This is a genomic window from Mannheimia sp. ZY171111, from assembly GCF_017750945.1.
Taxonomy (GTDB): domain Bacteria; phylum Pseudomonadota; class Gammaproteobacteria; order Enterobacterales; family Pasteurellaceae; genus Mannheimia; species Mannheimia pernigra.
The window spans coordinates 1,672,466-1,903,151 of the sequence record NZ_CP046532.1; the positions used below are offsets into that span (position 1 = coordinate 1,672,466).

203 protein-coding genes, 7 tRNA genes, 1 pseudogene and 2 riboswitches (2 of these 213 cut by a window edge) are annotated in these 230,686 nt (G+C 38.6%); of the genes and pseudogenes, 131 read left to right on the forward strand and 80 right to left on the reverse strand.

Features of this window, described 5'->3' with window-relative positions:
* From GM698_RS08035 to GM698_RS08090, 12 genes are all read left to right on the forward strand, one after another.
* On the forward strand, nt 1–9,363 hold the 3' portion of the coding sequence (locus tag GM698_RS08035) for a YadA-like family protein (protein ID WP_209289232.1). The gene continues 3,714 nt to the left of window position 1, outside the view; 9,363 of the gene's 13,077 nt are visible here — the last part of the coding sequence; its start codon lies off the left edge, out of view; the stop codon is at nt 9,361–9,363.
* 232 nt (nt 9,364–9,595) lie between these two features.
* Nucleotides 9,596–10,825 (forward strand): FtsH protease activity modulator HflK, encoded by a 1,230-nt coding sequence (hflK, locus tag GM698_RS08040; RefSeq protein ID WP_209289233.1) that lies wholly within the window; start codon nt 9,596–9,598, stop codon nt 10,823–10,825.
* A gap of 2 nt (nt 10,826–10,827) precedes the next feature.
* Nucleotides 10,828–11,715, forward strand: a complete 888-nt coding sequence (gene hflC / locus GM698_RS08045) for a protease modulator HflC (RefSeq protein WP_209289234.1) — start codon at nt 10,828–10,830, stop codon at nt 11,713–11,715.
* A 191-nt stretch (nt 11,716–11,906) separates the two neighbouring features.
* On the forward strand, nt 11,907–13,205 hold the full coding sequence (purA, locus tag GM698_RS08050) for an adenylosuccinate synthase (RefSeq protein WP_209289235.1): 1,299 nt from the start codon (nt 11,907–11,909) through the stop codon (nt 13,203–13,205).
* A 130-nt stretch (nt 13,206–13,335) separates the two neighbouring features.
* Complete coding sequence (locus GM698_RS08055) at nt 13,336–15,489, forward strand: transglycosylase SLT domain-containing protein (RefSeq protein ID WP_209289236.1); 2,154 nt, start codon at nt 13,336–13,338, stop codon at nt 15,487–15,489.
* A gap of 48 nt (nt 15,490–15,537) precedes the next feature.
* Nucleotides 15,538–15,614: transfer RNA gene (locus GM698_RS08060), tRNA-Met, on the forward strand.
* 226 nt (nt 15,615–15,840) lie between these two features.
* Nucleotides 15,841–16,302, forward strand: coding sequence for a ribosome maturation factor RimP (rimP, locus tag GM698_RS08065; protein WP_209289237.1), 462 nt, complete (start codon nt 15,841–15,843; stop codon nt 16,300–16,302).
* 20 nt (nt 16,303–16,322) lie between these two features.
* Nucleotides 16,323–17,819 carry a transcription termination factor NusA gene (gene nusA / locus GM698_RS08070; protein WP_159629147.1) on the forward strand — a complete coding sequence of 499 codons (1,497 nt, stop codon included), beginning with the start codon at nt 16,323–16,325 and terminating at the stop codon, nt 17,817–17,819.
* Between the two features lie 22 nt (nt 17,820–17,841).
* Complete coding sequence (infB, locus tag GM698_RS08075) at nt 17,842–20,361, forward strand: translation initiation factor IF-2 (RefSeq protein WP_209289238.1); 2,520 nt, start codon at nt 17,842–17,844, stop codon at nt 20,359–20,361.
* Between the two features lie 110 nt (nt 20,362–20,471).
* Complete coding sequence (rbfA, locus tag GM698_RS08080) at nt 20,472–20,852, forward strand: 30S ribosome-binding factor RbfA (RefSeq protein WP_159629153.1); 381 nt, start codon at nt 20,472–20,474, stop codon at nt 20,850–20,852.
* 2 nt (nt 20,853–20,854) lie between these two features.
* A complete protein-coding gene (truB, locus tag GM698_RS08085) occupies nt 20,855–21,778 on the forward strand; it encodes a tRNA pseudouridine(55) synthase TruB (protein ID WP_176808852.1) in 924 nt (307 codons plus the stop codon).
* A gap of 2 nt (nt 21,779–21,780) precedes the next feature.
* The gene (locus GM698_RS08090; protein ID WP_209289239.1) at nt 21,781–22,872 is read left to right on the forward strand and encodes a lytic transglycosylase domain-containing protein; all 1,092 of its coding nucleotides are present in this window, start codon (nt 21,781–21,783) and stop codon (nt 22,870–22,872) included.
* A gap of 110 nt (nt 22,873–22,982) precedes the next feature.
* Here GM698_RS08090 and GM698_RS08095 read toward each other — a convergent pair whose 3' ends face one another.
* Entirely contained in the window at nt 22,983–24,272 is a 1,290-nt protein-coding gene (locus GM698_RS08095; protein ID WP_209289240.1) for a hemolysin family protein, read from the reverse strand.
* Between the two features lie 507 nt (nt 24,273–24,779).
* On the opposite strand from GM698_RS08095, the gene gntR reads away from it, so the two are divergent.
* Complete coding sequence (gntR, locus tag GM698_RS08100) at nt 24,780–25,775, forward strand: gluconate operon transcriptional repressor GntR (protein ID WP_176810250.1); 996 nt, start codon at nt 24,780–24,782, stop codon at nt 25,773–25,775.
* Nucleotides 25,776–25,823: 48 nt separating this feature from the next.
* Here the strand turns inward: gntR and GM698_RS08105 are convergent, their stop codons facing one another.
* Entirely contained in the window at nt 25,824–26,339 is a 516-nt protein-coding gene (locus GM698_RS08105; RefSeq protein ID WP_159629158.1) for a gluconokinase, read from the reverse strand.
* A 187-nt stretch (nt 26,340–26,526) separates the two neighbouring features.
* Between GM698_RS08105 and GM698_RS08110 the strand changes: the two genes are divergently transcribed.
* A complete protein-coding gene (locus tag GM698_RS08110) occupies nt 26,527–27,876 on the forward strand; it encodes a GntP family permease (protein ID WP_176812740.1) in 1,350 nt (449 codons plus the stop codon).
* 255 nt (nt 27,877–28,131) lie between these two features.
* Here the strand turns inward: GM698_RS08110 and GM698_RS08115 are convergent, their stop codons facing one another.
* On the reverse strand, nt 28,132–28,653 hold the full coding sequence (locus tag GM698_RS08115) for a single-stranded DNA-binding protein (RefSeq protein WP_176808828.1): 522 nt from the start codon (nt 28,651–28,653) through the stop codon (nt 28,132–28,134).
* A 156-nt stretch (nt 28,654–28,809) separates the two neighbouring features.
* Here GM698_RS08115 and uvrA point away from each other — a divergent pair, with 156 nt between their 5' ends.
* The 14 genes from uvrA (at nt 28,810) to GM698_RS08185 (ending at nt 47,927) form a co-directional block, all read left to right on the forward strand.
* The gene (gene uvrA / locus GM698_RS08120; protein ID WP_209289241.1) at nt 28,810–31,638 is read left to right on the forward strand and encodes an excinuclease ABC subunit UvrA; all 2,829 of its coding nucleotides are present in this window, start codon (nt 28,810–28,812) and stop codon (nt 31,636–31,638) included.
* A gap of 207 nt (nt 31,639–31,845) precedes the next feature.
* Nucleotides 31,846–32,778 (forward strand): ABC transporter permease, encoded by a 933-nt coding sequence (locus GM698_RS08125; RefSeq protein WP_209289242.1) that lies wholly within the window; start codon nt 31,846–31,848, stop codon nt 32,776–32,778.
* Nucleotide 32,779: 1 nt separating this feature from the next.
* Entirely contained in the window at nt 32,780–33,577 is a 798-nt protein-coding gene (locus GM698_RS08130) for an ABC transporter ATP-binding protein (RefSeq protein WP_176808825.1), read from the forward strand.
* Nucleotides 33,578–33,580: 3 nt separating this feature from the next.
* Nucleotides 33,581–35,503: an ATP-dependent DNA helicase gene (locus GM698_RS08135; RefSeq protein WP_176808824.1), complete on the forward strand. Its 1,923-nt coding sequence runs from the start codon at nt 33,581–33,583 to the stop codon at nt 35,501–35,503.
* Between the two features lie 190 nt (nt 35,504–35,693).
* Nucleotides 35,694–37,442, forward strand: coding sequence for a lipid A ABC transporter ATP-binding protein/permease MsbA (gene msbA / locus GM698_RS08140; protein ID WP_209289243.1), 1,749 nt, complete (start codon nt 35,694–35,696; stop codon nt 37,440–37,442).
* Nucleotides 37,443–37,495: 53 nt separating this feature from the next.
* The gene (gene lolB / locus GM698_RS08145) at nt 37,496–38,128 is read left to right on the forward strand and encodes a lipoprotein insertase outer membrane protein LolB (RefSeq protein WP_209289244.1); all 633 of its coding nucleotides are present in this window, start codon (nt 37,496–37,498) and stop codon (nt 38,126–38,128) included.
* Nucleotides 38,116–38,979 (forward strand): 4-(cytidine 5'-diphospho)-2-C-methyl-D-erythritol kinase, encoded by an 864-nt coding sequence (gene ispE / locus GM698_RS08150; protein ID WP_176808821.1) that lies wholly within the window; start codon nt 38,116–38,118, stop codon nt 38,977–38,979. The genes lolB and ispE overlap by 13 nt, the downstream gene beginning before the upstream one ends.
* 15 nt (nt 38,980–38,994) lie before the next feature.
* The gene (locus GM698_RS08155; protein WP_159630893.1) at nt 38,995–39,945 is read left to right on the forward strand and encodes a ribose-phosphate pyrophosphokinase; all 951 of its coding nucleotides are present in this window, start codon (nt 38,995–38,997) and stop codon (nt 39,943–39,945) included.
* A gap of 76 nt (nt 39,946–40,021) precedes the next feature.
* Nucleotides 40,022–41,029: a quinone-dependent dihydroorotate dehydrogenase gene (gene pyrD / locus GM698_RS08160; protein ID WP_209289796.1), complete on the forward strand. Its 1,008-nt coding sequence runs from the start codon at nt 40,022–40,024 to the stop codon at nt 41,027–41,029.
* Nucleotides 41,030–41,421: 392 nt separating this feature from the next.
* A complete protein-coding gene (gene aceE, locus GM698_RS08165; protein ID WP_209289245.1) occupies nt 41,422–44,079 on the forward strand; it encodes a pyruvate dehydrogenase (acetyl-transferring), homodimeric type in 2,658 nt (885 codons plus the stop codon).
* 109 nt (nt 44,080–44,188) lie between these two features.
* The gene (aceF, locus tag GM698_RS08170) at nt 44,189–46,078 is read left to right on the forward strand and encodes a pyruvate dehydrogenase complex dihydrolipoyllysine-residue acetyltransferase (protein WP_209289246.1); all 1,890 of its coding nucleotides are present in this window, start codon (nt 44,189–44,191) and stop codon (nt 46,076–46,078) included.
* Nucleotides 46,079–46,147: 69 nt separating this feature from the next.
* Nucleotides 46,148–47,572, forward strand: coding sequence for a dihydrolipoyl dehydrogenase (gene lpdA / locus GM698_RS08175; protein WP_176808817.1), 1,425 nt, complete (start codon nt 46,148–46,150; stop codon nt 47,570–47,572).
* A gap of 190 nt (nt 47,573–47,762) precedes the next feature.
* Nucleotides 47,763–47,838: transfer RNA gene (locus GM698_RS08180), tRNA-Gly, on the forward strand.
* Nucleotides 47,839–47,853: 15 nt separating this feature from the next.
* Nucleotides 47,854–47,927: transfer RNA gene (locus GM698_RS08185), tRNA-Cys, on the forward strand.
* Between the two features lie 240 nt (nt 47,928–48,167).
* Here GM698_RS08185 and GM698_RS08190 read toward each other — a convergent pair.
* Together GM698_RS08190 and GM698_RS08195 are read right to left on the reverse strand one after the other, a co-directional pair.
* Nucleotides 48,168–48,244 (reverse strand) — tRNA-Arg (locus GM698_RS08190).
* 15 nt (nt 48,245–48,259) lie between these two features.
* Nucleotides 48,260–48,336, reverse strand: a tRNA-Pro gene (locus GM698_RS08195).
* Nucleotides 48,337–48,507: 171 nt separating this feature from the next.
* Between GM698_RS08195 and folD the strand changes: the two genes are divergently transcribed.
* Both folD and thiI read left to right on the forward strand, forming a co-directional pair.
* Nucleotides 48,508–49,368, forward strand: coding sequence for a bifunctional methylenetetrahydrofolate dehydrogenase/methenyltetrahydrofolate cyclohydrolase FolD (folD, locus tag GM698_RS08200; RefSeq protein WP_176810241.1), 861 nt, complete (start codon nt 48,508–48,510; stop codon nt 49,366–49,368).
* Between the two features lie 128 nt (nt 49,369–49,496).
* Nucleotides 49,497–50,948 carry a tRNA uracil 4-sulfurtransferase ThiI gene (gene thiI / locus GM698_RS08205; protein ID WP_176808815.1) on the forward strand — a complete coding sequence of 484 codons (1,452 nt, stop codon included), beginning with the start codon at nt 49,497–49,499 and terminating at the stop codon, nt 50,946–50,948.
* A 96-nt stretch (nt 50,949–51,044) separates the two neighbouring features.
* Here thiI and hpf read toward each other — a convergent pair whose 3' ends face one another.
* Nucleotides 51,045–51,329, reverse strand: coding sequence for a ribosome hibernation-promoting factor, HPF/YfiA family (gene hpf, locus GM698_RS08210; protein ID WP_176808814.1), 285 nt, complete (start codon nt 51,327–51,329; stop codon nt 51,045–51,047).
* Between the two features lie 175 nt (nt 51,330–51,504).
* Here hpf and GM698_RS08215 point away from each other — a divergent pair, with 175 nt between their 5' ends.
* Nucleotides 51,505–52,449, forward strand: coding sequence for a Kdo(2)-lipid IV(A) acyltransferase (locus tag GM698_RS08215; protein ID WP_209289247.1), 945 nt, complete (start codon nt 51,505–51,507; stop codon nt 52,447–52,449).
* Between the two features lie 88 nt (nt 52,450–52,537).
* Complete coding sequence (gene dapA, locus GM698_RS08220) at nt 52,538–53,431, forward strand: 4-hydroxy-tetrahydrodipicolinate synthase (protein WP_371739889.1); 894 nt, start codon at nt 52,538–52,540, stop codon at nt 53,429–53,431.
* 118 nt (nt 53,432–53,549) lie between these two features.
* Here dapA and purH read toward each other — a convergent pair whose 3' ends face one another.
* The gene (purH, locus tag GM698_RS08225) at nt 53,550–55,139 is read right to left on the reverse strand and encodes a bifunctional phosphoribosylaminoimidazolecarboxamide formyltransferase/IMP cyclohydrolase (protein WP_209289248.1); all 1,590 of its coding nucleotides are present in this window, start codon (nt 55,137–55,139) and stop codon (nt 53,550–53,552) included.
* A 172-nt stretch (nt 55,140–55,311) separates the two neighbouring features.
* Between purH and GM698_RS08230 the strand changes: the two genes are divergently transcribed.
* Nucleotides 55,312–55,581, forward strand: coding sequence for a GNAT family N-acetyltransferase (locus tag GM698_RS08230; protein WP_176808810.1), 270 nt, complete (start codon nt 55,312–55,314; stop codon nt 55,579–55,581).
* Between the two features lie 233 nt (nt 55,582–55,814).
* A complete protein-coding gene (greA, locus tag GM698_RS08235; RefSeq protein WP_159630762.1) occupies nt 55,815–56,291 on the forward strand; it encodes a transcription elongation factor GreA in 477 nt (158 codons plus the stop codon).
* Nucleotides 56,292–56,345: 54 nt separating this feature from the next.
* On the opposite strand, the gene ndk is transcribed toward greA, so the two are convergent.
* Together ndk and metG are read right to left on the reverse strand one after the other, a co-directional pair.
* Entirely contained in the window at nt 56,346–56,762 is a 417-nt protein-coding gene (gene ndk / locus GM698_RS08240) for a nucleoside-diphosphate kinase (RefSeq protein WP_176808809.1), read from the reverse strand.
* 10 nt (nt 56,763–56,772) lie between these two features.
* Nucleotides 56,773–58,830, reverse strand: coding sequence for a methionine--tRNA ligase (metG, locus tag GM698_RS08245; protein WP_209289249.1), 2,058 nt, complete (start codon nt 58,828–58,830; stop codon nt 56,773–56,775).
* Between the two features lie 144 nt (nt 58,831–58,974).
* Here metG and menC point away from each other — a divergent pair, with 144 nt between their 5' ends.
* From menC to GM698_RS08260, 3 genes are read left to right on the forward strand one after another with little or no spacing between them, the layout of a single operon-like run.
* On the forward strand, nt 58,975–59,931 hold the full coding sequence (gene menC, locus GM698_RS08250) for an o-succinylbenzoate synthase (protein ID WP_209289250.1): 957 nt from the start codon (nt 58,975–58,977) through the stop codon (nt 59,929–59,931).
* A 55-nt stretch (nt 59,932–59,986) separates the two neighbouring features.
* Nucleotides 59,987–60,679, forward strand: coding sequence for a 16S rRNA pseudouridine(516) synthase RsuA (gene rsuA, locus GM698_RS08255; RefSeq protein ID WP_209289251.1), 693 nt, complete (start codon nt 59,987–59,989; stop codon nt 60,677–60,679).
* Nucleotides 60,679–61,863: a Bcr/CflA family multidrug efflux MFS transporter gene (locus GM698_RS08260; protein WP_209289252.1), complete on the forward strand. Its 1,185-nt coding sequence runs from the start codon at nt 60,679–60,681 to the stop codon at nt 61,861–61,863. Before rsuA ends, GM698_RS08260 begins: the two co-directional genes overlap by 1 nt.
* Here the strand turns inward: GM698_RS08260 and rlmD are convergent.
* Nucleotides 61,860–63,182 carry a 23S rRNA (uracil(1939)-C(5))-methyltransferase RlmD gene (gene rlmD / locus GM698_RS08265; RefSeq protein WP_209289253.1) on the reverse strand — a complete coding sequence of 441 codons (1,323 nt, stop codon included), beginning with the start codon at nt 63,180–63,182 and terminating at the stop codon, nt 61,860–61,862. The two genes, GM698_RS08260 and rlmD, sit on opposite strands and share 4 nt — an antisense overlap.
* 84 nt (nt 63,183–63,266) lie before the next feature.
* On the opposite strand from rlmD, the gene GM698_RS08270 reads away from it, so the two are divergent.
* The 4 genes from GM698_RS08270 (at nt 63,267) to rluA (ending at nt 68,795) form a co-directional block, all read left to right on the forward strand.
* Entirely contained in the window at nt 63,267–64,598 is a 1,332-nt protein-coding gene (locus tag GM698_RS08270) for an anti-phage deoxyguanosine triphosphatase (protein WP_209289254.1), read from the forward strand.
* Between the two features lie 87 nt (nt 64,599–64,685).
* Nucleotides 64,686–65,051, forward strand: coding sequence for a hypothetical protein (locus GM698_RS08275; protein WP_159630746.1), 366 nt, complete (start codon nt 64,686–64,688; stop codon nt 65,049–65,051).
* Between the two features lie 158 nt (nt 65,052–65,209).
* Complete coding sequence (gene rapA / locus GM698_RS08280) at nt 65,210–68,122, forward strand: RNA polymerase-associated protein RapA (protein WP_209289255.1); 2,913 nt, start codon at nt 65,210–65,212, stop codon at nt 68,120–68,122.
* 4 nt (nt 68,123–68,126) lie between these two features.
* Entirely contained in the window at nt 68,127–68,795 is a 669-nt protein-coding gene (gene rluA / locus GM698_RS08285; protein ID WP_176808801.1) for a bifunctional tRNA pseudouridine(32) synthase/23S rRNA pseudouridine(746) synthase RluA, read from the forward strand.
* Between the two features lies 1 nt (nt 68,796).
* Here the strand turns inward: rluA and ampD are convergent, their stop codons facing one another.
* Nucleotides 68,797–69,348, reverse strand: a complete 552-nt coding sequence (gene ampD / locus GM698_RS08290; protein ID WP_176808800.1) for a 1,6-anhydro-N-acetylmuramyl-L-alanine amidase AmpD — start codon at nt 69,346–69,348, stop codon at nt 68,797–68,799.
* Between the two features lie 64 nt (nt 69,349–69,412).
* Between ampD and GM698_RS08295 the strand changes: the two genes are divergently transcribed.
* Together GM698_RS08295 and pyrE are read left to right on the forward strand one after the other, a co-directional pair.
* Nucleotides 69,413–70,255: a 23S rRNA (adenine(2030)-N(6))-methyltransferase RlmJ gene (locus GM698_RS08295; protein WP_159630738.1), complete on the forward strand. Its 843-nt coding sequence runs from the start codon at nt 69,413–69,415 to the stop codon at nt 70,253–70,255.
* Nucleotides 70,256–70,308: 53 nt separating this feature from the next.
* Nucleotides 70,309–70,950, forward strand: coding sequence for an orotate phosphoribosyltransferase (pyrE, locus tag GM698_RS08300; protein ID WP_209289256.1), 642 nt, complete (start codon nt 70,309–70,311; stop codon nt 70,948–70,950).
* Between the two features lie 44 nt (nt 70,951–70,994).
* On the opposite strand, the gene metC is transcribed toward pyrE, so the two are convergent.
* The 3 genes from metC to nhaB all read right to left on the reverse strand — a co-directional run bounded on the left by metC (nt 70,995) and on the right by nhaB (nt 74,408).
* Complete coding sequence (gene metC, locus GM698_RS08305) at nt 70,995–72,185, reverse strand: cystathionine beta-lyase (RefSeq protein WP_209289257.1); 1,191 nt, start codon at nt 72,183–72,185, stop codon at nt 70,995–70,997.
* 75 nt (nt 72,186–72,260) lie between these two features.
* Nucleotides 72,261–72,800: a disulfide bond formation protein DsbB gene (dsbB, locus tag GM698_RS08310; protein ID WP_176812722.1), complete on the reverse strand. Its 540-nt coding sequence runs from the start codon at nt 72,798–72,800 to the stop codon at nt 72,261–72,263.
* A gap of 66 nt (nt 72,801–72,866) precedes the next feature.
* Nucleotides 72,867–74,408 carry a sodium/proton antiporter NhaB gene (gene nhaB / locus GM698_RS08315; protein WP_209289258.1) on the reverse strand — a complete coding sequence of 514 codons (1,542 nt, stop codon included), beginning with the start codon at nt 74,406–74,408 and terminating at the stop codon, nt 72,867–72,869.
* A 133-nt stretch (nt 74,409–74,541) separates the two neighbouring features.
* On the opposite strand from nhaB, the gene fadR reads away from it, so the two are divergent.
* Together fadR and GM698_RS08325 are read left to right on the forward strand one after the other, a co-directional pair.
* Complete coding sequence (fadR, locus tag GM698_RS08320; protein ID WP_176808795.1) at nt 74,542–75,267, forward strand: fatty acid metabolism transcriptional regulator FadR; 726 nt, start codon at nt 74,542–74,544, stop codon at nt 75,265–75,267.
* A gap of 14 nt (nt 75,268–75,281) precedes the next feature.
* Nucleotides 75,282–76,349, forward strand: coding sequence for a PhoH family protein (locus GM698_RS08325; RefSeq protein ID WP_209289259.1), 1,068 nt, complete (start codon nt 75,282–75,284; stop codon nt 76,347–76,349).
* Nucleotides 76,350–76,460: 111 nt separating this feature from the next.
* Here the strand turns inward: GM698_RS08325 and tkt are convergent, their stop codons facing one another.
* The gene (gene tkt, locus GM698_RS08330) at nt 76,461–78,482 is read right to left on the reverse strand and encodes a transketolase (protein ID WP_256437778.1); all 2,022 of its coding nucleotides are present in this window, start codon (nt 78,480–78,482) and stop codon (nt 76,461–76,463) included.
* A gap of 310 nt (nt 78,483–78,792) precedes the next feature.
* Here tkt and rpmE point away from each other — a divergent pair, with 310 nt between their 5' ends.
* The 7 genes from rpmE to ilvY all read left to right on the forward strand — a co-directional run bounded on the left by rpmE (nt 78,793) and on the right by ilvY (nt 84,657).
* Nucleotides 78,793–79,005: a 50S ribosomal protein L31 gene (rpmE, locus tag GM698_RS08335; protein WP_006249284.1), complete on the forward strand. Its 213-nt coding sequence runs from the start codon at nt 78,793–78,795 to the stop codon at nt 79,003–79,005.
* Between the two features lie 61 nt (nt 79,006–79,066).
* Nucleotides 79,067–79,630 carry a GTP pyrophosphokinase gene (locus tag GM698_RS08340; protein WP_176808792.1) on the forward strand — a complete coding sequence of 188 codons (564 nt, stop codon included), beginning with the start codon at nt 79,067–79,069 and terminating at the stop codon, nt 79,628–79,630.
* A 121-nt stretch (nt 79,631–79,751) separates the two neighbouring features.
* Complete coding sequence (locus GM698_RS08345; protein ID WP_209289261.1) at nt 79,752–80,915, forward strand: glycosyltransferase; 1,164 nt, start codon at nt 79,752–79,754, stop codon at nt 80,913–80,915.
* Nucleotides 80,916–80,980: 65 nt separating this feature from the next.
* Complete coding sequence (locus tag GM698_RS08350; protein ID WP_209289262.1) at nt 80,981–81,655, forward strand: glycosyltransferase family 25 protein; 675 nt, start codon at nt 80,981–80,983, stop codon at nt 81,653–81,655.
* A 16-nt stretch (nt 81,656–81,671) separates the two neighbouring features.
* A complete protein-coding gene (locus tag GM698_RS08355) occupies nt 81,672–82,739 on the forward strand; it encodes a glycosyltransferase family 9 protein (RefSeq protein ID WP_209289263.1) in 1,068 nt (355 codons plus the stop codon).
* Between the two features lies 1 nt (nt 82,740).
* Nucleotides 82,741–83,769 (forward strand): glycosyltransferase family 9 protein, encoded by a 1,029-nt coding sequence (locus GM698_RS08360; protein WP_176808787.1) that lies wholly within the window; start codon nt 82,741–82,743, stop codon nt 83,767–83,769.
* Complete coding sequence (gene ilvY, locus GM698_RS08365) at nt 83,770–84,657, forward strand: HTH-type transcriptional activator IlvY (protein WP_159630711.1); 888 nt, start codon at nt 83,770–83,772, stop codon at nt 84,655–84,657.
* A gap of 96 nt (nt 84,658–84,753) precedes the next feature.
* On the opposite strand, the gene lon is transcribed toward ilvY, so the two are convergent.
* Nucleotides 84,754–87,156, reverse strand: coding sequence for an endopeptidase La (gene lon / locus GM698_RS08370; protein WP_209289264.1), 2,403 nt, complete (start codon nt 87,154–87,156; stop codon nt 84,754–84,756).
* Between the two features lie 201 nt (nt 87,157–87,357).
* Nucleotides 87,358–87,483, forward strand: a riboswitch (FMN riboswitch).
* Nucleotides 87,484–87,656: 173 nt separating this feature from the next.
* Here lon and ribD point away from each other — a divergent pair.
* The 4 genes from ribD to ribH all read left to right on the forward strand — a co-directional run bounded on the left by ribD (nt 87,657) and on the right by ribH (nt 91,180).
* The gene (gene ribD, locus GM698_RS08375; RefSeq protein ID WP_209289265.1) at nt 87,657–88,742 is read left to right on the forward strand and encodes a bifunctional diaminohydroxyphosphoribosylaminopyrimidine deaminase/5-amino-6-(5-phosphoribosylamino)uracil reductase RibD; all 1,086 of its coding nucleotides are present in this window, start codon (nt 87,657–87,659) and stop codon (nt 88,740–88,742) included.
* Nucleotides 88,743–88,751: 9 nt separating this feature from the next.
* Nucleotides 88,752–89,399 carry a riboflavin synthase gene (ribE, locus tag GM698_RS08380; protein WP_176808784.1) on the forward strand — a complete coding sequence of 216 codons (648 nt, stop codon included), beginning with the start codon at nt 88,752–88,754 and terminating at the stop codon, nt 89,397–89,399.
* An 11-nt stretch (nt 89,400–89,410) separates the two neighbouring features.
* Entirely contained in the window at nt 89,411–90,610 is a 1,200-nt protein-coding gene (locus GM698_RS08385) for a bifunctional 3,4-dihydroxy-2-butanone-4-phosphate synthase/GTP cyclohydrolase II (protein ID WP_176808783.1), read from the forward strand.
* 108 nt (nt 90,611–90,718) lie between these two features.
* Nucleotides 90,719–91,180: a 6,7-dimethyl-8-ribityllumazine synthase gene (ribH, locus tag GM698_RS08390; protein ID WP_176808782.1), complete on the forward strand. Its 462-nt coding sequence runs from the start codon at nt 90,719–90,721 to the stop codon at nt 91,178–91,180.
* A gap of 50 nt (nt 91,181–91,230) precedes the next feature.
* Here ribH and lnt read toward each other — a convergent pair whose 3' ends face one another.
* Both lnt and corC read right to left on the reverse strand, forming a co-directional pair.
* Nucleotides 91,231–92,736: an apolipoprotein N-acyltransferase gene (gene lnt / locus GM698_RS08395; protein ID WP_209289797.1), complete on the reverse strand. Its 1,506-nt coding sequence runs from the start codon at nt 92,734–92,736 to the stop codon at nt 91,231–91,233.
* A gap of 55 nt (nt 92,737–92,791) precedes the next feature.
* Nucleotides 92,792–93,697: a CNNM family magnesium/cobalt transport protein CorC gene (corC, locus tag GM698_RS08400; protein WP_209289266.1), complete on the reverse strand. Its 906-nt coding sequence runs from the start codon at nt 93,695–93,697 to the stop codon at nt 92,792–92,794.
* Between the two features lie 126 nt (nt 93,698–93,823).
* Here corC and GM698_RS08405 point away from each other — a divergent pair, with 126 nt between their 5' ends.
* Nucleotides 93,824–94,432 (forward strand): DUF2057 family protein, encoded by a 609-nt coding sequence (locus tag GM698_RS08405; protein ID WP_176812712.1) that lies wholly within the window; start codon nt 93,824–93,826, stop codon nt 94,430–94,432.
* 71 nt (nt 94,433–94,503) lie between these two features.
* Here GM698_RS08405 and GM698_RS08410 read toward each other — a convergent pair whose 3' ends face one another.
* Both GM698_RS08410 and GM698_RS08415 read right to left on the reverse strand, forming a co-directional pair.
* Nucleotides 94,504–94,884, reverse strand: coding sequence for a hypothetical protein (locus GM698_RS08410; protein ID WP_176808779.1), 381 nt, complete (start codon nt 94,882–94,884; stop codon nt 94,504–94,506).
* Nucleotides 94,885–94,915: 31 nt separating this feature from the next.
* Nucleotides 94,916–95,482, reverse strand: a complete 567-nt coding sequence (locus tag GM698_RS08415) for a molecular chaperone (RefSeq protein ID WP_209289267.1) — start codon at nt 95,480–95,482, stop codon at nt 94,916–94,918.
* A gap of 57 nt (nt 95,483–95,539) precedes the next feature.
* On the opposite strand from GM698_RS08415, the gene nfo reads away from it, so the two are divergent.
* Nucleotides 95,540–96,385 carry a deoxyribonuclease IV gene (gene nfo, locus GM698_RS08420; RefSeq protein ID WP_176808777.1) on the forward strand — a complete coding sequence of 282 codons (846 nt, stop codon included), beginning with the start codon at nt 95,540–95,542 and terminating at the stop codon, nt 96,383–96,385.
* A gap of 81 nt (nt 96,386–96,466) precedes the next feature.
* Nucleotides 96,467–97,036 carry a C40 family peptidase gene (locus tag GM698_RS08425; protein WP_209289268.1) on the forward strand — a complete coding sequence of 190 codons (570 nt, stop codon included), beginning with the start codon at nt 96,467–96,469 and terminating at the stop codon, nt 97,034–97,036.
* Nucleotides 97,037–97,099: 63 nt separating this feature from the next.
* Here the strand turns inward: GM698_RS08425 and GM698_RS08430 are convergent, their stop codons facing one another.
* Together GM698_RS08430 and grcA are read right to left on the reverse strand one after the other, a co-directional pair.
* A complete protein-coding gene (locus GM698_RS08430; RefSeq protein WP_176808775.1) occupies nt 97,100–97,558 on the reverse strand; it encodes a LexA family transcriptional regulator in 459 nt (152 codons plus the stop codon).
* Nucleotides 97,559–97,736: 178 nt separating this feature from the next.
* The gene (gene grcA / locus GM698_RS08435; RefSeq protein WP_176808774.1) at nt 97,737–98,120 is read right to left on the reverse strand and encodes an autonomous glycyl radical cofactor GrcA; all 384 of its coding nucleotides are present in this window, start codon (nt 98,118–98,120) and stop codon (nt 97,737–97,739) included.
* A gap of 167 nt (nt 98,121–98,287) precedes the next feature.
* On the opposite strand from grcA, the gene ung reads away from it, so the two are divergent.
* The 3 genes from ung to GM698_RS08450 are packed head-to-tail and all read left to right on the forward strand — an operon-like array spanning nt 98,288 to nt 100,377.
* The gene (gene ung / locus GM698_RS08440; RefSeq protein WP_176808773.1) at nt 98,288–98,959 is read left to right on the forward strand and encodes a uracil-DNA glycosylase; all 672 of its coding nucleotides are present in this window, start codon (nt 98,288–98,290) and stop codon (nt 98,957–98,959) included.
* A gap of 23 nt (nt 98,960–98,982) precedes the next feature.
* A complete protein-coding gene (locus GM698_RS08445) occupies nt 98,983–99,906 on the forward strand; it encodes an SPFH domain-containing protein (RefSeq protein WP_176808772.1) in 924 nt (307 codons plus the stop codon).
* A 24-nt stretch (nt 99,907–99,930) separates the two neighbouring features.
* Complete coding sequence (locus GM698_RS08450) at nt 99,931–100,377, forward strand: NfeD family protein (protein WP_176808771.1); 447 nt, start codon at nt 99,931–99,933, stop codon at nt 100,375–100,377.
* Between the two features lie 130 nt (nt 100,378–100,507).
* Here the strand turns inward: GM698_RS08450 and GM698_RS08455 are convergent, their stop codons facing one another.
* The 5 genes from GM698_RS08455 to grpE all read right to left on the reverse strand — a co-directional run bounded on the left by GM698_RS08455 (nt 100,508) and on the right by grpE (nt 107,270).
* A complete protein-coding gene (locus tag GM698_RS08455) occupies nt 100,508–101,377 on the reverse strand; it encodes a VirK/YbjX family protein (protein ID WP_176808770.1) in 870 nt (289 codons plus the stop codon).
* 662 nt (nt 101,378–102,039) lie between these two features.
* On the reverse strand, nt 102,040–106,005 hold the full coding sequence (gene hrpA, locus GM698_RS08460; RefSeq protein ID WP_209289269.1) for an ATP-dependent RNA helicase HrpA: 3,966 nt from the start codon (nt 106,003–106,005) through the stop codon (nt 102,040–102,042).
* On the reverse strand, nt 106,005–106,457 hold the full coding sequence (locus tag GM698_RS08465; protein ID WP_159630677.1) for a DUF441 domain-containing protein: 453 nt from the start codon (nt 106,455–106,457) through the stop codon (nt 106,005–106,007). Before GM698_RS08465 ends, hrpA begins: the two co-directional genes overlap by 1 nt.
* Before the next feature lie 64 nt (nt 106,458–106,521).
* Nucleotides 106,522–106,650 carry a hypothetical protein gene (locus GM698_RS10695; protein ID WP_256437767.1) on the reverse strand — a complete coding sequence of 43 codons (129 nt, stop codon included), beginning with the start codon at nt 106,648–106,650 and terminating at the stop codon, nt 106,522–106,524.
* 26 nt (nt 106,651–106,676) lie between these two features.
* On the reverse strand, nt 106,677–107,270 hold the full coding sequence (gene grpE, locus GM698_RS08470; protein ID WP_209289270.1) for a nucleotide exchange factor GrpE: 594 nt from the start codon (nt 107,268–107,270) through the stop codon (nt 106,677–106,679).
* A gap of 227 nt (nt 107,271–107,497) precedes the next feature.
* Between grpE and GM698_RS08475 the strand changes: the two genes are divergently transcribed.
* Together GM698_RS08475 and GM698_RS08480 are read left to right on the forward strand one after the other, a co-directional pair.
* Nucleotides 107,498–108,589, forward strand: coding sequence for an extracellular solute-binding protein (locus GM698_RS08475; protein ID WP_176808768.1), 1,092 nt, complete (start codon nt 107,498–107,500; stop codon nt 108,587–108,589).
* 135 nt (nt 108,590–108,724) lie between these two features.
* On the forward strand, nt 108,725–110,116 hold the full coding sequence (locus GM698_RS08480) for an MATE family efflux transporter (protein WP_209289271.1): 1,392 nt from the start codon (nt 108,725–108,727) through the stop codon (nt 110,114–110,116).
* A gap of 136 nt (nt 110,117–110,252) precedes the next feature.
* Here the strand turns inward: GM698_RS08480 and GM698_RS08485 are convergent, their stop codons facing one another.
* The gene (locus tag GM698_RS08485) at nt 110,253–111,344 is read right to left on the reverse strand and encodes a porin (RefSeq protein ID WP_209289272.1); all 1,092 of its coding nucleotides are present in this window, start codon (nt 111,342–111,344) and stop codon (nt 110,253–110,255) included.
* Between the two features lie 526 nt (nt 111,345–111,870).
* Between GM698_RS08485 and recB the strand changes: the two genes are divergently transcribed.
* Nucleotides 111,871–115,395 (forward strand): exodeoxyribonuclease V subunit beta, encoded by a 3,525-nt coding sequence (gene recB / locus GM698_RS08490; RefSeq protein ID WP_209289273.1) that lies wholly within the window; start codon nt 111,871–111,873, stop codon nt 115,393–115,395.
* A gap of 42 nt (nt 115,396–115,437) precedes the next feature.
* Here the strand turns inward: recB and greB are convergent, their stop codons facing one another.
* From greB to GM698_RS08505, 3 genes are all read right to left on the reverse strand, one after another.
* Nucleotides 115,438–115,917, reverse strand: coding sequence for a transcription elongation factor GreB (gene greB / locus GM698_RS08495; RefSeq protein WP_176810208.1), 480 nt, complete (start codon nt 115,915–115,917; stop codon nt 115,438–115,440).
* A 90-nt stretch (nt 115,918–116,007) separates the two neighbouring features.
* Entirely contained in the window at nt 116,008–117,288 is a 1,281-nt protein-coding gene (gene pepB, locus GM698_RS08500; RefSeq protein WP_209289274.1) for an aminopeptidase PepB, read from the reverse strand.
* A 152-nt stretch (nt 117,289–117,440) separates the two neighbouring features.
* Nucleotides 117,441–118,265, reverse strand: coding sequence for a 5'-nucleotidase, lipoprotein e(P4) family (locus GM698_RS08505; RefSeq protein ID WP_209289275.1), 825 nt, complete (start codon nt 118,263–118,265; stop codon nt 117,441–117,443).
* A 154-nt stretch (nt 118,266–118,419) separates the two neighbouring features.
* Between GM698_RS08505 and GM698_RS08510 the strand changes: the two genes are divergently transcribed.
* Nucleotides 118,420–119,364: a bile acid:sodium symporter family protein gene (locus tag GM698_RS08510; protein ID WP_176810205.1), complete on the forward strand. Its 945-nt coding sequence runs from the start codon at nt 118,420–118,422 to the stop codon at nt 119,362–119,364.
* Between the two features lie 334 nt (nt 119,365–119,698).
* On the opposite strand, the gene GM698_RS08515 is transcribed toward GM698_RS08510, so the two are convergent.
* From GM698_RS08515 to GM698_RS08525, 3 genes and pseudogenes are all read right to left on the reverse strand, one after another.
* Nucleotides 119,699–120,331, reverse strand: a complete 633-nt coding sequence (locus tag GM698_RS08515; protein WP_209289798.1) for a hypothetical protein — start codon at nt 120,329–120,331, stop codon at nt 119,699–119,701.
* Between the two features lie 356 nt (nt 120,332–120,687).
* Nucleotides 120,688–120,858, reverse strand: a pseudogene (locus GM698_RS08520) (IS1595 family transposase); the annotation flags it as partial.
* A gap of 71 nt (nt 120,859–120,929) precedes the next feature.
* The gene (locus GM698_RS08525) at nt 120,930–125,237 is read right to left on the reverse strand and encodes an Ig-like domain-containing protein (RefSeq protein ID WP_209289276.1); all 4,308 of its coding nucleotides are present in this window, start codon (nt 125,235–125,237) and stop codon (nt 120,930–120,932) included.
* Between the two features lie 204 nt (nt 125,238–125,441).
* On the opposite strand from GM698_RS08525, the gene selD reads away from it, so the two are divergent.
* The 3 genes from selD to ubiH are packed head-to-tail and all read left to right on the forward strand — an operon-like array spanning nt 125,442 to nt 128,145.
* On the forward strand, nt 125,442–126,482 hold the full coding sequence (selD, locus tag GM698_RS08530) for a selenide, water dikinase SelD (RefSeq protein ID WP_209289277.1): 1,041 nt from the start codon (nt 125,442–125,444) through the stop codon (nt 126,480–126,482).
* A complete protein-coding gene (locus GM698_RS08535; RefSeq protein ID WP_176808758.1) occupies nt 126,482–126,946 on the forward strand; it encodes an NUDIX hydrolase in 465 nt (154 codons plus the stop codon). The genes selD and GM698_RS08535 overlap by 1 nt, the downstream gene beginning before the upstream one ends.
* The gene (ubiH, locus tag GM698_RS08540; RefSeq protein WP_209289278.1) at nt 126,946–128,145 is read left to right on the forward strand and encodes a 2-octaprenyl-6-methoxyphenyl hydroxylase; all 1,200 of its coding nucleotides are present in this window, start codon (nt 126,946–126,948) and stop codon (nt 128,143–128,145) included. Before GM698_RS08535 ends, ubiH begins: the two co-directional genes overlap by 1 nt.
* 59 nt (nt 128,146–128,204) lie before the next feature.
* Here ubiH and GM698_RS08545 read toward each other — a convergent pair whose 3' ends face one another.
* From GM698_RS08545 to lexA, 7 genes are all read right to left on the reverse strand, one after another.
* Nucleotides 128,205–128,615 (reverse strand): DUF2251 domain-containing protein, encoded by a 411-nt coding sequence (locus GM698_RS08545; protein WP_176808756.1) that lies wholly within the window; start codon nt 128,613–128,615, stop codon nt 128,205–128,207.
* Nucleotides 128,616–128,679: 64 nt separating this feature from the next.
* On the reverse strand, nt 128,680–129,990 hold the full coding sequence (gene eno / locus GM698_RS08550) for a phosphopyruvate hydratase (RefSeq protein WP_176810201.1): 1,311 nt from the start codon (nt 129,988–129,990) through the stop codon (nt 128,680–128,682).
* Nucleotides 129,991–130,184: 194 nt separating this feature from the next.
* Nucleotides 130,185–131,363: a 23S rRNA (uracil(747)-C(5))-methyltransferase RlmC gene (gene rlmC, locus GM698_RS08555; RefSeq protein ID WP_209289279.1), complete on the reverse strand. Its 1,179-nt coding sequence runs from the start codon at nt 131,361–131,363 to the stop codon at nt 130,185–130,187.
* Nucleotides 131,356–132,393, reverse strand: a complete 1,038-nt coding sequence (gene nagZ / locus GM698_RS08560; protein WP_209289280.1) for a beta-N-acetylhexosaminidase — start codon at nt 132,391–132,393, stop codon at nt 131,356–131,358. Before nagZ ends, rlmC begins: the two co-directional genes overlap by 8 nt.
* Nucleotides 132,394–132,492: 99 nt before the next feature.
* The gene (locus GM698_RS08565) at nt 132,493–133,230 is read right to left on the reverse strand and encodes a TerC family protein (protein ID WP_176808752.1); all 738 of its coding nucleotides are present in this window, start codon (nt 133,228–133,230) and stop codon (nt 132,493–132,495) included.
* Nucleotides 133,231–133,312: 82 nt separating this feature from the next.
* Nucleotides 133,313–134,002, reverse strand: coding sequence for a DNA mismatch repair endonuclease MutH (mutH, locus tag GM698_RS08570; protein ID WP_209289281.1), 690 nt, complete (start codon nt 134,000–134,002; stop codon nt 133,313–133,315).
* 101 nt (nt 134,003–134,103) lie between these two features.
* On the reverse strand, nt 134,104–134,739 hold the full coding sequence (lexA, locus tag GM698_RS08575; RefSeq protein ID WP_159630639.1) for a transcriptional repressor LexA: 636 nt from the start codon (nt 134,737–134,739) through the stop codon (nt 134,104–134,106).
* Nucleotides 134,740–134,903: 164 nt separating this feature from the next.
* Here lexA and plsB point away from each other — a divergent pair, with 164 nt between their 5' ends.
* Nucleotides 134,904–137,321: a glycerol-3-phosphate 1-O-acyltransferase PlsB gene (gene plsB / locus GM698_RS08580; RefSeq protein ID WP_209289282.1), complete on the forward strand. Its 2,418-nt coding sequence runs from the start codon at nt 134,904–134,906 to the stop codon at nt 137,319–137,321.
* A gap of 120 nt (nt 137,322–137,441) precedes the next feature.
* Here the strand turns inward: plsB and GM698_RS08585 are convergent, their stop codons facing one another.
* Together GM698_RS08585 and GM698_RS08590 are read right to left on the reverse strand one after the other, a co-directional pair.
* Nucleotides 137,442–138,005 carry a GPR1/FUN34/YaaH family transporter gene (locus tag GM698_RS08585; RefSeq protein ID WP_159630635.1) on the reverse strand — a complete coding sequence of 188 codons (564 nt, stop codon included), beginning with the start codon at nt 138,003–138,005 and terminating at the stop codon, nt 137,442–137,444.
* Between the two features lie 190 nt (nt 138,006–138,195).
* A complete protein-coding gene (locus GM698_RS08590; protein ID WP_159630633.1) occupies nt 138,196–139,095 on the reverse strand; it encodes an AraC family transcriptional regulator in 900 nt (299 codons plus the stop codon).
* Nucleotides 139,096–139,216: 121 nt separating this feature from the next.
* On the opposite strand from GM698_RS08590, the gene GM698_RS08595 reads away from it, so the two are divergent.
* Both GM698_RS08595 and GM698_RS08600 read left to right on the forward strand, forming a co-directional pair.
* Nucleotides 139,217–139,558 (forward strand): carboxymuconolactone decarboxylase family protein, encoded by a 342-nt coding sequence (locus GM698_RS08595; protein WP_159630631.1) that lies wholly within the window; start codon nt 139,217–139,219, stop codon nt 139,556–139,558.
* A gap of 11 nt (nt 139,559–139,569) precedes the next feature.
* Entirely contained in the window at nt 139,570–139,923 is a 354-nt protein-coding gene (locus GM698_RS08600) for a rhodanese-like domain-containing protein (RefSeq protein ID WP_176810196.1), read from the forward strand.
* A gap of 223 nt (nt 139,924–140,146) precedes the next feature.
* Here the strand turns inward: GM698_RS08600 and rplT are convergent, their stop codons facing one another.
* From rplT to GM698_RS08635, 7 genes are all read right to left on the reverse strand, one after another.
* Nucleotides 140,147–140,500 (reverse strand): 50S ribosomal protein L20, encoded by a 354-nt coding sequence (rplT, locus tag GM698_RS08605; protein WP_005596075.1) that lies wholly within the window; start codon nt 140,498–140,500, stop codon nt 140,147–140,149.
* Between the two features lie 86 nt (nt 140,501–140,586).
* Nucleotides 140,587–140,784: a 50S ribosomal protein L35 gene (gene rpmI / locus GM698_RS08610; protein WP_005596065.1), complete on the reverse strand. Its 198-nt coding sequence runs from the start codon at nt 140,782–140,784 to the stop codon at nt 140,587–140,589.
* Between the two features lie 249 nt (nt 140,785–141,033).
* On the reverse strand, nt 141,034–141,576 hold the full coding sequence (gene infC, locus GM698_RS08615; RefSeq protein WP_159631301.1) for a translation initiation factor IF-3: 543 nt from the start codon (nt 141,574–141,576) through the stop codon (nt 141,034–141,036).
* A gap of 221 nt (nt 141,577–141,797) precedes the next feature.
* The gene (recQ, locus tag GM698_RS08620; protein WP_176808748.1) at nt 141,798–143,597 is read right to left on the reverse strand and encodes a DNA helicase RecQ; all 1,800 of its coding nucleotides are present in this window, start codon (nt 143,595–143,597) and stop codon (nt 141,798–141,800) included.
* Nucleotides 143,598–143,720: 123 nt separating this feature from the next.
* The gene (cyaY, locus tag GM698_RS08625) at nt 143,721–144,026 is read right to left on the reverse strand and encodes an iron donor protein CyaY (RefSeq protein WP_159630624.1); all 306 of its coding nucleotides are present in this window, start codon (nt 144,024–144,026) and stop codon (nt 143,721–143,723) included.
* Nucleotides 144,027–144,163: 137 nt separating this feature from the next.
* Nucleotides 144,164–145,195, reverse strand: coding sequence for a tRNA (adenosine(37)-N6)-threonylcarbamoyltransferase complex transferase subunit TsaD (gene tsaD / locus GM698_RS08630; RefSeq protein WP_176808747.1), 1,032 nt, complete (start codon nt 145,193–145,195; stop codon nt 144,164–144,166).
* A gap of 74 nt (nt 145,196–145,269) precedes the next feature.
* Complete coding sequence (locus GM698_RS08635) at nt 145,270–146,046, reverse strand: outer membrane protein assembly factor BamD (protein WP_176812691.1); 777 nt, start codon at nt 146,044–146,046, stop codon at nt 145,270–145,272.
* A gap of 141 nt (nt 146,047–146,187) precedes the next feature.
* On the opposite strand from GM698_RS08635, the gene rluD reads away from it, so the two are divergent.
* Together rluD and GM698_RS08645 are read left to right on the forward strand one after the other, a co-directional pair.
* Nucleotides 146,188–147,168 carry a 23S rRNA pseudouridine(1911/1915/1917) synthase RluD gene (gene rluD / locus GM698_RS08640; RefSeq protein ID WP_176808745.1) on the forward strand — a complete coding sequence of 327 codons (981 nt, stop codon included), beginning with the start codon at nt 146,188–146,190 and terminating at the stop codon, nt 147,166–147,168.
* 79 nt (nt 147,169–147,247) lie between these two features.
* Nucleotides 147,248–147,370 carry an entericidin A/B family lipoprotein gene (locus GM698_RS08645; protein WP_159630616.1) on the forward strand — a complete coding sequence of 41 codons (123 nt, stop codon included), beginning with the start codon at nt 147,248–147,250 and terminating at the stop codon, nt 147,368–147,370.
* 51 nt (nt 147,371–147,421) lie between these two features.
* On the opposite strand, the gene GM698_RS08650 is transcribed toward GM698_RS08645, so the two are convergent.
* The 3 genes from GM698_RS08650 to GM698_RS08660 form a co-directional block, all read right to left on the reverse strand.
* Nucleotides 147,422–148,129 (reverse strand): YwiC-like family protein, encoded by a 708-nt coding sequence (locus GM698_RS08650; protein ID WP_176812860.1) that lies wholly within the window; start codon nt 148,127–148,129, stop codon nt 147,422–147,424.
* Between the two features lie 72 nt (nt 148,130–148,201).
* The gene (pfkA, locus tag GM698_RS08655; protein WP_176808744.1) at nt 148,202–149,176 is read right to left on the reverse strand and encodes a 6-phosphofructokinase; all 975 of its coding nucleotides are present in this window, start codon (nt 149,174–149,176) and stop codon (nt 148,202–148,204) included.
* A 112-nt stretch (nt 149,177–149,288) separates the two neighbouring features.
* Nucleotides 149,289–150,479, reverse strand: a complete 1,191-nt coding sequence (locus GM698_RS08660; protein WP_176810191.1) for an aminotransferase class V-fold PLP-dependent enzyme — start codon at nt 150,477–150,479, stop codon at nt 149,289–149,291.
* A gap of 597 nt (nt 150,480–151,076) precedes the next feature.
* On the opposite strand from GM698_RS08660, the gene GM698_RS08665 reads away from it, so the two are divergent.
* The 7 genes from GM698_RS08665 to GM698_RS08690 all read left to right on the forward strand — a co-directional run bounded on the left by GM698_RS08665 (nt 151,077) and on the right by GM698_RS08690 (nt 157,954).
* A complete protein-coding gene (locus tag GM698_RS08665) occupies nt 151,077–151,295 on the forward strand; it encodes a hypothetical protein (RefSeq protein WP_209289283.1) in 219 nt (72 codons plus the stop codon).
* 1 nt (nt 151,296) lies between these two features.
* Complete coding sequence (locus tag GM698_RS10700; protein WP_256437768.1) at nt 151,297–151,425, forward strand: hypothetical protein; 129 nt, start codon at nt 151,297–151,299, stop codon at nt 151,423–151,425.
* A gap of 951 nt (nt 151,426–152,376) precedes the next feature.
* A complete protein-coding gene (locus tag GM698_RS08670; protein WP_021280430.1) occupies nt 152,377–152,727 on the forward strand; it encodes a hypothetical protein in 351 nt (116 codons plus the stop codon).
* An 11-nt stretch (nt 152,728–152,738) separates the two neighbouring features.
* Nucleotides 152,739–153,314 (forward strand): hypothetical protein, encoded by a 576-nt coding sequence (locus tag GM698_RS10795; protein ID WP_371739891.1) that lies wholly within the window; start codon nt 152,739–152,741, stop codon nt 153,312–153,314.
* Complete coding sequence (locus tag GM698_RS10800; protein ID WP_371739922.1) at nt 153,212–153,895, forward strand: JmjC domain-containing protein; 684 nt, start codon at nt 153,212–153,214, stop codon at nt 153,893–153,895. The genes GM698_RS10795 and GM698_RS10800 overlap by 103 nt, the downstream gene beginning before the upstream one ends.
* A gap of 958 nt (nt 153,896–154,853) precedes the next feature.
* Entirely contained in the window at nt 154,854–155,837 is a 984-nt protein-coding gene (locus tag GM698_RS08685; protein ID WP_245189259.1) for an HlyD family secretion protein, read from the forward strand.
* On the forward strand, nt 155,837–157,954 hold the full coding sequence (locus GM698_RS08690; RefSeq protein WP_209289284.1) for a peptidase domain-containing ABC transporter: 2,118 nt from the start codon (nt 155,837–155,839) through the stop codon (nt 157,952–157,954). The genes GM698_RS08685 and GM698_RS08690 overlap by 1 nt, the downstream gene beginning before the upstream one ends.
* Before the next feature lies 1 nt (nt 157,955).
* Here GM698_RS08690 and GM698_RS08695 read toward each other — a convergent pair whose 3' ends face one another.
* The 7 genes from GM698_RS08695 to GM698_RS08725 form a co-directional block, all read right to left on the reverse strand.
* Nucleotides 157,956–158,621, reverse strand: a complete 666-nt coding sequence (locus GM698_RS08695; RefSeq protein ID WP_209289285.1) for a thermonuclease family protein — start codon at nt 158,619–158,621, stop codon at nt 157,956–157,958.
* 49 nt (nt 158,622–158,670) lie between these two features.
* Nucleotides 158,671–160,032, reverse strand: a complete 1,362-nt coding sequence (locus GM698_RS08700) for a sodium:alanine symporter family protein (protein WP_176812687.1) — start codon at nt 160,030–160,032, stop codon at nt 158,671–158,673.
* A 118-nt stretch (nt 160,033–160,150) separates the two neighbouring features.
* Nucleotides 160,151–160,247, reverse strand: a riboswitch (glycine riboswitch).
* Between the two features lie 175 nt (nt 160,248–160,422).
* A complete protein-coding gene (locus tag GM698_RS08705; protein WP_159630596.1) occupies nt 160,423–161,478 on the reverse strand; it encodes an AI-2E family transporter in 1,056 nt (351 codons plus the stop codon).
* A 45-nt stretch (nt 161,479–161,523) separates the two neighbouring features.
* Complete coding sequence (ruvX, locus tag GM698_RS08710; protein ID WP_159630594.1) at nt 161,524–161,937, reverse strand: Holliday junction resolvase RuvX; 414 nt, start codon at nt 161,935–161,937, stop codon at nt 161,524–161,526.
* Nucleotides 161,937–162,497, reverse strand: coding sequence for a YqgE/AlgH family protein (locus GM698_RS08715; protein ID WP_176810186.1), 561 nt, complete (start codon nt 162,495–162,497; stop codon nt 161,937–161,939). The genes ruvX and GM698_RS08715 overlap by 1 nt, the downstream gene beginning before the upstream one ends.
* 5 nt (nt 162,498–162,502) lie before the next feature.
* Complete coding sequence (gene rsmE / locus GM698_RS08720) at nt 162,503–163,234, reverse strand: 16S rRNA (uracil(1498)-N(3))-methyltransferase (RefSeq protein ID WP_176812685.1); 732 nt, start codon at nt 163,232–163,234, stop codon at nt 162,503–162,505.
* Between the two features lie 174 nt (nt 163,235–163,408).
* Entirely contained in the window at nt 163,409–163,996 is a 588-nt protein-coding gene (locus GM698_RS08725) for a YajG family lipoprotein (protein ID WP_159630588.1), read from the reverse strand.
* Nucleotides 163,997–164,083: 87 nt separating this feature from the next.
* On the opposite strand from GM698_RS08725, the gene GM698_RS08730 reads away from it, so the two are divergent.
* Nucleotides 164,084–164,395, forward strand: coding sequence for a BolA family transcriptional regulator (locus tag GM698_RS08730; RefSeq protein ID WP_176808737.1), 312 nt, complete (start codon nt 164,084–164,086; stop codon nt 164,393–164,395).
* A 91-nt stretch (nt 164,396–164,486) separates the two neighbouring features.
* Nucleotides 164,487–164,576, forward strand: a tRNA-Ser gene (locus tag GM698_RS08735).
* A gap of 174 nt (nt 164,577–164,750) precedes the next feature.
* Here the strand turns inward: GM698_RS08735 and GM698_RS08740 are convergent.
* The gene (locus GM698_RS08740; protein ID WP_209289286.1) at nt 164,751–165,125 is read right to left on the reverse strand and encodes a copper resistance protein NlpE; all 375 of its coding nucleotides are present in this window, start codon (nt 165,123–165,125) and stop codon (nt 164,751–164,753) included.
* A gap of 14 nt (nt 165,126–165,139) precedes the next feature.
* Nucleotides 165,140–165,442: a DciA family protein gene (locus GM698_RS08745; RefSeq protein ID WP_176808735.1), complete on the reverse strand. Its 303-nt coding sequence runs from the start codon at nt 165,440–165,442 to the stop codon at nt 165,140–165,142.
* 104 nt (nt 165,443–165,546) lie between these two features.
* On the opposite strand from GM698_RS08745, the gene secM reads away from it, so the two are divergent.
* The 3 genes from secM to mutT all read left to right on the forward strand — a co-directional run bounded on the left by secM (nt 165,547) and on the right by mutT (nt 169,128).
* Complete coding sequence (gene secM, locus GM698_RS08750; protein WP_176810182.1) at nt 165,547–165,867, forward strand: secA translation cis-regulator SecM; 321 nt, start codon at nt 165,547–165,549, stop codon at nt 165,865–165,867.
* A gap of 49 nt (nt 165,868–165,916) precedes the next feature.
* The gene (gene secA, locus GM698_RS08755) at nt 165,917–168,631 is read left to right on the forward strand and encodes a preprotein translocase subunit SecA (protein WP_209289287.1); all 2,715 of its coding nucleotides are present in this window, start codon (nt 165,917–165,919) and stop codon (nt 168,629–168,631) included.
* Between the two features lie 86 nt (nt 168,632–168,717).
* Nucleotides 168,718–169,128: an 8-oxo-dGTP diphosphatase MutT gene (gene mutT / locus GM698_RS08760; protein WP_176808732.1), complete on the forward strand. Its 411-nt coding sequence runs from the start codon at nt 168,718–168,720 to the stop codon at nt 169,126–169,128.
* An 86-nt stretch (nt 169,129–169,214) separates the two neighbouring features.
* Here the strand turns inward: mutT and metE are convergent, their stop codons facing one another.
* Entirely contained in the window at nt 169,215–171,569 is a 2,355-nt protein-coding gene (gene metE, locus GM698_RS08765) for a 5-methyltetrahydropteroyltriglutamate--homocysteine S-methyltransferase (protein WP_209289288.1), read from the reverse strand.
* 280 nt (nt 171,570–171,849) lie between these two features.
* Here metE and GM698_RS08770 point away from each other — a divergent pair, with 280 nt between their 5' ends.
* A complete protein-coding gene (locus tag GM698_RS08770) occupies nt 171,850–172,140 on the forward strand; it encodes a co-chaperone GroES (protein WP_176808730.1) in 291 nt (96 codons plus the stop codon).
* 69 nt (nt 172,141–172,209) lie between these two features.
* Complete coding sequence (groL, locus tag GM698_RS08775; RefSeq protein WP_176812680.1) at nt 172,210–173,850, forward strand: chaperonin GroEL; 1,641 nt, start codon at nt 172,210–172,212, stop codon at nt 173,848–173,850.
* Between the two features lie 328 nt (nt 173,851–174,178).
* On the opposite strand, the gene GM698_RS08780 is transcribed toward groL, so the two are convergent.
* Nucleotides 174,179–174,505: a DUF5339 domain-containing protein gene (locus tag GM698_RS08780; RefSeq protein WP_159630568.1), complete on the reverse strand. Its 327-nt coding sequence runs from the start codon at nt 174,503–174,505 to the stop codon at nt 174,179–174,181.
* A gap of 411 nt (nt 174,506–174,916) precedes the next feature.
* Between GM698_RS08780 and GM698_RS08785 the strand changes: the two genes are divergently transcribed.
* The 14 genes from GM698_RS08785 (at nt 174,917) to GM698_RS08850 (ending at nt 186,843) form a co-directional block, all read left to right on the forward strand.
* Nucleotides 174,917–176,467: a cytochrome ubiquinol oxidase subunit I gene (locus tag GM698_RS08785; RefSeq protein WP_176810177.1), complete on the forward strand. Its 1,551-nt coding sequence runs from the start codon at nt 174,917–174,919 to the stop codon at nt 176,465–176,467.
* A 12-nt stretch (nt 176,468–176,479) separates the two neighbouring features.
* A complete protein-coding gene (gene cydB / locus GM698_RS08790) occupies nt 176,480–177,613 on the forward strand; it encodes a cytochrome d ubiquinol oxidase subunit II (RefSeq protein ID WP_209289289.1) in 1,134 nt (377 codons plus the stop codon).
* Between the two features lie 14 nt (nt 177,614–177,627).
* Nucleotides 177,628–177,726, forward strand: coding sequence for a CydX/CbdX family cytochrome bd oxidase small subunit (locus GM698_RS08795; protein ID WP_176808726.1), 99 nt, complete (start codon nt 177,628–177,630; stop codon nt 177,724–177,726).
* Nucleotides 177,726–178,013 carry a cyd operon protein YbgE gene (gene ybgE / locus GM698_RS08800; protein WP_176808725.1) on the forward strand — a complete coding sequence of 96 codons (288 nt, stop codon included), beginning with the start codon at nt 177,726–177,728 and terminating at the stop codon, nt 178,011–178,013. The genes GM698_RS08795 and ybgE overlap by 1 nt, the downstream gene beginning before the upstream one ends.
* A 159-nt stretch (nt 178,014–178,172) precedes the next feature.
* A complete protein-coding gene (gene ybgC / locus GM698_RS08805) occupies nt 178,173–178,574 on the forward strand; it encodes a tol-pal system-associated acyl-CoA thioesterase (protein WP_159630558.1) in 402 nt (133 codons plus the stop codon).
* Between the two features lie 24 nt (nt 178,575–178,598).
* Nucleotides 178,599–179,279 carry a protein TolQ gene (gene tolQ, locus GM698_RS08810; protein ID WP_176808724.1) on the forward strand — a complete coding sequence of 227 codons (681 nt, stop codon included), beginning with the start codon at nt 178,599–178,601 and terminating at the stop codon, nt 179,277–179,279.
* Between the two features lie 157 nt (nt 179,280–179,436).
* Nucleotides 179,437–179,877, forward strand: coding sequence for a colicin uptake protein TolR (gene tolR / locus GM698_RS08815; protein WP_176810175.1), 441 nt, complete (start codon nt 179,437–179,439; stop codon nt 179,875–179,877).
* 16 nt (nt 179,878–179,893) lie between these two features.
* Nucleotides 179,894–181,174 carry a cell envelope integrity protein TolA gene (gene tolA, locus GM698_RS08820; protein WP_209289290.1) on the forward strand — a complete coding sequence of 427 codons (1,281 nt, stop codon included), beginning with the start codon at nt 179,894–179,896 and terminating at the stop codon, nt 181,172–181,174.
* A gap of 16 nt (nt 181,175–181,190) precedes the next feature.
* The gene (gene tolB, locus GM698_RS08825) at nt 181,191–182,477 is read left to right on the forward strand and encodes a Tol-Pal system beta propeller repeat protein TolB (RefSeq protein ID WP_209289291.1); all 1,287 of its coding nucleotides are present in this window, start codon (nt 181,191–181,193) and stop codon (nt 182,475–182,477) included.
* 31 nt (nt 182,478–182,508) lie between these two features.
* On the forward strand, nt 182,509–182,970 hold the full coding sequence (gene pal, locus GM698_RS08830) for a peptidoglycan-associated lipoprotein Pal (RefSeq protein ID WP_176808720.1): 462 nt from the start codon (nt 182,509–182,511) through the stop codon (nt 182,968–182,970).
* Nucleotides 182,971–183,272: 302 nt separating this feature from the next.
* On the forward strand, nt 183,273–184,145 hold the full coding sequence (gene djlA, locus GM698_RS08835; protein ID WP_159630546.1) for a co-chaperone DjlA: 873 nt from the start codon (nt 183,273–183,275) through the stop codon (nt 184,143–184,145).
* On the forward strand, nt 184,145–184,771 hold the full coding sequence (locus tag GM698_RS08840) for a DUF2238 domain-containing protein (protein ID WP_176812677.1): 627 nt from the start codon (nt 184,145–184,147) through the stop codon (nt 184,769–184,771). Before djlA ends, GM698_RS08840 begins: the two co-directional genes overlap by 1 nt.
* Before the next feature lie 76 nt (nt 184,772–184,847).
* Nucleotides 184,848–185,807: a tRNA dihydrouridine(16) synthase DusC gene (dusC, locus tag GM698_RS08845; protein WP_209289292.1), complete on the forward strand. Its 960-nt coding sequence runs from the start codon at nt 184,848–184,850 to the stop codon at nt 185,805–185,807.
* The gene (locus GM698_RS08850) at nt 185,800–186,843 is read left to right on the forward strand and encodes a TIGR01620 family protein (RefSeq protein ID WP_209289293.1); all 1,044 of its coding nucleotides are present in this window, start codon (nt 185,800–185,802) and stop codon (nt 186,841–186,843) included. Before dusC ends, GM698_RS08850 begins: the two co-directional genes overlap by 8 nt.
* Nucleotides 186,844–186,875: 32 nt before the next feature.
* Here GM698_RS08850 and GM698_RS08855 read toward each other — a convergent pair whose 3' ends face one another.
* Nucleotides 186,876–187,535, reverse strand: a complete 660-nt coding sequence (locus tag GM698_RS08855) for a histidine phosphatase family protein (RefSeq protein WP_176808715.1) — start codon at nt 187,533–187,535, stop codon at nt 186,876–186,878.
* Between the two features lie 47 nt (nt 187,536–187,582).
* Here GM698_RS08855 and GM698_RS08860 point away from each other — a divergent pair, with 47 nt between their 5' ends.
* Both GM698_RS08860 and GM698_RS08865 read left to right on the forward strand, forming a co-directional pair.
* Nucleotides 187,583–188,209 (forward strand): TIGR01621 family pseudouridine synthase, encoded by a 627-nt coding sequence (locus GM698_RS08860; protein ID WP_209289294.1) that lies wholly within the window; start codon nt 187,583–187,585, stop codon nt 188,207–188,209.
* Between the two features lie 27 nt (nt 188,210–188,236).
* Entirely contained in the window at nt 188,237–188,857 is a 621-nt protein-coding gene (locus GM698_RS08865) for a glutathione S-transferase (RefSeq protein ID WP_176812673.1), read from the forward strand.
* Nucleotides 188,858–188,968: 111 nt separating this feature from the next.
* Here the strand turns inward: GM698_RS08865 and GM698_RS08870 are convergent, their stop codons facing one another.
* On the reverse strand, nt 188,969–190,903 hold the full coding sequence (locus GM698_RS08870; protein ID WP_209289295.1) for an ABC transporter ATP-binding protein: 1,935 nt from the start codon (nt 190,901–190,903) through the stop codon (nt 188,969–188,971).
* A 211-nt stretch (nt 190,904–191,114) separates the two neighbouring features.
* Here GM698_RS08870 and GM698_RS08875 point away from each other — a divergent pair, with 211 nt between their 5' ends.
* The 4 genes from GM698_RS08875 (at nt 191,115) to GM698_RS08890 (ending at nt 193,910) form a co-directional block, all read left to right on the forward strand.
* On the forward strand, nt 191,115–191,732 hold the full coding sequence (locus GM698_RS08875; RefSeq protein ID WP_159630523.1) for a MarC family protein: 618 nt from the start codon (nt 191,115–191,117) through the stop codon (nt 191,730–191,732).
* A 27-nt stretch (nt 191,733–191,759) separates the two neighbouring features.
* Entirely contained in the window at nt 191,760–192,989 is a 1,230-nt protein-coding gene (gene moeA / locus GM698_RS08880; RefSeq protein WP_209289296.1) for a molybdopterin molybdotransferase MoeA, read from the forward strand.
* Nucleotides 192,990–193,001: 12 nt separating this feature from the next.
* Complete coding sequence (gene moeB, locus GM698_RS08885; RefSeq protein WP_209289297.1) at nt 193,002–193,748, forward strand: molybdopterin-synthase adenylyltransferase MoeB; 747 nt, start codon at nt 193,002–193,004, stop codon at nt 193,746–193,748.
* 86 nt (nt 193,749–193,834) lie between these two features.
* A tRNA-Asn gene (locus GM698_RS08890) sits at nt 193,835–193,910 on the forward strand.
* Nucleotides 193,911–194,030: 120 nt separating this feature from the next.
* Here the strand turns inward: GM698_RS08890 and yfbV are convergent.
* The gene (gene yfbV / locus GM698_RS08895) at nt 194,031–194,468 is read right to left on the reverse strand and encodes a terminus macrodomain insulation protein YfbV (RefSeq protein ID WP_209289298.1); all 438 of its coding nucleotides are present in this window, start codon (nt 194,466–194,468) and stop codon (nt 194,031–194,033) included.
* 130 nt (nt 194,469–194,598) lie between these two features.
* Between yfbV and GM698_RS08900 the strand changes: the two genes are divergently transcribed.
* The 10 genes from GM698_RS08900 (at nt 194,599) to lptD (ending at nt 205,083) form a co-directional block, all read left to right on the forward strand.
* Nucleotides 194,599–195,345 carry an ABC transporter permease gene (locus tag GM698_RS08900; protein WP_209289299.1) on the forward strand — a complete coding sequence of 249 codons (747 nt, stop codon included), beginning with the start codon at nt 194,599–194,601 and terminating at the stop codon, nt 195,343–195,345.
* A 10-nt stretch (nt 195,346–195,355) separates the two neighbouring features.
* The gene (locus tag GM698_RS08905; protein WP_209289300.1) at nt 195,356–195,913 is read left to right on the forward strand and encodes a septation protein A; all 558 of its coding nucleotides are present in this window, start codon (nt 195,356–195,358) and stop codon (nt 195,911–195,913) included.
* Nucleotides 195,903–196,358 carry an acyl-CoA thioester hydrolase YciA gene (gene yciA / locus GM698_RS08910; protein ID WP_176808705.1) on the forward strand — a complete coding sequence of 152 codons (456 nt, stop codon included), beginning with the start codon at nt 195,903–195,905 and terminating at the stop codon, nt 196,356–196,358. The genes GM698_RS08905 and yciA overlap by 11 nt, the downstream gene beginning before the upstream one ends.
* Before the next feature lie 10 nt (nt 196,359–196,368).
* Nucleotides 196,369–196,650 carry a YciI family protein gene (locus GM698_RS08915; protein WP_159630509.1) on the forward strand — a complete coding sequence of 94 codons (282 nt, stop codon included), beginning with the start codon at nt 196,369–196,371 and terminating at the stop codon, nt 196,648–196,650.
* 82 nt (nt 196,651–196,732) lie between these two features.
* Nucleotides 196,733–199,624 carry a bifunctional [glutamate--ammonia ligase]-adenylyl-L-tyrosine phosphorylase/[glutamate--ammonia-ligase] adenylyltransferase gene (gene glnE / locus GM698_RS08920; RefSeq protein ID WP_209289301.1) on the forward strand — a complete coding sequence of 964 codons (2,892 nt, stop codon included), beginning with the start codon at nt 196,733–196,735 and terminating at the stop codon, nt 199,622–199,624.
* 66 nt (nt 199,625–199,690) lie between these two features.
* Nucleotides 199,691–200,068 carry a YacL family protein gene (locus tag GM698_RS08925; RefSeq protein WP_176808702.1) on the forward strand — a complete coding sequence of 126 codons (378 nt, stop codon included), beginning with the start codon at nt 199,691–199,693 and terminating at the stop codon, nt 200,066–200,068.
* Between the two features lie 92 nt (nt 200,069–200,160).
* Nucleotides 200,161–200,748, forward strand: coding sequence for a Der GTPase-activating protein YihI (gene yihI / locus GM698_RS08930; protein WP_209289302.1), 588 nt, complete (start codon nt 200,161–200,163; stop codon nt 200,746–200,748).
* A gap of 15 nt (nt 200,749–200,763) precedes the next feature.
* Nucleotides 200,764–201,231, forward strand: coding sequence for a DUF2489 domain-containing protein (locus tag GM698_RS08935; protein WP_176809042.1), 468 nt, complete (start codon nt 200,764–200,766; stop codon nt 201,229–201,231).
* Nucleotides 201,231–202,598 (forward strand): oxygen-independent coproporphyrinogen III oxidase, encoded by a 1,368-nt coding sequence (hemN, locus tag GM698_RS08940; RefSeq protein ID WP_176812667.1) that lies wholly within the window; start codon nt 201,231–201,233, stop codon nt 202,596–202,598. Before GM698_RS08935 ends, hemN begins: the two co-directional genes overlap by 1 nt.
* Nucleotides 202,599–202,749: 151 nt before the next feature.
* Nucleotides 202,750–205,083, forward strand: a complete 2,334-nt coding sequence (gene lptD, locus GM698_RS08945; RefSeq protein WP_209289303.1) for an LPS assembly protein LptD — start codon at nt 202,750–202,752, stop codon at nt 205,081–205,083.
* A 169-nt stretch (nt 205,084–205,252) separates the two neighbouring features.
* Here the strand turns inward: lptD and ppc are convergent, their stop codons facing one another.
* The 5 genes from ppc to trmJ form a co-directional block, all read right to left on the reverse strand.
* Nucleotides 205,253–207,892, reverse strand: a complete 2,640-nt coding sequence (gene ppc, locus GM698_RS08950) for a phosphoenolpyruvate carboxylase (RefSeq protein WP_176812665.1) — start codon at nt 207,890–207,892, stop codon at nt 205,253–205,255.
* Nucleotides 207,893–208,157: 265 nt separating this feature from the next.
* Complete coding sequence (locus GM698_RS08955; protein WP_209289304.1) at nt 208,158–208,955, reverse strand: YgcG family protein; 798 nt, start codon at nt 208,953–208,955, stop codon at nt 208,158–208,160.
* The gene (locus tag GM698_RS08960; protein WP_209289305.1) at nt 208,952–209,410 is read right to left on the reverse strand and encodes a TPM domain-containing protein; all 459 of its coding nucleotides are present in this window, start codon (nt 209,408–209,410) and stop codon (nt 208,952–208,954) included. The genes GM698_RS08955 and GM698_RS08960 overlap by 4 nt, the downstream gene beginning before the upstream one ends.
* A gap of 80 nt (nt 209,411–209,490) precedes the next feature.
* Entirely contained in the window at nt 209,491–210,075 is a 585-nt protein-coding gene (locus GM698_RS08965) for a LemA family protein (protein WP_159630483.1), read from the reverse strand.
* Nucleotides 210,076–210,190: 115 nt separating this feature from the next.
* Nucleotides 210,191–210,907 carry a tRNA (cytosine(32)/uridine(32)-2'-O)-methyltransferase TrmJ gene (gene trmJ / locus GM698_RS08970; RefSeq protein WP_159630481.1) on the reverse strand — a complete coding sequence of 239 codons (717 nt, stop codon included), beginning with the start codon at nt 210,905–210,907 and terminating at the stop codon, nt 210,191–210,193.
* Nucleotides 210,908–211,117: 210 nt separating this feature from the next.
* Here trmJ and pntA point away from each other — a divergent pair, with 210 nt between their 5' ends.
* Both pntA and pntB read left to right on the forward strand, forming a co-directional pair.
* On the forward strand, nt 211,118–212,659 hold the full coding sequence (gene pntA / locus GM698_RS08975; RefSeq protein ID WP_176808694.1) for a Re/Si-specific NAD(P)(+) transhydrogenase subunit alpha: 1,542 nt from the start codon (nt 211,118–211,120) through the stop codon (nt 212,657–212,659).
* 12 nt (nt 212,660–212,671) lie between these two features.
* A complete protein-coding gene (gene pntB / locus GM698_RS08980) occupies nt 212,672–214,120 on the forward strand; it encodes a Re/Si-specific NAD(P)(+) transhydrogenase subunit beta (RefSeq protein WP_209289306.1) in 1,449 nt (482 codons plus the stop codon).
* 71 nt (nt 214,121–214,191) lie between these two features.
* On the opposite strand, the gene dcd is transcribed toward pntB, so the two are convergent.
* Together dcd and udk are read right to left on the reverse strand one after the other, a co-directional pair.
* Complete coding sequence (gene dcd, locus GM698_RS08985) at nt 214,192–214,773, reverse strand: dCTP deaminase (protein WP_209289307.1); 582 nt, start codon at nt 214,771–214,773, stop codon at nt 214,192–214,194.
* Nucleotides 214,774–214,782: 9 nt separating this feature from the next.
* On the reverse strand, nt 214,783–215,430 hold the full coding sequence (udk, locus tag GM698_RS08990) for a uridine kinase (RefSeq protein ID WP_159630473.1): 648 nt from the start codon (nt 215,428–215,430) through the stop codon (nt 214,783–214,785).
* 96 nt (nt 215,431–215,526) lie between these two features.
* Here udk and GM698_RS08995 point away from each other — a divergent pair, with 96 nt between their 5' ends.
* The 7 genes from GM698_RS08995 to GM698_RS09025 all read left to right on the forward strand — a co-directional run bounded on the left by GM698_RS08995 (nt 215,527) and on the right by GM698_RS09025 (nt 222,089).
* Nucleotides 215,527–216,156: a LysE/ArgO family amino acid transporter gene (locus tag GM698_RS08995; protein WP_209289308.1), complete on the forward strand. Its 630-nt coding sequence runs from the start codon at nt 215,527–215,529 to the stop codon at nt 216,154–216,156.
* Nucleotides 216,157–216,266: 110 nt separating this feature from the next.
* Nucleotides 216,267–217,319, forward strand: a complete 1,053-nt coding sequence (locus GM698_RS09000; RefSeq protein ID WP_176808691.1) for a rod shape-determining protein — start codon at nt 216,267–216,269, stop codon at nt 217,317–217,319.
* A 104-nt stretch (nt 217,320–217,423) separates the two neighbouring features.
* On the forward strand, nt 217,424–218,476 hold the full coding sequence (gene mreC / locus GM698_RS09005) for a rod shape-determining protein MreC (RefSeq protein WP_176810155.1): 1,053 nt from the start codon (nt 217,424–217,426) through the stop codon (nt 218,474–218,476).
* Entirely contained in the window at nt 218,476–218,964 is a 489-nt protein-coding gene (gene mreD, locus GM698_RS09010; protein WP_159630465.1) for a rod shape-determining protein MreD, read from the forward strand. The genes mreC and mreD overlap by 1 nt, the downstream gene beginning before the upstream one ends.
* Before the next feature lie 8 nt (nt 218,965–218,972).
* On the forward strand, nt 218,973–220,307 hold the full coding sequence (locus GM698_RS09015; RefSeq protein WP_209289309.1) for a replication-associated recombination protein A: 1,335 nt from the start codon (nt 218,973–218,975) through the stop codon (nt 220,305–220,307).
* A gap of 58 nt (nt 220,308–220,365) precedes the next feature.
* Nucleotides 220,366–221,151, forward strand: coding sequence for a zinc ABC transporter permease subunit ZnuB (gene znuB / locus GM698_RS09020; RefSeq protein WP_159630461.1), 786 nt, complete (start codon nt 220,366–220,368; stop codon nt 221,149–221,151).
* Between the two features lie 137 nt (nt 221,152–221,288).
* On the forward strand, nt 221,289–222,089 hold the full coding sequence (locus GM698_RS09025) for a class II glutamine amidotransferase (RefSeq protein WP_176808689.1): 801 nt from the start codon (nt 221,289–221,291) through the stop codon (nt 222,087–222,089).
* 45 nt (nt 222,090–222,134) lie between these two features.
* Here GM698_RS09025 and ispA read toward each other — a convergent pair whose 3' ends face one another.
* Together ispA and xseB are read right to left on the reverse strand one after the other, a co-directional pair.
* A complete protein-coding gene (gene ispA / locus GM698_RS09030; protein ID WP_209289310.1) occupies nt 222,135–223,028 on the reverse strand; it encodes a (2E,6E)-farnesyl diphosphate synthase in 894 nt (297 codons plus the stop codon).
* A gap of 15 nt (nt 223,029–223,043) precedes the next feature.
* Complete coding sequence (gene xseB, locus GM698_RS09035; RefSeq protein ID WP_159630454.1) at nt 223,044–223,274, reverse strand: exodeoxyribonuclease VII small subunit; 231 nt, start codon at nt 223,272–223,274, stop codon at nt 223,044–223,046.
* A gap of 124 nt (nt 223,275–223,398) precedes the next feature.
* Here xseB and GM698_RS09040 point away from each other — a divergent pair, with 124 nt between their 5' ends.
* On the forward strand, nt 223,399–224,184 hold the full coding sequence (locus GM698_RS09040; RefSeq protein ID WP_176810151.1) for an MOSC domain-containing protein: 786 nt from the start codon (nt 223,399–223,401) through the stop codon (nt 224,182–224,184).
* 35 nt (nt 224,185–224,219) lie between these two features.
* Nucleotides 224,220–226,169 carry an LTA synthase family protein gene (locus GM698_RS09045; protein ID WP_209289311.1) on the forward strand — a complete coding sequence of 650 codons (1,950 nt, stop codon included), beginning with the start codon at nt 224,220–224,222 and terminating at the stop codon, nt 226,167–226,169.
* Nucleotides 226,170–226,236: 67 nt separating this feature from the next.
* Here the strand turns inward: GM698_RS09045 and nagK are convergent, their stop codons facing one another.
* The 3 genes from nagK to yhbY form a co-directional block, all read right to left on the reverse strand.
* Nucleotides 226,237–227,154, reverse strand: a complete 918-nt coding sequence (nagK, locus tag GM698_RS09050; protein WP_209289800.1) for an N-acetylglucosamine kinase — start codon at nt 227,152–227,154, stop codon at nt 226,237–226,239.
* Nucleotides 227,155–227,156: 2 nt separating this feature from the next.
* Nucleotides 227,157–227,888, reverse strand: coding sequence for a phosphatase PAP2 family protein (locus GM698_RS09055; protein ID WP_159630448.1), 732 nt, complete (start codon nt 227,886–227,888; stop codon nt 227,157–227,159).
* A gap of 67 nt (nt 227,889–227,955) precedes the next feature.
* Nucleotides 227,956–228,270 carry a ribosome assembly RNA-binding protein YhbY gene (gene yhbY, locus GM698_RS09060; protein WP_176808683.1) on the reverse strand — a complete coding sequence of 105 codons (315 nt, stop codon included), beginning with the start codon at nt 228,268–228,270 and terminating at the stop codon, nt 227,956–227,958.
* A gap of 113 nt (nt 228,271–228,383) precedes the next feature.
* Here yhbY and GM698_RS09065 point away from each other — a divergent pair, with 113 nt between their 5' ends.
* Entirely contained in the window at nt 228,384–229,142 is a 759-nt protein-coding gene (locus GM698_RS09065) for a glycosyltransferase family 2 protein (protein WP_176808682.1), read from the forward strand.
* Nucleotides 229,143–229,208: 66 nt separating this feature from the next.
* On the opposite strand, the gene GM698_RS09070 is transcribed toward GM698_RS09065, so the two are convergent.
* Nucleotides 229,209–230,252 carry a glycosyltransferase family 9 protein gene (locus tag GM698_RS09070; protein ID WP_209289312.1) on the reverse strand — a complete coding sequence of 348 codons (1,044 nt, stop codon included), beginning with the start codon at nt 230,250–230,252 and terminating at the stop codon, nt 229,209–229,211.
* A 128-nt stretch (nt 230,253–230,380) separates the two neighbouring features.
* Between GM698_RS09070 and GM698_RS09075 the strand changes: the two genes are divergently transcribed.
* Nucleotides 230,381–230,686 carry the 5' portion of a DUF1287 domain-containing protein gene (locus GM698_RS09075; protein WP_176808680.1) on the forward strand. Its footprint extends 279 nt past the window's final position, so 306 of the gene's 585 nt are visible here — the first part of the coding sequence; the start codon lies at nt 230,381–230,383; its stop codon lies beyond the right edge, outside the window.

The window sequence follows — 230,686 nt, forward strand, 5'->3', positions numbered from 1 at the left end:
GGTGCTTCGGCTAAAACAACTGGCTTGCAAGCTTCTGCTTTTGGTTTTAGGGCCACAGCTGATAAAAACGCTACGGCATTTGGTGGTGATGCTAAGGCTTTGGGTAATCAAGCTAATGCTATTGGTTATGGTACTACTGCTAATGGGGGAGCAACTGCATTAGGTGCCTATTCTCAAGCTACTGGAAACACGTCAATCGCCATTGGTAATGTAACAAAAGCTACAGAAACTTATAGCATAGCGATCGGTCCAAGAAGCGTTGTAGAAGGGAGTTATTCAGGGGCGTTTGGTGCAAATTCTGTTGTAAAAGGTGGAAAATCTTATACAAGCGGTATTAATAATATCGTCGGTGCAACCTCTAATAATGTGGGTGCATTTGGTAACAATAACCAAATTGGTGCAATCACGACTTATAGAAATGATGGTTCTATCCAGGAACCTACAAATTTAACTGAACAAGTTACTGTTTCTGGTTCCCATGTGATTGGTAATAACAATATTATTACCAGCTCAAATACTTATGTACTGGGTAGCAGCATTAATAATAAAGGTAACTATACCAAAATTGGAGGTACTGTTTCTAACTCCGTTTATCTGGGAGATAACAGTAGCGTGCGTGCTGATCAAGGCAAGAACTATTTGCTTAATAGCGATGCCGAGGGCGACACCACCACAGGCGGTGCAAAAGGGATGGTAAATAATGCCATCGTAAACGGCATAACATACAGCGACTTTGTGGGCAAAACAGCGGTAGGTGCGGTGTCTGTTGGTGCAAGTGGTGCAGAACGCCGTATTCAGAATGTGGCGGCTGGTGAGATATCGGCTACCAGTACCGATGCGATTAACGGCAGTCAGTTGCACAATACCATCAATACAGGGCATTGGAAGCTACAAGCAAACAGCATGCCAGTAGAGAACATACACTGGGGCGATACGGTTAATTTCACTTCATCAGATAAAACGGTTGTCATCACCTCTAAGACAGAAGACACCACCAGCACGCTTGATTTGTCGGTCAATACCGATGACACAACCATTAACAAGGCTACAGATGGAAAATTAAAAGCCATCACCACCGCTGTTACTGCTACTGGCAATGTAACCGACAACACAAAGCCAACCTTTACTGCTACTACTGGTTCAGCATTGGTTACAGGTGAGACTTTGGCAAACACCGCCAATACTTTGACCCAAGAAGGCTTGAACTTTACTGGCAATAACAATGCGTTCAATGTACACCGTGATTTGGGTAGTCAGCTTGTCATCAAAGGTGGCGCTACTGGCTCGGTAAGCGACAAAAACACCTATGTGGAAGCGACCAATGACGGCTTGATTGTCAAAATCGCTGAAAACCCAGAATTTACAACCGTTACCGCCACCAATAGCCTTGTCATCGGTAATGGTAATACCACCACTTTAACCTCAACGCTAAATGGTCTTGATGTTGGCGGAGACAAAATCACCAATGTCAAAGCAGGTGAAAACCCAGCTGATGCTGTCAATAAATCACAGTTAGATGCTGCTAAGACTACAGTTGTAGGTAATGGACCTGTAACAGTCACCCCTGGGACTCCTAACGCCAACGGCACCACTTACACCGTCAGCGTAGAGACGACAACACCACAGGTTGCTCGTGGTAATGTGACTGTGACTGAAACAGATAAAAATAAACTCATGACCGCAGGCAACATTGCAACCGCCATCACTGATAGCGAAAAAACATCGTCTGTTGTATCAGGTGATACAGCCTTTGTAACTGTAAACCCAGGTAATGAAATAAATGGCAATACTGAATATACGGTTGGTTTAGCTCAAGGTGTTAAAGACAGCCTGAAAAAAGCAGACACAGCCGTCCAAAGCTTTACCACAGCGGTGAATAGTACAACAGTTGATACCATTGACAAAGACAATAAAGTCATTAACTTTGTAAATGGTAATGTAACCACTGCAACCAACAAAAATGATGACATTACCTTTGATGTCAATGTCGATGGCACTACCATCAAAGTAGAAGGTGATAAGCTAACAGCCAACACCACCACAATCACATATGCCAACAATGATGGAAGGGTCGATACTCCAGCAGATGGCAATGCATTGGCTAAAGCAAGCGATGTCGTTAATGCCATCAATAACGCTGCTTGGAAAGCTAAATCGGGCGGTAATAAGGCTAATGGCGACCAAGATACTGCTGAGTCTATCAAAGCAGGTGATGAAGTTGAGTTTGTTGCAGGTGATAACCTAACTGTCAAGCGTACTGGTAAGACCTTTGAATTTGCCACCACCAAGACCCCAATCTTTACATCAGTTCAATTTGATGAAAAGGGTCCTAAGATCCAAAATGACAATGGCAACATAAAAGTTAGCAACGAAAATGGCGATCCTACCAAAATCACCAATGTCAAAGCAGGTGAAAACCCAACTGATGCTGTCAATAAATCACAGCTAGATACTGCTCAAAAAGCTGCAACCACTAAGGTGGAAGGCGACCAAGGCGTATTGGTAACTGATAAGAAAAATACTGATGGCAGCACCACTTATACTGTTGCTGTTAAAACTGATGACAATACCATTGTCAAAGACCTAGCCACAGGAGCAATCAAAGCCAATACAGGTACAATCGCTGCCAATAATACAGGTAAAGTTACCCCAACTATAGGCGATGAAAATAAAGTAGCGACCGTTACTAATGTGGCTAGTGCGATTAACAACTCTGGCTTTAATGTAATCGGTGCAGGCAACATAGCAGATGGTGCTAATCCTTTTGCCAATCAACTTATCAAGCCAAGCAATACCGTTACCCTAGAAGCGGGCAAAAACCTAACCGTAGCCCAAGAGGGCGGTAAGTTTACCTTTGCCACCAAAGACGATGTGGATTTTAACACCGTCAGCACTCAATACTTGCTTGCCAAAAACGCAGGCGTGCAAAATCTTATCGTGCCTGTTAGTTACGACCCGATAACCAACAAGCTACAAAACATTGCTATCAATAAAGATGGTATTGATATGGCAAATATGCCTATTATCAATCTACAAAGTGGTGTAGGTAGTACTTATCAAAATCCACAAGCACCTACCGATGACGAAAAACAAGCGATTGCCAAAAAAGTCAACGAAGCCAAAGGCGACCAACTTGGCAATGCGGTCAATGTCGGTGATTTGCAAGCTGTGGCGAATAGTGCAGGATTTAACCTTGCAATTAGCCAAGGTGCAGGCACGGCAACTGGCACTACTGCTAATAAATTTATCAAATCAGGCAATAAGGTAGATTTTAAAGCTGATAAAGGCATTAAACTTAGCAAAGTCGATACAAATGATGGTGCTCAAATCGCCATTGAACTTGATGACGCGACTAAACAAAGCCTGACAAAAGCTGATACCGCCATGCAGAGCTTTAAAACGCAAGTCAATGGTGTAAGCGAAGTCCAAATTAAAAACGATGGCGTAGTCAACTTTGCCAATGGCACAGGTACAACGGCCCAGCGCCAAGGTAATGGTATTACCTTTAATGTCACCAAAGCCACCTTAACCACCAATGCTGATAATACAGTCACTGCCGACAATAAAGGCGATGCCTTTGCTACCGCCCAAAATGTGGCAAATGTGATCAACAATGCTGTTGCTACTACTTCGCTGACCAGCAGTAAGACAGGCAGAGTGTATGACCCTGCTGACCCTGACAAATTGGTCAAAGCAGGCGATATTGTTGATGCCATCAACAACTCAGGCTTTACCCTAAATGCCAACTATGAGCAAGATGGTCAAAAAATCAATAATGGTGGTAGCGTCAACTTCGTAGATGGTCAAAACATCGCCATCACACGAGACGGCAACAAAATCACGGTAGCAACCAAAGATGATGTGAGTTTAAAGTCAGCCAGCTTTAGCGATGGTGCAGGCAATCAAGCTGCGATTACAGGTTCAGGCGTTATTGTCAGCACGCCTCACAACGCAAATAATCCTGTGACCTTAACCGCCAATGGTCTTAGCAACGGTGGCAACAAAATCACCAATGTGGCTAATGGTGCCAATACCCAAACGATTAACACCACAGGGACAGGCACACAAGCACCATCTACTTTGCTTGACTTGTCAAACAACAGCCAAGACGGCAATGTGGCTACCGTGGGCGATTTGAAAAACTTAGGCTTTGTGGTTTCTGCTCAAGATGGCTATAAAGACACGGTCACAAACGCCCAAGAAGTCAAATTCACGGGCATCAATGGTGCTGTGGTTAAAGGCAAGACTCAAGGTGATGTGCGTGAAATCACCATCGAAGTTAATGCTCAAAGCACGGTAGAAAGCGCTCAAACTCCTGTGGTCTATACCGATGAAAATGGCAACAAACTGGTCAAATCTATCGACGGCAACTTCTATCCAGCAGGTACGGTGTTTGATGCTCAAGGTAGACCAACAGGGGCTAGTGCAAATGTTCAGCCTGTAACCAATGTTGTTGCCAGCCTAAACAACGCCCAAGGCAACACCACTGCTCCAATGGCACTAAAAAATGTGGCAAGCAACCTTGTGGCAGTCAATAATGTCGACGATGCCCAACCTGCTGCCAACAGCCCTGACAATCTGGCAAGCAAGCTAAGCAACGCTGCCACTGTGGGCGATGTATTAAACGCAGGGTGGACAATCCAAAACAATGACACTGACATTGATGCCATCAACCACGGCAACAAAGTCAACTTCATTGATGGCACAGGCACCACCGCTTTGGTTACCTCTGATGGTGTAACAAGTAACGTGCAGTTTGATGTTGAAACCGACAACACGACTATCAAGGTAGAAGGTGGTAAACTTACCGCTAATACCACCACGCTTACCCAAGACCCTATCAGCCAAGGCAAAGTGCTAACCCCACAAAACGATGACGCCAAAAAACTGGTCAATGCAGGCGATATTGCCAATGCCATTAACAATTCTGGCTTTAATTTGTCAGTAAACACAGGCGCTAACAAATCACTGGTCAAGGCAGGCGAAAGCGTTGATTTAAGTAACACCGACAACAATATCGTAGTTAGCAAGCAAGGCAACAACATCATTCACAATCTTGCCGATACTATAAATGTTACAGGCGTTAATATTAAAGGCGGTAATGTCAGTCTAACCAATACTGGGTTGAATAACGGCGGTAACAAAATTACCAATATTGCAGATGGTAAAGACGATACCGACGCAGTGAATGTCAGCCAGTTAAACACCAAGTTTGCAGGCTCAAAAGAAAAAGTTACATCAACCAACAAAACGCTAACAGTAACTCAAGCAACCGACCCAGTTACCCAAGCGACCACTTTTGATGTTGCGGTAAACACAGGCAATAGCTTGACGGTAAATGCCCAAACAGGTGCGATTGATGTTAAAACTGATGACAATACCATTGTCAAAGACCCAGCCACAGGAGCAATCAAAGCCAATACAGGTACGATGACAGCAGGCAATCAAGGCGTTGTAAACTCAACTCCAAACGATGGCAACAAGCTTGCCACGGTTGACAATGTGGTCAATGCCATTAACAATGCAGGGTTTGTGGTAACATCAGGCAATACAGGCACAGGCACGCAGTCAGGCACCAAAACCGATACGCTCATCAAAGCAGGTCAAAAAGTTACTTATTTGGCAGGTAACAACCTAGATGTCAAACAAGACGGTGCCAATTTTACCTTTGCCACCAAAGACGATGTAGAATTTAAGACGGTCAAAATTGGCGACACTACATTGAGCAGTCAAGGCACTACTTTAACGATTGGCAACACTCCTGCCACTCCTGCCACACTTCAAAATGGCACAATGACGATGCAAGGCGGTACACAGCTTGTCAATGTTGCCAGTGCAGGCGATATTAAAGATGTAAATAACGCCTACAATGCGGTCAATGCAGGCGACCTAAACAATGCGGTCAATGCTCTAAATACGCAAATTACCACTGCCCAAAATGCCTCTACCGAGACGGTGGTGTCAAAAGACGGCTCTATCAGCGTTACCCATCAAGCTCAAGCAGGAAAAGGCAATGAGTTTAATTTGTCGGTCAATACCGATGGCACGACCATTACCAAAACTCCAAATGGCAAACTTACCGCCAATACCACCACGCTTGCCACGACCCCCACAGGTGCTGTTACAATCAATAGTATCAATGACGCAGGCAAACTGGTCAATGCAGGCGATATTGCTACCGCCATTAACAAAGCAGGCTTTACCCTAACCACTTCAGCCAGTGAAGGGGTGGTCAAAGGCACCAGCAACGAGTTGATTGGTGCAGGCAAAGCAATTGCGATTGATGCAGGCAAAAACATTGCCATTACCCAAACAGGCGGACAAGTCAGCATTGCCACCAAAGACGATGTGGAGTTTGCGACTGCAAAAATTGGCGGTAATGTCAATATTGCTAATAATAGCGTATCGGTTGGTAACATTACATTGACCAATGACCCAATCAGCGTAAACAATCAGAATGTCAATAATGTCAATGAAGCCATCAATCAAGTGGCAACGCAAGCTTACAAGCCTTTGACTTTTGCAGGCGATGTGGGTAACTTTGAGCGTAAGCTTGGCGAAACCATCGCTGTCAAAGGGGGCAATACAGGGGCGTTGTCCGACAACAACATTGGCGTAACTGCCAACCAAGACACCTTGACCGTCAAACTGGCTAAGGATTTAACAGGTCTTAGCAGTGCAAGCTTTACTGACAATGCAGGAAACAAAACGGTCGTAAACGGTGCAGGTGTGGTCATTACGCCTGTCAATAATAACAACCCTGTTAGCTTGACCAATACAGGTCTAGATAACGGTAACAACAAAATCACCAATGTGGCTAATGGTGCCAATACCCAAACGATTGCCACCACAGGGACAGGCGTTGCACCAAATGCAACCTTGCTCAATCTTGACAACAGCCAAAACGGCAATGTGGCTACCGTGGGCGATTTGAAAAACTTAGGCTTTGTGGTTTCTGCTCAAGACGGCTATAAAGACACGGTCACAAACGCCCAAGAAGTCAAATTCACAGGCATCAATGGTGCTGTGGTTAAAGGCAAGACCGAAGGTGGTGTGCGTGAAATCACCATCGAAGTTAATGCTCAAAGCACGGTAGAAAGCGCTCAAACCCCAGTGGTTTATACCGATGAAAACGGCAATAAACTGGTCAAATCTATCGATGGCAACTTCTATCCAGCAGGTACGGTGTTTAATGCTCAAGGCAAACCAACAGGTATTAGTGCAAATATTCAACCAGTAACCAATGTTGTTGCCAGCCTAAACAATGCCCAAGGCAGTACCACCGCCCCAATGGCACTAAAAAATGTGGCAAGCAATCTGGTGGCAGTAACCAACACCCACGATGCCCAACCTGTTGCCAACAGCCCTGACAATCTGGCAAGCAAGCTAAGCAACGCCGCCACTGTGGGCGATGTATTAAACGCAGGGTGGACAATCCAAAACAATGACACTGACATTGATGCCATCAACCATGGTAACAAAGTCAACTTTGTTGACGGTAATGTCACCACCGCAACAGTCACCACTGATGGTAAAACCTCTAAGATTCAGTATGATGTAAAGGTTGATGATGACACCATCAAGGTGGAAGATGGTAAGCTTAAAGTCAATAAAGCGGCGATTGATACCAACACGGTGACTGTCTTGATCGATAGTGACACTACAACGGTGTCGGTAGATAATGCCAATATAGCCAACCCTGTCTATAAAGTGCAGGTGAATAAAGCAGGTTTGAATAAAACCAATACCGACAATCCAGAGGCTGATAACATCACCTTAACGAATGCAGGTAAAGTGGTTGCCCCAACCAATGACACCCACGCACAAAACAGCTTTGTGACCGCTCAAACATTAACCGATGTGGTGAATAACACAGGCTTTGTGGCCACGTCAGGCGTAGAGGGTACAGGTCAGCAGTTGGGTGCTAAAGCCAACACACTCATTAAATCAGGTGAGACAGTTACCTATAAAGCAGGCGACAACCTAAGCGTGAAGCAAGAGGGAGCCAACTTCACCTTTGCCACCAAAGAGAATGTTAAATTCACTACCGTCACCACAGGTAACACGGTGATGGATAACACTGGCATCAGCATTAATAATGGTGCAGCAGGCAAACCAGTCAAACTCACTAAAAATGGTTTGGATAATGGTGGTAATACCATTAAGAATGTTCAAGAAGGTGTTAACGAGACTGATGCAGTGAATGTGGCTCAGCTAAAGAAAGCCATAGGTGGTGCGACTACGCAAATTGCTGAAGGCAAAAATGTGATTGTTAAAAACGAAAAGGGTGCTGATGGCCAAGCTGTTTATACCGTGCATTCAGATAGCTCAAAGGTTACTCAAGGTGATGGTATTGTAGTTACACATACAGTAGAAAGTGATGAAAATGGCGTAAAAACTAACGACTACAAAGTTGCTTTGTCTGAAGCTACTAAAAATCAGCTTAAGAAAGAAGAGTCAGTAACTAGCCAAGATACTAACTTATTGGTGGATAATACAACGACTAATGAAACAGGAGCTAAAGAGTACAAACTAACCTTAAACAAAAAAATTGATTTAACCGCAGAAGGTTCACTGACCATTGGTGATTCTAAGTTAGATAAAGAAGGTTTAACTATTAAAGGTGGACCAACTGTGAAAAAATCTGGTATTGACGCAGGTAGTAAGAAGATCACTAACGTGAAAGATGGTGAGATTCGTGCAGGTAGCAAAGATGCAGTAAACGGTGGTCAATTACAGAGTGAATTAGATAACATCGGTTGGGATCTCGCTGTTGGCGGCAATACTGCTAAAGATTCAGAACAGGGATCTAAAAAGGTAAAAAATAAGGGGAAAGTAACGGTTTCTGGCGGTAAAAATATGGTTGTTTCACGTAAAGACTCAACAATTGAACTTGCCACTTCAAGTACTCCTGAATTTGACACCGTGAAAGTAGGCAATACTACTATCAGTTCATCTATTGCACAAGATGGTGTAAATGAAGTGAAGATTAGTGGTGCTAAGAATGCTCAAACACGCATTACAAATGTTGCTCCAGGTCTGAAAGGCACAGATGCAGTGAATGTAAACCAGTTAAATCAAGTGAAAAATGACATCGGTAATCTAAGTCGTAAAGTAGATAAAATTGATCGACGTGTACGGGGTATAGGTGCGAGTGCAGCAGCATCATCTGCTCTACCGCAAGTTTATCTTCCTGGTAAATCAATGATTGCCGCAGCAGGCGGTACTTACGATGGTGCAACAGCAGTCTCTGTAGGTTATTCAAAGGCAAGTGATAATAGTAAACTTATCTTGAAATTACAAGGTACTGCAACCAGCGAAGGAAACTTGTCTGGTGGTGTTGGTGTAGGTTACCAATGGTAATTTAGCTAGGTGATATTAAACCTTTCCAATAAATAATAAAGTTGAGTGTGTAATGCACTCAACTTTTTTGTTTTCTGTTTGTCATCACGTTGAAAATGAATGACCATTTGCAAAAAAATTGTAAAAAAAGACCGCTTATTTAACCAATAAGCCTAGTCAAATGATTACCAAATAGGTACAATCTTCAACTTGCATTTTTGAGTGAAAGTGCGATTTTATTTTGGAGATATTTATGTCGTGGAAAGAATCAGGTAATCAACAAGATCCTTGGGGTAAGCCCGGTCAGAATAGAACGGAGCAAAAGCCAGAACAACAAGAACCGCAAGATCAGGCAACTGAACAAGATCCTAGAAATAACCAAAGAAATGAACAGCAGCCTCCTGATTTAGAAGAAGTTTTCAGTAGTTTATTGAAAAAAATGGGTGGCGGTAAAGGGCCTAATAAAGGTGCAAATAATCAAAATAATCCAGGTTTGGGTAAATTTTTTCCCTATATTTTAGGGCTTGCCGCAGTGATTTGGGCGGGTTCTGGTTTTTATACCGTACAAGAAGCTGAGCGTGGAGTGGTGACCCGCTTAGGTAAGCTAGATAGCATTGTAATGCCAGGTTTGAACTGGAAACCAACGTTTATTGACTCAGTCCAGCGTGTAAATGTAGAGCGTGTAGTTGAATTGAATACTAATGGCTCAATGCTTACTCAAGATGAAAATATGGTGCAGGTTGAAATGACGGTGCAATATCGTGTGGAAGATCCTGCTAAATATCTGTTTAGTGTAAATAATCCTGACGATAGCTTAAAACAAGCAACTGATAGTGCCCTGCGTTATGTGATTGGTCATATGACAATGGATGAAATTTTAACTACAGGCCGTGCAACAGTGCGAGAAAGAACCTGGGCAACTTTGCGTGAAATCATTAAAACCTATGATATGGGCTTGTTGGTTACCGATGTAAACTTTCAATACGCTCGTCCTCCAGAGGAAGTGAAAGCTGCATTTGATGATGCAATTAAAGCGCAAGAAGATGAACAACGTTTAATTCGTGAGGCAGAAGCCTATGCAAGAGGCGAAGAGCCTATTGCTCGAGGGCAGGCACAGCGTGCAATTGAACAAGCCCAAGCTTATAAAGAAGCGGTTGTATTAAATGCGAAAGGGGAAGTGGAGCGTTTAATTAAATTATTGCCTGAATATAAAGCCTCGCCAGAAATAATACGTGAGCGTTTATATATCCAAACAATGGAAAAAGTGATGAAAAATACACCAAAAGTGGTGATGGATTCAGCAGGTAATAATTTGAATGTTCTTCCGTTTGATAAATTAATGAATTCTTCTGCGAGAACTGAGCAAGTGGTTTTACAGCCGCAAATAATTCAGCCACAAGTTGTTGAACCGCAAACGCAACCAAAAGTTGTTCAGCCGAAGGTAGAAATCAAACAAGATCAAATACGTAAAGGGAGATTTTAATAATGCGTAAATTATTATTGCCTGTACTTTCAGTGATCGCTTTTATTGTGTTGCAATCAGTTACGATTGTAAATGAAGGAGAGCGTGGCATTATGTTGCGTTTTAATAAAGTACAGCGTGATCACGAGCAAAAAGTGGTGATTTATCAGCCAGGATTACATTTTAAAATACCATTTATTGATAGTTTAAAAGTACTAAATGCTCGTATTCAAACCTTAGATGGTCAAGAAGATCGTTTTGTGACGATTGAGAAAAAAGACCTATTAGTTGATTCTTATGTGAAATGGCGAATCAGTGATTTTGGTCAGTTCTATACCTCAACAGGTGGCGATTATCAAAAAGCATCAGACTTATTACGCCGTAAAGTGAGCGATCGCCTGCGTTCAGAAATTGGTTCTCGTACGATTAAAGATATTGTGTCTGGCTCTCGTGGTGAGCTGATGGCAGGTGCGCATAAAGCCTTAAATACAGGCGAAGATGGTGCAGAGCGTTTAGGGATTGAAGTGGTTGATGTGCGTGTAAAACAAATTAACTTACCGAATGAAGTTTCTTCCTCAATTTACCAACGTATGCGTGCTGAGCGAGATGCGGTAGCGCGTGAGCATCGCTCACAAGGGAATGAAAAAGCAGAGATTATTCGTGCAGAAGTGGATAAAAAAGTGGTGTTAATTTTAGCTAATGCGAATAAAACTGCCCAAGTCCTGCGAGGCGAAGGTGATGCAGAGGCTGCTAAGCTCTACATTAACGCATTTGGTAATGAATCCGACTTTTATCGTTTTGTGCGTAGCTTAAAAGCGTATGAAGAGAGCTTTGCAGAAGGGCAAAATAATATGATGTTGTTAAAGCCAAATAGCGAATTTTTACGCTTTATGCAAGCACCAACAAAATAGCTGTATCTATAAAACCCGATCTTGTATCGGGTTTTTGATTTTCCGATCTGTTAGCGTTACAAGCGGTTCAATTTTTATCAAATTTTGCATACGCGTAATAACGTAATAAGTAAAAAATCATAAATTTTTGACCGCTTATCAGATTAGGCTGTAATAGATCGTCATTATTTATTCTAACTAAAGGGGCATTTATGGGTAAAAGTGTTGCTATTCTTGGCGCTCAATGGGGCGATGAGGGTAAAGGAAAAATTGTAGATTTATTGACCGATCGTGTTAAATATGTCGTGCGTTATCAAGGTGGTCATAATGCAGGCCATACGCTTATTATTGATGGTGAAAAAACGGTTCTTCGCCTTATTCCATCAGGTATTTTACGTGATAATGTAACCTGCCTAATCGGCAACGGCGTGGTACTTTCACCTGAAGCGTTGATGAAAGAAATGGGTGAATTGGAAACGCGTGGTATTAATGTGCGTGAGCGTTTAAAAATTTCTGAGGCTTGCCCGCTGATTCTCCCTTATCACGTTGCGATGGATAATGCACGAGAGGGGGCACTTGGTAAAAATAAAATTGGCACAACAGGGCGTGGAATTGGACCAGCGTATGAAGATAAGGTAGCTCGACGTGGATTGCGTGTGAGTGATTTATTCGATAAAGCACATTTTGCGGAAAAATTAAGAGATATTTTAGACTACTATAACTTCCAGTTAGTTAATTACTACAAAGTGGAAGCAATCGATTACCAAAAAACGTTGGATGACGTTTTTGCAATTGCAGAGGTGATTACAGGAATGGTGGCTGATGTCACAACCTTGCTTTACGAAGCTCGTGAAAATGGCGATAACATATTATTTGAAGGTGCCCAAGGTACAATGCTAGATATTGACCACGGTACTTATCCATTTGTTACCAGCTCAAACACGACGGCTGGTGGTGTGGCAACTGGTTCTGGCTTTGGTCCTCGTCATTTAGACTATGTACTTGGCATCATCAAAGCCTACTGTACTCGTGTAGGGAGTGGTCCTTTTACCACGGAATTATTTGACGATGTTGGTGCAGAAATTGCATATAAAGGAAAAGAATTTGGTGCAGTGACAGGTCGTCCTCGTCGCTGTGGCTGGTTTGATGCGGTGGCTGTTCGCAGAGCGGTACAAATCAACTCTATTTCTGGTTTTTGTATGACTAAATTGGATGTGTTAGACGGCTTCAAAGAGTTAAAAATTTGTGTTGCCTACAAAATGCCAAACGGTAAAATCGTGGAGTATGCACCACTTGCAGCAAGAGACTGGGAAGGCATAGAGCCAATTTATGAAACGATGCCAGGCTGGTCTGAGAATACGTTCCGTGTAACTAAGCGTGAAGACTTGCCACAAGCTGCATTAAATTATATTAAACGTATTGAAGAATTAGTGGGTGTGCCTGTCGATATTCTTTCAACAGGACCAGACCGTGTAGAAACAATGATTTTACGTGATCCATTTGCAGCATAATCAATGGAAAGAAGCTCGCATAAAGCGAGCTTTCTTTTATCTATTTAAGTTGGATTTTATTTTAAAATATGACTTCCTAACCATTTTACATTCCTATTTTTGCCTAAAACAATCGACTGAGGAGAATACTATGTGGAAGAAAGCGTGGCTTGCCGTATTTTTAGCAAGCCAATATACCTTTGCGACAGGTGCTGGGCAAGAGCTCTCAAGAAATTATACCGAAACAGAATTAAAGCAATTAAAAAATGACTGGTTGATGGGTTATCAAAAAGAGTTGCAGCAATTAGAAAACCAGCGTTTACAGCAGAGAGAAAATTTTCAGCAAATAAGTTATTTGGTCGATGCCGCGTTGAGCCAAAAACATTTATCATCGTCAACGGAGCAGATTATCCAGCATTTATTAGCCACTTTATCGGGGTATCCATTAGAAATGGAGGCAAAATGGAAGCTATTAAATGCAAAAATGGTGCTAGAGCAAGCAACAGAAAATGAGATTAAAGCGTTTGCTGAGAAATACCCTGATTCTTTATATCAAAGGCAGTTGCAGAATTTTTCTTTTGAGAAACTTTATCGTGAGCAGAAATTTGCTGAGTTGCTGGAATTCGCCAAAAAGATAAAGCCAACTCGCTTAGTGGATCAATGCCGTTTATTTTCTGCTCGTTATGAGATAGCTGCGAGTAATGCTCAAATCAATCCAGACGCTACTAAGCAACAAGTGGAAAACGCTGAATTATTGGCATTAGTGCAAGAGTTCGATAATTTTTGGCTTGCGACGCCTAAATTAACCTCTGATTGTGCAAATCTAGAAAGCTACTGGCGAGATCGGGGCTTTAAAACTCATGAAAAAGTGCGTTTGAAAGCGGTCGAATTAGTTAGACAAAATGCAAATGCAGAGATGGCTAATTTATCGCTTAATGTAACGGATGAGGGGTTGAAAACGTGGTTAAATTCAGTAGAGAAAGTGGCTAATAATCCGCAAGAATTGCAGGATTTTATAGAAAATCAACCGCTTGACTCTTCGTTCAAGGCTGAGAATAAAGCAATTCTTTTGGCATTATTACCGAAATATATTCGTTCGCAACCAGAGAAGTTGGATAATTTGACATTTGAGCAATACCAATTATGGGCGGACAAATACCAATTTAGCGAGAATGAACTTGAAACATTAAAAATTGATTTTATCAGCCGACACTTTGATAATGAGGAACCTACTTTTCAGCTATGGCGTGATGAGCAAATTAAAACATTAGGCTCTGATAATTTGTTAGAACGGCGATTACGTCTGGCAATTTTGCAACAGACAGATTTAGTTGATTGGTTAGATAAGCTTTCAAGTCAGGGCAGGGAAAAAGCTGAATGGCGTTATTGGACGGCCAAAGTTGAAAAGAATGAAGCTAAACGTAGAACAGCGTTTGAGCAATTAGCAAAAGAGCGAGGGTTCTATCCGATACTTGCGGCTCAACAATTAGGCGTGGCATACCAGTTGCCGATTATTGAAGTTGCTCGTTTAACACCTGAGCAACTTTCATTGTATGAAAACGCACTGGAACGTATTCGTGAGTTGCGTGAATTAGGGCAATTTGATCAAGCAAAAAGAGTTTGGATTTACTTAATCAACAATGTTAAGCCAGTTTCAGGTGAGCTCTCACCAACTAAACTTCAGCTTGCCATTATCAAATATGCGAAAGAAAACAGTTGGTATGATTTAGCAGTAGAAGGTACGATTCAAATTAAAGCATTCGACCATATTGATTTACGTTTGCCAAATGCCTATTCCAATTGGTTTGATTTGAATTTGATGGGTAAGAAAATTACTCAATCCTTTGCTCAAGCGATTGCTCGCCAAGAAAGTGCGTGGAATCCGCAAGCTCAATCGTATGCTAATGCGAGAGGGTTAATGCAAATGCTGCCAACGACTGCTCAGAAAACGGCAAAAGATAATGGATTACCGTTTAGTGGCGAGCAAGATTTATTTAGGCCTTTTAACAATATTATGCTTGGCACCACTCATTTAATGGAGCTAAATGAGCAATATCCCAACAATCGGATTTTAATTTCATCAGCTTATAATGCAGGAACTGGGCGAGTAGCACAATGGCTTCGCCGCAGTAACGGAACTTTAGAAATGGATGAGTTTATTGCGAGCATTCCTTTTTATGAAACCCGAGGCTATGTACAAAATGTGTTGGCTTATGATTACTATTATCAGATGCTTTATAGTGATATGAAGGCAAAAAATGAGTTAAAAATGTTCTATCAAGAAGAATTAGATCGAAAATATTAAAAAGTACTTGCATTTTTATCTTAAAAGCCTATAATCAAACGCATCAGACGCGGGGTGGAGCAGCTTGGTAGCTCGTCGGGCTCATAACCCGAAGGTCGTTGGTTCAAATCCAGCCCCCGCAACCAGTTTTAAGCTCACAGCTTTGGTTAAAGTTGTGAGTTTTGTTTTATATGATGTTTTACAAATTTACAAAAAATTCGCTAAAAAAGACCGCTTGTTGTCTTCAACATCATAAAACAAACCGCTTAAAGCCCCACGGTTTCCCGTCTGGGGTTTTTTTTACGGAAATTGGTACAGGAATTAACGTATCAAAGCTGGTTTATCTGGCTTTTTTTATATTTGGAGATTGACTTGGCAACATTAGAGCAAAAACTAGAAGACCTTGTGCTTGGTTCTATTGAAGCATTAGGCTTTGAATTAGTTGGCATTGAATGCCAACGTGCGGGACGTTTTTTAACGGTTCGTTTATATATTGATAAAGAAGGCGGCGTAACCATTGATGATTGTAGTGATGTGAGCCGTCAAGTGAGTGCGATTTTTGACGTTGAAGATCCGATCGCAGATAAATATAACTTAGAAGTTTCTTCACCAGGGCTAGACAGACCACTTTTTACTGTTGCACATTATGAGCGTTTTATCGGGCGTGATGTCGTCATTTATTTACGTATTCCAATGTTAGATCGCCGTAAATGGCAGGGGAAAATCAACGCGGTTGAGGGCGACTTCATCTCACTAACAATAGATAACGAAAATCGTCAATTTGCATTTGGCAATATTCAAAAAGCAAATTTAGTTCCTGTTTTTAATTTTTAAGATTAAGGCAAAATGAAAAAATGAGTAAAGAGATTTTATTAGCTGCGGAAGCGGTATCAAACGAAAAGCAATTACCAAAAGAAGCAATTTTTGAAGCATTGGAAACCGCTTTAACGATTGCTACTAAGAAAAGCCGCGATTTAGATATTGATGTGCGTGTGGTTGTTGATCGCAAAACGGGTGATTTTCAAACTTTCCGCCGTTGGGCAGTTGTTGATGTTGTGAATAATATGACTCGTGAAATCAGCTTAGAAGCTGCACAATTTGAAGATCCAACGATGCAATTAGGTGATTTTATTGAAGATGAAGTCGAGTCTATCGAATTTGGTCGCGTGGCAATTCAGACTTTTGGTCAAGTGGTTAAAACAAAAATTCGTGAAGCTGAGAAAATTAAGATTATTGATGAGTTCCGTTCGGATTTAGGAAAAATTATCATTGCAACCGTTAAGAAAGTCACTCGTGATAATATTTTTCTAGAGCTACTTGGTAAAACTGAAGATATTAAAGGTGAAGCAGTGATTGTGCGTGAAGATATGATTCCTCGTGAAAACTTCCGCCCTGGCGACCGTATTCGCGGTGTGTTATATGAGATAAAGCCTGAATCAAAAGGTCCACAGCTTTTTGTTACTCGTGCAAAACCAGTAATGCTTGAAGAGTTATTTAAACTTGAAGTGCCTGAAATTGGCGAAGGTGTTATTGAGATTAAAGGTTCTGCTCGTGATGCGGGCTCTCGTGCAAAAATTGCAGTGAAAACGCATGATAAACGTATTGATCCCGTCGGTGCTTGTGTGGGAATGCGTGGTGCACGTGTTCAAGCCATTAGCAATGAATTAGGTGGCGAGCGTGTGGATATCGTACTTTGGGATGATAATCCTGCACAATTTGTGATTAATGCAATGGCACCAGCGGATGTTAGCTCTATCGTGATTAACGATGAGGCTCACTCAATGGATATTGCCGTTGAAGCAAAAAATTTAGCACAAGCGATTGGTCGTAACGGTCAAAACGTACGCTTAGCAACTCAATTAACGGGTTGGGCGTTAAATGTGATGACAAATGAAGAATTAACCCAGAAAAATGCTGAAGAAGATGGCAAAGTAATCAATTTACTAACCTCCGCGTTAGAAATTGATGAAGAGTTTGCTCAAGTATTAATTGAAGAAGGCTTTACTTCATTAGAAGCTATTGCGTATGTGCCAGTTGATGCTTTAACTGCTATTGATGGTTTAGAAGATGAAGACTTAGTGGAAGAATTGCAATCTCGTGCTAAAAATGCGATTACAAAGAAAGCGTTGGAAGAAGAGCAATTATTAAAATCAGCACAAGTTGAAGATAAATTATTAACGCTTGAAGGTATGGATCGCCATATTGTATTCAAGTTAGCTGAAAAACAAATCACTACGCTTGAAGAACTTGCAGAGCAAGGTGTTGATGATTTAGCGGATATTGAAGAGCTATCAGAAGAGAAAGCAGGCGAGTTAATTATGGCAGCACGTCAAATTTGTTGGTTCAACTAAGCTAAGCAAAGAGGATAAAAAGATGACTGAAGAGAAAAAAACACTTTCGCTTGGAGGTACTCGTAAAGCGAGTAAAGTGAATACAACTACTACCAGTGGTAAGGTAAAAGCGGTTGAAGTAAAAGAGAAAAAACCTAAAATTGATGCAAAAGCATTACAAGAAAAAGCGGCAAAAGAAGCGGCAGCAGCAAAAGCAAAACAAGAAAAAGAGGCGGCTGAAAAACTAGCAAGAGAGAAAGCAGCTAAAGAAGAAGCTGCAAAAAAATCGGCAGAATTGACCGCTAGTAAATCGCCTTCTGTGCCAGTAATGCCAAATAGCAAAGCAAAAGAAGATAAACCGAAAGTACAGCAGCCGAAGCAAGAAAAAGCGGTTGATCCGGAAAAAGAAGCGAAGCGTAAAGAAGAAGCGGAATTACGCCGTAAGCAAGAAGAATTAGCTCAGCAAAAAGCAGAAATGGAAGCTAAACGTGCAGCAGAAAATGCACGTCGCTTAGCAGAAATTGAGCTTGAAGATGCTGGGGATAATAGCAATGAAGATTTTGATGATGATCGTTTTACTTCATCTTACGCACGTGAAGCTGATCGCGATAATGACCATCGTAGTGAACATAGTCGCGGTCGTAACAATAAAGCCGCTGTTGCGAAGGCGAAGAAAGGCGGACGTGAAGACGATAAGAATGAACGTAGTGCAGATCGCCGTAATCAAAAAGAAGTAAAAGGAAAAGGTAAGCAGGGCAAGAAAGGAGGCTCGTTGCAACAAGCTTTCACTAAACCTGCACAAGTTGTTAAAGCAGATGTTGTAATTGGTGAAACCATTACTGTAGCCGAACTTGCAAACAAAATGGCAGTTAAAGCGACAGAAATCATCAAGATGATGATGAAAATGGGCGAAATGGTTACTATCAACCAAGTTATCGATCAGGAAACTGCACAATTGGTTGCAGAGGAGTTAGGTCATAAAGTGATTCTTCGTAAAGAAAATGAATTAGAAGAGGCTATTTTAGAAGATCGCGATACTAATGCAGAAAAAGTAACCCGTGCGCCAGTTGTAACTATTATGGGGCATGTTGACCATGGTAAAACCTCATTACTTGACTATATTCGTAAAGCGAAAGTGGCAGCAGGAGAAGCGGGTGGTATTACGCAGCACATTGGTGCATACCACGTTGAAACTGATGAAGGTAAGATGATTACTTTCTTAGATACGCCAGGACACGCAGCCTTTACCTCAATGCGTGCTCGTGGTGCGAAGGCAACTGACATTGTTGTTTTAGTAGTGGCAGCAGATGATGGTGTAATGCCTCAAACTATTGAAGCTATTCAACACGCAAAAGCGGCAGGTGCGCCATTAGTTGTTGCAGTAAACAAGATTGATAAACCAGAAGCAAATCCTGATCGTGTTGAGCAAGAATTATTACAACACGAAGTCATTTCTGAGAAATTCGGTGGTGATGTGCAATTTGTGCCCGTTTCAGCGAAACAAGGTATGGGGATTGACGCACTACTAGAAGCGATTGTACTTCAATCGGAAGTGCTAGAATTAACGGCTGTAAAAGATGGTATGGCAAGTGGTGTAGTAATTGAATCTTACCTTGATAAAGGCCGTGGCCCAGTTGCAACTATTCTTGTTCAATCAGGTACGTTAAATAAGGGCGATATCGTTCTTTGTGGCTTTGAATATGGACGTGTTCGAGCAATGCGTGATGAAAATGGTAAGGATATTGATTCTGCAGGTCCATCAATTCCAGTTGAAGTATTAGGTCTTTCAGGCGTACCAGCAGCGGGTGATGAAGCAACGGTTGTGCGTGATGAGAAAAAAGCCCGAGAAGTAGCTTTATATCGTCAAGGTAAATTCCGTGAAGTAAAACTTGCTCGCCAACAAAAAGCGAAGCTGGAAAATATGTTCAGCAATATGGCAGCCGGTGATGTGGCAGAATTGAACATCATTGTGAAAGCAGATGTACAAGGTTCTGTTGAAGCTATTAGCCAATCATTAACAGAGCTTTCAACCGATGAAGTGAAAGTGAAAATTATTGGTTCTGGTGTGGGGGGCATTACTGAAACTGATGCAACCTTAGCTGCTGCCTCAAATGCGATTATGGTTGGCTTTAATGTTCGAGCGGATGCTTCTGCTCGTCGTGTGATTGAAGCAGAAAGTATTGACTTGCGTTATTACTCTATCATTTACGAACTGTTAAATGATGTGAAAGCCGCAATGACAGGTATGTTACAGCCTGAGTTTAAACAAGAAATTATTGGCTTGGCAGAAGTGCGTGATGTTTTCCGTCATCCGAAGTTTGGTGCAATTGCAGGTTGTATGGTAACGGAAGGCATCGTGAAACGTAACAACCCAATTCGTGTATTACGTGATAACGTGGTGATTTTTGAAGGCGAATTAGAATCTCTTCGTCGTTTCAAAGATGACGTAGGCGAGGTGCGTAACGGTATGGAATGTGGTATCGGTGTGAAAAACTACAACGATGTAAAAGTTGGTGACCAAATCGAAGTCTTTGAAATCGTTGAAATTAAACGTTCTATCTAATCATCAACAAGCGGTCTGATTTTACAAAAAATTTGTAAAAATTGACCGCTTGCGAGCTAACGGCACGGGTGTTTCTCACACCGTGCCTTTCCCTTTATAGGAAATAGAAAATGTCCAGAGAATTTAAACGCAGCGACCGCGTGGCTCAAGAGTTGCAAAAAGAGGTGGCGGTAATTTTACAGCGAGAAGTAAAAGATCCCCGTATTGGAATGGTAACGGTTTCAGATGTAGAAGTTTCAAGAGATTTAGCTTATGCCAAAATCTTTGTAACTTTCTTATTTGATAACGATCCGGATGCGATCTCACAAGGTATGAAGGGCTTGGAGAAAGCAAGTCCGTATATCCGTACTTTAGTCGGTAAGGCAATGCGTTTGCGAATTGTGCCTGAATTACGCTTTATTTATGATGAATCATTGGTAGAAGGTATGCGTATGTCTAACCTTGTCTCTACGGTGATTAAAAATGACGAAGAAAAGCATAAAGAGGACTAATTGTGTCTAGACCTCGTAAGCGTGGCCGTGATATTCACGGCGTTTTCTTATTAGATAAGCCGCAGGGAATGTCCTCAAATGATATTCTGCAAAAGGTAAAACGCATTTTTCAAGCGAATAAAGCTGGGCATACGGGGGCGTTAGATCCTCTAGCCACAGGTATGTTGCCAATTTGTTTGGGTGAAGCAACTAAATTTTCCCAATTTTTATTGGATTCCGATAAACGCTATTTGGTCACAGCTAAATTAGGTGAAAGAACGGATACTTCGGATGCTGAAGGGCAGATAGTTGAAACAAGAGAAGTGAAGGTGGCAGAAGCGGATATTTTAGCGAATTTAGATCAATTTCGTGGCGATATTTTGCAAGTACCGACGATGTTTTCTGCCTTAAAACATAACGGAAAACCTTTGTATGAATATGCAAGAGCAGGAATAACCGTTGAACGTGAAGCACGTCCTATTACTATTTTTGAGCTGAATTTTATTGAGTACAATGCACCATTTTTAACCCTTGAAGTGCATTGTTCAAAAGGCACTTATATTCGTACTCTGATTGATGATTTAGGTGAAGTGCTTGGTTGTGGTGCTCACGTGACGATGCTACGCCGTACTGCAGTAGCGAATTATCCTATTGATAAAATGATGAGCTATGTGGATTTGCAAAAGTTAGTCGAAAATCAACCGCTTGTAGAACTAGATAAGCATTTATTGGAAATGGATACGGCAGTTTCTTCACTAGCAAAAATCAATTTAACTGAACAGCAAACTAAAGCAGTTGGTTTTGGCCAAAGAGTGAGGTTTGATAACCCCGATAAAATTTATGGTTTGGTGCGTTTATATTCCGATGATAAGCAATTTCTGGGTATAGCTGAAATGACTCACGATAATGTAATCCGCCCTAGCCGAATGATTAACTTAACAGAATAAAAATGAAATCAATATTTTCTTTACCACTCGTGATTATTTCCTTAGCCCTTGCAGCTTGTTCAAGTGATAATTCAGAACATTACTCACGTTTAGACTTAGCGGCGAAATATGGCAAATCACGTACAATAGACCATTTTAATGAGTATGTGCATTTTTTGAAGCAGAAAGCCGCGGGTGCAGGCGTTTCAACAAAAACATTAAATGAACAGAAATTTATTCATTACAATGCAAGAGCAGTGCAATTAGATCAACAGCAAGCTGCTCGTAAGCGTAATCCAAATTTACCGCCTCCTCCGCCAAATCCAAATGGAGTAACGAATTATTTGAATAAAGTGCTTAATCAAGCCAAGGTGAACCAGGCGGTAGAACGTTGGTATAGTTATAGTGTAGATTTAAATCGTGCCAGCCAAAAATATGGGGTGCAAAAAGAGTATATTTTAGCATTATGGGGAATGGAAAGTAGTTTTGGTCGTCACCAAGGTCGTTTTGATGTACTTTCCGTATTGGCAACCCTTGCTTTTGATGGTCGTCGTGAAAAGCTCTTTACACAAGAATTTGTGAATGCAATGAAAATGCTCGACAACGGTACGATTAATCGTGATGAGCTATTAGGTTCTTGGGCAGGAGCAATGGGGCAGACTCAATTTATGCCAACCTCTTATTTAACCTATGCAGCCGATGGAGATAATGATGGCAAAAAAGATATTTGGAATAATAAGGCTGATGCTTTTGCTTCAATTGCTAATTATCTTTCAACGGTAGGTTGGGATAATCAACTACCTTGGGGTGTTGAAGTTAATTTATCCGCCCCAATTGATTTAAGTTTTTCAGGCATTGAACATAATAAAGCAAAAACGTTAGAAAATTGGCAAACATTAGGCGTTTATTTAGCTTATCCTAATCAACAAGAAGTGGCGAAAATGGCACGCTTAAATGGTAAAAAGTTATGGCTTATTCGTCCTGATAAAGAAGCAGGAAGAGCCTTTTTAGTTTCTAATAACTTTCGTACCTTAATGGATTGGAATAGATCAAACAACTTCGGTATAAGCATTGGTAAATTTGCAGACAGAATTCTAGCTTCAGTTGGGCAATAGAGGCGAAAAGCATAGTAAGAGGAATTCAAACTATGCTGCCCTCAAAATCTAAATGCGTGCTTTATTCAGAATGGTTTTAGAATTTTTAAACGGAGCTAATGCTATTATGGCTATGTATCATTGCGAATAGAAACCATCACCTGATCTATTTTAAAATTATCGGTATCAATAATTTCAAATTTATATTTATCCCATAATACAAAATCGGTTTTCTTAGGAATCTTACGCAATAGATACATCATAAAACCAGCGATAGTTTCATAATTCTCTGCATTAGGAAAATTTGTAATATCTAATGCTCGCATTACATCTTCTAATGGTGTTGCACCATCAATAAGCCAAGAGTGTTCATTACGTTGAACAATTTGTTCTTCTTCGTTAGACACTAATTCACCCATTACAATGCTCATTACATCATTGAGAGTAACAATACCTACTACTAATCCATATTCATTAACGATAACGGCAAAATCTTCTCCAGTTGATTTAAAGAGTTCCAATACTTCATATAAAGAGAGCGTGTCTGGAATAAATAGCGATTTACGTAATACGTTAGCTTCGGTTAGTTTTACCTGCTTTTCTTGCAGATAGAGTGTTAAAATATTATGGCTTTCTACGTAACCTAAAATTTTGTCGATCGACTTATCGCAAATCAATAGCTTAGAGTGAGGGTTTTCTTTAATGGTAGCTAGTACTTGATCTTGATTAAAACTCTGATCCAAGAAAATTATATTTTCGCGTGTTGTCATTGTGGAGGTAACGGTACGTTGCTGCATTTCAAAAATATTTTCAATTAAATATTGCTCTTGCTCTTTTAAAATACCTGCCTGAGTACCTGCATCTACTACTGCAAAAATATCCTCAGATGTCATATTATCTTCTCGAATAGTGGGTAATTTAAAAAGTTTAAAAATTGTGTTTGCAATAATGTCAAATGACCAAACTAATGGCTTAAATACAGTGATGAAAAATGTCATTATTCCTATAGTCTGTAAAGTAATTTTTTCTGGGTTAGCCATTGCCAGCCGTTTAGGAATGAGATCAGCAAATAAAATAAAGGTAAAGGTAACAAAAATAAAGGCTAACCAAGAACTGATGCTTTCTATCCAATCAGCTTGGCTATATTGAGAAAGTAGTGAATAGACAAAAGGACTAACAATACTCTCACCAATCACGCCACCTAAAATCGCAACCATATTGAGCCCAATTTGAACAACAGTAATGAAATGCCCAGGCTGTTCCTGTAATTTTAAGACTTGGCTGGCTTTTGTATTACCTTCATTTGCCAGTTGCTGTAATTTGATTTTACGAGCACCAGCCAGTGAAATTTCAGCGGAGGAAATGACCGCACTGATGATAACAAGTGCAACCAAAATTAAGATAGCTTCAAATAAATTCATAATGTATGGGGCTTAATTGTTAGAATAAAATTATTTTAATGGGATGTGTATATTAAAGTGAATAAATATAAAAAAATCTGCAACTTAATCAGTTGGCTTGATTTAACTTTCAGCGTGCAGAACAATGTTGAGTTTATTTAAAAATGCACCGATGATTAAAAAAGTTATCTATAAATCAATTAATTGCACTTTGAATTTATCACCAATCAAATTAAATTGTCAACATAAAAGGCAATTGGCATAATTTTGACCACCTTATTTTACAAACGCACGGTAGAGGAAAAAGCGATAACGATGGCTTTAACCTTAACTGGTGCAGGGGGGCATTACCTCTGGTGGGAATCTGGCAAAAGGCTACGGTAATGGCGAAAGTCAGGTTGGGCTAGCGCCAAGTTGGCTATAAAAATAGCACCCCGAAGAGTTTCGGGAGGATTAGCTGCAAGCGGTCGTTTTTACGTAGAATTTTGCATATAATGAGCGATATTTTTACTACTCAACGTATTCTAAATGACCAAATATAAACGTCCTACTTTGCAAGATATCGCTTCCTATCTCGGCATTACTAAAATGACCGTCAGCCGTTTTTTGCGTGATCCAAACATGGTAGCGAAAGAGACTGGTGAACGCATTGCACAAGCGATAGAACAGTTTGGTTATATTCCAAATCGTGCTCCTGATATTCTCTCTAACGCCAAAAGTAGAGCGATTGGCGTGCTTGTTCCTTCACTCACTAACCAAGTCTTTGCGGATGTGATCAAAGGCATTGAACAGATTACCGACCAAGCAGGTTATCAGACGATGCTCGCCCACTACGGTTATAGCGAAGAAAAGGAAGAGAAGAGGATTGAGTCGCTACTTTCTTATAACGTTGATGGAATTATTCTCTCTGAAAATCATCACTCCGCTCGCACACTGAAAATGCTGGAAGTGGCTCAAATTCCTGTGATTGAGATAATGGAGTGTGAAGGCGGCATTCAACAAGCGGTCGGATTTGACAACATTTCTGCAGCACAAGCGATGGTGGAAACGATGATCCAACGTGGTAGCCGCCATATTGCCTACTTTGGGGCGAGAATGGATAAACGCTCGCAACTTAAAATGCAGGGCTATGAACAGGCAATGCAAAAACACAGTTTGATACCGCTCAACATTACGACTGAACAACATTCTTCCTTTACGCTCGGAGCAGAGCAACTCCGCCAAGCTCTTGCTCAACAGCCACAACTAGATGGTGTATTCTGTACCAATGACGACTTAGCCATCGGAGCATTATTTGAGTGCCAACGTTTAGGCATTATCGTGCCAGAGCAGATCAAAATTGCTGGCTTTCACGGACACGATGTCGGACAATCTCTCACCCCACAGCTTGCCAGTGTGATTACCCCTCGCTTACAAATGGGCAGAGTAGCAGCACAAGAACTGCTCGACCGCATTCACGGCATACCGCAACAAAGCCCGATTATCAATTTAGGGTATCAGATACATTTGGGCGAGAGTGTGTAGCAAGCGGTTAGATTTGAAAACTTTTTTGTAATTTAGACCGCTTGTATCTTAAATCAAGGGTTTAACCGTCTCTACACATCTCTCCACTACTTCCTCAAAACTGCCATCAATATCAATGAAGAATACGCCAGGCTCATCAGCTTGTGGGATTTCTAGAGTATTGAACTGGCTTTGCAACATTTCAGGCTTCATAAAATGGCCTTTGCGTTGTTTCATTCGTTCCAGCACCAGCTCAAATGAGCCGTTTAGGAATAGGAATTTTACATCAGCATTGCCTGCTCGGATTTGATCACGGTATTTTTTCTTTAATGCCGAGCAGACAATAATTCCTTTTTCGCTTTTCTGTTCTAGGCTGAAAGCGGCATCGTTAATTCGCTCTAACCACGGGCGGCGGTCATCATCATTTAGAGGTGTACCGTTTGCCATTTTGAGAATATTCGCACGAGGGTGAAGATCGTCCCCATCAATCAATTTCAAGCCTAATTTCTGTGCAATAGCCGTACCAACAGAGGTTTTACCTGTGCTGGATACTCCCATTAAGATAAATGCTTTTCCTTGAGACATTTGTCTGCTCCTGTGTTATCGGTAACTTTTATTTGAGCTTAATTTAGCAGTTTAAAACGAAAAATCATCTGATATTTATGTAAAATTTGAAGTAGATCACAAATTTAAAATAAAAAATAACGAATTATTTACAAGTTTAGTTTTTATCGCTATGTTACCGATAACAATTTATTGTGGAGAAAATAGTATGTTACTTTTCATTATGTTTGCCGCAATTTTATTATTGCTGGTATTAATTATTAAATTTAAGCTTCACGCCTTTGTTGCTTTAATTATTGTGAGTTTACTCACAGCATTGGCTGTGGGTATTCCTGTTGATAAAATCTTGCCGACTTTATTAAATGGCTTTGGCGGTACGCTTGCTTCTGTTGCATTGTTGGTGGGATTGGGAGCAATGATTGGTCGTTTGCTCGAAATCACGGGTGGTGCAAAAGTATTAGCAGACACGCTTATCAATAAATTCGGTAAAGAGAAAACACCATTTGCGCTGGGTGTGGCATCATTGCTATTTGGTTTCCCTATTTTCTTTGATGCGGGTTTAGTCGTGATGTTGCCAATTATTTTCAGCGTAGCGAAACAGTTTGGCGGCTCAGTACTGCGTTATGCTTTCCCGTCTGCAGGGGCATTTGCGGTGATGCACGCTTTCCTTCCTCCGCACCCAGGGCCAGTTGCTTCTGGCGATTTACTTGGCGTAAATATGGGCTTATTAGTATTAGTGGGTTTAGTTTGTGCAATCCCAATTTGGTACATCGGAACTTATATGTTCAGTCAATTTATCAGTAAGCGCATTCACGTTGATTTACCAAAAGCATTTTTGAACGGCTTATCCGCAAATGAAATGGCGGTGCAAAATCCGCCGAGTTTCGGTAAAGTACTGACGGTACTATTACTTCCAATCATCTTAATTTTGTTTGATACAGGCTTAAATACGCTCGCTGTTACGAAAGTAGTGGATAGCGACGAACTTTGGGTACAAAGCTTGCGTTTAATTGGTAAAACACCAATAGCGTTATTGATTACTCTGATTGTGGCGATTATGCTTCTGCGTGATAACCGTAGTCTCGATCAAATTGAGAAAATTTGTAATAACGCACTAGGTCCAATTTGTTCTATCGTCCTGGTAACAGGGGCTGGAGGTATGTTTGGTGGCGTGTTACGTGCAAGCGGCATTGGCGATGTATTATCTGCAATGATGGCAGATACGGGCATGCCGATTGTTGTTGCAGCTTTTATTATTGCAACGGTTTTCCGTGTCGCACAAGGTTCTGCGACAGTTGCTTTAACCACAACCGCAGCGTTAATTGCCCCAATGGTGGCGGCTGCGCCAGATTTAAGCCAGTTTGATCTTTGCTTTATCGTGATTTCAATCGCTTCAGGTGCAACCGTTATTTCTCACGTAAACGATTCAGGCTTCTGGCTTATGAGCCGTTTCCTTGAAATGGACGAAAAAACTACGTTAAAAACTTGGACAATGCTTGAGACTTCAATTGGTTTAACTGGTTTTGCCTGTGCATTGATTGGTAGCTGGTTACTCTAATTTAACTCTTAAAAGCGGTCGATTTTCTTATCTATTATACAAAATTCTGAAGAAAATCGACCGCTTGTTTTTTATATGACTATTGAAATTTACTCTTTGATTTGAGTAGATTATAGAACTGAGTTCTATTCTTAATCACTTAATAGAATAGAGAGTATCTTGTCAAAATAAATGTAAAAAAAGTAGAGCCTTGTTTTACAAGGCTCTACCTAGATACTCTATGATTTATTTTGACAGTTTAGATATATACGTATCTCAGAACGGAATATCATCATCAAAATTGTTCATTGCAGGTTCAGCTTGTGGAGCAGGCTTAGATTGTGGTTGTGCTGAGTTTGAAGTTTGGCTATAGCTATAATTGCTATTACCTTGATTATAACTATTTCCTGCAGGTGCTGAATTACCCCAACCGCTTTGTGGTTGGTTGCTCATATCATTACCTTGGCGGCTACCGAGCATTTGTAATACATCACCTTGAATTTCAGTGGTGTAACGATCTTGTCCGTTTTGGTCTTGCCATTTACGGGTTCTTAAACGACCTTCCACATAAACTTGTGAACCTTTACGTAGATATTGCCCACATACTTCTGCTTGGCGACGATAAAATACAATACGATGCCATTCAGTAACCTCTCGACGTTCGCCTGTATTTTTATCCGTCCAGCTTTCAGATGTCGCTACACTAATATTTGCTACCGCTTCGCCATTTGGCATTGTACGCATTTCTGGGTCGTTACCTAAATTACCTACGATAATTACTTTATTGATACCAGCCATAAAACCTCTTTCTTTTACTGTGTCTTTATACAAAATTGTGGAATATTCTAACTGAAAATTAATGTATTGAACACAGAAAAACTGATATTTTGTACAGTTTTATTAAAATATGCGATAATGCTCGAAAATTTAGAAATAGCTGTGGATAGAAAAAAGATGCAATATATAGATATTCGTGGAGCGAGAACGCATAACTTAAAAAACATTAATTTAACTTTACCTAGAGATAAATTTATTGTGATTACTGGGCTTTCTGGTTCAGGAAAATCCTCTTTGGCTTTTGATACACTTTATGCTGAAGGGCAACGCCGTTATGTGGAATCGCTTTCTGCTTACGCTCGTCAATTCCTCTCTTTAATGGAAAAGCCCGATGTTGATCACATTGAAGGGCTTTCACCTGCGATTTCAATTGAGCAAAAATCAACGTCACATAACCCTCGTTCTACGGTGGGAACGGTGACGGAAATTCACGACTATCTGCGTTTACTATTTGCAAGGGTGGGTGAACCACGTTGCCCTGATCATGATGTTCCGTTAGCGGCTCAAACGATTTCACAAATGGTGGATAGAGTATTGGAAGAGCCGGAAGGTAAACGCCTAATGCTACTTGCTCCAGTTGTAAAAGATCGAAAAGGCGAACACGTAAAATTATTAGAAAATTTGACCGCTAGCGGTTATTTACGTGCCAGAATTGACGGTGAAATTTGCGATTTATCAGATCCTCCAACATTAGAACTTCAGAAAAAACATACGATTGAGGTTGTGGTAGATCGTTTTAAAGTAAGGTCTGATCTTGCAACACGTTTAGCGGAATCTTTTGAAACGGCATTAGATTTATCTGGCTCAACGGCAGTTATTGCGGACATGGACGATCCTCAGGCAGAAGAAATGGTATTTTCATCGAGTTTTGCTTGCCCACATTGTGGCTATTCATTACAAGAATTAGAGCCTCGTTTATTTTCATTTAATAACCCTGCTGGGGCTTGCCCGAGCTGTGATGGGCTCGGAGTAGAGCAGTTTTTTGATGAAAATAAAGTTGTTCAGAATGCTGATGTCTCATTAGCCTCAGGGGCAATTAAAGGCTGGGATCGTCGTAGTTTTTATTACTTTGGGCTACTAAAAGCAGTGGCGGAGCATTACGGTTTTGATCTGGAAACGCCATTTGGGCAGTTGCCTAAAAAATATCAAAATATTATTTTAAATGGCACAAAAGAAGAGATTGAGTTTGTTTATGTAAATGATAGGGGCGATAAAGTTAAGCGTAAACACGCTTTTGAGGGCGTTCTGAATAATATGGCTCGTCGCTATAAAGAAACGGAATCCAATTCAGTAAGAGATGAATTAGCGAAATATATCAACACTCGCCCTTGCATTGGTTGTCAAGGTTCTCGCTTGCGTCGTGAGGCTCGGTATGTTTTCTTAGATAAAACAAATTTACCGATGGTATCAGAAAAAAGTATTGGCGAAGCACTGGCGTTCTTTGAAGAGATTAAGTTATCAGGGCAAAGAGAGAAAATTGCAGAAAAGATCTTAAAAGAAATTCGTGAGCGTTTACAGTTTTTGGTTAATGTTGGCTTGAATTATCTTTCGCTTTCGCGTTCAGCTGAAACCTTGTCTGGAGGAGAGGCTCAGCGTATTCGCCTAGCGAGCCAAATTGGTGCTGGCTTAGTGGGTGTGATGTATGTGTTAGATGAGCCTTCAATTGGATTACATCAGCGTGATAATGAGCGTTTACTTAATACGTTGGTTCATTTGCGTAATTTAGGTAATACGGTGATTGTCGTTGAGCACGATGAAGATGCAATTCGGGCAGCAGATCATATTATTGATATTGGACCTGGGGCTGGTGTACATGGTGGACAAGTTATTGCACAGGGAAGCGCGTCAGAAATTATGCAGATTGAAGAATCTATTACTGGGCAATTCCTTTTGGGTAAACAAAAAATTGAAATTCCTGCTAAGCGAGTGACTTATGACCCTGCCAAAGTATTAACACTCTCAGGTGCAAGCGGTAATAATTTGAAAAAAGTGAAGTTAGAAATTCCAGTGGGTTTATTTACTTGTATTACAGGTGTTTCAGGTTCAGGCAAGTCAACATTGATTAATGATACACTTTTCCCTTTGGCTCAGAATGCGTTAAATCGTGCAGAAAATAGCGATGTTGCCCCTTATGAAGCTATTGATGGCTTAGCCCATTTTGATAAAGTGATAGATATCGATCAAAGCCCGATCGGGCGAACGCCACGCTCAAATCCTGCCACTTACACAGGGCTATTTACGCCAATTCGAGAGTTATTTGCAGGCACGCAAGAGGCTCGAGCAAGAGGCTATAACGTAGGGCGTTTTAGTTTCAATGTGCGTGGTGGGCGGTGCGAAGCTTGTCAAGGAGATGGGGTTATTAAGGTAGAAATGCACTTTTTACCCGATGTTTATGTACCTTGCGATCATTGTAAAGGTAAGCGTTATAACCGTGAAACACTTGAAATCCGTTATAAAGGTAAAACCATTCATCAAGTGTTAGAAATGACAGTGGAAGAGGCGAGAGAGTTTTTTGCTCCAGTGCCGATGATTGCTCGTAAGTTACAAACCTTGATGGATGTAGGATTATCTTATATCCGCTTAGGGCAATCTTCTACCACACTTTCAGGAGGAGAGGCTCAGCGTGTCAAGCTAGCCACTGAGTTGTCTAAACGAGACACCGGCAAAACCCTCTATATTTTAGATGAGCCAACTACAGGTTTGCATTTTGCAGATATTAAACAGTTACTCGGTGTATTACACCGCTTGCGTGATCAAGGCAATACGATTGTCGTGATTGAGCATAATTTAGATGTAATAAAAACCGCAGACTGGATTGTAGATCTCGGACCTGAAGGCGGTAGTGGCGGTGGCGAGATTATCGCAACGGGCACACCTGAACAGGTTGCTAAAGATAAACGCTCTCATACAGCAAGGTTTTTAAAAGAGATATTGGCTAAAGGCTAATATTGCATACAAGCGGTCATATTTTTACTCTTTTTTGCGATTGCAAAATGCAAAGGAAATATGACCGCTTGTGTTTTAGCTTTTTCTTTAGCCTTTGCAAGACAAATAAGTAGCTGATTTTTTCTTAAAAATAGCGTAAAATGCCTTCCAAATTTGTACTATTATAGTAGTGCATTTCTCAATCAATTAACCATAATAAAATGACCAATGGACGCGATTATTCATTTTTTAAGTTTCTTTTTAAGTAATATCACCTGGATTGGTGCCTTAGAGTTAGGCTTGATTTATGCCCTTGTTGCACTTGGCGTATTCATTTCTTATAAAATTCTGGATTTTCCTGATTTAACAGCAGATGGCAGTTTTCCACTAGGTGGTGCGGTGTGTGTCATTAGCATTTTAAATCAAGTTGATCCTTGGTTGGCAACGCTTTACGGCACATTAGCGGGTGCTGCTGCGGGCATTGTTACAGCCTGTCTGCATATCGGTTTTAAAATTGAGAAACTGCTTGCCAGTATCTTGATGATGATTGCCCTTTATTCGATTAATTTACGCATTATGGGAATGCCCAACATTGCGATTCTCGGCGAAACCACAATTTATGATGTGATGACTATTGAAAGCGATCTGCAATTAGCCTTAGTTCGGCTCGTGATGGCATTACTTGTTGTTGTTATCGTGAAATGCCTATTTGACCTCTTTTTTGCTACCGAAACCGGCTTAGCCATTCGAGCAACAGGCACAAATAGCCGTATGGCAAAGGCACAAGGCATTGCGATTAATAAAATGACGATTTTAGGTATGGCAATTTCTAATGCTTTAATTGCGTTAGGTGGAGCATTATATGTACAAAGTAATGGCGGGGTAGATATTTCTATTGGCGTAGGCACTATCGTGATAGGGTTAGCCGCGGTGATTATTGGTGAAGCGATTTTTTCGGCTAAACGTATTGTTTGGCTCACCTTTGCGGTCATTATCGGCTCAATTTTATATCGTTTCTTTATCGCTCTGGCATTAAATAACGAGACGCTCAATAGTATTGGTTTTGGTCCGCAAGATCTGAATTTAATTACAGCATTATTAGTGGTTATTGTATTAGCATTACCAAAAATCAAACAGAAATTGTTGGGTAAGAGAGGTTAAGATGATTGAATTAAATAACTTATTCATTACCTTCAATAAAGGCACCGCAATTGAAAATCCTGTATTGCGAGGCTTATCTCTTAAAGTAGAACAAGGTGAATTTGTTTCTGTGATTGGCAGTAACGGAGCAGGCAAATCCACTATGCTAAATGCAATTAGTGGCGATTGCCAAGTAGATAGTGGCGAGATTATTATTCAAGGTCATAAAGTTAATAACACAACAACGTGGCAAAGAGCGAATCAAGTCGCTCGAGTATTTCAAGACCCTATGGCGGGCACGTGTGAAAGTTTGACCATTGAAGAAAATATGGCACTCGCTTATCAACGTGGTGGAAAGCGAGGTTTAAGCTTTGCGATCAAACGCCAAATGCGAGCGCTTTTTAAAGAAAAACTGTCACTTTTAGGATTGGGCTTAGAAAACCGATTAACCGACCAAATGGGGCGATTATCAGGCGGACAGCGCCAAGCGGTGAGTCTTTTGATGGCATCGCTGAAGCCATCTAATATTCTATTACTAGATGAACACACTGCTGCTCTTGATCCTAAAACCACGGATTTTGTGCTGGAGCTAACCAACAAAATCGTGCGAGAACAAAAACTCACTACCCTAATGGTGACTCATTCAATGCGACAAGCCCTAGATTACGGCGACCGTACTGTGATGTTACACCAAGGACAAGTCGCGTTTGATGTGTTTGGCGAGCAGCGACAAAAAATGGATGTGCCAGATTTACTACAACTTTTCCAACAAAACCGCCGTGAACAGTTAAGTGATGACGGCTTGTTGTTGGGCGATTAATTTATGACAAAATACGACGATAAAATTCTTCACGCATTTAGCGATGATGGTCTATTGAGCCAAAATATTAATGGCTTTCGCCCACGAAAAGCCCAGCTTGCGATGGCACAAGCGGTCGGAAAATCCGTAAAATTTGCAACACCCGTGGTTGTTGAGGCTGGCACAGGAACAGGCAAAACATTTGCCTATTTAGTGCCAGCATTGCTTTCAGGTAAAAAAACGATTATTTCCACAGGTTCTAAAAACCTACAAGATCAACTCTTTAATCGAGATCTCCCGACCATTCAAAAAGCCCTCAAATATAAAGGTAAAATAGCGTTACTAAAAGGCAGAGCGAATTATCTCTGTTTAGAGAGATTAGAGCAAGTGACGGCAATGGGAGTGCTCGGCGATAAATCTGTATTATCAGATTTGAAAAAAATCAGCAAATGGCAAAATTCAAGTAAAACAGGTGATTTAAGTGAATGTATTACGATTGCGGAAGACAGCCCGATTTTACCGCAATTAGTGAGTACAACAGAGAGCTGCTTAGGCTCTGATTGCCCCCATTTTAAGGATTGCTATGTGGTACAGGCTCGCCGTAAGGCGATGGAAGCTGATGTGGTTGTGGTAAATCATCATCTATTTTGTGCAGATATGGCGGTAAAAGAAACGGGGTTTGGCGAGTTGATCCCAGAAGCTGAATTGGTGATTTTTGATGAAGCTCATCAACTTCCAGATATTGCTAGCCAATACTTTGGGCAATCCCTCTCTTCTCGCCAATTATTTGATCTTTGCAAAGATACCAACATCGTTTACCGTACAGAATTAAAAGATGTGGCACAATTAGGTAAAGCCTCCGATCATCTTATGAAAGTGGTGCAAGATTTTCGCTTATTAATGGGGGGAGAAGGGCAGATTAGAGGGAATTTACGGGATCTGTTTCGAGATAAAAAAGTGGTGGATGGCTTAGTAAAAGTATCTGAAAACATTGACTTTTTAAGTGAGGTAGTAAAAAAATCATTAGGTCGATCTGACACTTTAGATAAAATTTTTGAACGCTTAGCGGAAGTGAAAGTACAGCTTAAAAAATTAATGGATACTACGGTGACAGGATATTGCTATTGGTACGAAGCAAACGGTCGCTCTTTTGGCTTACACATCACGCCACTTATGGTGGCAGATAAGTTTGGCGAACAGCTAAAAAATCAGCAAATTGGTTGGGTGTTTACCTCCGCAACCCTGGAGGTTGGTGGTTCGTTTGAGCATTTCTGCCAACGATTAGGTATTGAAAATGCCGAACAACTGGTTTTGCAAAGCCCCTTCGATTATCAAAATCAATCGTTACTGTGCGTACCTCGTTATTTACCCGATACCAATAAGGCTCATACTTTAACGGCACTAGGACAACTATTAAAACCCGTTATTGAGGCGAACAAAGGGCGTTGTTTCTTGCTCTGTACCTCTTATTATATGATGCGAGGCCTAGCGGATTTCTTACGAGAACAGAGTTCGCTCAACGTATTATTACAAGGCGAGACAAGTAAAGGGCGTCTATTAGAGAAATTTGTCAAAGAAGATAACGCCGTACTGGTTGCTACCCAAAGTTTTTGGGAAGGTATTGATGTACGAGGCGATGCACTTTCCCTCGTGATTATTGATAAATTGCCTTTCACTTCACCAGATGAACCACTACTCAAGGCACGAATGGAGGATTGCAAATTGCAAGGCGGAGACCCGTTTAATGATATTCAAATTCCTGAAGCGGTGATCACACTAAAACAAGGTGTTGGGCGTTTAATTCGAGATGTCACGGATCGAGGTGTGGTGATTATCTGCGATTCGCGTTTGGTTATGCGTAATTATGGACAAACCTTCTTGAAAAGTTTACCCCCCTCTAAACGAACGAGAGATCTAGGTTCGGTTATTCAATTTTTAAAAGCGTAATACCAAAATAGACAAGCGGTCATATTTTGATTAAATTTTGCAAAATATTCACCAAAGATCACCGCTTGTTTAAACTGAGAAAGGTGTTATTTCTGATTAAAAATCAAACAAAAATAAAACCGATTTGGTTAGCCTTTGAAATCAAGGTACAATAGCCCGATTTTTCAATAAGCAAGAGTGATGTAAAAAAGTGAATTCAGAAAAAGATCTTTCCACGTTTAAAACCTTTAAACGTTTATGGCCAACAATCAGTCCTTTTAAAGCGGGCTTGATTGCAGGTGCAGTCGCTTTAGTACTAAATGCCTTAGTTGATTCAAGCCTCATTTATTTGCTTAAACCACTTTTAGATGAAGGGTTTGGGCAAGCAAACCATCATTTTCTTAAATTAATGGCAGCACTTGTCGTTGTATTTATTTTAGTGAGAGGAGTGACTAACTATATCGCTAGTTACTGCTTGGCGTGGGTTTCGGGCAAAGTGGTAATGACATTACGCCGCAATATTTTTCAGCACTTAATGTATATGCCTGTGAGTTATTTTGATAATAATCCAACTGGGCGTTTACTTTCACGTGTTACTTATGATACGGAGATGGTGGCAAGTTCCGCTTCGCATTCGTTAGTGACTATTGTGCGTGAAGGTGCATATTTGCTCTCTTTGTTTGTTGTGATGATTTACACTAGCTGGCAGCTTTCTATCGTGCTCTTTATTATGGCTCCGATTATTGGTCTGTTAATTGGTTTTATTTCTAAATATTTCCGCAAATTAAGCCGTAATATTCAACACTCAATGGGCGAACTGACAGTGACTACCGAGCAAATGCTAAAAGGGCATAAAGAAGTGCTTTCCTTTGGTGGGCAAAAAGTAGAGAAAGAACGCTTTGACCGTGTTAGCAATGATATGCGTCGTAAAGGAATGAAAGTGGTTTCAGCTGACGGTATTTCTGATGGCGTGGTACAACTTATCGCTTCATTTGCGTTATCTGCCGTACTTTATGTTGCTACCTTTCCTGAAGTAATGAGTGAGAATTTAACTGCGGGCTCATTTACCGTCGTCTTTTCTTCTATGATGGCAATGTTGCGTCCTTTAAAATCATTAACCAATGTAAATTCGCAATTCCAACGTGGTATGGCGGCTTGCCAAACATTATTTGAATTTTTAGATTTAAAAACTGAGGCAGATAATGGCACGGTTAATATGGAAAAAGTTGAAGGGAATGTTAAATTTAAAAATGTAAGCTTTAGTTATTTAGGCAAAGAGAATAAAGCGTTAAACAATATTTCTTTTGATATTCCTAAAGGTACAACCGTTGCATTAGTTGGGCGTTCTGGTTCAGGCAAATCAACGATTGCCAATTTACTTACTCGCTTTTATGATGTGGATGAAGGCGAGATTTTACTTGATGGCATAAATATTCAAGATTACACATTGAAAAATTTACGTGAGCAATGTTCTGTGGTTTCACAGCAGGTTCATTTATTTAATGATACGATTGCCAATAATATTGCTTATGCAGCAACAGATAAATATAGCCGAGATGAAATTATTGCAGCGGCAAAAGCCGCGCACGCAATGGAATTTATTGAAAAACTGGATAATGGTTTAGATACTGTGATTGGTGAAAATGGCGCGAGCTTATCGGGCGGGCAACGCCAACGTTTAGCGATTGCGCGTGCCTTGCTGCGAAACTCACCAGTATTAGTACTTGATGAGGCAACTTCTGCCTTAGATACAGAATCAGAAAGGGCGATTCAATCGGCTCTTGACGTGTTGCAAAAAGATCGCACTGTTTTGGTTATTGCTCACCGCTTATCGACGATAGAAAAAGCCGATGAAATTTTAGTCGTCGATCACGGAAATATTATTGAACGTGGTAATCATACAGAATTGTTGGCAAAAGGTGGGGCTTATAAACAGCTTCACAGCTTACAATTTAGCTAATTATAATAGGCAAGAAGGCGAGTAGTTTTCGCTTCTACAATTGATTTTAAAATATGAAAAAACGCATAAAAATTTTATCTCTGAGTGTATTGCTTGGCTTAATGGCTTGTAACTCCGTATTACAGGCTCCGACGGAAGTACCAAAGCCAACAGTACAAATTCCACACAATGATAGACAATGGCAACAACATTTAGGGCAATTAGCTAAAATTCAACGCTATAGCGCGACAGGTCAATTTGGTTACATTTCGCCAAAAGAGCGTTTTTCTTCCCATTTCAATTTGCAATACCATACGCCAACGCATTTTAGCTTAGAGCTTTCTTCTACTTTTTCCACTAAATCATTGAAATTGGAACGTAATGAGCGTGGTTTAACGGTTTCAGATAGTGAAGGCAGTAGCCGTTCTGATAGTGATATTGAAGCATTAATGAAAGAGATGATTGGTGTTTCATTCCCAATTGACCAGTTTGCTTATTGGGTAAAAGGGAAACCTGAAAAAGAAGGTAATTATATTGTGAATGAAAAACGCCAGCTTTCGCAATTTAGCTATCCACTCAATGGCACCATTTGGACATCAAGTTATGTAGAGTATCACGAAGATCGTGAGCCACATTTGCCCAAATTAATTGTGCTTGAAAATGGTTCGCAAACTTTAAAAATCCGCATTGAAAGATGGACTTATTAATGGAAAAAATGATTTTACCCAGTCCAGCTAAATTGAACCTGTTTTTGTATATTACCAACAAAAGGGAAGATGGCTATCACGAGTTACAAACACTGTTTCAGTTTTTAGACTTTTGCGATGAAATTGAGATTGAAATAATTGATAGCCCTGAAATTGAATTAACAAATCAATTAGAAGGGGTTGCCGTTGAAGATAACTTGATTTACCGAGCTGCTAAACTTTTGCAAAAAACAACCGCTTGCAACAAAGGGGCAAAAATTGGCATTACTAAAAATTTGCCGATGGGTGGTGGTGTTGGTGGTGGTTCATCAAATGCCGCTACGGTGTTAGTGGGTTTAAATCATTTATGGCAAACAGATCTTTCACTTGAACAACTTGCTGAATTAGGTTTAAGTTTAGGGGCTGATGTGCCCATTTTTGTAAGAGGTGTGTCAGCTTTTGCTGAAGGAGTCGGTGAAGTCTTCACACCTTGTGAGCCTGAAGAAAAATGGTATGTAGTGCTAAAACCTGAGGTTTCTATTTCAACGGCAATCGTTTTTAATGATCCGAATTTACCAAGAAACACACCAAAACGCGATTTGAGCAAATTATTATCGTCAAAATGGACAAATGATTGCGAAAAAGTTGTGCGAGAACGTTATTCAGCGGTTGAAGATCTTATGCAAGAATTGTTACAATATGCACCGTTTAAGCTAACAGGCACAGGTGCTTGTATTTTTGCTGAATTTAGTACACAAGCAGAAGCTGAACAAGTTTTTGCTTATAGGCCACCAGAGACATTTGGTTTTGTGGCGAAAGGGCAAAATATTTCGCCATTACATCAAACATTATTCCAAACTAACCACCACTAATCAAAGGGTCACTCCATGACAGATATTAAACTGTTTTCGGGCAATGCAACGCCAGAACTTGCTAATCGTATTGCAAAACATCTTTATACTTCATTAGGTAATGCAACTGTTGGTCGTTTTAGCGATGGTGAAATTCAAGTGCAAATCAATGAAAATGTGCGTGGAGGCGATATTTTCATTGTGCAATCAACTTGTGCACCAACGAATGATAATCTAATGGAATTGATTGTAATGGTTGATGCGTTGCGTCGTGCTTCTGCTGGTCGTATTACAGCCGTTATCCCATACTTTGGCTATGCTCGCCAAGATAGACGTGTGCGTTCAGCCCGTGTTCCCATTACTGCAAAAGTGGTCGCTGACTTTCTGTCAAGCGTTGGTGTAGATAGAGTATTAACGTGTGATTTACATGCGGAACAGATTCAAGGCTTCTTTGATGTGCCAGTAGATAATGTATTTGGTTCGCCTGTACTTATTGAAGATATTTTGAAAAAATCAGATTTAGTCAATCCTATTGTAGTTTCCCCTGATATTGGCGGGGTGGTGCGTGCAAGAGCGGTCGCTAAATTATTGAATGATACCGATATGGCAATTATTGATAAACGTCGCCCGAAAGCAAATGTATCGCAAGTTATGCATATTATTGGTGATGTCGCAGAGCGTGATTGTATTTTAGTTGATGATATGATAGATACTGGCGGTACCTTAGCTAAAGCCGCTGAAGCATTAAAAGAGCGTGGTGCACGTCGTGTATTTGCTTATGCAACCCATGCAGTATTCTCTGGAGCAGCAGCACAAAACCTAGCAAATACAGCGTTAGATGAAATTGTGGTAACAGATACTATTCCATTAACTAATGAAATTAAAGCACTTAATAAGGTGCGAGTTTTAACTTTATCTGGAATGCTTGCAGAAGCGATTCGTCGTATTAGCAATGAAGAGTCTATTTCTGCAATGTTTGATGCGTAATGATTTTATTGCCCGAATGCCCAATCTAATGATTGGGCTTTTTTATAACTATTTATCATTTGGGGAAAATACCTTTATGTATTCTCTTATTCGTCCATTTTTATTTTCGCTTGAGGCTGAAAATGCACATCAACTTTCTATTCAAGCTCTTGCATTAGTAGGGAAACTCCCTTTTTCACCTTTAGTTACGCCATCTAATCCGACAACAGTGATGGGGCTTAATTTTAAAAATCCGATTGGTTTGGCAGCTGGAGCAGATAAAAACGGCGAAGCGATAGATGGATTTGGCAAATTAGGCTTTGGTTTTATTGAAGTTGGTACAGTGACGCCTCTTGCACAAGATGGAAATCCTAAGCCAAGACAATTCCGAGTTTTAGAAGCTGAAGGCATTATTAACCGAAATGGGTTTAATAATAAAGGTGTTGATGTTCTGATTGAGAATGTGAAAAAAGCGAAATATGACGGCATTTTGGGGATTAATATTGGCAAAAATGCACTCACTCCGATTGAGCATAGCTTAGATGATTATCTGACTTGTTTACGGAAAGTGTATGAATATTGCGATTATGTCACAGTAAACATTTCATCGCCAAATACTAAAAATTTGCGTAGTCTGCAATATGGCGAGGCATTAGATGATTTATTGGTTAATTTAAAAAAAGAGCAGGCTCAACTTTTGCAAAAAATTGGTCAATATCGACCGCTTGTATTGAAAATTGCCCCTGATTTAACGGATGAGGAAATTGCTTCTGTGGCAGATAGCTTAGTTCGCCATCAGATTGATGGAGTCATTGCAGGAAATACGACACTTTCTCGTGAAAGTGTTGTGGGTTTAACACATTTTGAGCAGCAAGGTGGATTAAGCGGTAAGCCTCTGCATCAATTAAGCAGCCGATTGATTGCCCGATTATCTGTTGAATTAAATGGGCGTGTTCCTATCATTGGAAGCGGAGGAATTCATTCGTTAGAGAGTGGGCAAGAAAAGATTAATGCTGGTGCGAGCTTATTGCAAGTTTACTCTGCTATGATTTATCAAGGGCCATCACTTATCCAAAGGTTAGCTAAGCACGTGAAGTTGAAGTAAAGAGTAAGGATTAGGAATAGCTACAATATATACCTAATTTAGCGTTAAACATCAGGTTTTTTCTTATTTTTATAAGGTTTAATTAACATTAAGCGTGGTTTGTGTCTTGAACAAAATTAGACAACATCAGCGATTTTTGCTATCTTGCATTGCAAATTTATCTACAAAATTTAAACAAATTTTATAAAACACTATAAAAACGTTTAAAATCAAATAGATAATACTTTTATTTTGGGCTTTTCGACTTAAAGCTTAACTAAGGCTAAATTTAAAATAGCCGTTTGAGATGAATTTTTTCGATAAAAATTGGTCTAAAAATCATCAAATAAGCAAAATTTGTTAAGATTTTGTTATTTATTACTTCAATCATTAATTTAATAAGGAAGAATACTATGTCAGAGAACTTGAGAAATGACGTAGATCCAATCGAAACTCAAGATTGGTTGGCATCACTAGATTCGTTAATTCGTGAAGAAGGTTTAGAGCGAGCTCAATTTATCGTTGAACAAGTTATCAGCCAAGCACGTGCTGGCGGCGTGTCATTACCAACAGGTACGACAACGGATTATGTCAATACAATTCCAGTTTCTGAGCAACCAGCTTATCCAGGTGATCATAAAATCGAGCGTCGTATTCGTTCTGCCGTACGTTGGAACGCAATTGCTACTGTTTTGCGTAGCCAGAAAAAAGATCTTGACTTAGGTGGACACATCTCAACATTCCAATCTGCAGCAACAATGTATGAAGTTTGCTTTAACCACTTTTTTAAAGCACCAACGGATAAAAATGGTGGAGATTTAATCTTCTTCCAAGGCCACGCAGCACCAGGAATGTATGGTCGTGCTTTCTTAGAAGGTCGTATTACGGCTGAGCAAATGGACAACTTCCGCCAAGAAGCATTCACAGATGGTTTATCTTCTTACCCTCACCCTAAATTGATGCCTGAGTTTTGGCAATTCTCTACGGTATCGATGGGCTTAGGACCAGTGAATGCAATCTACCAAGCTCGTTTCTTAAAATATTTAGAACATCGTGGTTTAAAAGACACTGCTGATCAAAAAGTATATGCTTTCTTAGGCGATGGCGAGATGGATGAAATCGAATCTAAAGGTGCATTATCATTTGCAGGTCGTGAAAAATTAAACAACTTAATTTTTACTATTAGTTGTAACTTACAACGCTTAGATGGTCCAGTAAACGGTAACGGTAAAATTGTTCAAGAATTAGAGGGCGTATTTACTGGTGCAGGTTGGGAAGTGATTAAAGTATTATGGGGTAGCGAGTGGGATAAATTATTCGCTAAAGATACTTCAGGTAAATTAAGCCAATTAATGATGGAAGTGTTAGATGGTGACTATTTAACGTTCAAATCTAAAAATGGTGCTTACGTTCGTGAACACTTCTTCGGTCGCTATCCAGAAACTGCCGCACTCGTAGCGGATATGACAGATGATGAAATTTGGGCATTACGTCGTGGAGCTCATGATTCTGAAAAATTGTATGCGGCTTATGCAAAAGCACAGAAATCAGACAAACCAGTTGTGATATTAGCTCAACAAGTAAAAGGTTATCGTATTCCTGAGGCAGAAAGTAAAAATACGGCTCACCAATCGAAAAAAATGTCATTAGAGAGCTTAAAAGGCTTCCGTGATTACTTTGAGTTGCCGTTAACTGATGAGCAAGTTGAAAATCTAGAATATATCAAATTCGAAGAAGGTTCAGAAGAGTACAATTATTTACATGGTAAACGTAAAGATTTAAATGGTTTTGTTCCTGTGCGTAAGCCGAAATTTACCGTTGAGTTCAAAGTGCCTGAGTTATCTGAATTCCAAGCATTATTAGATGAGCAACCGCGTGGTATTTCAACTACGATGGCATTCTCTCGTGTGTTAAATACCTTATTGAAAGATAAAAATATCGGTCAGCAAATCGTGCCAATTATTGCGGACGAAGCACGTACTTTTGGTATGGAGGGTTTATTCCGTCAAATCGGTATTTATAATCCATTTGGTCAAAACTATGTGCCATCAGACCGTGATTTAGTGGCTTACTACCGTGAAGCAAAAGATGGCCAAGTATTACAAGAAGGTATCAATGAGTTGGGTGCAACTGCATCTTGGGTTGCTGCTGCAACATCATATTCTGTCAGCAATTTACCGATGATTCCATTCTTCATCTACTACTCAATGTTCGGCTTCCAACGTGTAGGCGATATGATGTGGTTAGCTGGCGACCAATTAGCTCGTGGCTTTATGATTGGGGGAACTTCAGGCCGTACAACCTTAAATGGAGAAGGTTTGCAACACGAAGATGGTCATAGCCATATTCAAGCGGGCGTAATTCCGAATTGTGTCACTTACGATCCAGCATTTGCATTTGAAGTAGCCGTCATTGTTCAAGATGGTATCCGCCGTATGTATGGCGAAGATCAAGAAGATATCTTCTACTACATTACCACATTAAATGAAATTACCGATCAACCAGCAATGCCTACAGGTGCTGAAGAGGGTATCCGTAAAGGTTTATATAAATTTGAAACGGTTGAAGGCAAAGGTAAAGGTCGTGTTCAATTATTAAGCTCGGGTGCAATTATGCGTCATGTTCGCTTAGCGGCTCAAATTCTTGCAAATGACTATGGTGTAACCGCAGATGTATTCTCAGCACCATCATTCAACGAATTAGGTCGTGACGGTGCAGATGTAGCTCGTTGGAACTTATTACACCCAACAGAAGAGCAGCGTATTCCTTATGTCGCACAAGTGTTAGCAGACTTACCAACAGTTGCCGCAACAGATTATATGAAACTATACGCTGAGCAAATTCGTGCGTATGTGCCAAGTAAACATTATCATGTGTTAGGTACAGATGGTTTCGGCCGCTCAGACAGCCGTGCAAACTTACGTGAGCACTTTGAAGTAGACGAGCGTTATGTCGTTGTTGCCGCTCTTGCTCAATTAGCGAAAGAAGGCACGGTAGAAACTAAAGTAGTTGCGGATGCCATTGCTAAATTTGGCTTGAATGTTGATCGCATTAACCCATTATATGCGTAATACAAGCGGTTAAATTTAACGAAAATTTTGCAAAATGGGGTGGGAAATGCCCACCCTAAATTTGTAAGGGTAAAATCAATTTATCCGTTTACAAAAGAAGGATTTTAAAATGTCAAAACAAATTAATGTGCCAGATATTGGTTCAGATGAAGTAAGTGTTACTGAAGTGATGGTAAAAGTTGGTGATACTATTTCAGTAGACCAATCAATTATTAGCGTAGAAGGTGATAAAGCCTCAATGGAAGTGCCTGCACCAGAAGCAGGTGTAGTAAAAGAAGTATTAGTGAAGGTAGGCGATAAAGTTTCAACTGGCTCTCCAATGTTAGTATTAGCCTCAGCTGATGCTGCCCCCGAGGCTGAAGCACCAAAAGCAGAAACTGCTCCTGCGTCTGTAGCAACAACTTCTGCAGTTGTTGAAGTAAATGTGCCAGATATTGGTAGCGATGAAGTAAATGTAACTGAAATTATGGTTAAAGTAGGTGATAGCGTTGAAATTGATCAATCAATCATTAGTGTTGAAGGTGATAAAGCGTCTATGGAAGTCCCTGCACCAGTTGCGGGCGTGGTAAAAGAAATTTTAATCAATGTGGGCGATAACGTTTCAACGGGTAAATTGATTATGAAATTTGAAACAGCATCATCTGCACCATCACAAGCAATTTCAGCAGCTGAAACTGCTGTCCCTGCACAGGCATCAGCAATTAAAGAGGTGAATGTACCAGATATCGGTGGCGATGAAGTAAACGTAACTGAAATTATGGTGAAAGTAGGCGATTCTGTATCAGAAGAGCAATCTTTAATTACCGTTGAAGGTGATAAAGCCTCAATGGAAGTACCTGCACCATTTGCGGGGGTGGTAAAAGAAATTCTAGTGAAATCTGGCGATAAAGTGTTAACTGGTTCATTAATTATGAAATTTGAAGTAACAGGTGCAGAACCTGTTGTGGCTCAAAATGCGTCAGCTCCAGCACCACAAGTAGCACCAGCGAAAACTGATACGGCCCCAGCCGCTCAAAACCAATCAGGTTTAAATCAAGAACAAGTAGTTTCTGCTGCTGGTTATGCACACGCAACACCAGTAATTCGTCGTTTGGCTCGTGAGTTCGGTGTCAATTTAGACAAAGTAAAAGGTACAGGTCGTAAAGGTCGTGTCGTTAAAGAAGATATTCAAGCATACGTCAAAACTGCAGTTCAAGTATTTGAAAAACAAGGCGGAACGGCATCTGCCGCAACTGGTGCAGCAAACGGTGCTGGTTTAGGCTTATTACCATGGCCGAAAGTGGATTTCAGCAAATTTGGTGAAGTAGAGGAAGTTGAGTTAAGCCGTATTAATAAGATTTCTGGTGCGAATTTACACCGCAACTGGGTAATGATTCCACATGTCACTCACTTTGACCGCACAGACATTACTGAGCTAGAAAATTTCCGTAAAGATCAAAATAAAGAAGCTGAAAAACGTAAGTTAGATGTGAAAATCACACCGGTAGTATTCATTATGAAAGCGGTAGCAAGTGCGTTAGAAGCATTTCCACGTTTCAATAGCTCAATTTCTGAAGATGCACAACGCCTCACGTTGAAAAAATATATCAACATCGGGGTTGCGGTTGATACACCAAATGGTTTAGTGGTTCCTGTATTTAAAAATGTGAACAAAAAAGGCATTATCGAACTTTCTCGTGAGTTAATGGAAGTATCGAAAAAAGCACGTGAAGGTAAATTAACGGCTTCAGATATGCAAGGCGGTTGCTTCACAATTTCAAGTTTAGGGGGCATTGGTACAACACACTTTACTCCAATTGTAAATGCACCTGAAGTAGCAATTTTAGGCGTATCTAAATCTGAAATGCAGCCAATTTGGAACGGTAAAGAGTTCGAGCCACGCTTAATGCTTCCATTATCCTTATCATTCGACCACCGCGTTATTGATGGGGCAGATGGCGCAAGATTCTTAAGCTATATTAACGGCGTATTAGCAGATATTCGTCGTTTAGTAATGTAATTTTAACAAGCGGTTGTTTTTGTAAAAAATTTTGCAAAATCGACCGCTTGTATCACAAATGAGGCAAATATGAGCAAAGAAATTAAAACGCAAGTCGTGGTACTTGGTGCAGGCCCAGCAGGTTATTCAGCTGCATTTCGCTGTGCCGACTTAGGTTTAGAAACCGTTATTGTTGAACGCTATTCAACCTTAGGTGGCGTATGTTTAAACGTAGGTTGTATTCCATCTAAAGCGTTATTACACGTCGCAAAAGTGATTGAAGAAGCAAAACACGCAGTACATAACGGTGTCACTTTCGGCGAACCCACTATTGATTTAGACCAAGTTCGTGCAGGTAAAGAGAGCGTAGTTTCAAAATTAACGGGCGGTTTAGCCGGTATGGCGAAAGCACGTAAAGTAACGGTGGTAGAAGGTTTAGCTGCATTTACTGGACCAAACACCTTAGTTGCTCGTGATCGTGACGGCAACCCAACCACGGTAACCTTTGATAATGCAATTATTGCAGCGGGTTCTCGCCCAATTCAATTACCATTCATTCCACACGAAGATCCACGTGTTTGGGATTCAACAGATGCACTTAAATTAAAAGAAGTGCCTAAGAAACTGTTAATTATGGGTGGTGGTATTATCGGTTTAGAAATGGGAACGGTTTACAATGCGTTAGGTTCGGAAGTGGAAGTGGTGGAAATGTTCGACCAAGTGATTCCAGCGGCAGACAAAGATATTGTGGCAATTTACACCAAGCAAATCGAGAAAAAATTCAAGTTAATGCTTGAAACTAAAGTGACCGCAGTTGAAGCAAAAGATGACGGTATTTATGTTTCAATGGAAGGCAAAGCGTGCAACGACACCAAACGTTATGATGCCGTATTAGTAGCAATTGGTCGTGTACCAAACGGCAAATTAATTGATGCAGGTAAAGCAGGCGTTCACGTTGATGAGCGTGGCTTCATTCCTGTCGATAAACAACTTCGCACTAACGTGCCACACATCTTTGCAATCGGCGACATCGTGGGTCAGCCAATGTTAGCACACAAAGGGGTTCACGAAGGTCACGTTGCGGCAGAAGTCATTGCAGGACAAAAACACTACTTCGATCCGAAAGTAATTCCATCTATTGCTTACACTGAGCCAGAAGTCGCTTGGGTAGGTAAAACCGAAAAAGAGTGCAAGCAAGAAGGCTTAAATTACGAAGTCGCGAAATTCCCTTGGGCAGCTTCAGGTCGAGCAATTGCCTCTGAATGTTCAGAAGGGATGACGAAGCTGATTTTTGACAAAGACACTCATCGCCTATTAGGCGGTGCGATTGTAGGTAGCAACGGTGGCGAATTATTAGGCGAAATCGGTCTTGCAATTGAAATGGGTTGTGATGCAGAAGATATTGCATTAACCATTCACGCACATCCAACTTTACACGAATCGGTAGGTTTAGCGGCAGAAGTATTTGAAGGCTCTATTACAGACTTACCAAATGCGAAAGCGAAAAAACGCTAATTGATAAGCTCTAGCAAGCGGTTGTTTTTTGTCAATTTTTTGCAAAAATCAACCGCTTGTTTGTTTTTAGATCTAAAATGGTGTGTGGTGAGTTTTTTTTCAGCACTTGATAAGTGTGTGTCAAATTTGTCATTGACATAAAACGATAAATCCGTAAAATGCAACTCGTTCTTTCACAGAATATTCAAATGCGGGAATAGCTCAGTTGGTAGAGCACGACCTTGCCAAGGTCGGGGTCGCGAGTTCGAGCCTCGTTTCCCGCTCCAATTTTCAAATCTTACGGCGTGTTAGCAAAGCGGTTATGCACTGGATTGCAAATCCATGTAGCTCGGTTCGACTCCGGGACACGCCTCCATCTTATTATCTAATAAACTATAAGTAACCCTGATAAACCCCAAAAATCTAGCATTTCAGTACTTTTGTGTAAAATTTAACTCCGAATAATTTGGGCAAAATCCGAATCTATCCAATTTTTTTAGTGGGTGTTTTGGAGGTGCTTTAATATGGCTAAAGTAATTAAGGCATTTCATAATTCAGGAAAAGCTCTCTAAAATGAGTTATAAAAAGACAACTGATTGATTTTAAAAGGATTAAATGGCACGCCCTAAAGGATTCGAACCTTTGACCCACGCCTTAGAAGGGCGTTGCTCTATCCAGCTGAGCTAAGGGCGCAATGAGAAAAAGAAGTGGTCGGCGAGATAGGATTTGAACCTACGACCCACTGGTCCCAAACCAGTTGCGCTACCAAGCTGCGCTACTCGCCGAAAAATGATGTAGTGATTATAAATTTCTTTACTCAACAGTCAATCTTTTTTTGTTAAAGTGTGATTAAATGATTGAAGTTTATCCGCTGTTAGTAAAATTAACTTATCAAAATAGGATTTTTTTGAGAAAATAGCAAACGTTTTCGCTAATTAATGTTTCGGGAGAGAAAAATGGCTGCACAGATTATATCGGGGAGTGAGATTGCCTCAAAAATAAAAAAAGATATTAGTGAGAAAATTACTCAATATATTGAACAAGGCAAGCGTAAGCCTGGGCTTGCGGTTATTTTAGTTGGGGCTGATCCTGCTTCTCAAGTTTATGTTGGAAGTAAACGTAAAAGTTGTGCAGAAATTGGCATTGAATCTAAATCTTATGATTTGCCTGTAGAAACAACCGAAGCGGAGCTGCTTTCGCTCATTGATAAGCTTAATCAAGATGATAGTATTGATGGTATTTTAGTGCAATTACCTTTACCAAAACAAATTGATTCAACTAAAGTGATAGAAGCAATTGCACCGCATAAAGATGTGGATGGATTTCACCCTTATAATGTAGGGCGTTTAGCTCAACGTATTCCACTTTTGCGTTCTTGTACTCCTTATGGTGTAATGAAATTACTTGAAGCAACGGGTGTGGATTTATATGGTCAGCACGCTGTGATTGTGGGGGCTTCTAATATTGTGGGGCGGCCAATGGCATTAGAATTGCTACTTGCAGGCTGTACCGTTACTGTAACCCATCGTTTTACAAAAGACTTAAAAAGCCATATACATCAAGCGGATATTCTAGTGGTGGCAGTTGGAAAGCCTGAGTTTATCCCTGGAGATTGGATTAAAGAAGGTGCGATAGTGATTGATGTTGGGATTAATCGTAGTGAAGGGGGCAAGCTAAAAGGTGATGTGGAATATTCTGTTGCCTCAAAAAAAGCGTCATTTATTACGCCTGTACCAGGTGGCGTTGGACCAATGACTGTAGCAATGTTAATGCAAAATACCTTGCAGGCTTACGAAAATCATTTACAAGCGGTCTAAAAAGTCAGATTTTTTGCAAATCCCCAGTCTATTTCTTAGATTGGGGATTTTCTTTTCTAGGATTTTGAGCCAGAAAAGACTAAAATAGCCCACCTTTTTATAGCGAATTATAGCGAACAGATTTTTATATGAAATTTATTATTAAATTTTTCCCTGAAATTATGATTAAAAGCGACTCAGTGCGTAGACGATTTATCAAAATTTTAACCTCAAATATCCGCAATGTCTTGTTAAAAGAAACCAAAAATATATCTGTTGTTCGTCATTGTGATTTTATTAAAGTGCGAGCAAAAGTCGAGGAAGAGGGGGCATTAGTGCTGGATTTGCTCAAGCGTACCCCTGGTATTCATCATATTTTGGAGGTTGAAGAAACGCCATTTACTGATATGCACGATATTTTTGAGCAAACCTATGCTGCGGTAAAAGATGAACTTGAAGATAAATCTTTTAGTGTGCGGGTTCGCCGTAAAGGCAAGCACGATTTCAGCTCACTGGATGTTGAACGTTATGTGGGTGGAGGGCTAAACCAACGGATTGAAAGTGCTAGAGTGAAATTAAAAAATCCTGATGTGACGGTTAGAATTGATATTGAACAAGACAAAATGTTGTTGATTAAAGCACGTTATGAGGGATTGGGTGGCTATCCTATTGGCACGCAAGAAGATGTTCTGTCTCTTATATCGGGTGGTTTTGATTCTGGTGTGTCAAGCTATATGCTGATTCGCCGTGGCTCTCGTGTACATTATTGCTTTTTCAATTTAGGTGGAGCAGCTCACGAACTTGGCGTTAAGCAGATGGCATATCATATTTGGAGCCGTTATAGCACTTCGCATAAAGTCCGTTTTGTGGCGATCAATTTTGAAAATGTAGTTGGCGAGATTTTAGAAAAGGTCGATAACGGACAAATGGGGGTGGTATTAAAACGTATGATGGTGCGTGCAGCAAGCAAAATTGCCGAGCGTTTTGGCATTCAAGCAATCGTAACAGGTGAGGCGTTAGGACAAGTTTCAAGCCAAACCTTAACCAATTTGCGTTTGATTGATAAGGCTTCTGACACTCTCGTTTTACGCCCGCTAATTACTCACGATAAAGAAAAAATTATTGCGATAGCAAAAGAGATTGGCACGGATGATATTGCTAAATCTATGCCAGAATTTTGCGGCGTGATTTCTAAAAATCCAACCGTAAAAGCGATTGAGAGTAAAATTGTGGAAGAAGAGGGGCGCTTTAATTTTGATGTGCTAGATCAAGCGATTAAAAATGCTGACTATTTGGATATTCGTGAAATCGCTCAGCAAGCAGAAAAAGAAGTTGTTTCGGTTGAAACAACAAGTGAATTATCAGAAAACGATATTATTTTAGATATTCGCAGCCCGGAGGAAGTAGATGAAAACCCTTTCCGATTACCGGGGGTTGAGGTAAAAGCATTACCATTTTATAAACTTTCTAGTCTGTTTAGTGAGTTAGATCAAGATAAAACTTACTTGCTGTATTGCCAGCGTGGAGTGATGAGTAAGTTGCAAGCGCTTTATTTAAAAGAGAGTGGTTATCGTAATGTGAAAGTATTTCAAGCGAAATAGGCATATTTGCAAACTTTTAAGCAAATTTAACCGCTTGTAAGAAAGGGCTAAATGAGTTTTCATTTAGCCCTGAATTTTATTTAAAAGGGAGCAGCATTAATGCTCATTTTTCTCTTTTAATTTAATTAATTGCCCTTCTAATTTTTTCTTTACATCGAAAATCGCATTATATAAATCTTCCTGCTCAGCTTTTGCAACCAAATCACCTAAAGGTGTGCCTATGGTTGCTTCTACTTGGAAGGTATTTGGTTGTTTAATCAGCATAAAATGCGGATTTATTAACTGGGTATGATATTTTTCTAACTTAGCTAAACGCTCCTCAATATGAGTACGGATTGCAGGGGTAATGTCCATTTGTTTGCTTGAAATATTGAGTGACATAACATTTTCCTCTTGTTTAGTTAAGGCTGTTGCCATTGATATCTGTAATCAAAATATGCGGTTCACCCTAAAAATTCAAGTTAAAAATAGAATAAGTTTTCAAAAATTTGATCTACTTAACACTTTTAACTGTTTTTGGCTATAATATCGCTAAATAGACAGCAGAGATTTGATAATGAACGATAAAAAAAAATTACCTCCGTTTCAAAAAGCGTTTTTACATCCTAAATATTGGGGATTATGGCTGGGATTAGGGATTTTCAAATTAATTCTCTGTTTACCCTACCCGATTTTAGTCAAAATTGGCTTGGGCCTTGGGAATTTGTTTACTCAGTTAGATTTTGGAAAACGCCGTATGCAAATTGCCCGCCGCAATTTGGAACTCTGTTTTCCACATTATTCAGCTGAGCAAATTACAGCGTTAGTTCAAGAAAATATGAAATCGGTAGGTATGGCGATTATTGAAACAGGTATGGCGTGGTTCTGGTCTGATGAGCGTATTCTGAAATGGTCTAAAATTGAAGGGGAAGAATATTTAAAGCAGAGTACAAGAAATAACCAAGGCATATTGCTAGTAGGTGTACATTTTTTAACTTTAGAACTTGGTGCAAGAATTGTTGGCTTACATCATCAAGGTATTGGCATTTATCGGCCAAATGATAATCCCCTGTTAGATTGGATACAATTTCGAGGTAGAATTCGCTCTAATAAAGGGATGCTCGATCGCAAAGATGTTCGAGGTATGATTCGAGTATTAAAAAACGGCGGAATGATTTGGTACGCTCCAGATCACGATTATGGTAGAAGAAACAGCGTTTTTGTGCCTTTTTTTGCAGTAGATGAAGCTTGTACTACAGCAGGTAGCTATATGTTACTTCGCTCTGCACCTAATACTGTGGTTATTCCATTTAGTCCGATTCGCAATGCGGATTATTCAGGCTACACGATTAAAATTAGTCCTCCAGTTGATTTTAGTGAATGTCAAGATGAAGTAGAGACAGCCATATTGATGAATAAGGTTGTTGAGCGGGAGATTATGAATGTACCCACGCAATATATGTGGCTACATCGACGTTTTAAAACCCGACCAAATGAAGAGGATAAGAGCCTTTATGATTAAATTTCAAATAATTATAAAAAAGTGCTTGCATATTTAAACTGAATTTTGCAATCTAGCAAAGAATATTAAACATAATAAAAAACAGGAGATGATTATGGCAAACCCTTTATTTCACGGTAGTATCGTGGCTTTAGTAACTCCAATGACGCACGGTGAAGTGGATTATCAAGATCTAAAAAAATTAGTAGACTACCACGTTCAAGCAGGTTCTCACGGTATTGTCTCTGTCGGGACAACAGGTGAATCAACAACGTTAAGCATTGATGAAAATGTGAAAGTCATTCAGAAAACGGTTGAGTTTGCTGACGGGCGTATTCCTGTTATTGCAGGAACAGGCTCAAATGCAACCAGTGAAGCAATTACTATGACTAAATTATTAGCAAATAGTGGCGTATCAGGTTGTTTAAGTGTTGTACCTTATTATAATAAGCCAACTCAAGAAGGTATGTATTTACACTATAAAGCGATTGCAGAAAGTACTGAACTGCCACAAATTCTCTACAATGTACCAGGGCGTACAGGCAGTGATTTAAAACCTGAAACAATTGGTCGCTTAGCAAAAATTGAAAATATTGTTGCGGTAAAAGAAGCCACAGGTGATTTAAGTCGATTACCGCTAATTAAGCAATTAGCAGGAGATGATTTCATCTTCTTAAGTGGTGACGATGCAACTGGGTTTGAGTCAATGAAACAAGGCGGTCAAGGCGTTATTTCAGTAACAAATAATGTTGCTGCTGCAGATATGGCAAAAATGTGTGAGTTAGCCTTATCAGGTAAATTTGATGAAGCAGAAGAAATTAACAACCGTTTAATGGCATTACACAAAGATCTATTTGTAGAATCAAACCCGATCCCCGTGAAATGGGCTGCTTATAAATTAGGATTAATTAGCGAGCCAAATTTACGTTTACCTTTAACTACGTTATCTGAATCGGCACAGCCTGCGGTATTGAAAGCATTGCAACAAGCGGTCTTAATTTAATTATTTTTTGCAAGAGTGTAGGGGCGAAAGATTTTCGCCCCTTTTCATATCAATATTTTATCAACATTTAAAAAATAAAGGGCGAATATAATATTCGCCCTGAATTGGGTTGTTTGGCTTAATGACGGAAATGACGCATACCTGTAAGCACCATTGCCATATTGTGTTCGTTAGCCGCATCAATCACTTCCTGATCACGCATAGAACCACCTGGGTGGATTACACAAGTGATACCGACTTTTGCCGCTGCATCAATACCATCACGGAATGGGAAGAAGGCATCAGATGCCATTACACAGCCTGCAACTTGTAACCCTTCATCTTCTGCTTTAATGCCTGCAATTTTTGCTGAATAAACACGGCTCATTTGCCCTGCACCAATACCAATAGTTTGACCGTCTTTCGCATACACAATGGCATTTGATTTCACATATTTCGCTACTTTCCAGCAGAATAGCAAATCGTTCAATTCCGCTTCGGTTGGTTTGCGTTCAGAGACCACTTGTAAATCATCTAAAGAAACAGAGCCTTGATCGGCATCTTGCACTAGCAATCCACCGTTTACTCGTTTGAAATCTAAGCGTTTTGACGCAGTTGAAAACTCGCCACATTCAAGCAATCGTACATTTTTCTTGCTCGCTAATACGGCTTTGGCTTTTGCGGAAATGGTTGGTGCAATAATTACTTCAACAAATTGACGATCTGCGATAGCTTGTGCCGTTTCACCATCTAATTCACGATTAAACGCAATAATGCCACCGAACGCAGAGGTTGGGTCGGTTTGGTAAGCACGGTTGTAGGCTTCTAAAATATCTTTGCCTAACGCCACGCCACAAGGGTTGGTGTGTTTTACGATCACACAAGCAGGCTCTGCGAATTCCTTCACACACTCCAGTGCAGCATCAGTATCAGCAATGTTATTATAAGAAAGTGACTTGCCTTGTAATTGTTTGGCTGTTGAAACAGAAGCTTCTGTTAGCTCATTTTCCACGTAGAAAGCCGCATTTTGATGTGAGTTTTCGCCATAACGCATTGTTTGTTTACGCACGAAATTCAAGTTTAACGTACGAGGGAATTGACCGCTTGGTTGAGTTAAGTCTTCTTCCTCAGCACCTTGATAAGGCGGTACTTTTTGACCGAAGTAGTTCGCAATCATCGAATCGTACTGTGCAGTGTGCTCAAACGCTTTAATGGCAAGGTTGAAGCGAGTTTCAAGGGTTAAGCAGTTTTGATGTTGATCCATCTCGTCAAGAATGGCATCAAAATCGTTATTATTGACAATAATTGCTACATCTTGATGATTTTTCGCAGCAGAACGCACCATTGTTGGCCCACCAATATCAATATTTTCTACTGCATCTTCAAGGCGACAATTTGGGTTAGCCACGGTTTGGGCAAAAGGATAGAGATTCACCACCACCATATCAATACGCTCAATGCTGTGCTGATTCATCACCTCATCATCTGTGCCACGGCGGCCTAAAATTCCGCCATGAATTTTAGGGTGAAGCGTTTTTACTCGGCCGTCCATCATTTCAGGAAAACCTGTGTAGTCTGAGACTTCCGTTACAGGCAAACCCGCATCAGCTAATAATTTTGCTGTTCCCCCTGTTGAAAGTAATTTTACACCGCGAGCAGATAGCCCTCGAGCAAATTCGACAATGCCTTTTTTATCAGACACACTTAATAACGCCTGCTGAATCGCCATTTTTTAAATTCCTTAAAAATGAAGTTAAAAGTTGAAATAAAATGGGCTTCATTATAAAGCAAACGTTTGCCTTTTTCATCTGCAAGCGGGCGAATTTGCAAAGTTTTTTGCAAAAATAACCGCTTGCAGTCAGCCCCAAACAGCGTAGAATGCACAAAAAAACGGAGGAATTATGATTAAACACAATCTAGATAATGTTGAATTTGAATATGTTGCAGAAAATGGCGTAAAAGTGGGCAGTCTGCGTTATCGCTACATAAAAGAAAATGTGATTGATGCTTACACCACCAAAGTTGATGAAGCTTTTCAAGGCAAGGGAATAGCAGGCGAGTTATATAATGCGTTAATTGCGTTTGCCCAAGAAAACCAGTTAAAAATCAAGCCAAGTTGTAGTTATATTGACGTGAAAATGCAGCGGAGCCATCGAGAATTAATTGTTTGAAATGAGCCTTTATCGTCTTAACTGTTTAAATATAAGAGCATTTTGGTTTCGTGAAGTCGCATAAAAATATCATTTTGATGTTGGATGATAATCTAATGATTGTTTAGGTTTTTAGCGATCGAATATGAAAAATTTATAGTAAAAGGACAGTTGAAATTTTCGCTGAGAAAATGAATAATAGCCCTTTCAATTTTATTCGTAAACCGATTATTTTTAGTAAGGAAACAGACTGAATGAAACAAATTCCTATGACTGTACGTGGTGCAGAGCAACTGCGTGAAGAGTTGGATTTTCTAAAAAACGTACGCCGTCCGCAAATTATTGATGCCATTGCTGAAGCTCGTGAACACGGCGATTTAAAAGAGAATGCAGAATATCACGCCGCTCGTGAGCAACAAGGGTTTTGTGAAGGGCGTATTCAAGAAATTGAAGGTAAATTAGGTAATGCTCAAATCATTGATGTAACGAAAATGACCAATAATGGGAAAGTGGTTTTCGGCACAACAGTTCAATTAGTGAATGCGGATACTGATGAAGAAGTGACTTATCGTATTGTAGGCGATGATGAAGCTAATATTAAAGAGGGGTTAATTTCAGTGAATTCGCCAATTGCACGTGGTTTAATTGGTAAAGAAGTAGATGATTCTGTAAGTATTAGCACGCCTGGTGGTCAAGTTGAATTTGATATTGTGGGTGTGGAATATATCTAATTTTCCCCAAAGTTAAAAGCCATTTGAGTCTGTTGCTCAAATGGCTTTTTGCTTTTAAACGATTTCACTCGGTACGAAGAAATAGGCAATTTCACGTTTTGCGGATGCTTCCGAGTCTGAGCCGTGAACAGAGTTTTCACGGTAGCTTAATGCAAATTTATCACGGATTGTGCCTTTTTCACGTTTTGCAGGATCCGTGGCTCCCATCAAATCACGGTAATGTTGTACGGCATTTTCACCTTCTAATACAGATACAACAATAGGTGCTGAGGTCATAAATGTTACTAAAGGCTCAAAAAAATCTTTGCCTTTATGTTCAGCATAAAAACCTTCTGCTTGTTCACGAGTAAGGTGTAGGCGTTTAATTGCTTTTATCGTCAACCCATTTGATTCTAAATGTGAGAGAATGTTGCCAATTAAATTACGGCGTGTTGCATCAGGCTTAATGATAGAAAGTGTTTGTTGAATCATACATATTCCCTTATTTCACTTGCATACCTGGGCGAATACCTTCATCACCAGACAGTAAGAATAAATCTGCACCACCTGTACCTGCGGATAAAATCATTCCTTCAGATACACCGAATTTCATTTTACGTGGAGCCAGATTTGCCACCATAATCACAAAGCGACCATTTAATTCTTCTGGATTATTATAAGCAGCTTTAATGCCTGAGAATACTTGGCGTTGGTGATCGCCTAAATCTAATTGAAATTTCAATAATTTATTGGATTCTGGCACCGCCTCACAACGTATGACTTTTGCAACACGCAAGTCGAGCTTCGCAAAATCATCAATCGTGATTTCAGGGGCAATTTGCTCAATTGCAGAATTTTCTTGATTTTCCACCGCTTGTTTTCCTTTTTTGTTCTCTGCTGCTTGGTTTTCGGCAAATAATGCTTTTGTTTCATCAATAACGGCATCAATTTGTTTTTTCTCAAGGCGTGAAAACAACGATTTAAATGGTGCAACGGTATGGTCTAATAATGGTGTTGCGATATTGTCCCAACCTAATTTGACTAGTAAGAAAGCCTCGGCACGTTCGGCTAGTTTTGGTAATACAGGTTTTAAATAGCTGATTAATACACGGAATAGCTCAATGCCCATTGAGCAAACTGCTTGTAACTCTGCCTCTTTGCCCTCTTCTTTAGCCAGTACCCAAGGTGCTTTATCATCAATGTATTTATTGGCTTTGTCGGTTAATTCCATAATGGTACGAACCGCTTTGTTAAATTCACGATTTTCATAGAAATTTGCAATGGTTTCCGCTTGAGCGGTAAATTCATTGAATAAGGTTTCGTCTTCTAATTTTTCAGCCAATTTGCCATCAAAACGTTTAGTAATAAATCCTGCATTACGAGAGGCAAGGTTTACTAATTTATTAACAATATCGCTATTTACACGTTGTACAAAATCTTCAAGATTGAAGTCTAAATCTTCAATGCGATCGTTTAACTTAGCAGCGTAGTAATAGCGTAAACATTCAGGGTCGATATGTTTTAAATAAGTGCTAGCTTGAATAAATGTGCCACGAGATTTTGACATTTTTGCCCCATCTACGGTTACATAGCCGTGTGCGAACACGTTTGTTGGTTTGCGATAGCCACTTCCTTCAAGCATAGCAGGCCAAAATAAGCTGTGGAAGTAAACAATATCTTTACCAATGAAATGATAAAGCTCAGCAGTAGAATCTTTTTTCCAGAAGGCATCAAAATCAATGCCTTTACGATCGCACAGGTTTTTAAATGACGCCATATAACCGATAGGTGCGTCTAACCAAACGTAGAAGAACTTGTTTTCCGCATCTGGAATTTCAAAACCAAAGTACGGAGCATCACGGCTGATATCCCATTGTTGTAACCCGCTTTCAAACCATTCTTGCATTTTATTGGCAATTTCTGACTGAAGCGAGCCAGAACGAGTCCACGCTTTTAACATACCTTCAAAACTGGGTAGGTCAAAGAAAAAATGTTCAGACTCTTTTACAACAGGCGTTGCTCCAGAAACGGCTGAACGTGGATTAATCAAATCCATCGGGCTATAAGTTGAAGCACACACTTCACAGTTGTCGCCATACTGATCTTCCGCTTTACATTTTGGGCAAGTGCCTTTGACGAAACGATCTGGCAAGAACATATTTTTTTCAGGGTCGAATAGCTGTGAAATCACTTTGCTTTTAATAAAACCATTTGCTTTTAAGGTTTTATAGATTTCAGTGGTAATTTGGCGGTTTTCTTCGCTATGGGTAGAGTGGTAGTTATCAAAACTAATATTAAAACCAGCGAAATCGGCTTCGTGATCAGCTTTCGCTTTTGTAATTAATTGTTCAGGCGTAATGCCTAATTTATCGGCGTTGAGCATAATGGGCGTGCCGTGTGCGTCATCTGCACAGACAAAGTGGACTTCATTGCCACGCATACGTTGAAAACGCACCCAAATATCCGCTTGAATATGCTCAAGCATATGACCTAAATGAATTGCACCGTTTGCATAAGGCAACGCACAAGTAACAAGCATTTTTCGTTTTTGGTTAGACATTCTATTTCTCGTTAAAATGAGGGAAAAATTGGGCATTATTCTAGCTGAAAATAGCGTGTTTTTCCAGTTGGCGTGAATTTATTAGGGCTTTATAAAAACAAGCGGTAGAATAATCGTAAAAATTTACCAATTTTAAGGAAGCTTATGAGAAAGGCGAATTTATATCGTTACCAGTTGCCCATTCAAACAGGCGTGGTATTACGAAAAAAAAAGCTACACGAACGTGCTGGGTTAGTCGTTTTTTTGCAAGAGCAAGAACAAGTTGGCTGGGGTGAAATTGCACCTTTACCTACTTTTAGTGAAGAGAGCTTATCACAAGCTGAAAGCCAAGCTAAAAATTGGTTAAAAGCCTGGCAAAATGGCGAGGAGAATTCGCTTGATGCACTTTTTCCCTCGGTTGCTTTTGGGCTAAGTTGTGCGTTGGCGGAATTGAGTGGCGAATTAGGCAAGCAGGGCAATTATCAATCCGCAACCTTGTGCTATGGCGATTTAACAAAATTTACGCCAATAAATAGCGTCGGCAAATTAAAAATTGGCGTAATGCCTGAAAAAGAAGGCGAACAGGCGAATTGGCTGCTCTCCACTTTCCCTACTTTACAGTTTAGGCTCGATGCCAATCGCCAATGGAGCTTACCACAAGCGGTCAAATTTGCCGAAAAAATTGCAAGTGCCAACAAACCGCGCATTCAATTTATCGAAGAGCCGTGCCATTCGCCTGAGCTTTCCCGTCAATTTGCCCAGCAAACAGGCATAGTGATTGCGTGGGACGAAACCGTTCGAGAGCCGAATTTTGTAGTAAAAAAAGAGCAAAATCTGACCGCTATTATCATCAAACCCACGCTAACAGGCTCGTTGCCAAAATGTGTAAAACTGATTGAGCAAGCCCATTCGTTAGGATTAAAGGCGGTTATTAGCTCAAGCCTTGAGAGCAGTTTAGGCTTAACACAATTAGCTCGCATTGCTTACCAATATACGCCAAACAGCCTTCCAGGATTGGATACGCTCAATTTAATGCAACATCAATTATTGCGAGCGTGGCAAGGTTCTAGCTTGCCTTTGGTTGAATTAGAGAGCGAATTTGTGCGTGAAGTAGTGCTATAATGTCCAATCTACAAGCGGTCAGAAAAATCAAGAAATTTACTCATCAAGAGAAACTATGCGTTTAGATAAATTTATTGCAGAAAATACAGGTTTAACTCGCTCACAAGCAGCGAAAGCACTCAAAAGTGGCATCGTTACCGTAAATGGCAACATTGAAAAAAGCGGTGCGGCAAAAATCAGCCAAGAAGATGACATTTATTACGAAGATCAGAAACTAGAGTGGGTGGAGGCTTGGCAGTATTTTATGCTCAATAAACCACAAGGCTATATTTGCTCGCACGATGATGGCGAATATCCAACCGTGTTCCAATTTTTCGATTATCCGCTAATGACCAAATTGCACACCGCAGGTAGGCTAGATGTTGATACGACAGGGCTTGTGCTATTAACCGATGACGGAAAATGGTCACACCGCATTACTTCGCCAAAACATCATTGTGAGAAAACCTATTTAGTTACCCTCGCCGATCCAGTGGAAGATTTTTATGCCGAAAAATTAGCCGAGGGCATTTTATTACGTGGCGAAAAAGAGCCAACTTTGCCGGCGAAACTTGAAATTTTAGACGATTACAATGTGAATTTAACCATTAGTGAAGGGCGTTATCATCAAGTCAAACGAATGTTCGCTGCACTTGGTAATAAAGTCGAAGCATTACACCGTTGGCGAATTGGCGATATTGTTTTAGATGATGATTTGGGAGAAGGCGAATTTCGTCCACTTACAATAGACGAGATAGAGCGATTTTAATGGAAAGTAAAAAACCAAGTGTGAGTTTTTTTCTCATTTTAGGAATGATGGGAATGCTACCGCCGCTAGCGATTGATATGTACTTGCCCTCATTTTTAGACATAGCCAAAGATTTAGCCATTTCGCAAGAAAAAGTGCAAATCACTTTGGCGGTATATGCATTCGGTTTTGGTTTTGGTCAGCTCTTTTGGGGGCCTATAGCAGACAGTTTTGGTCGAAAGATGATTATTCTAATTGGGCTAATCGGCTCGTCGATTGCCGCTTATTGTCTTACCCAAGTGGAAAATATCAACATTTTCTATTTGCTAAGGTTGATTCAAGGCTTATGTGCTGCTGCGCCTGCGGTGGTGCTTGGCGCATTGGTGCGAGACTTATTTGAGAAAAATCTATTTGCCCGTTTAATGTCTATCATTATGATTATTTCTATGCTCGCGCCGTTACTTGCGCCGATTATAGGTGGTTATATGGCGAAATATTTCCATTGGCATTCAATTTTTTATGTATTGATGACAATGGGATTGCTTTGTGTGGTATTAATCAGTTGGAAAATCCCTGAAACGCTACCAAAAGAAAAACGTTTACCGTTGAGTTTTGGTAAAAGTCTGAAAAACTTCTCTGAACTTTTATTGCATAAATCCACTTTGGGTTATGTGCTGATTGGTGGTTTAACCTTTGCGGGTATTTTTTGTTTTCTTACATCAGGCTCAATTGTTTATATTGGTATTTATGGCATTTCTCAGGAATATTTTGGCTATTTCTTTGGTTTGAATATGGTCGTGATGGTAATAATGACTACTATCAACACCAAAATGGTGGTCAAAGTCGGCTCGGAAAGAATGTTGCAAATTGCCTTAGCATTACAAGTATTAAGTGGTATTTGGCTTGCTTTGACGGCGATATTTGAGCTGGGTTTCTGGGCAATGGCATTAGGCGTGCCATTTTATATCGGAATGCTTTCCACTATTGGCAGCAATGCCTCAGCTGCGATTTTAGACCGTTACCCCCAAATGGCAGGCACAGCAAATGGTGTTGCCGGCACGGCTCGTTTTGGTATTGCTTCGTTGGTGGGGGCAGGGTTATCGCATATCACAATTATCAGTGCAGCCCCGATGCTTTATACAATGGCGTTGTGTACGATTACCGCAGGGGCGGTTTATTATTTTCTTTGTTATAAAAGTCTCTAATTATCTTTTAAAAACAACGAAATGGATTCTAAATGCCCTGTGTGGGGGAACATATCAATCATCGCCACTTTTTCTAAGCGGTAGCCACATTGCAGCAGTTTTTCTGCATCTCGCACGAGTGTGGCAGGGTTGCAAGATACATAAACAATTCGCTCGGGGTTGAGGGCGACAAGGTGATCTAAGCAGAACAATGCCCCGTTGCGAGCCGGGTCGAGCAGGACTTTATTAAAAGACTCTTTCGCCCAGGGTTTATCAGCAAAGGGTTCATCTAGGTTGGTTTGGTAAAATTCTACGTTTTTTAGACCGCTTGCAATTGCATTCGCACGAGCTTGTTCCACCATCGGCTCAACGCCTTCCACGCCAACAACCGATTTTACACGTTGGGCGATTGGAAGCGTAAAATTGCCCATTCCACAAAATAGATCTAACACACGATCATCATCGGAAAGCTCAAGCCATTCGAGGGCTTTCTCCACCATTTTTGTATTCAGCTCGGTATTGACTTGAATAAAATCTCGAACCGAAAAATGCAATTTTAAGCCTTGAATTTCATAATAAGGCAATTCGCCATAAAGATGGTCAATGTGATTTTCTTGATACATCAAAAAAGCAGAAAGGGCATTCTGTTTGGCAAACTGAAGAAAAATGTCACGATCTTGTGCCGATAATTGCCCTAAATGGCGTAAAAATAGGGCGGTAGTGTTATCTGCTTGCACCAATTCAATATGTCCGAGTTTTTTCTTGTTTTGCCAGCCTGCTACAAGGCATTGCAGTTTAGGTAAGAGATTGGAAAGCGGCTCAACCAATACTTCGCAATGTGCAAGCGGTATGATTTGATGAGAATTTTGCAAGCGAAAACCCATTACGGTTTTTCCATTTTGAATAGCAATACTGAGCTTTGTGCGGCGGCGATAGCCTTTATCCTTACCTACAATCATCGGCTGAAAATGAATCTTGTTGACTTGCAATTTCTGCAAGCGTTGAACCAAAGCGTTTTGTTTAGCCTCTCGTTGCAAATTAAGGGAAATATGCTGCATTTGGCAGCCTCCGCATTTGTTATAAAGCTCACAGCTTGGCGTTCTACGATCTGCCGATTTTTTGAAAAATTTCACCGCTTGCCCTCGCCCATACTGGCGTTTTTCCTCCAGCACTTTAAATTCGACTTGCTCGCCAGGTAAGGTATTTTCAATAAACCACGTTTTGCCATTAATTTTAGCAATGCCTAAGCCTTGATAGTCTAAAGCTTGAATTTGTGCAGTTTGGTAAGCGGTCGTTTTCTGTGATTTTTTTGCAGATTTATCGGAATAAAAAATAGCCATTGTTTTGATGCGAATTGTTGTGATATAAAGAGTGAAAATAACGGTATTATATAAGAAAAGTAGGTCGTGGAAAACGGAGGCAGTATGATTTCAGACGTTTGGACAGAACGTTATTTGGCAGACCAAAAGCGAGAGCAGGATCACCGCTCGCCTTTTCAGCGAGATAGAGCAAGATTGTTGCATTCTGAAGCATTTCGTTGTTTACAGGCGAAAACGCAAATTCACGCAGTGGGCGAGGACGATTTTTATCGTACTCGTTTGACTCACTCTCTTGAGGTGGCTCAGATAGGCAGTAGTTTGCGTGAGAAATTATTAGATGATAAAGCAGGCTTTCAAGCGGTTTGTTCTGATCAAAAATTTGCAAAAAATGAAGAAAATTTAACCGCTTTATTGCCTTCTCGTAGCTTGATTGAATCACTCTGCTTTGCTCACGATCTCGGGCATCCACCTTTCGGGCACGGCGGCGAGATGGCATTAAATTACAAAATGCGTGAATTGGGTGGTTTTGAAGGGAATGCACAATCTTTCCGCATTATGACTCAACTTGAGCCTTACACCGAAAATGCAGGTATGAATTTGACTCGCCGAACATTGCTTGGCGTGATGAAATATCCATCATTGTTATCCAAAAGCTCTCCTGTTGAACTTGTAGAAATAGAAGAAGCTCGTCATATCAATTTGCATTATTTTCCACAAAGCAAAGGGATTTTTGATGATGACAAACATTTTTTTGATTGGGTATTAGCCCCACTCAATGAAAAAGACCGATGCCAATTTTGTTCAGTGGAACAAAATGAAGATCCCAAAAAACCAAATAAAACCCGCTATAAATCGTTGGATTGCAGTATTATGGAGCTGGCAGATGATATTGCCTATGGTGTTCACGATTTAGAAGATGCGATAGTAGGCGGAATGGTGACGCTACAATCTTGGCAATATGCTGAAAAATTATTATCTGAATGTAGTTCGGATTGGATAAAAGAACGCTTGCCCGATATAAGCCAAAAATTATTTTCGCAGCACCGTTATGAACGTAAAGATGCAATAGGGGCTTTAGTCAATCACTTTATTACCAACGTGCGTTGGAAAGAACTCCCTGAATTTGATGAGCCGTTGCTACGTTACAACGCCTACTTGCCTGATAATGTGGATTGCGTGCTGAAAATTTTGAAAGATTTTGTGTATCAGTATGTGATTTGTGATGTGAAAACCCAGCGAGTTGAGCGAAAGGGGCAGCGTATTTTAATGGAGCTTTTTGATATTTTAAGTAGTGATCCAATACGATTATTACCGAACAATGTGCGTGAGCGTTGGCAACAGAGTACAGAAGAAAATAAACGAGCGAGAGTGATTTGCGATTACTTAGCTAGTATGTCAGATAGGCAGGCATTTAAACTTTTTAAAAGTTTTTTATAAATTAAATGAACTAAGTAAAAGGTGCTCTGTCACAATATTAAGTTGATAAATAATTCAACTTTTAACACAAGGGAATAGGAGATTCTTATGAAAAAAGTAAGTAAAGCATTATTAGTTCTAACCACTTTCGCTTCTGCAACTGCATTTGCTCAAGCTGTCGCTGTTCCTGAAGAAATTTATCAGCCACAGGGTGAGCTGATTAAATCAGAGCTTCAAGGTAAGAACGAATTTGAAGTGGAATATCACGTTAAAGGGACAGATGTGCGTGGTTTAGCAGAAAAAGCAATTGAACATGCTAAAAGCAAAGGCTTTGATTTAGTTAAATCAGAAATCAAAGATAAAGATGCAGATTTAAAATTTAAGCGTAATAAACAAGAATTAGATGTTGATATTGAATTAGAAGGCAAAGATCACATTGAATATAAAGCAGAATTAGATTTAGACAATAAATAATTTGTAGGATCTAATTTAAAAAAAGACCGCTTGTGTGTTTTAACCGCACAAGCGGTCTTTTTGTTAAGCTTTTTTGCAAAAATATTAAAGCAGACTAAGGAGAGAATTTGTTAAAATGTGACTTTATAAAAAGAATGAACTAATTTTTAGAGGAAAGTATGTTTTTAGTCGGTCAGCGTTGGCTAAGTGAATCGGAAAATAATTTAGGTTTAGGGATTGTGAAAGCGGTGGATCATCGCACGGTGACTATTCACTTTCCCGCAGCAGAAGAAGAGCGATTATATGCGATTTCAGCCGCACCTTTAGCTCGTGTACGATTTCAAGCAGGCGATAGAATTAGCAGCCTTGACGGTTGGCAGCTTGATGTCACAGAGGTTGTTGAAAATCAAGGCGTTGCTATTTATTTAGGAAAACGGCTAGATAATAACGAAGATGTTGTTTTGCCCGAGATGTTGCTCGATCACAAAATTAGCTTTAGCAAACCGCAAGATAAGCTTTTCTCAGCACAAATTGATCGCAGTGATCGTTTCGCGTTACGTTTTCGAGCGTTAGAACACCAACAGGCACAATATCAATCTCCGTTAAGAGGCTTACGAGGTGTTCGTGCAAGTCTTATCCCTCATCAATTACATATTGCTAAAGAAGTGGGGCAGCGTTTATCGCCCCGTGTTTTGCTTGCGGATGAAGTGGGTTTAGGAAAAACAATTGAAGCGGGAATGATATTACAGCAACAACTTTTTAGTGGCAGAGCTGAGCGTGTTTTAGTGCTGGTGCCAGAAAGTTTACAACATCAATGGTTAGTTGAAATGCTGCGTCGTTTTAATTTGAAATTCTCTTTATTTGATGAAGAACGCTGTGGAGATTTTGATCAGCAAGACGAAAACCACGATCACACAAACGAGAATCCATTTGAGAGTGAATCTTTAGTGATTACCTCACTGAACTGGTTAGAAACAGCCCCTCAACGAGCAAAGCAAGTGCTTGAGGCAAACTGGGATCTACTGATTGTTGATGAAGCACACCATCTGGAATGGTCGGAGGCACAAGCATCGGTAGGCTATCAATTTGTTGAGCAGTTGGCGAAACAAATTCCATCAGTACTCCTTTTAACTGCAACGCCTGAGCAGTTAGGACAAGAGAGCCATTTTGCCCGCTTAGCATTATTAGATTCAGATCGCTTTTATGATTACCATCGTTTTGTGGTGGAGCAAATGCAATATCAGCCCGTTGCGGATGCAGTTTCTACATTACTAAGCGATAAGCCTTTAACCAATGAGGAACAAAATACCATTGCGGAACTGTTAAGCGAGCAAGATACTGAGCCAATGTTTCGTGCGATCAATAGCAAAAAATCGGACGAAAATGACCGCTTGCAGGCACGACAAGAGCTAATTCGTGAGCTGATAGACAGACACGGCACTAGCCGAGTGCTATTTAGAAATACTCGTCAGGCGGTGAAAGGCTTCCCTCATCGTGAATACCATCAAATTAGTTTGGAAATGCCGAAGCAATACCAAAATGCTTTAAAAGTGATGGGAATGATGGGTAGCGTGAGCCAAACTGATTTACTTTATCCAGAGTATTTATTTCAGCGAATGAACCCAAATGCGAAGTGGACGGAATTTGATCCTCGCATTGAATGGCTGATAACTTTTTTGAAAAATCATCGAGAAGAAAAGGTGTTGGTGATTTGTAAACAAGCCGAGACCGCAATTGCTTTAGAGCAAGTGCTGCGTGAGCGTGAGGCGATTCGCTCTGCCGTTTTCCACGAAAAAATGTCGATTGTAGAGCGTGATAAAGCGGCTGCTTATTTTGCGCAACAAGAGGAAGGGGCACAAGTTCTGATTAGCTCAAGTATTGGTTCAGAAGGACGAAACTTCCAATTCGCTAAAGATTTAGTGTTGTTTAATTTACCAGATAGCCCTGATTTATTGGAGCAGAGCATTGGACGCTTAGACCGTATTGGGCAGAAAAATGATATCCAAATTTATGTGCCTTGTTTTAATTTATCGGCTCAACAGATGTTGGCACAATGGTATCATCAAGGTTTAAATGCCTTTGAAGAAACTTGCCCGATGGGAACCGCTATTTTCCGTGAGTTGAATGAAGCACTGCAACATTTCCTGAAAAATCCGCAACTTTTAGAACAATTTAACGACTTTTTGGCGAAAACCCGTAAACGCCAACAACAATTAAAAACAGAATTAGAAAAAGGGCGAGATAGATTATTAGAACTCAACTCTAATGGTGGAGAAGTTGCGGAGCAGCTCGCCAATGACATTATGAAGGAAGATAATAATCCTCATTTAGTGAATTTTGCTTTACAGTTATTTGATGTGATTGGTGTTGAGCAGGAAGATTTAGGCGAGCAGAGCATTGTGATTACGCCAACAGGGTATATGCTAGTGCCTGATTTTCCAGGTTTATCGGAAGAGGGAACAACAATTACCTTTGACCGTGAATTAGCTTTAATGCGTGAAGAGGTAGAATTTCTGACTTGGGATCACCCTATGATCCGAAATGGTATTGATTTAATTACCTCAGGCGATATTGGAAAATCAGCTATTTCATTGCTGATGAATAATAAATTACCCGCAGGCACCTTGCTGCTTGAGGCAATTTATATTGTGGAAACTCAAGCACCAAAAGGTTTGAATTTAGCTCGTTTCTTGCCACCCACACCCATTCGGATTTTAGTGGATAATAAAGGCAACAATATTGCCCCACAAGTGCCGTTTGCAGGACTTGAGCGTCAGTTAAAGCCTGTAAATAAACAGATGGCAAATAAAATTGCGAAAATGGCTCGAGCAGATATTGAAAAATTGATTAAAGCGAGCGAAAAAGCGGTGATTCCTCAAGTTAAAACGGTGATTGAAACGGCTAAATTTGAAGCAAATTACAAATTAAAAGCAGAATTACACCGCTTGGAATCGCTTAAAATGGTGAATAAAAACATTCGATCTGATGAAGTTGAGGCATTAGAGCAGCAATTAAATGACACATTAGTACAAATAGCACTGGCGAATTACCGCTTGGATTGCTTGCGTGTGATTGTAAGTAATAAAGAGTAAAAAAATGGCGTTAATTGAATACAACCCACCGCTAGAGCCTTTTTTAGATGAGGTTTATCGGGATAATTACATTTTAGTGATTAATAAACCAAGTGGTTTGCTTTCTGTGCCAGGTAGCCAACCTGAATATTATGACAGTGCGATGACCCGAGTGCAGAAAAAATATGGCTTTACCGAACCAGCTCATCGCCTTGATATGGCGACAAGCGGTATTCTTTTATTCGCCCTGAGCAAAACAGCGGAAAAAGAGCTAAAACGCCAATTTCGTGAACGTGAGCCGAAAAAGCACTATATTGCGTTACTTTGGGGAAAATTAGGTGAGAAAGTTGGCGATATAGGGGAAATGAGTTTTCCGCTGATTTGTGATTGGGAAAATCGCCCTCGTCAGAAAATTTGTTATGAACGGGGAAAGAAAGCAATTACGCATTACGAAGTGTTGGCTCATAATCAAAATAATACCACGAGAGTGAAACTCACGCCCATTACAGGTCGTTCGCACCAGTTAAGAGTACACAGTCTCGCATTAGGGCATCCGATTATTGGCGATAAATTTTATGCCAATCCGCTGGCGAAAAGTTTATCGCCTCGTTTATGTTTACACGCAGAATCATTAACTATTACTCACCCTATTACAGGGGAGCAAATGACCTTTACTGCTAAGCCTGAATTTTAAACTATTTCAAGAGGCTTCTGTAATATGCCCAATCAAAATATTGCCCTGGATCGATTTTTCGCCCCGGGGCAATATGACTATGCCCTGTTATTCTTTCATCCGTAATTTGTGGATAGCTTTGTTGAATAGCTTGCGTGAGTTTAGCTAAAGATTGATATTGTGCATTGGTAAATGGCTGATTATTACTGCCCTCAAGCTCAATGCCAATCGCATATTCATTACATTTATCTCGCCCCTCAAAACAAGAAACGCCTGCGTGCCACGCCATATCATTGAAATTGACATATTGAGTAATTTCGCCTTTGCGATTAATCAGGCAGTGGGCAGAAACACGTAGATCTTTAATCTCTTCAAAATAAGGGTGTAGAGTAGGATCCAGTTTTCCCTGAAAAAAGAGATCGATAAAATTACCCCCAAACTGTTCGGGTGGAAGGCTGATATAGTGAATGACTAACAGTGAAATGTCGTTTTCGTTGGGGCGAGGGCTAAAATAAGGCGAGGGTACTTGTTTTTGATGAACTAAACAGCCGTTCTGAATTTTCAATTTTTGCATAGTTTAAATAGGGTAAATACGGTAAAATTACGTCTAACTATATTTTACAAGAAAAGAGAAAATTATGCTCAGTTATCGCCACAGTTTCCACGCTGGCAACCACGCAGATGTGTTAAAACATATCGTTCAACTTTTGATTTTACGTTCATTAAAAGAGAAGGAAAAAGGCTTTTTATACATTGATACTCACTCAGGCGTTGGGCGTTACAGTTTGCTGAGTTTTGAATCAGAAAAAACAGGTGAATATTTAGAGGGCGTTGCACGCTTATGGGAGCGTGATGATTTACCTGAAGACGTGGCTATCTACATTGATGCTCTGAAAAAAATTAACCGTAGCGGAAAACTCAAATATTACGCGGGTTCACCACTTTTAGCGGTGCAACAGTTACGTGAACAAGACAGCGCAATTTTAACAGAACTCCACCCAAATGATTTCCCGCTATTACGTCAAGAATTTGCGAAAGTGAAAAATGTGCAAACTAAGCGTGAGAATGGTTTCCAGCAATTAAAATCTGCATTACCTCCAAAAGAACGTAGAGGCTTTGTGCTTATTGACCCACCATACGAACTAAAAGAAGATTATGAATTGGTAGTAAAAGCGATTGAAGAAGGTTACAAACGTTTTGCTACGGGCGTATATGCGATTTGGTATCCTGTTGTGCTTCGCCAACATACTAAACGCATTGTGCGTGGTTTAATTGATACAGGCATTCGTAAGATTCTGCAAATTGAATTAGCCGTTCGCCCCGATAGCGACCAGCGAGGTATGACCGCCAGTGGAATGATTGTGATCAACCCACCTTGGCAACTGGAAGCTCAGATGAAAAAAATTCTCCCGTACTTAACTAAAGTGCTTGTACCAGAAGGAACCGGCTCTTGGACAGTAGAATGGATTACACCTGAATAAGCAATTTGCAAAATATTGAGAAAAAATGACCGCTTGTAGAGAAGGAAAGCAAAATGCAACCATACAAACACGACTTTATTGAATTTGCCTTAAGCCGTAATGTGCTGAAGTTTGGTGAATTTGCTCTGAAATCAGGCAGAATAAGCCCCTATTTTTTTAACGCTGGCTTATTTAATACTGGGCGAGATTTAGCCAAATTAGGCGAATATTATGCTCAAGCAATCCAGGCCTCAGAAATTGAGTATGATGTGCTATTTGGACCCGCTTATAAAGGCATTCCAATTGCCACCACCGTTGCGGTAGCTCTTGCTAACAAGTTTGACGTGGATAAACCTTGCTGTTTTAATCGCAAAGAAACCAAAGAGCACGGCGAAGGCGGTAATTTAATCGGCTCATCGTTAAAGGGCAATATTTTATTAGTTGATGATGTGATTACCGCTGGCACAGCAATTCGTGAATCAATGGAAATTATCAATGCTAATCACGCAGAGTTAGCTGGCGTATTCATTGCCTTAAACCGTAAAGAAAAAGGCAAAGGTGAGCTTTCAGCAATCCAAGAGGTTGAGCGTGATTATGGTTGCCAAGTTTTCTCCATTGTGGATTTTGATGATTTAATCGCATTTATCGAAACATCGGAACAATACGTGCCTTATTTATCCAAAATGAGAGAATATCGTAAAAAATATGGTGTGTAAAAACACACACCATTAACCACGTTTTTGACAAAATTGAAAATAAGTTACTTGATTCGTTCAAACCCTTGTGTTAAATCGGCAATTAAATCTTCTACCGCCTCTAATCCAACGTGAATGCGAATTAATGTGCCAGTGAGGTTGCGGCTAATATTAGGACGAATGCTTGCAATCTCTTCTGGCTGGTTGGCAAGAATCAGCGATTCAAAACCACCCCAAGAGTATGCCATAGAAAATAATTCAAAATGTTCTAAGAAATTCGCTAATTTTTCTTGCGTGAGTTTTTCGTAAAGTTCAAAAGAAAATAGACCGCTTGCACCTAAAAAATCACGTTTGAAAAACGCATTACCTGGGCAGCTAGCAAGAGCAGGGTGATAAACGGCTTTTACTTCAGGGCGTTGTGCCAGCCAGTTTGCGATTTTAATACTGCTTTTTTCGTGCTGTGTTAGGCGAAGACTTAAAGTGCGTAAACCACGAGCAGTAGTATAGGCAGAGTCGGCATCAACCATTTGTCCCATTAGATAAGAGCCTTCACGTAATCTGTCCCAGCAGCGTTGGTTAGAAACAGCGGTACCAATCATTACATCAGAATGTCCGACTAAGTATTTTGTGCCAGCTTGAATGGAAATATCAATGCCATATTGCAGAGCTGGAAATAGCACGCCAGCAGACCAGGTGTTATCTATCATAATCACGATGTTAGGATTCACTTCACGTGCTACTCTTACCAATGTTGGAATATCGGGTACTTCCATTGTAAGTGAGCTTGGCGACTCTAAAAAAAGCACTTTAGTATTAGGTTGAAGAAGTGCTTTCAGACTTTCTCCAATCATCGGATCGTAATACGTAGTTGAAACGCCCATACGTTTTAATACGACATTACAGAAATCTTGCGTTGGCTCATAAGCGGCACCTGTCATTAAAACGTGATCGCCTTGTTCCACAAACGCTAAAATAGCATTTGTTACCGCTGCCGCTCCGCAGGGGTAGAGATAACACCCCGCACCGCCTTCTAATTCACACATCGCTTCTTGTAGTGAAAAATGGGTAAGTGTGCCACGTCGTCCATAAAATAAAGCACCTTTATAGCGATTTTGGGTGGCGTGTTTTTTTTCTTCTAATGTTTCAAAAACTAAGGATGAGGCACGCTGAATAACCGAATTAACAGCACCTTGTGTGTAACGTTTTTGGCGGCCTGTATGAACAAGTTTAGTGGATAGATTTTTATAGTTAGACATTCTTTTCTCCTAATAAATAAACAAGCGGTAAGATTTTACAAATTTTTTGCAAAATCTTACCGCTTGCAATCCGCCTTAACGGAAAATAAAACTATTTTTTTGTCGGTTGTGTTTAAATTGACTCATTAAAGTAATCACCGCAAAAACGAGGTAAACCGCAAACATAAAAATAAGCCATTGTGCCATTGAAAAACCAAACATTTCCCATTGGTTTTCGCTACAATTCACCGAACCAGGTGAAAAGAACTCAGGTAACCATTTATCAAGGGGTAAGGTTTGTGGAAAATCTACCTTAAACTCGCATTGATTCCAAGGTGATGGATTAATCTGATAATCTTGATGCTTAAGTGATAACATTAGACCTTTAAACGCACTGATAAGCCATATCAGAATTGCTAGCCAGCGAAGAATTGCATAGCGATTGCCAAAAAGACCTAAAATACTTGCAAATAAAATACCCAATAAAGCTATTCGCTCATAAATACACATTACACAAGGCACTAAACCCATTACGTGTTGAAAGTATAGAGCGACACCTTCTAGCATAATACAGCTTAATACCAGAAAAAACCACGCACCACGAGAGAGTGACAGATTTTTAAAATAATGGAGCATAATGATTCCTTATATTTATGAAGTTTTTTCATTCTACCTTATTTGGTATGGCTTATCTATATTAGATTAACGTGTGGCAAACAATCCCCAATCTATCATCAGTTCTGTCATAGCGGGCAGTAAGAATTCCAATGACAAGAAGCCAACAATAGAAAGAACGATAGTATAAGGTAGAGCCATATACACCATTTTGCCATAAGATAGCCTAATTAACGGCGCAAAAGAAGAGGTTAATAAAAACAAGAAAGCGGCTTGCCCGTTTGGTGTTGCAACAGAAGGAAGATTTGTGCCTGTATTAATGGCAACTGCAAGTAAATCAAATTGTGCTCGTTCTACAATCCCAGCATTTAATGCTGTTTTAGCCTCGTTAATATAAACGGTACCCACGAATACATTATCTGAAACCATTGAGAGTAATCCGTTGAAAATATAGAATAAGGACAGTTGATCGTGTGGCTCTGCAGATAATACAAATGAAATAATCGGTTCGAATAATTTTAAATCAATAATAACAGCAACGATTGAGAAGAACACTGTCAGCAATGCAGTAAAAGGCATTGACTCCTGAAATGATTTACCTAACGCGTGTTCATCGGTAATACCACAGAATGCAGTACAAATAATAATGATCGTTAAACCAATAATGCCTACATCGGCAAGGTGTAATGCTAAGCCAATAATTAACCAAATACCAGCAATAGCTTGTACAAGCATTTTTAGTTTATCTTGCTTAGTCATTTTTCGCTCTTTTAGTTGATTGTAACGAGCAAGTACAATCCATACTTTACGAGGTAGTTTATCGCCGTAACCGAATAATTTGAATTTTTCAACAATAAAACAGGTGGCAATACCACAAAGTAATACAGGTAAGCTAACAGGTAAAACGCGTAATAAAAATTCTGTAAATCCCCACTCTGCTTGTGATGCAATAATTAAGTTTTGTGGCTCACCCACCATGGTCATAACACCGCCTAACGCAGAACCGACACCAGCGTGCATTAACAGGCTTCTTAAAAAACCACGAAATTGTTCTAAAATCTCTTTGTGAATTAGAATTTTCTCATCATTGGTAATATCGGTTGAGTCATCAAAACTATTACCTGAAGCAACTTTATGATATACCCCATAGAAACCTGTTCCTACGCTGATGATAACAGCAATTACAGTTAGGGCATCAAGGAAAGCAGATAAGAATGCCGCACTTAAACAGAATGCCAGTGAGAGTGTATTTTTAGAGCGGATAACAACCAGCAGTTTAGTAAAAATATAAAGTAGCAGTTGCTTCATAAAATAAATGCCAGCGACCATAAACATGAGAAGTAAAATAACATCAAAATTCGCAATAATTTCATGTTTAATATGTGTAGGGCTAGTCATACCAATAATAACCGCCTCAATTGTAAGTAATCCACCTGGTTGTAAAGGATAACATTTTAATGCCATTGCAAGAGTAAAAATAAATTCAGCAACAAGAAACCAGCCAGCTGCAAAAGGGCTAATAAAGAAATAAACGAGAGGATTAATAATTAAAAATGCAATAATACAGAGTTTGTACCATTCAGGGCTTTTCCCTAAGAAACTTTTAAAAAAAACATCAAAATGACTCATAATAACCTCAAGCTTTGAAAATAATATTGCAATTGTAATCTAGTTTAGATTAAAGGATAATAGGGACAACTGAATTTTTATTTACAATAATTGATCATAAATAAAAACTGTGTTGAAACATATTGAGGAGCTAATGGAAAACACTAGCATTTTAAAAGCCCAAAGCCCAGCAGCTTTAGCAGAAGAATATCTTGTAAAAAGTATTTGGAATAATCATTTTCCAGCAGATTCTGATCTTCCTGCTGAAAGAGAACTAGCAGAACGAATTGGGGTAACAAGAACAACATTACGAGAAGTTTTACAACGCTTAGCTCGTGACGGATGGTTACATATTCAACATGGCAAGCCAACAAGAGTAAATAATATTTGGGAAACTGCTGGTCCAAATATAATCAGTACTATTATTAAGCTGGATAAAAATTATCTGCCTGTTGTCATTTCAAATGTAGTTTCATTACGCACTCGTATGGCAGAAGCCTATATTCCTGAAGCTGTTAAGTTTTCACCACAAGAGTGTGTAAAATTATTTGACGGATTAGAGAATCTAGAAAATACGGCAACTGCGTATGCGGAGTTTGATTATAAATTGTTCAGACAGTTTACTTTTTTAGCGAAAAAACCTGTTTATGCTTTGATTTTAAATAGTTTTAAATCTATGTATCATCAAGTCGCTAAAATTTTTTTTAATGATTCGAGTAATCGCCAATTAACCTTAAATTTTTACCGCTCGCTATTGGCTGCTTGTCTTACGGGAGATAGCCAAAAAGCGAGTATTTGTATGGCAAAAAACCGCCAATCTAGTGGCGAAATTTGGAAAAAATTATCCGTAAATGTTCACGAAACTTTAGGTGAACTTTAATAGAAGGTAACACGTTGAACGAAATTATTTTTAGTTTAGAGCCTCAAGATAATGCACGTTTGCAATCACTTTGCGGTGCATTTGATGGACATTTAGCCTTAATTGAGAAAAGTTTTAACTTGGTTATTTCTCGTCAAGGATTCAACTTTACTATTCAATCGGTAGATGAAAACCGCTATTGTGCAAGTCTGATTCAAAATAGCGTTAAGCTAATCAAACAACTCTACAACGAAACTGCACCAATTAAAGGCAAAATTAAAGAGTTAGATTTAGACGATGTTCATTTAGCGATTCAAGAAAGCCGAATGTTATTACAAAACCAGTGGCAAGCAAGTGCACAAGGTGAAATTGCGATTAAAACCAAACGTGGCGTGATTAAACCGCGAGGCGAACATCAACAAGCCTATCTCCGCAATATTTTAAGCTATGACATTAGTTTTGGTATTGGTCCTGCGGGTACGGGGAAAACATTTTTAGCCGTGGCGGCTGCAGTCGAATCGCTTGAACGCCAAGAAATTCGCCGAATTTTGCTCACTCGTCCAGCGGTTGAAGCGGGGGAAAAGTTAGGCTTTTTGCCTGGTGATTTAGGACAGAAAATTGAACCTTATTTACGTCCTTTATATGATGCTCTTTTTGAAATGCTTGGTTTTGAAAAAGCCCAAAAATTAATGGAGCGTGGAGTAATTGAAATTGCACCTCTGGCATATATGCGTGGACGAACGCTAAACGATGCCTTTATTATTCTAGATGAAAGCCAAAACACGACCACAGAGCAGATGAAAATGTTTTTAACTCGAATTGGTTTTAATTCCAAAGCGGTGATTACAGGCGATGTTACGCAAGTTGATTTGCCTCGTAGCCAAAGATCGGGTTTAAAACACGCAATGGAAGTGCTAAAAGAGGTACCAGAACTGAGCTTTAATTTCTTTGATAGCAAAGACATTGTTCGCCATCCAGTCGTGGCTAAGATTGTTCAAGCTTATGATGTTTGGGAAGCGATTGATGAAGAACGCAGAGAGCAGCACAAACTTGAAAAATTAGCACTTGAGCAAGAAAAAATCTTAGCACAAGCCCAAATATGATAAGTCAAGCGGTCATATTTACAAATTTTTTTGCAAATATGACCGCTTGCTTAATCTTTCAAATAACAAAAAAGCGGGAATTCAATTCCCGCTTTTATTTTTATCTCTGGATTATAAAATCTCTCTCGCCTTTGCAACTACGTTTTCAACGGTAAAGCCGAATAGTTTGAATAATTGATCTGCAGGCGCTGATTCACCAAAGCTATTCATACCTACAATACGCCCTTCAAAACCAACGTATTTATACCAGAAATCTGCTAATTGAGCTTCAATTGCTACACGCTTAGTTACTGAACGTGGTAGTACAGATTCGCGATATGCTTCGTCTTGTTTATCAAATACATTAGTGCTTGGCATTGATACGACGCGAACTTTTACACCTTCGCTGGCTAATACATCAGCGGCTTTCATTGCTAAGTCCACTTCAGAACCTGTTGCAATTAAGATTAAATCTGGGCAAGTGCCTTTTTCACAGCAATCACGCAAAATATAACCACCACGAGCTGCATTCGCTAGTTGCTCAGTTGTACGTTCTTGTTGAGCAAGGTTTTGACGTGTAAAGATTAATGCTGTTGGACCATCTTTACGCTCCACCGCTGCTTTCCAAGCAATCGCTGATTCTACTTGGTCTGCTGGTCTCCACGTTTCTAAGTTTGGAATTTGACGTAGTGATGCTGTTTGTTCTACAGGCTGGTGTGTTGGACCATCTTCTCCTAAACCGATTGAGTCATGAGTGTAAACGAATAAGACACGTTGTTTCATTAATGAGGCCATACGCACTGCGTTGTGAGCGTATTCATAGAACATTAAAAATGTTGCACCGTAAGGAATAAATCCGCCGTGTAAGGCAATGCCGTTCATAATTGCTGACATACCAAACTCACGTACACCGTAGTTGATATAGTTACCATCTACATTGTGTTCCGCACGGATTGGTTTTGAGCCAGACCATAATGTTAAGTTAGAGCTTGCAAGGTCTGCTGAACCACCTAGGAATTCAGGTAACGTTGGTGCGTATGCTTCGATAGCATTTTGAGATGCTTTACGGCTTGCAATGTTCGCTGGATTTGCCTGTAGTTTTTCAATAAACGCTTTGCTTTCTGCTTCCCAATTTGCAGGTAATTCGCCTGCGTAGCGACGTTTAAATTCTGCTGCCAATTCTGGATATGCAGATTCGTAAGCAGCAAATTTTGCATTCCAGTCTTTCTCTGCTAGAGTGCCTTTTGCTTTTGCATCCCACTCTGAATAGATTTCTGCTGGAATTTCAAATGGAGCGTGTTCCCAACCTAAGAATTCACGAGCGGCTGCAATTTCAGCATCGCCTAATGGTGCTCCGTGGCAATCGTGAGACGCTGATTTATTTGGTGAACCATAGCCGATAATTGTTTTACAGATGATTAGGGTTGGGCGTTCTGTTTCTGCTTTTGCATTTTCAATCGCAAATTTGATTTGTTCAGCGTTATGACCATCAACGTTACGAATGACTTGCCAGCCGTAAGACTCAAAGCGCTGAGCTGTATCATCAGTAAACCAACCATCAACGTGACCATCAATAGAAATATTGTTGTCATCATAGAATGCAATTAATTTACCTAAACCTAAGGTGCCTGCTAATGAACAAGCTTCGTGAGAGATCCCTTCCATTAAACAACCATCGCCTAAGAATGCGTAGGTGTAGTGATCGACAATATTATGACCTTCGCGGTTAAACTGTGCAGCAAGCGTTTTTTCCGCAATTGCCATACCTACCGCATTGGTAATACCTTGACCTAAAGGACCCGTAGTAGTTTCAACACCTGGTGCATAACCATATTCAGGGTGACCTGGTGTTTTAGAATGTAGTTGGCGGAACTGTTTTAAATCTTCAATAGAAAGATCATAGCCTGTTAAATGAAGCAAGCTATAAATTAACATTGAACCGTGACCATTTGACAGAACGAAGCGGTCGCGATCTGCCCATTTAGGATTGGTTGGATTATGTTTTAAAAAATCACGCCATAAAACTTCTGCAATATCCGCCATACCCATTGGTGCACCTGGGTGACCTGAGTTAGCTTTTTGCACAGCATCCATACTTAAAAAACGAATTGCATTCGCAAGCACTTTACGTTCTGCCATTGTGTTACTCCTAATTGAGATGTTATATGAGTTATATATGAAAGGGTGTAGATTTGGATTCTACACTATTTTTTATGAAAAATTCAAAAATATCATATTTAAAATATGATTCTTTATGATTTAATTTGATTTAACAGAAAATAGGATTTTATTTGGCTACAGCCTATTTTAGTGGTTGATCTCAACTATAAATTTATCTAAAATACGCACTCTTTTTAGGCGTTGAGTATGTACTCAACATTTTATTAATCACATATGGTACTTATCAGCGGTAGAAATTCTAACAAGATAAGTGGCGATATGGTCTCGTTAGAGGTTCCCCATAATGAAACAAGGTATTCACCCAGAATATAAAGAAATTACTGCAACTTGCTCTTGTGGTAATGTAGTTAAAACCCGCTCAACAGTAGGTAAAGATTTAAACTTAGACGTATGTGGCAACTGCCACCCGTTCTACACTGGTAAACAACGTGTTGTTGATACTGGTGGACGTGTTGAACGCTTTAACAAACGTTTCAGCATTCCAAGTTCAAAATAATTTAATTATTGCAAACCCCGCAAATGCGGGGTTTTGTTTATGCAAAATAGGTATTTTTCGTATGTTAAGTAAAATTGAAAAACTGATTGATGAAATTAATAAAGTTCATCTAGCTTTCTCACAAGATTACTTTGAAACCAGTAAAATTGAGAAAGTAAACCTTAAACATACTCTTTCTAAAGTACCTATTGAGCATATTCTGGCTTATCGACTAAATCTACATGAGTCAATCAATGATTATTTATATCGTGCAGATTTATATGACATATCTTATTTTTATCGTGTAAAAACATCAGAATCTATTGTTTATAAGATAGAGCGTTTTAATCAACGTAGTGAAGGTTATCCTGTAAATAGTATTCTAAATGATATTTTTGGTGCGAGAGTCATTGTTGATACGGAAACCATCGAAAAAATAATGGAAAGTTTAGATGAATGGAAAGAAAAGTATGGTCTAAAAAATTGGTATTTGCGAGATAAAGAAGAGTATATTGGTATTCATATCTATTTTAAAAATGCAAGCAACTTTTACTATCCTTGGGAATTGCAAGTGTGGGATAAAAAAGATGCGGAGAAAAATATTCAAAGCCATAGAAAATATAAGCGTGATTTTGTAAAAAACTAGACCAATTCTAATTACATCAGCAAACCAAGTATTATTGACGACAGTAGTGAGCAGTTCGATAAATTTTAAAACTAAGTAATGATCGTATTGCTATCAAGCTAATTATTTAATGAGACTATCAATGAAAATATTATTTCTACATAAGTGGTTAGTTATGGGAGGAATAGAGCGAATTTTAGTAAATTATCTCTCTATTTTACAGTATGAAGAAGAAATTTATATAGATGTTCTGATTGATTATGATACAGAAAAAAATGTATTCCATCATTTAATACCTAAGAATATTAGTGTCAAATATTTATTTGATGAGCATTATTATTCATATAAAGAGAATTTATATTCTGAAAGAAATATAAGTTGGATAAAAAAACTTAACTATAAACTTCTTAATATAAAGGAAAAGAAAAATAAGAAGAAATGGCTTATGGATCATATTTTAAAAGGAAAATATGATGTTGTGATTAATTTTAGTAACCATTTCGATCCATATATTGATTTTAATAGATTAAGATGCCCTATTATTAGATGGCAACACTTGGCAATAGATAAAATTAGAGACAAAGATATAAACCTGTTGGGAAAATATAGTAAGATTGTTACTATTTGTGAAGATATGAGGCTACAGTTGCTAAATTATGTATCCCCAGACAAGCTAGAAGTATTATTTAACCCGATGGAAACACAGAAGGTTTTGGCACTTTCTAAAGAAAGTGTTCCAAATGAATATGATTGTGGTTATTTGATACAAGTAGCTAGACTAGATAAAATAAAAAGACATTCTGATTTAATTAGCATTTTTCATCAATTAGTTAAGAAAGGTAGAAAAGAGAAATTATTGATTATTGGAGATGGGGCGGAATTAAGAAATCTAAAAAATTTAATTAATGAGCTAGGTTTACAAGAAAATTGTTTTCTACTTGGTGAAATAGAAAACCCATATCCGTATATAAAGAATGCCAAATTATTTCTCCATACCTCTGAAAGAGAGGGGCTGCCGACTGTTTTGCTTGAGAGTATGATCTTAAATACACCTGTCATTGCTATGGATTGCCCTACTGGCCCAAGAGAAATTTTAGATAATGGCAGATGTGGTGAGCTTGTTGAAATGGGAAATCAAGAAAAATTTGTTTCTAAAACATTAGACTTATTAGAATCACCCCAAAAAATGGAACTTTATAAATATAATATGAAAGTTCATATTAAAAAATTCAGTGAAGTTGAAATAAAGAAACAGTTTATTTCACTTATTAAGGGTATAACAGGATTAAACAATGAAAAAATTTAAAATTGCACTACTTATTACTGATATGACACGCATTTTATCTGAAACAGTGAAGAAGGATTAGTATTATGTATAATCATCCTCCTATTTTTATTATTAGCTTAAAAGACTCTACTCGCAGAAAAGAAATTTCAGCACGGTTAAATAGCTTGGAGCTTGACTTTCAGTTCGTTGATGCAGTTTATGGTAAAGAGCTTACTCAAGAGCAGCGAAAACAAATTGATTTTGAATATTATCCCCAAAAATATGCAGCAAAAAAGCCATTAACATTAGGTGAAATAGGCTGTGCATTAAGCCATATAAAAATGTATGAGCATATTGTTGCTAATAACATTCCTGAAGCAATTATTTTGGAAGATGATGCAATTGTTTCTCTTTATTTTAAGCAAATTTTAAAAGATGTATTAAGAAAGGTTCCTGCTCGCAGAGAAATCATTTTCTTTGATCACGGAAAAGCAAAAGTATTTCCGATTATGCGTAATTTAGTAGAGCGTTATCGTTTAGCTAGATATTTAAAGCCCTCAAAAAATTCTAAACGTTCTATTATTAGAACAACAGCTTATTTAATTACGCAAGATGGGGCGAAAAAGTTACTCAAATGTGCTTATCCTGTCAGATTACCATCTGATTTCTTGACTGGGTTACTTCAAATGACTGATATTCACGCTTATGGTGTAGAGCCTGCTTGTGTTTTTGGTGGGCATATCTCAGAAATTGATGAGATTGAGGATAGATATAAATAAATTGGTATTAAGCTCAATGAAGATCTTCAAAAAATTAATGCTTTTTTTATTAGAGAAAAGAAATATTCTTGATGATAAAATATTGTATACTACAGAAATCAATTCTATTCTCATACGTCCACTTGGTTGGGCGATTGGTGATGCTGTAGTTCACACAGCACATATAAAGCAACTAAAAAAACGCTATCCTAATGCAAAAATTGGTGTTGTTGTAGCATCTGCTAATAAAGTAATCTATGAAAATTCTCAGCTGGTTGATAGTTATGTGTATAGAAATTTTTTAGATTACATTCGAAATTATAAAAAATGGGATTTGGTTATTGATTTTGAAAATAACTTCAATTCCTCTTCGTTATTAATGGATAGGATTATTAATCCAAAATATATTGTCATTTTTCGGAAGTATCATAAAAAATATTATAATCTTGAAACTATTCAGAATTATAATTTTCATTATCCGCAAGAGGCTAGTGATAAATTAAGTCATTATTTGTTAAATTCGGGATTTAACGCTAATAATCGTTTATCTATTGAATATAGTGTGCTAAATACTGAGCCAGAATATGATCTAAAAGCATCTCAGATATGGAGGGAGAAAACATTTAGAATACTATTATCTCCTTATGGAAGTAAACGATATATTCCTGTTAGAGAATTAGCAGAATTACTTAATCAATCTGTAACAGACAATATAGAATACATTGATATTATTCTAAGCAATACAGAATTAGCTCAAGAGTATTATCAAAATCTTCAACAATATTGCCCACATCTGAATATTCGATTATCCCCTAAGCAGTCATTGAGTGAATATATCTCTTTAGTGGCGAGTGCAGATTTTGTTATTGCGGTAGATGGTGGTGCTCTACATATTGCGTGTGCTTTTCAAAAGCCGTTATTAAGCTTCTTTGCTAAGAGTATGCCTAATATGGGGGCTTGGGAACCATTATTATTACCTACTACACCTCATTTTAGGGTACTCACAAAAAATGATGTAGGGACAAATTCAAATTTAACAGAAGATTTTGAAATTGCTCAGGCAATTATTTGGTTTAAGAATTATTTAATAGAAAATATAAACTAATATGAAATTAAAAGCTACTCTACAAAAACTCCGTTTATCACTGGGTAAAAAACTGATTGATATAGAGAAATCAAAAGATTCTTCGTTGAGATTACTGAATAAGATTCTTTTCCTTCGTCAAGATGGGAAGATCGGCGACTATATCGTCAGTTCCTTCGTATTTAGAGAACTCAAAAAGTATAATCCTAATCTAAAAATTGGGGTGGTTTGTGATAAAAAGCAAGCCTATTTATTTGAGCAAAATCCCTATATTGATCAATGTTATCGAGTTAAACGGAAAGATATTTTAGATTATATTCAATGTGGAAAAAATCTATGTCAAGAACAATATGATGTGGTGATTGACCCTACAGTTATGCTAAGAAATCGAGATCTATTGTTACTCCGATTGATCAATGCTAAAAGCTATATTGGTTACAAAAAATCTGATTATCAAATTTTTAATATCAGCTTGGAGCAAGAATGTCATTTTTCTGAACTTTATCAACAAGCATTAGAAAAATTGGGCATTGTGGTTGAAAATATGCAATATGATATTCCTTATCATTCAACTGCAAATGCAGAAATTTGTGATTTCTTAGACCAAAAACAACTAAAAGATTATATTGCCATCAACTTTTTTGGTGCTTCAAGCTCTCGTAAAATCAATGATGAAAATATGGGAAAATATATTTCCCATTTGCAAAAAATTGTTCCAAATAGACCGCTTATATTGCTAAGTTATCCTGATGTGTTGGAAAAATTGAAAGCAATTTCAAAACAATTTGACCAAGTTTTTGTGTTTGATACCAAACATATTTTCCACACGATTGAGCTTATTCGTTATGCGGATTGGTTAATTTCACCAGACACTTCAACCGTCCATATCGCTTCAGGCTTAAATAAAAAAATCATTGCATTATATGGAGATGGACAAGAAAACTGGACACATTGGAAGCCTATGAGCAAAGCAGAAACTCATATTCTATTTTATAAAGAAAATATTAATGAAATTTCACCAGAGCAGATTAAACCTGAATGGCTAAATTAAATGGACTTTCAAAGCCTTAAGCTGTTTCTAGACATCGCCCAAAGCCGTAGTTTTATCCGCAGTGCGGATAAAAATTATATGACTGCCTCAACCCTTACTCGCCATATTCAGCGTATGGAAGAAGAGCTGGGGCAGCCTTTGTTTTTGCGGGATAATAGACAGGTTCATTTGACTGAAGCGGGTGAAAAATTCTTAGAATTTGCAAAACAAGGTTGGACAGAGTGGCAACAGCTCCAGCACAAGCTTTCTCCTTTACACGGGGAGTTGGAGGGGGAGCTAAAAGTATTTTGTTCTGTCACTGCTTCTTATAGTCATTTGCCACCTATTTTATCGCATTTTAGGCAAAAGTATCCGAAGGTGGATATTAAGCTAACCACAGGCGATCCAGCACAAGCACTACACGAAGTGCAATCGCTGACTGCCGATATTGCCATTGCAGGCAAGCCAGAATTGCTACCGAATAATATTATCTTTCATTATATTGATGATATCGCACTTTCCATTATTGCTCCTCGTGTTGCTTGCCAAGCTACACAGTTTCTACAACAATCGCCGATTGATTGGAAAAAGATTCCCTTTATTCTTCCAGCGAATGGACCAGTCAGAAAACGTATTGACCGCTGGTTTAAAGAGCAAAAAATTAAAGAGCCGAGAATTTATGCCACCGTAACAGGGCACGAGGCAATATTGCCGATGGTTGCACTTGGTTTTGGTGTGGCGTTGTTGCCTGATGTGGTGATTAAGCATAGCCCAATGAATAATCAAGTGTCTTATCTGAATTTACCCTCGCCTATTACACCTTTTGAACTTGGAGTCTGTGTTCAGCAAAAGCGTCTGCAAGAACCGATTATTCAGGCATTTTGGGCACTTTTGTCTAAAACCACATAATAACAAGCGGTCAGATTTTTATAAAAATTTGCAAAATAGATCAAAAATTAGACCGCTTGTATAAAAAATAAAGGTGCATTTCTGCACCTTTCGTTATTATTGGACGGTTGCTTTCGCGCGTGTTTTTTTCACTTTGATGTCCGTTTTGGATAACAGCTCAATACCCATTGGTGGGTTTTCAAGAGCAATTGCCAGTACTTCATCAATGGTTTCCACTGCGTGAATGCTTAATGCAGCTTTGGCATTTTCTGGGATTTCCTCTAAGTCTTTTTCATTCTCTTTTGGAATAATAACGGTTGTAATGCCCCCTCGATGAGCAGCCAGTAATTTCTCTTTTAATCCGCCGATTGGTAACACTTTACCCCGTAAGCTGATTTCACCCGTCATCGCCACTTCTTTGCGAACAGGATTGCCTGTTAGGCTTGAAATTAGTGCGGTACACATTGCAATACCTGCACTTGGTCCATCTTTCGGTGTTGCTCCATCTGGCACGTGCACGTGAATGTCTCGTTTTTCGTAGAAATCTTCTGCAATGCCTAATTTTTCTGCTCGAGAACGCACAACTACCATTGCTGCTTGAATAGACTCTTTCATTACATCGCCTAGTGAGCCGGTGTAAGAGAATTTGCCTTTACCAGCAACCGAAGCGGTTTCAATGGTAAGTAAATCACCGCCAACTTCGGTCCACGCTAAGCCTGTGACCTCGCCAATGCGGTTTTGATTATCCATTTTGCCGTAATCAAAACGTTTTACCCCTAAATAATCTTCGATATTGTTCTCAGAAATTGTAATTGATTTTAATTTTTTATCTAATACTAAGGCTTTTACGGCTTTACGGCAGATTTTAGCAATTTCACGCTCAAGCCCACGCACGCCTGCTTCACGTGTGTAGTAGCGGATAATGCTTAAAATTGCACTATCTTCAACTGTGAGCTCGCCCTCTTTTAGTCCGTTATTTTCTTGCTGTTTAGCCAATAAGTGATCACGGGCAATGTGCATTTTTTCATCTTCGGTATAGCCTGAAAGACGAATCACTTCCATACGGTCTAGCAACGCTGGCGGAATATTCATTGAGTTTGAAGTTGCTACAAACATTACATCAGATAAATCATAATCTACTTCTAAATAGTGATCGTTAAAGGCTTTATTCTGCTCTGGATCTAGCACTTCAAGTAACGCTGATGCTGGGTCTCCACGCATATCCTGTGCCATTTTGTCTATTTCATCTAATAAGAATAGTGGATTACGCACGCCAACTTTCGCCATTTTCATCATTAGGCTACCTGGCATTGAGCCAATGTAAGTGCGGCGATGTCCTCGAATTTCCGCTTCATCACGCACACCACCTAACGCCATACGCACATATTTACGGCCTGTTGCATTCGCAATAGATTGTCCAAGCGAGGTTTTACCTACGCCTGGCGGGCCAACTAAGCAAAGAATTGGGCCTTTTAATTTATTTAAACGGCTTTGTACCGCAAGATATTCCACAATGCGATCTTTCACTCGTTCTAAACCGTAGTGGTCTTTGTCTAGCACTTCCTGAGCTTGTGCTAAATCTTTTTTTACGGCGGATTTTTTATGCCAAGGCATTTGTAAAATCCAGTCGATATAAGTACGCACAACCGTCGCTTCAGAAGAGTTTTGTGGCATAGCTTTTAGTTTTCTAAATTCACCATCAAGTTTGTCTTTAACTTCTGTGGGTAATTTAGTCGCATCAATTTTCTCTTTGAGCTTATCTAATTCGCTTTGCTCAACGTCATCGCCATTACCCAGCTCTTTTTGAATTGCTTTGATTTGTTCATTGAGATAGTAATCACGTTGGTTTTTCTCCATTTGCTGCTTCACACGGTTACGGATACGGGTTTCAGTTTCAAGCGTGTCCATTTCCGTTGCCATTGCAATTAATAAGGTTTCAAAACGAGCGACCAGATTGAGTTGCTCTAGCAGTTCCTGTTTTTTCTTTACAGGGGAAATTAAGTTAGAGGCTATAGTATCGGCTAAACGGTCTTCATGCGTAATTTTTTGCAGTTTAGGAATAATTTCCGCTGGAATTTTTTTATTGTTTTTAACGTAATTTTCAAATTCGGTCAGAGTTGTTTTGGCAATCGCTTTTAATTCTTCATTATCTTCATCATATTCAGAATAAAGCGGTTGAATGGCTGCCCAAAAACCATTTTCATCATCATAGATTTGTTCGATTTTTGCCCGAGTTTGCCCTTCAACTAACACCTTCACAGTGCCGTCTGGCAAGTTTAACATTTGAATGATATTCGCTGTTATGCCAACCGAGTACATATCATCTTTACTCGGTTCTTCTTTATTCGGATCTTGTTGGGTAACTAAAAACAGTTGTTTATTTGAATCCATCGCCGAGCGTAGGGCTTGAATTGATTTTTCACGACCTACAAATAACGGCATCACCATATAAGGGAAAACCACCACATCACGCAATGGAAGTAGTGGTAATTCAATCGCTTTCTTTTTTCTTGGTGCCATAAATTTGCTCTCTCCTAAAATCTCGTTATCCCATTATGAGGATGAATTTAGGAAAAACAAGGGAAAATTTGATTTATATTAAAAAAACTCAACATACCAAAACAGTAGGTTCTAGCAATTTAATCAATCGTTAAATTCAGCAGAGTTTGCCCTAATTCTTGCTTGACATTAAATGGGAATGCAAGCAGAATTCTCGCAAATTTTAATCTTCAGGGCAGGGTGAAATTCCCGATCGGCGGTAAAGTCCGCGAGCGAAACGAAAAAGGTTTGGCAGGAACTGGTGAAACTCCAGTACCGACAGTATAGTCTGGATGGAAGAAGAGGTTATTATGTGGAAAGCACGGCGCAAGCGGTGGTTTTTCATTCCTTTTTTGCAAGCCTTGAGATCGTGGGATTTCAAGGCTTCGTTACTTTTAGCACAAGTAAAATTTTTATGAAATTTAACCGCTTGTGGTTAAAAGTGATCTATTCATCACGCCCTCCATTTATCAAAATACTATATGAAAGACGCACAATATATGGCTTATGCCATTGAACTTGCCAAGAAAGCAAAAGGCTGGACGAACCCAAATCCTTTAGTGGGTTGTGTGATTGTGAAAGATGGCAAAATTGTTGCTAGTGGCTATCACGAAAAGTATGGTGAGTGGCATGCCGAACGTAATGCGATTTTACGCTCCGAGCAAGATTTAAACGGAACAACAGCTTATATTACCCTTGAGCCTTGCTGCCATCACGGACGAACGCCACCTTGTTCTAATTTATTGATTGAGCGAGGAATTAAAAAGGTGTTTATCGGGTCTCGTGATCCGAATCCTCTTGTTTCAGGTAAAGGCATTGAGCAGTTAAAAGCGGCTGGGATAGAAGTAATTGAAGATTTTATGCGTGCGGAGTGTGATGAGCTAAATCCCATTTTCTTTCACTACATTCAAACTAAACGCCCTTATGTGTTGTTGAAATATGCAATGACGGCAGACGGCAAAATTGCTACCTACACGGGCGAATCAAAATGGATTACGAGCGAACAAGCACGAGCGAAAGTGCAAGAAACTCGCCATCAGTACAGTGCGATTATGGTTGGTGTAGAAACGGTGTTGGCGGATGACCCGATGTTAAATAGCAGAATGCCTAATGCAAAACAACCCGTCAGAATTGTCTGCGATAGTCAGTTAAGAACGCCACTAGATTGCAAATTGGTACAAACCGCCAAAGCATACCGCACAATCATTGCGACAACCAATAATAATGCGGAAGCTCACAACGCATACCAACAATACGGTGTGGAAATTGTGGTAACAAAAGCTGATAACAAGCGGGTAGATTTGCTTAATCTTTTGCAAAAACTAGGCGAAATGCAAATTGATAGCTTGTTGATTGAAGGCGGCTCAAGCTTGAATTTTAGTGCATTAAAAGCAGGTTGTGTAAACCGAGTGCATTGCTATATTGCCCCCAAATTGCTTGGTGGAAGAGATGCTAAAACGCCGATTGGGGGCGAGGGGATTGGCAATTTAGCTCAAGCAGTAAAATTAGAATTGAAATCTACAGAGCAGGTTGGTGAAGATCTTTTATTGGATTATGTGGTTAAGTAGGGAAGAAAAATGTTCACAGGCATTATCGAAGAAGTTGGTCAAATCGTGCAAATTAAAAAACAGGGTGAGTTTGCCGTGGTTGCGGTAAAAGCTAAAAAAGTGCTTACGGATGTGCAATTAGGCGATAGTATTGCGGTAAATGGTATTTGTTTGACGGTCACTTCTTTTACGAAAGAACAATTTACCGCCGATGTGATGTCAGAAACGCTAAAACGCACATCGCTTGGTGAGTTGGGCATCAATAGCCCAGTCAATCTTGAGCGTGCAATGGCGGCAAATAGGCGTTTTGGTGGGCATATTGTATCGGGGCATATTGATGGTATTGGCTCAGTTGTCGAAATTACTCCAGTAGATAATGCTATCTGGTATCGCATCAAAACCGCACCGAAATTAATGCGTTATATTATTGAAAAAGGCTCAATTACTATTGATGGAATTAGTTTAACAGTAGTTGATGTGAATGACGAATCATTTCGTGTATCGATTATTCCGCATACGATTAAAGAAACAAATTTAGGCTCGAAAAAAATCGGTAGCCTTGTGAATTTAGAAAACGATATTGTCGGTAAATATATCGAACAGTTTTTATTGAAAAAAGAACCTGAAAACCCACCGAGTAAACTAACGATTGATTTTCTAAAAAATGCAGGATTTTAAAAGGATAAATAATGTTTAAATTTTCAACTGTAGAAGAAGCTATTCAAGCAATTGCCGCAGGTAAAATTATTTTAGTCAGTGATGATGCAGATAGAGAAAACGAGGGTGATTTTATCTGTGCGGCGGAGTTTGCTACGTCAGAAAATATTAATTTTATGGCGAAATATGGTAAAGGATTGATCTGCACGCCGATTTCTTCAGAGATTGCTGAGAGATTGGATTTTCACCCAATGGTGGTGATAAATAAAGATAATCATCAAACAGCGTTTACAGTTTCTGTCGATCATATTGAAACAGGTACTGGTATTTCGGCTTTTGAGCGTTCTTTAACGTGTATGAAGATGTTAGATGAACATTCAAAAGCAGAAGATTTCCGCCGTCCAGGACACGTTTTCCCTTTAGTGGCAAGAGAGGGCGGCGTATTAGTGCGTAATGGGCACACGGAAGCAACGGTAGATTTAGCTCGCCTTGCAGGCTTAAAACCAGCAGGGCTTTGTTGTGAAATTATGTCAAAAGATGGCTCGATGATGCAAATGCCCGAACTCCAAGCCTTTGCGAAAGAGCATAATATGCCGTTTATTACCATTCAGCAGTTGCAGGAGTATCGTAGAAAACACGATAGTCTAGTTGATGAGGTCTCGGTTGTGAATATGCCGACTAAATATGGTGAATTTAAAGCCCATAGCTTTGTGGAAACTTTATCTGGCAAAGAACACGTCGCTTTAGTAAAAGGTGATATTGGCAATGGCGAAAATGTGTTATGCCGTATTCATTCAGAATGTTTAACAGGCGATGCGTTTGGCTCACAACGTTGCGATTGTGGACAACAATTTGCCGCCGCGATGAATCAAATAGAAGCAGAAGGCAGAGGTATCGTACTTTATTTACGTCAAGAAGGGCGAGGTATTGGCTTAATCAACAAACTGCGTGCTTATGAATTGCAAGACAGAGGAATGGATACGGTGGAGGCCAATCTTGCACTAGGCTTTAAAGATGATGAGCGTGAATACTACATTGCGGCTCAAATGTTTGAAAAACTGGGTGTGAAATCTATTCGTTTATTAACTAATAACCCAGCAAAAATTGAAGGGTTAATTGAGCAGGGCTTAAATGTAGTCGCCCGTGAGCCAATTATGGTTGAACCAAACAAACATGATTTAGAATACCTCAAAGTAAAACAGCATAAAATGCGACATATGTTTAATTTTTAATGAAAATTCTCTGGTACAAGGGTAATTTGCAAACATTTAGTGAAAAATGACCGCTTGTCGCTCTTAATTGAAATATCAAATTTATTTTTAAAGTAAGGAAAACAAACAATGGCAACATTTCAAGGTAACTATATTGCAACAGGCTTAAAATTTGGTATCGTGGCAACTAATTGGCATAAAATTTTTATCGATCAGCTATTAAATGGTGCGATTGATAAGCTATTGCGTCACGGTGTAGAGGCAGAAAACATTGACACCGTTTGGGTGCCAGGGGCATTAGAGATTTCGATTGCGGCGAAAAAAATGGCACAAAGTGGTAAATATGATGCGATTATCTGTTTAGGTGCGGTGGTGCGTGGTGCAACTAGCCATTATGATGTGGTGGTAAATGAATCTGCAAAGGGGATCAGCACTACGGCATTAGAAACGGGCGTGCCAATTATCAACGGTATTTTAACGGTAGAAAATCTAGAGCAAGCGATTGAACGTTCAGGCACTAAAGCAGGCAATAAAGGCGAAGAGTGTGCAATGGTTGCGATCGAAATGGCTAACCTATTAAAGGCATTATAGTTTGATTGCTTAAAAAATCCCCTTAGAATGCTAAATTCTAAGGGGATTTTTTATTTCTTTCTCAACAGTAAGCTGCCGATAAAACAGAGCAGACTTAGCCCATAAATCAACCAAGTGCCAAATTGTTTGAAAGGCGTATCGCCTTTGGTTGGCTGAATGGTTGCAGTAAGTACATCAGCAGTGAATTGCGGTAGTTGATGTACCACTTTCCCTTTCGGATCAACAACTGCAGTAATGCCAGTATTTGCCGCACGTAAAAGCGGTTTGCCTAGTTCTAAAGCTCGCATTCTTGCTATTTGGAAATGTTGCCAAGGACCGATACTTGAACCGAACCAGGCATCATTTGTAATGGTTAATAGATAATCCGCATTCTGGCTTTTTTGGTTTTGTTGAACTTGATGACCAAAAATAATTTCATAGCAGATTGCCAGATTAAAACGATGATTTTTAGCAATAATGGGGTTTTGAATAAAATGACCTTGCGAAAGATTGATCGGCAGAATAAAGACTTCTCGCATCCAATTTAATATGGAGCCGAATGGCACATATTCGCCAAATGGGACGAGATGATGCTTGTTATAACGTTCATTTTTGTGTAAATCATAAGGCTTATCTTGCCCCAATAGCACCGCACTGTTAAATAATTCTTGTTTTTCATTTTCATAGAGTGTGCCGATGATAATCTCGCTATTGTTTTGATAAGAGAGATTATCCCAGGCCTCTAAAATGCCAACAATTTGATTTTCAAGAGAAGGAATCGCAGATTCAGGCAGAATAATGACATCGCTGTTGTCTAAATGGGGCAGAATTAATTGTTCGTAGGTTTGAAGGCTATGGTTAAAATGCTTCGGATCCCATTTCATTTTCTGCTCAATATTGCCTTGCACTAGACTTATGACAAGCGGTTGTTTTTCTTCATTAATTTGCACAAAGTTGAGAAAACGAGTGGCAACGCTTATCGAAAGAATGACCGCTAGTATGGCAAAGGACGAAGCAATGCGACACTCTTTTTTCACTATATTGACTAAATAGCTACTTGTTACTATGACAAGGAAAGTTAATCCCTCTACCCCGAAAATGGGGGCTATACCAGCAAATGGGCTATCAATCAAACTATAACCAAATTGTAACCAAGGAAAGCCAGTAAATACCGCGCCACGTAAATATTCGGTGAAAGTGAAAATGGCCGCAAGAGCAAACGGATTATTTAGCTTGAGTTTGTATGAGAGAAAGCTAAAGAGCAAATTATAAATGGCTAAATAGCAAGCCAGTAGCAAAACAGCGAGATAGCTTAGCGTAACTGGTATGCCACCAAATTGAGTCATACTCACGGACACCCAGTTCACACCAGTGCAGAAATAACCGATAGACCAAGCAAATGTTGCCCATAATGCTGTTTTTTTGTGTTCAAGTGTGGCTGCCCACATTAAGCCAGTACTTGAAACAAAAGCAATGATCCAAATATCAAAAGGGGAGTAGGCAAGAGTACCTAATGCCCCTAGCAACAGAGCCGTAATACAAGCGGTTAAAATTGGGGGATTTTTTGCAAAATTCATCATCTAGTTAAGTAAATAAGAGGGCACGTCTAAAGGTGCCTTTTTAAATTATCGATTATTCTTCTTCGCTTGGCGAACGTTGTTCCATTTTCTCTAAGTGTTCATCGGAAAAGGTCACTCGTAGCTGAATTAACTGGCGGCTATTTGCAGAAGTCACCTTAAATTCTAGCCCGTCTAACTCAATTTGTTCGCCTTGTTTAGGGAAGTAGCCAAAGGCTTTCATTACAAGCCCACCAATGGTGTCTGCCTCTTCATCGTTAAAGTGAGTAGCGAAAAACTCATTGAATCTCTTAATATCAGTGAGGGGCAACACGGCATAAGTGTGTCTTGAAAGTTGGCGAATGGGTGTCACTTCTTCTTCGTCGAACTCATCATCAATATCACCAACAATTTGTTCAAGGATGTCTTCAATCGTCACTAAACCTGATACTGCTCCAAATTCATCTACGACGATTGCCATATGAAAACGCTCAGAGCGGAATTCTTTTAACATCCTGTCTAATCGTTTACTTTCTGGCACAATAACGGCAGGGCGAAGGATTTCTTGCAGATTAAATGGCTCAGAATCAGAGCGTAGGAATTTGAGTAAATCTTTTGAGTGGAGAATGCCTTCGATTGTATCTTTCTCGTCACGCACAACAGGGAAGCGAGAGTGTGCAGACTCAACAATCACATCAATAAAGGTTTCTAAAGGCTCATTAGCATCAATAAATACAATTTGTGAGCGGGGAATCATAATATCGCGAACACGCAATTCAGAGATCTCCATTACACCTTCAAGCATCTCTTTGGTTGCACTGTCAATTAGCTCGTTTTCGACAGAATCTCGGATTACCTCAACTAAATCTTCACGGTTTTTAGGCTCATTTTGAAAAAGATTACCAAATAGCGTGTGTAAAATGGATTTTTTTTCTGATTTTTCCGTTGTATTGATATTTACACTTTGCTGTTCATCACTCATAGTTTTGTTCCAGTTAAATAAATTACGCCTATAATAAGCAAATTCAATAACAAATCAAATAAAACATTGCTATTTCTATTCAAATTAGCATAGGATAGGCACGATTTATTATGTTAGGAGTTTGAAATGAAATTAACCAAAATGGCATTAGCGATCGCGACTTTAGCGGTAAGTTCTATCGGGGTAGCGGGTACATTAAGTTCCTCACCAATGGTAGAAATTTTAGCGTTGGATGGAAAAAAGATGAAAGTAGGCACTACTTCAGTACAAATAAGTGAAAATAAAACTCACCAAGTGGTAGTGGAAGTGGCTGGAACAATTGGCGACGATTTCTTTACGTCAGAGCAAATTATTTTGACCTTTCAAGGAACAGCAGAAAATGCCAAGATTGAAATACCAAGATTGAGCTCAAAGTTGGATCTTCGCAAATTCCAAGAGAATCAAGCAATCACCATTAAAACAGATTCTGGAAAAGTGATTTCCCATAAGCAAGACTTGTTAAAAGGTGAAGGCTTTTTAGCAAAAACCAGAGTGGAAGAAAATCTAAGCAAATATAATTTAGCTAAAAAAGTAGCGTCTGTTAAAACGTTTGCGACTGCACCACTTGAAGCAAAAGGACAAATTGTTGTAGATACAAACAAAGTTTCAGAATCTGAATTACAGCTTTTATTCCAAAAAGCAGATAAACAAACGCAAAAACGTTTCCTAGATTGGGTGGAAAAAAACGTAAAATAATTCTATTCTAATCAACAAGCGGTCATTTTTAGTTAATTTTTTGCAAAAAATGACCGCTTGTACGCTCAGACTTACCAGCAATAATAGCAGTAAGGTATGCCCCAATATCGCTCTCTATCATAATTCCAACGTATTTCTTCCAGCTCTAATTGTGACTTATAGTTTTGCCAAGCCATTTTGTAACAAGCTTGAAACATCGGATCATTCACTGCTTTAGCATAACGTTTTTTAAATGCCGCTTCTTCTTTCTCTGTTTGGCTTAGGGGTGGATTAAATTGTTGATATAGGAGCTCCGCCGTTTCTGCATCACACTTTTTTGCCAGTTGCACCTGTAAATCTTGTTCTGCTCGTATTTGTTTTGCTCGGCGTTCAGCTTGTTGTTCAGGTGTGAATATACACGCAGTTAATATGAATGAAAGCGAGAGCGGTAAACTCAATTTTACTATGTTCATATCCAAATCCTCTAATTGAAGTGGTTGTTTATTATACTGATTCTTGCTCGCATTCTTCAAGCTCATCGGCCATTGCACTTAGGGCATCACGAGATAATTGCGCAAGTGCCTTATAAAATCCGCTATCAAAGGCTTCAACTTTGCCTAAGAACTGACTGATACAAGGGAGTAAAAATTGCTCAAACAATGCTTTTTGTGCGAGGGTAGAATCTAGATTATCTTCAATCCACGAAGCGGTTAAAAGTAATAATGCAATATGATCTGCCTTTTCTAATTCAGGCATTGCTCGTTCTTGACGAAATGCGACAAAATCTGCAACGGATAAACCATAGGCTGAAATTGTTGTAGCAATAGCCCCATTTTCTGCAAAAAGTGCTTGATAGCTTGTTTCTAATTGCGTAGGGTTAGCACTCTTTTGCAACATATTCAATGCATTTTCGCTTTGTGCATCGGTGCTTAATGCCCAGTGTTGTTGTAATCCGCCTTGAGCAAGCCAGTTAAATGTGCCTGCTAGAATGGGATCTGTTGGGTTACGGTAAAATAAATTGCCGAACAGGCGGCAAAGTAGTGAAAAATCGTTAATGGTTATTTCGCTCATAGTTTTAGATTGAGAATTAAAGTGCTATTAGTATAGCAGAACATAAGAGAGGACAGAATGAAATATATTGGTGCACACGTGAGTGCTTCAGGTGGTGTAGAAAAGGCAGTTCTTCGTTCAGTAGAAATTGAAGCAAACGCCTTTGCATTATTTACTAAAAACCAACGTCAGTGGCAAGCGCCACCACTTAATGCCGATACGATTGAAAAATTTAAGCGGTTTTGTGCAGCACACCATTTTTCAGCAGAACAGATTTTACCACACGATAGCTATTTGATTAATTTAGGTAGCCCAGAAGCAGAGGCATTAGAAAAGTCTCGCACTGCATTTATTGATGAGATGGCAAGAGCTAATCAGCTTGGTTTAAAATTACTGAACTTCCATCCAGGCTCACACCTAAAGAAAATTTCAGAATTGGATTGTTTGGCTAGAATTGCAGAATCTATCAATATTGCAGTGGAGGCTGTGCCAAATGTTATTGCCGTAATTGAAAATACGGCAGGGCAGGGTTCTAATTTGGGGTGGCATTTTGACCATTTAGCAAAAATTATTGAACAAATAGAAGATAAAAGCCGAGTCGGGGTATGTTTAGATACCTGTCATTTATTTTCTGCGGGTTATGATATTAGTTCGTACGAAAGAAGTGAAAACGTATTTAACGATTTTAACCAAACAGTTGGTTTTGATTATTTAAGAGGTATGCACTTAAATGGCTCAAAAACGTCATTAGGTAGCCGAGTGGATAGGCATCATACTTTAAGAGAAGGCACAATTGGTACAGAAGTATTTGCATTTATTATGCAAAACCCAAATTTCGATCGCATTCCACTTATTTTAGAGACAACTTCGCCTGAAATTTGGGCAGATGAAATAAAATTTCTTCGCACCTTAGAACTAAAATAGGTTGTATAGGTCAGATTAGTCTGTCTAGAGCAATCCAGACATTTGTTTTTTATATTGTTCTAGCGAGATGAGATATTAATTATGAAGAGCCCCCTTTTTGTCACAATTATAAAACCGTTATTGATTATTTTCATTTTTGCTTTTGGGGGCATTTATTCTTCCACTGCCGTCGCTAGTTTAAGCACAAAGAAAGCCATACCAAATAAAATTATTGCAAGTAAGGCAGAAAGATTATCTCAGCATTCTATCTCAAAAAAACTCCCTAAGAATTCCCCTCGTTTAGAACAGCCTTCTAACAGTGTAAGTCGTATTAATTATGTTTATCGTAATTGGGCTAGTACACGTTATCGTATGGGCGGCACAACTAAAGCAGGTATTGATTGCTCTGCGTTTGTCCGTGAAGTAATGGACAAAGCCTTCAATAAATATGTACCCCGAACAACTGCAGAGCAACGTAGCCTTGGTCGTTCAATTTCAAAATCAGATTTACGTCCAGGCGATTTAGTTTTCTTTCGTAAAAATAACCACGTTGGTGTTTATATTGGTCACGGTAAATTTGTTCACGCCAGTTCTAGCCGTGGTGTGACTACCAGTTCATTATCAGAAAGCTACTGGTCAAGAACTTACACTCAGTCTCGCCGAATAATTTAATCTTTACTTTATAATTATAAGAACAAGGCTAAATTTAAATGAAGTGCCTTTTTCGTTTATTCTTTAGGCTGCAGGTAGCTTAGTCTGTGTAAATGTTCCACGAGTACGCATTTGATGCACAACATTTGTGATTACACCAGAGATGCTCACTTCGCTCCAATCTGTAATTCTCAGGTTTTTCTCGCTGATATCTAATGAAAATAATATTTTTTCATTAATATTTTGTTCGTTCTTAATTTCATTAAAGAATTGGTAGAATTTGTATTCACCATTTTTCTCAAGAACTAATAAATCATTAACTAAATATTGATCGGTCTTTTCGACAATGAGTAAATCATCAAGCTCAATTCCCCAAGCAATTAAATTTGGATTTTTAATATGAATAAAAAATGTATCTGTCGGACGTTTAATACATAATGAATTAAGATCGAGTTTTACAGAACGGTTGCTATTAAAGTCCCGATAAAGTGGAATAGCTTGGTGTGATAACGCTTGAGTTGAAATTTGTTTTAATGAAGCCATTGCAGAATCCTTTTTCTGTATTTTTATACAGGTGTATTTTACTGGGTAAAAAAACAGTGTCAATAATTTATTTAAAAATTTTTGTAAATTTAACGGCTATTTTGACCGCTTGTAAGGCTTTGTATAAGCATAAAAAAAAGCACCCAGTGTGGGTGCTTCTTAGCGTTAAAAGCTGTTATTATAGGCTTTCAGTGAAAGTACGGGTAATAACATCGCGTTGCTGTTCAGGTGTTAATGAATTGAAACGAACGGCATAACCTGAAACACGAATCGTTAATTGAGGATATTTTTCAGGGTTTTGGATGGCATCTTCTAATGTTTCACGGCGTAAAACATTTACGTTTAAGTGCTGACCGCCTTCTACTTTAATGGTTGGAGCGACATTCACAGGAACTTCACGATATGCAATGTCGCCTAATTCGCTGATGGCAACGATTTGATCTTCTTGGTAGCCTGCTTTAGCTGCTAAGCAGCGAGCTTCATTTTTAGCTTCATCTAATAACCAAAAAGAGTTTAGTAAGTTGCTGTTTGCTGATTCGGTGATTTGTACGCCTTTGATCATTTTAGTTCTCCTATAGAGTGAAATTAAAAATTACGAAAAAATTTTAAAAATTCAAATTTATTTGAAAATCATTGTACCTTTTTTGAGATAAAAAGCGATAAAAATTTAACCATTTTTCGCTTAAATTATTTTACTTGTATGAAATATAATCAAATGTGAGCATTTTTATGAAAACTTGGACTGAAGCCTTAGGTGAAGAAAAGCAAAAAAACTATTTCCAGCAGATTTTGAAATATGTTCATAATGAACGATTGCTAGGAAAAACTATATATCCTCCTCAGCGTGAGGTATTTAGTGCATTTGCCTTAACTGAGTTTAGTGATGTAAAAGTGGTGATTTTGGGACAAGATCCATATCACGGACCAAATCAAGCACACGGATTAGCATTTTCGGTGAAACCACCAGTCGCACCGCCGCCTTCGTTAGTCAATATGTATAAAGAATTAGCGGACGATATTGCAGGCTTCCAAATTCCTCATCACGGTTATTTGGTAGAATGGGCGAAGCAAGGCGTGTTTATGCTTAACACCAGTTTAACGGTAGAACAGGGCAGAGCAGGCTCGCATTCACAAATTGGTTGGGAAATGTTTACCGATAAAGTGATTGCACAATTAAATGAACATCGTGATAATTTGGTATTTATTTTATGGGGCAGCCACGCCCAAAAAAAAGGGCAGTTTATTGACCGTAACCGCCATTTCGTGCTGACTTCACCACACCCTTCGCCACTTTCGGCCTATCGTGGTTTTTTTGGTTGTAAACATTTCTCAAAAGCAAATAATTACTTGATTTCAAAAGAAATATCCCCAATTAATTGGCAACTACCTATTGAAATTTAATTGTTTATTTAAAGGAGAAAAAGATGGAATTTGATTTACCGATTTTAGGTGCTGCATTTGCAATATTGGTGTTGGTAGCATTAAGTTCAACCATCAAAATTGTGCCACAAGGTTATCATTGGACAATCGAACGTTTTGGACGTTACACCAAAACCCTTACACCGGGACTAAATATTGTTTTACCTTTTATTGATAGAGTTGGACGAAAAATCAATATGATGGAACAGGTATTAGATATTCCATCGCAAGAAGTTATTTCTCGTGATAATGCCAGTGTGTCTATTGATGCAGTCTGCTTTGTTCAAACCATTGATGCTCGTCGGGCAGCTTATGAAGTGAATAATTTAGAACAGGCGATTGTAAATTTAACAATGACAAATATGCGTACTGTGTTAGGTTCGATGGATTTAGATGATATGCTTTCACAACGTGATGTCATTAATAGTCGCTTGCTCTCGATTGTTGATGAGGCAACCAATATTTGGGGCGTAAAAGTAACTAGAATTGAAATTCGTGATGTTCGTCCGCCAAAAGAATTAGTGGCTGCGATGAACGCTCAAATGAAAGCTGAACGCAATAAACGTGCAGATATTTTGGAAGCAGAAGGTATCCGACAAGCTGAAATTCTACGTGCAGAAGGTGAAAAGCAATCTCGTATTTTAAAAGCTGAAGGGGAACGCCAAGAAGCATTCTTACAAGCGGAAGCTCGTGAACGTGCAGCGGAAGCGGAGGCAAAAGCAACTCAAATGGTATCTGACGCTATTGCAAAAGGGGATACTACCGCAATTAATTATTTCATTGCTCAAAAATACACTGATGCATTAAAAGATATTGGTTCGGCAGAAAACAGTAAAGTAGTGTTAATGCCTCTCGAAGCGGGCAATTTAATTGGTTCTGTTGCAGGTATTGCTGAATTATTAAAAAACACTAAAAATAGCAGTAAGTAGTTCTGCTTTTAGCAAGGAGAAAATATGGATTGGCTATTTAACTGGAGTAGTTGGTTAATTTTAGGCTTTGTATTGCTTGCTTTAGAATTAATTATTCCAGGCGTATTGATTATGTGGTGGGGATTTTCTGCCATTTTGCTGGCAATACTGGTTTGGCTATTGCCTGATTTATCTGTGAGTATTCAAATTAGTGGCTTCGCTATTCTAGCCATTGTCTTTAGCTTGATTTGGTGGAAATATCAACATACTAAAGATAAACAAGATGATAAATCTACATCGCTCAATTCAAGAGAGCAATCAATGATTGGTATGCAAGGTATAATTGTTGAAATACTGGAAAATGGCGTTGCTAGAGGTAAGTTTGGCGATACCACTTGGCGAGTGATGGGAATAGGGTTTAATTTAGGTGATAAAGTACAGGTTCAACGTGTTGATGGGATTACGTTGTATGTAACTAAAATGGTAGAATAATTTAATACAAGCGGTTATTTTTTATATTATTTTTGCTCTTTTAAAATAAAACCTTGAATTTATTCAAGGTTTTATTCTTATAAAAACAAGTAGGATAATTTTATTGAAAATTATGTCATATTTTATTTGTTTACCATAGCTCTTTCAGTTCTTGTTCTATCTTTTCAAATAGTTCATAGCGTTTTTTATACATCGAGCGTTTTTTACTCGGAATTGTGCTTAATTCTTTTATCTCAACTATAGTCGGTAATCGCCAATAATTATTAGAATTTAAAGTTCCTCCATTTTCTTGCCAAAATAGATTATAATTAAACAATAATTTAGAGTGATCATTCCAGCGATATTTTGCTTGGTTGTTATGATGAATGCCTAAAAGTTCTAAATTTAAGTATTGAGCTATCAGCTTAAATATATTTACTAGCATAAACATTGGACGAACACCATATAATTGTTTAGTTGCAGATTTAATTAATGACTGGGAGAATTCAGTATTGGGTCCTTGAATAGATGAAATCAAGAGTTGATCTTTACTTAAAAAAGTAAAAGATGAATCATAAATATGTTCTTTTTGGTTGTTTTGAATATTTAGTGAAAAAAAGCCTTCTAGCGGATCTATTTGGTTAATACTAAGGTAGATGCTTACTTCATCATTCAGTTTAATTAAACATATTTCTCTATCTTCTACTAACTGATTACAATAGGCTGAACCAAATAGCTTTTCTGCACAATTAAAGTGAGTGATAATTGCATTTAATCGTTCTTTCTTATTAAATTTTTTATTACAATAGGTTTCTAGTAATGTATTAAATCGATATAAATCTTGTTTGAATAATCTCGCCCACAAAGGGTTGTTAGCAAGATAGTCATTTAGTCCATAACATTCAGAAGAACACCATATTTTATGAAGGTGATAACGTAAATATTCTCTCAATACTTTTGTAAATCTTTTCTCATTTGGGAATAATTCACTAAATGTTGGGGTGTTAAAGGTATTTTTCATATGATATTCACAATTCAGTTTTATCGTTATTCTATAATGCTATATAAATTGAGGAAGAAATATTTAGTTATATTATGATATAACTAAATATTTTTAAGTGAGATTTATAAATTCAATCCTCTGTATGGTTTTTATTCTGATTTTTTTGACTATATTCAAACCGAACAAAGTCTAATTTATCAAAAAACAATTTTTATATTGTAATTTGATTATGTAAGCGATTTTATTTTCTGTCTTTACAGTTGAAGTCTAGCTTCAAAGGTAGGTAGCGATATTTTATCATAAAGACTTAAAGTTTTACTACCTATTTTAGTGAATTTAAATTGGTTGGAGAAATTATTTACCCAATAGGGTAAAATTAACCCTTTCATCGCTTAAAATGGCATATGTTTACTAAGTGATTTTTCTATATTTAGAGGTAGGTGGCTATACTATCAGCACCTATTTCTTCACCTAAGTTGGTTTTTATAGCCAATATAGTATCTTTAATATTACAAATAATACTCATATGATTTTAATGAAGACAGAAGTGCTGTAATAGTAGTTATTTTGCATATTTTTTTGCAATCAAAATGTAGTAGATGTGCTTTTTAGGATTGCAATTAAATATAAAACAAGGGGAAATTTGCTACTGACAAATTCCCCCATAGATAATAGGATATCTATTTTATATCATTAATCGTATTCAAAATCCGTTTATCCGAAATTGGGTATTTTGTGCCTAACTGTTGAGCAAATAAGCTCACCCTTAACTCTTCAATCATATAGCGAATTTCCAGCACTTCATCTGGAATCGCCTTAGATTTTGGTAATTTGTTTAAGAGCTGTTTATAGGCTTCTTGTACCTGTTCGATTCGCAGCATTTTGGCTCTGTCTGCGTTGCTATCTATCACAAGCTTGTCTAGACGGCGTGCAATTGCAGTCAAATAGCGGTGTAGATCGTTTAGCCGTTGATAGCCAGTTTGGGTGACAAATTCAGGGTAAATTAGCCTATCAATTTGTGATTTAATATCACTTAATGCAAACGCCATCGTGAAATCAAGTTTGCCTTTTAAGCGTTTATGTAGCTCATAGGCTAGTGTTAAGCATTTCTCGACCTGTTTTGCAATATCGACTGTGGTGGTGTTGAGGTTAGCTCGCACATATTCTTTTAGGGCGTTAAATTTCTCTTCGTTCCAGACAAATCCACCAAAATCTTCAATCAACTTATCTACTGCACAGGCTATGCAGTCATCAATCAGTTCGAGTACTTTACCAAATGGGGCGAAATACAAACCTAGCTTCGCTTTGTTTGGCAATTTTTCGTGCAGATATTTAATTGGCGAAGGCACATTTAACAGCAACAAACGACGAAGCCCAGCTTGCATCGCTCTTGTTTGTTCAAATTCGGTTTCAAATAATTTCACGCCAACTGTCGTTTGTTCATCAACAATTGCAGGGTAGGCTTTAACACTGAAATGGGCTTTTTTCTGTTCGTAGAATTGTGGAAGTTCAGCAAAATTCCAGATATGCAAACCGCTTTGTTCAATGCCATCATCAGCGACGTTAGAAAGGGTATTTTGCACCTCATCTTTGAGGTCAAATTTCAGCTCATCTAAATTTTCGCTCTCTTGCAACTTTTTGCCTTTGCCATCAATTACACGAAATGTTATCCGCAAATGTGGTGGTAATTGGCTAATATCCCACTGTTCAGGCTCAACGAATACGCCTGTCATTTTGCGAAGCTCAACACTTAGACTTTCCAGCAATGGCTTTTTAAATGGCTCAACTCGGCCTAGAAAAGCCTCAGCATAGTTTGGTGCAGGCACAAAATTTCGTCTTAGTGATTTGGGTAAGCTCTTGATTAGAGAGACGACTAATTCGTGGCGGAGCCCCGGAATTTGCCAGTCGAAGCCCTCAGGCTCGACTTGGTTGAGCAGTGGTAGCGGAATATGCACGGTGACACCATCGTGATCTTTGCCAACTTCAAATTGATAGCTCAGCTTGAGTTTTAATGCTTTTTGATGCCAGAAATTCGGGAAATCCAGCTCGCTTACTTGGTTCGCATTGTCGTTAATCAGGAAGGATTTTTCAAAATTGAGCAGATCAGGATCGTTTTTGGCGACTTTTTTCCACCAAGTCTCAAAGTGTTTAGCCGAAACCACCTCTGTACCCACTCGTTGATCGTAAAATTCAAACAGAACTTGTTCGTCCACTAAAATATCACGGCGGCGAGATTTGTGTTCCATTGCTTCTACTTCACGGATCAAGCGGTTATTTTCTTTGAAAAATTTGTAATTGTTGTGCCATTCGCCCTCAACTAGTGCTGAGCGGATAAAAATTTCACGGCTAACGCTAGGATCCACTAAACCGTAATTGATAGGGCGACTTGCTACAATTGGAATGCCGAATAGTGAGACTTTTTCTGATGCCATTACCGCCCCTTTGGATTTTGCCCAATGAGGTTCGCTATAATTTGATTTCGTTAAATGCACGGCGAGTGGCTCAATCCATTCTGGCTCAATTCGAGCGACCATTCTCCCCCAGAGTTTAGTGGTTTCTACCAGCTCAGCTGCCATCACCCATTTTGGCTGTTTTTTAAAGAGTACTGAGTTCGGAAATAGGAAGAAGTGTGCATTTCTTGCCCCTAAATAGTGCATTTTTTCGTTATCTTTCACGCCGATATGCGACAATAAACCCGTTAAAAGTGCAGTATGAATCGGTTGATAAGTAGCAGGCTCTGAGTTAATTTTTAGCCCCATTTCACGCACGGCAAGGCGTAGTTGGTGATAAATATCCTGCCACTCTCGCACACGGTTATAGTTAAGGTAATCCTTACGGCAGAGATGGCGAAATTGGTTTTTCGACAGCTCTTTTTGCTGGCTTTGGATAAAATGCCATAGGTTCACAAATGCTAAGAAATCGCTCTCTTTATCGGCAAAACGGCGATGTTTATCGTCTGCCGATTGCTGTTTTTCCTGTGGACGCTCACGGGGATCTTGAATTGACAGAGCCGAGACAATCATCATTACTTCGTGTAACGATCCATTTTTTGCTGCCTCAACAATCATTCTACCTAAGCGGGGGTCAACAGGCAGTTGAGCGAGTTGGCGACCAATAGGCGTTAAAATCCAATTTGATTTGTTGATGCGATCCTTTTCTTTTGTATTTTTAGATTTTGGACCTGCGTTGAGGTTTGCTCTATCATTTTTATGGCGTAATCTAATCGCCTGCAATTCCTCTAATAACCGAATTCCATCTTGAATTTGGCGACTATCGGGAGCATCTACAAAAGGGAATGAGGCAATATCACTTAGCCCAAGTGAAGTCATTTGTAAAATAACCGAAGCAAGGTTAGTTCGCAAAATTTCGGGATCAGTAAATTGTGGGCGGCTGTTAAAATCCTCCTCAGAATAGAGGCGGATACAAATTCCCTCAGAAACCCGCCCGCAACGCCCTTTCCGTTGGTTGGCGGAGGCTTGGGAAATTGGCTCAATGGGTAGTCGTTGCACTTTGGTTCTGTAACTATACCGTGAGATGCGAGCAGTACCCGTATCGATCACATATTTTATATTGGGGATTGTGAGCGAGGTTTCCGCAACATTGGTCGCTAAAATAATCCGATTTAAACCACCGCTTGGCTGGAAAATCCGTTGCTGTTCGGCCACAGACAGTCGGGCATAAAGTGGCAGGATCTCAGTATGACGAAGTTCCTGCTTTTGTAACGCTTCAGCAGTATCACGAATTTCCCGTTCTCCGTTCATAAAAATCAGAATATCGCCACGTCCTTCGGCTTGCAATTCATCAACGGCATTTAAAATCCCTTGCAGCTGGTCTTGCTCCTTTTCCTCTACAATCGGACGATAACGCACCTCAACTGGGAAAGTTCGTCCAGAAACTTCAATAATTGGAGCATTATTAAAATGCTTAGAGAAGCGTTCTACATCAATGGTTGCCGAGGTGATGATTACTTTCAGATCGGGGCGTTTATGCAGAATTTGCTTCAAATAACCTAAGATAAAATCGTTGTTTAGGCTCCGCTCGTGGGCTTCGTCAATAATTAACGTGTCATATTGGTTAAGATATCTGTCGTGCTGAATTTCAGCAAGTAAAATCCCATCTGTCATCAGTTTGACTAAACTATGTTCATTTACTTGATCGTTAAAACGGACTTTGTAGCCGACAGTATTACCCAGTTCTGATTTTAGCTCTTCGGCTATGCGAGTGGCTACCGAGCGAGCTGCAATTCGGCGTGGTTGAGTATGCCCAATTAATCCTTTCACGCCACGCCCAAGTTCTAAGCACATTTTAGGCAATTGAGTCGTTTTGCCCGAGCCAGTTTCTCCAGCAATGACTACCACCTGATTTTCACGGATCAGTGTTAAAATTTCCTCACGGCGAGCGGAAACGGGTAGATCAGGGTAATCTATTTTGAGGTTTCTAGAATGTGCTTGGCGAGCGAGAAAGCGAGCTTGACAGGCATTTAAATCTTGCAATATTTCATCTAAAACAGACCGCTTGTGTGCTTCTTTTTTAATATTTTCAGCCCCTTTTAACCGACTAAGCAGACGTCTAAAATCGGTTGTTGTGATATTTTCTAATTTTATAAGCGGTTGTTTATGTGTGTTTTTGGGTAATTTTTCTTTCATTACGCTTTTCCTATCACTAACGACAAAATGCCTGCGGCAATCAGAGGCCCTACTGGCACACCTTTAAACAGAGCAACACCAATAACTGTGCCAATTAATAATCCAGTGACTAATACTGGCTGATTGCCCATTAAATTGACGCCCCGTCCACCAAGCCAAGCAACGACAATACCAGCTACAATTGAGAAGATCATTTTCCAGTTCAGTAATTCGGCTAGATTGGGGAGGATTATTCGCCCTGAAACCAATGGGCTAAGTACGCCAATTGTCAGAATAATGATCCCAATTTTTAAGCCATATTGATCGACAAAGGGAATATATTTAGAAAGTAAAGTTTGTTGCATAATCAGCAATACAGCAGCGGAAATAGTTACCGCACTGTTTTGGCTGATTAGACCTAGCACAATTAGCATCACAAGCAGTAATGCAACGGAGTTTATTTGTAAAGACATCGTAATTAAAAAATGTAAAAACCCTTACTTCTGAGAAGTAAGGGAATATTAAAGGGATTAAGGATTAGTTGATAAATCTCATTAACGTCATTATTAAGCCAACATTTGCTACCATCAAGCCTACGATTTTAGGCGATTGATTGGCTTTTTGCGGAGCTTTTGTCAAACACAATTTATCAAATCGTAGACTCATTTGTGATCTTCTTCCTAAATTTGAAGTTAGTTCGCCACCATTACCATCGCAGGACGAATGACACGACCGTGTAGCGTGTAACCTTTTTGTAGTACGGAGCTAATATGATTAGATTCAATCCCTTCAGCTGGTTGCATTGAAATTGCTTCGTGCAATTCTGGGTTAAATGCTTCGCCTATTTCGCCAATCGCGACAACGCCAAATTTAGCTAAGGTATTAACAAATTCTTTATGAGTCATTTCAACACCATCAACTAATGCTTGAGTTGTTTCATCAGTAACGGCTTTATCTAAAGCATCTAAACCACGCTCTAGGTTATCAACTACGTTTAATAATTCTTTAGAGAATTTTTCCAACGCGAATTTATGTGCTTTTTCTACATCTTGTTCTGTACGGCGGCGGATATTTTGGATTTCTGCTTGTGCACGTAATTGAATATCTTGCTCACGTTTATCGGCATCTGCAATATAAGCTTCTAATTCAGTAACTCGAGCTTGAGCGAGTGCTAATGGATCGGCTTGTTGTTTAGTTTGTTCTTCATGTTGAGTTTCTTCATTTACAACTTCAGGTTGCAGTTCTTCCGTTACGTCTGTGTGTAAATTTTCGTTTTGTGTAGTCATTTTAATCCTCTTAAAGCCTATTTTAGAAATTATAAACGCTATTTAATATAAAGATAAATTAAGGGATTTCAAGCTCATCATACAGTTTTTTTGCTAAAATATTCTGCTTTTAGTCAGAAAAGGCTTGCAAAATCTAGGGGGTAGCTTAAAATCCCCTAGTCTTTTACGCCCTTAGGCAAGGCTATATTTTTTAATCACTTTTCTTTAACTTAACGGAGAAAACTTAAATGAAAAAATTAGCGGGTTTATTCGCAGCGGGTTTAGCAACAGTTGCATTAACAGCGTGTAATGAAGAAAAAGCAGAAGATAAAACTGCGGCAGAAGCAAAACCTCAAGCAACAAATCAGACAGTTCATCTTTATACTTGGACTGAATATGTGCCTGAAGGCTTGTTAGATGAATTTACCAAAGAAACGGGCATTAAAGTAGAAGTTTCAAGTCTTGAATCTAATGAAACAATGTATGCTAAATTAAAATTACAAGGTAAAGATGGTGGTTATGATGTTATTGCACCAACTAACTACTTTGTTTCTAAAATGGCTCGTGAAGGGATGTTAGCGGAGTTAGACCATGCTCAACTTCCTGTCATTAAAGAATTAAACCAAGATTGGTTAAATAAACCTTACGATCAAGGTAATAAATATTCACTACCTCAACTATTAGGTGCACCAGGTATTGCATTTAGCACAGCTGATTATAAAGGCGATACTTTCACTTCTTGGGGAGATTTATGGAAACCTGAGTTTGCGAATAAAATTCAATTATTAGATGATGCACGTGAAGTATTTAATCTAGCACTCTTAAAATTAGGTAAAAGCCCTAATACAACTGATCCAGAAGAAATTAAAGCGGCTTATGAAGAATTATTGAAGCTTCGTCCAAATATTCTGGCGTTTAACTCGGATAACCCTGCAAACGCATTTATTTCAGGTGAAGTATCTGTAGGTCAGTTATGGAATGGTTCTGTGCGTATTGCTAAGAAAGAAAATGCACCAATTGATATGGTGTTCCCAAAAGAAGGTCCAGTTCTTTGGGTGGATACTTTAGCCATTCCGGCAAATGCGAAAAACAAAGAAAACGCACATAAATTAATCAACTACTTATTAAGTGCAAAAGTAGCTGAAAAATTAACATTAGAAATCGGGTACCCAACTTCAAACGTTGAGGCATTGAAAGTATTACCAAAAGAAATTACTGAAGATCCATCAATTTACCCAACAACTGAGGTATTACAAAAAGCACAATGGCAAGATGATGTAGGTGATGCAGTAGAGCTTTATGAAAAATACTACCAAGAATTAAAAGCAGTAAAAAATTAATCGCTGATTAATTCTTGAGCCTCTAGTGAGCAATCTCTAGAGGCTTTTTCTTCGTTACTGAAGTTGCAAAACGTTTGAAAAAAACGACCGCTTTCTAAGGAATAATAACGTTCACCTAGATTTTAGGAGGTTACTATGAATTTAAGATGGCAAGAATATTCACAAAATGCCCGTAAGTTATTTAAATTATCATTGCCAATTTTTATTTCTCAACTTTCCGCTTCTGGAATGGGCTTAGCTGATATTGTGATGGCAGGCTTAGTGAGTGATGATGATGTTTCTGCAATTGCTGTAAGCAATTCTATCTATTTTCCGCTTTTCCTATTTGTATTAGGACTTTTAAATGCGATTACGCCTACTGTTTCTTATTTAAACGGATCGGGTAACCGACACTTAATCGCACACCAAGTTAGGCAAAGTTATTGGATTGTATTTGCAATGGCGATTCCGTTGATTGCAATTTTCCTGAATAGTCATTTGATTTTAGACTTGATGAAAACGCCAGCTGAATTTTCAGTGAAATCGCAACAATATTTAGTTTTAATGGCAATTGGGGTAGTTCCTGCCTTACTTAGCGTAACTTTACGCTGTATGAACGACGGGCTATCTAACCCTAAACCGGCTATGAGAATTACGTTTTTCGGTCTATTACTTAATATTCCACTCAACTATATTTTTATTTTTGGGAAGTTTGGTTTGCCAGAAATGGGCGCAGAGGGTTGCGGTGTGGCAACGGCGATTGTGAATTGGGTGATGTTCTTAATGTTGTTACATTATTGCTATACTAATCCGCCACAAAGAGATATTCGCTTATTTGAAAAATGGCTTGAAGCCCCAAGCGGTCAAATTTTGCTTAAACTTTGCAAATTAGGTTTGCCGATTGCCTTTGCGATTTTTACTGAGGTGATGCTATTTTCAACTTCCTCTCTTTTTCTCTCACCGCTTGGCTCACAGGTTGTGGCAAGCCATCAAGCGGCACTGCAAACCAGTTCGTTGTTTTTTATGATTCCAATGTCATTTGGTATTGCCACTACGATTATGATTGGGCAAACCCTTGGGGAGAAAAATATAGAAGGTGCAAAAATGCTCAGTTATCACGCGTTGATAACTGCAACTATGTTAGCAATTATTGCTGCAATAATGATTATTACACTTAAAAATGTCATTCCGCTTGCATTTACTAGCAACCCTGTTTCCATTGCGATGACCGCAAATTTATTGATTTTTGCCGCGATTTATCAAATTCCTGATGCGATTCAAGCGGTAACAAATGGTATTTTGCGTGGTTATAAACATACTCAACCAATTTTATATGTCACAATTTTTTGCTATTGGATGGTGAGTATGCCGCTAGGCTATATTTTGGCAAGAACGGATTGGATTGTACAACCGATGGAGGCACAGGGCTTCTGGCTTGTATTCTGTATTGGTTTAAGTTTAGCGGGTGGTTTATTGCTTTGGCAAATGCGAAAAATTCAATCTATACCAGAAGAAGAGCTTATTGCGAAATTAGAAAGGGTGAAGTAATTTTGATAGGCAATTTGCAAGCGGTCAAATTATGAGGAAATCTTGCAAATGTATTGTACTTAAAAAATTGCCAATCTTTAATGAAAAAAGCCACTCTTTCGAGTGGCTAAAATACTAAGGTAAATTAATGGTGAGATTAGAATTTGATGATTGTACCAACAGCAACTTTGCTATTTCTCTCAACAGTTTTGCCTGCTTGTTTGGTTCTACCTTTACCACCCTCAACATATACGGTAACGAATTTGTTGAATTGGTGATCTGCACCTAATCTCCAACCTAAGTTTTTCGCTTTTTGTTCGCCAGCATTTTGTCCAGTACCGAATAACACGCTACCATAGATGTTATTTTGTGGCGTTAATGCAACTTTCACACCTGCATCAAAGCGGTTGATTTTTTCGAATTTTTTCACGCCAAATGTTTGGAATGTCTGTGCTGCTTGACCTTTTGGTGATTTCGCATACGCCCAGTCAAGACCCCAAGTTACATCGCCGTAATTTACATCAAAACCTACGCCTGCAAATTTACGTTTGAATTCTTCTGATTTATCGTAAGTAACTTCTTCGTAAACACATTTAGCTGGATTTACCGTTGAGTAAACATGACATACTGTATTTTTTTTGCCTGCTTTAGCTGCAGTTACTTCACCAAAGCCTGAACCGATACGTACTTTTGCATCGCCTAATTGACCATCATAGAATAAACCGAATTGGAAACCGTTGCCTGAATTTACTTCTTGTTTATTTGAGTTACCCACATAGTAGTCTGCTGCTACACGAACGCCATTAAATTTAGCAGACATAAAATGTAATGCTTTACCGTGAGAGTCTAAGAATACGTTTCCGCCCATATTATTTGTGTAGTTTGCTTTAGGAATATGATCCCCTGCTACTAATTGCTTACCAAAGGTTAAAGAACCGATATCGTTGTGTTTTACTCCAGCAAATAAACGGTGTGCACGAATGTCGTTACCAAAACCATCTTTATTAGAAAAGCGTAATTCAGCAACAGCTAACGCTTCATAACCATTATTAAGCTCTTGGAACGCACGGAAGCGAAGGCGTGAGCCGTTATCAATTACATCTGTACGTTTATTGTCAAATTTTTGAATTTCTAATGCAACACGACCGTCCACATCAACTTTAGTACCGTCTTTTTGATAGATAACGTTTGCGTTTGCCCCACTTGCAGCCATTGCCGCAACTGCTAATGCAAGAAGTGTTTTTTTCATAATGTTTTCCCTTATAGTAGTTAGTGTTTTTAACAAGCTAGTTACCCAGCCAATAAGAACTGAAAATTTATTTAAACAACGTGTTTTTTGTCGTGGTGAAATTTACCTAAATAAAATTTTTTCGTCAAATACTCTAAATTTAAGCGATTTTTTATAATCATTTTAAAATCAATAAGTTATGAACTTTTTATAAAAATAGGGCTGACTTAAAAATGAGGCGTAGATCACATTTTTAATAATTCTTTTGGAGTGAAATTTCAAAGAAAATATGTAACTTTTTGATTTTTAAGCATATTTTTTGAAATTAGATAAAGTCAGATTTTATGTATTTATAAAAAAGCAAAAAATTCAAAATTTTGTTCAAATTTGTGATCTTGATCACAAAATAAATGAAGAATGATAGAAATGAAAAAAATATGGGGTGTTTTACTTCAGTATCCGACTGAAATTTCTTGAGTATTCAGTGCTAGTTATTTTCTTTATTTGTCGATAAAATCTTTCCATTCTTTTTGTTGATTAACCAGTTATGCAAAACTTAAATCCTATTGAATTACCACTTAATCAATCTGTGCTAATTGAAGCCTCTGCAGGCACGGGCAAAACTTTCACTATTGCGAATATCTATCTGCGTTTATTGTTGGGCGTGGGGTGTATGCCACTTACGGTTGAGCAGATTTTAGTCGTCACTTATACGAAAGCGGCAACGGAAGAGCTGAAAAACCGTATTCGCAAAAATATTCAGCAATGTGCCGAATTTTTAAGAGATAAAGTTAATGGGGAAAGCATTGATGGTAAGCCTTATGCCAATAATCTTGAATTTTTAGTTCAACTTTATTCGCAAATGAATGATATTCACGAGGCATTATTGCGTTTAAGCATTGCTGAACGAGAAATTGATATTTCTAGCGTGTTCACCATTCACGGGTTTTGTCAAAAAATGTTAGTGCAATTTGCGTTTGAATCTGGCGTAAGGTTTGATTTAGATTTACAGCCAAATCAACGGGATTTACTTAAAAAATTAAGCGAAGAGGTGTGGCGAGAGCAATTTTATCCGAAAGGGATAACAGAATGTGAAATTATTTCGACTGAATTAGCTACACCAGAAAATGCGTTAAATGCCGTGAGAAACTATTTGGCAAGCGAATTGCCAGAGCCGAAAGCGTTTTTAAATCAGGATTTTTCTGAATATTTAGTAAAATATAAGCAATTTATTGATGAAGTTAAGAAAGAATGGATAAAAAATGGTAAAGAATTAGCTACTTTAATTCGAGAGGATTTAGCTGCGAAGAAATCTTTACACGGCAATAAATATCGAGCAAATAAGTTTGAAGATATTGTTATCGAAATGAACGTTTGGGTAAATACTGCCTCATTAGTATTGCCGAAAGAATTTCACCGATTAACGGAAAATATGATAGTTGCTTCAACAAAAGACAAGTGCGAACCGATAAATTCTCCCCAACTTGCAAGAAATCAGGCATTTTTGACCGCTTACAAAGAGCAGTTTGAAAATAGTTTGAAAGCGATTTTGCTCTATCAATTTTTAATAGGCTTAAAAACGAAGCTGGCAGACTATAAGCAATCACACCCAGAGCGTGGTTTTGATGATTTGTTGGTAATGTTAAATCAAGCTTTGAAAAATCCGCAAACGGGTAAAGCATTAGCACAAAAAATTCGATCTATTTATCCTTTTGCAATGATTGATGAGTTTCAAGATACCGATCTTATCCAATATGAAATTTTCAGCCAAATTTTTATGGCAGGGCAGAGCGATAACGGTTTTATTATGATTGGCGATCCGAAGCAGTCTATTTATAAGTTCCGTGGGGCAGATATTTTCACTTATTTGAGAGCAGCGAAGCAGGCTGATGAGCAATTTACTTTGGGTAAAAACTGGCGTTCTTTGCCCGAGGTGGTGCAAGCGGTCAATAATTTGTTTCATTTTGCAAATAGCGAGAAGTCTCCGTTTCTTTATGAGGACATCGGTTTTTATCCTGTTCAAGCAGATAGTCGCAAAGGTAAATTAATAAGTGAGCAGGGGCATTTTGTTTGTTATACCAGTGATAAAACTAATCAAGATGATGTGGCGGAAATTTGTGCGTATCAAATTCATCAACAGCTTAATGCAATGCGTGCGGGCAAATTGGGTATTGAAAAAAGCGGTGAGTTTAACCCTTTTGAGCCAAAAGATATTGCGATTTTAGTGAGAAAAGGCTCAGAGGCAAAACGGATTAAAAAAGCCTTGACTGGACGAAATATCAAATCGGTTTATTTAGCAGAATCTGCTAGCGTGTTTGCTTCAGAAATTGCCTCTGAGCTCTGTTGGCTTTTACAAGCAGGGCTGAATCCATATCACTACAAAGCCTTATTGTCAGCCTTAGGCTCAACCCTTTGGGGGCTAAGTGCGGCAGAGATTTATCGCTATAAAGAAAACGAAATGTTGTGGGATTTAAAGGTAAATCAGTTCGTTGAATATAGCAGAATTTGGAAAGAGCAAGGCATTTTACCGATGTTGCATAAAATCTATTTAGAGCAAGGTATTATTGAACGCTTGAAAGGTTTAGCGAATGCAGATCGTTTAATTACGGATTTATTGCATTTAACTGAAATTTTGCAAGAAATGTCGCAAGCATTCGAATCAGAGGCGGAGCAGGTGCGTTGGTATGAAAAACAAATTAGCTCGCCCGATTTTAATGATGAACAGCCTCTGCGTTTGGAAAGCGAGGAAGAGTTGATCAAAATTGTGACTATTCACGGCTCGAAAGGCTTGCAGTATCCGATTGTTTGGCTGCCATTTGCAGCAGAAAAAAGCGAGAACGATACTAAGGCAAATTTGGGCTTATACCGCAATGCACAAGGTGAATTGGATTGGTATTTAGGCGAAGAAGAGGTAAAAGCACAAATCCAAAATGAAGCTTATGCGGAAGATCTTCGTCTGTTTTATGTGGCACTCACCCGTGCAGAATCGCAGATCAATTTAGTGTTGCCAAAAATGATTTCGCTCTGGAGCCCATTACATTATTTATTGGCAGAGGGGCAGTTACCAAAAGATAAAGTAAGTGTGGCGGGCTATTTTGAGCAAAAACAGATTTCAGCCAAGATTGTCGAAGTCGCAGAGCATTTACCTTTTAGCCGTTGGGAAAGCGATAAAACAGAAGAGGATTATCAAGCTAAAACCTTTAGTGGCAATATTCGGGTAGTAGGGCAGATTACAAGCTTCACTTCACTTTATGCACAACACGAGCGTTTTAGTGAGGGTAAAGCAGACAGAGTGGTAGATTTAGCCCAAGACAGAGATGTGCATATTGAAACCATTGAGCCAGATTACGCGATTGAAACCGATGCCTTTTCACCATATCAATTTCCGCACGGTATTCGAGTTGGAACGGTGTTACACAGCTTTTTTGAGCATTGCCGATTTGGTGAGCAAATTGATAAAGAACGTGTTGCGAAAGTGTGTGAACAATTAGGTTTAAGCGAGGAATGGATAGAGCCAACATTGCTTTGGTTTGATCGTATTTTTTCTACCCCTTTGGCAGAGGCAAATTTTTGTTTAAAAGAGATTGATGAAACTAAACGGTTAAACGAATGGCAATTCTATTTACGTTTAAAAAATAATAAAGCCTTACACCAATTGAATGCGTTATTAAAGCAATATAGTCCATTAGCGAAAACATTGCCAGAGTTACAGCTGCCACAATTAGAAGGGTTCGTACGTGGTTTTGTTGATTGCATTGTGCAGATAAATGGAAAATTCTATTTAATTGACTATAAATCCAACTTCTTAGGCTATTTACCACAAAATTATTCTACAGAAAGCATTCAAAGAGAAATGGGGAGACAGCGTTATGATTTACAATATTTGCTTTATACCCTTGCAATACACCGCTATTTACTCTCTCGTTTAGGCGAATCTTACGATTATGATCGAGATTTTGGTGGTGTAGCTTATCTATTTTTACGTGCAATGAATGGCGAAAGCGGTAATGGTGTCTATTTTGATAAACCAAATAAAAAATTGATTGAAGAAATGGACTTGTTATTTGGGTAGATGTTATGCCTATTGTCGGGGAGAAATATTTCCCCCATTTTGTTACCCTTTTTCATACCAAATTTTATTGATATAAAGCAAAACGTTACCAGCAGGTGTCTCTACCCGAATTTCATCATCAATCTGTTTGCCGATTAACGCACGGGCGACCGGAGAGTCTATAGAAATCCAGTTTTTTGCCGGGTCAAATTCATCACAGCCAACAATACGATATTGTTTGGCTTCTCCCTCTTCATTTTCAAGTTCTACCCAAGCACCAAAAAAGACTTTGCCTTCTTGTTTTGGATGATAATCTACAATTTGGAGCACTTCTAGGCGTTTTGAGAGAAAACGCACGCGACGATCAATTTCTCTTAAACGGCGTTTACCATAGATGTATTCGGCATTTTCACTGCGATCGCCAAGTGCTGCGGCATCAGAAACGGCTTGCGTAACCTTTGGGCGTTCTTCTCGCCATAGGAATTTTAATTCTTGATCAAGAGCTTGCCAGCCTGATCGAGTAATGTAATGAGATTTAGCCACGATTATTCCTTTAGAGAATAAACAAGCGGTTAAATTTTCTCTGAAATTTACCGTTTTTCAATGAAAAATGACCGCTTGCAGTATAGAAAATTATTTAGAAAGTAATAAATTTGCGATTGTTTTCATACCTAAACCAGTCGCACCTGCTGCCCATAAATCATTGCCCGTTTTGCGAAACGTAGCAGAGGCATCAATGTGTAACCAATTTTGTTGATAATTTTCAACGAAATAAGATAAAAATGCGGTAGCGGTACTTGCTCCAGCACCTACTGGCACAGAGCCGATATTTGCAATATCGGCAAAAGATGAGCTAATTTGATCTCGATGTAGCTCTTCAAATGGTAAACGCCAGAAAGGCTCATTTTCTTTTTTAGCAGAGTTGAATAGGGTTTCAATTAAGCTGTCATCCATTGAAAGGATGGCGTGGTAATCATTACCTACCGCTACTTTTGCCGCACCCGTTAAGGTTGCGGCGTCAATAATAAATTCTGGTTTTTGCTTAGTGGCATCAATTAAGCCATCGGCTAATACCAAGCGTCCTTCTGCATCAGTATTGAGTACTTCAACGGTCACGCCATTGCGGTAAGTGATAATATCGCCCAATTTGAATGCGTTATGGCTCACCATATTTTCTGCACAGCAGAGATAGAGTTTAACGCGTTTATTTAAACCTCGTGCAATCGCGAAGGCTAAGGCACCACTTAAAAGTGCCGCACCGCCCATATCGGTACGCATTGTACTCATTCCATCACTTGGTTTAAGGCTATAACCACCAGTGTCAAACGTAATTCCTTTACCAACTAAGCAAGCAAAAACGGGGGCGTTTTCATCACATTGGGGATTGAAATCGAGCGTTAATAGTGCCGCAGGATTGCTTGAGCCTTTCCCCACCGTCCAAATGCCGTGGTAGCCTTGTGATTGTAAGTTTTCACCTTGAATAATGTCATAAGAAACGGTATTGGGTTTTGCCATATGTTGAATAAATTCGACCGCTTGTTGTGCTAATTTTACAGGCGTGAGCCTATCTGAAGGTGCATTGATTAATTCGCGTATAAAAGTGGCACATTTCAAGCGGTTGTCAAATTCGGATTGCTGTTCGCCCAAATCAGGATATTGTACCGAGCCTTTATTTTTAACTGAGTTAAAGCCTTGATGGAAAGCCCAACACTCCTCTAAACCCCAGTTATTACCCACTAATTTAACATTCAAAATGCCTTGGTTTTTAATTTTGCGTGCGGCTTTTTGAACAGTTAGTAAGTTATGTTGCAGATTGTGGACGGTAAAGCCTAAATCGTTGGCAGACAGAATAGCCTTTTCTCCCCAAATTTCAGGTGCCGCTTGTTGAGAAAGGGTGATGTTCATTGCAGTCATTATTCGTTCCTTGTTTTTTATGGTTTCGGGCGGAGATGAAGCCCGATTATCCTAGCAAACTTTTGCAAATTTTTATAGAAAAACGACCGCTTGTTATGCGGTGAGGCATCTACAAGCGGTCATTTTAGGTGTTTTTACGAAGCTTTTGTGAATTATTGACCATTCCACGCTTTAATTGCATTGTGGCGAATGTTAATGCGGCTTTCTGCATTGCCTTTGTAATAGTCTTTATCTAACGCACCTTCCCAGTCGCCATACGTTGGGTTTGGTAAGATGATGAATTTACTACCGAATAATTTGCTGTTCTCAGCAACAAATGCACGACGTTCCGTGTTAGATTTGCGGTAGGTGGCATCGCCAAAATCATTTAAATTATCGCCTAAATAAAGCACAATCTCATAGCCTTGTTTTTCTATTTCTTCAAAACGAGGCGTTTTATTTGATTTATCTTTTTTTAGGAATAACGTTTGTTCACTCACGCCATTAAAGCCAAGTTTTTTCATATTGTCGATAGTGGCGATTTTTTCATTACTGTCTTTACGGTTTGAAACATAGAACACGGTGCCTTTATGGCTGTTTACATAGTTGTTAAATTCAACGGCTCCAGCAATTGCTCCCGTTTGACGAGCATTTACCCAGCGTGTCCAGCTTTCACTATCAAACGGTTTATGATTTTTTACTTGCCAGCCTGCGTATGGGCTGTTATCTACCATCGTTTCATCTAAATCAACAACAACGGCTTTTTTCTTGCCTTTTTTCACTTTTGCCTGATCAAAAGCGACTTTTGCTGTATTAAATGCTTGGTATGCTAATGCTTGATATTCGCCCGATTGTTGTACCCAATTTACGCCTAAGGTTGCTTGTTCTTGCAATACCATTTGGTGGTGTTGCTCATTATTTTTTTGACCAGTGTGAGTACAAGCCGTTAGAACGAATAAGGCGGTTAGGCTTATTGCTGAATATTTTAAGTGTTTCATAAAGTTGTCCTTAATTTTTTTGTTGATAAGCGAAATTATTATACCTAAAGAGAGGTTGATTACTATAAATTTTATAATTTTATTACGGCTATTCACTTTTAATTAAAACTAAGATAGCCTATCAACCTTTTTATAACATAAAAATAGAGGCTATATGCAAACATTATTAAAATTTACACAATTTGTGAGTAAAACCTTTGCCATTTGGGTGGTTGTTTTTGCTTACATTGCAGCACAATTTCCAGATTTGTTTAAACAATTCGTGCCTTGGATTCCTTACCTATTAGGTATCGTTATGCTTGGAATGGGGTTAACCTTAACCTTCAAAGATTTTGCGGAAGTAACGAAAAATCCAAAATCAGTTATTATTGGTGTGATTGCACAATTTGTTGTTATGCCAAGCGTTGCTTATGGATTAGCAAAAGCATTTAATTTGCCACCTGATCTAGCTATTGGCGTGATTCTAGTGGGTTGTTGCCCTGGGGGAACATCTTCAAATGTAATGACTTATTTAGCACGCGGTAATACTGCGTTATCTGTCGCTTGCACCACCATTTCAACCTTGTTAGCCCCAGTATTAACGCCAGCTATTTTCTATTTATTTGCAAGCCAATGGTTAGAAATTAATGCAACGGCAATGTTTATCTCTGTACTACAAATAGTGTTATTACCTATTTTTGTTGGAGTGGTTATTCGTACTGTCTTCAAGCAAAAAGTAGAACAATTTAGCCAAACGATGCCGTTAATTTCAGTTATTGCGATTGTATTAATTGTGACCGCGGTGGTGTCAGTAAGTCGTGATCGTATTATTGAATCAGGATTGTTGATATTTGCGGTTGTGGCATTACACAATGGTTTAGGTTATTTAATTGGTTATTTAGCCAGTCGTTTATTCAAGCTAGCGATTGCGGATAGCAAAGCGGTTGCAATTGAAGTGGGAATGCAAAACTCTGGTTTAGGGGCAGCCCTTGCGGCATTACATTTTAAAGCTAATCCTGTGATTGCTGTACCAAGTGCAGTATTTAGTTTCTGGCATAATATTTCAGGCCCGATTTTAGCGATGATTTTTGCAAAGATGAAAAACGATAATCATAAATAAACAGTCGTTTTTTAAGATAAAATTTGGATTGGGTGAATAGCTCGGACAATCTACACAAAACCAGCAACGGGTTGAAGCGTATCCAACGTGGGCAAATTGGCTGGCTCAGGAAATGGGTTTGCAAGCCTTAGTTTGCCAAGGTTCAGACCTACTTTCGCCTTACGTGGGGAAACCGAGCAAAATATCACCTGTGTTTTCAAAGAAGCGAAGGCAAATAATAAAGTGCTGATTTTTGTCGAAAAATTTGCCAATTTTGGGGGGGGGACAAAATTGAGTCTGATTTCCTGGTGGGTCAGCCATAGTGGACATTTTTGAGTCTGCTATGGCTTTATTTTTAACTCTTCCGACAGATAAAATCCTTTATAAACATCATCTTATGTTCATCTGTTAGTCCCTGATGTGAGGCTAATTTGGCTTTCATTTGCCTAAAAAATGACTCAACGAAGTTGGTCGTATGAGCAATGTTTAATTCGGGATGTGCTTGATAGGTAAATAGATAATTTATGCTATGTTTTAAGCTCCAATACGCGCTCCGTAACCGCTTATGTTTAAATCGTTTTGAGTCTGTTTTAGAACGTTCATTAAAGTAATCTTTATGTTCATTTAACCATTCAGATAACGCGAGAGTGAGAGTTTCTTGCGTTTGAAATTTAAGGGAGTAATAGAGGGATAATAGTGCTTTTCCCGCCTCAGATTTAGGCGATTTTGTTAGATAAAATATGCCTCGTCCGATTTGATGAAAATGGCATATTTGAGTAGAAATATGAGGGTAAGCGTTTAATGGCCCTCTTCGCCCATCGCAGGTAATAGGTTGAGTTTTAACGCCTTTTTCCATGAGTTCTGAGATTGCTTCAAAATAATATCGATTTTTCTCAGCTGGAATAAAGCGAAAATAAATCGGTTTTGATGATGAGGAATCCATTAGGACGAGTACCGAAAATCGTTGTTTAAAGTGAGTGGTATCCATCACGATACTCGCTGTTTGAGGAAGTGCTTTTTGCTCTGCTTTTAGGGCTTTCTCAAGATGCCTTCTAATCGTTCTTTCAGAACATTGATATTCCAAAGAAAGCTGTTGAATAGTCTGTTTTTGTGAGGTGTACTTAAACCAAATTTCTTCGGAATTAAGCCGCTTGGATACGAAAAAGTTACGGCTGCAATCAAGGCATTTATAGCGTTGAATACCATGAATTTTGCCATACTTTTTAAGGTTAAAAGATGAGCAGAAAATGCAATTTTTTAGGCATTTTTATAAAAAGTAGGTTAAAGCCTTATATTACAAGGTTTTAACCTACTTTGCAGACTCAATTTTGTCCACTATGCCAACATTTCCAAATGAGGGCTATGTTGATAGATGAGCAATCGCAAACGGTGAAAGCAATAGGCTGCGGTGGTTTTGTTTACATTTACCAACTCAGCCGCTGTTCGAGCAGTTACGCCCGCTAACAGCCCAATGAGTTTATGTTGTTTGTACTGACTTAGACGACTTTTTCTCATTCGGTTATCTTAACCTAAATGAGAGTTTTAGTCGTTATTTAGGACAGCTCCAAAATTAAAGTAGATTTAAATTATAAGATAAAATCTGATGTATATTCTGCCGCAACAATAGGATCAAGGCTATAAATAATATTGCCACCTTCTAAAGACGCAGTTAATGCAACCTCCTTGGTTTTTGATCCACCTTTAGAGTTTTGACTTTCAATGGTGACTGCAATAGAGGAGAATACTTCCTGAATATTGATTTTATTTAAGAAATCGGGAATAGCATTCGCATTAAGGGGATCCGATTTGAGCTGAGCTTCTAATTTATCACTAAATCCATCTCCATCGCTGTCTGTCTCGTTTCGTTTTGTACCTAATCGAGCTTCTTGTTGGTCTGTTAAGCCATCATTATCCGAATCTTTATCAGTATAGTGCGTATCAATTCGGTATCCGCGTGAAAAGACACTTTCTAATTGTGGATTATCCGCATAGAATTGATTCATTTTATGTTTATCTTTTGAACTTCCTGTACCGTTAAAAAACGTTGTGTTTTCATAAGAACCTAATTTTCCAATCTTTATTCCGAGAAAGCTATATCCGCTACTCACAAATTCTCCATTGATTACATACGAATCTGTTTTGTGCAAACTTACTGGATTAGTTAAATCACTTTCGTCTGTAATAGTTTGTTTTACAAATTCATCTGCTTTGGCTCTAGCCTGTTTTAAATCGTCGGGGCTTCCTGAATCTGTTTTTAATACAGCAGGGTTAAATAAACTACTATGACGGAAAATTGAAGCAAGTTTTGGGTTATTTTGTATCGTATAAGATACAAAATATTGAGCAAGATAACCTCCTAATGAATTTCCCGTTGCATAGAGATTTTCAGGATTATATTTCGCGACATATTCAGCTGCTTGATCGATGTAGTTTAACTGAGGGTGTTTTTTCCCAGATAGGATATTTAAATTCCCTTGCCAGTCTGAGCTACTATTTGAACCTCTAAATGCGATCGCTACATTTTGATAAGAACCATCTGCATTTTTGCCATTACCATAAATAAAATATTGTAAATCCTTACCTGTAGAAACGTATTTTAATATTTCCCACTGTTTATTAATTTCACGAATATCTGCTCCATTACTCATTCGTTGCTTATTAAATTCATCAATACCAGTATCTTTATAACGCTCAAATATATTTCTATTTACATTCTCACTACTATGTGCAGCGGTTGCAAAGAAACGTAGATCCCTTTCCGAAACATTCCACATTTTCGGATTTTTATCGTGAATATCAATAATCCCATCGCCATCAGAATCTACTTTGTAAGAGTCAGTAATATTTTTCGCGGCTATATCAGGATTGGCTTCAACATATTTCTCTAAAGCAGTAATTACTTTAGCTTTGGCTTCACTATTTTGTAATATATAAGCCTGAGGATCTAATTTATATTTTAAGGTACTAAAATCAAATGGTTTGTTAGATTCATACGATAAAACATTATTTGGATAAGTTACCTTAGTGGAATAAACAGGTAATACCTGATAATCGTGAGTGGCAACTGCAGAGGCTTTATTACCAGCAATATCAGTTGTGGTTAAACTTGCAGTAATTTTGCTATTTTTTGCCAAAATTTGACCGCTTGTCGTCACGCTAAAGCGTTCACCAACAACTTCCGTTGTTAAAGTTTGATCGCCGATTTTAATCGTGATGGCATCTTTATCTCTAGAATGTTTAACTGTGCCAGTAATATTAATGTGGGATAATTTAGTTTCATCTAGATTGATAGTGTTGTGATCTGTTACTTTATCAAAAGTAATCACTGGTTCTGCAATCTCGGTTACCACATCATAACGATGTGTTTTCGTCGCAGACTTCTCATTTCCTGCACTATCACGTGTCGTAATCGATGCCTCAATTTGACGGTTTGCAGCTAATATCGCTCCCGTGGTCGTCACCGCAAAACGCCCATCTGCTTGTATTGGCGTAGTTAACGTGGTATCGCCTACTTTTAACGTCAATACATCATTTATATTCGCATTCTTAACGCTGCCTGAAATCGTCACGCTATTTTGCGTCGCTTCAGCACCATTAATCACATTATCTTCTGCGACTTTATTAAACGTAATCACTGGCTCTGCAATCTCGGTTACCACATCATAACGATGTGTTTTCGTCGCAGACTTCTCATTTCCTGCACTATCACGTGTCGTAATCGATGCCTCAATTTGACGGTTTGCAGCTAATATCGCTCCCGTGGTTGTCACCGCAAAACGCCCATCTGCTTGTATTGGCGTGGTTAACGTGGTATCGCCTACTTTTAACGTCAATACATCATTTATATTCGCATTCTTAACGCTGCCTGAAATCGTCACGCTATTTTGCGTTGCTTCAGTACCATTAATCACATTGTCTTCTGCGACTTTATTAAACGTAATCACTGGCTCTGCAATCTCGGTTACCACATCATAACGATGTGTTTTCGTCGCAGACTTCTCATTTCCTGCACTATCACGTGTCGTAATCGATGCCTCAATTTGACGGTTTGCAGCTAATATCGCTCCCGTGGTTGTCACCGCAAAACGCCCATCTGCTTGTATTGGCGTGGTTAACGTGGTATCGCCTACTTTTAACGTCAATACATCATTTATATTCGCATTCTTAACGCTGCCTGAAATCGTCACGCTATTTTGCGTTGCTTCAGTACCATTAATCACATTGTCTTCTGCGACTTTATTAAACGTAATCACTGGCTCTGCAATCTCGGTTACCACATCATAACGATGTGTTTTCGTCGCAGACTTCTCATTTCCTGCACTATCACGTGTCGTAATCGATGCCTCAATTTGACGGTTTGCAGCTAATATCGCTCCCGTGGTTGTCACCGCAAAACGCCCATCTGCTTGTATTGGCGTGGTTAACGTGGTATCGCCTACTTTTAACGTCAATACATCATTTATATTCGCATTCTTAACGCTGCCTGAAATCGTCACGCTATTTTGCGTTGCTTCAGTACCATTAATCACATTGTCTTCTGCGACTTTATTAAACGTAATCACTGGCTCTGCAATCTCGGTTACCACATCATAACGATGTGTTTTCGTCGCAGACTTCTCATTTCCTGCACTATCACGTGTCGTAATCGATGCCTCAATTTGACGGTTTGCAGCTAATATCGCTCCCGTGGTTGTCACCGCAAAACGCCCATCTGCTTGTATTGGCGTGGTTAACGTGGTATCGCCTACTTTTAACGTCAATACATCATTTATATTCGCATTCTTAACGCTGCCTGAAATCGTCACGCTATTTTGCGTTGCTTCAGTACCATTAATCACATTGTCTTCTGCGACTTTATTAAACGTAATCACTGGCTCTGCAATCTCGGTTACCACATCATAACGATGTGTTTTCGTCGCAGACTTCTCATTTCCTGCACTATCACGTGTCGTAATCGATGCCTCAATTTGACGGTTTGCAGCTAATATCGCCCCCGTGGTTGTCACCGCAAAACGCCCATCTGCTTGTATTTGCGTGGTTAACGTGGTATCGCCTACTTTTAACGTCAATACATCATTTATATTCGCATTCTTAACGCTGCCTGAAATCGTCACGCTATTTCGCGTCGCTTCAGCACCATTAATCACATTGTCTTCTGCGACTTTATTAAACATAATCACTGGCAATATTGGCTTTGTTACTACAACATTTTCATTAGTATTAGTATTAGTATTAGTATTAGTATTAGTATTAGTATTAGTATTAGTATTAGTATTAGTATTAGTATTAGTATTAGTATTAGTATTAGTATTAGTATTAGTATTAGTATTAGTATTAGTATTAGTATTTGAGTTCACGGAGGGATTATTCTCAATAGTTTTATTGCCATTGGTAGAGCTATTTGTAATAGCAGGATTTACTATTATCGTTTTTTCAGGTTGAGTACTTTGAGTTGCATCAGCCTTAAATTTTATGATTTCAGAATGAGGGGATTTTCTCTCTTCATTTGCTTTAGTATGAGAAAAACGGTCTGTAAAAAACCAGCCTGACAATCCAATACCACCTAGTGTAGATAATATGCTTGTGCCTGAAATATTCGATGGCTCAAAACCTATTTTTTGTATTTGCCACTCAGTTTGCTCTGGCAAAGAATATGGACTGTCTGTCGTATTTGTAGCACTATTGCTAGCCTCTTCAACTGCAATCTCTTTATCATAAGCAACTTTTTCAAGCACTATCCTTTCAATTTTCCAATTTTCCTGGTTATCAAGTTGCTGATTGTCCCCATTTAATGCTTTAGTTATCAATGTATCATCAATAATATATTGCTTAGCATTCTTTTTGCTATTTTGTGTAAAAGAGACAGGGAGCGATATTTTTTTTATTACTATCATTAGTATGCGTTACCTTAAAAAATTGAAGAGCTTCGCTTAGGTTTATTGTAGACTCTAAGCCAAAATTGTTTTTATATTAACTTTTCTAGGTGGTTTTTTCTAGTTTTTCCTGTGTAATGAAACTTAAAAAGTGTAAAATTTTTTGTCATTTTGACCGCTTGTTAGCGTACAATAAGCACAATTTTGATTGATTATGGAGGCGGAATGTCTGAACCGATTAGATTAACCCAGTTCAGCCACGGGGCGGGTTGAGGCTGTAAAATTTCTCCTAAGGTGTTAGGGACGATTTTACAAACGCAACGTGAGAAATTTGTTGATCCAAATTTGTTGGTGGGCAACGAAACGGCGGACGATGCGGCGGTGTATGATCTTGGCAATGGTCAGGCAATCATCAGCACCACGGATTTCTTTATGCCGATTGTAGATGATCCATTTGACTTCGGGCGGATTGCCTCTGCGAATGCAATTAGCGATATTTATGCAATGGGGGGCAAGCCGCTGATGGCCATTGCGATTCTTGGTTTCCCTGTAAACAAATTACCAGCGGAAGTAGCTCAGCAAATAGTGGATGGCGGTCGTTTTGCATGTCAGCAGGCTGGTATTGCATTGGCTGGTGGCCATTCAATTGATTCTCCAGAGCCAATTTTTGGCTTAGCCGTAACAGGCATTGTGCCGACTGAACGTGTGAAACGTAATGCCTCTGCTGTCGCTGGTTGCGAGTTATATCTCACCAAACCGCTTGGTATTGGTATTTTAACCACAGCGGAGAAAAAAGGTTTATTGAAACCTGAACATCAAAATTTGGCAAGCGAGGTGATGTGTCAACTCAATGTGATCGGGGCGAAATTCTCTGAGCTTTCTGAAGTGATGGCGATGACAGACGTGACGGGCTTCGGATTGTTAGGGCATTTAAGCGAAGTGTGTCAAGGCTCGAATTTACGGGCGGAAGTCGATTTTTCTGATATTCAAACCCTAGACGGTACGAGAGAATACATTGCGTTGGGAGCCGTTCCTGGTGGTACAAATCGTAATTTTGAAAGCTACGGGCATTTGATTTCGTCAATGACGGAGGAGCAAAAAGCGATTTTGTGCGATCCGCAAACCTCGGGCGGATTATTGGTTGCCGCATTGCCACAAGCGGTCGAAAAATTACAACATTTTGCAAAAGAGGCGAATGTGCCGCTATTCCACGTCGGGCGATTGCTTGAAATGGACAAGGAAAAGCCACTGATTGAGGTTATTTAATGTTTAAACCCCATGTGACCCTTGCCTGCGTGGTACATTGCAAGGGCAAATTTTTATTTGTGGAAGAGATTGAATATGGCAAACGTACACTCAACCAACCTGCAGGGCATTTAGAAAAAGATGAAACCTTGCTGGAGGGTGCGAGCCGTGAACTGTTTGAAGAAACAGGGATTCAAGCAGAAATGGCAAGTCTGGTGAAAATTTACCAATGGCAAGCCCCACAAACCCAAACTGATTATCTCCGTTTTCTGTTTGCGGTGGAGCTGGCGGAATGGCTAGAGCCTAACCCGCAAGATGCTGAGATAACTCAGGCTCTTTGGTTGAGCGAGGCGGAATTTCAACACTATATCCAGCAAGAAGGGCAATGTGAACGCAGTCCGCTTGTGAGGCAATCGCTGAAAGATTATTTGAGCGGTGAGCGTTATCCGCTCTCGTTGCTGAATGCGTTTGAGTGGGGGCACTAATGCAACAAATCAAGCAATTTGATGTGGTGATTGTAGGCGGGGCGGTAACGGGGGCAGTGCTGGCATTAGCATTGAGCAGTTTTAGCCAGCACAAAATATCGATTGCGATTATTGAAAAATCGCTCCCAGACTATGAACAACAAGGCGGTTTTGATGCTCGGAGCATTGCCTTGGCTTTTGGTAGTTTGCAAAAAATGCGACAAATCATACCGCTTGTAGGCAATAATTTAGGCACAGAAATTGAGAAAATTGCCACGCCGATTAAGCAAATTCAAGTGGCGGATAAAGGGCATTTTGGTAAAGCCACTTTGAAAGCCAGTGAGCAGAATTTGCCACAACTTGGGGCGGTGGTGGAATTAGCAAAATTAGGCAAAAAATTAACCGCTTGTCTTGAACAGCACGCCAATATCCAGCTTTTTTGCCCTAACGAAGTCATTGAGGTTCAACGCTCAATAGACGCCTGCAAACTGACGTTAAACAATGGCGAACAGCTGAACTGTACCTTGCTGGTTGGGGCTGACGGTATTCAATCTAAGATTGCAAGCCAGTGTGGTGTGGAAACTCTCGAAAGGCGAAATTATCAGCAATTTGCAATTATTGCCAACGTGGAGTTAAGCAAACCGCATCAAAACCAAGCTTTTGAATATTTTACAGAACAAGGCCCTTTTGCTTTATTACCGCTAAATGGGAATAGGATGTCGCTGGTGTGGTGCGTGAAAAATGTTGATGGGCTACAACTGCCTGACAGCGAATTTTTGGATCGCTTACAACAGCAATTCGGCTGGAAATTAGGGCAGTTTTTGCGAGTCAGTAAGCGGTTTATTTATCCCCTTATTTTGCAAAAATCCGAGAGCCATATTCACCATCGTTTAGCGGTTGTTGGTAACGCAGCACAAATGTTACACCCCGTTGCAGGGCAAGGCTTTAACCTCGGTTTGCGAGATTTACATACGCTCGCAGAATTGGTTGCTCAAGCCTTTAATCAAGGTAAGGATATTGGTGAATTTTCGCTCTTATCCGAATTTGAATGCCAGCGTTCTCAAGATCAAGCCAAAATGATGAACGCGACAAGCGGTCTGATTTCGATTTTTTCTTGCGAAATGTTGCCTGTACAAGTGATGCGGAACTTGGGTTTATTTATGGTTTCACATTCAAAATGCGCTCGAGATTTTGTGATAAATCAAGCATTGGGGTGGTAATAAAATGAGTTGTTTTATCCTATTTCTAGGGGCAAATGGTTATTTGCCCTTACATTAATTTATTTTAACCACTTTTCCACCAATTCATTGGTGGTTTCTTTGTGTAGCCACATACTGCCAAGTTCTGGGTGGGGGAATTTAGTGTGGTTGTAGCCGATAAATTGGCGGAAATCAAAGACAGCGTGTGGGTAGCCGTTGATGAGCAAAAAGGCTTGATAGCCATCTTCACTCCAGCAGATTTCCACACGGCGTGGTTCGTGGAGTGAGTTTTGTTCAATATCGCTAATGCGGAAAACGAAAAGACTGTCCACCACAGGTTGCTCGGTTTGGTGTAGATCCATTGCATAAAAATAGCCTGTTTCTTCGTCAATTTCAAACATCACCACTAAATGTTCGTGCTGAGTAGAGTGAGCTCCGTTGCGGTAAGGCTCGTTGAGTAGAATGTGATCGGTTAAAACAGAGTAGAGCATTTGATTATCCTTATAAGCAAAATGCCACCGATTTCTCAGTGGCATTTAAATGTTTAATTAGCGATTACGCTTGACCTTTGATCTCTTTACGACCATTGAACGCCGCTGGTGTGCCAGCACGCTCTAATGCTTCTTCGATACGAATTAATTGGTTGTATTTTGCTACACGGTCTGAACGGCTCATCGAACCCGTTTTGATTTGACCTGCCGCAGTACCAACTGCTAAATCTGCAATCGTTGCATCTTCGGTTTCGCCTGAGCGGTGAGAAATAACGGCGGTGTAACCTGCGTCTTTAGCCATTTTGATTGCAGCTAAGGTTTCAGTTAATGAACCGATTTGGTTGAATTTGATTAAGATTGAGTTTGCAATACCATTTTCGATACCACGAGCTAAGATCTTAGTATTGGTTACGAATAAGTCGTCACCCACTAATTGTACTTTGTCGCCTAATACTTTAGTTTGGTATGCGAAACCTTCCCAGTCTGATTCATCTTGACCGTCTTCGATAGATACGATTGGGTACTCTTTGCATAAGCCTTCTAAGTAGTGAGTGAACTCTTGTGAAGTGAAGGTTTTGCCTTCGCCTTTCATATCGTACACATTACGCTCTTTATCATAGAACTCAGAAGAAGCACAGTCCATCGCTAAAGTAATATCTTTACCTAATACATAACCTGCTTTTTCTACCGCTTCTTTAATGCACGCTAAAGCGTCTGCGTTTGAAGCTAGGTTTGGTGCGAAACCACCTTCATCACCTACTGCTGTATTTAAGCCTTTCGCTTTGAGTACTTTAGCAAGATTGTGGAACACTTCTGCACCAATGCGTAACGCTTCTTTTAAGGTTGAAGCACCCACTGGTTGGATCATAAATTCTTGAATATCGACATTGTTGTCTGCGTGTTCTCCACCGTTGATGATGTTCATCATTGGTAATGGCATAGAGTAAACGCCAGGAGTGCCGTTTAATTCAGCAATGTAAGCATAAAGTGGTAAACCTTTTGATGCTGCTGCTGCTTTAGCCGTTGCTAAAGAAACCGCTAAGATAGCATTTGCACCAAATTTAGATTTGTTTTCAGTGCCGTCTAAGTCGATCATAATTTGGTCGATTTCAGCTTGTGCTGTTCCTTCTTTGCCTTCTAATGCTTTAGCAATTTCGTTGTTTACCGCAGAAACCGCTTTTAATACACCTTTACCTAAAAAACGTGATTTATCGCCATCGCGTAATTCTAATGCTTCACGAGAACCTGTAGAAGCACCTGATGGAGCAGCTGCTAAACCTACGAAGCCACCTTCTAAGTGAACTTCTGCTTCTACTGTTGGGTTACCACGAGAGTCGATGATTTCACGACCGATTACTTTAACAATTTTAGCCATTGTTGAGTTCCTCTAATTGAGAGTTAGTTAATAGAAAAAGAATAGGTATATAGTAAAACGATTTTACGCTTTTGTCTTTGAAAAACTGTGATGAGAGTTCGAGAATTTATCACTAATTTGATTAAGACTATATTATTCGCTCCAGAGTATAGCAATTTTTGCAAAAAACGGCAAAAACTTGACCACTTGTATGCTTATTTTTTGATTAACAGCGTCAGCGTTTCATAGTGTGAAGTATGTGCAAACATATCAAATAACTGCACTTTGCATAATTCGTAATGAGTTAAGGATTCAAAATCTTTTGCCATAGATTGGGCATTGCAGCTGGAATAGATTAAATAAGTTGAGCCCAAATTGTTTAAAAATTCTGCTAAAGATTGACCAATGCCTCTACGAGGTGGGTTTACAATCACCAAATCAGGTGGTGTGCCGTTTTCATTTAAGGCAAATTTTGCAGAATCGAGCGAGATAAATCTTACTCTTTCTAAGGCTAATGTTGCCGCTGATTTTGTGGCACTTTCAATTGCGGATGCTGAAATTTCAATGCCAGTTAATTCAACATCAATCCCTTTTTTTTGTAATGCTTTTGTACAATGTAAACCAAAACCGCCTACGCCACAAAACAGATCCCAACACTTTTTTATTGGTAAATTTTCAACCCATTGTTGAGCTGTCAAGTAAAGCTGGCTGGCTACAGTTGGATTTGTTTGGAAAAAGCCTTGTGGGCGAATAAATAGCGGTACGCTATTGAAATTTTCCTCGATCACTTTTCGTTCGGTTAAGAAAATCTCCGTTTCACCTTCTAAAACAGCGGCGTGTTGCGGTTGAATATTTAGGCTCACCACCGAATTAGGCGGTAATTTTTCTAACAGATGGGGTAATTCTCGCTCCACCAATGCTCGCTTTGATTCGCTTCGCACCACAAAACGGAGCATTAACGATTGGTTATATTGGCTTTCAGTGATTAGGATATATTTCAGCTCGCCTTTTTTCTTTTTGATGTTGTAGGGCACAAGGCCTGTTCGGCCAATAAAATCTTTAAGAATGGGGAATAAGCTATAAAAAGAAGCTGGGTAAAGTAGGCAGTCGGTTAAATCTACCCCACTTTGCGGGTCGTGTTGATCTTTTAAAATGCCTAAAATCGGGCGTTCCACACTACCTGAAACCACCATTTTCGCTTTATTGCGAAAATGTGAAATGGGGGATGCTACAAGCGGTAAGATTTCCGTTTTATTTTGCAAAATAAATGGAGAAATTAACCGCTTGAGGTCGGCTTCTTTATCGGCTAATTGGCTCTGGTATGGTTTTTCAAGCCATTGGCAGGAGGTGCAATCACCACATTTAAAATGTGAGCAGTTAGCTAGATTAGGCATTTGTTTCTTTCCAGGCTAGCCAGTGATTTTGTAAAGCGGTCAGCCTAGCTTGAGCTTGCTGATAAGCTTTACTGTTTTCTAGCTCACGCCAAGTGACAGTTTTACGCTTCATTAATGATAAATGACGCGCTTTTTGAATTTGAGTAGGCTGATATTTCAAGCCATCTAAAACTTGAACGACGCCCTCTGGCTGATTGCAAAGCAGCAATAAATCGCAGCCAGCTTGAATGGCTTTTTCGGTGCGTTCCACAAAATTACCCATAAAGCTAGCACCTTGCATACCCAAATCATCAGAGAAAATGACACCATTGAAATTGAGTTGTTTGCGTAAAACGTTTTTTAACCAGTAAATTGAACCGCTTGCAGGCTGGCTATCACATTCGGTATAAACAACGTGAGCTGGCATAATAGCGGAGAGTTTGCCTTTACTAATAAGTTGTTTGAAGGGAAGAATATCGTGATTAAATATCACCTCTTTTGCTCTATCATCAAAAGGCGTTTCTAAATGTGAATCAGCCAAAACATATCCGTGACCAGGAAAATGCTTGCCCGTAGTTGCCATTCCCATTTCCAACATTCCGTCAATAAAGGCTTCAGCAATTGGCAAAATCGTGTATGGATCTTTCCCAAATGATCGATCGCCAATTGCCTTGCATTCGTGTCCTAAATCTAAAACAGGGGCAAAACTTAAATCAATATCCAATGCAAACATTTCAGCCGCCATTAACCAGCCTGTTTCTCTCGCGAGTTGCAATGCGTGGTCTTGGGTTTGAGCTAGCAGGCTAAAAGACTGCATTGCAGGCAATTTTGTAAAGCCTTCACGGAAGCGTTGTACTCTCCCCCCTTCTTGATCTACAGTGATTAGCAAAGGTTTTTTCACACGTTGACGGATATCTTTTACTAAGCCTTGAATTTGTTGTTTGTCATAAAAATTGCGGCTAAATAAAATTAAACCTGAAATCAGCGGGTGGGATAATATTTCCACTTCTTCTTGGGCAAGTTCTTTGTCTTTAATATCAATGAGTAGCATACGTTTTAAATGTAGTTAATTTGCAAAAAAGAGAAAAATTTCAACCGCTTGTATTGTACGTTGAAAAGCCCTTGATTTTCATCAAGGGCTATGAATGGATTAGGAATGATATTTCTGTACTTTCATTTGATTGCGACGCATTTTGATATTAAGCATTTCAACCACAACAGAAAAGCCCATTGCAGTATAAACAGCTACTTTTGGAATATGGAAATTAAATGCCTCACCTACTAATACTACGCCAATCAAAATTAAGAAAGCTAATGCAAGATTTTTAATAGTTGGGTTATTATCAACAAAATTCCCAATGCCTCTTGCTGCTAACATCATCACTCCGATTGCGATCATAATGGCAATCACCATAACAGGAATATCATCTGCCATTGCAACGGCAGTAATTACAGAGTCAAGTGAAAAAATCACGTCAAAAATAGCGATTTGTGTGAGCACCATCAGAAAGCTGGCTTTTTTAGCCGAGGTGGCTTGTTCTTCGTGCGAATTTGCAGCAACAGATTCTTTCAATTCCATCAAACTTTTTATAATCAGAAAAAGTCCTCCGATAAGTAGAATTAAGTCTCTGCCTGAAATCGGATGGCTTGCGATATAGAACAGCGGTGTAACTAATTTTATTAACCAAGCAAGTGAAAGTAGTAATAAAATACGTGTTCCCATTGCGAGTGCTAAACCAATAATGCGTGCGGATTGACGTTGTTCAATAGGTAGGCGAGAAACTAAAATGCTGATAACAATAATGTTATCAATGCCTAATACAATTTCAAGCCCGGTGAGTGTAATCAGTGCTAACCAAGCTTCAGGATTTGCTATCCAATCAAACATAAAAATGTCCTTTTAAAATTAGGGATATAATTGCTTTCTTCTATAAAAGAAAGCGGGCATTCTATAGAGAATGTATGCAAAATTAAAGAGGAGAATGTAAAAAGTTTTGTAAAATTTCTGTGGTGAATTGCTTGCGTAAATAAAACCCTAAAGGTAAAGATTGAACTGGCTCACCGTGGGCATTGATAGCAGAAGTGAGCGAGCGATTATTTCTCCCTTTCGGTCTAAGTTGTAAGACTTCACCACATTTTGCATTAATGGTATGGAGCTGACCTAAAACGATCATTTCCATTAACTCTTCCCAATCTCGTCTTAATTGAAATTCTTGTTCAGGCGTAGGCGACCATAAAATAGCTTGTCCGATATGGCGTTGATAAAGTGGAATATTACGCTCACCTTCAACAGGAACCCATAATACGTGAGAAAGTTTATGCTTAACATGAGAACTTTCCCAAGTGATACCATTGTTGTGAGTTAAGGGGGCAAGGCTAACGAAAGTGGTTTCTAATGGCAAGCCTTTTTGATTAATAGGAATAGTTTTAAGCTCAATACCTAAATTAGAAAAATCTTGCACGGCTTTGTTACCTGCCTTTGCACCAAGAGCCATTTCAATTAATGTTCCGACCCAGCCTTTATCTCGCTTTAAATCAGATGGAACAGTGACATTGAGCATCTCCGCTACTTCACCCAAGGTAAAACCTGCTAGCCATTGTGCTCTGGCTAGCAATTCTTGTTCTGTTTGGGGAATACTGGTAAGAGAATTATGGTTCATAGGCACTATTGTTTTTGTTTTTCATAGATCATAGACAAGCGGTTATTTTTTTATCATTTTTTGCAGCTATGGAGCGATTTTTTACTCGCAGCCTACGAATATTACATCCAAGCATTACTACGGATAACACCAACGGCAATCCCTTCAATCTCAATATATTCTTGGCTTGGATTGACCTTAATTGGCTTTAACTCGTCATTTTCGGGATGTAAATAAATTAATTCGCCCTTTTTCTCTAAACGTTTTACGGTTACTTCATCATTTACACGAGCAACTACAACTTGACCATTACGAGCGGTATTCGTTTTGTGAACAGCTAATAAATCGCCGTCTAAAATACCAATTTTCTCCATTGAGTTACCTTTTACTTTGAGTAAATAATCAGCAGTTGGATTAAACATCGTGCCATTAATAGGATAGTGATTTTCAACGTGTTCCAATGCTAAGATTGGCGTGCCAGCAGCGACTTTACCTATTAGGGGTAATCCTTCATTTTCATCGTTGGCGGCTTCGTTTTCGTCTTCAACTAAAATACGAATGCCACGAGATGTACCAGAGAGCATTTCAATATAGCCTTTACGTGCTAAGGCTTTTAGGTGCTCTTCTGCAGCGTTAGGAGATTTAAAACCGATTTCACGTGCAATTTCTACACGAGTGGGGGGCATACCAGTTGTTTCAATATGATTTTTTACGAAATCAAAGATTTCTTGCTGACGAGCAGTTAAATGTTTACGCATTTGAGTTGAACCTCACTGTCTTTATATACAGAAAATATTGATAGTATATACAGTATTTTTTGTTTTGTAACTAATAATTTCACAAAATTCTGGAAAAAATTATGGTAGAATGAGGCAAATTAGAGGTTAGACCTCCGCTAATAACAATTCTTAAGGGTATTGATATGTCTGGCTTATTAAATTTATACCGTACTTTCTTAAATTTACCACTTTCACTTTTGGTAAAGTCTCGTGCTATTCCAACTGATCCTGTGAGTGAGTTAGCGCTAAATCTGGCACAACCTATCGTCTATGTATTGCCTTATACATCGCAAACTGATTTACTTATTTTGCAAAAAAACTGCTCAGCGTTAAATTTACCTGATCCATTGCAAGATAATGTAATTGATGGGCAGACTTTGCCCCGTTTTGTCTTTTTAGATAAGGGAAGACGTTTTTTTAAATCAAAAGGGGTGAAAAGTGAGACTGAATCTATTTTTTATCGTTATTTGGATTTACATCGTGAAAAGGGCGATTTAGATGTTCAACTTATCCCCGTTTCTGTGCTGTGGGGGCGAGCTCCAGGCAAAGAAGATGCAAGGCACCTACAGGTTTTGACCTCATTACAACGTTTTATGTCAATGGTTTGGTTTGGTCGTGATAACTTTGTGCGTTTCTCACCAGCAGTATCATTACGCCATATGATAGCTGAACACGGTGCAGATGAAAAAATTGCTCAAAAAATTGCACGTGTAGCAAAAATGCACTTTGCTAAATTGCGTTACTCTGCAATGGGGCCTCGTTTGCCAAACCGTGAGGCAATGTTTAATAAAATTCTCAATTCAGAGGTTATTCAAGCAGCAATTGCTGAAGAAGCAAAAAAATCTTCGCCAGAAAAGGCACGTAAAGAAGCAGAGAAAATTATTAATGAAATTGCGGCTGATGTAAAACACGAAAGTTTACGTGTTGCAGATCGCGTTTTAAGTTGGCTTTGGAATAAATTATATCAGGGTATTAATGTACAAAATGCTGATCGTGTGCGTAAGTTGGCGTTAGAAGGGCATGAAATTGTTTATGTGCCTTGCCATCGTAGTCATATGGATTATTTACTCTTATCTTACATACTTTATCATCATGGTGTTGTACCACCACATATTGCAGCAGGGATTAATCTGAATTTCTGGCCAGCTGGTTCAATTTTCCGCAGTTGGGGGGCATTTTTCATTCGCCGTACTTTTAATAACCGCCTATATTCCACTATTTTCCGTGAATATTTGGCTGAGCTATTCTATCGGGGTTATTCGGTAGAGTATTTCATTGAGGGTGGGCGTTCTCGTACTGGGCGTTTGTTAGAACCCAAAACGGGAATGGTGTCAATGACTTTACAAGCACTTCAACGGGGCTTAAATCGCCCATTGAGTATTGTACCGGTCTATATTGGCTATGAGCACGTTCTTGAGGTAGATACTTATGCTAAAGAGCTAAGAGGTGCTGCAAAAGAGAAAGAAAATGCAGGTTTAGTATTAAGAGTACTTAAAAAGTTGAAAAATTTAGGTCAAGGCTATGTAAATTTTGGTGAGCCGATTCAGATAAATAATTACCTAAATCAGCATTTCCCTGAGTGGAAGGAGCAAGCTGAAGATGGCCGTCCTAAGTGGTTAAATGAGGCTGTTAATAAGGTTGCAAATCAGATTATGATCAATATTAATAAAGCAGCTGCAGTAAATGCGAAAAATTTGGTTGGTTCTGCATTATTGGCTTCACGCCAAAGAGCTTTAACTCGTGAGCAATTAATTGAACAACTTGAAAGTTATGTTCAATTATTCCGTTATGTGCCTTATTCTAAAGATATGACCTTGCCCGAAGAAAGTGCAGATGAGATGCTAAACCGTGTTATCAATCTGCCTCGTTCAGGGGGAGCAATAGAAAAAGATGATTTCGGTGAGTTAATTCGTTTAGAACGTGAAGCTGCGGTATTAATGACCTATTATCGTAATAATGTGCAACATTTATTTGTATTACCCTCATTGGTTGCAAGCATTGTGCTACACCACGAGGCTATTTCAAAAGATCTTGTTATTCAATCGGTTAATCGAATTTATCCGTTCTTACAAACAGAGCTATTTTTACACTTTAAAGAAGATCAAGTGGCGGAGTATATTGAGGCGATTATTAAGGAGTTTATTCGTCAAAATGTGATTAAAAATGAAAGCGATATGTTGATGATTAACCGACCACATATTCGTACATTGCAATTACATTCGGCTGGCGTGCGTGAAATATTACAACGTTACTATATCAGTTTAAGTTTATTGCTAGAACAGCCTGATATTAGTCGCGTAGCTTTAGAGAAAGAAAGTAGTTCGGTTGCACAGCGTCTATCAGTATTACACGGCATTAATGCTCCAGAATTTTTTGATAAAGCGATTTTCTCAATCTTCATAAATAGCTTAAAAGAACAGGGTTATTTTGATAGCGAAGATAATTTAGTTATCGAAAAAGTTCAAGAAACCGAAGCATTACTAAGAAGTTTGATTTCTATTGAAGTCCAGCAAACTATTCAAGGTGCAATAGCAAAGGTTTGTATCGAAAAGCAGGTCTAGCAAATAAAAATGAGTAGAGAAGAGAGCTAACAAGCGGTTATTTTCTTATCATTTTTTGCAAATTAAAAGGCGGTATATAGTCAATTGATTATATGCCGCCTTTTAATATTTAGATAACGATTATTTTGGTTCACCGATTGGTAGAATAGTTCTACCAAAACTTTCGTTAATAATATCCGCTGCGGCTAAGTAGAATGCGCAGAATGCGGTGATTAAACCGAAGTTACCGCCAATATTTGTAATCGTGCTGTTATGAGTAAAATCGCCAGCTGCTAATACATAGAAAGTGACTGTTAGGAAGAAGAAAATGGCTTGTAATGCTCGTGCTTTAGCAAGTGTACCGATGAACATCATTAATGTGAATGTGCCCCAAGCCACTAAGTACCAACCGATAAACTCAGGCGATACGCTGGAAACAAAGAATAGTTTAAATAAGGCAAAAGACCACCAGAAAGCACCGTAGCTAGTAAATGCAGTAAAGCCGAAGGTGTTACCTTTAGCAAATTCAAACATACCTGCGATCATCTGAGCCGTACCACCAAAGGCAAAGCCCATTGCTAATACTAAGCCAACGTTATCGCCACTGAATGTTCCGTTGTTGATTAAACTTAATAAAAATGTAGTAAGTGCAAAGCCGCATAAACCGAGCGGAGCTGGGTTAGTTCCTGAATTTGGAGCTGACATTGAAAACCTCTATTACTTTGTTTACGCTACGTATTTGTAGCAAATTATTCTATTTTGCTTCTATTAAAATGAGAAGCTGTCTTACCTAAAATTTAAGGCGGTAAAGTATAACGATTTTATATACTATTGACTAGTAATTTCCTTACAAGCGGCCAGATCTTCGCAAAATTTTGCAAAAGCTGCTAATTTATCATTTGGTATTTAGTTTGCGGTACTGGCTTGGTGTCACAGCATATTGCCTTTTAAAGGCAGTAATAAAGTGCGGTTCAGATTGAAAGCCACAGGTAAGGGCAATGCTTAATACAGAATCTGCTTGGCTTTTCAATAACATCGCTGCTTTTTGCAATCGCATTTTATGCACGAAAGCGTGTGGGCTAATAGATAAATGCTGATTAAATAACCGAATAAGTTGTGAGCGAGAAAGATGTACTGTTGCAGCCATTTTATCAACTGTCCAATCTTTTTCTGGATTAAGCAAGATGGCTTTAAGTAATGGGCGTAATCGTAGTTCCTGCCATCCTTTTAAAACGCCACATAGCTTGTGATTATGATTAGCAAGGTGCTGCCTTAATATCATAGTTAAAATAACTAAAGCTAATGAATTAACCAGCGATTTTGTGGCTAAATGGGAAGCGGTTGCCTCTGTTCTGAGCAGATCTAACATCATTTGTAATGGTGTTTCAGCAATTTGGAAAAGGATCATTTCTGGCAACGTATCCATTAATTCAGATTGAGAGTCATAGTGATAATGCAGGCAGAACATATCGCAATTGTACTGTGCTTTCCCAGTTTTTACTGAGGTAAAAGCCCCTAAAGACTCGAGGCTTAATAGGGTTTTCGTTGCCAATGGTTGTATTTGACTACGTAAAGTATGGCTGGAAAACTTAGGGAAAAATGCAATATCCCCTTGTTTTAGTAAATGAACTTGCCCATTATGTTCTAGATAGGCACAACCAGCACTAATAATGTGTGCAACTGCTAGCCCACTTTGATGTGGGTTATCTAATTCCCAATTACCTTGTAGTTGGCACTTTACGCTAATACCTGCTGATAGTTGGGCAAAATCAAGTAATTTATCTAATATATCCATTTCTTTTCCTTAATTTGCGATTATTTCATTATAAAATGAACTTATTTGATAATAAAGTTTATTAAATAAACGCAATAATGCCACTGTTTTTTTATCATATCCCATAAAGGAGGAAATCAATATGTCTTCATTTCAAAATTGGTCAGAACACACGGCACATGTGAAACAATCTTTCGGTAAATTAGGGCAAAAGCACCCTAAAATGTTGGAAGCTTATAAAGCACTAGGTACTGCTGCAGCGGCTGAAGCTTTAGATCATAAAACGAGAGAATTAATTGCTTTAGCGGTTGCGATTACTACACGTTGTGAAAGTTGTATCAGCGTTCATGCAGAAGAAGCCGCAAAAGCTGGAGCTACAGAAAGTGAAATTGCAGGGGCATTGGCAACCGCAATTGCACTAAATGCAGGTGCTGCATACACTTATGCTCTACGTGCCTTGGAAGCAGTTGAAACACAAAAATAGGAGAGGCTAAGATGAAAAGGTTAGGTTGGATCTTAGGACTAATAATGGCAACACCAATAATGGTGAATGCTCAAGAAACGGTCGTTAAGCAAGTACAGCTTGAAAAAGCACCAGGTGTTTGGATTGATGTTCGTTCTGCTGAAGAATTTCAGCAAGGGCATTTAAGGGGTGCAATCAATTTAACACATATTGAAATTGCCGAACGAATTTCGGAAGTTGTGCCAGATAAAGACCAGCCAATTCATCTTTATTGCCGATCAGGGCGTAGAGCAGAAGTGGCAATGAGTGAGTTGAAGAAATTAGGCTATACTAATGTAACCAATCACGGTGGTTATGATGATTTAGTGAAATCTGGATTTAATTAAGCTCTTCTGAGCTAAATAAAATGAGTTTATAACATAAGGGCTATTTGATAGCCCTTATATTTTTTATAGCACAATATTTCTAATGCCTATAAGTGATAAGCAGCTTATGGATATTTGCAAAAAATATTCTAAATGAGACCGCTTGTTGTTCATTTACTTCTTACTTCTTAATAGCTATAAATAAAAAAGGACACCCTAAGGTGTCCTAGTATTGATTTTTTAATTAAAGAGCAGATTTTGCTTTTTCAACTAAAGCTGCAAAAGCAACTTTATCGAATACTGCGATATCAGCTAAGATCTTACGATCGATTTCAACAGAGGCTTTTTTCAAGCCGTTGATGAATTTGCTGTAAGATAAACCGTTTTGACGTGCTGCAGCATTGATACGAGCAATCCATAATTGGCGGAATTGACGTTTACGCTGACGACGGTCACGGTAAGCATATTGACCAGCTTTAATTACAGCTTGGAACGCAACGCGATAAACACGTGAACGCGCACCATAATAACCTTTAGCAGCCTTAAGAACTTTCTTATGGCGTGCTCTTGCAATAACACCACGTTTTACACGAGCCATTATTTAATCTCCTAAATTGTCTATTTTGATTTGGTAGACGAAATTTCGTCTCTAAGAATTACTATTCGTACGTTTGTGTTTTACGCTTATGCGTATGGTAAACACGCTACTACTAAAACTTGGTCAGCTTTCGCTACCATTGATTTATGACGTAAGTGACGTTTACGTTTAGTGGTTTTCTTAGTCAAAATATGACGTAAGTGAGATTGTTTACGTTTGAAACCGCCAGAAGCTGTCTTTTTGAAACGCTTAGCAGCACCACGTACTGTTTTAATTTTAGGCATTGTTAAAATAACTCCGCATTGTTTTGGTTAAATATTGGTAATTAGGCGGATTTCAGGTAGGGAAATTGTGTTTACTCCTACAGAAATCACTTGATGGCTCTTATTACCGTCCTCTGCAATTTACATTGCATTCATAAAAGCAAAATCAGGCTGCTGAGTATGCCTGTTTGCTTTGGTTTTTCAAATTGAAAAACGGACAGATTTTATAGGAACTGCCCGTGTTATGCAAGAACAAATTGAGTAAGTAAATTATTTTTTCTTCGGTGCAATCACCATTACCGCTTGGCGACCTTCCAATTTACCTGGTGCGGATTCCACCATTGCAATTTCAGCAGTATCGGCTTTCACTCGCTCTAATACTTCCATACCGATCTCCTGGTGAGCCATCTCACGTCCGCGGAAACGTACGGTAATTTTCACTTTATCGCCGTCTTCCAAGAATCGTACGATACTACGCATTTTAACGTTATAGTCGCCATCATCCGTACCTGGACGGAATTTGATTTCCTTGATTTGCACGACTTTTTGTTTTTTCTTCTGTTCTTTTGCGGCTTTTTCTTTTTCGTAGATAAATTTACCGTAGTTCATAATACGGCAAACTGGAGGCTCAGCATTTGGGCTGATTTCCACTAAGTCTAATGCCGCTTCTTCAGCACGACTTAATGCTTCTTGAATAGATACGATACCAACTTGTTCGCCATTTTCATCAGTTAAGCGAACTTCTTTCACTCCACGAATTTCATCATTAAGACGATGGGCGCGATTTGTTTGAACACGTTTTACAGGTTTAATAGCCTTATTCCTTCTGTTAAATTTATTTACAATCTTGAGATATTGGCTTACATCAGCGTCATTAGCAAAACCAATATGCAAAAAATATTGCTTTTTTGACCGCTTGTAAAGCGGATAAATAGTTTTTCATAGTGTCTGTTTTTGCAGTACAAAAAACAGATAAGCGTGCAAATTCTATAGCATTTTCAATGCGTATGCAATAATAAACGCTGACTTAGTGCCTATTTTCGGTTGTTTTGATGTTCTTTGATTAATGCCATAAATGCTTGGCCAAATCGTTCAAATTTTCGTTCTCCAACGCCATTTATTTCAAGCATCTCGATTTTTGAGGCGGGTAAAAATTCCGCCATTTCCTGTAGTGTCGCATCATTAAAGACAATATAAGGCGGAATATTTTCTTTATCGGCAATCTGTTTACGCAAGAAACGAAGACGAGCGAAAAGATCTTTGTCATAACGGTGACTAGCTTGTTTTTGCATAAATGTAGTGGTTGAAATACCCAGACGTGGTAATGCGAGTTGTAATGTTTTTTCACCACGTAAGAAAGGTCTGGCGCTTTCGGTTAATTGGAGAGCCGAATGGTTCGCAATATTTTGATAAATCAGCCCTAAGTGAATCAGTTGTCGTACCACATTTTGCCAATAGTGCTGGCTTTGCTCTTTTCCGATACCATAAACTGAAAGTTGTTCGTGGTTGTGTTCACGAATTTTCAGATTATTCATTCCTCGCAATACGGCAATAATATGGTGTTGACCAAAGATTTGTCCTGTTCGGTAAATCACCGACATTACTTTTTGGGCATCAAGTAATCCATCATATTTTTGAGGCGGATCTAGGCAAATATCACAGTTTTTACAATCTTCTTGTTTGTGTTCGCCAAAATAATTAAGCAAGACTAATCGGCGACAGGTTTGCGATTCGGCAAATTCTCCGATAGCTTGTAATTTATGCTGTTTAATATCTCGTTGTTCGCTCTCAGGCTCTTCTAAGAGGATTTTTTGTAACCAGCTATAATCGCTTGGATCGTAAAAAAGCATAGCTTCGGAAGGGAGATCATCTCGTCCAGCTCTGCCTGTTTCTTGATAATAAGATTCAATCGATCGAGGTAAATCAAAATGTATGACAAAACGCACATTCGATTTATTAATTCCCATACCAAAGGCGATAGTTGCGACTACAATTTGAATATCATCTCGTTGGAAGGCATTCTGTACGAATTCTCGCTGCTCAAAACTCATTCCTGCGTGATAACCCATAACACTGATATTTCGTGAGGAGAGTTTTTCCGTAATCTCTTCCACTTTTTTACGGCTATTACAATAAATAATGCCACTTTTTCCTTGCTGTTTATTGATAAATTTTAGTAGTTGTTCAAGGGGCTTAAATTTTTCTTGTACCGTATAGCGAATATTGGGGCGATCAAAGCTGCCTAGATAGATATGAGGAGAATGTAGGCGTAAATGGTATAGAATATCTGCTCGTGTTGTTGGGTCAGCCGTTGCAGTTAATGCCATTAATGGCACGCTAGGAAACGTATTTCTCAATCTGCCAAGTAGTGTGTATTCAGGACGAAAATCGTGCCCCCATTGAGAAACGCAATGGGCTTCATCTACCGCAATAAAACTAATTTTACAGAGTGAAATAAAGTGGAAAAAGCCTTGAGTCATCACTTTTTCAGGAGAAAGATAAAGCAATTTTAACTGTCCCGATAGGGCTTTTTGTTCTACTAATTGCTGCTCTTCAAGCATTTGAGTGGAATTTAGATAAGCTGCTTCAATGCCGTGAGTAATCAGTTGATCCACTTGGTCTTTCATTAAAGAAATCAGTGGTGAAATAACAAGAGTAATCCCTTCCAAACAAAGTGCAGGTACTTGATAGCAAAGGGATTTTCCACCGCCAGTTGTCATAATCACAAGGCAATCACGATTTTCCAAGACAGCATTAATCACTTCTTCTTGCCCGTCTCGGAATTTTTGATAGCCAAAGACATTATTTAAAACAGAAATTGCGGTAGTGTTCATTATTTTATTATATGCAAGAAGCACAGCGTGTGCCTGCAAGCGGTTTATTTTGAGGAAAAATTTGCAAGTATTGTTAGCAAATGTGATTAAAAGGATGCAGGTGGTGCATCCTAAATTCAGTTATTAGAAAGAAACGGTTTCGCCATGTCGAATAAAAGCCTCTTCTAAATGTTGCCAGAAAGTATTTCCTTCATCGGTTACCCATTCGCCATCAACATTTTTAAAGTGAATACCACCTAATTTACTGGCAAGCCATAACTCTAGCATAGCCTCTTGTTTATTGATAATGATCTGTGATTTATCATCAAAAGTTAAAGTACAAACGGCACCTTGAATCTCGGTATCAATCGATAAACCTTCATCATCAATTTTCTCTTCAATTTGTTGCCAAACGTGCTCTACGGCTTGATGGAATTGTGCTATGTTCATTTTCTGTCCTTAAATCTTAATGTAGGTTATTGAAAGTCATCAATTTTATGATAGGGTTATCTAATATTCATATGTTGCAAGCGGTCAGATTTCTTTAAATTTTTGAAAAAGTTTAAAGAAATCTGACCGCTTGAAGTCTATTTCATTCTGGGTAGTTCTGTCATTGGCCAGCGTGGTTTTACGCTAATACTTAAATCAGTGCGTTCACCACTTTTTAAACGTAAAAAACCTGTGTAGGCAATCATTGCACCATTATCAGTACAAAACTGCGGGCGAGGATAAAAAACTTCGCCTTTTAGTTTTTTCATCATATCAGCCATATCAGCTCGAAGCTGTTTATTAGCACTTACGCCACCAGCCATTACTAGGCGTTTATAACCAGTTTGCTCTAATGCTCGTTTGCATTTGATTAAAATAGTATCCACAACTGCTTGTTGGAATGCGTGAGCAATATCACAACGAGTTTGTTCTTCTAACTCGCCATTTTTATTGAGATTTGCCCTAATAGTATTGGCGGCAAATGTTTTTAAACCTGAGAAGCTAAAATCTAAGCCTGGTCTATCTGTCATTGGGCGTGGAAATTTAAAACGATTAGGGGTAGCAGACTCGGCAAGCTTAGATAGTGCTACTCCAGCAGGGTAATCTAAGCCTAATAATTTACCTGTTTTATCAAAGGCTTCGCCTGCCGCATCATCAATCGATTCGCCTAAAAGTTCATATTGACCTACGCCTTCAACTTTGACTAATTGAGTATGCCCACCAGAAATAAGCAATGCTATAAAAGGGAATTGGGGGGCATTTTCTTCTAACATTGGGGCGAGCAAATGCCCCTCCATATGATGTACACCAAGGGCTGGCACATTCCAGGCATAAGCTAGAGAGCGAGCAATAGTTGAACCTACTAATAATGCACCAACTAAACCAGGACCTGCCGTATAGGCAATACCGTCAATATCACAAGGCTGAAGATTGGCTTCTTTTAAAGCTGCTTGGATTAACGGAAGTGTTTTGCGTATATGATCCCGAGAGGCAAGTTCGGGCACAACACCACCGTAATCAGCGTGCAGATCAATTTGGCTATAAAGCTGGTTTGCTACTAAGCCTTTTTTTCCATCATAAATAGCAACGCCAGTTTCATCACAAGAGGTTTCAATACCTAAAATTCGCATAATTTCCTAGTAAGCTTAAATAAGTCAGAAAGCCAAAAGGGGCGAACTCGCCCCTAATATTCTATTATTTTTAATTAGAATTGTTCGCCATATTCAGGTTTTGTCGGGATTGGTAGCGTTTTATTCTCGTATTCTTTAATTAATAGCTCCGTTTTTTGCTGAGAATCTTGAATACCTATTTGTCCAAATGCTTCTTTTAAATAAGGGAGTGCATTTTTAGTTGCTTCAGTATTTGGGTAGAAACGTAACATTTCTTCTACGCGGTTTACGACAGCAACATAAGCTTTTCGTTTGTTGTAGAATTTCACAATAGATAATTCGTGTTCTGCTAAACGGTTGAATAAATAGTTCATCCAGTTTTGGGCATCTTGTGCGTATTGGCTTTGTGGATAGTGTTTAACGATAGTTTGGAAATTGCCGTAAGCATTACGGACATTCACTACCGCACGAGAGGCTCTGTTTACCTTAAAGAAATCTTGCATAAAATTGTCACCTAAACGTGCATTTGAAAGGCCTGCAAGATAAAATACATAATCCATATTCGCCGCATTTGGATAAGTGCGAGCAAAACGTTCTGCAGCATCTAACGCTTTATAATATTCGCCGACTTTATACTGTGCATAAATTAAACTTAATTGAGCTTGTTCACCCAAGCCTGAATATTGAAAACCTTTAGCCCCCATTCCTTCTAAATAACGAATAGCAGAATTATAATCGCCATTTTGTAAATAGGTTTGCCCTTTGTTATAAAGATCTTGAGCACTGGATTGTTCGATGTCTTTATTAGAACTTGAGCAGCCCACAACAAGTCCTGCTAATGCTAATGTGGCAAGAGTTTTAAATTTACGCATATGTTTTACCTATAATGAAGTGTCTGAAACAAAAAGTTAATGTACAATAGCCTCAGACTAAGAATAACTTATGAAGTTCATCTCGCTATTTTATATAACATCACGCAAGTAAGCAAATGACTAATTAGGATTTATATTTTAATGACTACTCAACAAAAGATTTTGACAGCAGAAATTACTGCAGATTTATTAGGTGCTCGTTTAGATCAAGCGTTAGCACAACTTTTTTCAGACTATTCACGCTCACGCATTAAAGTATGGATTGAAAGTGATTTAGTTAAGGTAAACGGCAATATTGTCAATAAGGCACGAGAGAAGGTATTTGGTGGTGAAACTGTTGAAATCAGTGCGGAAATTGAGGAAGAAATTCGCTTTGAGCCACAAGATATTCCACTCAATATTGTATATGAAGATGACGATATTATTGTCATCAATAAACCGAAAGAGTTGGTGGTTCACCCAGGAGCTGGCAATCCAGATGGAACCGTATTGAATGCGTTGTTACATTATTATCCACCTATTGCTGAAGTGCCACGAGCAGGTATTGTGCATCGTTTAGATAAAGATACAACAGGTTTAATGGTGGTGGCAAAAAATATCCCAGCTCAAACGCATTTAGTTACAGCATTGCAAAAACGCCGTATTACTCGTGAGTATGAAGCAGTGGCAAGTGGTATTATGACTCAAGGTGGTAAAGTAGATGAGCCAATGGCTCGTCATTCTACAAAACGCATAGCAATGGCGGTACATCCAATGGGGAAGCCTGCGGTAACGCATTATCGTATTATGGAGCGTTTTCGTAACTACACTCGGCTGCGTTTACGCTTAGAAACAGGGCGTACTCACCAAATTCGTGTCCATATGGCTCATATTGCTCACCCATTATTAGGCGATCAACTATATGGTGGCAGACCTCGCCCACCGAAAGGAGCAAGTGAGGCATTTTTAGCGACTTTACGCAGTTTTCAACGCCAAGCATTACACGCGATTATGTTACGCTTAGAGCACCCAATTACAGGTGAATTAATGGAATGGCACGCTCCGTTACCAGATGATTTTGTTGAATTACTTCAAGTATTAAAAGAGGATTATAAGCTTTATAAAGATGAATTAGATTATTAATTTAGAGTGTTGCTTTTGTAATTTAAAATTGTTATATTGAAGCCGTTTTCATAACAAACAAAAAAATAAGGAGCGTTTTATGAAAAAATTAGTATTAGCAATTTTAGCAAGTGCAACTTTTTTAACAGCATGTAATACAGTTGATGGTGTTGGCAAGGACGTTGAGAAAGCTGGCGATAAAATCCAACAAGCTGCACAATAAGAATAATAAAAAAACCTCTGGAAGAACCCAGAGGTTTTTTTATAGGTTAAATTATAATATTAAAGCAATGAAAAAAATCAGCATAACAGGAAATTCTAACATTCCAATTTGTTTTACGTTTAACCCTAAACTTGGCACAATAATGGCACGAACAGTTGCAATTAAATAAGCAAAAAAGAGCGCTTGTAGTGAGACTAGGCTATAAGTTATCGCTAACAATAAGTGTGTTGCAATGCTGATCTCCATATAAATCGGGTTTTTACGCTCTCGTACCATACTTTTTACATAGAAAGTGGTGGCTATAAAAAAGAGTGTAGGGTGGAGTAAAACCTCAATGTGATATTGCGACGTCACAAGATAAGACGCTGCCATTCCTATTACCCCAAAGATTAAAATTCCTGCAATATCATTCCATAAATTCCGTTCATCTTTTTGTTTTGCAAAGTAAACTTGAATCAATCCAAGCGGTAGAATTATGATTAAAAATTGCAAAATAGCAGGTTGTTGATAAATCACAGGCAGAGCAAAGAATAAGCTTAAAGCAAAATAAATTTTTGCCCATTTTTTATTGCGTTCAGTGGTTTTTTTGCTAAATAGAGAAAGAAATGGGTAAGAGAAAAAATAGAGTGATAACCAAGAAAGTCCAAAGAATATGTGTAAAGTCATAAAACCATTTTTTATTACGGCATAAAGAAAAGGCAAAATAGCCATTGCTAATGCACCATGTTGGTTGGATATCACGGGTTTATCTTTTAACATCATTAATCCTTACATTTGAATATAAAAAGGCGACCATTTTAGTTTTAGTCGCCTTTAAAATTTTAAGGAGTGTTAGAATAATTTTCTAGAGGTCTCGTATAATTCCTCTTTAAACGGACGACGCATATTATTAATCGCATCAATAATATCGTGGTGAACTAATTGTTCATTTTGGATACCCACGCAGTGGCCACCAAAACCTTGAAGCAATAATTCTACGGCATAAACGCCCATACGGGAGGCTAAAATACGGTCGAATGCACAAGGTGTGCCACCACGTTGAATATGGCCTAACACCGTTGCTCGGGTTTCATTACCAAAGCGAGCTTCGATCTCTTTTGCCAGTGCGTGAACATCCGTCATTAATTCAGTAATTGCAATAATAGAGTGGCGTTTTCCTTTGCGGAACCCATCTTCAATGCTTTTCATTAATGCATCTTTGTCTAGCCCTTTTTCTGGTACGATCACATATTCACAACCACCAGCAAGTGCCGCACTCAGGGTTAAATCACCGCAATGGCGGCCCATAATTTCTACAATTGAAATACGTTGATGAGAGCTTGATGTATCACGCAGGCGGTCAATTGCAGCTAATGCGGTTTCTAATGCGGTTTGATAACCAATCGTATAGTCGGTACCCACAATATCATTATCAATTGTACCTGGAATCCCAATACACGGATAACCAAACTCTTCAGTTAAGAGTTTCGCGCCCATATAAGAGCCATCGCCGCCAATGACCACTAATGCATCAATATTATATTTTTTTAATGTTTCAACACATTTTTTACGAACTTCGGGGCGTTTGAAATCAGGAAAGCGTGCTGAACCTAAAAATGTACCGCCACGGTTAATCGTTTCTGACACGGAGTGTCTATCAAGTGGAAGGACTTTATCGTGATAAAGCCCGTAGTAACCATCTTGAATACCACAAACAGTTAAGCCTTCATTTAACGCTGAACGCACCACGCCACGAATGGCAGCATTCATTCCTGGTGCATCTCCGCCACTGGTTAATACCGCGATTTTTTTGATTTTTTTACTCATTTAAAAACACCTTGTTGATAAATTAAATTTAAAATGAAAACTGAGGTAAAGATTACAATATTCAGCCTTTTCATTCTACTAAAAAATGTGTATTTTTTGATTTAGCTTAGCTTTATTGTAAAATTTCCAACGCTAAATCTAAAGCGTTGAAAAAATGCTCAATATCTTCTTTTGTATTGTAATGAGCCAGAGAAAGGCGAAGCGTGCCACTTTCTTGTAAATAACGCAAATAAGGTTTCGCACAATGTTCACCTTGGCGGATAGCAATCCGACGTTGAGTAAGAAAAGCGGCAATATCAGCAGGGTGCTGATTTTCAATGATAAAGCTAATGGTTGGCGTATTTTGTTGCCCGATAATTTGCACATTTTGATAAGAATTTAACCGCTTGCGGGTGTATTCCGCTAACGCATAAAGCGGATTATTGAGCCTTGAAAGATCGAAATTTTGCAACCAAGCCAGCACTTGTCCAAAACCAATAATGCCCGCAATATTTGGCGTGCCAGCCTCTAAACGATAAGGCAAATCTGCCACAATCAGCTCATCTTCCGTAATGTTTTTCAACATTTTTCCGCCAAATACAAGCGGTCGAATTTGCTCCAAACTTTGCAATTTACCTGTTAGTACGCCCACACCGTTTGGTCCATACATTTTGTGTGCGGAAAAGGCGTAAAAATCAGCACCAAGTTTTTGCACATCAACTTGTTCGCAGCACACCGCTTGAGCTATATCCAACATAACTTTAGCGGAAGAATATTGGCGAATCATCGGAATAAGTTGCTCTGCCGCTTGGCGAACGCCTGTAACATTGGAAACCAAATTAAAGGCAACGATTTTGGTTTTTTTCGATAACGCATTTTTAAGTGCTTCAGGCTCAATTTGATATTTGTCATTAAGCGGTAACACAATAAGTTTTGCCCTGGTACGTTCTGCCAGTTGCTGCCAAGGAATAAAATTGGCGTGATGTTCTGCCACCGAAATCACAATTTCATCACCTTGCTTAATTCGATGTTCTAAGCCATAAGCGACTATATTGATACTTTGGGTTGTGCCACTCGTCCAAATCACTGCTTCACAAGTTTCTACATTGAAGCGTTTTGCAACTAAATCACGAGCCAGTTCATATTGTTCCGTTTGTGGTAAATCGTACTGACTGCGATGCACTGAACCCGCAGAGGAGTAAAACTCACTTGTTGCTTGAATAAGTACATTAGGCTTTAGGGTTGTGGCGGCAGAGTCTAAATATGTCCAACCATCCGATTTTTCAAAAAAGGGGAAGTGGGTACGGAATAGGGCGTTAGGCATAAGTTAATTCCTAGGATTTTTTTGAAAATTTAGTTAACAAGAAAGCACTTATTATAAAGAAATGTTTTGAGATAAGAAGCATTTCAAGAAATAAAAGGATTTATTTTGTTAACTTCCTGTTAAATTGTTGTTGACTAATAAAATTGTTTTTATAAAATCCATATAAAAAATATGGTCTATTTGGAGGGGTAAAAAATAAACGTTACTAACGTATGAAAAGAATAAGATAATCTATATTTTTTTAGAATGCTCTGAAATATATTCTATTTATTTTAACCTAAGGGAGGTTATATGAAACCTTTTTTTAAATAATAAAATCATAAATATATTTTTGTTTTATATTTTTATATATTGTATATCTTTAATAATATCATCATTTTTAATGTGCATGTTGCTTATTTTTATTTTGGAATATTATTTTTTAATTATTTTAAGAAAATAGTCACTTTTTTGTTAAAAGTGTGACGTTTATTTTAGCTGAGTTTTTAGTTTTATATTTAATGCTGTAATATGTTTGTATGTGAGGTTTTTATGTATCTTAAAGTATTGTTTTTTACATCAAGTATTTTGCTTCCTTTTGTATATAAGGATATTTGTATGTCAGCAAATAATAGTCTTTATTTTTTTATGAAAAAAACTATATGGAAGGTTTTGTTTTTTTTGATGCTGTCTAATTTTTTCTTTTTTATAAAAGATGGATATATGAAGGAACTTAATGTTTTATATATTGTGGAAGATGTTGTAAGTATAGTATTATTTTTAGAATTATTTTTAATATTGGTTTTTGTGATCAGAATTAGATTAAAGGGAGAATGAAATGAAAGAACTATCAATTTTACAATTAAGCTTAGTAGTTGGAGGGAATTCTGAAAATAAGGCTAATCAACCAGATCTTGTATCTTATGGCGTTGCTTTTGCTACAGGGTTTGCAAGAGGGGGGCTTTAGGCGGTTTATCAAGTACTTCTGTTAATTTAGCCCTTGATTTAGCGAGGAGCCTACCTATTACAATACATGAAAATTCTTTACCTAGCGGTGTAAAAGAATTAATTCCATCATCTTTACCAATAAAGCCTACGTTTGGAGTTCCAGGTAGAACGAATAATAACCAATCTGGCTCAAACTACGATTGTGGTGATGGTACAGATTATCAAGGCTAGTGGAGATGAAAATGAAAATTCAATTTCCAATTTCTTATCAAGAATTTCGTGAAAACTATTTTGAGAAAAAACGTTTTTAATTAAAGGTGCTATAGAGAGGCAAGATTTGCTTTCTTGGAGGGCTATCAATGAAGTATTACTTCGTTGTGATTTACTTTCTGAAGATGCAATTAAAGTAATGTATAAAGTAGGTTGAAATACTTTAATGGAGAGAGTATGGTGGATTTTTCTATTTTGATATTAGTTATAGTATTGCCTGTTATTTTTGTGAAAGTTGTAGATGTACTGTTGCTTAGTAAGTTAGATATGAGTAAGGAAAAAAATGACAAATGCCAAATAATAATATATTTATTTATAATAATTTTACTTGGGACATATAAGAGCTATTTTATTTAAAAATAAATAAGAGGAGAGAAAATGAAAGATCTTAGTATTAAGGATTGTGAAATAATATATGGAGGCATAGCCCCTTTTTTGTGGTGGGCTGGTGCTGGTATTGCATCATATGTGGGAACTAAATTATACCACCCTACCACTAGTATTTTAGTTTATACGGCTAGATAAATATGATTTTTGAAAAAATATTACTTATATTGATTATCCCATTCATATTATCAAGAATTGTGTCTATTCTTCTTGTAAAGAAGATTGTAAAAAATAAAAATGTACAAGATGTTATTGAGGCTATAGTTCTAATAGTATTTGTTGTAATTATAAACATTATAGAGGAATATCTCTTATGAAAGAGTTAAAAATTGAGGATTGCCAATTTGTTTCGGCAGGCTTTGCACCTGTTATTGTAGGAGCTGTTGCTGGAGCTGCATATTATGTTGGGAATAGTATGATTTCTGGGGAAAAAATGACTTGGGAGAGTTTGGGAGCATCAGCTATAGGTGGGGCTATTGGTGGCGGTATTGGAGCAACAATGAAAGCTGGTGCGGTGACAGTGTCAACCTTATCTGCTTTAGGTGGTGGTATGGGGGAGGGCTTGTATAAAAGTACTTCTCAAGGTATCAAAAATAGTATTGGTATAAAGGCGAGTTGCAATCAATCAGGTTCGGATTATGGTGATGGATGTGATTATCAATAAGAGAGTATATTATGAAAATTCAATTTCCAATTTCTTATCAAGAATTTCGTGAAAACTATTTTGAGAAAAAACCACTTTTAATGAAAGGAGCAATATCTCAGAAAGATTTACTTTCTTGGAAGTCAATAAATGAAATATTACCTCGCTGTGATTTAATTTCTGAGGATGCAATTAAGGTAATGCATAAAGGGAAAAGGGCTCATAAAAAAGATTATTTAGAAGAATATAATGATCTAGGTACTATTCGTTATAAATTTCAAGAGGAAAATTTATATAGTTTTTTAAGAGATGGAGCAACATTAGTCGCAAATGGTATTGTAAATGAACCAAGTGTTGATTGCTTCTCTCAAGAGATAGCTCAATTTACAGGCTGTCATATTTTTTCAAGTTTATATATTGCGTTTAATACTCAAAGATCTTTTAAAAGCCATTGGATAGTCGTGATATTTTTGCAGTTCAAATGCAGGGTAAAAAGCGTTGGATTATTCACACTCCAACATTTAAAAAACCATTGTTTATGCATCGTAGTAAAGATATGCCTGAATATGCTCCTAATCTTGATGATGTATATATGGATATTGTATTAGAAGCTGGAGATGTTCTTTATTTACCTCGTGGCTGGTGGCACGATCCTATTCCTGTTGGAGAAGAAACTGTGCATTTAGCTGTAGGCATTTTTCCTGCTTATACTCATAACTATCTGACTTGGGTATCTCAAAATATGGTTGAGAAAGAAATTGCCCGAGCTTCTTTATCGCATTATGAGTCAGATAAAGAGTTGATAGCACAGCTGGCAGAACACACAGCAGAATATATTAAAGATAAAGAGAATTATCGCAAATTTATTGAGAATTTTTATGATCAGAAGCGGATTGAAAAGCCACTTAATTTGGAAACTTTAGGAAATTATCAATATAACTCTATTTCGGAAAATCAAAAAATTTCATTTAAAACCAAAAATCATTACTTTGGTTATGAAAATAAGATAATTTCAAATGGATATGGTATTTCTCTTGACGAAGAGTTTGGAGATGTTATTAAATCTCTTAAACAGGGTTCGGAAGTTTCATTAAATGATATTTTAGAAAAAGTATCAGAAGATAAAAGAGAGAAGATTTCCCAGCTTATTTGGCAGTTATCTTATATTGGTGTGCTAAAATTAAGTTAAATGTGTGGGAATTTACATATATGGTTATTTTGTTAGCCTCTAATAGAGGCTAATATTAAAATAATTTATTAGGTTAAGCTATTTGTTCTCTATTTTTAATTATAAATATAGGTTATAAGTGAATGGGATGTTATTATTGATTCTTAGGGCGTTATTACCTTTAAATGTTATCTGCTTGTGTTAACTGTCAAGAATATGAGAAAAAGGATGGTGAATGTTATTATTTTTCCTATGGAAGTGGAAAGGCAAAAGATTCTGTTAGGAAAGGAATAGAGTATAATAGATTTTTAAGAGAGAATAAGCCTTATTTCATAAGTGGCAATCATTGAATAATATATCTTGTCTGTATAGATGTAAGATTAATTAATGTATGTAACTAAATTTTATTGCGAGTGTTTTATGAGATTTGTTACTGTAATTTATATTGCGTTTATTTATTTTATGATTTACCGATTTGTTTATCCATTGTTACCATTCGAGTGTGGAGTGGCTATTTATGACATTGTGTTTTTTTTCTTTCTGATTGCCTATTGTTTTCTTCAAAAACGATTGTGATATATTTTAGACTGGTAGTGTTTAAATTTTTAATATGATTATTTTATTAACTTTATATTTTTTATAAAATTATATCTTTATGTATATAGAAATAAGAATGATAATGTAGTTGTATAAATTGGTATTATATGTTCAGAAAATAAGCTATTGCATATCAGTCAAAAAAATGGAAAAGCACTGCGGTACTATTTAGCAGAATTCCTGCTTGGTTTGTCTTTTTCATTTCTTTCTTTATTTTTGCTGCATTTATTTTATTTATTGTTTTTGGCAGTTATACCCGCCGTGAAACTGTTGTTGGTGAGTTAGTAATGCAAGCTCATCCAATTATTCTTTCTGCTCCTAAATCCGGTTATATATCCGAAAATTATATTCAGCCTCATCACAAGTGAAAAAAGGTGATCCTTTGTTTAAAATTACCTTAGACAGAATTACCCATAGTGGCAATATTAATGTGAATTCTATTCTTTCTCTGAAATCACAAATTCAAGCAACAGAACAAGCGATCACAGCTTTAAATAAGAATAAGTTAGAAACCATTAATAGCCTTGAAAATCAGATCAAAAACAATCAAAAAATTTATCAAGATAAACAGGTTTATTTAGTTGAAGTTGAAAAAACAATGAATGACTATGCCGATTTAGTAAAGCGTTATGAGAAATTATTAAAAGCAGGGCATTCCAGCTATGATGAAGTAAATATTCAGAAGAGTCGATATTTTCAACAAAAATCCCTCTTTAATGAATTAAAGCAAGAATTAATTCAATTAAAATCCACCCAACTTAGCTTGGAAAATGAAATTGAAACCCGTAAAACCGAATTTAATAATCAGATTATTCGCTATGAAATGCAAAAAAGCGATTTAAACATTCGTTTAATGGAATTTGAATCTGTTTCAGATATTATTGTGAATGCTTCAGTTGATGGAAAAATTGAAAGCATTAGCGTTACCGTTGGGCAAATTATTAAAGAAAATGACCCGCTTGCACAAATTCTGCCACAGAATAAAGGAAATTATCAGCTAGTAATGTGGGTACCAAATAGTGCCATTTCATTTATTAAACAAGGCGATGAGGTGAATATTCGCTATGAGGCTTTTCCGTTTGAAAAATTCGGGCAGTTTAAGGGCAAAATCACCTCAATTTCTACTTTACCCGCCTCTCTTCAAGAGCTGAGTTTTTATAAAAATCTCCCTGCAAATTTAGAGCAAGGTATTCCGCTTTATAAAATTTTAATTGAGCTTGCCGACCAAAGCGTAAAATATCACGATACCACCCTCTATTTTATGAGTGGAATGAAAGCCGAAGCCACGCTGTTTTTAGAAAAACGCAAGCTTTATGAGTGGATTCTGTTCCCTATGTACCAACTAAGCAAGAATATGGAGCAATAATGAAAGGCATTGAACAGTTAAAATTCGGCTTTCGGCGAAAAATGCCTGTCATTTTACAAACCGAAACGGCAGAATGCGGTTTAGCTTGCTTGGCAATGATGTTGGGGTATTACGATAAAAGTACCAATCTCTTTGAGCTGCGTAGCCAATATGGGACTTCCTCTCGTGGCGTCACGCTACATACTTTAATTTCTATTGCTAATGATTGTGGCTTTGTTACCCGCCCTCTTTCATTGGAATTAGATGAAGTACCGCAACTTCGTCTACCTTGTATTCTACATTGGGATTTTAATCACTTTGTTGTACTCACCCACGTAACGGAAACCCATTTCACGGTTCACGACCCGGCTTTCGGTAAACGAAAATTATCCCGTGCCGAATTTTCCAACCACTTTACTGGTGTGGCATTAGAAGTGTGGTCGGAAGTGAAATTTGAAAAGCAGAAAAATGAAAATACAATTAGCCTCTATGAAACATTCAAAGGTATTTCTGGTATTAAAGGGGCATTAGTTAAAATTTTTGCTCTTTCTATGCTGATTGAACTGATCGCATTACTTATGCCGATAGGTACACAGTTAGTGATGGATCATGTGATGCACGCTAAAGATCAGTCACTATTGCTGATTATCTGTATCGGCTTGTTTTTATTTACTTTCTTCAGAACTGCCGTCAGTATGTTTAGGGCTTGGATTTCGTTGAAAATGAACTACTTAATTGATTTTCAGTGGACATCAAGCTTCTTTTCCCATTTATTAAAATTACCGCTTGATTTCTTTGAAAAACGCCAAGTGGGTGATATTCACTCCCGATTTAGTTCATTAAAAACGATTCAGAAAACCTTAACTTCGAGCATTATTGCTACAATTATTGATACCATTATGATTATCAGCCTAATTATTATGATGGTGCTATATGGTGGTTGGCTGTTTTGGGTAGTGCTAGCCTTTTCCTTTATCTATTTTATTCTCCGAATGGTTACTTATTTGATTTACCGCCAACTGAATGAAGAACAGATTATTAAAGGAGCAAAAGCACATTCTCATTTTATGGAAACCTTATATGGTATCACCACCTTAAAATCACTAGGGTTAGAAAATAAACGCCAAGAGCAATGGATGTCGCTCAATGCCGATGAGTTTAATACCTCTATCAAAGTTACTAAATTTAATATGCTGTTTTCAGGTATTCATACCTTTATTTCCACCATTGAGCAAATTCTGATTTTATGGATTGGAGCTACTATGGTAATTGAAAATGTGATGACGCTAGGTATGTTTGTGGCTTTTAATGCTTATAGAGGTTCTTTCTCTTCCCGAATGGGAAATTTGATTGATATTATCTTTAATTTAAAAATCCTTTCACTTCATCGGGAACGAATTGCTGATATTGCTTTAAATGAGGTTGAAGATAGCAGCAAATATCAAATGGATTTAGACGAACATCAACAAGCTAAATTGGAAATTAAAGATCTCTGCTTTAAATATGACCCTTTTGCAAAAAATGTGATTGAAAATTTGAATTTAACAAAAAATGTGATTGAAAATTTGAATTTAACAATAAATAGTGGTGAAAGTGTGGCAATTACCGCTCCATCAGGTTATGGAAAAACCACACTATTAAAATTGATGGCAGGCTTATTAAAACCGACTTCAGGTATGCTTTTATTTAACGATATGGATATTCACCAAATGGGTTCAAACCGTTACCGAACACACATTGCCTGTGTATTACAGGAAGATAAATTCTTTTCAGGCTCTATTTTGGAAAATATTGTTAGCTTTGAAAATCACTATGACAGAGAATGGGCGATGGAATGTGCTAAACTGGCGAATATTCACGAGGATATTATGGCAATGCCGATGAGCTATGAAACGCTGTTGGGGGAGCTAGGAAATAACCTCTCTGGAGGACAACGCCAGCGGCTTTTTATTGCCCGAGCCTTATATAAAAAGCCAAAAATTCTATTGATGGATGAAGCCACCAGCCATTTAGATGAAGAGAATGAGAAGCTTGTTAATCAAGCTATTTCACAAATTAATATAACAAGGATTGTTATTGCTCATAGACAATCTACCATTCAATCAACAGATAGAATTATTGCGTTGAATGAATGTTAAATTAATGTTTACGTTTTGATTTCCAATAAAGTGTATTGCACGGAATGCCGTCATTGTTACCGTCTAGTGCTTTCCAGCCACATTGTTGAAAGTAACATTTAGCAAGCTCATAATTGTTAATTTCATTACACTTTAGTTTCTTATGGCAGTTGATAGCTTTAGGTAGATTTGCAAAATTTTTACGATTTTTGACCGCTTGTTGAGGCACGTTTTGTTTTCGCCATTCGCTTGGTGGAACGGGAGAGCTGTCTTGCCATAAGCCAACTCTCGCTGTTTTTGCCCGTTGTTGTGCTTGCTCATATTGAGGTTTGGATGATTGATATGCCCACGCCATTCCCATTTCCACTAACTTCAAATTAACATTTTGCCCATTATGCAAATAAACTTCTGCTAAGATGCGTTGATAGTGGTCGTGGCCTTTTACCACAATTGTTACTTTTTTGCGAAACACCAATTTTAACAAGGCTTGTTTCGCACTATTGCCGTAGGGCTGAGGCTGTTCGGGAGCGTCAATATGCACCAAGCGGACCTTGAGCTTGCTTTTATTTAAAAGACAAGTTAAGGTGTCGCCGTCACTAATTCCCACTACTTTACACTGCAAGTAGCGGTCGGCTGCGTGGGCGCTTGATAGCAATAAAGCAAAAATCAGTGTGTAGAAAAATTTCATAAATAAAAAATAGAGGCAGAACACCCTCTATTTTATCCGTTTTTTTAGTTTATTTCTCTTTTTTCAGCCTAGAGAAGAAATTTTTTGTTTCCGCCAAAATCACTTTGCGTAGAGCAAGCAGGGCAATCAGGTTTGGGAATGCCATTAGGCCGTTGAGAATATCGGCGATCGTCCAAATGGTATCCAATTTTAAAAATGGGGCAGTGGCAATCAAACCGATAAACAGCAAACGGTAGAACTTCAGAAATTGGGTTTTGCCTTTGGTTAAGTAAACAAAGCAGCGTTCGCCGTAGTAGCACCAACCGAGAATGGTGGTGAATGCGAAAAATACTAATGCAAGCGTGACAATCACTGCACCAAACGAGCTATCTAAGCCTTGCGTGAAGGCAGTGGTGGTTAAAACCGCCCCTTTTACATCTGTTGTCCACGCCCCTGAAATCACAATCACTAAGCCTGTCATTGTACAGACGATAATGGTGTCTAAAAACGTGCCAGTCATTGAAATTAAGCCTTGTCGCACAGGCTCTTTGGTTTGGGCTGCTGCGGCAGCGATAGGTGCTGAGCCCAGGCCTGATTCGTTTGAGAAAATACCTCGGGCAACACCATATTGAATCGCTTGCATTACGGTAAAGCCGAACGCTCCACCAAGTGCGGCTTGCGGATTGAACGCCGCGTGAATAATGGTGGTAATTGCCGCTGGTACTTTCTCGGCGTGGATTAAAATCACACAGAGTGACGCAACCACATAGCCAATCGCCATAAATGGTACGATAATTGTTGCAATTTTAGAGATGCGTTTCACGCCGCCTAAAATAATTACCGCAACCACTAAGGTTAAAATAATGGCACTGAAAATAATCGGCACATCAAAGGTAGATTCCAAAGAGGCGGTAATGCCGTTTACCTGTGGGAATGTTCCTACGCCGAGTAGGGCAACCAGTACACCGAAAAAGGCAAAGGCTTTAGCAAGCCAACGCCATTTTTTGCCCATTCCTAATTCAATATAGTACATCGGCCCACCTGCTACAAAGCCTGCTTTATCTTTAGTACGATATTTAATCGCAAGCAAGCCTTCAGCGTATTTAGTTGCCATACCAAATAGTGCAATAAGCCACATCCAAAATAATGCACCAGGTCCGCCCGAATGAATAGCGGTAGCTACACCGACAATGTTCCCCGTCCCGATAGTTGCGGCAAGTGCGGTAGAAAGCGCTGCAAAAGCTGAAATATCCCCTGATTGCCCTTTTCCTTTTTCAGGCTTGAACATATAAACAAAAGCTCGTCCAAGTTGACTTAATTGAATGCCTTTGAGTGAAAGTGTGAAGTATAACCCTACGCCTGATATTAAAATCAGTAGTGGAGCTCCCCAAATAATATTGTTGATTTGATTAAGAATTGCGTCTAATGACATTAAATACTCCTCGTAAAAATAGCTTACAAGGAAAGAAAAGCAGGAATTAGAATACAAGCGGTCAAAATCAAGCCATTTTTTGCAAATGTAAAAATGCTGTACCACTAAATAGATTTTACTTTTCTCCCCTGTCCTTTTGCCTGAGCGTTTCACACATTATTGTATTTTCGCCTTCGGCGGCTGATATTTAATCAGCTCTCTCCAAGGGTTCGTCCAGTAACTGTCCTCGCAGCTCAAAATTAAAGCTGCACCTGAAAGAGTTTACCTCGTCGGTGAAATGTTAATTCATTTCTCTCCAGCTACCTTCATCCGAACAATCTTATTTATTTAATTTTAGAAATAAAAAAGAGTGGCAGATTTTAGCAACTCTTTTTTTCGCGTCAAGCAAATTTAGCGGTATTTTTTGCCTCTTGGTACTTCTTCTAAATCACTGAATAATACCGCATATTTTTTTGTGCTTTTGTTTGACTCTAATGCTACTTTACAAGCCATTGTTAAAGGAACAGAAAGTAGCATTCCTACCGCCCCAAGCAGCCAACCCCAAAACAGTAGTGAAAGGAATACCACGAGAGTTGAAAGCCCTAATTTTTTGCCCATTAAGCGAGGCTCTAGGGCATTGCCTATAATCATATTAATTGTAACAATCCCGATTAATGTACCAAGCCCTATTGAAAGACCGTTAAGTAAAAACGCTTGAATAATAATTGGAATGCCTGCTAAAACGGAACCTATATTAGGAACATAGTTAAGTAGGAAGCTAAACATTGCCCATAAAATTGCGTATTGTACGTCTAATATTTCTAATAAAATCCATACTAAAAGACCTGTCAGCAAGCTTAAAAATGTTTTAACTCCAAGGTAGCCAATCACACCTTCTAGCACCTGATTGATATACTCTTTTTCATTGCGTAAATCATCATCGTCACTCAAGGCTAAAGCCAGTTTGTATTTAGCCACGGGCATTTCCATTAGCATAAAGATCACAATTAAAAACACCACAAAAATATTCGATAATGTGCCAGAAAGCCCAAACAGTAAAGAGCTCACCAAATTCATAATTGAGCTTGGATCAAATTTACTCATCAGTTCTTCTTGTGAAATATGAATAGGCAAATTCCATTCTTGAGCAAATACTAAAAGCGAACGAACTCGGGTTGATAGCTGTGTTTTGTATTGCGGTATTGAGCTAGTAAACTCTTGCAATGAGCTATTAATAATGCCTGCAAAAAAGGTAAAGCCTAATAGAATAACAACGAGCAAGAGCGTAATTGCTAACCACAGTGGAATTTTCCGCTTCATCATAAAATTAATCATTGGCGAGCAAATTATCGCAATGAAAAGAGCGAGCAGAAACGGTATGACAATTTCGCTAGATAATTTAATACCCGCTAAAATAATAATGCTTGCAGCAATTGAAACTAAGCTGCGACTAGATGAAAATATCATAAATATCCTTTTACAAGCGGTTAAAAATGGTAATTTTTTTGCAAATTACTGATTTTCAAACCAACTTTCTAAAATTAAACAAGCGGAAATAGAATCCACTTTGCCCTTTTTTAATGCTTTGTAGCCACCTCGAGAAAAAATTTCAGCTCTTGCCTCAACCGTGGTTAAGCGTTCGTCTTGTAATTCAACAGGCAAATTAAAGCGTCCATTTAAACGGTTGGCAAATTTCCTCGCACGTTGAGTTAAAGGCTGTTCTGTTCCATCCATATTTAACGGTAAACCAACGACTAATCTATCGGGCTTCCATTCTTGCAAGAGTTTACCGATTTCTTCCCATTTTGGAATGCCATCTTGGGCTTTGAATGCACCCAAACTTTGAGCAGTGCCAGTAATGTTTTGCCCGACTGCACACCCAATGCTATTTGTACCGAAATCAAATGCAATTAATATTTCAGACATTAGGCTCTTCCCGCTCTAGCTGGTAGACCTGAAATGCCCATCATTTCATAGGCGGTTGACCACCGCTCTAAATAGCCTGTTTCAAACAACGTTTTTTCATTCGCCTCAGACACAATCCAATAATTTTGAGCAATTTCGTGCTCAAGTTGGTTAGCCTTCCACGTTGAACAGCCTAAACAAACAATAAATTTTTCTGGCGATTCTGGCGTACCGAAAGCGTTTAATACATCGCCTGATGTGGTGAGTGTAATTTTATCCGTGATTGGATAAGTATGGATAAAATCATTTTCCGTCTTGGTGTGGATAATAAAACCACGATCTTGATTGACAGGCCCGCCGCTTAACACCATTTGATCTTTATTATAATCACGCTGATTTGCCATCTGGAAATCCATACGGGTAATCAATTCTAGCACTGAAAGATCCGTGGGGGTATTGATGACAACACCCATTGCCCCTTGCTGATTATGTTCACAAATATAGATAACGGTGCGTTCAAAATAATCATCATCCATTTCTGGTGTGGCAATTAAAAATTTACCTTGTAGATTTTCTAGCATGAGTATTAAATGTCTCCAAAACAAACTTGCAGGGCGGTGATTGCAGCAAGTGAGGCAGTTTCTGTGCGTAATATACGTTTACCTAACAGAACTTCAGTAAAGCCCTCATTTTCTGTCATCATAATTTCTTTAGCAGATAATCCCCCTTCTGAGCCAATCAATAAACGAACTCCCGAACTTGGCACATTTGACAGTTCGCGAATGGTATATTTTGCTCTTGGGTGAAGATTGAGTTTCAGCATTCCATCTTGCTCTTTGCACCAATCGGTGAGTTTCATCATCGGGCGAATTTCAGGAATTTCGTTTCGCCCACATTGCTCGCAAGCTGCAATCGCAATTTTTTGCCATTGTTGCAGTTTTTTATCTTGTCGCTCATCATTGAGCTTCACGCCACAACGCTCTGACCAAAGTGGAGTAATTATTTTTACGCCCAATTCTACTGATTTTTGAATGGTAAATTCCATTCTATCGCCTCGAGAGATGACTTGCCCTAAATGAATTGGCAAATTGGATTCCCTATTATCTAATTCACTGGAAGAGATTTTTGCAATAATTTGCTTTTTTTCGACCGCTTGTAAAGTCGCATTAAATATATGGTTTGAACCATCAAATAAAATAATTTGCTCCCCAGCTTTCATTCGCAACACTCGTCCAATATGATTGAGTGCATCTTCACTTAACATACAAGTTTGCTGATTTGCTAACGGCTCTGGGTGGTAAATTCTTGGGATTCTCATTTTTATATCTATATAAAATATCCAAGGCATATTCATTTTTTTACGATTGTATTAAATGGAAATGCCCGAATAGTAAATTAAATTTTGTAGGCGATGTTTAGCTTCTCAAAACAAGTGGTTAAATTCCCTCAATTTTACAAAAAACTAAGGGAATTTAACCGCTTACAAAATAACTTATTTGAATTGATGAATTGCAGCGGCGATTTCATTGTCGTTATAAATCGCTTTCACAACGTCAGAATAGGCTTGATCTAAGACTTTTTTGATTTCATCATTATTTGCATTAAATACAGATTCATAACCACGTGTTGCGTTGAAGTTTTTGCTGAAATTTCCTTTTGGTCCTTGAACTGTGACTTCAACACCGACTTGTGCATCCGCTTTGTAGCGTAGATTACCTTGTTCAATAGTGGCAAAGAATCGGCGAATATTAACCGTTACATTGGCATTTGCTGCACCTTGCACAATTTGGAATCCTTTTGCGTTAAGGTCTTGTTGCACCGCTTGTTGGAACATTGCGGCTACTTCAGGCACAGCGGTTAAACGAATAAGTTCGCCATTTTTGATATAGCTTGCAATTTCGCGAGAAGTGCGTAAGTCTTGTGTCATTACATTCACGGCAGCAGTTTGATTATTTGTATTAAACACAGCGGTTGGCGTTGGTGTTGCAAAAGTTAAAATATTTGATTGGCTTTGACAGCCTGCTAATAAAGCAGCTGCAAAGGTAGTTGTGAAAACTAAGGTTTTTTTAGATAATTTCATAATAAATCCTTCTATTTACTAAATTATGGGAAAATTTTTCCTAGTATAGTATCATTTAGCCATTAATTTTCAATGAAAGAGAAAAAAATGTTAATAGAACAAACCATTATTGAGAAAATCAACAAAGATTTTTCGCCAATTCTGTTAAATATCGAAAATGAAAGCTATATGCACAGTTCAGGTAGAGGCGCTGAATCTCATTTTAAGCTCACTTTAGTCTCGGATAAATTTGAAGGCAAGAGAGCAGTAGCTCGTCATCAAGCAGTTTATGCTTGTTTGAACGAAGAATTAAAAAATGGCGTTCACGCATTAGCACTGCATTTATACACCAAAAGTGAATGGGCTGAAATAGGCGGTGTTGTGCCGAAATCACCGAATTGTTTAGGTGTTGGACACTAATTATCTCAAAATTGATTTAATTTATTTTGTAAAGAAAATACTTGAAATTATATAGCAATATTGCTATATTTACGCCCTCTTTATGTTGTTAGGTGAGATGTCCGAGTGGTTGAAGGAGCACGCCTGGAAAGCGTGTATATGGGAAACTGTATCGGGGGTTCGAATCCCCCTCTCACCGCCATTAACAGTGAAAGACTCCTTACTGTTTTCATAGATATTTCCTTGATTAAATAAGAAAGTAGAATGCTTTTTTATTTTGAGATTCTCCCCAAGTATATTCACTTGGGGATTTTTTATACTTAATGGCTAGAAATAATAAAGAGATTCTTAAGAATCTCTTTATTAGTAGAATGCGTTAACGGATCTTGTTCAATTTATAATTGTTTGTATTTTTTACCGTATTACCGTTTGGATCGCAAAGCTCTACATACCTATCTGATATTTGGAATGCTAGGCCACCAGAGGTTTGTTCTAAACGGATAACATTTGATTTGTTTGGTTCCCAGATGTATGTGCCTTTATCACGATAAACATATTCTTTTTTGTTTTTGAAATAGATGGTGTCGTATTGATAAGTTCTATCAGCATTTAAGGTGAGCTGCGCTTGGATTTTCTCGCAGTCGGCACAAGGAAATTCGCCCGCATAGGTGCCCATTACACTTTTTTGTGGTAATGATGAACATCCAGCTAATATCGTCGTAGTAAACCCAATTAATGCGATTTTTTTCATATCATTTTCCTTAATTATCTAACGCTTGGATTCACTCTAAATTCAAGCAGGGTTATTTCAGGTAAGTCATTTTGTATTTGTGCTAACAGGGCGGTTTGTTGTAACAATAAACCTTGTCTTACAGTGGCACTTTGTACATTAATAATGAGCTGATTATCAACTAAATTTGCCACACGGTAAAGCCCACGATAGGATTCTGGCAATATTTTCCGAATTTTTTGATTTAACTCATTAATAAAATTGGCTTTTTCGACAATTTTACTTAATGTCGAGTGCTGTAAAATGTCATTAATCTTTTTGGGTGCTGAATTTTTCATCTATTTATTCACTTTATCTAAATTTTTATACTTGATTTTAGGTTACTTGACCCAATTTTTTAAATTTAGCGTATAATTACCAAAATTTACTTAACCTGAACTTGATGAGCTTATTTTTTAAACACTTTCATAAAACACCTTTTTGGTCGCAACTTTTTTTTGGAATGGTTGCGATGCTTGCTTTACCTGAAGTTCAAGTGATCAACGCTAATGAAAGTGAACAAGAAGCTGTCATCAATCAATCTTTTCTTCAGTACGTTCAATTCACAAATGAGGTAGAGCAACAATCGCTTTTTGTTGCACAATTGAACCATAACATAGTGGAAATTAAACCACAAGCGGTGCATTTTTGCGAATTTTTTACTAAATCCTACCGCTTGGAACAGAAAAATATTTACCCAATCCGAGCAGGTCCTTACGCCTAACTATAACGTTTAAAATCAAACAATTAACATTTATATTTAGGAAAATACAATGATTTCAAAATTACTTACCTCTATTTTTGGCTCAAGCAATGACCGTGCGTTAAAACGTTTAAGAAAACGTGTGGCACAAATTAATAAACTGGAGCCAGTATTTGAACAATTATCAGATGAAGAATTAAAAGCAAAAACGGCTGAATTTAGACTCCGTTTAGCAGACGGTGCCACCTTAGAAAGTGTATTGCCTGAAGCGTTTGCAACGGTTCGCGAAGCAAGTAAGCGTGTGTTAGGGATGCGTCCATTTGATGTACAGCTCATTGGCGGTATGACTTTAACAGGGCGTAATATTGCCGAAATGCGTACTGGTGAAGGGAAAACATTAACGGCAACTTTCCCTTGCTATTTGAATGCTTTAACAGGTAAAGGGGTTCACGTTGTAACTGTGAATGATTACCTTGCCCGCCGTGATGCGGAAACTAACCGTCCATTATTTGAATTTTTAGGCTTAACCGTTGGTGTGAATATTCCAGGTTTAGCACCAGAAGTCAAACGTGCCGCATACCAAGCAGATATTACTTATTCTACCAACAGCGAATTAGGCTTTGATTACTTGCGTGATAACTTGGCTCACGACAAAAATGAGCGTTTTCAACGTGAATTACACTACGCCTTAGTGGATGAAGTAGACTCTATCTTAATTGATGAAGCCCGTACGCCATTAATTATTTCGGGCCCTGCAGAAGATGCAACACAAATTTATCAAGCCGTAGATCAAATTATTCCACATTTGATTGCACAAGATAAAGAAGATACCGAAGAATACACCGGCGAGGGAGATTTCACTTTAGATCTCAAAAATAAACAGGCTCACTTAACCGAGCGAGGTATGGTAAAAGTGGAAGCTTTCTTGACTGAAATGGGGTTAATGGAAGAGGGAGAGAGTTTATATCATCCAGCTCGTATTTCACTTTTACATCACGTCAGTGCAGCATTACGTGCACATAAATTATTTGAACGTAATGTGGACTACATCGTAAAAGATGGCGAAATTGTAATTATTGACGAGCATACTGGCCGTACAATGGCAGGTCGTCGCTGGTCTGACGGTTTACATCAAGCGATTGAAGCTAAAGAGCGTGTGAATATTCAAGGCGAAAATCAAACTGTGGCTTCGATTACCTATCAAAATTATTTCCGCTTATACGAAAAATTAGCGGGTATGACAGGTACCGCAGATACTGAAGCTTTTGAGTTCCAGCAAATTTATGGCTTAAATACGGTTGTCATACCAACTAATAAACCGATTATTCGTGTTGATCATACCGATTTAATGTACAAAAGCGAAGTAGAAAAATTTGCTGCAATTATTACGGAAATTAAAGATTGTATGGAGCGCCAGCAACCTGTGTTAGTTGGTACAGCCTCGGTAGAAAAATCAGAATTGTTATCCGCAGAATTAACCAAAGTGGGTATTCCACACAATGTATTAAATGCAAAATTTCATGCTCAAGAGGCTGAAATTGTTGCAAGAGCGGGTATGCCTGGTGCTGTAACTATTGCAACTAATATGGCAGGTCGTGGTACAGACATCGTGCTTGGTGGTAACTGGAGAATGGAAATTGCCAAACTTGAAAACCCCACTCAAGAGCAAATTGATGAAATTAAAGCTGCGTGGCAGGAACGCTATAATATCGTAATGCAAGCAGGTGGTTTACATATTATAGGAACAGAACGCCACGAATCTCGCCGTATTGATAACCAGTTACGTGGACGCTCTGGTCGTCAAGGTGATCCTGGTTCATCTCGCTTCTATTTATCGTTAGATGATGCGTTAATGCGAATTTATCTCAATGAAGGTAAGTTAAATATGATGCGTAAAGCCTTTACTCAAGAAGGTGAAGCGATGGAATCCAAACTTTTGACTAAAGTAATTGCATCGGCACAAGCAAAAGTAGAGGCCTATAACTTTGATGGTCGTAAAAACCTTCTACAATATGATGATGTAGCAAATGAACAACGTAAAGTTATTTACGAGCAACGTAATCATTTATTAGATACAGATGACATTTCGCCAATGATCGAAGCGATTCGCCAAGATGTATTTGAGACGACTATCAGCGAATATATTCCACCGCAATCTATTGAGGAAATGTGGGACATTACAGGTTTAGAAGAGCGTTTACGCCGTGAGTTTAGTCTAGATTTACCGATTTCTCACTGGCTAGAAACCGAAAAAGATCTATATGAAGAAACCTTGCGTGAGCGTATTCTCAATATTGCTATTGAAGAGTATAAAGCCAAAGAAGAAAAAGTGAGTGCAGAAGTAATGCGTAACTTTGAAAAAGGTGTAATGTTACAAAACCTAGATGAGTTATGGAAAGATCATTTATCTTCAATGGACTACTTACGCAAGGGGATTCACCTACGCGGTTACGCCCAAAAAGATCCGAAGCAAGAGTACAAAAAAGAGTCTTTTGCAATGTTTACCAATATGCTCAACACCTTGAAATTCAATGTGATCAGCATTCTAAGTCGTATTCAAGTACGTAGCCAAGAAGAGATGGAAGAAGCCCAACGCTTGCAAGCAGAAACGGAAGCAAAAGCTAGCGAGCAAATGCAAACTAATGAGCCAGAACAGCAAGCGGATCTTGAAAGTTTAAGCGATGAAGAGTTAGCCAACTTAAATATTGGTCGTAACGACTCTTGTCCTTGTGGTTCAGGCAAAAAATATAAACATTGCCACGGCAACAAAGCGAAATACGCATAATGATACAAGCGGTTATTTTTAGATAGAAATTTGCAAATTATCGTCTAAATTTAACCGCTTGAATTGGAGAAGAGTAAAGGAAACTTATGTCAAAACCAATTATTCAAGTCTCAGCTGGAATTATCCGTAACGAATTTGGACAAATTTATTTAACTCAACGCTTAGAAGGGCAGGATTTTGCTCAATCGCTAGAATTTCCAGGTGGAAAAGTTGATGCTGGTGAAACCCCCGAAGAAGCACTAAAGCGTGAGTTGGAGGAGGAAATTGGCATTCAAGTGCTAAGTGCTTTTCCTTATGAAAATTTTAGCTTTGAGTACCCAAACAAGATTATTGAATTTTTCTTCTACTTAGTGGAAGAATGGATAAATAAACCTTTTGGACGAGAGGGGCAAGAGGGCTTTTGGGTTGCTCAATCTGATTTAGACGAGGGAGCTTTTCCACCAGCAAATAAAGAGCTGATTAAACGTTTAAAAGCAGAAACGGAAAATATAGCGTAGAAATGGGTAGGAGATTCTTTGGCTAAAGCAATTTAGAATGAAAAAACCAAAATAGAGGCGAACAATTTGTTCGCCTCTATTTTGGTTTAAGCTTTTAGTTCTACTCTTAATTTTTTAGTGACTTTCATCATCACTTCAAGTTGTTCTAAGGTCTCTTTCCAGCCACGGGTTTTTAAACCGCAGTCTGGATTTACCCAAAGGCGTTCTTTAGGTACAACTTTTAACGCTTTTTGCAATAAATGTGCAATTTCCTCTTCGGTAGGTACTCGTGGCGAGTGAATATCATACACGCCTGGTCCGATGTCATTCGGGTAGTGGAAATCAATAAAAGCATTTAAGAGTTCCATATCTGAACGTGAAGTTTCAATTGTGATCACATCCGCATCAAGTGCGGCAATTGCGGGTAGAATATCATTAAATTCTGAATAACACATATGAGTATGAATTTGTGTATCATCTTGCACTCCCATTGAGCTTAAACGGAATGATTCGCCTGCCCATTGCAAATAATTTCCCCAATCTGACCGCTTGAGTGGCAAGCCTTCGCGAATAGCGGGTTCATCAATTTGAATGACTTTGATACCTGCTCTCTCTAAATCCAACACTTCGTCTGAAAGTGCTACACCAATTTGTTTACATACGGTTGAACGTGGAATATCGTTACGTACGAATGACCATTGTAAAATAGTAACTGGACCAGTAAGCATACCTTTCATTACTTTGCTGGTAAGGCTTTGGGCATATTGCGACCAGCGTACAGTCATTGGTTTGGGGCGGGTTACATCGCCATAAATTACTGGTGGTTTTACGCAACGAGAGCCATAACTTTGCACCCATCCGAATTTGGTAAAGGCAAAACCGTCTAATAATTCTCCGAAGTATTCTACCATATCGTTACGTTCTGCCTCACCGTGTACTAATACATCTAAATCAAGTTTTTCTTGTTCACGCACTACAAGCTCAATCTCTTTTTTCATTGCATTTTCGTAATCTTCTAAACTTAATGCCCCTTTTTTGAATGCAGCACGAGCTTGGCGGATTTCATTGGTTTGTGGGAACGAGCCAATAGTGGTCGTCGGCAATAATGGTAAATTTAACCACGCATTTTGTTTTACAATACGTTCTGCAAATGGTGATTGACGCTGGTCTGCATTTGCAGGTAGGTTAGCCAAACGTTCGGTTACTTCAGCTTTATGAATAACCTTACTGTTAGCACGAGATTCCGCCGCTTTATTACTTTCTTCTAACTGAGCATTCACGCTTGCTCTACAATTGGTTAATGCTTGTTTAAGAATATTGAGTTCTTCCACTTTTTGGCATGTGAACGCCAGCCAGCTATATAAATCAGGTTTGTTCTCTTTTAGCTGGGTTTCAATATTTAAATCAAAAGGTGTGTGGAGCAGTGAACAACTTGGCGCAATCCACAAGCGTTCGCCTAATTTTTCTTTAAGTGGTTCGAGAACATCTAAAATTTGAGTCAAGTTAGCTCGCCAGATATTACGCCCTTCAATCACGCCTGCTGAAAGTACTTTGTGATAATCTGTAAAGGAAGCTAGTTGTTCTGGTGACCGTACTAAATCTAAATGTAAGCCATCAACAGGTAGCGCTTTTAACAAGGGGGCATGCTCAGCAACGGAGCCAAAATAAGTAGCAAGTAAGATTTTTAAATTGATTGACGATAATTTGCTATAAACGGTTTCAAATGCAGCTAACCATTCAGGGGCTAAATCTAAGGCTAAGATCGGTTCATCAATTTGAACCCACTCTACGCCTTCTGCAGAGATAGCGATTAAAATCTCTTGGTAAACGGGTAATAATTGAGGTAATAAATCCAAGCGAGTGTTCGTCGATTTTTGTGAAATAGCTTGGATAGCTAATTTTGCAGTAGTCGCTTTGTCGTTAGCTTTTTCAGCAGATGAGATTGCCCAATTTCCTTTTTCTTTCCCTAAAAATAAGAAAGTGAGGGGCCCTACAATCACTGGTTTTACGGTATGGCCAGCTGCTTTAGCTTCACGAATTTGGTTGACGTAGTGCGTTGCATTTGCTTTAAATTCAGTATTTGGATGAAACTCGGGTACTAAATAATGGTAGTTGGTATCAAACCATTTTGTCATTTCAATCGCAAATTGATCTTTATTACCACGGGCAAGTTGGAAATATTGATCTAGCGTTAAATTTTGGCTATCAAAACCAAAACGAGCGGGAATAGCACCTGTAGCTACTTGCAGATCTAAAATATGATCATAGAAGGTAAAATCACCGACTGATACGAAATCAGCATTTGCCTGTGATTGATATTGCCAATTTTTCTCACGTAGCGTTTTTGCTAGATCTAGTAATTCTTGTTCGGTGATTTCTTTACGCCAGTAGCGTTCTTCTGCGAATTTTAATTCACGTTTCGCTCCAACACGTGGAAAACCTAAAATATGTGATGTTGTCATAGAAAATCCCTCATTTTGTAAAATATTAGTCAATCAAACAGAGATTAAAAGTCTCTTATCTATAGAATGAAATAAACGTTATTATTAATCAATATCATAATTTTCAATCTTATTATGAATAAAATTAATGTTTATTGGGGGTATTAACAAATATGAGGTTTGCAAAATTTTTTATAAATTTTACCGCTTGCTCTTGAAAGTCTAAAATCTGCCTTTATATTGTTATGCGTTACGCTTTTTGCGTGGATTATCAATCATTAATTTATAAGAGGAACAGAATATGGCACTTCGTCCATTACACGATAAAGTTATTTTAAAACGTGAAGAAGTTGAAACAAAATCAGCAGGTGGCATTGTTTTAACAGGTTCGGCAGCAACAAAATCAACCCGTGGTAAAGTGATTGCAGTAGGTTCAGGACGTGTTTTAGATAATGGTTCTGTTCAACCTTTAGCGGTTAAAGTGGGCGATTTGGTCATTTTTAATGAAGGTTACGGTGTAAAAGCAGAAAAAATTGATGGCGAAGAAGTGTTAATTCTTGCCGAACACGATATTTTAGCTATCGTAGAGTAATGTTTTCCGCAACAAGCGGTCGGATTAGTCAAATTTTTTACAAGTTAAAAAGCAAAAAGGATGTATAAAATGGCAGCAAAAGACGTTAAATTTGGTAATGATTCACGCGTAAAAATGTTAAAAGGTGTGAATATTTTAGCTGATGCAGTAAAAGTAACTTTAGGTCCAAAAGGGCGTAATGTAGTTTTAGATCGTGCTTATGGTGCACCAACTATCACTAAAGATGGGGTTTCGGTTGCTCGTGAAATCGAATTAGAAGATAAATTTGAAAATATGGGTGCACAAATGGTGAAAGAGGTTGCCTCTAAAGCCAATGATGCAGCGGGTGACGGTACAACCACCGCAACCGTACTTGCTCAGGCTATCGTAAACGAAGGTTTAAAAGCGGTTGCAGCAGGTATGAATCCAATGGATTTAAAACGCGGCATCGATAAAGCAGTTGCTGCAGTAGTTGATGAGTTAAAAGCAATTTCAAAACCGTGTGAAACCTCAAAAGAGATCGAACAAGTCGGTACAATTTCTGCCAACTCAGATTCAACCGTAGGTCAGCTAATTGCTCAAGCAATGGAAAAAGTAGGCAAAGAAGGCGTGATTACTGTTGAAGACGGTACTGGTTTAGAAGATGCGTTAGATGTAGTTGAAGGTATGCAGTTTGACCGTGGTTATTTATCGCCATATTTCATTAATAAGCCAGAATCTGGAACGGTTGAATTAGAAAATCCATACATTCTTTTAGTGGATAAAAAGGTCTCTAATATTCGTGAATTACTTCCTGTGTTAGAGGGGGTAGCGAAGGCTGGTAAGCCATTATTAATTATAGCAGAAGATATTGAAGGCGAAGCATTAGCAACTTTAGTAGTAAACACAATGCGTGGTATCGTGAAAGTTGCTGCGGTAAAAGCCCCAGGCTTTGGCGATCGCCGTAAAGCGATGTTGCAAGATATTGCGATCTTAACTGCGGGTACGGTTATTTCTGAAGAAATTGGTATGGAGCTTGAAAAAGCAACGCTTGAAGAGCTTGGTCAAGCAAAACGTGTGGTTATCACAAAAGATAACACAACTATTATTGATGGCATTGGCGACGAGGCACAAATTAAAGGTCGTGTGGCTCAAATTCGTCAGCAAATTGAAGATTCAACTTCAGATTACGATAAAGAAAAACTGCAAGAGCGTGTAGCTAAACTTGCTGGAGGTGTGGCAGTAATTAAAGTGGGTGCAGCTACCGAAGTAGCAATGAAAGAGAAAAAAGATCGTGTTGATGATGCACTTCACGCAACTCGTGCTGCAGTTGAAGAAGGTATCGTACCAGGAGGCGGCGTAGCATTAGTGCGTGCTGCAACCAAAGTAGCGTCAACTTTAAAAGGCGATAACGAAGAACAAAATGTGGGGATTAAACTTGCATTGCGTGCAATGGAAGCGCCATTACGCCAAATTGTAGCGAATGCTGGTGAAGAGTCCTCAGTGGTTGCTCGTAACGTGAAAGAAGGCTCTGGCAATTACGGCTATAACGCAGGGACAGAAGAGTACGGCGATATGCTTGAAATGGGGATTTTAGATCCAACTAAAGTTACCCGTTCGGCACTTCAATTCGCAGCTTCTATAGCAGGTTTGATGATTACAACAGAATGTATGATCACAGATTTACCTAAAGAAGAAAAATTAGATCCAGCTGCAATGGGCGGTATGGGTGGAATGGGCGGTATGATGTAATCTGATCCCCAAAAGTTAGACTCTTATTTAAAGGACTGATGTCGATATTGTATCGGCTCAGTCCTTTTAGTTTTAGTTGAATACCTTGGGCTAATGTAATATTAGATTTACATTTTTTGGAAGCTTTGCGACCGCTTGTAATAAGATTTTAGTCATAAAAAAATCTGCACCTTAATAGTTGAACGATTAGTCTAACTTTGGGGGGCAGATCAGAAATTCTATTTTATTTATTATATGTGGATTATTTGAGTTAGTAAGAATATAGACTTTTTACAAGCGGTGATTTTCTTATAAAAATTTGTAAAAAATAAGGTTTAGATTAGCTTTATTATTGATGTTTTTGTCTTAGGTTATTTAATACGGTTAAACCTTTTTCACAACTTTTTTGCTGTAGAGCCGTATCCATTTTTAGGATTTGTTGCTTTGTTGAAGAGAGCTTATTTTTCATTTTAGCGAGTTGAGTATGAGTACCGGGTTGTTTTTCTGCATCAGAAACTAATTTATTTGCAGTATTAAACATTTTCTCACATTCTGTAGGGAGGGTTTTACTTAAAGTAGGTTTTGCAACGGTGAGTGATGAGGTCTTAACACTTGCCAGAGCTGCTGTTGAAGCAATAATCGTAAAAAGTGTAATTCCTAAAATTCTGCCAAGCATAGGTTTCTCCAAACATTTAAGTCTTATTAAATTCAATCTTTTACTGATAAAAGCGAGCAGATACTAGCAGAAGTTTTAGTGAAAGTCATCTACAAATTTGATCTTTATTTGATAAAAGAGCTACTTATCTTTATATTTATTAAAATAGTAAATTATTTGTTATAAGTTTGTAAATATAACTAAGTTATTCAGTTGGTTATATAGGTTGTATTAATAAATAAACCAATTTTGTGAAGAATATAACAAAATTACTATTTTTTAATTAGCTATTTACAGGTAGAATATTCGCCAGCACTTTATTATAAATGTAACCAATTTGGGTTGTTATTAAAATTAAGTGAAAATTTGTGGGGGATTACTTTTGGGTAATCTATTTGTCAAATTATTATATTAATAAATAAGAGGTTTGAGATGTTAGACGTAGTTGAACTCTCACGTTTGCAGTTTGCTTTAACTGCACTCTATCACTTCTTATTCGTACCGCTTACTTTAGGTCTTTCTTTCGTACTTGTTGTGATGGAAACGCTTTATGTAACTACGGGTAAAGAAGTATATAAAGATATGACTAAATTCTGGGGTAAGTTATTTGGTATTAACTTTGCTCTAGGTGTAACAACTGGTATTACAATGGAATTCCAGTTTGGTATGAACTGGTCATATTATTCTCATTATGTAGGTGATATTTTTGGTGCTCCATTAGCAATTGAAGGTTTAATGGCGTTCTTTTTAGAATCTACATTTGTGGGATTGTTCTTTTTTGGTTGGGAACGTTTATCAAAAGCTAAACACTTATTAACGACTTACTGTGTTGCATTTGGTTCTAACTTATCTGCATTATGGATTTTAGTAGCTAATGGTTGGATGCAAAACCCAGTTGCTTCAGAGTTTAATTTTGAAACTATGCGTATGGAGCTTTCAAGCTTCTCTGAATTGTTATTAAACCCAGTTACACAATCTAAATTTTTACACACTGTAACAGCAGGTTATGTTTGTGGTTCTATTTTCGTATTAGGTATTAGTGCATACTATATCTTAAAAGGTCGTGATTTAGGATTTGCTAAACGTTCATTCTCTGTAGCTGCAAGCTTTGGTTTATTTGCTATTATTGCAGTTATTATTGCTGGTGATGAGTCTGGTTATGAAATAGGTAAAGCTCAGCCAACTAAATTAGCAGCAATGGAAGGTGAATTTGAAACTCATCCAGCACCAGCAGCTTGGAATGCTGTCGTGATTCCAAATACAGCAGAAATGAAAAATGAAGTGTCAATATCTATTCCATATGCTGCAGGTATTATTGCAACACGCTCTTTAGATACTGAAATTACAGGGTTAAAAGATATTCGCATAATTAACGAACAACGTGTTCGTAACGGCATTGTAGCTTATGGTTTATTAGAAAAATTACGTTCTGGTAACTACACAGAAGCTGATAAAGAAGCGTTTAAAGCAGCACAAAAAGATTTAGGCTTTGGTTTATTGTTAAAACAATATACAGATAATATTATTGATGCAACAGAAGAGCAAATTAAGCAAGCAGCAGATAAAACGATTCCAAATGTAGGTCCTACATTCTGGGCATTCCGTGTGATGATGCTTGCGGGTGGGATTATGTTATTGTTAATCATCTCTGCATTTGTTCAAAATATGCGTGGTAGAGTTGGACAAAGCCGTTTCCTATTAAGAGCCTTATTATGTGGTATTCCATTACCATGGATTGCAATTGAATCTGGCTGGTTCTTAGCTGAATACGGTCGCCAACCTTGGGCTGTATATGAAATGTTACCCGTTGGTGTGGCAAACTCAGCATTAACAACGGGCGATTTATGGTTTACTATCGGTTTGTTATGTGGTTTGTATACGCTGTTTTTAATTATAGAAATGTACTTAATGTTCAAATACGGACGACTTGGACCAAGTTCATTAAAAACAGGTCGTTATTACTTTGAACAATCAGCTAAATAATAGGAGTTAAAAATGCTCGATTATGAATTTCTCCGCTTTATTTGGTGGATTTTAATCATAGTATTATTAATTGGTTTTGCCATTACTGATGGCTTTACTATGGGTGTCTTGAATCTTTTACCTGTTATTGGTAAAAGTAACGTTGAACGCCGCATTATGATCAACACAGTTGCTCCTCACTGGGACGGTAACCAAGTATGGTTATTAACCGCAGGTGGTGCGTTATTTGCAGCGTGGCCAACAGTATATGCAACCTCGTTCTCAGGTTTCTATATTGCAATGGTTCTAGTATTAGCAGCGTTATTCTTCCGCCCTGTTGGTTTTGAGTATCGTGCCAAAATTGATAGTCCAAAATGGCGTAATGCTTGGGACTGGGGGCTATTAATCGGTGGTTTTGTGCCGTCATTAGTATTTGGTGTTGCATTTGGTAATTTATTACAAGGTGTGCCGTTTGAATTTAACAATATCAACCAATCACAATACACGGGTACGTTCTTTGGTTTATTAAATCCATTTGCATTATTATGTGGTGTGATTAGTTTAATGATGCTAACTACACAAGGTGCAACTTGGTTACAAATGAAAACTACAGATGAACTTCATAACAATGCAAGAAAAGTAGCACAGGTTACCGCGGCTGTTGTGTTAGTTGCGTTTGTACTTGCTGGTGTGTGGTTATATTTCAAAGATGGTTTTGTTGTAACAAGCCAGTTAGATCATAACGCTCAATCTATCTTTACTAATAAAACAGTAGCCGTTGAGGCAGGTGCGTGGTTTAGAAACTATGCAATAATGCCAGTATTATGGATCATTCCCGCATTAGCAGTGATTGGTGCATTACTTACTATTGTGGCATCAAGAGCGAATCGTTCTGGTTTTGCATTCTTCTCATCATCAATTATGCTTGTTGGGGTAATTACAACGGCGGCAGTTTCAATGTTCCCATTTGTAATGCCATCAATTACTCACCCTAATATGAGCTTAACAATGTGGGATGCAACAGCAAGCCAAACAACATTAACCGTAATGTTAGTGGTAGCATGTATCTTTGTACCAACAGTATTAGGCTATACTATTTGGTCATACATTAAAATGTATGGTCGCTTAGATGCGAGTTACTTAGAACAAAATAAATCAGCTTACTAATAGGAGAGTACATTATGTTTTATGTAACTTGGGTGTTAGGTGTAATGCTTGCAATTTTATTTGCAACAGTCATTACCATTAGTATTGAAAAAACAGGTAAGTTTGACGAGTAATGATTAATACTCTTTATAACTTAACAGCAAAGGGCTTGTTAAAAGCCCTTTCATTTATTTTAGCTACCCTATTATGTGCAATTATTTTGCTAAATTCGACCGCTTTCGCTCTTATTTTTGGCGGAAAAACACCGTATTTAGTTATTCTTGTTTTTTATGGTATGGCGATTTTATGGATACACGGGGTTGGATTTGAAATTCGTTCAACGATTTGGAAAGCAATTTTTTTACCCGTAATAGGGTACCTTATTGTCATTCCATCTTTATGTATTTTATTGATTAAATAGAGGCATTTCTATGCCTCTATTGTTTTTGATAGGTAAAAATATTTTTACGATTAAACACAAAATATACTTGCACAACGATTTGTCTATCTCTACAATAGCACTCAATTTTCCGCCTAAATTTTGGGCGTTTTTTCATTTTGAAAGAAGAGAAATGGCGTTATGGATTTTATGATTCGAGTTTATTACGAAGATACCGATGCTGGAGGGGTAGTTTATCACGCTAACTATCTTAACTTTTTTGAAAGAGCTAGAACGGAATTTTTAAGACAATGCAATTTCTCACAGCAGGCACTTTTGGCTCAATCTCTCGCTTTTGTAGTTAAAAAAATTGAGATAGAGTATAAATTACCTGCTCGTTTAGATGATTTATTAAATGTAGAAACAACTATTTCAGAGTTTAAAAAAGCAACTATGGTGTTTAAGCAAACATTGTGGAAACAAAATGTTTGTTTAAGTGTGGCAACGGTTACTATTGCCAGTGTTGATCTCGTTAAAATGAAACCAGTTGCAATTCCTGATGATATTCATCAAGCATTACAAAAAATTAATTTTTCTATTTAAAAAAATATTCGGAGAGTTTTATTAATGCAAGCTGAATTTAGCCTTCTATCGTTATTTTTAGAAGCAAGTATAGTTGTAAAGATCGTAATGTTGATCCTGATTATATTTTCAATTTTATCTTGGGCGGTCATTATTCAACGCAGTAAGGTATTAACAAAAGCAAGAAAAGATTCGTTGTCGTTTGAAGATCGTTTTTGGTCTGGCGAAGATTTAAATCGTTTGCATCAAGGTTTAGAAAATCGTCGTGATGCTTTAACAGGCTCAGAACAAATTTTCTATGTTGGATTTAAAGAGTTTAACCGCTTACAGCAAGCAAATCCTGATGCACCAGAATCTATTATTCAAGGTTCTACTCGTGCAATGAACCTAGCTTTAAACCGTGAAATGGAAAGTCTAGAAAACTATATTCCATTTTTAGGTACAGTTGGTTCAATCAGCCCATATATTGGTTTATTTGGCACGGTATGGGGGATTATGCACTCATTTATGGGCTTAAGTGCAGTAAAACAAGCAACACTACAATCTGTTGCCCCAGGTATTGCAGAGGCATTAATTGCAACTGCGATTGGTTTGTTCGCTGCAATTCCAGCTGTTATGGCATATAACCGTTTAAATTTACGTTTAGGTAAAGTTGAGCAAGGTTATGTGAATTTTATTGACGAGTTTACAACTTTATTACACCGTCAAGCATTTTCGAAAAGATAAGCTACAAAGCTACAAAGCTACAAAGCTACAAGCGGTCATTTTTTTAATGAAATTTGCAAAATATTGCAAAAATTAGACCGCTTGTCAGTAATAATGTGTAGCTAAAATCTAGGTTACATAAAATTAATGATGGAATTTACATCTTAAAGAGGGAAATATGTCGGTTCGTCGTTTAAAACGTAATGACATTAAATCGGAAATTAATATCGTACCATTTCTAGATGTGCTGTTAGTGCTTTTACTCATTTTTATGGCAACAGCACCAATTATCAGCCAAAGCGTAGAAGTTAATTTACCTGAAGATACACATAGTCAATCTGTATCAAATGAAGATAAAACCCCTGTGATTTTAGAAGTAGCAGGTGTTGGTGCATATAAGTTAAAAATTGATGGTAACTATGTGCAAAACAACGGGCAAGATAATATCTCTGAAACAGAAGTGATTGCCTATGCAGGGGAGCAATTCCAAAAAGACAATAAGACGTTATTTTTAGTTGCTGGTGATAAAGTAGTACCTTATGAGGAAATTATGAAAGGTATCACATTACTTAAAGATGCAGGGGTTAAATCAGTAGGTTTAATGACTGAAGGCAAATAATCAGCAGGGATAAAGTGTGAAATATCAACAAGATAGACTAGAGCTTGCAGTTATTATTTCGATCTTATTGCATATATTATTGATTGGATTATTATTGCTTGGGTCTCTTTTCACCAAAACGGAATTCGCTGCCGGTGGTAGCGGTGGTGATAGCGACAGCTTTGAGGCAGTAATGGTTGATACTGGGCAAGTAGCAGCTGAGTATGGGCAATTAATTGCACAGAAAAAAGGCTCAAAATCTGCAAAATCAACAGTAGAACCTAAGGAAGAACCAAGAGAAGAGGCTAAAGAAACTGTTGAAAAAGTTGAGGATGATCCAACGCCAGAAGAAATCAAGCAGCAAAATCAAGCTGAATTAGCTGTAATGCAAGAAAAGCAACGCCAGCAAGAAATGGAACATCAGCAAAAATTACAAGAACAACAGAGACTTCAAGAGCAGGCTAAACAAGCAGAAATTAAAAAGCAACAAGCAGAAGAGGCTACGCGTAAAAAAGTAGCTGAAGCCGCTAAATTGAAAGCAGATGCTGAAGCCAAACGTTTAGAAGCTGCGGCAAAACAAGCTGAAGAAGAAAAAAAAGCTCAAGAAGCTCTTGAGAAGAAGCTAGAGCAGCAAAAAAAAGCTCAGGCGGAAAAAGTGAAAGAGCAGAAAGAAAAGCAAGCTAAAGAGAAATTAGAAAAAGAAGCAAAGGAAAAAGCCGAGAAAGATAAAGCACAGGCAGAAATGGAAGCTAAGGAGAAAGCTGAGAAAGAGGCTAAAGCACAGGCGGAAAGAGAGGCAAAGGAAAAGGCTGAAAAAGAAGCAAAGGCGAGAGCTGAAAAAGCAGCTAAAGCAAAAGCTGAAAAGGAGGCTAAAGAAAAAGCGGCAGCCCAAGCGAAAGAGACCCAAGCTAAGAATAATAAAGCCCTTGATGATTTCCTAAGTGGAGGAGATATTAGCGGTGGTTCAACCAAAGGCGGTAATAAAAATTCATCGGGATCTCAAGGCTCTGGCGGCACAAGAGGTCTTGGTCAGGGGGCAAATGTGGATGGTAGTGCATACGGCCAGCGTATTAAGAAATTAATTCAATCTAAATATCGTGTTGATCCAAGCTTTGCAGGAAAACAGTGTGATGTTAGGGTATCTTTAAGTCGAGATGGCACAATCACTCATTATGACGTAGTAGGTGGCGATAAAGCAGTATGTGATGCAGCGGTAAGTGCAATTATGGCAACGAAAAAAGTGCCTCCAGCACCATCAGATGCAGTTTATAATATGTTTAAATCTCCAACTCTTGATTTTAGTTTAAAAGTTAAATAACTTTAGAGGGTTAAAAATGAAATTATTCTCTCGTATATCGAGTGTAATAGCGATAGTTTCTACATTGGTGGCAAGCCAAGTTATGGCAGATTCTGATGTTCGGATTTCTATTGATGAAGGTGTGAGTATGGCTCAACCGATAGCTGTTGTTCCATTTAAATCAAATGGTGTGCCAGCTGATGTTGCACAAATAATCTCTGATGATTTGCAAAATAGCGGTAAATTTACACCGCTTGAACGCGCTCGGATGCCTGCTCAACCGAGTTCTGCGGGTGAAGTTATGGCAGAACAATGGAGTGCTATTGGTATTGATAATATTGTAGTCGGGCAAGTGAGTAGTGTGAGCGGTGGTTATAATATAGCCTATCAATTAATTGATACACTTGGTACTTCTGGTGCTGCTGGTAATGTTATTGCTCAGGGTTCATTCATAGTTCCTGAGGCGCATTTTCGTCAAGGTGGACATACAGTTAGCGACCAAGTCTTTGAAAAATTAACTCAAATTCGTGGTGCGTTTAGAACAAAAATTGCTTATGTTGTACAGCGTGGCGTGTCATCTTATGAATTACGTGTGTCTGATTATGATGGTTTTAATGCCTTTACGATTACAACAAGTAAAGAACCGCTAATGTCTCCAGAGTGGTCTCCAGAGGGGAGTAAATTAGCTTATGTAACATTTGAGAACAAAAAAGCACAAATCGTTGTGCACGATATTCGTTCAGGTGCTCGTCGCGTAGTCGCTGCATTACAAGGACATAATGGTGCACCTGCGTTTTCACCCGATGGTTCTCGTATTGCATTTGCCTCTAATCAAGATGGTGAGTTAAATATTTATGTTGTAGGCAGTGGAGGGGGAGAGCCAAGTAAATTAACCTCAAATGCAGGTAATAATACAGAGCCAAGCTGGTCTCCAGATGGAAGTACGATTTACTTTACTTCTGACCGTGCAGGTGCTCCACAAGTTTATAGAATGAATTCATCAGGTGGTGCGGCAAGCCCAATGGGCGGGCGTGGCAGTTATAATGCGAAAGTATCATCTGATGGTAAGAATCTAATCATGATTGCTGGTGATAGAGTGGTGAAACGCGATCTCGCTTCAGGTAGCACGGAAGTATTGAGTTCAACTTTCTTAGACGAAAGTCCAAGTATTTCACCAAATGGGATTATGGTTATTTACAGCTCTACCAAAGGTACGAGCAAAGTGCTACAATTGGTGTCTGCAGATGGGCGTTTCAAAGCTAATTTGCCAGGAGCAGGTGGGCATTATAAATTCCCTGCGTGGTCACCGTACTTAATTAACTAAAATATAATATTTCTCTAATTAGGAGTAAAAAATGAAAAAATTTGCTAAAGTTTTAATGATTGCAGTACCTGCTTTCGCATTAGCAGCATGTAGCAGCTCATCAGATAACAAAGCAACTAATGCATCAGTAAATGCAGTAGGTGAATTCGGTGGTTTAACAGCTGAACAATTAAAAGCACAATACAACACGGTATACTTTGGCTTTGACAGCTATGCAGTTGAAGGTGAGTACCGTCAATTATTAGACGCTCACGCTCAATTATTAGCTCAAACTCAAGGTAAGGTAACTATTGCTGGCCACGCTGATGAACGTGGTACCCCAGAGTACAACATCGCATTAGGTCAACGCCGTGCAGATGCGGTTAAAAGCTACTTATCAGCTAAAGGTGCTAACAACACTTCAACTGTTTCTTACGGTGAAGAAAAACCAGCTGTGTTAGGTCACACTGAATCTGACTACGCGAAAAACCGTCGTGCAGTATTAGAATACTAATTCTTAGTTGATTCTAAAGTGAAGCCCTGAAAAGTCAGGGCTTTATTTTTTTGTTTATTATTGACTTGATATTATTACCTTTTGTCGCCATTGATTATGGTACAACTAACTGCTGTAGAGGTAATTTATTTAGTTCAGTGCAGTTTTAGGATTAATCCAATACACTGACAGGTGAATTTTATACTATTATGTATGAGAGGTTGTTATGTTTGTTTTAACGAAAAAGTAGGCAGAGTGAAATCGTTAATCTTTGTAGCAAATTTTGTTAGAATAGTGCCATTTACTCTATAAAAGGATAAAAAATGCAATTTATTGGAAAAATAATTGGTTTTATTGTGGGCTACCAAATCTTTCACGGGCTCTTTGGTGGTTTATTAGGAGCATTTATCGGGCATTTAGCAGATAAAAAACTCTATGCTTTAGGCTCAGTTCGCTCAAGTATTTTTGGTAAAAATCTCACTCGCCAATCGCTTTTCACTCAAACAACTTTCGCAGTTTTCGGGCATATTGCAAAAGCAAAAGGCCGTGTAACTGAAGCAGATATTGAATTAGCTCGTGCATTAATGGCTCGTTTAAAATTAGACGGAGCAGCTCAGCAGTTAGCTCAAGAGGCTTTCACATTAGGTAAAGAACCTCATTTTCCGTTGCGTCAGGTAATTCAAGAGTTTCGTGAAGCCTGTGGTGCAAGAACGGATCTGTTACGTTTCTTTGTTGAAGTACAAATGCAGGCGGCATTACAAGATGGCGAGTTAGATGCAAACGAGCAACAAATTCTATTTACGATTGCAGAAATAATGGGGATGTCTCGTTTCCAATTTGAGCAAATGATTGCGATGATTATGGCAGCTCAACAATTCCGCTCTGGTGGTTATTACCAACAAGAGGGACGCTATCATCAATCGCAGGGCGGATATAGCCATTCTCAAAGTGGTGGATATGGTTATCAACAGCCCGCAAAACCTAGCATTGAAGCGGCTTATACGGTATTAGGCGTAACGGCACAAGATGATCAAAATACAGTTAAACGTGCTTATCGCAAGCTAATGAACGAGCATCACCCTGACAAATTGGCAGCAAAAGGCTTGCCAGATGAAATGATGGAGCTGGCAAAAGAGAAAGCACAGCAAATTCAATCGGCGTATGATTTAATTTGCAAAGTGAAAGGTTGGAAATAATGGATTCACGTTCGCATATCATTCCACTGTTTTTAGCGATAGTCATTACTGTAATTGCTGTTTGGTCTGGTTTTAATCCAACAGATAGAGCGGTGTGGTATGCGGAAGTTGCCCCCATTTTTGTCGTATTTGGCTTGCTGATTATCACTTACCCAAAATTTCAGTTTAGCAGCTTAGCTTATTTTCTAATGTCGCTTTGGCTGATTATGCACTTAATTGGTGCAAAATATACTTTCGCTAATGTACCTTTTGATTGGGCAAACAAATTTCTTACCCCGTTCTTAGGAGAAGATCGCAACCATTTTGACCGTGTGGCACACTATATTATCGGTTTTTATAGCTACCCAATGGCAGAATGGCTATTGCGTAAACGTAAATGTACCTTTGGCGTTGCTCTCTTTTTCTCGCTATTTTTTATTATGTCAGTTGCGGCAGCCTATGAAATTATTGAGTGGCAATATGCGGTGATAGAAGGTGGCAATGCAGGTATTGAGTTTTTAGGCTCGCAAGGCGATATTTGGGATGCACAAAAAGATATGTTAGCCGATACCTTAGGAGCAATTACCGCTTTGATAATTTATGTGATTACTCGCCCTGATTTGCGTATTCACGATAGACATTTTTAACGTTCAAGCGTTTGAATTTACGCATTTTTTGCAAAATTTTTATAAAATTCAACCGCTTGCCATTTTATTTTAACTAATGAACTCAATTCCAAAAGTTATTCTTGCCCCAATGCAAGGGGTGTTAGATCCCTTCGTTCGTAACCTTTTAACCTCTGTGAATGAATACGATCTCTGTATTTCCGAATTTGTGCGGGTAGTGGACCAAAAATTACCGAAAAAAGCCTTTTACCGCTTAGCACCGGAGCTTTATCAAGGCGGATTAACAGATTCTGGCACACCTGTTCGAGTACAAATTTTAGGGCAACACCCAGAGTGGCTTGCTGAGAATGCGGCACTTGCGATTGAGCTGGGTTCGCACGGAGTAGATCTGAACTGTGGTTGCCCCTCTAAAACGGTGAATGGCAGCAATGGTGGGGCATCGCTACTTAAAGATCCGGATTTAATTTACCGAGCGACAAAAGCAATGCGGGAAGCAGTGCCAAATGAACAGATTGTGTCTGTCAAAGTGCGTTTAGGCTGGGATTCTGCCGAACAATGTTTTGAAATTGCCGATGCTGTTCAACAAGGTGGAGCAAATGAAATTACCGTGCACGGGCGAACCAAATCAGACGGTTATCGTGCCGAACGTATTAATTGGCAAGCGATTGGCGAAATTCAAAAGCGTTTAACTATTCCTGTAACTGCCAATGGTGAAATTTGGGATTTTGAATCTGCAAAAAATTGCCAAAAAACGACCGCTTGTCATACGTTGATGATTGGACGAGGGGCATTGAATACGCCAAATTTAAGTAAAGTCGTGAAATATAATGAGCCAAAAATGGCGTGGAGTGAGGTTTTGCAACTATTGTTTAAGTATGTTCAGATGGAAAATCAGTTTGACACAGGTTTTTACCACGTCGCCCGTATTAAGCAATGGTTGCGTTATCTGTATAAAGAATATCCTCAAGCCGTAGAATTATTTGAAATTTTGAAAACCGAACACGGATATGACGGTCTAAAAAGACATATTGAACAAGCGGTGGGCAACAATGAATAAACAGATTTTTAGTGAAGAAGCGGTGGCTGAAACAACCTATCAGCCAAAACAAGAGTTTGATTTGGAAAATGTGATTGTTGAAGAAGAAGCTAAAGCGGTGGAAGCAGAGCTGATTATTGAAGAAAGCCTAAAACCCTCTCGCTTTTGGTTTCGGGTGTTACTTGGCGTGCTTGCGTTGTTTGGTATGGCGGTGATTGCCCAAAGTGTGCAATGGCTTATCGACTCTTTTCAGCAAAAAGAGTGGATTTATTTCGCCTTTTCTATCGTGTTTTTCATCATCAGTTTAACTGGTGTAGGGGCGGTGATTTCTGAATGGCGGAAATTGGTCTATTTACGCAAGCATCAGCAAAATCAGCAGATGAGCAGCCAGCTTTTGTTGGAAAAGTTGCCTTCTCACCAAGGGGAACAAGCGGTCAAATTTTGTGAAGATATTGCAAATAATCTCAACCACTTACCAATGGTTGTACAAGCCGAACAACGCTGGAAGAGCCAACTCAATGAGGCTTACAATGCCAAAGAGGTGCTATATCTCTTTAGCGAAAATGTATTGAAGCCGATTGATAAACAGGTTAAGCAGATGATTTCTCGAAATGCGGCAGAAAATGCAATCATTGTAGCCCTTAGCCCACTTGCGATAGTGGATGTGCTATTAATGTCTGTTAGAAATATTGCCTTAGTAAATAAAATTACTAAAGCGTATGGTATGGAGCTGGGCTACATCAGCCGCTTAAAACTATTTAAAATGATATTAAAAAATATGATATTTGCTGGGGCAACAGAAATTGCTACTGATGTGGGAATGGATTTTTTCTCACAAAATCTCACAGCAAAAGTTTCACTCCGAGCAGCACAAGGAATTGGCGTGGGCTTACTCACGGCAAGATTAGGCATTAAAGCAATGGAATTTTGCCGCCCGATTGCCTTCCAAGCTAACGAACGCCCGAAAATTTCAGCTATTCGTCAAGAGCTATTAACTTCAGTTAAAAATACCGTATTGGCTAAAACGCAAGTAAAAGAAAACGTGTTTCGTGATTAGCGTGGTAGGTTCGTTAGTTTTTTATACTTATGCTAGCCTTTGTATTGATCATTTGGCATATTATCCAAATGGTTAGTATTGTTAAATTCTAGTACGGTAATTCTTCCATTATCCACTTCCACTTTAGTGATAGCTGTATTTATTACAAAGCTATGTTTTTCTTCATTACGGAAATCTTGCCACGCAATGCCTTTCAGTACTGCGGTAAGTAGCGTTAAGGTCATTCCGTGTGAAACAATTAAAACGTTGCCTGCATTTTTATGGAGCTCAGCAATCTGATTGAACACTTGGGTCACACGTTGGTAAAGTTGCTCAAATCGTTCGCCGCCGTTGCTTTTCGCTTCATATTCCGCTGGCGTGCGTTTCATTACCGCATATTCTTCATTCTCTTGTAAATCAAGAGATTTCATACCTTCCCAGCTGCCAAAATCAAATTCATTTAGCCCTTTATGATGGAAATGGGGAATATTATTCAATTCATTTTCTGCTAGGATATAGCTTGCAGTATCTTGAGCCCGTTTTTGCATACTTGAATAAGCTGCGATAAAGGGGACATTTTTTAACGCAATGCCTGTTTTTTTCGCCCCGATAATGCCTTCTTCCACCAAGGCAGAGTCGCCCGAGCCTTGTAATCTGCCTTCAATATTCCAAACGGTTCTGCCGTGTCGAACTAAATAAATAGTAACTGCCATCGTGTTTCCTTGCTAAAATAGTCAAAAATTTGAGAGATTATAGCAAAATGACCTTCACATTGCCTATTTGTTATCAACACCCCGATTTTATTATTATCAATAAGCCCGATGGTTTGAGCGTTCACAAAGATGATGCGAAAATCGGCTTAACTGAAATAATGGCTCGCCAGCTCAATGTTGAGCAGGTTTGGCTGGTGCATCGCCTTGATAAAATGACCTCAGGTTTATTGATTCTCGCACTGAACAAAGAGGTGGCGGTGACGTTTTATCATTTGTTTGAACAGCGTAAAATTCAAAAAACTTACTGGGCGTTGAGCGATAGAAAACCGAAGAAAAAGCAGGGGAAAATTGTGGGCGATATGGAAAAAAGCCGTAACGGAGCGTGGAAATTATGTCACAATAAAGAGAACCCAGCGGTAACACAATTTAACGCTAATTTGCTTGAGCCATCACTTCGCCATTTTATTTTGCAGCCGAAAACAGGTAAAACCCACCAACTCAGAGTGGCAATGAAAAGTTTGGGTAGCCCAATTTTAGGCGATAAACTTTATACAGGCTCAGCGGCAGATAGAGTTTATCTACACGCCTACCAGCTGGAATTTGAATACGAAAATGAGCAAATCTGCGTGCAAGCGGAGCCTACAAGCGGTCATTTTTGGCAGAAAATTGGCTAATTTATATCACAAAAAATGGAGAACATTATGAAACTTTGGTACTCAACTACAAGCCCTTTTGCTCGGAAAGCGATTGCAGTAATTAAGCATCACCAATTAGATGAAAAAGTTGAAATGCTACGTATTACCGCCGCAATTGATCCGAATTCGCCACATAACCAAGACAATCCATTAGGGCGAATTCCGGCTTTACAACGTAATTGCGGACGCTGGCTGTTCGGCAGTTTACTTATCAGTGAATATCTCGATCAAAAAGGCAGCAACAGCCCACTTTTACCGAAAGAGGGCAAAGCCCGCTGGGCAGTGCTGGCATTGCATAATTTAGTTGATGGCATTATGGAAAATACAATGCCAACTTTGTTACAAGAGCGAATGAATCGTCCTGAAAATGAGTGGTGGAAAAGCCGCCACGAACAATTAATGGAAAGAAATGTCCGCACTTTCCAACAGTTGGAAGAGGCTTTGCAAGAATTTGGCACAGAGCTGAATTTAGGCACATTAACTGCGGTGACATTAATTGATTGGTGGGCATTCCGCCTCCAACATTTAGGCTACGATCTTGCAAAAGATCACCCAAATTTAACCGCTTGGGCAGAAGAAATGAATAATAAATACAGTATTTTGGCTGAAACCAAGCCGAGAGTGTAATAGATTATTGAACTTAATAATCAAAGAACGAAACAGGACGCGAGATTCGCGTCCATTAAAGATTATATTTATGAGGGGTAATATTAAGCTGACAGCGAGTGACTCTACATTTTAACTCAGTATTCCCTCTAGCTCCTCTTGTGCCTCCAACCACTGCATTTCAATGTCTTCAACGTGTTTTTTTGCCTCGAGCTGTTTAGCGAGGGTTTCTGTGAGCTTGGCTTTATTTTCTGCCTCGTAAATATCGCTTTCGGCAAGCATTGCTTCCAGTTGATTTAGTTTTTCTGTGGTTTTTTCCAAATCTTTTTCTAACTGCGTGATTTTTTTACGCAGAGGTGCGGTTTGTTGGCGGCGTTCGGCTTCTAAACGCTTTTGCTCTTTGCGGTTGGCGGCACTGTTTTCGTTGGCTGATAGCTCACAAGCGGCCACATTTTCTGAATTTTTTGCAAGTATTGATTTCGACTCATTCGCTAAAGCATTTTGCTCATTCAGCCATTTTTGATAATCATCTAAATCGCCTTTAAACTCTTCCACTTTGTGATTATGCACCAAATAAAATTCGTTTACGGTGCTACGGAGCAAATGGCGATCGTGCGACACCACCACAAGCGAGCCTTCATAATACGTTAACGCATCAACAAGGGCTTGTCGCATATCTAAATCCAAATGGTTGGTCGGTTCGTCTAACAACAGCAAATTCGGACGTTGCCACACAATTAAGGCAAGCACAAGGCGAGCTTTTTCACCGCCCGAAAAAGAGTGCACTTGTTGTACTACTTTGTCGCCTTTGAAATCAAAACCGCCTAGATAATTACGCAGCTCTTGCTCGGTTTTTTCAGGGGCGATTTTCTGCAAATGCCAGAGTGGGCTTTCATCAAATCGTAAAGTATCTACTTGATGTTGGGCAAAATAGCCAAGCTGTACGCCTTTTGCTAGCTGAATTGAGCCATTTAGTGGCGGAAGTTCGCCTGCTAATAATTTAATTAAAGTAGATTTACCTGCTCCATTTCGCCCAAGTAAGCCAATGCGAGAGCCAGGGACTAAATTGAGCTTGACAGATTCCAAGACGGCTTTGTTTGCATAACCAGCACTCACTTTTTCCATCATCAACAACGGACTCGGTAAGGCAAGCGGTGGACGAAATTCAAATTCAAACGGTGAATCGGCATAGGCAGGGGCGATAAGCTCCATTTTCTCCAACGCTTTAATGCGGCTTTGAGCCTGTTTAGCCTTGGTGGCTTTGGCTTTGAAGCGGTCGATAAAGCTTTGTAAATGGGCAACTTTGCGTTGTTGCTGTTGATACGCAGCATTTTGTTGTGAAATTTTAGTTGCTCGTTGAATTTCAAACGAGGTGTAATTGCCTGTATATTCGTTGAGTTTTTGATGTTCAATATGAATGATATGGTCAATAATTGGATCTAAAAAATCACGGTCGTGAGAAATCAGTAGTAATGTGCCACGATAGTTGGTGAGCCAACGCTCTAGCCAAATCACCGCATCTAAATCTAAGTGGTTGGTTGGTTCGTCAAGTAGTAATAGATCAGAGCGACAAATTAGGGCTTGTGCTAAATTCAGTCGCATACGCCAACCACCCGAAAATGATTTTACTGGCAGTTGGAGTTCTTCGGTGCTAAAACCTAAACCGTTCAGCAAGGTAGAGGCTCGGGCTTGAATTGTCCAAGCATCAATCGTATCTAAATGAGCGTGAATGGTCGCAATGCGATTACCATCATTTTTCGTATTAGCGTCATCTAATTCTGCCATTAATTTTGTGTATTCTCTATCGCCTTGAATCACGTAATCAAGAGCGGGAATATCCAACGCTGGCGTTTCTTGACTTACCCAAGAAATTGCCCAATTTTGGGGGAGTGAAACATCGCCCCCTTCAGGCTGTAATTCATTTTTAAGCAGAGCAAAAAGCGAAGATTTTCCACAGCCATTTTTGCCTACTAAGCCTACTTTCTGCCCAGTGTGGATAGTCGCAGAGCTGTTATCAATTAGGACAGAATGCCCACGTTTTAAAATTAAGTTTGTAAAAAAGATCATTGCAAGCGGTCTATTTTGTTGAAAATTTTGCGTATTTTAACATAAGGGAAGTATTGTTGATCTATCTAAAATAAGTTTATACTTAATTGTAATTATTGATAGTAAGCTTAGTTAAACAATTCACAGAAATTATGGCAGAAGCGTCCTGCAAGCGGTGAATCTATGCTAAAATTTTGCAATCTAATAAATTTATATAACAGGGAGAGAAAATATGTTTGATTCATTAGCGGTGCAATTTGTGGTTTTGTGGGCAGTGATTGACCCGATTGGTTCTGTTCCTGTTTATTTAGCGAAAACGATTGGTTTGCCGATTGAGGCTCGTCGTAAAATGGCATTAAATGCAGTATTGATTGCAGCAGGAATTCTCATTTTCTTCCTTATCGGTGGACAGGTTCTTTTAGAATCTATGCAAATTCCCTTACCAGCTTTCCAGGCAGCAGGGGGCTTAGTGCTTTTATTATTCGCTCTGACGATGATTTTTGGGGAAAGTAAGCCAGAGCAAGAAATTAGGATTAATAGCAGTTTAAGTGAATTAGCCGTTTATCCATTAGCTGTTCCGTCTATTGCTTCGCCAGGGGCAATGATGGCGATTGTTTTATTAACAGATAATCATCGTTTTAGTATTAGTGACCAATTTATTACAGCTAGCATTATGGCACTTGTTTTAGCAATTACGTATTTATTATTGTTAGCGGCAAATAAAATTCAGCATTTAATTGGTAATGCTGGTGCGGCAATCATTAGCCGTGTAATGGGGTTAATTTTGGCAGCAATTGCGGTAAATAATTTGCTTATTGGTGTACGTGATTTCTTTGTACAAGTGAGTTAATTTTATAATTAAGCGTAGGATAGATTTATGACACTTTTAGCACTTTCTGATGCGTTGGATAATCTGTTTTCTCGTTTGCCATCACCAACCGTTATTGAGTATTTACCATTAAATGAGTGTGCAAACCGAGTGTTAGCAGAAGATGTCTTTTCACCAGTTAATGTTCCGAGTTTTCATAATTCAGGAATGGACGGTTATGCGGTGAGAATTGCGGATTTAGAGCAACATTTAACTTTGAAAGTGGCTGGTAAAGCCTTTGCAGGAACGCCATTTAGTGGTGAAGTAAATACAGGCGAATGTATCCGCATTATGACAGGGGCTTTAGTGCCAAACGCTGTGGATGCCGTTGTAATGCAAGAGGAAACAACGTTAAATCCCGATGGTTCTGTTACCTTTCAACATATACCAAAGTTAGGTAGCAATATTCGCCGAATTGGCGAAGATGTCAAGCAAGGTGCATTGGTATTAAAAAAAGGCTCATTGCTCAATGTAGCCGGTTTGCCTTTATTAGCTTCACTTGGTATTGCGTCTGTGCCTGTGTTTGCAAAATTAAAAGTAGCCATTTTGTCTACTGGTGATGAATTAACCTCGGTTGGAGAGCCTTTGAAAGAAGGAAAAATTTACGATACCAACCGTTTTGCTATCCGTTTGATGTTGGAAAAATTAAATTGTGAGATTTTAGATTACGGTATTTTGTCAGATGATCGTGCTTTATTTGAACAAACATTTATTCAAGCTCAGCAGCAAGCTGATATTGTCATCACCAGCGGTGGCGTATCTGTTGGCGAGGCAGATTTTACCAAAGAGGTATTGGAAAAATTAGGCGAAATTGGTTTTTGGAAAATTGCAATGAAACCAGGTAAACCATTTGCATTCGGTAAGTTGGAAAATGCGTGGTTCTTTGGTTTACCAGGTAACCCTGTATCTGCATTGGTCACATTCTATCAATTAGTACAGCCAGCGTTAGCGAAATTATCAGGCTTATCCGCAGACAATATTGCAAAAATTACCCAAAATTTAACCGCTTGTAGTGCTGAGAAATTGAAAAAAGCGGAAGGTCGGCAAGACTTTCAGCGTGGTTATTATTATGCGAATGAAAAAGGTGAGTTAGAAGTTCGACCAATTGGCACACAAGGATCACATATTTTTAGTGCCTTTAATGAAAGTAACTGCTTTATTGTATTGGAAGCTGAGCGTACCGATGTGGAAGCTGGGGAAAAGGTAACAATTCAGCCGTTTAATTCGTTACTCAGTTAGTTGAGAGAAAGTATGGAACTCACTGATCACGAAATTCTTCGTTATAACCGCCAAATTATTCTCAAAAGTGTCGATTTTGGCGGGCAGGAGAAATTGAAATCCAGCCACGTGTTGGTTGTGGGATTGGGGGGCTTGGGCTGTGCGGCTGCACAATATCTTGCTTGTGCTGGCGTTGGATGTTTAACCTTAGTCGATTTTGATACGGTTTCGCTTTCTAATCTTCAACGTCAAATTTTGCATTCGGATGAAACCATTGGGCAACCCAAAGTGGAATCGGCTAAAACTCGTTTGCAAGCGATTAACCCCAATATTCAAATTGAAGCAATAAACCAAAAATGCAATGATGAACACTGGGCTGCGTTAATTGCTAAAGCAGATTTAGTGCTGGATTGCACAGATAATGTGATGGCTCGCAATCAACTTAATTTGCAATGTTTTAAGCAAAAACGACCGCTTGTATCAGGCTCAGCAATCCGTTTCGAAGGGCAAATTAGCGTGTTTAGCTATCAAGAAAACGAACCTTGTTACCAGTGTTTGAGTCGTTTATTTGGTGATGGCACATTAAGCTGCGTAGAGGCTGGTGTGATGGCACCTATTGTAGGCGTAATCGGTAGCCTTCAAGCGTTGGAAGCAATAAAAGTGTTGCTTGGTATTGGCAAAACCTTATCAGGAAAATTACTGATGATTGATGGCTTACATTTTTCAGTACGAGAAATGGCATTACCTAAGCAAAAAAATTGCTCTGTTTGTAATACTTGATGAAGTATTCGTGTGTGAATAATGAACAGAAATTGATTATTTTCTTGAAAGCTAAAACGTTTTAGTTTAATATTTATTTCATAAATTCCTCCTTAGTTCAGTTGGTAGAACGGTGGACTGTTAATCCATATGTCGCAGGTTCGAGTCCCGCAGGAGGAGCCAAGGTTTTTCTTTTGTTCTTGTTTTATTTGTCTCCTTTTATAAAACAGTAATTCAACATTCCAGAATTAGAACAAAAGTTTTGCTCCGCTCACTTATTGAGTGGAGTTTTTTTTAGCGTGATTAAAGTTGATCAAAGTATTCATTTCCCCACGTTTCTTCTGCCAATTTCAGTAAATTTGCAAAATCTTGGAAAGAAGGTACCGCTTGTTTTTCTTCAAGTTTGACTTGAGCGGTAATCAGTTTTTGCCTGATCGATTCATACCATTCTAATAATGATAATGGAAGTGGTGATCTTGCACGTTTACCTAGCCAATAAAGCCCTTGAAAGGGGATAGATATTGCAAAAATTGCGGTAATAACAGCATTTGCTAGCACAGATTGGGTGGGGTCAGTAAAAAAGTATTGCCACACTAAAGCAAAGCACGCAAAAGCGGGCATCACTTTGGATGAAAACTTAACGAGGCGAATAATGTGATAATCAGGCATAAAATTCGCCAGTTTTTTCTGATTAGGTAGGGTGTTTAGATAGCGTTGCCCCGCTTCAAATAGGCTGAACATAGTATTTCTCTTCTCAGTTTTTCTTTTATTTTAGCTAAGTTGCTAAAATCTACAATAGGCTAATGCAGTTTCGGCTAACACTTGCTATACTTTACAACAAAATGTTTACAACGTATTGAAGGATTTTTTTATGCCAATTAAATTTGTAGATTTATTTCAGCAAAGTTGGAATTTTATGCGTAATCAGCAATCTTTTACGCTGTTTGCAATAGTCACTATTGTCGTTGTGCAAATGGCATTTATTTTACTCTTGCCAGCTTCGCCAGAAATCCTAGCGGATACGCAGCCACAACAAATTCAAATTGATAGTGAGAAATTGTTATCTGTGCTAATGCCAACAATTTTATTAGGTGTGGCAAATTTGTTTCTTACGGTATTAATGATTTTAAATATTCAATCTATCAATAATGGCAATTATCAGCACTTTTTTAAAAATGTAGGTAGTGCATTAATGAATTTTTTACCGGTTTTAATTTTGCAATTTATTATGGTACTGCCCCTTTCACTTGGTGCTTCTTTTCTTATGGCATCGCCAGAAAGTGTGATGATTGCGTTGCCTGTGCTTGTTATGGGGCTTTATTTCTGTATTAAATTATCAATTGTTATTTATGCTTATTTACTGGAAAGCCCTCGGAAAACGTTATTAGGAAGTATTAAATTTACCTTTCAATTATCGCGTGGAAAAATTTTTCCCCTTATTTTATTCTGTGTGATTTCTTACTTATTGCCAGGAATGTTGTCTCGTTTACTTGCCGTTTTGGGTAATGATGTGATGGGGGCATTCATCACGGTAGTTTGTAGTGCAGTGATCAATGTTTTTATGCTAATTTTCAGCTTCCGCTTTTACCAAGTTTATCGTCAAATGCCTGCAAATTAATGGAGATTAAATGAAACAGTTACTTGAATTTATTCCACTGATTCTGTTTTTTGTCGCTTATAAAATGGGTGGCATTCAAATAGCTTCTATTGTACTTGTGGTTGCTACTGTTGTGCAGATGATTACTTTAAAAGTGCTTTACGGCAAAATTGAAAAACAGCAAGTGATTATGGGCGGATCTGTAATTTTCTTCGGTTTACTGAGTGCTTATTTCAACGAAGTAAAATATCTGCAATGGAAAGTTACCATCGTGTATTCTCTTTTTGCGTTAGTTTTGTTAGTAAGCCAATTTGTGTTTAACGCTCCTCTGATAAAAAAATTATTAGGTAAAGAAATTCATTTGCCTGAGCAAGTTTGGAACAAAATCAACTTAGGCTGGGCAATTTTCTTTATTATTTGTATGTTGCTCAATATTTATATTAGCCAATATTTATCAGAAGATATTTGGGTTGACTTTAAATCCTTTGGTATTATTGGCTTAACTTTAATTGCAATAGTCATCACCAGTTTTGTACTTTACCCTTACCTTAAAAATGCTGAAAATCAGGACAAACAAAATGAAAAATAAACCCTATGAAAAAGCTCCCGAAGGTAAATTGATTTTAAGAACACTCGCAATGCCTTCAGACACCAATGCCAATGGCGATATTTTTGGTGGCTGGATTATGTCGCAAATGGATTTAGGTGGGGCAATTTTAGCGAAAGAATTAGCAAAAGGCAGAGTGGTTACGGTTACGGTTGATAAAATGATCTTCCATAGACCGATTTCTGTTGGTGATGTTGTCTGCTGCTATGGCAAACTTATGCACATAGGGCGTTCTTCTATGCAAGTGAAAGTAGAAGTGTTTATCAAACAAGTTTATGAAGGCACACGTGAACGTTTTCTAGTAACAGAAGCTTTATTTACCTATGTCGCTATTGATAAAGCAGGTAAACCTCGTGTGGTGCCGAGAGAGAATAATCCTGAATTAGACGAAGCTTTATCATTAATTACCTCAACTACAGTTGAGTAAGGAGAATAGTATGTATTATATCATTTTTGCGCAAGATAATCCGAATACGTTGGAAAAACGTTTAGAAGTGCGTCCTGCTCATTTAGCCCGTTTAGAAAAATTACAGGCGGAAGATCGTTTATTAATTGCAGGCCCTAACCCAACGGAAGAGGGGACAGGTGTAACAGGTTCTACGGTAATTGCAGAATTTAATTCGCTTGAAGACGCACAAAAATGGGCGAGCGAAGATCCGTACGTTGATGCGGGAGTTTATGGTGATGTAATTATTAAACCGTTTAAGAGAGTGTTTTAACAAGCGGTCAAATTTTACTTATTTTTTGTAAATTTTGTGGGGAAAGGTGTATGCCTTTCCTCACCCTTAAGAAGCTTATTTTATGCTCACCACGCTACTTTCGCAGTCTCAATTCGATTTACCAGCCGATTTGCAAAATTCAACGCAAATTCAACCGCTTGTTGTTGCTATAGCAATGTCTAATCTGTTTAAACAGACCGTACAAACACAACCCAATTTATTGGCACAGTGGATTAATTCGCCTCCAACACCAAATGATTGTAGCAATTATGCTGTTCGTTTAAATGAGCTTTTAGCAAAGGTTGAAGATGAAGAGCAACTTAGTCAAACATTGCGTTTATTTCGTTATTGTGAGTTGGCTCGGATTAGTTTTATTCAATCAAACAAACTTGCAACAGTGGAGTTTGTGTTTCAATGCTTATCTGATTTAGCCGAGAGCTTGATTTTGGCGGCTCGAGATTGGCTATTTGAAAAATGTTGCGCTGAATATGGCACACCAATTAATAGCTTAGGAGAAAAGCAGGAGCTGCTGATTTTAGGAATGGGAAAACTTGGTGGCGGAGAGCTAAATTTTTCTTCTGATATTGATCTCATTTTTACTTACCCCGATGTAGGCGAAACCGTAGGTGGGCGTAAACCGATTGAAAATAGTAAGTTCTTTACCAGGCTCGGACAGCGTTTAATTAAAGCTTTAGATGATATTACCGCTGATGGATTAGTGTATCGCACTGATATGCGGCTTCGCCCTTTTGGCGATAATGGTGCGTTAGTGCTCAGTTTTGCGGCAATGGAAGATTATTATCAAGAGCAAGGGCGAGATTGGGAACGCTATGCGATGATAAAAGCGAAAATTTTAGGTGAAGAGAGAGAAAATATTAACCATTGCTACTTAAAGCAGATGCTCAGACCCTTTATTTATCGTCGTTACTTAGATTTTTCAGCAATCCAATCGCTACGTGAAATGAAGCAAAAAATCAGCCGAGAGGTCGTTCGACGTAACTTAACCGATAATATAAAACTTGGTGCAGGCGGAATTCGGGAAGTTGAATTTATTGTGCAAACTTTCCAGATGGTTCGTGGTGGGCGAGATAAAATTTTACAAGAACGTAGTTTGTTAAAAGTACTTCCTCGCTTAAGCGAGCTTAATTTATTAACGCAGGCACAGGTAGAAAAACTGCACAATGCCTATATTTTTTATCGCCAAGTAGAGAATGTGCTACAAGCGATAGATGATAAACAAACGCAAACTTTACCGGTAGATTCTGACTATCAAGCTCGTCTGATCTTTGCTTGCCAAAGCTATTGGCAACAAGCCTTAAAGAGTGAAAATGCTATTTTTATAGAGCATTCTTTTAGTGATTGGGCTGGATTTTTAACCGTTTTAAATGGTTACCAACAAGAAGTTCGCCACATTTTTAATGAGTTGATCGGCGAGGAAGAAAGTGAAGACCAAAGCAGTCCATTAAATGAAAAATTAGCAGAATGGAAAGATATTTTAAATTATAGTATTTCGTATGAAGATTTATCTGCCGTACTCAAAGGCTATCCTCAAGTTGCAGAAAGCGATTATGAGGAGATTTTCCGTTATTTTTATACCACTTTTCAAGAGTGGGTGAAACGTCCAATCGGCTTACGTGGGCGAGAAGTGTTACGCAATTTAATGCCGAAAATAGCAGGCAGTCTTTTTGAGCGTGACGATTATTTGTTACTTTTACCTCGTTTGTTGAATATTGTAGATAAAATTACTACACGCACAACTTATCTTGAATTGATGGTAGAAAGGGAGCAGATCTTGCCCCAGCTTTTAACGCTATGCAGTAAATCGGTGATGATTGCGGAACAGATAGCTCGACATCCAATGCTACTTGATGAGCTTATGAGCCATAGAGGCTTAACCGACGTGCTGGCTTTTGAACAATATCAATTTGCCTTGCAGGATTATTTGATTCGCATTCCTGAAGAAGATGAAGAAGCGTTAATTGATGGTTTGCGTCAGTTTAAACAAACACAAATTTTACGAATTGCGGCAGCGGATATTTTAGGTGTATTGCCAGTAATGAAAATTAGCGATCACTTAACTTACCTTGCAGAAGCGATTATCAACTCGGTAGTCAATATAGCTTGGAAGCAAGTCAGCCAACGTTTTGGAAAACCAGAGCATTTAGAAGAGGATGAAAAAGGCTTTGCGGTTATTGGTTATGGCAAATTAGGTGGAATTGAACTCGGTTATAATTCAGATCTGGATCTTGTTTTTTTGCACAATGCCCCTGATGGCGGCCAGACCGTGGGGGGTAAAAAAGAGATTTCAAGTCATCAATTTTACTTAAAGTTAGCACAAAAAATCACTTCTATTTTTAGTCTTAACACCAGTACTGGCGTGCTTTATGACGTAGATATGCGACTTCGCCCTTCGGGTGAAGCAGGACTTTTAGTCAGTACGTTTAAAGCGTATGAACATTATCAAAAAAATGAGGCTTGGACGTGGGAGAGCCAAGCTTTAGTACGAGCAAGATGCGTATTTGGTGCAGCACATTTAAAGCAAGAGTTTGAACGCATTCGCCAAAGCTCCCTTGCATTACCTCGTACAAGCGGTCAATTACGTCAAGAAATTTGCAAAATGCGGGAGAAGATGTATCAGCATCTTAGCTTGCATTCAATCGATAAATTCCATATCAAAACTGATTTAGGCGGCATTACTGATATTGAATTTATCGCTCAATATTTGGTATTAGCTCACAGTAATGAAAAATCGGATATGGCGGTATGGTCTGATAATGTTCGTATTTTCGACAGTTCGGTTGAATGTGGCATTTTAAGTTTAAAAGAAAGCGAACAGCTCAAACATTGTTATACTTCACTTCGCAATCAAATTCACCATTTAAACTTACTCCGAAAAGACAGCGTGGTAGATACCAATGAATTTGTTGAAGAGAGGGCATTTGTGCGTGGAATGTGGCAAAGATTATTAAACTAAATGGTAAAATTTTTCCAAAAAATAACCGCTTGTTAGGCTATAATAGCGATTAAAAGGAGAATGTGTATGGAATATCAATTTACCCATAGTATTCACGGCGTTGTGGCAAAATGTTCAATGGATCACGAAGCATTTGCCCGCTGGTTGAATACGGAAATTACGGGCAATCCGAAAGAGCTAGAAGCTATTTTTGTTGAAATTGAAAAATGTAGAGCCGCTTTTCCTAATCATTATGAATGTATATTTGAAGGTCGTGAGTACAGCCTCTATTTTGATTATGATGAGGTGATGGCAAAAGCGAATAATTTAGATACCGCTTTTGACGAGAATGAAATGGAAGATGGCTTTCAATTTTATAATGAGGAAAGTATTGCTTTTTGTGGCTTAGATGATTTTGAAAAACTGTTAAAAGCCTACCAGTACTTTGTGCAAACTTATCATTGATGGGAATGCTGAATTAAAACGATACTATTAAGGGAACCTAATTCCCTGTAGAATAGTGATTTATTAAAATTTTATTAATCGATTAAAGAATTATGAGCCGTACTAAAAAAACACGCCGCATTACTGATATTATGCCAGCAAGAAAAGCCGATAAACCAGCGAAGCCAACACCTAAATTAGGTGGCGGCAAAAAATTGAAACTCACTCGTTATGAGTTAGATGTGTTAGCCCGTGAGGAAAAACGTAAACGTAAGCATAAGGGTTTGCCAACAGGTTCTCGTAATGTGGATTCTACAGAGCAGAAAAAAGCGGTAGTGAAAGAGGTAAAAGATCCACGTATTGGTAGTCGTAAAAAAGTGCCATTAATGGTGGAATTTGTAAATCAACCAGAGAAAGGGCGTACTATTAAGCCTGTGCCTGTAGAGGCGGTAAAACCAGTTCTTTCACCAGAGCAAGAGTTGGAGCAATTAGAAAATAACGAGTGTTTAAATCAATTATTAGATGATTTAGAAGCAGGTAAAACGTTATCTTCTGAAGATCAGAAATTTATGAATGAGTGTCTAGATCGTATCGATGAGTTGATGACGGAGCTTGGCATTGAATTTGAAAATGAAGAGAGTGATAACGGTGATGCGTTATTACGCCAATTCGAAACTATGGATATTAATAAATTCCGTTAATGGATAGCAATTATGATGCTAAAAATATTCTTGATTGTGCTTGCGGCCCTCATTTTGATTTCAATGGCAGGCTATGCTATTCACTTAATGATGAAAGTGAAGAGACAAAAAAGGCGTGAGCAAGCGTTGATTGAAAAAGCGAAACAATCACAAAAAGAGCGTTACCTTCGTATTTTAGAGAGCATTGATATTATTAGCAGAGCAATGATTTCTGAACAATGTGATCTTTCTGAAGGGGTTTTACGTTTAAAGCCATTATTAGATGTACTAGGCAAAAAATTAAGCTACTATAATGCGATGTGGTCGTTATATCAAGTGGTTGAAAATATGCCGATTTTAGAAGAACGCAAAAATTTAAAACGTAATGAACGAATGAAACTTGATTTAGAGCGAGAAGTAAAAGAAGCTGAGCTTGAAACAGAAATTAAAATCGAGAGTGAGCAATTATTAAAAAATGTGGAAGCAATGAGAAAGGCAGTCTAATGTCAGAAATTATTTGGGATTTAGCCCTTATCCAAAAATATAACCATTCAGGCCCTCGTTATACCTCTTATCCAACCGCATTGGAGTTTAACGAACATTATACTAATGATGATTTTATTGCGGCGGCAGCTCGTTATCCTGAGCGACCGCTTTCGCTATATGTGCATATTCCGTTTTGTCATAAGCTATGCTATTTCTGTGGCTGTAATAAGATAATTACCCGCCATCGCCATAAGGTTGAAATCTATTTAGATTATTTAGAGCGTGAAATTAAAACCCGTGCACCATTATTTACTCACCGTTTGGTGACGCAAATTCACTGGGGTGGCGGTACACCCACTTATTTAGATGAAGATCAATCAGCACGTCTGATGCAGATGTTACGATCTCATTTTGAAATTAGCGAAGATGCTGAAATTAGTATTGAGATGGACCCGCGTGAAATTGAACTGAATATGTTGGATCACCTTCAAGCTATCGGTTTTAACCGAATCAGTATGGGAATTCAAGATTTCGACAAAGAAGTTCAAGCTTTAGTCAATCGTGAGCAAGATGAAGAGTTTATTTTTGCTTTAATGAAACGAGCAAAGGAGTTAGGATTTATTTCCACGAATGTGGATTTAATTTATGGCTTGCCAAAGCAAAATGTAGAAAGTTTTATGTACACACTACAACGTGTGGTGGAACTAAATCCAGATCGTATGAGTGTGTTTAACTATGCACATTTGCCAAGTCGCTTTGCTGCTCAAGTGAAAATTAAAGAAGACTTATTGCCAGCAGCAGAAACAAAATTAACGATTTTACAAAAATCGATCGAATTTTTAGGTGAAAATGGCTATAAATTTATCGGTATGGATCATTTCGCTAAACCAAATGATGAATTAGCCATTGCCCAAGACAAAGGTATTTTACACCGTAATTTTCAAGGCTACACCACACAAGAAGAGTGCGATTTATTAGGCATAGGCGTTTCGGCAATTAGCTTATTGGGCGATACCTACGCCCAAAACCGCAAAGAGTTACAACAATATTATGCAGATATTGAAACCAACGGTATTGCGTTGCATAAAGGCATTGCCCTTACGCAAGATGACTGTATTCGTCGTGATGTGATTAAAGCCTTGATTTGTAACTTCAAATTAGATTTTGCAATCATTGAAACGCAGTACGGCATTGATTTTAATACTTATTTTGCTGAAGATTTTGCTTTCTTAAAACCGTTAGCTGAAGATGAATTATTAGTGATTAATGATGATGGTATTGTGGTGTTACCACGAGGACGTTTATTAATCCGCAACATTTGTTTATGTTTTGATGTTTATTCAAGACAATTAGCGAGAAGACAGCAGTTCTCCCGTATTATTTAATAAACAAGCGGTCATTTTTTTGTGAAAATTTGCAAAAAGCACCTACTTTACTTTGAACGTTGGCTTTACCCACGGCTAAGTGAGATGCCGTGTTGCAAGTGAAAAATCATTTAAAAAATGACCGCTTGTTCCCATTCAGAAAGGAAAAATAATGAAACAGCGTTATAGCTTACTTTCTTTTGCTGTAATAGCAGCTTGTTACAGCAATTATGCAGTGGCTGATTTAAAGCAACAATGTTTGCTTGGTGTACCTCAATTTAAAGGAGAAGTGGTTGAGGGCGATCAGCTTAAAATGCCTGTTACTATTGAATCAGATAGTGCTGCGATTAATCAGCCTCGTGATGCGACCTATACTGGTAACGTAACGATCAAACAGGGCAATCGTTCGATTTGGGCAGATCAAGTTCGAGTTGAACAAGATGGCGAAAATGCTCGTATGGCATATTTGCAAGGTAACTTTAATTATCAAGATAATTTGATTCAAGCCACAGGAACGGATGCCAGCATTTATCTTTTATCAAAAGATGCGAGATTAAGTAATGCGAACTATCAATTAGTAGGCAGACAAGGTCGAGGTACAGCGGAATATGGTGAGTTTGGTAACAATAAACGTACGCTAAAAAATGCGAGTTTTACCTCTTGTTTACCAGATGATAATGCTTGGAAAATTGAAGCTAATGAGATGATTCAATATGTGGAAGAGGAATACGCAGAAATGTGGCACGCTCGTTTTAAAGTGCTTGGCGTGCCTGTTTTTTATTCGCCTTACCTGCAATTCCCGATTGGCGATCGCCGTCGCTCAGGTTTACTCGTTCCAAGTTTTGAGCGTTCAAATAAAAACGGTTGGACTTATTCACAACCATTTTATTGGAATATTGCATCGAATATGGATGCAACTATTACACCAACATATTACTCTCGTCGTGGCTGGCAAATTAGTCCAGCGTTTCGCTATTTAAGCCGAATGGGTCAAGGCTTAGTCGCAACAGAGTATATGGCAAAGGATAGTTTAACTGAATACCAGCCAGAAAATAATGATCGTAAGCGTTATTTACTTCATTGGCGTCATATAATCGATTTATTAACGAATTGGCGTTTCTCTGTAGATTATACCAAAGTAAGTGATAGGCGTTATTTCTCTGATTTTGATTCTGCTTATGGTAGAAGTACAGATGGTTATGCAACTCAGAATTTTACATTAGGGTATTATCTGCCAAACTATAATTTGTCGATTTCAGGAAAAAAATTCCAAACGTTTGATGAATTAAATATTGCACCTTACCGTGTGCTTCCACAAGTTGACTTTAACTACTATAAGCATAATGTCATTAAAGATGGTAATGTGACATTTTTCGCTCAAGCAGCTCGTTTTGAAAATAATAGTAAACTTATGCCAAAAGCGTGGCGTTTCCATGCTGAGCCAGCGTTGAGTTTCCCATTAGCTAATCGCTATGGTAGTTTGAATTCAGAAACAAAGTTGTATGCAACGCACTATTTGCAAACTAAAGGGAGTGAAAGCACGGAGGATGTTAAGAAGCGTGTAAGCCGTGTAATCCCTCAAATTAAATTAGATTTCAAAACTATTTTAGAATCAGATAAACCGTTTTTCTCTGGCTTTAATCAAACGGTTGAGCCAAGATTGCAATATATTTACCGTCCATATAAAGACCAAAGTGGTATTGGCTCTAAAGACCAGAGAAGTGTGAGTTTAGGTTATGATTCCGCTATGTTGCAAAATGATTATTTCTCGCTGTTTAACGATCGTCGCTATAGTGGTTTAGATCGAATTTCTTCGGCAAATTTAATTACAGCTGGTGGAACAACTCGATTCTTTAATAATGAAACGGCTGAAGAAGTGTTTAACTTGAGTGTCGGTCAAACATATTATTTAAGCCCATCAAAAATTGGCGATACATCAGATAACAGCATTGCAAAACGTTCTTCTTCATGGGCTGCGGAATCTAACTGGAAGTTCCATAAAAAATGGAACTGGCATGGTAGTTATCAATACGACACCCGCTTAAACCAAACTGCTTTGGCGAATATGTCATTACAACATAAGCCTCAATTAGATAAATTGATTCAGCTTAACTATCGTTATGCAAGCAAGGATTACATCAATCAAAACTTAAATACGAATAGATATGATCAATCTATCAAACAAGTTGGTGCAGTATTGGGCTGGGCGGTCACGGATAAAGTGTCAGTAATGACGAGCTATTATCATGATCTTGCATTGAAGAAACCTGTTGAAGGGCAATTTTCTTTAAATTATAACACTTGCTGTTGGGCTGCGAATGTGTATGTTGCTCGCCGTTTAGTATCAACACCAGTTGGTTTGCCTGATACCATTAATAATTTCTACTACGATAATAAATTTGGCATTAACTTTGAGTTACGCTTTGGCACAAACTATAGTAACGGTGTTTCAAGAATGTTAAAACGTGGAATAATTCCTTACACCGAGCCTTACGGTATTAACTAAGTAAAAAGAGAGAAAAGCGATCTGCTCCCCAAAAGTTGGACTAAATAACCCGCTGATTAAGGCGCAGATTTTTTTATGGTTAAATATAATCAATCTTTCAAACTACAAGCGGTCGGATTTAGTCAGAATTTTGCAGATTTTTGACTAAATCAGACCGCTTGTCATATAACTAACCGGTATTACGCATACCAGCTGCGATACCTGTGATCGTAATCATTAGAGCTTGTTCTAATTCAGGATCGGCATTTTCCCCTTGACTACGAATACGGTGTAAAAGTTCCACCTGGAGTAAGTTAAGCGGGTCAGTATAAACATTACGCAGTGCGATAGATTCGGCAATCCAAGGCAGATCTGCCATTAATTGACCGTCGTGAGCAAGTGCTAATACGGTTTTAAGATCAGCTTGTAATTGTGTACGAAGCATATTACCTAAACGGTGCAGGTTTGGATCGACTAAGCGTTGATCGTAATATTCAGCTAACCAAACATCAGCTTTACTAAAGACCATTTCTAGCATTCCGATACGCGTTGAGAAGAATGGCCATTCGTTACACATCTCTTTTAACAGCTTTTCATTGCCATCATTAATCAGTTGTTGCAATGCTTGTCCTGCGCCTAACCAAGCAGGAAGCATTAAGCGGTTTTGCATCCAAGCAAAAATCCAAGGAATAGCTCTTAAACTTTCTACGCCGCCTTTAGGATTACGTTTTGCAGGGCGTGAGCCAAGCGGTAAGCGAGAGAGTTCTTGCTCTGGGGTCGCCGCTCGGAAATAAGGTACGAAATCTTCCTCGCCACGCACCATATTACGGTAAATTTGACAAGAAATATTAGACGCTTTGGCTAATACATCTCGCCATTCTTGTTTTGGCTCAGGCGGTGGGAAAATATTAGCTTCTAAAATAGCACTAGCGTAAAGTTCTAAACTTTCAAGTGCAACCGCAGGCAAGCCTAATTTAAAGCGAATCATCTCACCTTGTTCGGTTACTCGTAAACCATTTTTGAGTGATCGAGGAGGTTGAGAGAGTAGGGCTGCGTGAGCTGGGGCGCCGCCACGTCCAATCGTTCCGCCTCGACCGTGAAACAGTGTAAGCTCAATATTGTATTTCTCACATAAATTGACCAGTGCTTCTTGTGCGCGATATTGTGCCCAGCCTGCGGCTAACATACCCGCATCTTTTGCAGAATCTGAGTAGCCTATCATAATCATCTGGTAATTATTAATCACACCACGATACCAACCAATATTAAATAAATCGGTCATCACTTTTTCACTGTGATCCAAATCCCCTAATGTTTCAAACAACGGAGCAACTGGAATGGTAAATTTACAGCCTGCTTCTTTCAATAGAAGATGGACAGCTAAGACATCCGATGCTTCACGTGCCATTGAAATGACATAAGCAGAAATTACACCTTGTGGCTGTTCAGCGACAATTTTACAAGTATCTAACACTTCTTTTGTTTCGGCACTTGGTGTCCAATTATGTGGAATAAGCGGACGACGAGAGTTTAGCTCACGCACTAAGAAAGCCTGTTTATCATCTTCTGTCCAATGCGAATAATCGCCTAATCCGATATAGCGAGTAATTTCTGCAATCGCCATTTCGTGACGGGTGCTTTCTTGGCGGATATCTAAACGAGATAGATTTAAACCAAAGCAACTTATGCGACGTAAACAGTCTAATAATGCACCATTTGCAATAATTCGCATACCACAAGCTTGTAGAGATTCATAGCAGTCAAATAGAGGCTGCCAAAGTTGATCGTCTGACGTTAAAATATCATCTTCATCGATGGTAGAAATTCTATCTTCTAAGAGTTCTGCATAATAAATTTCAGTATTGGCTAATTTTTGGCGTAACTCTTTTAACACGACACGATAAGGTTCTAAATGATCGCCATATTTAGTACGAAATTCAGGTGTACATTGTGTAATAGATAATTCTTCGTTGAGATGTTTAATATCTGCTAAGAATAACTCTGCGGCTTTCCAACGATTCATTCTTAATACGTGGCGAGTAGTTTCAGCTGTCACAAATGGGTTGCCATCACGGTCGCCACCCATCCAAGAGGAAAATCGAACAGGTGCTAGGCTTACTGGATATTGCACATTGAAATGTTTCTCTAAATAAAAATTAAGCTGGCGACAGAACTCAGGTACAGCCGTCCATAAGCTATTTTCAATCACTGCCATACCGCCTTTTGCTTCATCAATAGGCGTAGGACGTTGAGTTCTGATCTCATTAGTATGCCACGCAAGAGCGATAAGCTGCATTAAACGGCGTTTAATTTTATAGCTCTCCGATTCGGTTAAATCATCGTGTTCTAACAAGTCTAAACATTTATTAATTTCAACGTGCTTATGCCCTAAGGAGCGACGAGTTACTTCTGTTGGATGGGCGGTTAAAACTAAATCAATCAGCAGGCTTTCAACGGTTTTAATTACTTTTTCAACTGGAATATTTTGCGATTTTAAGCGAAGAAAAAGTGAATCTAATGAACGGCTTCCTAATAATTTATTGGTATGATGGCGTGAAACCGTTTGATGTTGTTCAGCAATATTAGTGAGGTTTAAAAAATGGCTAAAAGCACGAGCAACAGGCAGAACATCATCATTAGAAATATTGGCTAATTTGTCTAATAATTGCTCACGGGCAGTTTCATCGCCAGAGCGAGAGTCTCTGGATAACACACGAATACTCTCAATTAAATCAAGAATATAATCGCCTTGAGCATCACGGATAGTTTGACCTAAGAAGTCACCTAATATCTGAATGTTATTGTGTATACTGGAATATTGCTGACTCATAAAAATTTCCTATTATTAATATAAATTAAACTAATTCTAAATATGCCTAAAATAGGTAGAAATAGCAAATATATTTAATTAAAAATTTGGATTAAATGATAAAAATTTGTTGTTTTATCTTAGTGCTTGCTTGGCGAAGCAATTTAACATTACAACCAATGGGCATTTTTAAATATGGGTATAATGCAAGCGGTCTAATTTCCTAAATATTTTGCCAAAGCAAGCATTCTCAAAATTTGACCGCTTGAATGTGAGTTTGGAGAAATTACCAGCTTCCGCCAGCACCACCACCGCCTGATGAACCGCCCCCAAAACTATCGCCACTGCCGAAGCTGCTGCCAAACCCTCCTGAATGTCTGCCGAAACCACCATTTCTATGTTGGCTTTCTCTTAACACTCTTCCTAGTTGATCCATTGAGCTTGGGCTAATGTAGGTATGATTGCGTGGGCGGAATATGAGGAAAATCACCATTGCGGCAAACAGGAAGAAAAATAGCCCATCAAATTCTTGTGCTTCGTTCTCGTCGCTGGCGTAAGGTGAATATTCGTCGTTAATGGCTGCCATAATGGCGGATAATCCGCGAGCAATTCCAGCAGCATATTGCTCTTGCTTGAAAAATGGCGTGATTTCATTACGGATAATGCTTGATGCGATAGCATCAGGTAACGCACCTTCTAAACCTCTCCCTGTCGCAATAAAGAGCTTGCGGTCGTTTTTGGCAATCAGTAACAAAATACCATTGTTTTCGTTATTTTGGCTACGCCCAATTCCCCATTTGTTGAATAATGTGTGAGCATAGGTAGAAACGGCTTCTCCTTCTGTGCTTGGCACAATCACTACTGCAATTTGTGAGCTGGTGTTGGCTCGGTTTGCAATTAACGCATCTTCCAAGATTCGCCATTCTTGCTGGCTTAGCGTATTTTTTGTGTAATCCGTAATGTAATAAAACGGATCGGGTGGATCAGGGTAGGTTACCGCCACTGCATTTATGCTAAATGCTGTCAGTAGAATAAATAACAAGCGGTTGAATTGGGTAAAAATGTTGCAAATGGATTTCATCATTTAATCACCACCTCATTAGACAGCTCGTTTTTATCATCTTCTTGATAAGGAAAATAGTAGGCTAAAGGCTCTTCCACACTTTTAATAGCGTCATAAATGGCTTGAGTATAATGTTGGTTTTGGCAATGAATGCACATTGCCTGATAAATTTTTTGCCAGAAATCATCCCCCACTTTTTGATGAATGCCTTCATCGCCAATGACCGCAACATAATGGGGTTTAAATGAGAGATAAATCAGCACTCCATTACGCTGTGCGGTCTCTCGCATATTCAATTCATCAAACAGTTGATTTGCTCGCACAATAGCAGCATTTTGCATCTTCTTGATTTTGGCTTTTCGCTCTACCACAACACGCAATTCTGCAGAAGTATGCTGCTCTAAATGAGTGATAGCCTGTTTGATAAGATGAGTATCAATAGGCAATTGATTAGAAAGAAAAGAAAGTAGTCCCATTTCGTCCCCTTAAAAATAAAGCAATAAGCACCGAATTTAAAAGCGCTTATTGCTTTAAAATATAGCTAAATTAATATCACTTAGTTAAAGTTTACTGTTGGTGCTTTATCTGAACCCGCTTCAGATTTGAATTGTGGTTTGGTTTTAAATCCCATCATCATCGCGGCTAATTTAGTTGGGAACTCACGCACCTTTTTGTTGTATTCTTTCACTTTTTCATTAAAGTTATTACGTTCAACATTAATGCGGTTTTCAGTACCTTCTAATTGTGCTTGAAGATTTAAAAATGCATCGTGAGCTTTTAATTCAGGGTATCTTTCTACTGAAACTAATAAACGAGATAGCGCTGAGTTTACGCCTTGTTGAGCTTCTTGGAATTTTGCCATTTGCTCTTCGGTGGCATTGCTTGGATCAATTGTTACAGCGGTTGCTTTTGCACGAGCTTCAATCACAGAAGTTAATGTTTCTTTCTCAAAGTTAGCTTGACCTTTTACTGTGTTGACTAAGTTCGGAATTAAATCAGCACGGCGTTGGTAAGCTGATTCCACATTCCCCCATACAGAGTTAATGTCTTCTTCCGCACGCATTAATTCGTTATATTTTGTTAATGAATAACCACCCACTGCAAGCACTGCGATCAATAAAATCCAAAAAATCTTTTTCATTATTAAGTCCTATAAAATAAAAGAGTGTGAAAAATTATACACATTGTATAGAGAAAAAACCAAGATAGCTAGATGACTGACCAATTTTAATCTTCATAAACTTTATACGGCTTATTTAGTTTGCTTTTTCAACGGCGGTTAGCATTCCTCTTAGTAAATTTACTTCATTCGTTTCCAATTCTGCTCGCTGATATAATCGGCGAAGTTTCAGCATAACCGCTTCATTGCGGATAAAACCTAATTTTTTATATAACCGCTCGGTGTGAGCAAAAAAATGCTCTAACGCTTCTGCTGTAGGATATTCTTTTGCCTCTACAAGCGGTTGTTTTTCTGCTGTTTTTTGCAAATACGCCATACGGATTTCGTAGCTTGCTAGTTGTACCGCCATTGCTAAATTGAGTGAGCCGTAATCAGGATTAGTCGGGAAATTGAGGTGATATTGGCATTTCAGCAACTCTTCATTAGTTAGCCCAACACGTTCTCGCCCAAATACTATCGCAACTTTACCAACGCTGACTCGGTTTATCACTAATTCACCACAATCTCTTGGTTCAACTAAGGTATTTTGTAAATGACGGAGTCTGGCACTGGTGCCAATAACGAGTTGGCAATCTGCAATCGCATCATCAAACGTAGCATAAGTTTGGGCGTTATCTAATACCTCTTTTGCGCCCGCGGCAAGCGATCTGGCTTGTTCATCAATAGGCTGTTTGGGTGAGACTAAACGTAAATGAGATAAACCCATTGTTTTCATTGCACGTGCAGCAGAGCCTATGTTGGCTGGGAGTGAGGGTTCGACTAGAATAATCTGAATGTGATTGAAAATTTTCATTGGATTGTGTCTTTTTTGGTTAAATCTTTCTTACGCGAACAGTTTATCAAAATTTTTGTTAGCTTAAAATTTGAAAAAACATCAAATAATCCTTTTAAATAGTAAGATTTTTTTACAAATTTACTCTATTTAGTGGTACATTTAACGTGTTTTTAACTTGAGCCGGCTATTTATTTAGCTTTGAATAATAACAACCATACAGGAGTCTTTATGCTTATTGGTATACCAAAAGAGCTGCTAGACGGTGAAACTCGTGTGGCGGCAACGCCTAAAACCGTTGAGCAGATTAAAAAATTAGGCTTTGATGTCCTCATTGAACAAAATGCAGGCTTTAAGGCGAGCTTTGAAGACAATGCATTTTTAAATGCAGGTGCAAATATCGGCACTCAACAAGACGTTTGGAACTCAGACATTATCTTTAAAGTTAATGCACCAACAGAGTCTGAAATTGAATTAATTAAAGAAGGTGCCACCTTAGTGAGCTTTATTTGGCCTGCACAAAATCCAGAATTAATGGAAAAATTGCAGTCTAAAAAAATCAATGTACTCGCAATGGATGCTGTACCACGTATTTCTCGTGCACAAGCATTAGATGCGTTAAGTTCAATGGCAAATATTTCAGGTTATCGTGCAGTAATTGAAGCCGCTAATTCATTTGGTAGTTTCTTCACAGGTCAAATTACCGCTGCAGGTAAAGTGCCGCCAGCAAAAGTACTGGTGATTGGTGCGGGAGTAGCAGGTTTGGCCGCAATTGGTGCAGCAAATAGTTTAGGTGCTATTGTACGAGCTTTTGACTCTCGCCCAGAAGTAAAAGAACAAGTTCAATCAATGGGGGCTGACTTCTTAGAAATTGATTTTGAAGAAGAAGGTGGCTCGGGTGATGGCTACGCAAAAGTGATGTCGGAAGAGTTCAACCGCCGTGCAATGGAGCTTTATGCAGCTCAAGCAAAAGAAGTGGATATTATCATTACCACTGCGGCTATTCCAGGCAAACCAGCACCTCGCTTAATCACAAAAGAAATGGTGGATTCAATGAAGCCAGGTTCGGTGATTGTAGATTTAGCCGCTGCAACGGGTGGTAACTGCGAATATACCAAAGCAGGTGAAGTTGTAGTGACAGATAACCAAGTGAAAGTGATCGGTTATACTGACTTCCCAGCGCGCTTGCCAACGCAATCTTCCCAACTTTACGGCACTAATTTAGTGAATTTGTTGAAATTATTAGCACCGAATAAAGATGGCCAAATTGAGATTAATTTTGATGATGTGGTGCTACGCGGTGTAACGGTTGTGCGTGAGGGCGAATTAACGTGGCCAGCTCCACCAATTCAGGTTTCAGCTCAACCACAAAAACAAACGGCAGCGTCACAACAAGCGGTCAAAAAAGAGGAAAAATCTGTAAATCCTCGTGTGAAATATGGCGTAATGGCAGGCGTGGGGGCGTTATTTTTATGGATTTCTTCTGTTGCTCCAGCGGCATTTTTATCGCATTTTACCGTGTTTGTACTCGCTTGCGTGGTAGGTTATTATGTCGTTTGGAACGTAAGTCACGCATTACACACGCCACTTATGGCAGTAACTAATGCGATTTCAGGTATTATCATCGTGGGGGCGGTATTACAAATTGCTCAACCAGTGGGTAATTTCTTTATTGATATTTTAGCCTTTATTGCGATTTTAGTTGCCAGCATCAACATTTTTGGTGGCTTTAAAGTTACGCAACGAATGCTAGCAATGTTTAGAAAAGGTTAAGGAGAACGAACTATGTCTTTTGGATTTGTTACTGCCGCATATATTATTGCCACGCTTCTCTTTATTATGAGTCTGGCGGGGCTTTCTAAACACGAAACGGCAAAAGCAGGTTGCTGGTACGGTATTGTTGGTATGGGAATTGCATTAGTCGCGACAATTTTTGGACCTCAATCTCACGGTACCATTTGGATTTTAATTGCAATGGCTGCAGGTGGGTTCATCGGTGTTAAAAAAGCAATTAAAGTAGAAATGACGGAAATGCCTGAGCTTGTGGCTATTCTTCATAGTTTTGTAGGTTTAGCCGCGGTATTAGTTGGTTTTAATAGCTATGGTTTACATACTGAAACCCTAATGCCAGCAAATTTAGATACAGCAGCACAAGCCGCATTTTTAGCAGAACAAGCAACGCTTACTAACATTCATAATGTGGAAGTGTTCTTAGGAATTTTCATTGGTGCGGTAACCTTCTCGGGGTCATTAGTGGCTTTTGGGAAATTAAGCGGTAAATTGTTTGGGCGTAAAGTTTCTTCTGCAGCGTTAAATATTCCGCATAAACACAAATGGAATTTAGCAGCGATTGTTGTTTCGATCTTCCTAATGATTGTCTTTTTAAATCATCCAGAAAATATTTTCCCTGTGTTAATTATGACAGTCATTGCCTTAGCATTCGGCTGGCATTTAGTATCCTCAATTGGTGGGGCAGATATGCCTGTTGTGGTATCAATGCTGAATTCTTATTCAGGTTGGGCAGCAGCTGCAGCAGGTTTTATGCTGAGCAACGATTTATTAATCGTAACAGGTGCGTTGGTTGGTTCTTCTGGTGCAATCCTTTCTTACATTATGTGTAAAGCGATGAATCGTTCATTTATCAGTGTCATTGCTGGCGGTTTTGGTAATGACGTTCAATCTGGTTCAGGCGATACTGAATATGGCGAACATCGTGAAACTAACGCAGAAGAAGTGGCAGAAATGTTGAAAAATGCAAGCTCTGTTATCATCACTCCAGGCTACGGTATGGCTGTAGCACAAGCACAATATCCAGTAGCAGAAATTACAGCAAAATTACGTGAAAAAGGTGTGAATGTCCGTTTTGGTATTCATCCTGTGGCAGGGCGTTTACCAGGTCATATGAACGTGTTATTAGCAGAAGCAAAAGTACCTTATGATGTGGTGTTAGAAATGGATGAAATCAATGATGATTTTAAAGATACTGATGTTGTATTGGTGATTGGTGCAAATGATACCGTAAATCCAGCTGCATTAGATGATCCATCTAGCCCAATTGCAGGAATGCCAGTACTTGAAGTATGGAAAGCACAGAATGTTGTTGTATTTAAACGCTCAATGGCAGTAGGTTATGCTGGTGTGCAAAATCCACTCTTCTTTAAAGAGAACACCCAAATGTTGTTTGGTGATGCGAAAGAACGAGTAGATGATATTTTAAGAGCACTAAATAGCTAGAAATGAAAAAAGCGAACATTTTGGGATGAAACATCAAAAATGTTCGCTTTTTTATTACAAATAAAGCACGCTTAATCTTGATTGATCCGACTAAAAATAGCACTTTGTTGATTTTTATATTTTGCGTCTTTACGTGCATTATATGGTTTTTGAGCTTCTCCACTTAATACTTCAAAACTTAATGCACCAATAGCCATATTAGGGCGTAGAGCAAGGGGTAGTTTGCCTGCATTGAAAAATTCTAAGACGATTTTCCCTTCCCAGCCTGGATCGATTCGGTGAGCAGTAACGTGAACCATTAAGCCCAATCTTGCTAGCGAAGAACGCCCATCTAACCAACCAACAATATTTGCAGGTAAGGTAACCGATTCAAGTGTGGTTGCAAGAGCTAACTCTCCAGGGTGTAAGAAAAAAGCTTCGTCATCACTGATGATAATTTCATCACTCATCACGTTATTTAACTGAGCGGTAACTTCTTCACGAGGGCCGCTTAAATCAATATAAGGCGTATTATGTTCACGAAAGACTCGGAATGAACTACCCAGGCGAACATCGGCTGTGGCTCCTGAGATCTTTTCGTCAGAAGGACGAGGGGTAATCGTGATGATGCCTTTATCTAAATAATCTTTAATATCTTTGTCACATAAACGCATATTGAATTCCTATTTGAGTAATTGCTTAATTTGTGCTTTTAGAATATCAATGGCAATACGATTTTTACCGCCTTTGGGCACGATAATATCAGCATATTGCTTGGAAGGTTCGATAAATTGCAAGAACATTGGGCGAACGGTTTTACGATATTGGCTAATAACGGATTCCATTGATCTTCCTCGCTCAACCATATCTCGTCGTAAACGGCGGATAAAGCAAATATCTAATGGAGCGTCAACGAAGATTGATACATTGAGCTGATTGCGGATGTTTTCATCGGTAAGGAGCAAAATGCCCTCTAAAATAATGATTTTTTTCGGCTCGAAGTGTTGAGTAGTGGTTTTACGATTATGCTCAGTATAGTCATATTCGGGGATTTCGATTGCTTCTCCCTGTTTTAATTGGCATAGATGGTGAACTAATAAATGATGATCCATTGAATTAGGGTGATCGTAGTTGGTTTTGATTCGTTCTTCCATTGTTAAATGGGATTGATCTCGATAATAAGCATCTTCGGAAATAATACCGATATTATCCGTTCCTAATTCATATTGTAGTTCTTTATATATTGTTGAGGCAATCAGGCTTTTCCCTGATGCAGAAGCTCCCGCAATAGCAATTACAACACAAGATGGTTGCGAGACAGTATCATTCATAAAATTTTCCTTCAGCTAGAATATTGCGTGAATTATACCTAATTTTTGCAAAATTTTCTGTATAATCGACCGCTTGTAGTTTATTTAGGAGACAAAATGAATATTTTTATTCAAGGTTTTATTGTTTGTTTTGGGCTGATTGTATCAATCGGGGCACAAAATGCCTTTGTGCTAAAACAAGGGATACTCAAACAACACGTTTTTGGGGTTATTCTTATCTGCTTTTTAGGCGATGTATTTCTAATGACTATCGGCGTATTAGGATTAGGCACATTGATTTCAGAATTACCGATTGTTAGTTTAGTTATCTCTCTCTTAGGTGCAATTTTTCTATTTACTTATGGAAGTCGCTCATTTATTAGCGTATTTAAAAGCGGAGATTATCTTGTTGCATGTGGTGAAAATGCTTCAAGCCTGCAAAAAGCCTTAATGGTTACCTTGGCGATTACATTTTTAAATCCTCATGTTTATATTGACACCGTTGTGATTGTAGGCAGCATTGGTGGAAAATTAGATTTTAGTGGCAAGATGTATTTCTTAGCGGGAGCATTACTTTGTTCATTTTTGTGGTTTTTTGGATTAGGCTACGGGGCAAGATTACTTTCTTCTTATTTTGCTAAGCGTAGAACTTGGCAAATTTTAGATGCAATCACGGGATTGATTATGTATTTCATCGCTTTTAGTTTGCTGATTTATGCTTATCAACTTATAAAGCAAATTTTCTAACAGCCCAAATTTTTCATTGCTGAATACTGCTATTTTTTGCTATATTAGCGGCAATATTTGCACAAATATAGTGCCTTATTTATTTAATAATTTTATTGACGGATTCTTTTATGTTTAAAAAATTTTTAGGATTATTCTCAAATGATCTTTCTATCGATCTCGGCACAGCCAATACCTTAGTTTATGTTAAAGGGCAGGGGATTGTCTTAGATGAGCCTTCGGTAGTTGCGGTTAGGCAAGATCGTATGGGATCGGTAAAAAGCATTGCTGCAGTAGGAACTCACGCAAAATTAATGCTAGGTCGTACACCAAAAAGTATTATGGCAATCCGTCCAATGAAAGATGGTGTTATTGCAGATTTCTTTGTAACAGAAAAAATGTTGCAACACTTTATCAAACAAGTGCATAGCAATAACTTTATGCGTCCAAGCCCACGTGTATTAGTTTGTGTGCCAGCGGGAGCAACTCAAGTAGAACGTCGTGCAATTAAAGAATCAGCTATTGGGGCTGGTGCTCGTGAAGTATATTTGATTGAAGAGCCAATGGCAGCTGCTATTGGGGCAGGTTTACCTGTTCACGAAGCAATGGGATCGATGGTGATTGATATTGGTGGTGGTACAACTGAAGTTGCGGTATTGTCTTTAAATGGTATTGTTTATTCGACTTCTGTGCGTATTGGTGGTGATAAATTAGATGAAGCAATTATTGCTTATGTTCGTCGCCATTTTGGATCTGCAATCGGTGAAGCCACTGCTGAGCGTATTAAACAAGAAATTGCAACAGCTAAAATTGAATCTGATGATGATATTAAAATAATGGAAGTTCATGGTCATAATTTAGCAGAAGGTGCACCACGTACTTTTGAGTTGAATTCAAAACATATATTAGAAGCAATTGAACAACCCTTAAATGGTATTGTTGAAGCAGTTAAAGCTGTATTAGAGCAATGTCCACCAGAATTAGCTGCTGATATTTTTGAACGTGGTATGGTACTAACGGGGGGCGGAGCATTATTACATAACTTAGATCGCCTACTGTCTGATTCAACCGGTGTTCAAGTGGTTGTTGCAGAAGATCCATTAACTTGTGTAGCTCGTGGTGGTGGTAAAGCACTAGAAATGATAGATATGCACGGTGGAGACGTATTTAGTCCAGATGAATAATCCTCGCTTTTCTTGCTAAGTATTGAATTGGAAGTTGACAATAGATTGAATCTATTGTCAACTTTCGTTATATATTCCGATAAATTTTACATTATACTTCTCTGATGAAACCAATTTTTGCTAAAACGCCGTCTTTAGGAATGCGTCTGATTATTGCCATAATATTATCTATTATCTTGATTATTTCTGATGGTCGAAGCTCATTGATGATTCAAGCTCGAAATATGTTAGAAACAGCAGTGAGTGGATTATATTATTTTGCGAATACGCCTCGCTCAATCTTAGATGGTGTGAGTGGTAATTTTATTGATAACAATAAATTACAAATGGAGAATAACTCTTTAAAAGAGCAATTAAGAGAAAAAAGTGCAGATTTATTACTGCTTGATCAGTTAAAAGTAGAAAATCAACGTTTAAGATTGTTGCTTAGTTCCCCGCTTCGCCAAGATGAATACAAAAAAATTGGAGAAGTTTTGGCAGCAGAAATGGATACCTACCGTCAGCAAGTTGTTATTAATCAAGGTCGGTTAGATGGTGCTTTTGTTGGACAGCCAGTGATTGATGAAAGAGGCGTTGTAGGACAAATTATTTCCGTAGGAGAAAAATCCAGTCGTGTTCTACTTTTAACCGATATTACTCATGCCACCCCAGTTCAGGTGCTACGTAACGATGTTCGTGGAATTGTTAATGGTACAGGTTTAAACAAAGAATTGGTCGTTGATAATCTACCTCGTTCTATTGATGTAGTAAAAGGAGATGTGTTAGTTACATCAGGCCTAGGTGGTCGTTTTCCAGAAGGTTATCCAGTTGCGATTGTAGAAACGGTAGAAAATGATACAAAAAGTCAGTTTGCTAGAATTGTTGCTCGCCCGTTAGCTTCATTTGATCGCCTGCGTTATTTATTATTGCTTTGGCCAATAGCGGAAGAGAAAAATTACAGTCAAAGTTTATCGCCTGAACAAGTGCGTGAAATTGTTGAAGAAAGGCGTAATAGCGTAAATCCGTTTGAGCGATTAAAACAGATGTCAAATAAGAAAACAGAGGTTCAGTTAGAGACTAAAGAAGAGCAAGATGTAGAAGAAATAGATGAAAATCCAGCATCACAACCTGATATTGAAAGCCACGAAGAGAATCACATAGAACAAGGAGCTGAATAATGAGAACAAATCCAATTTTTCAGATTCTAGTTATGCTTGCAATTTTTATAGTTGCTTTTGTGCTGGAAATAATGCCTTGGCCAATTGGATTTCAAGGATTACGTCCAACTTGGATTGTATTAGTACTCATTTATTGGGCATTAGCCCTACCAGATAAAATCAGTATTGGCACTGCTTTTTTAGCAGGTATCGTGTGGGATCTCATTTTGGGCTCAATTTTAGGCATTCATACTTTAGTGCTATCCGTTGCCATTTATTTTGTAGCAAAATATCATCTTATTTTACGTAACTTATCTCTTTGGTTACAAAGTTTATTGGTGATGGCATATATTGTGTTGATTCGTTTTGCTATTTTTGTCGTTGAATTTGTTTTACACAGTGCAGAATTTAACGCTCAACAAATCTTAGGTGCAGCGATTAGCGGTGTGCTTTGGCCTTGGATTTTCCTACTCATGCGTCATATCCGCCGTCAACTTCGTTTACGCTAAGAGCCAATATGAACAGTTTATCTTTTGATTTTGCTGAAGATTTCCGACCGCTAGCGGCAAGAATGCGTCCTCAAAATTTGAGCGAATATGTAGGGCAATCTCATCTCATTGGCGAAGGAAAATCATTGCGTAGAGCGATTGAAGCAAGGCTTATCCATTCAATGATTTTTTGGGGGCCTCCAGGAACGGGTAAAACGACATTAGCTGAAATTATTGCACATCATTTTGATGCAGAAGTAGAACGCATTTCAGCTGTCACCAGTGGCGTGAAAGAGATTCGAGAAGCCATTGAGCAGGCAAAATTAAACCGACAAGCGGGAAGACGAACACTGATTTTTGTTGATGAAGTTCATCGCTTCAATAAAAGCCAGCAAGATGCGTTTTTACCTCATATTGAAGATGGCACAATCATTTTTATTGGTGCGACGACTGAAAATCCTTCGTTTGAGCTAAATAATGCTTTACTCTCTCGTGCCAAAATTTATATTTTAAAGCCATTACAAGCGGTCGAAATTTTAGAAATTTTGCAAATGGCGGTGGCAGATAAAGAGCGTGGGCTCGGTAATGAAAAATTATTAATTGAAGATGATGTGCTGAAATTGCTTGCCGATTATGTGAATGGTGATGCTCGCTTTGCCTTAAATTGCCTCGAATTAATGGTAGATATGGCAGAAAATTCCCCTCATAAAGTGTTAAATAAAATATTGCTTAGCGATGTATTGGGCGAGAGACAAGCACGTTTTGATAAGGGCGGAGATCGTTATTACGATCTCATTTCGGCACTTCATAAATCTATTCGAGGTTCATCGCCAGATGGTGCTTTATATTGGTATGCTAGAATTTTAACCGCTGGCGGTGATCCGCTTTATGTAGCAAGACGCTTATTGGCTATCGCTTCAGAAGATGTAGGCAATGCCGACCCACGTGCTATGCAAATTGCTATAGCCGCTTGGGACTGTTTTACTCGAGTTGGCGCTTATGAAGGTGAAAGAGCCATAGCTCAAGCCATTATTTATCTTGCGGTTGCGCCTAAAAGCAATGCAGTTTATCAGGCCTTTAATGAAGCAAAACGCTTAGCAAAAGAAGCGAAAGATTACGATGTGCCAGAGCATTTGCGAAATGCACCAACAAATTTAATGAAATCGTTAGGCTATGGCGAAGGATACCGCTACGCCCATCACGAACCGAATGCTTATGCCGCAGGAGAAAATTATTTTCCTCCTGAACTTAAAGATACCCAATTGTATTTCCCGACAGAACGAGGAATGGAAAAACAGATTAAAGAAAAAATAGCGTGGCTGAAATCACAAGATGAATTGAGTGAAATAAAACGATATAAATAATATTCATAAAATTTGCAAAATTTTATGAAAAATCAACCGCTTGTTATTTGGAATAGATATGTTTGATATTTTACTGCCTGCGTGGCTCGCAGGTGTTTTGCTAGCCTTTATTACTGCACCGCTCGGTGCTTTTGTGGTTTGGCGAAAAATGGCCTATTTTGGCGATACGCTTTCCCATTCCGCCTTATTGGGCGTAGCTCTTGGTATTTTTTTACAAATTGATCCTTATATTGCCGTGATTGCAATGACGATTATGTTAGCAATATTGTTGGTTTGGCTTGAGCATAAAACGAACTACTCGGTTGATACGGTATTAGGCATTATTGCCCACACTAGCCTCTCTTTGGGTGTGATTACTATTAGCTTGCTTGATAATGTAAGAGTAGATTTAATGTCTTATCTCTTTGGTGATCTGCTTGCAATTAGTTTTTCTGATGTGATTTTTATTGGGATAGGGGCAATTTTGATCTTATCTGTGTTAATGAAATTTTGGAAACAGTTATTGTCCATAACGATTAGCCCAGAGCTGGCTCAAATTGAGGGATTAGATGTGGCTCGCTTACGTTTATTGCTTATGCTTTTGACTGCATTAACCATTGCATTAAGTATGAAATTTGTTGGGGCATTAATTATTACTTCATTATTGATTATTCCCTCTGCAACGGCACGGCGTTTTGCTCAAACGCCAGAAAAAATGGTGTTGATTGCAGCCTTGTTTAGCATTATTGCATTAACTGGAGGTTTACTGCTATCAGCTTGGAAAGATACCCCAGCAGGTCCATCGGTGGTTGTTTTTGCTGGAATGCTTTTTTTAATTTCGCTGTTTAAAAAAGAATACAACTAAAAAGTATAAAAAAGCTATAAATTATAAAAATAAGGAATAAGATTTCTATAGAAATCCCATTGAAATTTTCTATCAATCTGTTTAAATATCACTATGAGTTTTTTATAGTAAGTTATTGAGAGCTAACGAATTAAATTATGTGTCAATTACTTGGAATGAACTGCAATACGCCAACCGACATTACGTTTTCTTTTGACGGTTTTCGTCGCCGTGGAGGATTAAGTGATCATCACACGGACGGTTTCGGGATCGCATTTTTTGAAGGTAAAGGCGTGCGTGTTTTCAGAGATAATCGCCCAGGTGCTTCGTCACCTATGGCAGAATCTATCGGTCAATATCAAATTAAATCATTAAATGTGATTGCACATATTCGTAAAGCCACTCGTGGCGATGTGAATTTGGAAAATACACACCCTTTTATTCGTGAATTATGGGGAGAAAATTGGGTATTTGCACATAATGGCACGGTAGAAGGGATTGAAGTGTGCAAAGAGTGCCATTATCAACCGATAGGCACAACGGATTCCGAAGTCGCATTTTGCCGAATGGTATCCCAATTAAAAGAGAAATATCCAGATAAACCAAGCGAAAAAGAGATCTTTGATGCAGTAGTAGAAATAACCTCAACAATCGCTGAACACGGAGTATTTAACTTTATTTTATCGAACGGAGATTGGATGATTGCTCGCTGCACAACTAACCTTCATTATGTGTGCCGTAAAGCCCCATTTGGTAAAGCGTTGCGTGATGATGATGTGTCGATTGATTTCAGTCAATATACCCAAATTACCGATAAAGTAACCATTATTACAACTCAACCATTAACGAAAAATGAGAACTGGACTAAAATGAAAAACGGTGGCTACGTTTTCTTTAAAGATGGCGATGTAATTTATGAAATAGAAGGCACGCTACCAGAAGCGAAGCCTCACGTATAAAGGCTATAAAAAAGCTATTAAAAACCTAGCAAATGCTAGGTTTTTTTAGTTTTCACGTTTAACAATAAAGTGAGCTAATTCTTTTAATTCCGTGGTATCGAAAGGCAGTTGCTCAAGAGCTGTAAGCGCGATTTGATATAGCATTTCAGCTTTTTGTTTCGCACCTTCTAGCCCTAATAGTTTAGGGTAGGTACTTTTATTTAAGTTTTCATCGGAGCCAACCGTTTTACCAATTTTATCGGTTTCGCCAATCACATCTAAAATATCATCTTGTACCTGAAAGGCTAAACCAATTGCTTTAGCATAATTTACAAGCGGTTGTTTTATGGACAAATTTTGCGAATGTTCGGAAAGGTTAAAGCCCATCATCACGGATGAGAGAATTAACGCCCCCGTTTTATTATGATGAATAAGTTCCAATTCTGCTAAATCTACCGATTTATTTTCTGCAATTAAATCTAAGCTTTGCCCTAAACACATTCCTTTTGCACCAGAGGCAACCGCTAATTCTGTGACTTGAGCCACTTTTTCTTTATCATTAAGATGTGGATCGGTTACGATTAACTCAAAGGCGAGGCTTTGTAAGGCATCGCCTGCTAAAATGGCGGTGGATTCATCAAAGGCAATATGGCAAGTGGGTTTGCCACGACGTAATTTATCATCGTCCATTGCGGGTAAATCATCGTGAACCAGTGAATAAGCGTGAATGGATTCCATCGCACCTGCACTATGATCTAATTTTTCAAGCGATACGCCTAACATTTTGCCTGTTGTATAGATTAAAAATGGGCGAACACGTTTTCCGCCCAATAATACCGCGTATTCCATCGCCTTAATTAAAGGGGAATTAAAGGATTCGTATTGGCTTAATTTTTCAGCTAAAAAATGATTAATACGTTTTTGTTGAGTGTTAAGATCGGCAGCTAAGGAATAGCTCATTTTATTCTTCTCTTTTTATTCTTTAACGTAGTCGCTAAGTTCTGCTGAATCGTTTTTATTTAATAGAATCTGGATTCGTTGCTCTGCTTTTTGTAAGCGTTCTTGCCCTTGTTGTACTAATTTAATTGCTGCTTCAAATTCATTAAGTGCTTCTTCTAGAGGTAAATCGCCAGTTTCTAAATGAGTGACAATTGCTTCTAATTCTTTCAGCGTAGTTTCAAAATCTTGAGTTGGTTTTTTTGCCATTTTATTTGACCTATAGCTCATTAAAGTTTTGCAAGTTTACCGTTCTACAAAGGGATTTGCAAATTCCTTTTACTTTTTGACCGCTTGTAGTATTGTATCTTGACTGATATAAAGAGGATTTTCTATGCAAGTAACAGAATTGAATATTTACCCGATAAAATCAACTCAGCCAACCCAAGTTTCTCAAGCCTTTGTTGAACCGAAAGGATTAAATTTTGACCGTGAATTTATGATAACTGAACCTGATGGTAAATTTATTACTGCCCGTAAAGAGGCGGAACTATACCGCCTAACGGCTTTTCCGATTGCTACAGGGCTTGTGATTACTCATACAAGCGGTCAAAAATGTTTGGCACTTTACCAAGACTTCATTGAGGAGCAATCAAGCGAAGTGTGGGGAACACATTTTAATACTAAAGTGGCTGATAAGAAGGTGAATCAGTGGTTAAGTGGAATGCTAGGTAGAGAAGTGCAATTGCGTTGGCTGGGTAGCAAAAGCCAACGTAAGGTTGAAAACTTTGGTGAGAATCCGCTGAGTTTTGCAGACAGCAATCCTGTTACGTTAATGTCATTAAAATCGCTTGAGCAAGTCCAACAATGGTCGCCTATTCCAATCGAAATGGCTCGTTTTCGTCCAAATATCGTGATTGATGGAAATATTGCCTTTGAAGAAGAGCGGTGGGAACAAATTCAAGTTGGAGAAGTCTTATTCACCAAGTCAGCCCTCTGTACTCGATGTGTGCTGATTACTCGCAATTTATCTACGTTAGAATTAGACCCTCAAGCAGAGCCTTTCCGAACGTTGAAACAAAAGCATACTAATGATAAGGGCAAGCCGATTTTTGGTATTCATCTTGTGCCACAAAATAGTGGAGTAATAAGAGTCGGCGATCCTGTCATTATTAAATAATGATAATAATTCAATATTTTTAAAAGGAGATTCAAATGCACCAACGCAGTCCATCAAGAACTGTGCTATTCCCGATCCTACTGTTTATTGGGATGAATTTATTTATCTTAACGTTATCTCGTTTAGCTTTAGGTATCTGGCAAATTGAGAGAGTATCAGCCGTTGATGGCTGGATACCATTAATGTTGCAAGGCATTCGTATTGATATATCCGCATTATGTTGGCTGTTTGGTTTGCCTGCACTATTTAGCGTACTTTTCTTCCATAAAAATAAGCTTGGATCAATTTGGCAGACGGTTTTGAGAGTTTGGCTAACTGTCGGTAGCGTATTTATTCTTTTTATGGAAGTGGTAACGCCAAATTTTATTGAGACCTTTGATCTCCGGCCTAATCGTCTTTTCATTGAGTATTTGGTTCATCCTAAAGAAGTTTTCACTATGTTGATGAATGGGCATTTATTGACTGTAATTATTGGTATATTAGCAGCAATTGTGTCCTGTTTTATTTATTGGAAATTATCGGGCTGGGCAACACGAAATTTACGTTTTCCAAATTGGAAAATGCGTCCATTATTAGCTTTATTAGTAGCTGTAGCGGTTTTTATTGGCGGGCGTTCAAGTTTAGCTCATCGTGGAATAAATCCTGCGATGGTTGCATTTTCAAGCGACCCTCTGGTCAATTCACTGGTACTAAACTCAGGCTATTCCGTACTTTATGCGGTACAGCAGTTGAAAGATGAAGAGCGATCTTCAGAACAATATGGAAAAATGTCGGTTGAGGAAATGTTAACGATTGTTAAACAAGCTCGAAACCGTCCTGATTCAGATTATATCTCAGATGAAATTCCAACACTGACTGAAAATAAAGCGACTTATCAAGGTAAGCCTAAAAATATCGTAGTGCTTTTGGAAGAAAGCTTGGGAGCTCAATTTGTTGGCTCATTAGGTGGGAAAAATCTCACACCAAATTTAGATAAGCTCTCGAAAGAAGGCTGGTATTTTACTAATCTCTATGCAACAGGTACTCGTTCAGTTAGAGGGATTGAAGCGGTCACAACAGGTTTTACACCTACGCCAGCAAGAGCGGTAGTGAAATTGACGAAAAGTCAAAATAACTTTTTTAGTATTGCAGAATTGTTAAAGCATCAAGGCTACCATACTTCTTTTATTTATGGTGGCGAGAAGCACTTTGATAATATGGCAAGTTTCTTTTATGGTAATGGTTTTCAGCAAATTATTGATGAAAAAGATTATCAAGATCCCAAATTTACTGCCACTTGGGGAGTGAGCGATGAAGATCTCTTCGATAAGGCAAATGAAACTTTCACTCAGCTCTATAAAGAGGGAAAGCCATTTTTTAGCTTAGTATTTAGTTCGAGTAATCACGATCCATTTGAATTTCCAGACGGTAAAATTGAATTATACGAACAACCAAAGCAGACTCGTCATAATGCGGCAAAATATGCGGATTATGCGATCGGACATTTTTTTGAGTTAGCGAAAAAATCAGATTATTGGAAAGATACGGTATTTTTAATTATTGCGGATCATGATTCTCGAGCGGTTGGCGAGCATTTAGTGCCAGTTCAACATTTTCATATACCCGCGTTATTGTTAGGGGAAAATATTGAACCAAGAGCAGATCATCGTTTAGTTAGCCAGTTAGATATGCCAACAACATTACTCTCTGTGGCAGGAATAAGTGGGCAATATCCAATGATTGGTTATGATTTAACGCAAAATATAGACCCCAATCGAGCCTTTATGCAATATGATGCCACACAAGCAATGATGAAAGGTAGCGATGTGGTTGTAATGCGACCAAACTTACCGATTGAAGGTTTTGTGTATGATAAGTCAACTTTTAGCCTAACCCCTAAAGCACAACCAGAATCTTTTAAGAAAGAGGCATTGGCTCACGCATTACTTGGCAGCTATTTATATAAAAATCAGTTGTATAAATTACCGTCAGAAACTAAGCAGTAGAGAAAACTAAAAGAGAGAGGGTTGCAATATTTTCATTAAAAATGACCGCTTGCCCTCTCTCACCAGATTATTTTAAAAATAATGCAGCCGCACCTCGTGTGCCACCCGAATCGCCGTGAATGGCTTTTTTAATTACGGGTACTTTGGCTGAACGCATAAGATGCTTTGGTAGAGCTTTTGGTAAAGCCTCATAAATATGATCGAAATTTGATAATCCGCCACCAAATACAATCATATCGGGATCTAAAATAGTAATGAGATTGCTAATGCTAATTGCCATTAACGCAATATACTTCTCAACAAATTCAACCGCTTTCTGCTCCTTATTGTAAAAACGTTCAATGATCTCTTTAGCTGATATTTTCTCGCCCACTAAATCGTTAAACAGGAGCTCAAAACCACGACCAGAAATATAGGTATCTAAACAAGCTTGATTGCCACAACCACATTCATAAATCGGGGCTTTATCCCAGCCTAATAATTTTAAGGCGTGATAATTTAACTGCATATGGCCAACCTCACCTGCCATACCAATTTTGCCAGAATGCACTTTGCCATCAAATACCAATCCGCCGCCAAAACCTGTACCGATAATTAAGCCAAGCACTGTTGAAAAATATTGATTACTTTCGTCCCACGCTTCAGAAAGGGCGAAACAGTTAGCATCATTTTCAGCACGCACTTCACGTCCTAACCGCTCGCTTAAATCTTTAATAATGGCTTTGCCATCGGCAACACGAATATTGGTAATTTCCGCAATATTTGTTTCACGGTTTACAAAACCAGGTAAGCCTAAGCCAACAAATCCTTGCTCGCCAAATTTAGCATCTGCATTATTGACTAAATTTTCAATCGTTGTTAGCCAATCTTCATAATTCGTTTGTGGAGTAGGAACCCGCTCGCTGTGTAATTTTTCTAATTTATTATTAAATGCAGCCAACTCAATTTTTGTGCCACCAATATCTAAGCCATAATAAATTGCCATCATTAAATTCTCTTATGAAATAAATTAAATGGATTCGTCTTTTGTAACCAAGGCACAAACCATACAAAGAGTGCTAGGTTTGTTGCAAATGCAAGTAAGCTACTAATAAATAAATCAATTGGGTAGTGCATACCTAATCTTAAACGACTAATGAGCATTAATGCAGCCCAAGTAATTGCAAAAATATGCGCAAAAATGACCGCTTGTCTCTGTATATTAATGCAAAATCCTACCACTAAAAGCAACCAAGAAACGGCAAAGATCGTATGACCAGATGGGAAAGAGTAGCCTACCTCTTTAGCTTGATGGATAGTCACAAAATTTTGTTGAGTCCCCACTTTTTCGGTAACGGCTAAGCCTCTCTGCTCGCGTGTTAATTGATAAAAATCGACAGACTTATCTTCAAACAGTGCAGAAACAAAAGGTCTTGGTTCTTGAAAGGTAGATTTCATCGCTGTTTTGATAATTTGAGTTGTGACCATTGAAGAAGCACAAACTGTAATAACAAAAACGAAGGCATAATGCTTTTTGACTACCCATGCCAGTAATAAGGTAAAAATAACGCAAGTAGCGATAGCGTAAGGCATAGATCCAGTTTCGGTAATTAAAAATAAGAAATAGTCAAAACTATATTCAGAATATTGAATCGCTAAAGACCATTGCCAGTTAGAAAGCCAGGTTACGATAGGAATCAGCAGCATTGCCAGCGTATAAAGAGAGAATTTTTTAAACATAGATATTCCGTTAAAAAACCGCTTGAATACAAGCGGTTATATTTTTGAAAAATGTTGCATATTACCGTTAGATCGCTTTGGTAGCTCTCGGTAGCGTGATTTTTTTCTCTTCACTTTGTCGATAAAGTACCAAAATGTGACCGATAGCTTGCACTTCAGCTGCTTTGGTCTCACGCAAAATGGCATCAATAATTAGTTGCTTAGTGTCACGATCCGCACCAGCTACTTTGACTTTGATTAATTCGTGATGTGCTAATGCGTTATCGATCTCCGCTAAAACGCCTTCGGTTAAGCCGTTGCCTCCTAGCATCACAACAGGGCTTAAATGGTGTGCTAAGCCTTTTAAATATTGCTTTTGTTTGGTTGTTAATTTAATTGACATTTTTTATCCGCTATTGGTTTATGAAATAAAATTTGGCGTAGAAAATAGCACAAAAACAAGGATTTTTAAAGTACAATGCAATGAATTACAGAAATAAGAGAAAAGGATAAAGTATGCCAACATTAAGTGTTGCGATGATTGTAAAAAACGAAGCCCAAGATTTGGCAGCCTGTTTAGAAACAGTGAATGGATGGGTTGATGAAATTGTGATTTTAGATAGTGGCAGCACAGATACAACACCTCAAATTGCTGCAGAATATAATGCTAAATTCTATACCAATACGGATTGGCAAGGTTTCGGCAAGCAACGCCAACTCGCACAGCAATATGTTACAGGCGATTACGTCTTGTGGCTTGATGCAGATGAACGAGTTACCGAAGAGCTTAAGCAATCTATTTTACAAGCGGTCAAAAAAGAGGAAAAAAATACCGTGTATAAAATTAGCCGTTTAAGTGAGGTATTTGGTAAGCAAATTCGCCATTCGGGGTGGTATCCTGATTATGTGGTGAGATTGTATCGAACGGAATTTGCAGCCTATGGCGATGAATTAGTTCACGAAAAAGTGCATTACCCAAAAGAGGCGAAAGTAGAAAAGTTACAAGGCGATTTACTGCACTTCACTTATAAAGATATTCATCATTATTTAGTAAAATCTGCCAGTTATGCCAAAGCGTGGGCAATTCAGCGAGCGAGTGCAGGAAAAACGGCATCATTGCTTGATGGCATAACGCACGCCATAGGCTGTTTTGTGAAAATGTATTTCTTAAAAGCAGGTTTTTTAGATGGTAAGCAAGGATTCTTATTAGCTGTATTATCAGCTCATTCCACCTTTGTAAAATATGCGGATTTATGGAATAGAACAAGAAAATAGCCCGTAACTAACACACTCTCCCTTTAAAGGGAGAGCGATTGGTAGATAAAATCGCACTCGGTAATTTTATGAGAGAGAAGGCACATTCCATATTTTCCGCAGAAAGGGCAAAACGGTTTTCAACACGTCAGGAATCGAAATCAAGGTTAAATTCATCTGCGAGGCTTTGTCTGATGGCGGGCAGAATGCAATATGTTTGTCCGCATCATTAATGGGTTTCCAGCGACGAGGAATCGCAGAAAGCCGGCTTGGATAAAATCCAATGGTTGGAATATTCAATGCTCCGCTAATATGTAATGGACCAGTTGAGCCGGCAATAAATAAGTCTGCACAAGCAAGGGAGCAAGAGAAGTCTATTAGCCCATCGTTTTTATCATATACCACTACATTACTATTATTGACTTTCTGAGCTAGCCTATTTGCTTTCTCACTTTCGCCTTTCCCTGCTGTGAGGACAACATAGCACTTAAATTCAGCCAAAATACCTTGAATTAATTCTGCATATTGCTCAAGAGATAAATTATTAGCAGAACCGCCTGTCGAACTATGTACAAATAGCCATTTTTTATTGGTTGTGATGTTTAGCTGGTTACATAGTTTAGTTTTTTGTGCTTGGATAGTTGCCCCATCAAAAGCTAAATAAGGCGTTTTAGGCTCTACAATGTTAACGTTATGTTGAGCTAAAAATGCACGGGCTAAATCCAAATTGTATTCTGATTCCGCTTTTGCAGATTGAGAGCGGCGTTGCGTTAAGCGATGATTATATAAAAACTGAAATAACTTAGTGGCAGGGGCTAAGCGATATTTAATTCCACTATGCCAAGTGAGTTTTGCATTATACCAATCTGAGACGAAACAAATAACTGCATCAAATTGTTCATTTTTGACCGCTTGTAAAATACGATTAAATTCATTGTTATCTTTTTTGTTTGCTGTATCAATGATCACGTTATCAATAGCAGGGCAAAGCTCGGCAAGTGGTGCGGTATAGTTGGGCACAAGGGCGGTAATTGTTACTTCTGGCATAGACTGCTTCAACATCGCAAATGCAGGAAAGCAAACCATAAAATCACCGATTTTATCATTTCGGATCACGAGTAGTTTTTTCATTATTATTCTCTTTTTCTAACCAGTTTGCTAAATTATACCTTGATTTTATTATTTGAAGAAATCATTGAACAAAGTAGAAATGAAAAGGTCGATAAATCAATAAAATTAACTTTATTTTAGGGTCAATAATGCAAAACAGGTTAAAATTCGCATACTTATCGGTTTTTCTTTTCGGTTCTGTGTTGGCTTATGGGAATGTTTTGGTCGAAAATGCCAGAAAACAAATTGGCGTAACGGTGAGTTATGATCCTCAATATAGTAAAATTGATTTCCCGATGGGGGATGTGCCGGCAACAACCGGTGTTTGCACTGATGTGGTGATTCGGGCTTATCGTTTGCAAGGATTAGATTTGCAACAAGCGGTCAATAAAGATATGAAATCTGCGTGGGAGAAATACCCTAAGTTATGGGGCTTGAAAAATACGGATACAAAT

Coding starts and splice junctions, on each gene's coding strand:
- hflK (WP_209289233.1), top strand. CDS start 9,596: ATGTCGTGGAAAGAATCAGGTAATCAACAAGATCCTTGGGGTAAGCCC.
- hflC (WP_209289234.1), top strand. CDS start 10,828: ATGCGTAAATTATTATTGCCTGTACTTTCAGTGATCGCTTTTATTGTG.
- purA (WP_209289235.1), top strand. CDS start 11,907: ATGGGTAAAAGTGTTGCTATTCTTGGCGCTCAATGGGGCGATGAGGGT.
- GM698_RS08055 (WP_209289236.1), top strand. CDS start 13,336: ATGTGGAAGAAAGCGTGGCTTGCCGTATTTTTAGCAAGCCAATATACC.
- nusA (WP_159629147.1), top strand. CDS start 16,323: ATGAGTAAAGAGATTTTATTAGCTGCGGAAGCGGTATCAAACGAAAAG.
- infB (WP_209289238.1), top strand. CDS start 17,842: ATGACTGAAGAGAAAAAAACACTTTCGCTTGGAGGTACTCGTAAAGCG.
- rbfA (WP_159629153.1), top strand. CDS start 20,472: ATGTCCAGAGAATTTAAACGCAGCGACCGCGTGGCTCAAGAGTTGCAA.
- GM698_RS08090 (WP_209289239.1), top strand. CDS start 21,781: ATGAAATCAATATTTTCTTTACCACTCGTGATTATTTCCTTAGCCCTT.
- GM698_RS08095 (WP_209289240.1), bottom strand. CDS start 24,272: ATGAATTTATTTGAAGCTATCTTAATTTTGGTTGCACTTGTTATCATC.
- gntR (WP_176810250.1), top strand. CDS start 24,780: ATGACCAAATATAAACGTCCTACTTTGCAAGATATCGCTTCCTATCTC.
- GM698_RS08105 (WP_159629158.1), bottom strand. CDS start 26,339: ATGTCTCAAGGAAAAGCATTTATCTTAATGGGAGTATCCAGCACAGGT.
- GM698_RS08110 (WP_176812740.1), top strand. CDS start 26,527: ATGTTACTTTTCATTATGTTTGCCGCAATTTTATTATTGCTGGTATTA.
- GM698_RS08115 (WP_176808828.1), bottom strand. CDS start 28,653: ATGGCTGGTATCAATAAAGTAATTATCGTAGGTAATTTAGGTAACGAC.
- uvrA (WP_209289241.1), top strand. CDS start 28,810: ATGCAATATATAGATATTCGTGGAGCGAGAACGCATAACTTAAAAAAC.
- GM698_RS08125 (WP_209289242.1), top strand. CDS start 31,846: ATGGACGCGATTATTCATTTTTTAAGTTTCTTTTTAAGTAATATCACC.
- GM698_RS08130 (WP_176808825.1), top strand. CDS start 32,780: ATGATTGAATTAAATAACTTATTCATTACCTTCAATAAAGGCACCGCA.
- GM698_RS08135 (WP_176808824.1), top strand. CDS start 33,581: ATGACAAAATACGACGATAAAATTCTTCACGCATTTAGCGATGATGGT.
- lolB (WP_209289244.1), top strand. CDS start 37,496: ATGAAAAAACGCATAAAAATTTTATCTCTGAGTGTATTGCTTGGCTTA.
- ispE (WP_176808821.1), top strand. CDS start 38,116: ATGGACTTATTAATGGAAAAAATGATTTTACCCAGTCCAGCTAAATTG.
- GM698_RS08155 (WP_159630893.1), top strand. CDS start 38,995: ATGACAGATATTAAACTGTTTTCGGGCAATGCAACGCCAGAACTTGCT.
- pyrD (WP_209289796.1), top strand. CDS start 40,022: ATGTATTCTCTTATTCGTCCATTTTTATTTTCGCTTGAGGCTGAAAAT.
- aceE (WP_209289245.1), top strand. CDS start 41,422: ATGTCAGAGAACTTGAGAAATGACGTAGATCCAATCGAAACTCAAGAT.
- aceF (WP_209289246.1), top strand. CDS start 44,189: ATGTCAAAACAAATTAATGTGCCAGATATTGGTTCAGATGAAGTAAGT.
- lpdA (WP_176808817.1), top strand. CDS start 46,148: ATGAGCAAAGAAATTAAAACGCAAGTCGTGGTACTTGGTGCAGGCCCA.
- folD (WP_176810241.1), top strand. CDS start 48,508: ATGGCTGCACAGATTATATCGGGGAGTGAGATTGCCTCAAAAATAAAA.
- thiI (WP_176808815.1), top strand. CDS start 49,497: ATGAAATTTATTATTAAATTTTTCCCTGAAATTATGATTAAAAGCGAC.
- hpf (WP_176808814.1), bottom strand. CDS start 51,329: ATGTCACTCAATATTTCAAGCAAACAAATGGACATTACCCCTGCAATC.
- GM698_RS08215 (WP_209289247.1), top strand. CDS start 51,505: ATGAACGATAAAAAAAAATTACCTCCGTTTCAAAAAGCGTTTTTACAT.
- dapA (WP_371739889.1), top strand. CDS start 52,538: ATGATTATGGCAAACCCTTTATTTCACGGTAGTATCGTGGCTTTAGTA.
- purH (WP_209289248.1), bottom strand. CDS start 55,139: ATGGCGATTCAGCAGGCGTTATTAAGTGTGTCTGATAAAAAAGGCATT.
- GM698_RS08230 (WP_176808810.1), top strand. CDS start 55,312: ATGATTAAACACAATCTAGATAATGTTGAATTTGAATATGTTGCAGAA.
- greA (WP_159630762.1), top strand. CDS start 55,815: ATGAAACAAATTCCTATGACTGTACGTGGTGCAGAGCAACTGCGTGAA.
- ndk (WP_176808809.1), bottom strand. CDS start 56,762: ATGATTCAACAAACACTTTCTATCATTAAGCCTGATGCAACACGCCGT.
- metG (WP_209289249.1), bottom strand. CDS start 58,830: ATGTCTAACCAAAAACGAAAAATGCTTGTTACTTGTGCGTTGCCTTAT.
- menC (WP_209289250.1), top strand. CDS start 58,975: ATGAGAAAGGCGAATTTATATCGTTACCAGTTGCCCATTCAAACAGGC.
- rsuA (WP_209289251.1), top strand. CDS start 59,987: ATGCGTTTAGATAAATTTATTGCAGAAAATACAGGTTTAACTCGCTCA.
- GM698_RS08260 (WP_209289252.1), top strand. CDS start 60,679: ATGGAAAGTAAAAAACCAAGTGTGAGTTTTTTTCTCATTTTAGGAATG.
- rlmD (WP_209289253.1), bottom strand. CDS start 63,182: ATGGCTATTTTTTATTCCGATAAATCTGCAAAAAAATCACAGAAAACG.
- GM698_RS08270 (WP_209289254.1), top strand. CDS start 63,267: ATGATTTCAGACGTTTGGACAGAACGTTATTTGGCAGACCAAAAGCGA.
- GM698_RS08275 (WP_159630746.1), top strand. CDS start 64,686: ATGAAAAAAGTAAGTAAAGCATTATTAGTTCTAACCACTTTCGCTTCT.
- rapA (WP_209289255.1), top strand. CDS start 65,210: ATGTTTTTAGTCGGTCAGCGTTGGCTAAGTGAATCGGAAAATAATTTA.
- rluA (WP_176808801.1), top strand. CDS start 68,127: ATGGCGTTAATTGAATACAACCCACCGCTAGAGCCTTTTTTAGATGAG.
- ampD (WP_176808800.1), bottom strand. CDS start 69,348: ATGCAAAAATTGAAAATTCAGAACGGCTGTTTAGTTCATCAAAAACAA.
- GM698_RS08295 (WP_159630738.1), top strand. CDS start 69,413: ATGCTCAGTTATCGCCACAGTTTCCACGCTGGCAACCACGCAGATGTG.
- pyrE (WP_209289256.1), top strand. CDS start 70,309: ATGCAACCATACAAACACGACTTTATTGAATTTGCCTTAAGCCGTAAT.
- metC (WP_209289257.1), bottom strand. CDS start 72,185: ATGTCTAACTATAAAAATCTATCCACTAAACTTGTTCATACAGGCCGC.
- dsbB (WP_176812722.1), bottom strand. CDS start 72,800: ATGCTCCATTATTTTAAAAATCTGTCACTCTCTCGTGGTGCGTGGTTT.
- nhaB (WP_209289258.1), bottom strand. CDS start 74,408: ATGAGTCATTTTGATGTTTTTTTTAAAAGTTTCTTAGGGAAAAGCCCT.
- fadR (WP_176808795.1), top strand. CDS start 74,542: ATGGAAAACACTAGCATTTTAAAAGCCCAAAGCCCAGCAGCTTTAGCA.
- rpmE (WP_006249284.1), top strand. CDS start 78,793: ATGAAACAAGGTATTCACCCAGAATATAAAGAAATTACTGCAACTTGC.
- GM698_RS08340 (WP_176808792.1), top strand. CDS start 79,067: ATGTTAAGTAAAATTGAAAAACTGATTGATGAAATTAATAAAGTTCAT.
- GM698_RS08345 (WP_209289261.1), top strand. CDS start 79,752: ATGAAAATATTATTTCTACATAAGTGGTTAGTTATGGGAGGAATAGAG.
- GM698_RS08350 (WP_209289262.1), top strand. CDS start 80,981: ATGTATAATCATCCTCCTATTTTTATTATTAGCTTAAAAGACTCTACT.
- GM698_RS08355 (WP_209289263.1), top strand. CDS start 81,672: ATGAAGATCTTCAAAAAATTAATGCTTTTTTTATTAGAGAAAAGAAAT.
- GM698_RS08360 (WP_176808787.1), top strand. CDS start 82,741: ATGAAATTAAAAGCTACTCTACAAAAACTCCGTTTATCACTGGGTAAA.
- ilvY (WP_159630711.1), top strand. CDS start 83,770: ATGGACTTTCAAAGCCTTAAGCTGTTTCTAGACATCGCCCAAAGCCGT.
- lon (WP_209289264.1), bottom strand. CDS start 87,156: ATGGCACCAAGAAAAAAGAAAGCGATTGAATTACCACTACTTCCATTG.
- ribD (WP_209289265.1), top strand. CDS start 87,657: ATGAAAGACGCACAATATATGGCTTATGCCATTGAACTTGCCAAGAAA.
- ribE (WP_176808784.1), top strand. CDS start 88,752: ATGTTCACAGGCATTATCGAAGAAGTTGGTCAAATCGTGCAAATTAAA.
- GM698_RS08385 (WP_176808783.1), top strand. CDS start 89,411: ATGTTTAAATTTTCAACTGTAGAAGAAGCTATTCAAGCAATTGCCGCA.
- ribH (WP_176808782.1), top strand. CDS start 90,719: ATGGCAACATTTCAAGGTAACTATATTGCAACAGGCTTAAAATTTGGT.
- lnt (WP_209289797.1), bottom strand. CDS start 92,736: ATGAATTTTGCAAAAAATCCCCCAATTTTAACCGCTTGTATTACGGCT.
- corC (WP_209289266.1), bottom strand. CDS start 93,697: ATGAGTGATGAACAGCAAAGTGTAAATATCAATACAACGGAAAAATCA.
- GM698_RS08405 (WP_176812712.1), top strand. CDS start 93,824: ATGAAATTAACCAAAATGGCATTAGCGATCGCGACTTTAGCGGTAAGT.
- GM698_RS08410 (WP_176808779.1), bottom strand. CDS start 94,884: ATGAACATAGTAAAATTGAGTTTACCGCTCTCGCTTTCATTCATATTA.
- GM698_RS08415 (WP_209289267.1), bottom strand. CDS start 95,482: ATGAGCGAAATAACCATTAACGATTTTTCACTACTTTGCCGCCTGTTC.
- nfo (WP_176808777.1), top strand. CDS start 95,540: ATGAAATATATTGGTGCACACGTGAGTGCTTCAGGTGGTGTAGAAAAG.
- GM698_RS08425 (WP_209289268.1), top strand. CDS start 96,467: ATGAAGAGCCCCCTTTTTGTCACAATTATAAAACCGTTATTGATTATT.
- GM698_RS08430 (WP_176808775.1), bottom strand. CDS start 97,558: ATGGCTTCATTAAAACAAATTTCAACTCAAGCGTTATCACACCAAGCT.
- grcA (WP_176808774.1), bottom strand. CDS start 98,120: ATGATCAAAGGCGTACAAATCACCGAATCAGCAAACAGCAACTTACTA.
- ung (WP_176808773.1), top strand. CDS start 98,288: ATGAAAACTTGGACTGAAGCCTTAGGTGAAGAAAAGCAAAAAAACTAT.
- GM698_RS08445 (WP_176808772.1), top strand. CDS start 98,983: ATGGAATTTGATTTACCGATTTTAGGTGCTGCATTTGCAATATTGGTG.
- GM698_RS08450 (WP_176808771.1), top strand. CDS start 99,931: ATGGATTGGCTATTTAACTGGAGTAGTTGGTTAATTTTAGGCTTTGTA.
- GM698_RS08455 (WP_176808770.1), bottom strand. CDS start 101,377: ATGAAAAATACCTTTAACACCCCAACATTTAGTGAATTATTCCCAAAT.
- hrpA (WP_209289269.1), bottom strand. CDS start 106,005: ATGAAAGAAAAATTACCCAAAAACACACATAAACAACCGCTTATAAAA.
- GM698_RS08465 (WP_159630677.1), bottom strand. CDS start 106,457: ATGTCTTTACAAATAAACTCCGTTGCATTACTGCTTGTGATGCTAATT.
- GM698_RS10695 (WP_256437767.1), bottom strand. CDS start 106,650: ATGAGTCTACGATTTGATAAATTGTGTTTGACAAAAGCTCCGCAAAAA.
- grpE (WP_209289270.1), bottom strand. CDS start 107,270: ATGACTACACAAAACGAAAATTTACACACAGACGTAACGGAAGAACTG.
- GM698_RS08475 (WP_176808768.1), top strand. CDS start 107,498: ATGAAAAAATTAGCGGGTTTATTCGCAGCGGGTTTAGCAACAGTTGCA.
- GM698_RS08480 (WP_209289271.1), top strand. CDS start 108,725: ATGAATTTAAGATGGCAAGAATATTCACAAAATGCCCGTAAGTTATTT.
- GM698_RS08485 (WP_209289272.1), bottom strand. CDS start 111,344: ATGAAAAAAACACTTCTTGCATTAGCAGTTGCGGCAATGGCTGCAAGT.
- recB (WP_209289273.1), top strand. CDS start 111,871: ATGCAAAACTTAAATCCTATTGAATTACCACTTAATCAATCTGTGCTA.
- pepB (WP_209289274.1), bottom strand. CDS start 117,288: ATGACTGCAATGAACATCACCCTTTCTCAACAAGCGGCACCTGAAATT.
- GM698_RS08505 (WP_209289275.1), bottom strand. CDS start 118,265: ATGAAACACTTAAAATATTCAGCAATAAGCCTAACCGCCTTATTCGTT.
- GM698_RS08510 (WP_176810205.1), top strand. CDS start 118,420: ATGCAAACATTATTAAAATTTACACAATTTGTGAGTAAAACCTTTGCC.
- GM698_RS08515 (WP_209289798.1), bottom strand. CDS start 120,331: ATGGATACCACTCACTTTAAACAACGATTTTCGGTACTCGTCCTAATG.
- GM698_RS08525 (WP_209289276.1), bottom strand. CDS start 125,237: ATGATAGTAATAAAAAAAATATCGCTCCCTGTCTCTTTTACACAAAAT.
- GM698_RS08535 (WP_176808758.1), top strand. CDS start 126,482: ATGTTTAAACCCCATGTGACCCTTGCCTGCGTGGTACATTGCAAGGGC.
- ubiH (WP_209289278.1), top strand. CDS start 126,946: ATGCAACAAATCAAGCAATTTGATGTGGTGATTGTAGGCGGGGCGGTA.
- GM698_RS08545 (WP_176808756.1), bottom strand. CDS start 128,615: ATGCTCTACTCTGTTTTAACCGATCACATTCTACTCAACGAGCCTTAC.
- eno (WP_176810201.1), bottom strand. CDS start 129,990: ATGGCTAAAATTGTTAAAGTAATCGGTCGTGAAATCATCGACTCTCGT.
- rlmC (WP_209289279.1), bottom strand. CDS start 131,363: ATGCCTAATCTAGCTAACTGCTCACATTTTAAATGTGGTGATTGCACC.
- nagZ (WP_209289280.1), bottom strand. CDS start 132,393: ATGCTACTCATTGATATTAAAGACAAAGAACTTGCCCAAGAAGAAGTG.
- GM698_RS08565 (WP_176808752.1), bottom strand. CDS start 133,230: ATGTTTGATTGGATAGCAAATCCTGAAGCTTGGTTAGCACTGATTACA.
- mutH (WP_209289281.1), bottom strand. CDS start 134,002: ATGAACCATAATTCTCTTACCAGTATTCCCCAAACAGAACAAGAATTG.
- lexA (WP_159630639.1), bottom strand. CDS start 134,739: ATGCGTAAACATTTAACTGCTCGTCAGCAAGAAATCTTTGATTTCGTA.
- plsB (WP_209289282.1), top strand. CDS start 134,904: ATGTCTGGCTTATTAAATTTATACCGTACTTTCTTAAATTTACCACTT.
- GM698_RS08585 (WP_159630635.1), bottom strand. CDS start 138,005: ATGTCAGCTCCAAATTCAGGAACTAACCCAGCTCCGCTCGGTTTATGC.
- GM698_RS08590 (WP_159630633.1), bottom strand. CDS start 139,095: ATGGATATATTAGATAAATTACTTGATTTTGCCCAACTATCAGCAGGT.
- GM698_RS08595 (WP_159630631.1), top strand. CDS start 139,217: ATGTCTTCATTTCAAAATTGGTCAGAACACACGGCACATGTGAAACAA.
- GM698_RS08600 (WP_176810196.1), top strand. CDS start 139,570: ATGAAAAGGTTAGGTTGGATCTTAGGACTAATAATGGCAACACCAATA.
- rplT (WP_005596075.1), bottom strand. CDS start 140,500: ATGGCTCGTGTAAAACGTGGTGTTATTGCAAGAGCACGCCATAAGAAA.
- rpmI (WP_005596065.1), bottom strand. CDS start 140,784: ATGCCTAAAATTAAAACAGTACGTGGTGCTGCTAAGCGTTTCAAAAAG.
- recQ (WP_176808748.1), bottom strand. CDS start 143,597: ATGAACACTACCGCAATTTCTGTTTTAAATAATGTCTTTGGCTATCAA.
- cyaY (WP_159630624.1), bottom strand. CDS start 144,026: ATGAACATAGCACAATTCCATCAAGCCGTAGAGCACGTTTGGCAACAA.
- tsaD (WP_176808747.1), bottom strand. CDS start 145,195: ATGCGAATTTTAGGTATTGAAACCTCTTGTGATGAAACTGGCGTTGCT.
- GM698_RS08635 (WP_176812691.1), bottom strand. CDS start 146,046: ATGCGTAAATTTAAAACTCTTGCCACATTAGCATTAGCAGGACTTGTT.
- rluD (WP_176808745.1), top strand. CDS start 146,188: ATGACTACTCAACAAAAGATTTTGACAGCAGAAATTACTGCAGATTTA.
- GM698_RS08645 (WP_159630616.1), top strand. CDS start 147,248: ATGAAAAAATTAGTATTAGCAATTTTAGCAAGTGCAACTTTTTTAACA.
- GM698_RS08650 (WP_176812860.1), bottom strand. CDS start 148,129: ATGTTAAAAGATAAACCCGTGATATCCAACCAACATGGTGCATTAGCA.
- pfkA (WP_176808744.1), bottom strand. CDS start 149,176: ATGAGTAAAAAAATCAAAAAAATCGCGGTATTAACCAGTGGCGGAGAT.
- GM698_RS08660 (WP_176810191.1), bottom strand. CDS start 150,479: ATGCCTAACGCCCTATTCCGTACCCACTTCCCCTTTTTTGAAAAATCG.
- GM698_RS08665 (WP_209289283.1), top strand. CDS start 151,077: ATGTCAGCAAATAATAGTCTTTATTTTTTTATGAAAAAAACTATATGG.
- GM698_RS10700 (WP_256437768.1), top strand. CDS start 151,297: ATGAAAGAACTATCAATTTTACAATTAAGCTTAGTAGTTGGAGGGAAT.
- GM698_RS08670 (WP_021280430.1), top strand. CDS start 152,377: ATGAAAGAGTTAAAAATTGAGGATTGCCAATTTGTTTCGGCAGGCTTT.
- GM698_RS10795 (WP_371739891.1), top strand. CDS start 152,739: ATGAAAATTCAATTTCCAATTTCTTATCAAGAATTTCGTGAAAACTAT.
- GM698_RS08690 (WP_209289284.1), top strand. CDS start 155,837: ATGAAAGGCATTGAACAGTTAAAATTCGGCTTTCGGCGAAAAATGCCT.
- GM698_RS08695 (WP_209289285.1), bottom strand. CDS start 158,621: ATGAAATTTTTCTACACACTGATTTTTGCTTTATTGCTATCAAGCGCC.
- GM698_RS08700 (WP_176812687.1), bottom strand. CDS start 160,032: ATGTCATTAGACGCAATTCTTAATCAAATCAACAATATTATTTGGGGA.
- GM698_RS08705 (WP_159630596.1), bottom strand. CDS start 161,478: ATGATATTTTCATCTAGTCGCAGCTTAGTTTCAATTGCTGCAAGCATT.
- ruvX (WP_159630594.1), bottom strand. CDS start 161,937: ATGTCTGAAATATTAATTGCATTTGATTTCGGTACAAATAGCATTGGG.
- GM698_RS08715 (WP_176810186.1), bottom strand. CDS start 162,497: ATGCTAGAAAATCTACAAGGTAAATTTTTAATTGCCACACCAGAAATG.
- rsmE (WP_176812685.1), bottom strand. CDS start 163,234: ATGAGAATCCCAAGAATTTACCACCCAGAGCCGTTAGCAAATCAGCAA.
- GM698_RS08725 (WP_159630588.1), bottom strand. CDS start 163,996: ATGAAATTATCTAAAAAAACCTTAGTTTTCACAACTACCTTTGCAGCT.
- GM698_RS08730 (WP_176808737.1), top strand. CDS start 164,084: ATGTTAATAGAACAAACCATTATTGAGAAAATCAACAAAGATTTTTCG.
- GM698_RS08740 (WP_209289286.1), bottom strand. CDS start 165,125: ATGAAAAAAATCGCATTAATTGGGTTTACTACGACGATATTAGCTGGA.
- GM698_RS08745 (WP_176808735.1), bottom strand. CDS start 165,442: ATGAAAAATTCAGCACCCAAAAAGATTAATGACATTTTACAGCACTCG.
- secM (WP_176810182.1), top strand. CDS start 165,547: ATGAGCTTATTTTTTAAACACTTTCATAAAACACCTTTTTGGTCGCAA.
- secA (WP_209289287.1), top strand. CDS start 165,917: ATGATTTCAAAATTACTTACCTCTATTTTTGGCTCAAGCAATGACCGT.
- mutT (WP_176808732.1), top strand. CDS start 168,718: ATGTCAAAACCAATTATTCAAGTCTCAGCTGGAATTATCCGTAACGAA.
- metE (WP_209289288.1), bottom strand. CDS start 171,569: ATGACAACATCACATATTTTAGGTTTTCCACGTGTTGGAGCGAAACGT.
- GM698_RS08770 (WP_176808730.1), top strand. CDS start 171,850: ATGGCACTTCGTCCATTACACGATAAAGTTATTTTAAAACGTGAAGAA.
- groL (WP_176812680.1), top strand. CDS start 172,210: ATGGCAGCAAAAGACGTTAAATTTGGTAATGATTCACGCGTAAAAATG.
- GM698_RS08780 (WP_159630568.1), bottom strand. CDS start 174,505: ATGCTTGGCAGAATTTTAGGAATTACACTTTTTACGATTATTGCTTCA.
- GM698_RS08785 (WP_176810177.1), top strand. CDS start 174,917: ATGTTAGACGTAGTTGAACTCTCACGTTTGCAGTTTGCTTTAACTGCA.
- cydB (WP_209289289.1), top strand. CDS start 176,480: ATGCTCGATTATGAATTTCTCCGCTTTATTTGGTGGATTTTAATCATA.
- GM698_RS08795 (WP_176808726.1), top strand. CDS start 177,628: ATGTTTTATGTAACTTGGGTGTTAGGTGTAATGCTTGCAATTTTATTT.
- ybgE (WP_176808725.1), top strand. CDS start 177,726: ATGATTAATACTCTTTATAACTTAACAGCAAAGGGCTTGTTAAAAGCC.
- ybgC (WP_159630558.1), top strand. CDS start 178,173: ATGGATTTTATGATTCGAGTTTATTACGAAGATACCGATGCTGGAGGG.
- tolQ (WP_176808724.1), top strand. CDS start 178,599: ATGCAAGCTGAATTTAGCCTTCTATCGTTATTTTTAGAAGCAAGTATA.
- tolR (WP_176810175.1), top strand. CDS start 179,437: ATGTCGGTTCGTCGTTTAAAACGTAATGACATTAAATCGGAAATTAAT.
- tolB (WP_209289291.1), top strand. CDS start 181,191: ATGAAATTATTCTCTCGTATATCGAGTGTAATAGCGATAGTTTCTACA.
- pal (WP_176808720.1), top strand. CDS start 182,509: ATGAAAAAATTTGCTAAAGTTTTAATGATTGCAGTACCTGCTTTCGCA.
- djlA (WP_159630546.1), top strand. CDS start 183,273: ATGCAATTTATTGGAAAAATAATTGGTTTTATTGTGGGCTACCAAATC.
- GM698_RS08840 (WP_176812677.1), top strand. CDS start 184,145: ATGGATTCACGTTCGCATATCATTCCACTGTTTTTAGCGATAGTCATT.
- dusC (WP_209289292.1), top strand. CDS start 184,848: ATGAACTCAATTCCAAAAGTTATTCTTGCCCCAATGCAAGGGGTGTTA.
- GM698_RS08850 (WP_209289293.1), top strand. CDS start 185,800: ATGAATAAACAGATTTTTAGTGAAGAAGCGGTGGCTGAAACAACCTAT.
- GM698_RS08855 (WP_176808715.1), bottom strand. CDS start 187,535: ATGGCAGTTACTATTTATTTAGTTCGACACGGCAGAACCGTTTGGAAT.
- GM698_RS08860 (WP_209289294.1), top strand. CDS start 187,583: ATGACCTTCACATTGCCTATTTGTTATCAACACCCCGATTTTATTATT.
- GM698_RS08865 (WP_176812673.1), top strand. CDS start 188,237: ATGAAACTTTGGTACTCAACTACAAGCCCTTTTGCTCGGAAAGCGATT.
- GM698_RS08870 (WP_209289295.1), bottom strand. CDS start 190,903: ATGATCTTTTTTACAAACTTAATTTTAAAACGTGGGCATTCTGTCCTA.
- GM698_RS08875 (WP_159630523.1), top strand. CDS start 191,115: ATGTTTGATTCATTAGCGGTGCAATTTGTGGTTTTGTGGGCAGTGATT.
- moeA (WP_209289296.1), top strand. CDS start 191,760: ATGACACTTTTAGCACTTTCTGATGCGTTGGATAATCTGTTTTCTCGT.
- moeB (WP_209289297.1), top strand. CDS start 193,002: ATGGAACTCACTGATCACGAAATTCTTCGTTATAACCGCCAAATTATT.
- yfbV (WP_209289298.1), bottom strand. CDS start 194,468: ATGTTCAGCCTATTTGAAGCGGGGCAACGCTATCTAAACACCCTACCT.
- GM698_RS08900 (WP_209289299.1), top strand. CDS start 194,599: ATGCCAATTAAATTTGTAGATTTATTTCAGCAAAGTTGGAATTTTATG.
- GM698_RS08905 (WP_209289300.1), top strand. CDS start 195,356: ATGAAACAGTTACTTGAATTTATTCCACTGATTCTGTTTTTTGTCGCT.
- yciA (WP_176808705.1), top strand. CDS start 195,903: ATGAAAAATAAACCCTATGAAAAAGCTCCCGAAGGTAAATTGATTTTA.
- GM698_RS08915 (WP_159630509.1), top strand. CDS start 196,369: ATGTATTATATCATTTTTGCGCAAGATAATCCGAATACGTTGGAAAAA.
- glnE (WP_209289301.1), top strand. CDS start 196,733: ATGCTCACCACGCTACTTTCGCAGTCTCAATTCGATTTACCAGCCGAT.
- GM698_RS08925 (WP_176808702.1), top strand. CDS start 199,691: ATGGAATATCAATTTACCCATAGTATTCACGGCGTTGTGGCAAAATGT.
- yihI (WP_209289302.1), top strand. CDS start 200,161: ATGAGCCGTACTAAAAAAACACGCCGCATTACTGATATTATGCCAGCA.
- GM698_RS08935 (WP_176809042.1), top strand. CDS start 200,764: ATGCTAAAAATATTCTTGATTGTGCTTGCGGCCCTCATTTTGATTTCA.
- hemN (WP_176812667.1), top strand. CDS start 201,231: ATGTCAGAAATTATTTGGGATTTAGCCCTTATCCAAAAATATAACCAT.
- lptD (WP_209289303.1), top strand. CDS start 202,750: ATGAAACAGCGTTATAGCTTACTTTCTTTTGCTGTAATAGCAGCTTGT.
- ppc (WP_176812665.1), bottom strand. CDS start 207,892: ATGAGTCAGCAATATTCCAGTATACACAATAACATTCAGATATTAGGT.
- GM698_RS08955 (WP_209289304.1), bottom strand. CDS start 208,955: ATGATGAAATCCATTTGCAACATTTTTACCCAATTCAACCGCTTGTTA.
- GM698_RS08960 (WP_209289305.1), bottom strand. CDS start 209,410: ATGGGACTACTTTCTTTTCTTTCTAATCAATTGCCTATTGATACTCAT.
- GM698_RS08965 (WP_159630483.1), bottom strand. CDS start 210,075: ATGAAAAAGATTTTTTGGATTTTATTGATCGCAGTGCTTGCAGTGGGT.
- trmJ (WP_159630481.1), bottom strand. CDS start 210,907: ATGAAAATTTTCAATCACATTCAGATTATTCTAGTCGAACCCTCACTC.
- pntA (WP_176808694.1), top strand. CDS start 211,118: ATGCTTATTGGTATACCAAAAGAGCTGCTAGACGGTGAAACTCGTGTG.
- pntB (WP_209289306.1), top strand. CDS start 212,672: ATGTCTTTTGGATTTGTTACTGCCGCATATATTATTGCCACGCTTCTC.
- dcd (WP_209289307.1), bottom strand. CDS start 214,773: ATGCGTTTATGTGACAAAGATATTAAAGATTATTTAGATAAAGGCATC.
- udk (WP_159630473.1), bottom strand. CDS start 215,430: ATGAATGATACTGTCTCGCAACCATCTTGTGTTGTAATTGCTATTGCG.
- GM698_RS08995 (WP_209289308.1), top strand. CDS start 215,527: ATGAATATTTTTATTCAAGGTTTTATTGTTTGTTTTGGGCTGATTGTA.
- GM698_RS09000 (WP_176808691.1), top strand. CDS start 216,267: ATGTTTAAAAAATTTTTAGGATTATTCTCAAATGATCTTTCTATCGAT.
- mreC (WP_176810155.1), top strand. CDS start 217,424: ATGAAACCAATTTTTGCTAAAACGCCGTCTTTAGGAATGCGTCTGATT.
- mreD (WP_159630465.1), top strand. CDS start 218,476: ATGAGAACAAATCCAATTTTTCAGATTCTAGTTATGCTTGCAATTTTT.
- GM698_RS09015 (WP_209289309.1), top strand. CDS start 218,973: ATGAACAGTTTATCTTTTGATTTTGCTGAAGATTTCCGACCGCTAGCG.
- znuB (WP_159630461.1), top strand. CDS start 220,366: ATGTTTGATATTTTACTGCCTGCGTGGCTCGCAGGTGTTTTGCTAGCC.
- GM698_RS09025 (WP_176808689.1), top strand. CDS start 221,289: ATGTGTCAATTACTTGGAATGAACTGCAATACGCCAACCGACATTACG.
- ispA (WP_209289310.1), bottom strand. CDS start 223,028: ATGAGCTATTCCTTAGCTGCCGATCTTAACACTCAACAAAAACGTATT.
- xseB (WP_159630454.1), bottom strand. CDS start 223,274: ATGGCAAAAAAACCAACTCAAGATTTTGAAACTACGCTGAAAGAATTA.
- GM698_RS09040 (WP_176810151.1), top strand. CDS start 223,399: ATGCAAGTAACAGAATTGAATATTTACCCGATAAAATCAACTCAGCCA.
- GM698_RS09045 (WP_209289311.1), top strand. CDS start 224,220: ATGCACCAACGCAGTCCATCAAGAACTGTGCTATTCCCGATCCTACTG.
- nagK (WP_209289800.1), bottom strand. CDS start 227,154: ATGGCAATTTATTATGGCTTAGATATTGGTGGCACAAAAATTGAGTTG.
- GM698_RS09055 (WP_159630448.1), bottom strand. CDS start 227,888: ATGTTTAAAAAATTCTCTCTTTATACGCTGGCAATGCTGCTGATTCCT.
- yhbY (WP_176808683.1), bottom strand. CDS start 228,270: ATGTCAATTAAATTAACAACCAAACAAAAGCAATATTTAAAAGGCTTA.
- GM698_RS09065 (WP_176808682.1), top strand. CDS start 228,384: ATGCCAACATTAAGTGTTGCGATGATTGTAAAAAACGAAGCCCAAGAT.
- GM698_RS09070 (WP_209289312.1), bottom strand. CDS start 230,252: ATGAAAAAACTACTCGTGATCCGAAATGATAAAATCGGTGATTTTATG.